Here is a 230,686-nt window from a genome sequence, read left to right on the forward strand (position 1 = left end):
TTATGCAGGAAGCGGATGCGTGTATGTATTCAGACAAGATACATTTCTACGAGCTTCATCCGGAGCTTAAAAGAAACTGATAATAAAAACGGAGGATCAATACTAATGTCAACAATACTTTTAGCAGGCGGTGCCGGTTATATCGGCTCCCACACTGCAGTGGAACTTTTAAACGCAGGATACGACGTTATCGTAGTCGATAACTACGCAAACAGCTGTCCGGAATCAATTAAGCGTGTTGAATCAATTACCGGAAAGTCAGTAAAGCTTTACGAGGCTGATGTAAGCGACAATGCAGCTATGGAAAAGATCTTTGCGGAAAACAAGATCGATGCTGTTATCCATTTCGCCGGACTCAAGGCAGTAGGCGAATCAGTTGCAATGCCGGTCGCATACTACAGAAACAACATCGACACAACACTTACTCTTCTTGAAACAATGAGTAAGTTTGATGTAAAGAACATCATTTTCAGCTCATCTGCAACAGTATACGGCGAAGCAAACAAGGTTCCGTACCTCGAAACAATGCCTCGCGGTGCCTGCACAAATCCGTACGGCTGGACAAAGTCAATGATGGAACAGATATTCGAAGACGCTGCAAAGGCTGATGAAAAGCTTTCAGTTGTTCTCTTAAGATACTTCAACCCGATCGGCGCTCACGAATCAGGAAGAATAGGTGAAGATCCGTCAGGAATACCGAACAACCTCATGCCGTATGTTACTCAGACAGCAGTAGGCAAGCGCGAATGCCTCACTATTTTCGGAAACGACTATCCGACAAAGGACGGCACATGCACACGTGACTACATCCACGTTGTCGATCTTGCAAAGGGACATGTCAAGGCTATCGACTACATCCTCGCCAACGATAAAGTATGCGAGATCTTCAACCTCGGTACAGGTACTCCGTACAGCGTAACCGAGATCGTCGAAACATTCGAACGTGTAAACAACATCAAGGTAAACCATATCTACGGCGCAAGAAGACCGGGCGACCTCGCTGAATGCTACGCAAACGCAGACAAGGCTCTTAAGGTCCTCGGCTGGAAGACAGAAAAGACACTCGAAGACATGTGCCGCGACTCATGGAACTGGCAGAAAAACAATCCGGAGGGTTACGGTAAGAAGTAATAAAACAACACCGCAGAGAAAATGAATTCTCTGCGGTGTTCTGTTTATATGTAAGGATTTCAGCGCGTTAAGAATATCAGAACTTAGTGATCTTCTTTGAAATGTACTGTCTGATAGTTGCAAGGTCAGTAAGTGCAACCTTTCCGTCTTTGTCAACGTCTGCATTCTTTTTAGCATTGCCTGTAAGTTCCTTTTTGTCAACGAGACTGAGTGAAAGAACTGAAAGGTCTGTTACGTCGATCTTGCCGTCGCAGTTTACGTCACCTAAAATTGTTGAATCGTTTGTGGCTGTAGGTTCTGTCTCCGGTTCATCCTTGCCGCCCGGATTTGTTTCTGTTTTTGTAGTAGTAACAGGTGCCGGAGAAGCTTTCTCAGGTTCTGTTGTAACAGGCTTAGGTGATTCTGTCGGCTTCGGTTCAGTTACCTTAGGCTCGGTTACCTTAGGTTCAGTAGCCTTCGGCTCTGTAACTGCTGGCTTCGCTGTTGTAACAACAGGATCCTTTGAAGGAGCAGTTGTCGGTGCCGGCTTCTTTGTAGGCTGTGCTGTCGGAGCAGATGTTCCGTCTGGTTCTGTACCGTAAACGAGTTCGCCGTTGTAGTAAACAGGAATGTATTCTGCTACAGCACCATTCTTTTCGTCTGTGTCCATAATTCCCTTGTTTGAAGGGTCGTTTGAAGCATCCCAGCCGCTGCCGTAGTTAGGGAATACCATTGCGATAAGGAATTCACACTGATGTCTGCCTTCTGAGATAGGCATTGCTATCTTTCCGTCAGGCATTGTTACTTCGATGTAGTAGATGTTGCCCTTGTACTGTTTGAGTCCTGAGATCTCAGCGCCCTTGATGCCTTCACCGGCGTACATAGCACTCTGGTCACGGTCGCATCTTACAGCAACGTCTTCAGGATTGAGACCTTTTTCGATAACTTCTGAAAGATCAACGTAGTAACGGAATGACATGTTGTCCTGAACTCTTGCAGGCCATGCTGTGTGGTTTGTGAACTTAAGGCTTATAGTCGTGCCTGTGTCATCAAGAGTCTTCATGTTTGCTACAACGTAGTATTCAGGAGTTCTTTCTTCCGGTTCAGGGAAGTTAGGATCTGTCTTGCCGCCGTATTCTGATACCATCTTGCAGAGAAGAGCAGTGAAACCAGCGTTATAGTCTGTAGCAACTTCGTTGTTGATGTAGTTTTTGCGGTCATCTACGAATGAGCCGTCCTGATTCGGACCACCTACAAGTGCTCCGTAAAGGATGTGACGTGATTCTTCAGGAGTATCCATGGCGTTTTTCCATGAACCGTGTGCAGTTCTGTGGTGCGGGTTCTTTGGTGAGGTTTCGTCAAGACCAACAACGTAGCACATGCTGTTCGGATTGTCACCGAGAATGTAGTTGATCTGAGTTTCATAGAATTTCTTGTACTTATCCTTGTTTGGTGAATCCTTAAGGATGGTGTCAGAAGCAACAGCAGCAATGAAACCGCCTGTTGCTGCATATCTGAGACAGCCCCATGTATCGATATATACGAGACCGCCATCGAGCTTCTTTGCGTCGTTTGCCAGATAATCAACGTGCTTCTGAACATGATTTATATATTCTTCATTACCGGTGTTGATAGCGTAGAGGAGCATACCGCCCTGCATAACGTCGTCCCAGCAGTGGCACCAGGTATACTTGAGTACGCTCTGACCGAGTTCTTTATCAAGATTCTTAATATATGACGTAGCCTTGTCGAGGTAATCCTTGTTGCCTGTTGCAATGTAGAGCCAGTTTGCAGCGTAGAAGAGTTCATCGTAGAAGTGGCTTGAACGGTAGAATCCTGATGCGTCACTGTCGTTGTAGTCAGCATCGCTCTTTGCAGTGTCAGCTATCTTGAAGAGGCTTTCAGCGTGCTTGATGTAGCCGTCAGTCTTGGAAGTCTTGCCCTTGAGTGCAGCAGCACCGGCAGCAAGAGCGGCAGCCATTTCACCGCATACAGCTGAGCCTGTACCTGTGTAGTAAGGTCTCTTGTAGTATGAACCTTCCTTAAGTGCGTATTCGTAAAGTTCAACAGGTCCCCACCATGTGTGGTCCTCAGTACCGTTACCTACCTGGAATACAGCTTCATCACCGAGATCACAGTCAGCGAGATAGTCGAGAACATATTCGAGGTTGTTCTGATAGATCTCGTACTGACCTATTTTTTCAACACCGTCGCCGTACTGGTAAAGGCCCCAAGCGAGCATTGAAGCTGAGTAAGCCATAGGAAGGTTGAATTTTACGTGGTCGCCGGCATCGTACCATCCGCCCTTGATCTCGTCGTCCATGGTACAGTTGCCTTTCCATTCAACTCTGTTCCATTCAGGAAGCTCATTGGCCTGCTGACATTCGTAGAAGTAGAGTGACTGCTGGAGCGCACCTGCATAGTTACCGACGCTTGAAGCAGCAGCGGCATCTGCAGTATTTACAGAAACCGGAGCAGCTGCTGAAGCTGCAGAAGCAACCATTGAAAATGCGAGTACTGAAGAAACGATTCTCTTCATCTTCATTTTTGATATCCTCCTTAAATTTTAAAACCATTAAATAATCACGAACGTGATCCAACTATTTAAATTATCGCATTTATCAATACCTTTGTCAAGGGGTTGAGGAGCGATAACAGCGAAAAAGCACGAGTTCCTGAAATGGTATCGACGCCTTTTGATAATAGAAAAGTCTGCTCAGCTTCGGGCAGATTTAGTCACGGAATATTTTGAATACCACTTGAATTTCTGATGAATTCTATGCTATAATTAAATAAGCAAGGAAACAAGGAAATCATTTTACAAAGAAACAAGGAGAGTGGTCATATGTCGTTAGCTTTAAATATAACACCAGAGCAGAAACGCGTAACTATTTCATCAAAGCGTCAGTTTACGATTCCGCAGAAATATTATTCAGAACTTGGCTTTGACAAAGAAGCAATTTGTATTAAGGGTGATGGTATGCTTATTATTCGCCCTGCATCATCGGAATCCGGAGGAGAGTTTGCTGAACAGATTCTTGCAGAACTTATTAAAGAAGGTTTTTCAGGTGAAGAACTCCTTAAAGAATTTAAAATCAGACAGGCTAAGGTACGTCCTGCTGTGGAGGCAATGCTTGAAGCTGCAAGGAAAGCTGCTGAAGGGAACGGAAAATACTCGACTGTTGAAGATGTTTTCGGAACGGAGGATCAGACGTGACGAATGTAAGAATCCTTCCGCCGGCAGCAAAGTATTTTAAGAAGCTGAAAGACAAGCAGCTTAAGAAATTATATCTTGATGCAATAAACGCTGTAACGCTTGATCCGACAATAGGAGAAGAAAAAACAGGTGATCTGAGTGGAGTAAGAGGTTATGATATATACTATAACCGAATCAATTATGAACTTGCATATACGGTGGAGTATGTTCAGAAAGAGGACAGTGATGAAGTTGAAGTGGTTATCATTATTATGGCAGGAACAAGAGAAAACTTTTATGATGAACTGAAAAGATACTGGAAATAAAAAGGTACCAATTATATAAAACAAAAGGCATCGTCCTCTGAAATGAGAACGATGCCTTAATTTTTATTCCACCGATTTAAGCGATTCTGCCATATTGATGCGTACAAGCTTTATTTCCATGAAAAGACTTACAATGAAGTTGAAGAGGAAGGTGAGGGTGATGCTGTACAGAAAACTTTCACGCAGTATTTTCGCACTGAAATCCACAAGATCGACTTTGATCTGTGCCATTACGAAGCGGTGCAGGAATATGCCGGCGACGGCGCCGACGGCGGTACCCATTGCGGTGAGTGCAAGGTTTTCGCGCATGACGTAGGATGATGTTTCGCGGTGGAAGAAACCGAGGACTTTTATGGTCGCTATCTCGCGGACACGTTCGGTAATGTTGATGTTCGTGAGATTGTAAAGAACGATGAAAGCAAGTCCGGCTGCGCAGACGATAACAACGAGTACGATGTAATCGAGACTTCCCATCATCTTTCCGAGACGTGTTTTAAGATTGTCGAAGACCATCATCTGCATTACGTGACTGTTTTTCGATACGGCTGCGGAAGCTTCGTTTATATCCATGTCTTTTCTGAAATTTAAGAATGCACAGTTGAGTTCCGTTTCCGTGTCCAGCTGCTCGTTCATGGTTCCGATTCCGAGAAAGACAACGTTATATACATGGTTTTCAAATATGCCGGTGACTTTAACATTCAGCTCACGCATATCCTCATCACGAAGCTTCATCATGCTTCCGGTCTGTATGCCGTAGCGGTCGGCAATGCTGTGACTGATAACCGCTTCACCTTCTGACGGTGCTTTGAGTTTTTTTCCTTTCATATCGCGGAGCACGAAGTAATTATCCATGTTCTCAAAACTTTCTGCGGCATAAATGGTAACACTCTTGACTTTTTTTCCGTACAGAAGATCCCATGATCCGGTGTAGAGCAGAGTGTGGTCAGTCGTGTTTTCCGCGAGGGTCGTTTCAAGATCTTCCGGCATTTCCGTGCCCGTGTTTCTCAGAACTGCAGATGCGTCTGCTACCTGTATCTCATCGTACTGGGTATCGGCAAATCCTGCGATGGAATCCTTTAATCCGAATCCGGTGATAAGCAGGGCAGTGCATCCGCCGATGCCGAGTATCATCATGAACAGCCTCTTTTTATAGCGGAAGATGTTTCTTATTGATACCTTGTGGAGAAAGCTGATATGGTTCCAGATAAAACCGATGTACTCAAGAAGAACTCTCTTTCCCGGTTTCGGAGCTTTCGGTCTCATCAGTTCCGCAGCTGTTTCCGAGAGTTCGGCACGGCAGCTTGACCATGTGACACCGACTGAGCACAGAAGTGATACGGTAAGTGCGATAACAGCAAGATCGCGGCTGAAAATGTAGCGTACAGGCAGAGGAAGATACATAAGCGTGTATGTCTTCCAGATGATTCTCGGGAACAGATAGCTTCCGGCTGCGTAGCCGCCCGCGCATCCGATCACAGCTGCAAGTCCGGAGTAGAACATGAATTTTCCCATGACCGTGCCTTCGGAATATCCGAGAGCTTTCAGTATTCCTATCTGCGTGCGCTGATCCTCGACCATACGGCTCATCGTTGTCATACAGACGAGAGCAGCTACCAGTATGAAGAATACAGGAAATACCTTTGCGACCTGCGCTACTATATCGGAGTCGCTTTCAAAGCAGGCGTATCCGATGTTTGTATTTCTGTCAAGCACGTATGTTTCAGCTTTCTGAAGCTTTGCAAGTTCCTTTTCGCCTTTTTCGATCTCGGCTTTACCGTCTTTTATCTGTTTTTCGTAATCAGCGAGCGAGGTCTCATATTCTTTAAGACCGTTTTCATATTCAGCATACGCGGAATCGTACTGTTCCTTTCCTGATGCATACTGTTCCGGCATGATATCCTTTATTTTTTCAAGTTCTTCAAGCTGTCTGTCAAGTTCAGCTTTTCCGTCATCAATTTTCTGCTTCGCCTCATCAAGCTGCTGTTTTCCTTCATTACGCTTATCCTCAAATTCGGCTTTGCCGTCGTTTAGTTTTTGTTCAGCTTCCTTGTAGATCTTGTCAGACTGCAGTTTAGCGCGGGAATCGGTCAGGCTTTCCCACTGCTTTTCTCTGCCGTCCATATATTCTTCATATTCATCGGAATATATGGTATGATCCTGATCAAAACGTATGTAGGCTTCAGTGTAAACTTCTATATTGAAGGCTTCCTTCGGCAGATAGACAAAAGTCTTTATCTCACCGTTGCCGAGAGATGTGTTTCCGCGTTCAAAGTTGATGTAAAGAGGGGAGTCAGCAAGTCCGACTACGGTAAATGCGTTTGTTTTAAGTCTGTTTTTTACCGAATCAGGATTGCTGTCCGCAAGAGTGATCTGACTTCCGACCGTGGCTTTTCCGGTTTCGGCGATGCACTCATTTTCGTTCTCAGGCATTCTGCCTTCCGTGAGTTTTATACTGTTCACACCTTCCGTCAGGGAATGTGCCTTCACTACATGTTCGTTAAGTCCGGCTCTGATAAAATCAAGGCTGTACGCACCTTCAGCGAACCTGACGTCTTTCTGCTTACGGAAGAAATCAATATCTTCTTCCTGCCATCCGACTGCGGAAAGCAGTCTGTAATCGTAGAACTGCTGCTCTTCAAGAAAGCGGTTTATCGTATCGATCATTGCAGGAGTAGTTATTCTTACTCCCGTGAAAAATCCGACTCCGAGAGCAATTATAGCCATTATGGCGAAAAATCTTCCGAAGGTACTGCGTATTTCGCGCAGCGTGTTTTTTACTATGGCACTTCTCATGACATCACCATTCTATAGCATCGATATCTGCCGGTTCGTCGTTTATGCGGATGTCTGAAACCGTGCCGCTTTTTACAGTGATCACGCGGTCGGCCACAGGTGTTATAGCCTGATTGTGAGTTATTACTATCACCGTCATTCCTGTTTTGCGGCAGGTATCATGAAGAAGTTTCAGCACGGATTTTCCGGTTGCGTAATCAAGCGCTCCGGTCGGCTCGTCGCAGAGCAGAAGCTTCGGATTTTTTGCAAGTGCTCTCGCGATAGCAACACGCTGCTGTTCGCCGCCGGAAAGCTGGGAAGGGAAGTTCTTCATACGTTCAGCAAGACCAACCTGTCCGAGTACAGCCTTTGCGTCAAGCGGTTCCCGGCATATCTGTGCGGCAAGCTCTACGTTTTCAAGTGCGGTCAGATTCGGTACAAGGTTATAGAACTGAAATACAAAACCTACATCGTATCTTCTGTATGCCGTAAGTTTTCTTCTTTTCAGTGCAGATATCTCGTTTCCGTCAAGAAAAACGCTGCCTTCCGTGAGAGTCTCCATGCCGCCGAGTATATTTAGTATAGTTGTTTTTCCGGCGCCGGATGCTCCGACTATAACACAGAATTCACCTTTGTTAATTTCAAAATTGACGTCCTTCAGGGCATGTATCTCTACTTCGCCCGACTTATACGTCTTTTTTACATTTTTAAATTCTACGTATGCGCTCATGTTATTCCTTTCTCTTTTAAAAGTATATACATATTACAGTATATATGATTTTAAACGATAATTCAATTGAATAATTTAGCTAAAGTTGTTTTTCGTCTGTACATATTCCGCGGCATAATAGACAAAGCTGAAACGGCTGAACATTAAAAGGCCCCTGATATAATAATACCAGAGGCCTGAAATTTTATTGTCTGTTATATCAGAACATCATCGACGGATCACCGAGTGTCTGTGAAAGTTCACCCTTGTTTGTACTGTGGTTGAGAGCCATTTCCTTTGTGATGAGTCCTTCACGTACAAGACGTGCAAGGTCGGAATTGAGTGTGTGCATTCCCTGCGCCTTGCCCATCTGCATGGTGGAAACGAGCTGATGGCACTTTTCAGTTCTTACAAGGTTCATGGCAGCGTCTGTACCGATGAGTACTTCAGTTGCTGCAACTCGTCCGTTTCCTGCTGCAAGCGGAACGAGACACTGTGAAATAACGCCGCGGAGAGTTGTCGAAAGCATAGTTCTTACCTGAGCCTGTGCGTGAGGAGGGCAGGCGTCAATGATACGGTCGATAGTCTGCGGAGCACTTGTTGTATGAAGTGTACCCATTACGAGATGACCTGTTTCAGCAGCTGTCAGTGCAAGTGAAATAGTTTCGTAGTCACGCATTTCGCCGACGAGGATGATATCCGGGTCTTCACGGAGTGCTGAACGGAGAGCGGCATTGAAGTCCTTTACATCTGATCCGACTTCACGCTGTCTGATGGTTGCCATATTCTGAACGTATACATATTCTATAGGGTCTTCAATTGTAAGAATGTGAACCGGCTTTGTGTTGTTGATCTCGTTGATCATAGCAGCAAGTGTTGTTGACTTACCGCTGCCTGTAGGACCTGTAACAAGGATAAGTCCTCTTGGTTCGTTACAGAGTGTCTTGAGAACTGCCGGAAGTCCCATTGTTTCAAGTGAAGGAGCTGTTGTGTTCAGAAGTCGGAGAACAGCACCTATCTGTCCCTTTGCCCTGAACACATTGACTCTGCATCGTGATCCGTCCGGGCTCTGGAGAGCAAAGTCGAGGTCGAAACCGTCATCAAGCTGGCTTCTCTGTTCCTGATTGAGCATTGAAAGAATGAGGTCTGAAACGTCGTTGTCGGTAAGTTCGATACCGCACGGTTCAAGACTTCCGTGAATTCTGAAAACAGTAGGCAGACCTACTGTAAAATGTATATCCGAAGTTTTTCTGCTTCTTGCGATCTGAATGATCTCATAAAGATTGTTGATGTTCATCGAGTAATCCTCCCTAATCATAAAAATGTATAGAAATAAATTTGCTATTCTGATCTTTATTTGTCTGATCAATAAATTGAATAATAATAATTGTAGCACATTTTTGTGAAAATTTCAAGACTTTAAAGCAAATATGAATACTGCAGTTTCGGTGCATTTTTCGCATACATCTGATATGTCGATGTTGACTAAACTACGCTTTTGTACTATAATAAACATATATATAAAACAGGGATTAAAGCCGGTATACACGGCAATATATTTACAGGGGGTTAAAATATGGATCTACAGGCACTTGTTGATAAGTTCAAGGTAATCGCAGGGGTCTATGCGTTCGATATACTGCCGGACGGCAGCTACAGTGAGATACGCATTATGGCAATCAATTCTCTTAACAATATGATGTTCAAGGTCAATCCGGGAGCACCGGACTTTTATCCGGGAGTGCCGCTGCGCAGTTATTTTACCGAGATAAATCTTGAAAATTTCATGTACAGATGTGCTTCGGGAAATGAACCTTTGTATTCCTATGTAAATGCGTTCGGAATGTGGATCAAGGGATTCTATCTGCCGCTTGACGAGGACGGAAACATCATAAATGAAAAAGGCGAGCCGAATACTTCGCCGCGAACAGCATACTGCCTGTACATAACAACACGTTCTGCGGAAGCAGATACGGATTATATGACTCAGCACTCCGAAGGAGTTTCATCTGCCGTAATGAATATAAGCCTTAAGCTTCATGAAACGCCTAATTATCATCAGGCTATGGCGGCAGCTGTAAATGAGATCAAAAAAGTGTGCGGTTCTGAACGCTGCGCTTTATATACTGTCGATATCAGCAACCAGCACTGTAATTTCATAAATTCTGACGGCGCTAACCGCGATTTCCTTGAAAACTTTGCTGCGGAAATGGGACGTTCACCGTTCGAAGTAGCGATGTCGTGGAACAATATTCTTGAGGAAAGCGACTGTCTGCTGCTTGAGGATCTTGAATATGTAAAAGAACGCGATCTGGTATGGTATGATTCGCTGTGCAGATACGATGTAAATAATCTTATATTGTATTCAATTCGCAACAATAACATTCTGGTCGGATTTATCTGGGCTGCCAATTTCGACGTTTCAAAACTGATGCGTATCAAGGAAACTCTTGAACTGACAGCGTTCCTTATTTCATCGGTCATAGCCAATCATCAGATGGTTTCCAGACTTGAAGTTCAGAGTAAAACAGATGGTCTTACACAGGTAAATAACCGCAATGCCATGAACAATTATGTTGATGCGCTCGTTTCCGGTGAGGAAAAACGCCCTGAATCGATGGGCGTGGTTTTCGCCGACCTTAACGGCCTTAAGACAGTAAACGATGACTTCGGACATGATGCAGGCGACAAGCTCCTTGCAAGAGCAGGTTCTCTTCTGAAACTTGCTTTCGGAGATTACGATATCTATCGCGCCGGCGGTGATGAGTTCGTTGTCTTCTGCCCGGAAATAACAAATGAAAAGCTTGATCAGCATGTTGCTCAGCTCCGTTCTCTTGCCGACAGCACACCTGATGTAAGCTTTGCAGTTGGATCTGTTTATGTTACCGGAGAATATGACATCCGAACAGCGATGAATGCTGCGGATGAACTTATGTACAAGGATAAGCAGGAGTATTACCGGAACCATCCTGAAAAAGACAGACGAAAATGTAATAACGTTTAATAAATCGTAAAGCTCGGCCCAGGGCAGACGAAAGCCTACAGGATTCCCGACAGACTTGTAAAGCAGAATAAACTTGTTCAGATCAAAGCGGGCAGGAAAACGATATATCAGTTATTAGAATAAACTAATGAGCGGTGGCTCATTTACGATCAAAACGGCACTTTCAGCCTTAGCTGAAGGTGCCGTTTTCTCTATTGCCAAAAAGCCATAAATACAGTATACTAATATATGAAAGAAAACAACGGGAAAGGAGCAGATAACATGCCACGAAAAATAGGAACAGGAGTGCAGAGTTTCAGCAAACTTAGAGAACGCGGTAGTTTTTTTGTAGATAAAACAGAGTTTATAAGCGACTGGTGGAATGCAGATGATGAAGTCACTCTCATCACTCGTCCGCGCCGTTTTGGCAAAACACTGAACATGAGTATGCTCGAATGTTTCTTCAGTCCGGAATATGCCGGAAGAGCTGATCTTTTTGAAGGACTGAATGTCTGGAATGATCCGGAAATGCGAGGATTACAGGGAAGTCAGCCGGTGATTTTTATCACTATGGCTAAAATAAAAGGAACTACCTATGAAGATTTTCTCAGGCAAATGAATACGACTATGATGTCAGTGTATTCGCGTTATGAGGATTTTGTAAGTAAAAGCGAAAAGATATCAGCCGATAAAAAAGAAATATTCCGTCTTATGTATATGGAAATGGTTGAGACAATGCTGAAAAAGTCTGAGAAAAAGGTAAATACTGATCTTCTGATACAGAGCATAGCGTTTCTTTCTGAGTTGTTGTCTATCCATTACGGAAAGAAAGTCATAATCCTTCTCGATGAATACGATACGCCGATGGTTGAATCCTATGTAAAAAAATACTGGGATGAAGTTGTATCTTTCATGCGTACATTTTTCAATACTACTTTCAAAAGTAATCCGTACATGTATCGCAGTGTGCTTACAGGAATAACAAGAGTAAGTAAGGAATCCCTGTTTTCAGATTTCAATAATATAGAGATATGTACACTTTCAGCAGTAAAATATCAGGAATACTTCGGATTTACTGAAGAAGAAGTATTTGCTGCGATGGACGAATATGGCCTTACCAATAAGGATGAAGTGAAATACTGGTACGACGGATTTACCATCGGTGATCTTAAGGACATTTATAATCCGTGGTCAGTGACTAATTTCCTTGGCAAGAAAATATTATCACCTTACTGGGCAAATACCAGTTCCAATAAACTTGTAAGTGACCTTCTGCGCGAAGGCGATGCGGAAATGAAAAGCGATTTTGAGCATCTTCTCTGCGGAGGAACAGTGACAAAGCAGATAAATGAAGAACTTGTATACAGCGATCTTAGCGCAGATGATAATTCTGCCTGGAGCCTGCTTACGATGAGCGGATACCTGAGAATTGAATCACGTGATGATGAGGAATATGAGCTGAAAATAGTAAATTATGAAACAGTGAAAATGTTTCGCGGTCTTATTTCAAAGTGGTTCAGGAAAGGGAACAGCTACAGTAATTTTATCAAGGCGCTTCTTCAGAATGACCTTGACTACATGAATAAATTCATGAACGACCTGACAGTATCGATGTTCAGCTCATTCGATACAGGAAAGAAGCCGTCAGAGGAGGCAGAACCGGAACGTTTCTATCACGGCTTTGTACTCGGACTTCTTGTAGACCTGCGTGACAGATATGCGGTAACATCCAACCGTGAAAGCGGATTCGGAAGATATGACGTACTGCTTGAACCGCTTGACAAGGAAAAAGATGATGCAATGATATTTGAATTCAAGGTGCTTAACAAAAGAAAAGGCGAAAATGATCTTGAAGATACCGTTGCAGCCGCACTGAAGCAGATAGAGGATAAGAAGTACGAGCAGATACTGCTCGATAAAGGCGTTAAGAAAGAGAAGATTCGCAAGTACGGCTTTGCATTCGAAGGAAGCCGTGTGCTTATAGGTGAATAAAAAAGGTTACGGCACGTCAATGACGTGCCGCAGCTATCTATAGTGCGCCTGCCGGCGCACGCTTCATATTTGCAAAAGCTAAACGGCACTCTGTATGGAATGCCGTTTTATTTAGTTAAAGCACAGACTTTTTTAATGAGCGGCAGCTCATTTACGATCAAAACGGCACTTTCAGCCTTAGCTGAAGGTGCCGTTTTCGCTATTGCCAAAAAGGCATAAATACAGTATACTAATATATGAAAGAAAACAACGGGAAAGGAGCAGATAATATGGCTCGTGAAATAGGAACAGGAGTGCAGAGCTTCAGCAAACTGATAGAGGAAAACTGTTTTTTTATAGACAAGACGAAGTTCATAAAGGACTGGTGGACAGCAAAGGATGAAGTTACCCTTATCACCCGACCACGCCGTTTCGGAAAAACACTTAACATGAGCATGCTCGAATGCTTCTTCAGTCCGGAATATGCAGGAAGAGCTGATCTTTTTGAAGGCCTTGAAGTCTGGAATGATGAGAAAATGAGAGAACTTCAGGGAAGCTGGCCGGTCATCTTTTTTACGATGGCAGCGATAAAAGGCGAAGATCATAATGATTTTCTTGAACAGATGAATGCTGAAATGCAGTCAGTTTATTCACGTTATGAAGTGTTTGTAAATAACAGCGATAAGATCTCGGAGGGCCAAAAAGAAAAATTTAATCTTTTTAACCGTACAATGCTGAAAACACTGGTCGCTGAAGAGGGTGATCCTGATAAAAAAGTCAATACAACTCTGCTTACAAAGAGCATAGCATATCTTTCAGAACTTCTTTCGATCCATTACGGAAAAAAAGTCATTATACTTCTTGATGAATATGATACACCGATGGTTGAATCATATGCGAATAAATACTGGGATGATGTTGTATCTTTCATGCGTACATTTTTCAATACAACATTCAAAAGCAATCCGTACATGTACCGCAGTGTGCTGACGGGAATAACAAGAGTCAGCAAAGAGTCTCTGTTTTCTGATTTCAATAATCTGAAAATTTGTTCTTTATCAAGTGAAAAATATGAAGAGCATTTTGGATTTACTGAAGAAGAAGTATTTGCAGCCCTTGATGAATATGGTTATACGGACAGGGAAAAGATAAAATACTGGTATGACGGGTTTACCATCGGAACACAGAAAGATATCTATAATCCGTGGTCGATAATTAATTTCCTTGATGAAGGGGTATATTCACCTTACTGGGCAAATACCAGTTCCAATAAACTTGTAAGTGACCTTCTGCGCGAAGGCGATGCGGAAATGAAAAGTGATTTTGAGCATCTTCTCTGCGGTGGAACAGTGATAAAGCAGATAAATGAAGAGCTTGTGTACAGCGATCTTGATGAAGATGAGAACGCTGTATGGAGCCTGCTTGCGATGAGCGGATATCTGAAAATTGAAACTCGTGATGATGATGAATATGAGCTGAAAATAGTAAATTTCGAAACGGTAAAAATGTTCCGAAACCTTATTTCAAAGTGGTTTAAGAAAGGAAACAGCTACAGTAATTTTCTCAAAGCACTGCTTCAGAATGACCTTGATTACATGAATAAATTCATGAACGACCTGACAGTATCGATGTTCAGCTCATTCGATACAGGAAAGAAGCCGTCAGAAGAGGCAGAACCGGAACGTTTCTATCACGGCTTTGTACTCGGACTGCTTGTAGATCTTCGTGAGAGATATGTGGTAACATCCAACCGTGAAAGCGGATTCGGAAGATATGACGTACTGCTTGAACCGCTTGATAAGGAAAAAGATGATGCAATGATATTTGAATTCAAGGTACTTAACAAAAGAAAAGGCGAAAATGATCTTGAAGATACCGTCGCAGCTGCACTTAAGCAGATAGAGGAAAAGAAGTACGAGCAGATACTGCTTGATAAAGGAATAAAGAAAGAAAGAATTCGCAAGTACGGTTTTGCATTCGAAGGAAGCCTTGTGCTTATAGGTGAATAAAAAGGTTACGGCACGTCAATGACGTGCCGCAGCTATCTATAGTGCGCCAAAAGCGCACGCTTCATATTTGCAAAAGCTAAACGGTGCTCTGTATGGAATGCCGTTTTATTTAGTTAAAACGCAGACTTTCTTAATGAGCGGCAGCTCATTTACGATCAAAACGGCACTTTCAGCCTTAGCTGAAGGTGCCGTTTTCTCTATTGCCAAAAAGGCATAAATACAGTATACTAATATATGAAAGAAAACAACGGGAAAGGAGCAGATAATATGCCGCGTGTGATAGGGACAGGAGTACAGAGTTTCAGTAAAATGATAGAAGGAAACTGTTTTTTAGTAGATAAAACAAAGTTTATAAAGGAATGGTGGACAGCAAAGGATGAAGTTACCCTTATCACCCGACCGCGCCGTTTCGGAAAAACACTGAACATGAGTATGCTCGAATGTTTCTTCAGTCCGGAATATGCGGGAAGAGCTGATCTTTTTGAAGGCCTTGAAGTCTGGAACGATGAGAAAATGAGAGAACTGCAGGGAAATCAGCCTGTGATTTTTCTGACTTTTGCAAAAATCAAAGGAATTACCTATGAAGATTTTCTGAATCAGATGAATTCAACAATCCTGTCAGTGTATTCACACTATGAAGAAATCGTAAATGACAGTGAAAAGATAACATCAAGAAAAAAAGACCGGTTCAATTATGATTATGATATTATGGTAAAAAAACCAGAAGGGAAAGTAGACATAAATGTTCTTGCACAGAGTATAGCATATCTTTCAGAACTTCTTTCGATCCATTACGGAAAGAAAGTCATAATCCTTCTCGACGAATATGATACACCAATGGTCGAATCATATGTAAAGAAATACTGGGATGAAGTTGTCGCTTTCATGCGAGGGTTCTTTAATACAACATTCAAAAGCAATCCGTACATGTACCGCAGTGTGCTTACAGGAATAACAAGAGTAAGTAAGGAATCCCTGTTTTCAGATTTCAATAATATAGAGATATGTACACTTTCAGCAGTAAAATATCAGGAATACTTCGGATTTACTGAAGAAGAAGTATTTGCTGCGATGGACGAATATGGCCTTACCAATAAGGATGAAGTGAAATACTGGTACGACGGATTTACCATCGGTGATCTTAAGGACATTTATAATCCGTGGTCAGTGACTAATTTCCTTGGCAAGAAAATATTATCACCTTACTGGGCAAATACCAGTTCCAATAAACTTGTAAGTGACCTTCTGCGCGAAGGCGATGCGGAAATGAAAAGCGATTTTGAGCATCTTCTCTGCGGAGGAACAGTGACAAAGCAGATAAATGAAGAGCTTGTGTACAGCGATCTTAGCGCAGATGATAATTCTGCCTGGAGCCTGCTTACGATGAGCGGATACCTGAGAATTGAATCACGTGATGATGAGGAATATGAGCTGAAAATAGTAAATTATGAAACAGTGAAAATGTTTCGCGGTCTTATTTCAAAGTGGTTCAGGAAAGGGAACAGCTACAGTAATTTTATCAAGGCGCTTCTTCAGAATGACCTTGACTACATGAATAAATTCATGAACGACCTGACAGTATCGATGTTCAGCTCATTCGATACAGGAAAGAAGCCGTCAGAAGAGGCAGAGCCGGAACGTTTCTATCACGGCTTTGTACTCGGACTTCTTGTAGATCTGCGTGACAGATATGCGGTAACATCCAACCGTGAAAGCGGATTCGGAAGATATGACGTACTGCTTGAACCGCTTGACAAGGAAAAAGATGATGCAATGATATTTGAATTCAAGGTGCTTAACAAAAGAAAAGGCGAAAATGATCTTGAAGATACCGTTGCAGCCGCACTGAAGCAGATAGAGGATAAGAAGTACGAGCAGATACTGCTCGATAAAGGCGTTAAGAAAGAGAAGATTCGCAAGTACGGCTTTGCATTCGAAGGAAGCCTTGTGCTTATAGGTGAATAAAAAGGTTACGGCACGTCAATGACGTGCCGCAGCTATCTATAGTGCGCCTGCCGGCGCACGCTTCATATTTGCCAAAGCTAAACGGTGTTCATGTAAAGAGTGCCGTTTCCGTCTGAAAACGGATGTATAAATACAAATTCATAATGAAATCAATTTTAAGAATTCATCTGGAAGTATGGCGGGAACTAAACTGTCAGTAAAATCTTTTATGTTACGTGTTACAATATAGTCGGAAGAAAAGGCTTTTGCACATTCGCTCTGTAAACAGTCTTCAAAATCAGAAAAATCATTATTGTTCAGCGAAGCAATAATTTTGTTTTTGTCAATACCAATAACTGTGAGAAAGCTGCATACGTTGATGAGATAGTTTCGTCTTTCGGAAACTGACATTTCTTTGCGCAGGATATAGAATGTATTCATAACTGAATGCGCCGCAATACAACCCTCTATTTTCTTTTCCATGCATAACATTAAAACAGCTTTTGCGTGTTCGGTATACGGTTCGCGCTTTGATATATAGTCTATGAGAATATTGGTGTCAAGCAATATCTTCATTATCCGTATTTCTCCTCTCTGTAGCTGGCCAGTTCAGATTTTTCATCAAGATCAGGCATAGGACGGCGTAATTGTTCTATTCTCTCAAAAGCGGCTCTGCGTTCAGTAATATCGTCAGTAGGTGCTTCAAATTCTGGAAAGTCACTGGTTTCTTTAATTTCATCTGTATCAGAAACAGGATAAATAATGCCGAAATACGCTATAAATCTGTTTAGTTCTTCTTCAGAAAAACGGTTAAGAATGCTGTGAGCTATTTCTATTGTACTCATAAAAATCACCCCTTGATCATAATTTGTAAATTACAGTATTATTAAAAGAAGATGTTCATTCTTGTTACTTCTATTATAACGTAAAGTGTATGATCAGTCAATTATAAAAATCCTGATTTCAAATTCCGACTGCAGTAATTGTTGAAATGCGCCAAAAGCGCACGCTTCATATGAAAAGCTAAACGGCACTCTGTATGGAATGCCGTTTTATTTAGGGAAACGCGGGCGTTTTACAGTCCAACAATAAAATATTCGTCATAAAGCCCATAAATAGGGCGATTTTTTTGTCAAGAAAAATATCTTAAATGGTAGCTATTTTCAAGTATTTATGGTATAATAGTAAGTAGTATCGTAAGACACATTAATGAGGGCGTTAAATATGAAGCTTACTATTTCAGGATCAAAAAATTCAGAATCATTATACATACAGAAATCATATAAAAATAATCAAGGAAAATCATCAACCAAAACTGTTCGTAAACTCGGTAAACTTGAAGATTTATGTCATACTCTCGGCACTGACAGAGATGGCGTTATCGCATGGGCTAAGGAGCAGGTTAGGATTGAAACCGAAAAGTATAAAGCTGAGCAGGAAGTTCAAAATGTTACTGTTTCCTTTAAAGCGAATGAACAGATACCCTACAATACTCAGAAGTTTTTCATTGGCGGATATCTGTTCCCTCAGTCGGTTTACTATGATCTGAAACTCGATTACATATGCAAAAGGATCAAATCCAAATATTCCTTTAAATACGATCTGAACGCAATTCTCTCAGACCTGATCTATACAAGAATACTCGAACCGGACAGCAAACGATCTTCATACAAAACTGCAAAGAAGTTTCTGGAACCGCCTTCGTACGAACTGCATGATGTTTACAGATCTCTCGCGGTTCTTGCAGATGAATGTGATTTTATTCAGTCAGAGGTGTACAAAAACAGTCACTTCGTTACTAAGAGAAGTGACAAGGTTCTCTATTATGACTGCACAAACTATTACTTTGAAATTGAACAGGAAGACGGAGATAAAAAATACGGCAAAGGTAAAGATCACAAGCCTAATCCTATCCTTCAGATGGGCATGTTTACTGACGGTGACGGAATTCCGCTGGCGTTTTCATTGTTTCCCGGAAATCAGAACGAACAAAAGTCCCTGAAACCTCTTGAGCAAAAGGTTATCAGAGACTTTGGATGTCATAAATTCATTTACTGCAGCGATGCCGGTCTTGGCTCAGAATCCATACGTGAATTTAATGATATCGGTAACCGTAAATTCATTGTAACCCAATCCATCAAAAAACTTCCTAAAGAAGAAAAAGAATGGGCTCTTGATGGTACCGGCTTCAGAAGATTATCTGACAACACACCTGTTGATGATATCAGAAATATTGATCCTGAAGACAATGATGTATACTACAAAGAAGATCCTTATACCCCTAAAAAGATACATCAGTCATTGATTGTTACATACTCTCCGAAATACGCTGCATATCAGAAAGAGATACGAAAGAAGCAGGTGGAACGAGCTAATCAGATGCTTGCAAACGGACAGCATAAAAGAACCAGAAAGAATCCGAATGATCCGGCACGCTTCATTAACCAGACTGCAGTAACAGGTGATGGTGAAGTAGCAAGTAAAAAGATATACTCGCTTGATGAAGAGAAAATTGCTGAAGAAGCAAAATATGATGGATTATATGCATTATGTACCGATCTTCTTGATGATGAACCGGCTGATATCATCCGTGTAAGCGAAGACCGCTGGCAGATTGAAGCCTGCTTCCGTAATTTAAAAACTGACTTTGAAGCCAGACCTGTTTATGTCAAAAAAGATCAAAGCATTAAAGCTCATTTCCTTACCTGTTTTCTCGCACTTATGATTTACAAACTTCTTGAAAAGAAAATGGATAAGCAATACACATGCGATGAAATACTCGATACGCTCAAATCAATGAACTTTGCAGATATCCAGGAACAAGGCTTTATGCCATTGTATGAACGAACTCTTATCACCGATAAGCTGCATGATGTCTGTGGTTTCAAAACAGATTTTACATTCATTACAAAACAGAAAATGAGAAACATCGAAAAAATCAGTAAAAGACATTAATTGCCAGAAAAAATTACTACCTTTCAAGAAAAATATCAACAGCCTCTAACAGACGTATTTACGTCGATTAGAGGCTGCTTTTGCTTTTGAAACTGTAAAACTCGGGATTATAACGTAAAGTGTATGATCAGTCAATTATAAAAATCCTGATTTCAAATTCCGACTGCAGTAATTGTTGAAATGCGCCAAAAGCGCACGCTTCATATGAAAAGCTAAACGGCACTCTGTATGGAATGCCGTTTTATTTAGGGAAACGCTGATTTAATCGACGTTAGTATTGACAAATTATCGTATATATGATATAATGTAGTTAATAAAATATATTATGCGAGGTATTTTGATATGAACGGACAGTTAAGTTTCAGCGATATGGAATATTCCCTTAGAAAGCGTCAGGGAAAAAAAGAAGCGTTTCTTAATAGAATGGAAGAGATAATTCCATGGGATTCATGGATTCAGATAATCGCTCCTTACTATCCGTCAGGTAATCATGGCAGACCTGTAAAAGGTATCGAGACCATGCTTAGAATGTATCTTCTTCAGGATTGGTTCAATCTATCAGATGAAGGTGTCGAAGATGCTATTTATGATAGCTATGCAATGAGAAAATTCATGAAAATAAATTTTATGCATGAACAAGTTCCGGATGCAACAACATTACTGAAGTTTCGACATCTTCTTGAAGAACATAATATCGGCGACGCTATTTTCAAGGACGTTAATGATCGACTTGAAAAGGCAGGACTTATCATGCATGGTGGTACAATTGTTGACGCAACAATAATTGCAGCACCAAGTTCAACAAAGAATGCCAAGGGAGAACGTGATCCTGAAATGCATCAGACTAAGAAAGGCAATCAGTGGTATCATGGAATGAAGGTACATGCTGGAGTAGATGCTGGAACAGGATATGTGCATACAATAACCGGAACAGCGGCAAATGTGCATGATTCCACTGAAGCATCTAAGCTTATTCGCAATGATGATGAAATAATGTACGGCGATTCTGGTTATCTTGGTGTTCCGGCACAGAATGCCATAAAACAGGATGAGCATCATAAAAACATGAAGTTTGAAATCAATAAAAGACCGTCAAGTTTAAAAACCTCAGATGACTATAACGGTATTAACTGGGATAAAAAGATGGAGCATGATAAGTCATCAGTAAGATGCAAAGTGGAACATGCTTTCCTCATTGTAAAGAATACATTTGGATACTCAAAAGTAGCATACAAAGGAATAAAAAAGAACATGAATAGATTCAATTTTCTATTCGCATCAGCAAATTTGCTGATGTGTTCTCGTGCAGGAAGAACTGCAGAATTTTGCAAGGGGTAAGTGTACCCTAATGCGGATTAATTCCGCAAAAAATAATAAAAAAATGAGGTAAATGCTCGAATAGCGATTCGCATTTCAATATTATTCCAATATTACAAGGATATTTTATTATATCACGACTTATTCAGCGTTTCCTTAGGGAAACGCTGATTTAATCGACGTTAGTATTGACAAATTATCGTATATATGATATAATGTAGTTAATAAAATATATTATGCGAGGTATTTTGATATGAACGGACAGTTAAGTTTCAGCGATATGGAATATTCCCTTAGAAAGCGTCAGGGAAAAAAAGAAGCGTTTCTTAATAGAATGGAAGAGATAATTCCATGGGATTCATGGATTCAGATAATCGCTCCTTACTATCCGTCAGGTAATCATGGCAGACCTGTAAAAGGTATCGAGACCATGCTTAGAATGTATCTTCTTCAGGATTGGTTCAATCTATCAGATGAAGGTGTCGAAGATGCTATTTATGATAGCTATGCAATGAGAAAATTCATGAAAATAAATTTTATGCATGAACAAGTTCCGGATGCAACAACATTACTGAAGTTTCGACATCTTCTTGAAGAACATAATATCGGCGACGCTATTTTCAAGGACGTTAATGATCGACTTGAAAAGGCAGGACTTATCATGCATGGTGGTACAATTGTTGACGCAACAATAATTGCAGCACCAAGTTCAACAAAGAATGCCAAGGGAGAACGTGATCCTGAAATGCATCAGACTAAGAAAGGCAATCAGTGGTATCATGGAATGAAGGTACATGCTGGAGTAGATGCTGGAACAGGATATGTGCATACAATAACCGGAACAGCGGCAAATGTGCATGATTCCACTGAAGCATCTAAGCTTATTCGCAATGATGATGAAATAATGTACGGCGATTCTGGTTATCTTGGTGTTCCGGCACAGAATGCCATAAAACAGGATGAGCATCATAAAAACATGAAGTTTGAAATCAATAAAAGACCGTCAAGTTTAAAAACCTCAGATGACTATAACGGTATTAACTGGGATAAAAAGATGGAGCATGATAAGTCATCAGTAAGATGCAAAGTGGAACATGCTTTCCTCATTGTAAAGAATACATTTGGATACTCAAAAGTAGCATACAAAGGAATAAAAAAGAACATGAATAGATTCAATTTTCTATTCGCATCAGCAAATTTGCTGATGTGTTCTCGTGCAGGAAGAACTGCAGAATTTTGCAAGGGGTAAGTGTACCCTAATGCGGATTAATTCCGCAAAAAATAATAAAAAAATGAGGTAAATGCTCGAATAGCGATTCGCATTTCAATATTATTCCAATATTACAAGGATATTTTATTATATCACGACTTATTCAGCGTTTCCTTAGTTAAAGTGCAGACTTTTTTTCGTTAAATTAAACAAAACACAACCTTGTTGCATTGAACAAATACACGAAATATTGAGAAATGGTTGACTTTTTAATAGTCTGGGACTATAATTGAAAGTATATTATACGACTAATGGGAAAGAAAAAAGTCGTCTGATACTTATTTAAAGTATGCGGAAGTGTACTTTGAGGTTCAAGGGAATATGGGATGTCAACGTACTGCTAGGTAAGGGGTTACAGTAAAAGCATAACGGATGATACCCATGAAAATTATGAAAAGGGATTTCGCAGATTTTAATTCATTATCTGCATAAAAGGGGTTGATATAGTTATGTTCAAGATGTATAATGCGTTAACGGCACAGCTAAGGGCTGACTGTGTCAATTTAACAACTGAATATAAAAACATACAAGCGTATTCTGCAGGATGATTCTGTCCTGCGGGGTACGCTTTTCTGCGTTTATGGTAATATGCAGCCTTGAACGGCTGCTTTTATAAAAGGAAAAATGATTTATTGGATTATTAAGGAGGAAAATATTATGGACAGAAAGAGAAGTTTAAAAAGGATACTTGCCGGGGTTATGGCATTGTCAATGGTTTCTAGGGAAACGCTGATTTAATCGACGTTAGTATTGACAAATTGTCGTATATATGATATAATGTAGTTAATAAAATATATTATGCGAGGTATTTTGATATGAACGGACAGTTAAGTTTCAGCGATATGGAATATTCCCTTAGAAAGCGTCAGGGAAAAAAAGAAGCGTTTCTTAATAGAATGGAAGAGATAATTCCATGGGATTCATGGATTCAGATAATCGCTCCTTACTATCCGTCAGGTAATCATGGCAGACCTGTAAAAGGTATCGAGACCATGCTTAGAATGTATCTTCTTCAGGATTGGTTCAATCTATCAGATGAAGGTGTCGAAGATGCTATTTATGATAGCTATGCAATGAGAAAATTCATGAAAATAAATTTTATGCATGAACAAGTTCCGGATGCAACAACATTACTGAAGTTTCGACATCTTCTTGAAGAACATAATATCGGCGACGCTATTTTCAAGGACGTTAATGATCGACTTGAAAAGGCAGGACTTATCATGCATGGTGGTACAATTGTTGACGCAACAATAATTGCAGCACCAAGTTCAACAAAGAATGCCAAGGGAGAACGTGATCCTGAAATGCATCAGACTAAGAAAGGCAATCAGTGGTATCATGGAATGAAGGTACATGCTGGAGTAGATGCTGGAACAGGATATGTGCATACAATAACCGGAACAGCGGCAAATGTGCATGATTCCACTGAAGCATCTAAGCTTATTCGCAATGATGATGAAATAATGTACGGCGATTCTGGTTATCTTGGTGTTCCGGCACAGAATGCCATAAAACAGGATGAGCATCATAAAAACATGAAGTTTGAAATCAATAAAAGACCGTCAAGTTTAAAAACCTCAGATGACTATAACGGTATTAACTGGGATAAAAAGATGGAGCATGATAAGTCATCAGTAAGATGCAAAGTGGAACATGCTTTCCTCATTGTAAAGAATACATTTGGATACTCAAAAGTAGCATACAAAGGAATAAAAAAGAACATGAATAGATTCAATTTTCTATTCGCATCAGCAAATTTGCTGATGTGTTCTCGTGCAGGAAGAACTGCAGAATTTTGCAAGGGGTAAGTGTACCCTAATGCGGATTAATTCCGCAAAAAATAATAAAAAAATGAGGTAAATGCTCGAATAGCGATTCGCATTTCAATATTATTCCAATATTACAAGGATATTTTATTATATCACGACTTATTCAGCGTTTCCCTAGTTTGATGCCAGAAAACTTTAATTTTGTCTTTAAGAATGAAAATAATATCTATGTTAAAGCAATAGAGAGTATGGTCGGGCAGTATGTTAGAACTCCTGAAAGAGGTGGTTCTGCTACAATGACTTTTGAAGGTGCTTCTAGTACATCTCCGATTTATATTACGATTGCAGGGAAAAATATCACCATTACAAGTGAGAATGTTGAATATAAACATACAGCTGAGGGTTCGTATGATTGTCTTTACTTTAATGGAACTCAGATTTACAGAGGCAATTGGAATGTAGGTTCGGGTTACTATGTTGATAGAGGAAACGGAACAGAAAGTGATCGATATATATTAGAACGTATAAAAGGTGAACCTACGATTAATCAAGCGCCAACAGTAATTGAAAATTTAACAGTTAATGGATCTGTACAAACACTACTTGACACAAGTAATGTTAATGTTGACCATGGGACGATGTATTATGCATTAGGTACTGACAGCAATACGGCACCGACAATAGGTTGGTCTGAAACTGTTCCTTCGGGTAAAGATTCAAAAACATATTATGTATGGTATAAGGCTGTGGCTGATATTGGATATGTAGATACTAATCCTGTTTGCTTGCCAGTTACCATTGAAGAAATAAAAAGTCACTATGACAGTAAAGCTTGTGACAGTAAGAATACTTCTCCAAAGCTGACTGCTTCATCTGGAACAAAGGGAAATCCGAATGAAAGTTATCCTAATCTTTTCGATAATAATCAGAGTACCAAATGGGGTGTCAATTTTTATGATTCTGCTGAAGTAGAATTCAGTACGCCGGAAGCTGGTGTACCGGTTGGTTATCACATTAGAACGGCAAATGATAATAGTAGTTATAATGGAAGAAATCCGAAATCATGGATTTTATATGGTAAGAAAGATACATCAGATCAGTGGACTGAGATAGAAAAAGTTGATAATGATACTAAACTTCAGGATGTAGATTTTACGTTGTATGATTATACTATTTCTAACTGTACAACGGCTTATAAGTATTATAAATTTAAAGTGACTTCAACTAAAGGCGCTGACTTCATGCAGATTTCCGAATTCTCTCTTGATGTTAAGGGAGAACATACAGTTCCGGAAGAAACTGAATGGATATGGAATCAAAAGACTGATGGAAACTGGGAAGCAGGTATGAAATTTAAGTGCGGTGCCTGCAATAAAGATGTTACTGTTGAAGCAGATAGTGTAGACGTTGACGGTACATACAAGTATGCTGAAGTGACTGTGAACGGAAAACTTTATCATACTGGTGAAAAAGCCCCTGTTGCTTATATAGGCGAGACATCATTTACAACTCTTCAGAGTGCATTCGAAGCTGCTAATGATGGTGATACTGTTAAGCTTCAGAAAGACGTTAAGGCAAATGCTGTTTATGATAAAGCTGATGCAAATGTAACACTTGATCTTAATGGCTATGGTATAACTGCAAGCAGTGGATCAGTTCTTAATGTTAAGTCCGGAAAACTTACAATCACAGACAGCAATCCGGATGCTGTACACTACTATACAATACCTTCTCCGACTTCTAACGGTGCCGGACTGGCTGTAGTGGATGACTCCATTAAAGAAGGTGCTCAGACTTTCAAGGGCGGCTATATCACCGGAGGCAAAACAGGCGGAATCAAAATCGATGCAGGTGCTTCTGTTACTATGAACGGAGGAACTGTCATCGGCAACGAAGGCGCACATGAATACGGTGGTGTGTATATAGACAAGGGAGCCGAAATGACAATGAACGGCGGCTATGTCATCGGTAATTATGCTTCTGATGGTGGAGCTGGTGTCAACGCACGTGGCATCTTTGTCATGACAGGTGGAACGATTGCTTATAACCATGCTGGTGGATGTGGCGGCGGTATCAGAACGCATGCTCCAGGTGGTGATGTTTCGTATGCGGCAATTTCAGGTGGCAGTATCATCAACAATTATGCATCAGGCAGAGCCGGAGGCGTCGGTGAAGGAAAGGTTGTTCTCCATGGTGCACCGGTGATCAGGGACAATTACAGCGCTAATGGTAAGGATAATGTTTATGTATTAACTGGTCAAAGTGATTACTATATCGTGGTTGATGGTGAAATGACAAACACGACACAGATTGGCGTGAGACTGCCGAATGGAGTCAGTGTATTCGCCAAGAGTGGAACCACGAATTTCAATGACGCAGCAAAGTTCACCAGCGACAATGAGAACTATGGTATTAAGAAGGTTAATGGTGAATTAAAGCTTGCTGAGAAGAAAAACATCACCTTTGAAACCAATGGTGGCTCTCTGGTAGATGTTGCAACAGATGTTCGCCTCCCTGATCCTTTACCTGAAACAACAAAAACAGATTATGTGCTCCTCGGCTGGTATACAGATTCTGAATTTGCAAATGAAGCTAAGGCTGGTGCAGATATCGATGATGACATCACACTCTACGCAAAGTGGAGAGAGGTTGTTCTTTCTGATTTCCTCAAACAGGTTGATGAAACCACATACGAAATCTCGACAGATAAAGAATATGCAGCTTTTGCTGATTATGTAAATAAGAATCATGACTGTGCAGGTCTGACTTTTATTCTGACAAACGATATAAAAACAAATAAAATTGTAGGTACAGCAGAGACCAAATCGTCAGGAACAACGCAGACAAGACCTTTTAGCGGTACATTTGACGGTGCAGGTCATACACTTAATGTTGACATTACTGATAACAGTACTCAGGGGGCAGCGCCTTTCCGCTACATAAAAAATGCGGTTATTAAAAATCTCAGAGTTACAGGTACAGTAAACAGCGATAAGCATCATGCGGCCGGACTCATAGGTTTTACAGGACGTGTGAACCAAAGCGAAAGCAAAGTTCTTATTGAAAACTGTATAGTTTCCACTACGGTAAACGGCGGTCAGTATGCCGGTGGTGTTGTAGGACACACTCTTTCCTCTACAGTTACATATGATGGCTGTGTATTTGATGGTATAATTAACGGAAATAATAATGCTACACTTGGAGCTATTCAAGGCTGGGCAGACAAAAATTCAATAAGTACAGTGAATAATTGCCTCTATATCATACATGAGGGACAGGCAACAAAAAATCTTTCATTTGTAGAAGTTGCTACATTTGGAGGAAAGGCTACAGTAACGGGAAGCTATAAGACAGTAGCTACAAAAGATACAAATGCGTCTCTTTCACATACAATAGAATGTGCAGAGGACATATCACTTGATCTTGGTGAAAGTAAAAAGTCATTTGACTATAAAGGAATCAAGGTCTATGAAAACGCTGTACAGTACAATGGAAAGATCTATGGCGCAGAAGGAAAGACATTTAAGCTTACAGCTAAACCGGAACTTAATCTGGTAAAACTGCTGGTTAATAATGAAGAAGTTAATTTTGATAAAGATAACCTTTCATTTGTGATGCCAAAGGCTAATGCTAAGGTAAGTCCTGAGTACATTACAGTAACTTTTGATACTCCTGACGGCCTGATTTACAGTGGAAAGGAACAGAAACTCCTTACAGTTACAGGTGATCTTGACGCGGGCATTAAGGCATGGTACGCAGTCAGCCCTTCAGGTGAGAAAGCTCCGGAAATTGAAAACAAGAAAAAACCGTGATGCTTACAATCGTATTCAGGCTGAAAAGTATGATGCATATGAAGGAAGTAACGGCGAAAAAACATATGGCCATTATGCACCTGGAGATTATCCTAACTCAACATGGTCTGATGACGGTGTTTTAGGTTGGATCGAAAAAGGCGATACAGCAGTTTATAAAGATGTTGTTTTTGGCGAAGATAAAAAAGAGCAGAATGTTATTATACGTTATTCAAGCGGTGGTTCTGCTACGCAGGTAAGCATCTGGATTGATGGAAAGAATGCTGAATCCGGTGGAACCAAAATCAAAACTCTTACGCTTCCAAACACGACTAAATGGGAAGTACCTAATATAGTAAATGAAACCTTAGATGTAAATGTTACAGGAAAGCATAATGTATATCTTGTTTTTGATGTAACAGGATTAAACGTTGACTACTTTGCATTTACAGGCACAGAGTGGAAAGAAGAACTTCCTTCAGCAGTTGATGCCGGTACATACGAAGTTAAGTGCAAACTTGTTGACGCTGATAACAAGGTAAAGTACTTAGGCACTTTTGAAAATACTATCGCAAAGAAGAACATTGGTATTGTCAAGGCAACTGTAGAAAAGGTCTATGACGGTAAAGCATTTGATGCGAAGGCATTTGATTATTATGTTTCTGATGATACCAAGTGTGATGCTGCAGAATTAGCTGCACTGCTTGATGACGCTAAGACGAAGGCTGCTGTTACTTTTGCAAAATCAGAAGACGGTTCAGAAGGAGACGGCAAGATTGCTGGTACTTATAAAGCTGACATTTCAATAGAAAACCCTAATTATGAAGTGGTTACACTTAAGGAAATGAAGGCAGTTATAAACAAGGCTGATCTTAAGCCTGAAGCACCTTCAGAACGTACTGCAACATATGGTCAGAAGCTCAGTGAGATCGCACTCCCTGAAGCTGAAAACGGAAAATGGTCATGGGATGCAGCAGCAGAAACTACTGTTGGCACAGCCGGATCACACAAATTCACTGCAGTATTTACTCCGAATGATACTAATAATTATGTTAAGGTTTCAAAGGACGTTACAGTTAATGTAGCAAAGGCTGATGGTACTGTCAAGGAAGCACCGTCAGCTGCAGGTATAGTTTACGAAAAGTCACTTGCTGACAGCAAACTTACAGGTGGTACTGTACTGTTCGGCGAGAAACCTGTTAAGGGAACATTCGCATGGAAGGACGGTACGGTTAAGCCTTCAGTTGCAGATGGTGGAAAGACAAAGTATGCTGTAGTATTTACTCCTGAGGATAATAATAACTTCAATACAGCTGCATGCGAGATCACTCTTGCAGTTGCTAAGGCAGAGCCGAAATATGCAATTCCTGAAGGTCTTAAGATTACTTACGGCAAGGCACTTAAGGATGTTACACTTCCGGAAGGCTGGACATGGAATTCTGATGCAGATACAAAGCTTGAAAAACTTGGCGACAATGTATACAAAGCTACATTCACTCCGAAGGATACAGCAAACTATAATACTGTAACCAAGAATCTCACCATATTGGTATACGTTGATAAAACAGCTCTCAAGAAGGCAATCAGTGATACAGAAGCGTATACAAAGAAATTTGATGAAGAATACCATACTCGTATATTCAAGGATCTGAACAAGGCACTTAAGAATGGTAAGAAGGTAGATGAAAGCCTTACAGTTACTCAGGATCAGATTGATACAGCGACAGCAGATCTTGAAGAAGCTCTTGCTTATGCAGAGAAGCTTGTAAATGAGATTAATCATGTACAGGGACTTATCGATGCTATCGGTGAAATTTCTTACACAGATGAGTGCAAGGCAAAAATCGATGCAGCTAGAGAAGCTTATGATGCACTTCTCTTCAATCAGCAGATGCTTGTAAAGAATTATCAGGTGCTTATTGATGCTGAAAGCGAATACGAGAAGCTCGGTATCGAAAAGTACAGGATCTTCAAGGTTTCCGGCCAGGCAGCCACACACACTGAATCAGGTCTGAAGACATACTGGAAGCAGGATGGCTTCAATTACGAGGATGACAAGTGTACAAAGAAGATAGATGATCTTGAAACATGGATCGTTATCCCTGCTGAAGGTCATAACTGGGGCGAATGGGTGACCAAGAACCCAGCTACATGTACAGAATCCGGTCTTGCAGTTAGAACCTGTGAAGATGACGGTGCTACTGAAACCAAGGTTATCCCGGCAACTGGCGAACATAAGTTCGGCGAGTGGAAAGTAAAGAAGGCACCAACATGCACAGAAAACGGAATCGAAGAAAGAGTATGTGCAGAATGCGGCAAGACTGAAACCCGTGAGATCAAGGCTGCTGGCGAACACAAGTATGGCAAACCAGTTTACACATGGTCAGAAGACGGCAAGAGCTGTACAGCAACAGCGGTTTGTGAGACAGATAAGAAGTCTGCAGTAACAGAGACAGCTGAGATCACAAGTGCAGTGAAGACAGCGGCAACATGTGATAAGGCAGGTGTAACAACCTACACAGCGAAGTTCAAGAATGAGCTCTTCAGCGCCCAGACAAAGGACGTAGAAGATATTCCTGCTATTGGACATAAATATAGCGACTGGACAGTTGCTAAGGAAGCAACTTGTGACGAAGATGGCACTGAAATAAGAAAGTGCGAACACTGCGGTAATGAAGAAACTCGCGCAGTTCTGGCAACAGGTCATGAATTAGGTGAATGGAAAGTTACAAAGGCTGCAACATGTGAAGAAAACGGTATCGAAACAAGATACTGTACACATGATGACGGTACACTTGAAACACGCGAGATCAAGGCGAACGGTCATGAGTTTGGCGAATGGACAGTATCAAAGAAGGCTACTTGTGAAGAAGATGGTCTTGAAATAAGAAAGTGTGCACACTGTGGCAAGGAAGAAACAAGGGCTGTTCCGGCTTTAGGACATAAGTTCAGCGACTGGAAAACTGTTGCAAAATTAACAGATGAAACAGACGGTCTTGAAGTGAGAACATGTGAGCACTGCGGCAGAGAAGAAGCACGTGCAACTCTGGCACCTGGTCATGCATTTGGTGAATGGGTTGTAACAGAGGAAGCAACCTGTGAAAAGACTGGTATCGAAACAAGAAATTGTGATCATGATGACGGATCATTCGAAACACGTGAGATCAAGCCATTAGGTCATAAGTACGGTGAATGGACAGTATCTAAGGCAGCAACCTGTGAAGAAGACGGTCTTGAAGTCAGAGTATGCGAACACTGTGGCAAGAAAGAAACAAGAGCTCTTCCGGCAACAGGTCATAAGCTCGGTGAATGGACTGTTTACAGAGAAGCAACCTGCAGTACTGAAGGTATTGAAGTAAGAAAATGTGAACACTGCGATAAGGAAGAGACAAGATCAATTCCAGCAGCAGAACACAAGTTCGGAAACTGGACAGTAACTAAGGAAGCAACCTGTGATACTGATGGTCTTGAAGTTAGTGTATGTGAAATCTGCGGCATAGAGGAAACAAGAGTAGTTCCGGCAACAGGTCATAAGTTCGGTGAATGGACAGTATCAAAGGCAGTAACTGATGAGACTGACGGATATGAGACCAGAAAGTGCGAAGTCTGCGGTAAGGAAGAGATTCGTGCGGTAATGGCACCAGGTCATGAACTCGGCGAATGGAAAGTTACAAAGGAAGCAACCTGTGAAGAAAACGGTATTGAAACAAGATACTGTAATCATGATGACGGAACATTCGAAACACGTGATATTAAGGCTATTGGTCATAAGTTTGGTGACTGGACTGTAACAAAGGCTGCAACATGTGATGAAAACGGAATCGAAAGCAGAATTTGTGAGCACTGCGGTAAGGAAGAAACAAGAGTTCTTCCGGCAGTTGGCCATAAGTACGGCTTACCTGTTTACACATGGTCAGAAGATGGCAAGACTTGCACAGCAACAGTAACCTGTGAAAACGACAAGACACATGTGATTACAGAAAAGGCAACTGTAACTGCTGAAGTCAAGACAGCAGCAACATGCGATAAGACTGGCGTAACAACATACACAGCGAAGTTTGAAAATAAATTATTCAGTACTAAGACCAAGGATGTAACTGATATCCCTGCAACAGGCGAACACAAGTTCAGCGAATGGAAAGTTAAGAAGGCTGCAACATGTACAGAAGCAGGAATCGAAGAAAGATTCTGCACAGAGTGCGGAAAGACTGAAACACGTGAAATTCCTGCACTCGGTCACAAGCTTGGAGCACCTGTATACACATGGTCAGCAGACGGCAAGACATGTACTGCAACAGCAACATGCGAAAACGACAAGACTTACGTAGTAACAGAAACAGCTAAGATCACAAGCGTTGTCGCTGCAGCAGCAACATGTGACAAGGCTGGAGTTACAACATACACAGCATCATTTGAAAACAAGCTGTTCAGCACTCAGACAAAGGACGTTGCTGATATCCCGGCAACAGGCGAACATAAGTTCGGCGGCTGGCATGTAACCATTACAGCAAATGCAGAACATGACGGAACCAAGGAACATAAGTGTGAGGTCTGCGGTCTTACAGAAACAGCTTCTACTTCATATGACTATCATGAAAGTGCAGATGAAGTAACAGATCCTGAAAACAAGCCTGGTGAGATCAGAAATATCACAGAGCCGGAAACCAATGCATGCAGCGGTACTATCGAAGTTACAGATAAGAAGGAGATTCTCGATACATTCCCGCTTACAAACGAAGAATGCGATCAGGTTGAAAACGGAAAGGATATCGGACTCAAACTTGAAGTAACTGATATTTCAGGAAATGAAGGCGTTAAGGAAAAAGCTGATGAAGCCGTTAAGGATACTGTCGGTGAAAACGGTGTTGTAGCAGCTGTTCTTGATGTATCTATCCATAAGTACATCGACGGACAGGATGCTGGCAGAGTAACACAGCTCAATAAGGTACTCAAAGTATACATTGATCTTCCTGCAGGACTTTACAAGGAAGGCAGAACATTCTACGTAGTACGTGAACATGAGGGCAAGTATGAAGCACTTCCGCTGACACTTGTATCTGAAACAAGTGCATACTTCGAATCAGATCAGTATTCACAGTTCTATATTGTTTATACTGAAGCTCATGAACACGAATTCGGCGAATGGAAGACTTCACAGAACGCATCATGGCTGCACAGAGGTTATGAAGAAAGAACCTGCGAATGCGGCGAAAAGGAAACCAGAAGAGTCGAAGAAAGCTGGACGGAATGGCTTATTGGCGCAGTCGGCAGAAGACTCAGAAATCTTTTCCGCTGATAACGGTATTCCAAAAATGCGATGATCAAATGATCATCAGTAGGTAAAATAATAATGAGCGGCAGCTCATTTACAATCAAAACGGCACTTTCAGCCTTAGCTGAAGGTGCCGTTTTCACCATGAAAACTTGACAAAACAGCGTTAAAGAAGTATAATTAAATTAAGCTAAAAAGCTTACGGAAGGCGTCCCACCGCCTATATCCCAAGGGTGGAACATTAATGAAGGTGTCTCGCCACCTGTGTTTTAAGGGCGAAACATTAAAGAAGGCGTCCCACCGCCTATATCCCAAGGGTGGAACATTAAAGTACAAGAAGGGGAGCGTAATGCTCCCTTTTCTTTATGTGAAGGAAACTGGATTTATGGGAATAACATTTAAAGATTTTGGATTTTATTTGATTGATGAAAAGTATCTGAAGTATCTTCATGATATAGATGAAGAAGTCAGGTATGATGAATATAGAAACTATGACAGAAAGCCTTTTCTTGGGATCTTGGTGATGATGGACAGTTATACATATTTTATTCCATTAACGTCAGCGAAAACAAAACATATCAAATGGAAAAACGTCGATAAAACACATTATCTTATATATGAAATAATCGATAAAAAAGATAGAAATCCCAAGGATATTGTGAGAGAGTATTCAGATACCAAGTATCTGAAAATATTATCTGCTCTTGATATAAAGAAGATGGTTCCAGTGCCTGAAGGAGTTTATGAAAAAAAGAACTTTGATCAGGAAACAGATTTGAAGTATAAAAATTTACTTCAGAAAGAGTATAGTTTTTGTCTGAAGATAAAGAAAGGAATAATCGAGAAAGCTGAAAACCTTTATAAACAGCAGAAAGATACTTCTGTAGTTTTTAAGTACTATTGTGATTTTACAAAACTTGAAAAAGCCTGCGATGAGTATGAAAGCTAGGTTTATATCTGCATAAAATAGCTATAAGGTTTCTTCTCACAACGGTGGGCAAAACAAAATCAATGAGCGGCAGCTCATTTACGATCAAAAAGGCACTTTCAGCGCCAGCTGAAGGTGCCGTTTTCACCTTTGAGAAGGTTGTGCCTGCGGCATAACCTAAAAAATCAGTGAAATTGAAAAACACAGTTTTGGTCTTAAAATATACAAAACAAAATCAGTGAAGCGAGAAATTATTAAATATTCACAAACCGAAAAAAGTTTAGAAAAAAGCGTTGACAAGGGCTTTACGGCATGATATAATAATAAAGCTGTCGGACGAGAGTACGAAACAAAAGGAAATCACCCGATACAAAAAGCATCTTGAAAATTGAACAATGCACTAAACAATACCCTTGAAGATTCTTTGAGATTTAATTCTCTTGAATTATTTAAGAAGTCAAGCAGAAGACGAAATAAAATCTGCAGCTAAGTATTCTGAACAGAGTACAGGAAAGATAATAAACCGAAAGGTTATTATAGAACTTTTATAAAGAGTTTGATCCTGGCTCAGGATGAACGCTGGCGGCACGCCTAACACATGCAAGTCGAACGGAGTTTAAGAGAGCTTGCTCTTTTAAACTTAGTGGCGGACGGGTGAGTAACACGTGAGCAACCTGCCTTTCAGAGAGGGATAGCTTCTGGAAACGGATGGTAATACCTCATAACATATTGATACGGCATCGTATTGATATCAAAGATTTATCGCTGAAAGATGGGCTCGCGTCTGATTAGCTGGTTGGTGAGGTAACGGCCCACCAAGGCAACGATCAGTAGCCGGACTGAGAGGTTGAACGGCCACATTGGGACTGAGACACGGCCCAGACTCCTACGGGAGGCAGCAGTGGGGAATATTGCACAATGGGCGCAAGCCTGATGCAGCGATGCCGCGTGAGGGAAGAAGGTTTTCGGATTGTAAACCTCTGTCATCGGGGACGAAAATGACGGTACCCGAGAAGGAAGCTCCGGCTAACTACGTGCCAGCAGCCGCGGTAATACGTAGGGAGCAAGCGTTATCCGGAATTACTGGGTGTAAAGGGAGTGTAGGCGGGACTGCAAGTCAGATGTGAAATATGCCGGCTCAACTGGCAGACTGCATTTGAAACTGTGGTTCTTGAGTGAAGTAGAGGTAAGCGGAATTCCTAGTGTAGCGGTGAAATGCGTAGATATTAGGAGGAACATCAGTGGCGAAGGCGGCTTACTGGGCTTTAACTGACGCTGAGGCTCGAAAGCGTGGGGAGCAAACAGGATTAGATACCCTGGTAGTCCACGCTGTAAACGATGATTACTAGGTGTGGGGGGACTGACCCCTTCCGTGCCGCAGTTAACACAATAAGTAATCCACCTGGGGAGTACGGCCGCAAGGCTGAAACTCAAAGGAATTGACGGGGGCCCGCACAAGCAGTGGAGTATGTGGTTTAATTCGAAGCAACGCGAAGAACCTTACCAGGTCTTGACATCGAGTGAAGATCATAGAGATATGATCGTCTTCGGACACAAAGACAGGTGGTGCATGGTTGTCGTCAGCTCGTGTCGTGAGATGTTGGGTTAAGTCCCGCAACGAGCGCAACCCTTACCATTAGTTGCTACGCAAGAGCACTCTAATGGGACTGCCGTTGACAAAACGGAGGAAGGTGGGGATGACGTCAAATCATCATGCCCCTTATGACCTGGGCTACACACGTACTACAATGGCAATCGAACAGAGGGAAGCAATACAGCGATGTAAAGCAAAACCCGAAAAATTGTCTCAGTTCGGATTGCAGGCTGCAACCCGCCTGCATGAAGTCGGAATTGCTAGTAATCGCAGATCAGCATGCTGCGGTGAATACGTTCCCGGGCCTTGTACACACCGCCCGTCACACCATGGGAGTCGGTAACACCCGAAGCCAGTAGTCCAACCGCAAGGAGGACGCTGTCGAAGGTGGGATTGATGACTGGGGTGAAGTCGTAACAAGGTAGCCGTATCGGAAGGTGCGGCTGGATCACCTCCTTTCTAAGGAGAACCGTTCTTCATGAAGAAGAACAAAATTCCTAAGGTTAGTTCATGGGTAAGACATTGTTCAATTTTGAGGATACTTAAAAAGTATTCCTTACATAGCATCTTGAAAACTGAATATTAAGATATTAAAACTACGAGAAGAAGAACGACAATTTAAAAAAACAAGTTTTTTTAATAGTCAGGTAACAAATTCTACAGACATAATTTCGAACTGATACAAAAGGTAAAGCTAATAAGAGCGTATGGAGAATGCCTTGGCATTGGGAGCCGATGAAGGACGTGGTCAGCTGCGATAAGCTGCGCGGAGCTGTAAGCAAGCATTGATGCGCAGATTTCCGAATGGAGCAATCCGCATGATTAACAGTCATGCATCATACAGTGAATCAATAGCTGTATGAGGGGAACCCCCTGAACTGAAACATCTAAGTAGGGGGAGGAAGAGAAATCAAACGAGATTTTGTGAGTAGTGGCGAGCGAAAGCGAAAGAGGCCAAACCGGGAACAGCAATGCTCCCGGGGTTGAGGACTGCATTTAGCATTTTAAGTTTTAGCTGAAGTGCATGGGAAGGCACACCAGAGAATGTGACAGTCATGTAAGCGAAAAGACGAGAAAGCGAGCAGGATCCAGAGTACCGCCGGACACGTGAAATCCGGTGGGAAGCCGGGGGGACCACCCTCCAAGCCTGAATACTACCCAATGACCGATAGCGAAGAGTACTGTGAAGGAAAGGTGAAAAGAACCCCGGGAGGGGAGTGAAAAAGAACCTGAAACCATATGCTTACAAGCACATAGAGCACGTCAAGGTGTGATATGGTACCTATTGTAGAATGGTCCGGCGAGTTATCTTACTCAGCAAGGTTAAGTACTTAAGGTGCGGAGCCGAAGCGAGAGCGAGTCTTAACAGGGCGTTAAGTTGAGTGAGATAGACCCGAAACCGAGTGACCTAGCCATGTCCAGGCTGAAGTGGAGGTAAAGCTCCATGGAGGGCCGAACCGACCCCCGTTGAAAAGGTGGCGGATGAGGTGTGGCTAGCGGAGAAATTCCAATCGAACTCGGATATAGCTGGTTCTCCTCGAAATAGCTTTAGGGCTAGCGTTGTGAATGATTACCGGAGGTAAAGCACTGAATGGGCTAGGGGTCGAGAGATTACTGAACCCTATCAAACTAAGAATGCCGGATAATAAGATCACAGCAGTCAGACCGTGTGAGATAAGTCTCACGGTCAAAAGGGAAAGAGCCCAGACCCACAGCTAAGGTCCCCAAACAGGTTTAAGTGGAAAAGGATGTGGGGTTGCCCAGACAACCAGGATGTTGGCTTAGAAGCAGCCACTCATTAAAAGAGTGCGTAATAGCTCACTGGTCGAGTGACCCTGCGCCGAAAATTCAACGGGGCTAAAATCTGTACCGAAGCTTGGGATTGATACGCAAGTATCAGTGGTAGAGGAGCGTCGTATCGAGGGTGAAGTCATAGCGGAAGCGATGGTGGACGAGATACGAGTGAGAATGCCGGAATGAGTAGCGAGAATTATGTGAGAATCATAATGGCCGAAAGTCTAAGGTTTTAGGAGGAAGGTTCGTCCGCTCCTAGTAAGCCGGGAGCTAAGGTGAGGCGGAAACGCGTAGCCGATGCACATACGGTGGAAATTCCGTAGCCTCCGAAGTATTTAAGCATGAGGACACTTTTGAAGCGAATAGCCGGGCGCTGGTTGCCCCGGTCGTAAGGGACTGCAATAGCGGGAAGTATTAGTGGAGAGAGGCGAGAAAAGTCATGTGTATATACAAGGAGCCCGTACCGCAAACCGACACAGGTAGACAGGAAGAGAATTCTAAGGCCAACGGGAGAAAGGTTGTTAAGGAACTCGGCAAGTTGACCCCGTAACTTCGGGAGAAGGGGTACTCAGAAATGAGTCGCAGAGAATAGGCCCAAGCGACTGTTTAGCAAAAACACAGCTCTATGCTAAATCGAAAGATGACGTATATGGGGTGACACCTGCCCGGTGCCGGAAGGTTAAGAGGAGGAGTGAGAGCTCTGAATTGAAGCCCCGGTAAACGGCGGCCGTAACTATAACGGTCCTAAGGTAGCGAAATTCCTTGTCAGGTAAGTTCTGACCCGCACGAATGGTGTAACGATTTGGGCACTGTCTCAACAACCTACCCGGCGAAATTGTAGTACCGGTGAAGATGCCGGTTACCTGCGACTAGACGGAAAGACCCCATGGAGCTTCACTGTAGCTTAATATTGGATTTCGGTATTTCATGTACAGGATAGGTGGGAGACTGGGAAACACGGACGTCAGTTTGTGTGGAGTCGCTGTTGGGATACCACTCTTGAAGTGCTGGAATTCTAACCTGTGACCATGAATCTGGTCAGGGGACAATGTTAGGTGGGCAGTTTGACTGGGGCGGTCGCCTCCTAAAAGGTAACGGAGGCGCTCAAAGGTTGGCTCAGTATGGATGGAAACCATACCAGAGAGTGTAAACGCAAAAGCCAGCCTGACTGCGAGACTGACGGGTCGAGCAGGAACGAAAGTTGGAGTTAGTGATCCGGCGGTATGTGAGTGGAAATGCCGTCGCTCAACGGATAAAAGCTACCCTGGGGATAACAGGCTGATCTCCCCCAAGAGTCCACATCGACGGGGAGGTTTGGCACCTCGATGTCGGCTCATCGCATCCTGGGGCTGAATTCGGTCCCAAGGGTTTGGCTGTTCGCCAATTAAAGCGGTACGCGAGCTGGGTTCAGAACGTCGTGAGACAGTTCGGTCCCTATCTGTCGTGGGCGAAGGATATTTGAAAGGAGCTGTCCCTAGTACGAGAGGACCGGGATGGACGCACCTCTGGTGCACCAGTTGTCACGCCAGTGGCACAGCTGGGCAGCTAAGTGCGGATCGGATAAACGCTGAAGGCATCTAAGCGTGAAGCCGGCCTTAAGATAAGATATCCCATCGAAAGAGTAAGACCCCTCAAAGACTAAGAGGTTGATAGGCTTAACGTGTAAGCATCGTGAGGTGTTAAGCGAGTGAGTACTAATCGGTCGAGGGCTTTTCCTAGAGTATCAGGAAAGTCTGTAGAGAAATCGTAGAAAGAAATCGGAATATTCAGTTTAAAGATAGTCGGTGTTAATGGCAAAGAGGTCCCACCTGTTCCCATTCCGAACACAGAAGTTAAGCTCTTTTACGTCGAAAATACTCGGTTGGCGACGACCCGGGAAGATAGATAGACGCCGGCACAAATATGCAGAGGTATCGAAGCGGTCATAACGAGGCGGTCTTGAAAACCGTTTGGCTTAACGGCCACGTGGGTTCGAATCCCACCCTCTGCGCTTGAATATAATGGATCAGAGAAATCTGATCCATTTTTTTATATCATCGGGATTTTGTAAAAAATATAGACAAAGCAGAAACTATGTGCTATAATAAGAATTGAATGGGCCTTACCCGCATCGGTTTTACGTATGCCCGGGGTCAGTTCAGACTGTACATATGTAAACTTTGTTTGCTGAGTTCAGTTTATCAGGAATAAAAAGAGGTGAGGAAAAATGCAGCTGAAGATCTCTGTTGCCACAAACATTGGCAAGTTCAGGATCAACAATGAAGACAATTACTATGCCAATGGAAAAATACTGACTGACGGTGTTTCAGATGATTTTTCCATAACCTATACGGAAGAAGTGACAGATCATGCTCTGTTTGCCGTATGTGACGGCATGGGAGGCGAAAGCTGCGGCGAAGTTGCATCTGCAACAGCAGTGAACGTGCTTGATACTTTCCGTGAAAAGATTTTTTCTGCAGCCGATAATAAGGAACAGTCTGAAGCAGTAAACGAATACGCACGTACAGCAAGTCTTGCAATAAATGAAGAAATACTGAAAGCCGGCGGACGTAAAGGCGGTACAACGCTTACTCTTGCATGCGTTAAGAACGGCATTGTTTCAATGTATTACCTTGGTGACAGCCGTATCTATCTTTATCGTGACGACGTTCTTACCAGACTTACACGTGATCATACGGTCGCCTATGAAATGATCGATTCCAATGTTCTTACCGAAGAAGAAGCAGAGAAGAGTCCGGACAGGCACAGACTTACGATGTATCTCGGATATGACGACGATCCGTCGGACATCAAGGCCGGATTTGCCGGATCGTATACACTTGCCGAGGGTGAACGTTTCCTTATGTGCACCGACGGATTAAATGAAATGTGCAGCTCCGAAGAGATCCGTTCGATCCTTTCGACAGCCGGAGATGACGCAGCAAAAGCACTTGTTGACAAGGCGCTTGAAAACGGCGGCATGGATAATGTAACATGCATCGTACTTGAAGTCTGCTAAGGAAACACTGATCAAACCGGAAATCCGGCTTTGCCGGATTTCCGAAGGTGGGATTTGCGGGGCTTCGCCCCGAACCCCACGCTGATTTATGAATAAATCAGCGTTTCCATAAGATTATTATACAAATACAAACACCACATATATCTGAACGGGAAGTCTGATATATGTGGTGCTTTTTTACGTATTATTACTGCTCATACGTCTTAAGAATGTTCTGTGCGACCTCTGTTTTGGAGAGACGCTGGTCCATGGCCTGTTTTTCGATGTATCTGTGGGCCTGGGGTTCGGTGAGTTTAAGATACTGTATAAGGATACATTTCGCGCGGTTTACGAGTCTGGCTTCTTCTATTTTAGTCTGAAGCTTCGAGTATTCCTTCATTACGTTCATCATACGTGCTCTTGTTGCCTGCAGCATTTTGAGGGTATGATAGAAAAGAGTTTTGTTCAGCGGTTTTGCAAGTACGCAGACGCCGCATACTTCAAGTTTTTCTGATAATTCATCAGCTATGTCTGCCTTGCATATGAGCAGAACACCGGTGCTGGAACGTTCTGATATGGCTGCAGCAAGGTCACTTCCGAATTCATCCGGAAGAGGAGTACTGATTATTGCAACGTCGAATTCTGTGCGGTTTATAAGACGGCGTGCCTCGTTTCCGCTTGATGCTACGGTTATCTGACTGCTGCAGTATGACTTCATCAGATTCGTAAGCAGAGTGGCCGCCTGTTCGGAACCGCTTATTATAAGGGTTTTGTCCAAAGAATCACACCTTCCGTTCAGACTGCCCGGTCATATGATGCTGAAGTATTCATTGTACTCGTTTTCTTCCTTGTTGCTGGCATCATTGTAGCTGCTTATGCGTCTTTCAAATCTTTCGAATACCTGTTTCAGTTCAAGATCGGAAAGACTGCTCTTTACAAATTCACTGTTCCTGGCAGCTTCTACAGCTTCACTGAGTGATTCAGGAAGATCTCCGCATGAAACACCTGCTTCAGGAAGCGGAAGTTCCTTTTCTATGCCTTCAATACCAGCCTTCAGAATGAGATCGAGTACCATGTGGATGTTGCATGAAGGATCGGCAGAACGGATCTCAAGTTTTTCACCGGAATTCAGGCCGGTTATTATCCTGAGTGCAGCATCGCGACGTTCAAATGCCCAGTTTATTGTCTGGTGTTCCTCGGCAAGGCCGTTACGGAAGTATGAGTTTGTTGTAGGACCGAGGAAAACGGATATTTCACGCAGGTGTGAAAGAATGCCAGCGATGAAGTGAGCTCCGTCACCGGAGATCTGTCCGTTTTCAACTCTGAAAATATTTTTTCCTTCCTTTTCAATTGAAAGATTGATGAAGAAGGAACTCCTTGGCTGGTCGCGCAGCGGGTAAGCCATGAAAGATGCGTGAAGGCCGTTCTGGGATGCGATTGAACGTACTGCAGTCTTGAAGTTGAGCGTGTTGTCAGCCGCGGCGAGAACGCTTCCGGATTTGAATGTGATCTCGTTCTGTCCGTGGCCGTGAAGATGACGAGAAGTTTCCGGCTTTATTTCCATTTCGTCGATGGAAAGGCAGATCTCACGTCTTATGTTTTCACCGTGATCGAGAGGTGATACGTCAAGATAGCCTGCGTTGTCATTTGTTTTCCTTGTCGGTTTGCCGTCGTCGCCGAGTTCGAAAAGATAGAACTGTGCTTCAGTTCCGACATTGCATGTGTAGCCGCTTACGTCAAGTTTGTCCGAAGTATTTCTGAGTCTTGCGCGGAGGTCGCCTTTGAAAGGGGTCCCGTCATGATTTTTAATGTGGCACAGGAAACGTACCACACGTCCTGCACGCGGTCTCCACGGCAGTACTGAAAGTGTAGCCGGGTCAGGAATGAGACAGAGGTCACCGTGTGAGTAGTCATTTACTCCGTAGAAAACTGAAGCGTCAAGCGGCATTCCTGAAGTCAGCGCAGTGTGCAGTTCGGAAGGCATGATCGCAAGGTTTTTAAGATTTCCGAAAAAGTCAACAAACGCAAGCCTTATAAACTGTACGTCGTTTTCGTTTACAAAGCTGATAATATCAGCTTCCGAGTAATTGTTCATAATGAAACGTCCTTTCAGTTCAGGGTACTTTTCCTGTAAGCTCCGGATATTAAGGAAACGCCGATTTATTCAAAAATCAGCGTGGGGTTCGGGGCGAAGCACCGCAAATCCCGCCTCCGGAAATCCGGCTTCGCCGGAGTTCCGGTTTGATCAGTGTTTCCCTGAATTTTACTTAAGTTTATTGTAAACAGCTTTTGCCACCTTGTAAACGTCGCCGCATCCGAGTGTGATTATAAGGTCTCCCGGAGCTGCGTGTTCGCAGAGATAATCAGTTACTGTATCGAAGTCGGCCTGCTTGCATTCATTTGTCTGAACGGCTTTCTTTTCCTTGTCAAAGTAAATGCATCCGTCGATCTTGTCTGCAAGGTCCTTTGTGAAGATGTTGTATGTGTTCTTTTCGCGTGAACCCATGATGTTTGTAAGAACCACCTTGTCAGGAATGGAAAGGGCCTTTGCAAAATCATCAAGGAGCATTGATGTTCTTGAGAATGTGAACGGCTGGAATACTGCCCATACGTTCTTGTAACCCATCTGCATTGCAGCATTGAGAGTAACAGTAAGTTCTGCAGGATGATGAGCGTAGTCATCGGCTACTGTTATATCGTTCTTCTTTCCGATTATTTCAAATCTTCTCTTTGCACCGCCGAATTCCTCAAGACCTTTTGTGATGAATTCAGGTGAGGCGCCGGCACTGTGGGCAGCGGCAGCAGCTGCAACTGAATTTAAAATGTTGTGTTCACCCGGAACGTTTATAGTAACGTCACAGAGTTTTTCGCCCTTGTGCATAAGCTCGTACTTAGCCTGTGTACCGCTCGGTCTGTTTATGTTTGCCGGATAGTAGTCGCATGATGATGAAGTACCGAATGTGATTATGTTCTTGTTTTCGATTCCTGCAACAGCTTTCATTGTGTTTGCGTCATCAGCATTTACAATGAGTGTCTTTGATGTCTTTTCAGCAAATTTTCTGAATGAAGCGATAATGTTGTCGAGTGTGCCGAAGTAGTCAAGATGATCAGCGTCGATGTTAAGGATAACAGATGTATCCGGGTAGAGCTTAAGGAAGGTGTCAACGAATTCACATGCTTCGCAGACGAGTATATCACTGCTTCCTGCCTTGCCGCTTCCGCCGATGCAAGGGAGCTTTCCCCCGATAAATGCGGAAATGTCAATGCCTTCAGTGTGGAGGATCTGTGTGATCATTGAAGTGGTTGTTGTCTTGCCGTGGGTACCTGAAACGCAGATGGCGTTTTCGTACCAGCTTGTAACGATTCCGAGGAGTTCACTTCTTTCGAGCACCGGCACACCGCTTGCCTTTGAAGCGATAAGTTCCGGATTGTCAGCCATGATAGCTGCTGTGTGCACGATAAGGTCTGCACCTTCAATGTTTTCAGCACGCTGTCCGAGATAAACCGGAATGCCCATCTTTCTTACGGCATCAAGAGTTTCAGTCTCGTTGTTGTCTGATCCTGTGAGATAGTATCCCTTTGCGTGGAGTATCTGTGCCAGCGGATACATACCTGAACCGCCTATTCCGATAAAATGTATGTGCTTTTTTCCTTCTAATATACTTGTATTCACTTTTATCATTCCTTTGTTTTCTGCTGCTTAGGATTATTCATCAGCGCAGCTTTCATTATTATTATCATTGTTTTTGAATCTGTTATTCTGCCGTCGAGTACCATTTCAAGGGCTTCTTCAAAAGGTATCCGAACGACGTCGAGAAATTCGTCGTCATCAGGATCCGGTGCTGAGAATGTCAGTCCCTTTGCCAGATACATGTGTATTATTTCGGTGGTGTATGCCGGTATAGGGGCTATTTCACCGAGATATTCAAAAGAAGCGGATGTGGTACCGGTCTCTTCAAGAAGCTCACGCTTTCCGGCTTCGAAGTGGTCTTCGCCTTTTTCGAGTTTGCCGGCCGGTACTTCCAGAGTTGTCTTTCCGAGCGGATAGCGGTACTGTTTTACCAGAAGTATTGTACCGTCGTCGTTTACCGGAAGTATGCAGACTCCTCCGTAATGCACTACAAATTCCCTGACGGCTGTGCTGCCGTCTTCAAGGAGTGCGTTGTCTCTTTTTATTTTAAAGATCTTACCGTCATAAACGATGGTACTGTCTTTGGTTTTCTCTTCAAGATGCATTGCTTTCCTCCTGTAAATGCAGTGAGTGAAAAATCAGGCTTTCACTGTAACTGATTTGTTTTCTGTTTCTTTTTCAGATCCGCGGATCTGCCGCGTGCGTCTGAATTTTGCGTTAAAGAAGATGTATATGACAAACAGGATCAGTGCTGTGGCTGAAATTATGATCCCTTCACGCAGACCGTAGGTGAAGTATGTGAACCGGATCTCACTTTTTCCTGCAGGTACGACTACAGCCATAAATCCGCCGTTTACTTTATCTATATCTGCTTTTTTACCGTTAACATAGGCTTTGAAACCCTTGTCGTACGGAACGCTGAAGAAAATCAGGGTTTCCTTTTCCGTTTCAGCCGAAGCTTCAAATCCGCGTGCTGACGTTCTGAAATCTGTGCATGAAGTTCTGCGGCGAAGGCGGCAGTCTTCAGTGTATGTATCTCTGTTAAGCTCTGACGGCTGTATCTGACATCTGGAAAGAATGCCGTCAAGCCGTTTTGCGGTATCCTCCGAAAGAAGTACTGCATGCATGAGCGCATTTGCCTTCGAAGCACCGTAGCATTTTTTCAGGTCTGTTTCAGTGATGTATGAATCGTAGGCAAAGCCGACCGGAACAAAATCTCTGTTTTCATATACTGCAAAATTATCACCGGAAGAGATCTTTTCAAATCCGGGCATGGATAATGGTTTTTCTTCTCTGACGGTGCCGTATTCATACTGGTTAAAATAGTACTTTACCGAAAGCAGTCCGCGCAGAGCGTAGTATGAAGTATCAGCACGGGAAGCGACATCACGTTTGATGCCGACTGTGCTGTAAAAATCCATAACTGAAGGAGAAACGGTACTCTGAAAACAACGCATGGACGGAAGTCCCCAGAACATAGGAAAGTTGTCTGCGTTTTCAGAAATGTCGGTTCTGAAGAATTCACCGTCAGTGCTTACTGCTGATGATGAAGTGTCATTTACTGAAGCATCGATATAGCGGTCCGGATAAGGTCCGTCATAAATACCGAAGTAAAACACTGCTGAAGTGGAGATCAGTCCGGCAAGAGCAGTGAATATGACTGCTTTTTTTTTCATATGGTTTTCCGGATCTTTTCAGGATGAAAATATATCCTCCGGCAGCAAGAAGCAGAGCGGTGATCCCGACAGTCAGATACAGATAGTATCTGTGGCTGCCGAAAGCCATCCATTTTACCTCATCCTTTTCCTTTGCGGGAAGGAATGAGACGGCAAGGAAAACTGAAAGCATAAAAGCACATATACGGAATCCTGACTTTGTTTCAATGTCCGTGCTTTCCAGAACCTGAGCTGTGACAAGGGACATTATCAGTACCGGCATGTAGAACCATCTTGCATAGTACTCGGCGTTGAACAGGCAGAAAGCGGAATTGAGCACCGGCACGAATGAGAAGATGATACAGGTCTTTATAAGTCTTGACTGCCATGAATCCGGTTTGTGCTTTAAGAACGAAATGACGGCGGCCATGGAGAACATCGGAAGATAACCGGCAATCGATGACCACTTGGCTGATCCGTCACTGAACAGGTTCGGACGTGCAGGGGAGTCAGGAATCATGAAGAAGCTCTGGATTATGCGCCATATTCGTGTACGGTCACTGTAAGCCAGCATGTCTATTCCGTAAAGATGCTTTGATACTCTGTAGTTTCCGAGTACAGAAACAGCTGCAGGTACGAGCAGCACTGAGGCAGCCGCAGTGCCGAGCAGGGTTTCGGCAGCAAGTGTCAGAAATTTCTGTTTTGTGATACGGAAGTCACTGCAGCGTGAACGTATCAGAAAATAGATAAGAAGAAACACTGCCTGACCGGCAAAGAAAAAGTAATTTGTAACTGCCATGAGGGCGACGGTAAGCGCGAAAATTCCTCTCCGTTTTTTTGTAACGTGCTCTTCCAGTGCAGTAAGCATGAGCGGAAAGAGTGCTGTTACATCGTGAAAATGGTTGAAGAAGATGTTGTATGCCTGAAATCCTGAAAAAGCATAGAGCAGGCATCCGACGGCCGCTGAACTGTCGCGGGATGTGAATCTTCTGATATACGTATAGGAAGTCAGAGCTGCAAAGGCGTATTTGAGTGCCAGGATCCACGGTACTGTATACAGTACGTATTTTCCGGGAACAGCCATTGTAAGCCAGAAAAAAGGACTTCCGAGAAGATAAAAGGAATAGGAGTTTATGAAATCGCTTCCGAGATCAGTACCCCAGTCCCAAAGAATATTTCCTGATGAAACACATTCGTGCATGTGTCTGAGAAAAGGGAGCTGCTGCGAATTGAAATCTCCGTAAAAGATAAGATAGCCTTTGTTGTACACAAGATCCGGAATGACCATTATGCTGAACATCAGAAAGGCAGCAGCAAAAACACGCAGACAGGAAATTTTTGATTTTTTCATAGATCCGATAAGGTGTCAGAGAGCTGCGATGCTTATGAAAACACCGTGATTGCCAATGTCGATAAAGGCGTAGGTGCGTTCACTGGTACCGCGCGGACAGGCTGCGCTGCCGGGATTCAGTATGTACATTCCGTCTGAATAGGTATTCTCAGTCAGATGAGTGTGCCCGTAGCAGACGATGTCGCAGCCGTTTCTGCGGGCTGCTTCGACAAGCTCTTTTGTTGATCCGTGAACACCGTAACGGTGACCGTGAGTGGCAAAAATGCTGTGCTTTTCATCTACAGGTATGACCAGTTCAGAGGAAAGGCTGATGTCGTCGTCGCAGTTTCCGCGGACACAGTAAAACTTTTTGTCCGGGTAGATAATGTGAGCCATATCCATGCTGCCTTCAGCATCGCCAAGATGTATGTACATATCAGCGTCAGGCTGAGCTTCTATGATTTTCTGCACTGAGCTGAAAAGTCTGTGAGTATCAGACATCACTACGATTCTCATGATTGGTTTGTCTCCTTTCGTATCTGCGCATTCCTGATTATTATACCATAAATTTCTGTAAAATACAACTACATTTCCTTAATGTCTGATGTGCTGTAAGAGAAACACTGATTAAACCGGAAATACAGATCCGCCGTATTTCCGGCTGGGAAGACGGCAGGGCTTCGCTCCGTGCCCAACGATGATTTATGAATAAATCATCGTTTCTTAAGAAAATAAACATTAATATAAAATTAATGCGATGTTCATAATTTGTTAATAAACACAGAGGCTTTTTATTATATAATAAATTATATGTAGATCACAGAGGAAACACGGGCCGTTTAAACAGTGCAGTTCGGTGAATGCACGCATATGATCTCTCTTTTTCAGATCCGGTAAACGGGATCTGTCTTATCATCAGTGTTTCCCTAACGGAAAGGAATGTAGAAACAGATGGACGAGAATAATACAGACAGAAAAAGCATTAATCTTACAAAAGAAAACGGCAGGGCACGTGTAAGAGAAGCGTATCCTGTCTATAACAACAGTAATACAGATTCAGCATCTCTTGAAAAGCAGGAATACAGAAACCGTCAGGATTATCAGTATAATCAGCCTCCGGTTCCTCAGTACGATGATCCGATGCCTGCAAGAAACAATTACGGCGCTGCGCCGGTTCAGCAGAATTACCCGGCTCAGACACAGTATCAGACTCCGAACGACGATCTCGGACGTTACTATAACTATGAAGCACCTGTTCAGAATGTTCCGCAGCCGGTACCTCAGATAACACAGCCGCCGATACCGCAGATGAACATGATGAATGCAGGTCCGCAGATGAACATGAATAATCAGATGAATCAGCAGATCAATAATCAGCCGATGAAATTCTGCAAGTTCTGCGGTGAAAGGATCCCGGCCGATGCAGTTATCTGTACTCACTGCGGCCGTCAGGTAGAGGAGATCAGGGGTGCAGCAGTGAACCGTTCAATGGATCAGCAGTCACCTGTGGTCAACGTAAACAACAATTTCGGCGGATACGACATAATGGAAAGTGACAAGTCCAAGTCAACGAGCGTACTTCTTGCAGCTCTCGGATTCCTGGGCTTTGCGGGTATACATCGTTTCTATGTCGGCAAACCGCTTTCAGGACTGCTCTGGCTCTGTACCGGAGGACTCTGCGGTTTCGGCACACTTGTGGATGTTATTCAGATCGCAAGCGGTACTTTCAGAGACGGTGCTGGACGAATAATAAAAAGATAAATTTACTGTTGACAAACAGAAAATAATATGATATAATAATCAATGTTGTGAGTTTACACTTACAGCTATCGTATTCTAAAGACAGCTGGTGGTCATGCACCGTAAGTCCAGCCGAGGAATGTGGCGATTAATTACTTATATGTAATCAACACCTTTCTCGATTTCTGAGAAAGGTTTTTTATTGCCCTCTCTTTGATACGATTATCATATCTTCGGAGGTGAAAATTAATGGCAAGTGAACAGATTTTAGCAGGTAAGAAGGCCAGAGTTGCTGAAGTTGCAGAACTTCTCAAGAATTCATGTGCTGGTGTTATTGTTGACTACAAGGGCATCACTGTTGAAGATGACACAAAGCTCCGTAAGGAACTTCGTGAAGCTGGCGTAAATTACTTTGTAGAAAAGAACTCAATTCTTCGCTTTGCATTAAAGGAAGCAGGTGTTGAAGGTCTCGAGAATGTACTCGAAGGCACAACAGCTATCGCTCTTTCAAATGAGGATCAGACTGCTCCTGCAAGAATCCTTGGTAAGTATGCAGATGCTTCAGAAGGCAAGTTCAAGGTTAAGGCTGGTTACATCGGCTCAGACATCTACGACGAAGCAGGCGTTATGGCTCTTTCAAAGATCCCATCAAGAGATGTACTTCTCGCTCAGCTCGTTGGTTCACTCCAGGGTCCTATCCAGAAACTCGCTGCGCTTCTTAAGGCAGTATCTGAAAAGGACGGAGAAGCAGCTTAATTACATTGCTGCATAACATTTTTTAAAATTTAGTTTAAGGAGAATATTATCATGGCTTCAGAAAAGACAATGAAATTTATTGAAGATATCAAGGCTCTTACAGTATTAGAGCTCGCTGAATTAGTTGACGCTATTCAGGAAGAATTTGGCGTAACAGCTGCTGTAGCTGCTGCTCCTGCTGCTGGCGGCGCTGCTGCTGGTGCTGCTGAAAAGACTGAATTTGACGTTGTAATGACATCATTCGGTGACAGCAAGATGAACGTTATCAAGGTTATCAAGGACGTTATGGGTCTTGGCCTTAAGGAATCAAAGGAATTCGTTGAAGGACTTCCAAAGGCTGTTAAGGAAGGCGCTTCAAAGGCTGACGCTGAAGACATCAAGGCTAAGCTCGAAGCTGCTGGTGCTACAATCGAAATCAAGTAATTTTAGTAATTATTTCGTTTCACATAACGGAGGGCTGTGCTTTACGCACAGCCCTCTTTTGCTGTCTGAAAAATAAATTTTTCGTTTACTATAAAAAAAACAGGCCTTTGCATCTGAGCTGATGCAAAGGCCTGTAATACTATGGTATGGTTTATCACTGATTGTACTTTTCAAGAAGCTGTTTGATCTTTTCGTGCGGATCGATGACGCTGCTGATAGAGATGTCGTGGTTGATAGCAGAAATAAAGTAAGCGATGTATTTTGAAACGTCAACTTCCATGAACCATTCTCTCTTGAGAAGTTCAGGTGTTCTGTATGTGAGGTTTGTGCCGAGGATGCCGTTGATGTAACCGTCTTTGTATGCCTGGTCGAACTTTTCAAGACCGTCTGTGAAGAGACCGTATGTTGCGTAAGCGTAGATCTTGTTAGCTTTCTTTTCCTTGAGCTGGTATGCGATGTCGAGAACAGACTGACCTGATGAGATGATGTCATCGGCAACGAAGATGTCCATGCCTTCAACGTCTCTTCCGAGGTATTCGTGAGCTACGATAGGGTTTCTTCCGTTTTCGATTCTTGAGTAGTCACGTCTCTTGTAGAACATACCAAGTTCAACGCCGAGAACCGAAGCGTAGTACATGTTTCTGTTAAGGGCGCCTTCATCAGGACTTACGATCATGAAGTTGTCCTTTGTGATGTGAAGGTCCTTGATGTTTCTGTACATTGTCTTGAGAACCTGGTATGTAGGCATTACATTGTCAAAGCCCATGAGCGGGATAGCGTTGTGTACTCTAGGATCGTGTGCGTCAAATGTTACGATGTTTGAAACGCCCATGCTCTGGAGTTCCTGAAGTGCCCATGCACAGTCGAGAGATTCACGGTAATTTCTTCTGTGCTGTCTTCCGCCGTAGAGGATAGGCATTATAACGTTTATTCTGTGTGCCTTGCCGCTTGCAGCCTGAATGATTCTCTTGAGATCCTGATAGTGATCGTCAGGTGACATGAAGTTTTCCTGACCGAACATCTTGTACTTGCAGCTGTAGTTGTTTACGTCAACGATAATGAAAAGATCCTTGCCTCGTACTGTTGACTTGATGAGGCCCTTGCCGTCGCCTGATGCAAAACGCGGACACTGGCTTTCAATAAGGAAGCCGTCCTTGTCAAGGCCGCTCTGCTTAGCCCATTCAACAAGATAGCTGTTGATCTTGTCGCCGAGTTCACCGGCGCCGTTCATAGCGATGAGACCAAGAGGGGCAACACTTGTTTCAGGATTGAAAACCGCAACATTTGAAGAATTCATAGACATTTGACCATACCCTTTCAGAAAAGAAATAAGAAATATTAAATACAAAGAATGTATATGCTGAAAAACATCCCCGGTTTTTATGCATAATCAACTATAATAAAAGTATATCATTGATATAAGGCATTTGTCAATTATCTTATTATAATAAAATGACCGCAAATAAAGACAAATTATTGTAGAAAACTCAAATAATTATACTTGTGTGGTTAGCCTGCGGTAATGAACGGTGCAAGTGTCTCCACAGTCTTTTTTCCGATGCCGGATATGTTCTGAAGATCATGTATATCGGAAAACGGTCCGTTCTGCGTCCGGTATTCTATAATGCTGTCAGCTTTCTTTTCGCCGATGCCATCAAGTGACATAAGGGTGCTTTTGTCTGCAGTATTTATGTTTATCAGAGAGGAACCGGATCCGTCTGCCGTTATCTGTGCTGTGTCATCGGATGTTGTTTCCGGCGTGTCTGTAAATACCGGGGCTTCCGTACTATATATATAAGTATCTTCTTCAGTTGCCATAGTAACTGCTTCCGGTATGAGTCTTTCCCTTACTGTTTTCCGGTCGGTCTGTTCTCCGGGAATTTCGCGGTATATCATTATTACAGCAAGTATAAGTGCGAGCGTGCAGCATACTGAATAATAAACTTTCTTGTCTGTATCTATTTTCCTTCACCACCATATATTAATTCTAAATCCTATTTTACACCATTTCAAACGGTTTGTAAATACCTTACAGGAAATTTTATTCATCGGAAGCAGTGAAGATACGAAAAAAAACAGTTGACTTCCGGCGTAAAACATGGTAAAATATAAGTACCTCTTTGTGAGGTGCATTTTTTTGCTCTTTTGCAGAAAATCACACTCAGTTTAACAGAGGGAGGCCGTGCAGTTCCGGTCTTTTTTTAAGAGCGGTAAACTGCGTTTGAAGAATAATTACATTCAGGAGGTGCCGACACGTGAGAGTTAAGGTAACATTAGCTTGTACAGAATGCAAGCAGCGTAATTACGCAACAAAGAAGAACAAGAAGAACGACCCTGACAGAATTGAAATGAACAAGTACTGCAAGTTCTGCAGAAAGCATACTCTGCACAGGGAAACAAAGTAATTCCGGAGGTTGCTCATGGCAAAGGAAGATTTAAAATCTGAAAAGAAAAAGGAAAAAACTCCGGCAAAGTCTTCTGCCAAAAATCAGAAGAAGCAGCCAAACAAGGTTGCTAAATACTTCAAAGACCTTAGGAGCGAATTCAAGAAGGTCGTATGGCCAACAAAGAAGCAGGTCATCAACAACACAACTGTTGTTCTCGTGACTATCCTTCTTATCGGAATCTTTGTAGGCGCATTCGATACTATCGGCGGATGGGCTCTGAAGATGTTCTTAAACAAATAAGCAGTTACAGTCTAAATGCAAGGAGGTAATTTTGCATGTCAGAAGCAGCAAAATGGTATGTTATTCACACTTATTCGGGTTATGAGAACAAAGTAAAACAGAACATCGAAAAAGTTGTTGAAAACAGGAAGCTTCACGACCTGATCCTTGAAGTAAGAGTACCTACAGAAAAGGTAACAGAAATTACTGACGGCAAGACGAAGGAAGTGGAAAGAAAAACATTTCCGGGCTATGTTCTGCTGAAAATGGTATACACTGATGAATCATGGTACATAGTAAAGAGTACACGAGGTGTTACAGGATTTGTTGGTCCTGCGTCTGAACCGACTCCGCTTTCAGAGAAGGAAGTTGAGGCACTTGGTGTTTCACTTGATACTCCAGCGGTTGAAGTAAACATTTCTGCCGGAGACAGTGTTCGTGTATCAGGTACTGCAATGGACGGATTTGTTGGTGTGGTACAGAAGGTCGATATTGACAATGGTACTGTTGACGTTCTTGTTTCAATGTTCGGCCGCGAAACTCCGGCTACGCTTAGCCTTACACAGGTTATCAGGCTGGATGATATTTAATAATCAAAAAGTAAACGTATTTTTTAAAACTGGCTGAAGCAACAGTCAGTGTGGGAGAGGCAAAATAATGATCATTGCCTCGTTCGTGACCACTTTATGGAGGTGCAATAAACCATGGCACAGAAAGTCGTTGGCTATATTAAATTACAGATCGCTGCAGGTAAGGCAACACCTGCTCCACCGGTTGGTCCTGCTTTAGGTCAGCACGGTGTAAACATCATGGCTTTTACAAAGGAATTCAATGAAAGAACTAAGAATGATATCGGTCTTATCATCCCTGTTGTAATCACAGTTTATGCTGACCGTACATTCTCATTCGTTACAAAGACACCGCCGGCTGCAGTTCTTATCAAGAAGGCTTGCGGAATCGAAAGCGGTTCAGGCGTACCTAACAAGACAAAGGTAGCTAAGATCACTAAGGATCAGATCAGAAAGATCGCTGAAACAAAGATGCCTGACCTTAACGCTGCAACTATCGAAACAGCTATGAGCATGATCGCTGGTACAGCACGTTCAATGGGCGTTACAGTAGAAGACTGATCACTGTAGACTCAACACATAAGAAAATCGTACGTTATCTAATGGTGGGAGGAAACTTTCCGCTAACTGAAACTGCGTATAAGCGTTTTGGTATTACCACTTTATAGGAGGATAAATAATGAAACACGGCAAGAAGTATAATGATAGTGTAAAGACTATCGAAGCTGATAAATTTTATGATTCCGCAGAAGCTCTCGATTTAGTATGCAAGAATGCAAAGGCTAAGTTCGATGAGACTGTTGAAGTACATGTACGTCTCGGCGTTGACTCAAGACATGCTGACCAGCAGGTTCGTGGTGCTGTTGTACTTCCGAACGGTACTGGTAAGAAGGTTAGAGTATGCGTATTCTGTAAGGAAGACAAGTACGAAGCAGCTAAGGGTGCTGGCGCTGAATATGTAGGCGGACAGGATCTCGTTGACAAGATCGTTAAGGAAAACTGGATGGATTTCGACGTAGTTATCGCATCACCTGACATGATGGGTCTCGTTGGTCGTCTCGGTAAGGTTCTCGGCCCAAGAGGTCTCATGCCAAACCCGAAGGCTGGTACAGTTACTCCTGACGTAGCTAAGGCTGTTACAGAAGCTAAGGCTGGTAAGATCGAATACCGTCTCGACAAGACAAACATCATCCACTGCCCGATCGGCAAGGCTTCATTCGGTGCTGAAAAGCTCGACGCTAACTTCACAACACTTATCGAAGCTATCGTAAAGGCTAAGCCGGCTGCAGCTAAGGGTACATACCTCAAGTCTTGCGTAGTTACATCTACAATGGGCGTTGGTGTTCCTGTATCAACAGCCAAGTATGGCGCTTAATCAGGCATCAGTCTGATCGTATAAAACAGTATACAGCTAACGGTAAAGGTTTTTTTCCGTTAGCTGTAATTTTTTTATCTGTGCACATATTCTGATAAAAAAATCAGAATATGTGCTCCTTTTTTGTATAGTTGACTTGATTTTGTGATGAAAATAATGTATAATTAAACAAACGGGGGTATATTGTTATCGATAATACTGATGATTCAGAACACTTTATAACGATTTGTGTAAAAATTGATATATACGATTTTTATGATACGGGGAGGGATAGCAGTGGATAATAAAATTCTTAATGATAAATTATTTGAGGCATTCGCTTCTTCATCTGATAATGTATACGTTTATGTCACAGATCTGCAGAACGGACTGAGCAGATGGTCAAAGAATTCGGTTGAATATTTTAATTTTCCCGATGAATATATGACAAATGTGTTACCGTTTCTGCAGGAAAATATCCATCCTGAAGACCAGGAAGGATATTTCTCGGATCTGGCAGAAGTGCTTTCAGGAAAGCGTGACAGGCACAGCTACCAGTATCGTCTTAAAAACCGTTACGGCGAATATGTATGGATAGAATGCAAGGGCAGTGTGATCAGGGAAAATGGTGTTCCTGTAATTTTTGCCGGGCTTATGACAAGACTTGACAATCAGAACAAATATGATTCCGTAACCGGACTGCCTACAATATTTGATTTTTATAATTATGATTTTAAAGGAAAGAACGGTTTTCTTCTTCTCATTGGCATTGATCAGTTCAGAAAAGTAGTCAGCAATTACGGTTATCATGTTGGTGACCGTGTACTTGTTGAATTTGCAAAAAAAATAAGGAAGCTGTGTGAACCTGATGCCAGACTTTACCGGATGAGCGGCGATGAATTCCTTGTGATCACCGAAAATATCTCCAGTGAGACTCTTCAGGAGTTTTTCGAATGTATTAAGGATTCTGCCGGTGAGATCGAACTTGAGGACAGCAGAAAGATTCATCTTTCAGTAACAGCCGGTGCAAGTGCTTTTCCGGCCGACGGTACAGAAAAGGAAGAACTGTTAAGCAATGCGGAACATTCTCTTGAATACAGCAAGAGCACAAGACGCGGTGAACTTCTTATATTCTCCAAGACGATAGCTGACAGTCAGATGCGTCTTCAGAAACTCAGAGAAGAACTCAAGCAGAGTATCAGGGATAATTTCAAAGGCTTTACTCTGTATTTTCAGCCTATTGTTGACGGCGAAAGAAACAGGATAATCGGCTGTGAGGCTCTGCTCAGATGGAAAGGCGAAACCATAAAAGACTCCTATCCGGGTGAGTTTATCAAAATTCTTGAAGATGACGGCAACATTATACCTGTCGGCAGATGGGTAATGGAACAGGCTGTAAAGCAGCAGAGTATCTGGAACAGGGAATATCCAGGAATCATAGTAAGTTTCAATGTTTCATACCAGCAGTTCGTTGCTGACAGATTTATTGAAAATCTGATGGATGCAGTTACAAAGTACGGCGTCGATCCGTCCAGTATGATAGTTGAACTTACCGAAAGCTGTAAGGTCGAAAAATCAGAAGAACTTGCTGAAATATTCAGAAAGCTGAAAGACGAGGGATACAAAGTCGCTCTTGACGACTTCGGTACAGCCTACGCTTCACTGGAAATGCTCAGGAATCTTCCGGCAAGCATCATAAAGATAGAACACTCATTCGTAAGGGAACTTGCTGATCCCGGACATGATGTTGACTATGTTATCATAGACAGCCTGCTTGCAATGTGCAGAAAGCTTAAGTGCAATGCAATAGTTGAAGGCGTTGAAAGTGCGAAAGTCGCAGATATGATAAAAGATCTCGACACCACTATGCTTCAGGGCTACTATTATTCAAAACCGGTTCCTCGTGAGGAATTTGAAAAAATGCTTGAAAGTCAGAAATAAAAATAAAAGCTTCCGTTTTACGCGGAAGCTTTTTTGTTAGGAAAACGCTGATTTATTAATAAATCAGCGTGGGGCTCCGGGGCGAAGCCCCGCAAATCCCACCTCCGGAAATCCGGCGAAGCCGGATTTCCGATTTAATCAGTGTTTACTTAGCTTTTATTTGTTAGCTTTGAAAAGCGTGCCTACAGGAATATCTTCGAAAAGATCGTAGAGCATTTCAGGATTCTTTCCGTTCATGATGATCATGTCAATGCCTGATTCAGTCGCTATTTTTGCAGCGTTTATCTTTGTTGCCATGCCGCCTGTACCGAGTGATGAACCTGCGCCTCCGGCGATCTCCTCGATGTGGTGATCTATCTTTTCAACTACAGGAATAAGCTTTGCGGTTTTGTCTGTGTGCGGATCGGAGCTGAAAAGGCCGTCAATGTCGGAAAGGATAATAAGAAGATCCGCTTTTGCAAGATTTGCGACCATAGCGGAAAGAGAATCGTTTTCGCCGATCTCAAGTTCCAGTTCGTCGATTGCGACTGTATCATTTTCGTTTACGATCGGAACAACACCCATTGAAATAAGCTTTTCAAAAGTATTTACAACGTTGTTCTTTTCGAGAATAGTTTTTGTAAGAAGGATCTGGGCTACTGTTATGCCGTATTCGTCAAAGAGATTGTCATACATGTACATGAGCTCACACTGGCCAACTGCAGCACACGCCTGTTTTGACGGAGTGTCGGAAGGACGTGCCTTAAGTCCGAGTTTGCCTACGCCGAGTCCGATAGCACCGGAAGACACAATGACGAGTTCTTTTCCGGAGTTCTGGAGGTCTGCCAGTACGCGGACAAGTGAAGTCATTTTTCTGATATTGAGCTTTCCGGTACTGTGGGCAAGTGTTGATGTTCCGAGTTTTATGACGATACGCTTTTTATCTGAAATACGTTCCATGCGTAATTACACATTCCTTTCAGGGATTAACGACATTTTCAGGTGTGCCGTTTAAATATGATCTTATGTTCTGGTTTACGATGCCGATGAGTCTTCTTCTCGTTTCAAGAGGAGCCCAGGCAACGTGCGGAGTGATGATGCAGTTTTTTGGCGCCGTACAGCGGACAGTCTTTTCTCATTGGTTCGTATCCGAGAACGTCAAGTCCCGCACCGGCTATCCTGCCGGAATTGAGTGCGTCGGCAAGAGCCTGTTCATCAGCCACCGGACCTCTTGAAGTGTTTATGATTATTGCATCTTCCTTCATAAGTGCAATGCGTTCGCGGCTTATGGCACCTTTTGTTGCCTCGGTAAGAGGGCAGTGGAAGGTGATAATATCTGCACGTCTGAATGCATCGTCCAGGCTTACCAGTTCATAGCTGCAGTTTTCCGGCTTGGTTCTGGTGTTTACTATGACATTCATACCGAATGCATCAGCGATCTTTGCAACTGCCTTTCCTATGCTTCCGAATCCGACTACTGCAATGGTTCTGCCGGCGAGTTCGTACATCGGATAAGGAAATGCAGAGAACGTAGGTGATGTGATCCATTTTCCGCTTTCGGTATATTCACGGTACAGTGAAACCTTGCTGTAATGCTGCAGAATAAGAGCGAATGTGTGCTGTGCAACTGCATTTGTCGAATATGATCCGGCATTGCATACTGTTATGCCGTGATCCTTTGCGGCTTTTATGTCGATGTTATTGAAACCTGTGGCAAACAGACCGATATATTTAAGATCAGGACACGATTCGATTATCTCTCTGGTGATCAGGACCTTGTTGCACAGGACGATATTGCTGTCAGCGATACGTCCGGCAGTCTGTTCAGCAGTGGTGAGGCCGTAAAAGGTGATATTTCCGTCAGAAAAGATCTCATCTTCACTGATGTCACCTGTTGAAACGGTATCCCAGTCAAGTACGGTTATCTTATTCATTTTTCAGTTCTCCGCCGGAAATTTCAGAAACTGCATTCGCTGCAGCCTTCGCAGCTTCCGCTTTCTGTTCCTCTTTTTTCTTTTCAACAGACATTACAACGAAAATTGCGATCACCATGATGAGCTCGACTATTCCGAGTGCATAACGCCATGTGAGTGATGCATTAACGTAAAGAAGAAGTGTTGACGCGATCGCAAATGCTGATATTATCTGGTATTTGTAACCCTGTCTGAAAAACTGTATCATAAAGAAAATAAATCCTATAATGCAGAATACGATGTGTTTGTTAAGTTCTAGCGGAAAAGTATTCATGTTATTTTACCTCTTATATCTCTATAATAAACGGCGTCCTGTCAAATTTGACGCTTACAATTATTATATCATAAGGGATGTTGTTTTACAAGCAGTTTTTCAGTGTTTCCTTAAGACTGTTGTCACCGGTTCTTGTAAACAGGATCGTTGAGCCTTTTTTCGAATTCGTCATGCGGAAGAGGAGTATCGTAAAGATAGCCCTGGGCTGCAAAGCAGTGTATCTGTTTAAGAAATTCCACCTGCTCTTTTGTTTCAATGCCTTCGCAGATGACTTCTCGTTCAAGATCGTGTATCATGCGGACGATGTTGCCTATCATTTTCTTGTTCGGGTTGTTTTCCCTGTCAAGGTCATCGATAAATGATTTATCTATCTTGATAACGTCAACATCGAGATCACGCAGCATGGACAGTGATGAATATCCGGTTCCGAAGTCGTCCATCGATGTGAATATGCCTTCGTTTTTCATGGTCTTTACAAACTCAGCAAGAGAAGAGAAGTCATCATAGGCTGATGATTCTGTGATCTCCACTTCAATGTACTTTGGATCGATACCGTATTCGTCTATTGTCTTTATTATTTTATCTGCAAAGTCAGGATCTTTCAGGTGTATTTTTGAAAAGTTTGATGAAACACGTACAGGCTCGATGCCTTTTTTGAGCCATTCGGCAATGTCACTGCAGACGCGCCTGAAAACATAGAAGTCAAGAGCGCTGATATTGCCTTTTTCCTCCAGAATGTTTATGAATTTTCCCGGAGGTATCAGCTTGCCGTCGTGCAGCCAGCGCACAAGCGCCTCACATCCGCACAGTGTATTGTTTTCGATGTTTACCTTTGGCTGATAGTAGACGATAAACTCGCCGTTTTTGAGGCCCTGGTTACAGAGGTAAAGAGTATCCATACGTGAGTTCATCTCAGTGAACATTTTAGGATCGTACCGGATAAATGAATCGCTGGTGCTTTCGCGTGCTGTACTCAGTGCAAGAGTACATGCGGCAAAGGCATCGCCCGGTGTGTCCTTTTCCTGTATTCTGTATAAGCCGCAGTAGACTTCCAGCTGGTCGGAGTGTTCAAGTATATCGATCTTTATATCTTTCATGTGCGAGATAAACTGATCCTCGCGTTCACTGTAGATAAGAAGCAGGAAGCTGTCGCCGCCGTCACGGGCGAAGTGCTCTCCTTTGACCAGAAAGTTCCTGATATGAAAAGCAAACTCAGTAAGGACCTGGTCACCGGCCTTGTAGCCGTATTTGCTGTTATAGAACCTGAAGTCCTTGATGTTACAGAAAACACACGTATAATTACTGAAATGGCCGTTTTTCGCAAGAGTGCCGCACAGCTTGTGGAAATAATCAAAATTATCCGCGCATGTGAGAGAATCCTTGTTGAGAAGATTTTTCGACACTTTTCCGCAGGTGAACATTGATATAAGTGAGAAAAGCACGACAAGTGTTATTCCGACTGCGGTGGTCTGGCTTGCCTGTGCTGTTTTGTGCAGCATGTTCGTGCGGGTCTCTTTCACATCAGCGTTCATAAGTTTTTCATATTCGGTTATTGTGTTGTTTACTTTGAAAATGTATTTGTTCAGGCAGACGTTCATATAGAAGTTTGCCGACGAAACGTCTCCGGTATCAGCAAATTCCACGACTCTGTCCACGCTTTCAAGGTATTCAGATGCGCCGAGTTCTATTATGCGGTAATATTCTTCGTATTCCGTATTTGCGACATTGTTTCCGAACTCGTCAAGATTGTTACGCAGTTCTTCCTCGAGGTCTGCAGTCTGTTCCCTTATCCTTGTACGGGTCCAGACCGTATCATCCGAAATGATGTACTGGAAGATCATTTCTTCGTGGTTGTAAAGATTTTTGCTGATCTTTGTCAGATTGTCCTTGTTGCGCATATCTGTTTCGATCATGTGACTGTATTCCGATGAGATTTCTGACTGATTCACGGCCAGGAAAAGCATTGCTGAGATGGAAAGAAGCATTGTAATGCATATCATGGATACAATCACACGGATCCTTTGCTGGCGTATGCTGCCGTCAGATCTTGTAATTTTCCTGTTCATTATGTTTCCTCCCGGATATCAGACTTTTCGGCAGATATCCGATTTAATCAGTTTTTCCGGGAAACAGGCACAAAGCCCCCGGTGATCCGTATACCGTAAACCGGCATGGATCAGATATTCCCTATATTTTTAATTGTATCAGTTTGAAGTATCGATACTGTACTGTGTACCTGTAAGACGTTCTTTCAGCAGTATAAGATCAGTTATAGCTGTTTTTCCGTCTTCATTCAGGTCGGTGTCATATTTTTCCGGATTTATAAGCGTGCCGGCGAAGTAGCTGAGCATGATGTTCAGATCAAGGACATTAACTTTTCCGTCTTTGGTCAGGTCGAATTTGTCTTCGGCAAGAGGAGGCACCTCTGTGGTCACTGCGGTGGTTTCTGCAGGTCCGGTAACTTCAGGTTCTGTCGTAACTGCCGGTTCAGTGATTACAGGAGGATCCGGTTCCTCCGGCAGTTTTACTGAATCTGCCGGAGATGAGAATGCTTTAAGGCATGTGTTGCCTAAAACTATTGATCTGAGTTTCTTCAGCGGAGCGGAAAGTCCGAGATACTCAGGGTAGTTGTATGAGTAACGCTTGTTTGTGGTAAGGTACCATGTCTTTCCGTCAAGGCTTATGTAGCTGCTGTCAGTTTCGCTTTCAGCGAATGTGTGGAAAAGATAGGTGTGAGATGAGAAGAATCCGGCTGAAACTGTGGCTGCTGAAGCCTCCATCGGAATGCAGTAAGGAGATTCATGATTTGTAAGCTTTACAACAACTGAAAACTTGTCGCCCTGTTTTACGCGTACAGGAGTTTCAAGATTTACCGTGTGGTATCCGGTATAGCGCTGTGAGCCGGTTGTGTATGAAGCGAGAGTGCCGTTTACAGGAGAGTATGAGCGTGATGAAGGATCTGTGCCTGTGTAGACAGATATTTCATAATCTGCATCATCTTCAGTGGTGTAGAATGCCACTGCTGTTATCGGGTCATCGTTTTCGGCTGTGAATGTGTTTGCCATGTATCCTGAAAGATTTTTCTGGTTTGCGTCAGCAGATATCGATACGCACCATCCGGCTTCATCGTACTGGTAATTGGTCGAGTAGGTGTCAGCCGGAACGCTGTTGTAGCATCCTGCTTCGCAGAAGCTTTTGTCTTCGTATGAGATCCAGAAGTAACCTTTATCGCCCCAGTCTGTTCCCCAGCTGTTCTTTACAAGCCAGGCACCGTCGTGTTCAGGCTGGCTGCGGTCACGGCGGAAATTCTTCCTGGAGTAGTTGTCGTCCCATCCGACAACGAGGATGGCATGGTCGATACCTGCGCCTTCTTCGTCAACATAGTGTGCATGGGTAAACTCATTGTAATATTCCGGGCGGCTGTAGCAGGCTGCTGCAACCGCGTTGTGATTGTATACGAGTTCCTTCATGAAATTTACTGAATGCTTTACATGAGCGGAACTGAGAGGGTGGACATTAAGTACGTCAGTTACCTTGTAGTCTGATGCGTACTGCATGTACGGTTCCATGCTCTGAACAGTTCCGTACGGAGCCTTTTCCTCGGTTATCAGACCCTGCCAGCGTGAGAGCGTGGCGGCGGCAATAGTGTTGGTGCCGCCGGTGTTGAATACATTTTCCTCGGTTGACATAAGAGGCTTGTATCCGCGGTAGGCAAAGTAGGCCATGTGCCATTCTGAAAGATCAGGATTATCATCTATACCGTTTTCTATAAGCTGAGTTTCAACGGAATCTGTTGCGGCAATCGCCCAGCACATGCCGTAGTCACCCTGTTTTTTGACTTTTGTTATGATACCGAGATCAGTCAGACTGAATTTTTCAGGAAACTCGGTTGTTTCAGGGTCTGTCTCGTTCTCAGCCATTGCAATGTCAATGGCATCAAGGAATGATGTGGCAGTCAGCGTTTCTTCCTCGCCCTCGCGGTAGCTGACATGTTCGGTGTAGATAAGTCTTTCCCCTGATGTGTCACATATGCCGTCGTAAATAAGGCTGTAGAATGCGAAAACAGCAGCAAGACTGGTGATTGCAATAACTTTTTTCATACTACCCCTCCGTTGGGAACTGTCCGGAAATTACTGTGTTTCAGTGAATATCTGCAGACAGTGTCTGTTAATGCACATATCAGAAAAGGACGTCTTTGAAGCATACGTTAGGTCTGTTTTCATCAAAGTTCCAGGTGTGATATGCTCCGCCCTTGCAGAATTCATATTCACCGCACTTTTCACATTCCCCGCAGGTAAGACCTTTTCTGAATATTTCAAATTTGTTTTCCCAGACGTCTTTGAAACGATCTCTGAAAATGTTGCCCATTATGAATTCCGGACGGCGCTCGATGTCAAGACAGGCAGTAATATCGCCGTTTGACATTATACTTGCCACTCCGTAGCCTGCTTCACAGCGGAAATACCAGTCACGTACCTCGCGTTCGTAGTCCATTCCGAGGTAGTGCTCACATCCGTATGTAACAGGTTCGCCCTTGATCCTCATGTTTCTGATGTATTCGAACATGTGAACGATGTCTTCGTTCGTCATGAGGAGTTCCGGGTGCTCATTTGCTCTTCCTATAGGATCGATGTTTACGATTCTCCAGGAATCTATGTCCATGTCGTTGAAAATGCGGTACAGCTCGTCAAGCTGGCCGATGTTCTGATGAGTAACGACTGTTGTTATCTGAATATGCTGGAATCCGCCCACGTCAATAAGGTTCTGAACGCCTTCCATGGCTCTTTTCCATCCGCCCGGTGTCTGTCTGAAAGCATCATGTGTCGCTTCGGTTCCGTCTATGCTTATGGAAATAGTCTTCATGCCTGTTCTTTTAAGATCCTTTGCAACTTCAGGTGTGATGAGAATACCGTTTGAGGTCATGCCCCAGAGGAATCCCTGCTTGTTTGCGTCATCCATTATATCAAAAAAGTCTGTTCTGATAAGCGGTTCGCCGCCTGTGATGCAGAGTGTGAATGATTTTGTATCAAAATCTTCAGCTATCTGCTTCATGACTTCGTGATACTGTGCAGGTGTCATTTCCTCCGCCTTAACATCACCGCATCTGCTTCCGCAGTGCAGACAGTGCTCATTGCACCGCATGGTAAGTTCGAAGAACAGATGCCTGAGTTTTATCTCACGCGCCGCAGCAAGTGCACGCATATCTTTTTTCTTGGTCATAATATTAAGCATCGTAATTAAACCTCAATTTCCTTTTTTATATTGAATTTATAAAAAAATTATATCACGATTAATGAAAATTTGCAATAGAAGTCACAAAAAAGGAACGTTACAGTAAAAACAAAAAAGACTCCGGCATGTGCTTTGACATATCGGAGTCTTTTTCTGTATGTTAATGATTTTCAGTTCGTTCTGCAATCAGTTCATCAATGTCCTCGAAAGCATTCTCGATAGCTTCGCAGTGATAACGTTCATACATATCAATAATGAAATCAGTAATTTTCAGTGAATCCCATTTTTCAAGTACTTTGCTGGCTGTAGTGCCACTGTACTGAGCGTACTGTTCCAGAAGGAAGATGAAGTATTCGGTTTCCTTTGTCATTTCAAACACCTCGGATATATACTGAATTGCGCGGGTCACCGGTTATCTGTTCGACTTCCCACATATCAAATATAGCAGGATATCCGAACTGCCACATTTCAAGTGCCGGATCTGACAGCATTGCGTAAGTTTCAGATTTAATAAAACGACGAAGGGCCTCCATTTCATCGTAATCGTATTTTTCACACATCAGCATTATGACTTCTTTGTCGTAGTATTTCAGGATGTAAGGAAGTATCTTTGTACTCATACGAACACCGCCCTTCTGAATGTAAGCAGTTCAAGTGATTTTTCTGTTTTGAATGCATACTGATCTTTAAGTTTGAATGGAAGGAGCCTTCGTAATGCTTCTTCTTCATCATATGCTCCGATAAAATAGAGCTGAATCACTTCAAATGTCTGATCATTTGCAACTGGTCCCGAAATAAGATCATATTCATCAGAGTAGTTTCTGTTTGTTCTGCATTCACTTACAAATTTCAGCCAGTCATGATCTGCTGATTCAAAATGAAGAACGTTAAGATCTGATAATTTTGTATCATCAAAATCGAATTCGTTTACTACAGCAGAAGCAGTTCTTTTTCGTTCAGCCGTAAGTTTAGCCCATTTTTTAGCCTGTTCATAATCAGATGTCAGATAAAAAGCTTTGCCGAAGTCCAGTGCACGGTTACTTGGTAAAAGTACGGGTTTCTGAACTTCGGTGTAGCTTCCGTGGTAAAGTTTCATCTGTTTGTTCCTTTCGAGTATATTATAAATTCGTAAAACGATTAAAATTATTTTTGATTTATGCGATAAATATATAGTAGCATATTATTCGTTGGTTTTCAATAAAAAAAGGAAAAATGAGGATGGGCGTAGAATACTTCGTATAAATGGAATAGATGATTAATAATGATCGGGTTTACGTTGATATGTTGATATATAGTAGATTTAACCAATGACTAAATAACTTTGTAAAGCCATTCTTTGTATTCTTCTAATGTGTTTATGACAAAAATAATAGCTTCTTCGCCAAATAATTCAGACACTTCATTATATTCGTATTTCAACAGCATATCTGCTTCTAAGTTATTGGGTACAGTTAGCAGCATTCTTGTATCTTCAATCAAAGCTGTAGTTGATAAAATTTTAATTTCATTTTCGCTAAGTCCATCCTGATAAAGAAGGCTAACTTCGTTATGGTCACATGTCTCAATATATAATTTGACAAGTGCATCGATGCATTCTTTGATATATCTAGCTTCTTTAGGTTCATCACACATGGAATATAACAGGAATTTATATCCCGCCAATTTGCTTATGGGTGTTAATTCTTTTGGCGTAATATTACTTATAGTGTGGTTTATGATTTTCTTATTCTTCTTGTATACCTTTGAATGATCTGAAATTTGACGTTTTTGCAAAACCTTTTTCAAGTAAACATCATAGTATTTTTTTAATTCACAGCTAAGTTCGGATTTAAAGTCTATTTTAGAAAAAATATATAGAATATATTTAGCTTTCCTAAGTACATTATCATTAACTGTTGTATTAATGATATTTGTGTATCTTTCTTTGAGCGTTTCTTTGTAGTTTGTTAAGACAGTTATAAGAAATTCTATTGCATCTTTTCCAAAATGCTTAACCAATGAAATGTACATTTGCTTTAATTCTTCATCTTTTATATGATCGTCACACTGAAGTAATTGATTATTAAAATCTATTATACAAGAAGCGGAAAAGTAAATTTGAATATCATCAATTTCATTGTCGAATGAAGCGCACACAGAAGCGAATACAGATACTATATTCTCTACACATTTTTTTACGTATTTTGATTCTTGTGGTTCGTTGTGCATTGAAAGTAGCAAGTTGTAGTATAAATCAAATTTATTAAAATTTATATCATCAGTTTTAGATTCAGAACAGTGATTGTATAACTCGTTCATTAAGCGTTTGACATTTTTTTCTGTCATAAGGTCAGTCGGGCATTTTATGTTGTTATAGAACTTTGTTTCAAAATATTCATTTAAAATATCTGGAAGTGAATTTATGATATCTCTACGTTGTAGTATATATTCAATGTATAATTGATGTTTGGTTAAATCTTCTGTTTTCTGACGAATTTTTTTTAGAAGAGTGTCTAATGATCGGTTTAAATCATCTTCATTTTGATCAAGTATTTTTTTTACTTCTTTATAAGAATACCCATTAGAATTAAAAAGCTTTATCAAGTTGATTCTTTGTAAGTCTGATACACTATACTTCCATTTTGAAGAACGTCTTTTTTTTATGTTTTTAACTTCAGCATCTCTGTTGAAATCTTCTGTTATCGATATTTCTTCATTGTTTAATGGAAATAATAATTCATAGGAACGAAATCTTTGAAAATCTTGCCGAGATAAACCTGTAAGCTTTATTATTTGCGATAAAGTAAGGATATCTTCAGCTTTATTCTCGTCGGCGTTTGGATTTTTCATACTATTCCTCCTTTAACTTGGTGTTCCGGTATGCTGGATTTTTCACAACATACCAGAACGCTTTTTTCTATATTAACGTTTGAATATAAACGAAAACAAGGCAACTGCGCCGAGTGTAATGACAGTGTTTCTTAACGCCAAATCAGCGTTATCAAGTTTTTGATTACTAATACTTATATCTTTTCTTGTGTTTACAAGAAGACATAACTCGACTTTCTCTGCTTCAGTTAAATCTTTGGAATTAATAATATGATTGATTACTGTTTCATAACCACTTGTATCTGTCATAGAAATGGTTTGATCTACAGTATCATGATTAGTAAAGATGCTATAGCAGCAGTTTAATAAATTTGTGTTTGATTCGTATTGGTTGGAAACACTACATTTATATGCTTCAAAAGCTTTGCCAGTTAAATCGGATGCAGCGCAACCAAGAGTGCTTATTATTTCGTTCATGATAAATTCTCCTTTTTGTTATAATGTTTTTTAGAGAGCTTGTGGTTGATGAAGATTATCATATCTATTGGAATACAATAGATATAGAAAAGTTTACCAGATAGCATTGATTCTCCTCAAAACAACATTTGTATTTTAAGTGGTTGTAGATGAGAACAGAGCGATTATTCAATAAGATGAATATTATGAAAGCACTTTCTTTATGCTTAGTATATCATGCTGTTTGTTAACATGCACTGTGCATAAATTATTTTTGTAATCTTTTACAATAAATATGATTGAAATTTGTGAATCATGAACGATAACATCAAAGAATTAAATATTTTGCTATGGAATAATGAAATAATTAGTTAATAATTTATGAGGAAAAGGAGATGTCAATAAAGATGGTGTTGTAAATGTTACAGATGTTGTTAAGGTAGCTCATTACGTTAAGACCGGATGCGGCAATTTTGCACCTGAGCAGCTTTTACTTGCTGATGCCAATTATGATGACAATGTTGATAATAAAGATGTAGATATTATCGCCTCAATAGCAAAACACAAGTTCTGATAAACAATTATAAATCAGGACGGTACTCTTAATTAAAAAAAGTTAAACAAGGCTCAGATACGTTCAGTATGTATCTGAGCCTTTGCTGTAACAGCACGATGTGGAAATGGTTGAACCGAAGCTTCGCTCCGGTTCGGTTGAAATTCAAATTTTCATTTTGAAAATTTGAATGAGTACTTTTCACAGAAATTATTAAAGATGGAATTTTGCTTCAAAAATTAATTGACAGAAAATAAATAATGTGATAATGTGATTATAAAAAGAAATGGTTATTTTCATCTCGGAAACGAGATGAAAATTATAGAATGCAGCTCGCAGAGTTGCCACATTTATAGCAGGAGACATAAAAATATGAGAAAAATACCCGCAGTACTTCTTACTGCTGTACTGGTTGCTGCAGCCGTGTTTGCAGTTATCTGCGCTATTCCGGCAGAGTTTGATGATAACGATACTCATGACAGATTTAAAGGCGATCATGAGATAAGACATCTGACTTTATGTGCCGAAAAATCCTCTGAGGACAGTGATGGTGACGGAGTGGCGGATTGCTGTGATCCGGAGCCGGATCAAGCAAACAGATTTTATAACAGAAGCGTAGTTCGTGAATATGCAAAAGCTGCTTCCGTGGAGCTGCAGAACGGGACGTTCAGATATCTTTCTCCGACACAGGGTGACAGCGCTACCAACTGTGCGAATTTTGTTTCACAGTGTCTGTATGCAGGCGGGTTTGAGATGAATGAAGAATGGTACATGAAAAAATACAGCGGAAGAACATCTTCATTAAAACGTCTCTCCGATAAAATAATCACAACTGCAGAACGCTTTGTTTCCGGAAGTTTCGGCACAGGTAATGCAAATGACTACACGGACATGGATTATGAATGGTCGCTTATCTGGTCCTGTGCCGGCGACCAGCTTGAATACGGCACGGAGCATTTCTTTGAAGGGAAATACGAAGTAAATACATTTGATGAATTTTATGAGATCATCCGGAAAGCAGATATACAGACCGGTGATGTTATTTATCAGAGCGTCGGTAACATTTATCATGTGGTCATAATTTCAGATATAGACGAAGAAGGCACAGTCTATATCGCTTCACATAATCCGCCGCTGTTTGACTGCAGGCTTGATGAGGACGGCTGGAAAAAGCACGGATTTCAGGGCGGAGCGGTTATCGCAGAGGTGAAGGATATCTGTGAATAATGATGACAGAATAATGTTATCAGACAGAGCTATGCGGTACAGGAGGAAAATATGATAAGAGAAGCTGATGAAAAAGATCTGAAGGGACTGCTTGAATTATATCTTCATCTGCATGAAACAAGAGTTCCGGAAACAGATGAAAAACTGAAAAACACATGGAATAAAATACTCGGAAACAGCGATTACCATCTGATCGTTGCAGAAGAAAACGGCAAAATAGTTTCCTCATGCACATGTATCGTTGTACCTAATCTGACAAGGGGCGGCCTGCCGTATGCGCTTGACGAAAATGTCGTAACGCATACCGATTACCGCGGACGGCATCTTGCATCAGCATGTCTGGAGTATGCAGGAAAAATCGCAGAAGAAAATGACTGCTACAAAATAATGCTGATAACCGGATTCCATGATCCGAAAACCCATGACTTCTACAGAAACGCCGGTTACAGCAGTGACGGGAAAACGGCGTATTATCGTCTGATTAAAGAAGTGAACTGGAAAGCATAATGAATATAACTTGCAAAACTGCGACCTTAATCTGTTTATAAATCACATTTGTATCATACAAAAACAACATCATGATTTTTGGCTATAATAATCAAAAATCATGGTTTGAATTTTACTTATAAGCAGTTGATTTCAGCACTTTATTATATTATAATGAAGTTAATTCAAACTGTTTTGTATAGTTTGAAGAACTACAACCCTGTAAATATGCAGGGTTCTAAAACGTTTTCATTAGTTTTCACCCCCTCATTAAAGAACTACAACCCTGTAAATATGCAGGGTTCTAAAACCACCTGTGGTTCCTCATAAACCTCAGTTGCTGAACTACAACCCTGTAAATATGCAGGGTTCTAAAACCTTTCTGCCTTCATGTTCTGATTACTTGTGAAACTACAATCCTGTAGTTATACAGGACTCTAAAATGCCCATATTTGTACCTCTTACAGTACTTGTATGAACAAAAAATAAGTCTATATCTGAATTGATTTTCAGGTATAGACTTTTTTGTTGCACACTTTTTGCATGGTTACTGAGATGCTGGTATGGTATTATGTAAGTACAGAAGAAATCAAGCCAACAAACGTTAATATGCAGGAGGATAATAGTCATGAATAACGTTGGAAAAACAGTTTTATTTGCTTTGCTCATTATTTATATTGTCTCACCGATTGATGCTTTTCCGGGGCCAATCGATGATGCGATACTTTTGCTGATATCGATTATTGTAAACACCAAAGCTGGTAAAGGAAAAGAGGAGAAGTGATAACTGACAGAGAGTAATAGAAAAGTTTTTAATCCCAAAAATGAATAATCAGGAGCGTAGTTATGGAATTTGATAACACATTATTAATTGATGCAGCAAATGAGTTTTGCTGGGAAACTGGAAGATATATTGGAGACTATTGTGTCTGTGAACTTTGTGATCACAAGTATGAATGCAGTGGTTATGAAGATAAGGATTGATACAGTCGGATCTATATTTTTTATTGTTTAAAAATCAGTATCTGAGAAAGTGAAAGGATCGGTGCTTATGATTACGATTTTTATTATTTGCATGATTTTGAGCGCAATGAGTGATTCGAAAAATGAAAACACCAGTATTATTGGAACTTTATTCGGTGAACTGGTATCGGAATTACTTTCAAATATCTTTTGATCCTTAACAGAATGAACACTCCCTGTGATCAAAGCGGAAGATGTCACAATGGTTGCAGGGAGTGCTTTATTCAATAGAAAGGCATATCTCTGAAAAATAAAAACGTCCTCAGCACATCGCTAATTTAGTGCTGAGGACTTTTGCATATGTTTTAGTTACTGTATTACGTTTCATTATAGGCGATTACATAAAAATAAAGCAGGCATCCGAACGGATGCCTGCGGTTAAGATTAGCTGCCTTCGGCAGCTCACCATTTTTAGTTGAGTTTCTTTTTGAGGCTTTCAAGAGTTTTTGCGGATATTCCGGTGCATTCAAGAATGATGTCGTCTGAAATATTGTATTTCAGCATGTTTAAAGCAGCTTTTTTCTTGGCTTTACGTTCACCTTTTCTTTCAGCTCTAAGTTTGCTTTCTCGGATGGTTGCGAGAATATCATAACCTTCAATAGGTTCATCTACAATATACTGCATAACTTTTCCGCCTCCTGTTAATGCTTTTGAATTGATCAGTTGTGTTTTTTTTAGGGAAGCAATTTCTTCGTAAGATAAGCCTGTACACTGAGAGATTGTTTCATCTGATAAGTTAAGGTTCAGCATGTTTATTGTCGTTTCTTTTTTTTCTTCATATCTGCCTTCGGCAATACCTTCATTTCTTGCTTCTTCCCTTGAAGCAATATCATCTTCCTTACGTAGAAGGTTTTCATCAAACAGTTCAGCCATCATAGTAACAACCTCCTTGCTGTGTAATAGCGTACCATCTAAACGATGGTGTTCTTTTCTAATTATATAGTAATGATTCATAGTTTTCAATACTGTATTTTCACCTCGAATCGAGGTGAAAATTATAGAATGCAGCTCTGCAGAGCTGCCACCATTTCAAATGGCAGTGTCTTGAAGCTGTAACACTCGTAAAGTGGTTGAAATTTTACTGATTTAACTAAAATGAAGTCAACTGTAGAATATGATTGTATAAACGATATATTGATTATGAAGGAGAGATTATATATAATTATTATTGGAACGAGAATGAACGGTGTAGTTTTTAGTGAAAACGGGTTATGTCGTCTTGTTCCTTTTAAAAATTTATAATAGCAAAGCACAAGAAAACGCTGATTTACGCATGGATCAGTGCTTTCACAGAGACTTTGCAGATATCGGAGGTAAAACAAAATGATAAGAAAAAGACTTTTAACAGGATTTATGGCCCTTGCGCTGGCACTCAGCGGTGTAGCAGCTTTATCACAGAAAAGCATTGATGTAGTCAGTGCGAAAGAAACATACCCGGTAGGTACGCCTGATTTTTCAAGGGACTTTGGTGACGTTGAGAAATGGCCAGATGCAGTATACAAAGTTGAACCTACACCACATGATAATTTTCATACACGTGTTTTTTATAAGTATAAGATATTTTACATTTATGCTGGAAGGGTAGATTACTGCGATTATCTTTGCGGTGATGTCAATAAAGATGGTGTAGTGAATGTTACAGATATAGTTAAGACAGCTTATTATGCTAAGACAAGATGTGGAAATTTTGCACCTGATGAATATTTTATTGCTGATGCCAATTATGACGGCACAATAGATAATAAGGACGTTGATCTTATTGCATCAATAGTTAAAGGCAAGTTCTGATAAATGCCGTGAATCAGGACTAAAAACATTGCGGTGTCCTTAAAATTCTACAATTACAAATAATTAATAAAGGCTCAGATATGTACAGTTACGTATCTGAGCCTTTCCTGTAATATATGGACATTTACCCTGTTTTTATGGTATAATATTTGAAGAACAAAAGAAACATACTTCCTGGAAGGGGGATAACTATGGTTTACCAGAAAACAACAAATAATGGAGACCTTCTTGAGACAGATATATACTGGAAGGCTGAAAAATACCTTGAGTTTAAAAACAGGAGAAATGAAATATTCACTATTGAGCCGGGGACGGTTTTTACGGTGTCGGCTGAATATAATCACCGGACGGATGATTATGAAGTGATGATAACATGCTACGGATTTGACGAGGGAATGAGAAGGGGGATCACTTCTCCGTTTGCGGAAAAGAGCAAGGTGGAGCAGCGAATGGAGGAGAGTGAATTCTTTGCGCTTAAGCTCGACCTTGACAGGAAATGCGTCAGCATGAAAAAGAATATACTTGAAGCTAAGATCATGAGCAACAGCCATGTTGTTGATTACTGTAATAAAAAAGAGGCGGCAGGAAAAGAATATCTTGCTGTACAGTCTCAGGCTGAGGATATTAAGAGGCAGCTGAACAGCGGACGCCGTCAGCCTACAAATATTGAAAAGAAGATCTCAAGGTTTATCGATGTTTCGGCACGTGTTGAGGCAGATGCTTCGACGAACGGGCCTCTGAAACAGGTAAGCCAGATCTCGTTCGGCGTTTTTCTGATGCTTTTTCTGCTTTCGCTCGGATCCTCTCCGTCACCGAATTTCCTTATGGTGTTTCTGTTTTTTGCGATCATGTTCGTGAGCGGCCTCAATATGATATTCGGACCGAAAGTTGCTGCCATTGTGGTCTGCAAGGTGCTGTCGCTTCCGTTTATTATAGGTGATTTTCTCACGGGAAGCGGACACGGTCAGAGACTTGACAGGCAGACCTGCCGTCAGCTTGAGGATGATCTTAAGATGCTGGATTCTGAAATGCATCTCCGCGCACTGAAACAGCAGGAACTGAAAAGGGAACTTGACAGAAATTTCGCCCTTGTAAACAATGAGGCGTTTGGTGCGGCTCTGCCGCTTGTAAATCCTGCTCCGGGACAGATGTTATCAGTTCCTTCTCCGGGGCAGATGCAGGAGATCGAAACGAGGACTCCTGAGGAGATCACGGGCGGATGTGAAAGAGTGGCATATCCTGTTTATGAACGGGAAGGTGATACTCCTGCCTCGGATGAGCGAAAGGTTATAAGCCTTACCAAGACCGGACGCAAAGCAGGCGGTGCGCAGAATCCGGAAAGAAAAAAAGTCGATCTGCGCAAGCACTATTACTGATTCGGAGGATAAGTTTTGAAGGGGATGAAAAAACCACTTAAGATCGCACAGAAGATAATGGGCTTCTGCGATATGATAAGCGCCGACAACATCGGATCATTTGCGGCCAGTGCTGCATACTTTTTTATACTGTCATTTTTTCCGCTGGTAATGCTGCTTATGTCGCTGCTGCGGTACACCAATCTTACCCGTGACCAGCTGACAGATCTGCTTGCAGAGGCAGTGCCGCCGGAACTGCATTCGATAATGGTCGGCATAATTTCCGAGGTTTACGGGAAAACGGCTCTTACCGTTTCGCTTTCCGCACTGGTTATACTGTGGACTGCGGGCAAGGGGTTCATGGCGCTGAAAAACGGCATGGACATTGCCGTTGGAGCATCGAAGAAGCGTAATTATTTCTGGCTGAGGATCCTCGGTACGTTCAATGCCGTAATTCTCATGGCTGTAATACTGGCGGCACTTGCCCTCGGCGTATTCGGCCAGATGCTTGAAGATATGATTGAAAAGCACATTGATTTTCCCGGCGACTTTGTCATGTTCATTGTGACATTCCGAAAGGTCATCATGCTTGCAGGCTTCGGACTGCTTTTTACGCTGGCCTTTCTTTTTACACCGGACTGGAAAAGAAGCGAAAGAAATTCCCGCAGAAAAGTCCGTATACTTTCACTGCTTCCCGGTGCACTGGTGAGCTCGGTGGGATGGCATCTTTACTCCGCGCTGTTTTCATACTATCTCAGATGTTCACACGGTTTTGAAAATATGTACGGAAGCCTTGCAACACTTATCGGTGCGATGTTCTGGCTTTACGGATGCATTTATCTCATACTGATCGGACTTGAGATAAATGTGTACCTGATGACTGATGTACATGATGCCGGTACAGCCGGATAACAATAAATGCGGGCTGCGTCAGCGGTCCGGATACTGAAAGGAAAAGGAAAATGAAAGCACTTGTAATTTACACTTCACAGACCGGCTTTACAAAGCGTTATGCCGGATGGCTGGCTGAAGAACTCGGCGGAGAAGCTGTTGATTTAAACGATGTGAAAAATGCATCTGAAGAACGCTTTTCGGGATACGACACCATTGTCTACGGCGGATGGGCAAACGCCGGAAAGATAGTGCGTGCAGAATGGTTCTTAAAAAAAGCTCCGTCCTGGAAAGACAAAAAACTTGCCGTGTTCTGCGTTGGTGCAGCGAAGGCCGGCGATCAGAATATGAGAAATGCGCTGAACAAGGCACTTGACACCGAGCAGAAAAAATACATCGGCATTTTCTATCTGCCGGGCGGAATGAACTACGAAAAGCTGAAGGCAGGCAGCAGACTTCTTATGAAAGCGTATGCCGCAATGCTGAAGAAAAAGCCTGAAACACGGGAATACGGCGAAATGATATCAAAGTCATTCGATATGTCAGACAGAAAATATCTTGAACCGGTACTGAAATATCTGGGAAACACTGATTAAACCGGAAATCCGGCTTCGCCGCGGAGCCTCGCGCTGAGCTGATTTATTGAAAAATCGGCGTATCCCGGGAAAATAAAATAAAAAAACACTTGACAAGGTCGTTAAGACGTTGTATAATAGATAAGTAAAACAAAGCAGAACCTCAGTTCTCACCGGTTGGTCGCTTATATCGAACCGGTAAATACTTTAAAAAAATTTTTAAGTATGAGTACTGGCGTTTTGTCTGTACTCATTTTTTTATTAAAATTTATTATAGTCTTGGAGGTGCTGACGATTAGCAACAAGGAACTGCAGATAAACGAAGAGATTCGCGACAAAGAGCTTCGTGTCATTGGTAATGACGGTGAACAGCTTGGAATGCTTTCAGCGGCAGAAGCGCTGGAGATAGCTTATGAAAGGAATCTGGATCTGGTAAAGATCGCTCCGCAGGCAACACCGCCTGTATGCAAGATCATGGATTACGGCAAGTACTGTTTTGAACAGGCTAAGCGTGAGAAGGAAGCAAGAAAGAACCAGAAGATAGTTGAAATAAAAGAGATCAGAATGTTCTCCAATATCGATACTAACGATTTCAATACCAAGGTAAATCAGGCATGCAAATTCCTGAAGTCAGGTGATAAAGTCAAGGCTTCGGTACGTTTCCGTAAGAGAGCTATCGCTCATCCGGAACTCGGTGGAGAATTGCTTGAGCGTTTCAAGGAAGCTTGTCTGGAGGTTGGCGTTGTTGAAAAGCCGGCAAAGATGGAAGGACGTAGCCTTGTTATGTTCATTTCACCAAAGACGAATAAGTAATTAAGGAGGATATAAAGATGGCTAAGGTTAAGGTTAAAACACATTCAGGAGCCAAGAAGCGTTTTAAGGTTACTGGAACAGGCAAGTTCAAGTACCAGAAGACAAACAGAAGACACAGATTAACTCAGAAGGATACAAAGAGAAAGAGAAGCAACCGTGCTTCAGGCGTAGCTGATTCAACAAACATGGGCGCACTCAAGCAGTTAATGCCATACGCATAAGCTGACCTTTTTGTACGACGAAAAAATTTTATAATCAAATAATCGGAGGTAGAAATATATGGCACGTGTTAAGGGTGCGATGATGACTCGTAAGAGAAGAAACAAGACTCTCAAGCTTGCTAAGGGCTACTGGGGAGCTAAGAGCAAACACTTCAAGATGGCTAAACAGGCCGTAATGAAGTCAGGCAACTATGCATACGTAGGACGTAAGCAGAAGAAGCGTAACTTCAGACAGCTCTGGATCACAAGAATCAGCGCTGCAGCTAAGCTCAACGGCATGAACTACTCAACACTTATGAACGGTCTTAAGAAGGCTGACATCACATTAAACAGAAAGATGCTCTCAGAGATCGCAATCAACGATCCTGAAGGTTTCACAGCAATTGCTGAAAAGGCAAAGGCTGCTCTTTAATCCGAACACAACACGCTCATTATTTTAATATTGAGCGTGTTTTCTTTAATTTATAAGGTTAACGCGGAATGGCATAATATGCTTTGCATCCGTGTCATTTCAGAGGGTGATCTTCAGGTCATACCTTTCTATGAAATTTGAAAGTGGTGTTGTTTTGACTGTAATTACATCAAAGGACAATCCGTCAGTTAAACTTTACATGAAGCTTTCGTCATCCAAGAAAGAGAGGAAAAATTCGGGACTCTATGTTCTTGAGGGTTTTCGTCTCATTGAAGATGCGGTAAATGAAAAAGCTCCGGTTAAACAGCTCTTCTTCACTGAAGATGCTTACGGAAAATACTCTGATGAGCTATCCCAGGCTGATTTGAAAGAAGTAAAGATCCTGATTATTTCAAATGAGCTTGGAATAAAAATTTCATGTACGGAAAAGCCGCAGGGAGTTTTTGCAATATGCGAAATGCCGCCTGCGCGTTCTCTTGAAAAAGAAATAAATAAAAACGGAAGATATGTAGTCCTTCACGGACTTCAGGATCCGGGAAATCTGGGGATGATCATAAGGACGGCTGATGCTGTGGGAATGGACGGGGTGATCCTTTCCGAAAGCTGCGAACTTTACAGCCCGAAGGTGATAAGGTCCACAATGGGGTCGGCATTCCGAATGAAGATATTTGAAAGCCGTGATACGGATGAACTGTTCTCATGTCTGGAATCGAACGGTATAAAAAGCTATGCAGCTGTTATAGACAAGGATGCAGTCGATCTGAGGACGATCAGATTTGAAGGCGGCTGTGCCGTATTTATCGGAAACGAAGGCAATGGTCTTCCTGCTGAAATAGCATCACGGTGCACGGTAAAGGCAACTATCAGAATGTCGGGTCACATAAATTCGCTGAATGCCGCAATGGCCACCGGTATATTTATGTGGGAAATGTCCGGAAGCAGTATACACTGACAGGGAGTACAGTGCCGGTCCTGTATCATCACGGTTCCGGATCCACGCGGCCAGATATGTCAGCGCACTGCGGTACACTGCCGCAGTGCAGACGGAAATAATGAGGAGAAAAATGAAAGAAAAACTATACTGGATCATGCTTGCCGGGATATTCGGTCCGGCTTCGCATGAACTTAGTGAACATATAAACCGTTACGGCGGCCCTGCTGAGGTTTACCGTGCGGTATGTGAGGCAGTAATACCGCTTAAACCGTATGAAAAGCGGCAGTTTTCGGTATGGACGAAGGAAAAGGCTGATTCCGTCATCGAAGAGTGTGAGAAAAAGAATATTTCCATACTCACGCCTGATGATGACGGTTATCCGTCAAAACTGAAAACGATTTACGATCCTCCGGCAGTTCTTTATGCTTTCGGGGATATTTCATGCCTTAACGACGAGCTTACTTTAGGAGTGGTCGGAACAAGAAAACCTTCCGCGTACGGAAGAACAGCTGCCGGAAAGATATCGGCAGAACTTGCAAAGGTCGGTTTTACTATTGTAAGCGGATTTGCGGCGGGAATCGATTCCGCTGCCCACAGGGGAGCTCTGTCTGCAGGCGGAAAGACCGTCGCAGTGCTCGGCTGCGGAGTGGATGTTATCTATCCGAAGACAAATGAAGATATTTACCGGATTCTTGCTGAAAACGGCGTGTTTATTTCAGAATTCCCGCCGGGAACGCCGCCGCTGGGAAAGAATTTTCCGTTAAGGAACAGAATAATATCGGGTATATCACTTGGTATTTTCGTAGCTGAAGCCCCGCTTCACAGTGGTGCACTTATAACTGCCGAATCAGCCATCGAACAGGAAAGAGACGTTTTCTGTCTGCCGCCTCACGACATTTTTGACAGGAATTTTGAAGGCGTTGTAAAGTATCTGCGTGACGGCGCTTTTCCGGTGTTCAGTCATCTCGACATAATCTACGAATACTGCACCAACTATTCGCATAAGCTCTCGCCGGTAAAGCCTTCAGATGAATACAGCACACCGCGCGGAACAGATACGCATGTTTCAGAACCTGCTCCGAAAAAGAACGGTAATACGCATGTAAAGAAAAAGGTCAGACCCCGTGCCAATTTGTCCGGCCTTCCCGAAAATCAGAGAATAATAGCAGATCTTCTTGCAGAACGTGATCATCATATTGATGAACTGTGTGAACGGTCAGGAATCGATATGTCTGATCTTCTTACTGAACTGACTGAAATGGAGGTCTCAGGACTTGCAGTGTCACTGCCGGGAAATATTTATGCTCTGAAGTAATTAAAAAACTTTTGACAAATCAAAATAAATCATATATACTATATAATTGTATATTACAGTTGTTTACCTACAGAGAAAAAAAGGAGAAAGAAATGTCTGATCTTGTAATTGTAGAGTCTCCTGCAAAGGCAAAGACTATAAAGAAATATCTTGGACCGGGATACGAAGTTATCGCATCCATGGGACATGTAAGAGATCTCCCGAAGTCAAAGATCGGTGTTGATCTTGAAAATGATTTTGAGCCTATTTACACTGACATGAAGGGTAAAGAGGATGTTATAAAGGAATTAAAGAAGTACGCAAAGAAATGCGACAAGATCTATCTCGCAACTGACCCGGACCGCGAGGGTGAAGCTATATCATGGCATATAGCGCAGATGCTTGATCTTGATCTGAACACGGACAACAGAGTTGCGTTCAACGAGATCACAAAGTTCGGTGTACAGAGCGGTATGAGCAATCCGCATAAGATCAATATTGATCTTGTAAATGCACAGCAGGCAAGAAGAATACTTGACCGTATTCTTGGCTACAAGCTCAGTCCGTTCCTCTGGAGAAAGGTAAAGCGCGGACTTTCAGCAGGACGTGTTCAGTCCGTTGCTGTAAGTCTCGTTGTTGACCGTGAAAACGAGATAAGAAAGTTTGTGACACAGGAATACTGGAGCATTGACGGCAAGTTTACAGCACCTTCGAGCAGAAAGATATTCTCGGCAAAGCTTGCTTCCATCGATACCAAAAAGGTCGATCTGAAGAATGAGTCTGAAACAAACAGCATTCTTGCGTCACTTGAAAACGAAGAATTTAAGGTTACAAAGGTAAAGAAGAGAGTTACCAAAAGACAGCCGGCTCCGCCGTATATCACTTCCACACTCCAGCAGGAAGCTTCACGCCGTATGGGATTCCAGGCGAGAAGAACGATGAAGGCAGCACAGGAACTTTACGAAGGTATCGAAATAGAAGAACTCGGTCTTGTCGGTCTTATCACCTACATGAGAACAGACAGCCTTCGTGTTTCCGATGAAGCAAAGCAGGCTGCAGCTGAATATATAAAGAACAAGTACGGTGAGGAATATCTTCCGCCGTCACCTCGTGAATACAAGTCAAAGAAGAACGCACAGGATGCGCACGAAGCTATCAGACCTTCAATGCCTGAGCTCGATCCTGAACGCGTAAAGAACAGCCTTACAACTGACCAGTACAAGATATACAAGCTCATCTGGGAGCGCTTTATCGCAAGTCAGATGGCAAATGCACTTCTTGACACTGTTTCTGCTGAGATAAACGCAGGTAACTGCACATTTACTGCATCAGGCTACTCAGTCAAGTTCAAGGGATTTTCAGTAGTTCACGTTGAGTCAAAGGATACATCTGCTGACGAAGAGGAAAACAAGGAACTTCCGCCGCTCGAAGAAGGCGATGTTCTCAAGGTAAAGTCACTTCTCGGAAACCAGCACTTCACACAGCCGCCTTCAAGATACACTGAAGCTACGCTCATCAAGACTCTTGAAGAAAACGGCATCGGCCGTCCGAGTACATATGCTCCGACTATCACGACCATCACATCACGTATGTACGTTGAACGTGACGGCAAGCAGCTCAAGCCGACAGTTCTTGGTGAAGTAACCACTGAACTTATGAAGGAACACTTTGCAAACATCGTAAATGCGAAGTTTACTGCAAGCATGGAAACAAGCCTTGACGACGTTGAAAACGGAGACAAGGACTGGAAGAGCACACTTAAGGAATTCTACAAGGAGTTTGATGCTACTCTCGCAAAGGCCGAAGTTGCCATGGAGGGCAAGAGAGTCAAGATACCGAGCGAGGAAACAGACGTTGTCTGCGACCAGTGCGGAAGAAACATGGTCATCAAGATCGGACGTTTCGGAAAGTTCCTTGCATGTCCGGGATTCCCTGAATGTACAAATACGAAGAAGATCGTTCAGGCTACCAAGGGTGTATGTCCGCTTTGCGGAAACACTGTTATCGCACAGAAGTCAAAGAAGGGAAGAAACTTCTTCGGCTGCGAAAAGTATCCTGAGTGCAATTTCATGACATGGAACACTCCGATCGAGGATACATGTCCTAAGTGCGGATCCACCCTGTTCAAGAAGGGCGGAAGAGCCGGCAAGATACTCTGCGAAAAACCGGGATGCGGTTACGAGAGAGGTCTGTAATGGCGGTAAAGGTAATAGGTGCAGGTCTTGCAGGCTGTGAAGCAGCCTGGCAGCTTGCGAATGCCGGTATCGAAACTGAACTTTATGAGATGAAGCCGGTGAAATACTCTCCGGCTCATCACTATGAGGGTATGGCTGAACTTGTATGTTCAAACTCCCTCAAGGCTGCAAGGGTGGATTCTGCCTGCGGCCTTCTCAAGGAGGAAATGAGACGCTTAGGTTCACTTATCGTTCCGTGTGCTGAGGCGACATCTGTTGAGGCGGGCGGTGCGCTTGCAGTTGACAGAACAAAGTTTTCCGACCTTGTTACACAGAAAATAAAGGAACATCCGTACATAAAAGTTATTTCCGAAGAAGTGACTTCCGTTCCGGAGGGTGATGTTATAATTGCTACCGGGCCTCTTACTTCCGGTGCACTTGCTGAGTCGATCGCGGAAAAGTGCGGCAGTTACTTAAGCTTTTTTGATGCGGCTGCTCCTATAGTCACATTTGACAGCCTTGATACGGATATTGTTTTCTTTGCTTCGCGCTATGACAAGGGCGACGCGGATTACATAAACTGTCCTATGACAAAGGAAGAGTACGAGCTTTTCTATAATGAGCTTGTAAATGCGGAATCAGCATCGCTAAAGGAGTTCGACAGGGAATCCTTCAAAGTTTACGAGGGATGCATGCCGGTGGAGGTGCTTGCAAAGCGCGGACCGGATACCATGCGTTTCGGTCCTCTCAAACCGGTGGGCCTTACGGACAGGAGAACAGGAAAGCGTCCGTGGGCTGTCGTTCAGCTGCGTAAGGAAAACCGTGAGGGTACGATGTACAACCTTGTGGGATTTCAGACAAATCTTAAATTCGGCGAGCAGAAAAGAGTGTTCTCGCTTATACCGGGCCTTAAGGATGCTGAATTTGTCCGCTACGGTGTAATGCACAGAAATTCGTTCATAAACAGTCCGAAGCTTTTAAAGCCTACTTTTGAAATGCGTGATATTCCGGGACTGTATTTTGCCGGACAGATAACCGGTGTGGAAGGATATGTTGAATCAGCTGCCAGCGGAATAATGGCAGGGCTTAATCTTGCAAGAAAGCTTGCAGGAAAGAGTGAATTCGTCATGCCACGTGAAACAATGACCGGTGCGCTTTCACTGTACATAAGCGACAGCTTTAACGACGGAAATTTCCAGCCGATGGGTTCAAACATGGGAATTCTTCCTGAGCTGCCTGAGCGTATAAAGGACAAGAAGAAAAAGTACCAGATGTATGCGGAAAGAGCTCTTGAAAAAATGGAGGAGCTTCTGGCGGCAGAAAGATAGTTTCCGCCGGATGCAGCAGATCCGGTACATATATTTCTACAAAAATAATCGCAGTACATTTTCAAAAACGGAAAACACTGCGATCAGGAGTTTGATTTTTTAATATGATAAATGTAATAGTAGATGCATTCGGCGGTGACAATGCCCCTGATGCGGTTATTGAAGGAAGTATCCTTGCGGTTCAGAATCTCGGAGTGAAGGTAACGCTTGTCGGTGATGAAAAGCTCATAAACGAAGCAGCTGAAAAGCATAATCTTGTACTTGACGGTATTGACGTTGTCCACGCTGATACAGTTTTCGACATACACGAGGAGCCTACTGAGATAATCAAGAGCGGAAAGACGAGCTCGATGGCAGTCGGACTCGGACTTCTTCACGACGGAAAGGGCGATGCGTTTGTAAGTGCCGGAAGCACCGGTGCGCTCGTTGTAGGGGCTACATTCATTGCAAAGAGACTTAAAGGCGTTAAGCGTGCAGCTCTTGCTCCTATTATGCCTGCAAAGGACGGATACTTCATGCTTCTTGACGGCGGTGCAAATACGGAATGCCGTCCGGAAGCGCTTGTTCAGTTCGGACTTATGGGCTCGGCCTACATGGAAAAGGTAATGGGCATAAAGGAGCCGAGAGTGGGACTTCTGAACATCGGTGCCGAGGAGACAAAGGGACGTGAACTGGAGATCGAGACCTACAGGCTTCTCGAAAAGTCACCTGTAAACTTTGTGGGTAACATTGAAGCCCGTGACATGCCGTTCTCGAAGTGCGATGTACTCGTTGCTGACGGTTATACGGGCAACATTGCTCTGAAGCTTTACGAGGGCATGGGACTTTACTTCGGCAAAACACTTAAGAATATGCTCACGAAGAATCTGAAGACAAAGATCGCTGCAGGCCTTCTTATGGATCAGGTAAATGAATTCAAAAAGAAAATGGATTATTCCGAAGTCGGCGGTGCAGTACTCATGGGTATTCAGGGCACCGTTATAAAAGCACACGGAAGCTCGGACGGCAAGGCTTTCTACAATGCCATCCGTCAGGCTAAGGAGTGCGTGGAAACAGGAGTATCGGAACGTATATCATCATATCTTGAAATGCAGAAGGGAGCTGAATGATTTGACCGAGCTTGAGGAAAGTATAAAATACACTTTTAAGGATAAAAAGCTTCTGCATGAAGCGCTTTCACATTCATCATACGCAAACGAATGCAGAAGAAACCGCCGCAGCAACGAACGTCTTGAGTTCCTGGGCGACAGTGTTCTTTCCATCGTTGTGTCACAGTATCTTTTTGAGCATTTTTCGCATCTTCCGGAAGGCGAGCTTACGAAGATAAGGGCGTCGCTTGTATGTGAAAAATCTCTTCATATTTTTGCACAGAAGATCAATCTGGGAAAATATCTTCTTCTCGGCAAGGGTGAGGAAAACACAGGCGGACGTGAAAGAGCGTCGATACTTGCAGATGCTTTCGAAGCCCTGATCGCTGCGATATTCCTTGACGGTGGTCTGGAAGCAGCGAGAACACATATTCTCAGATTCATTCCGGAAGACATTGAAGCACAGAAGAATGCGGCTTTCAGCGACTACAAAACTATTCTTCAGGAAGTTATACAGCAGAATCCGGAGGAAAAGGTCGAGTACGTTATAGCTGACCAGACAGGTCCGGATCACAACAAGGCCTTTACAGTAAATGTATGCCTTAATTCCAACGTGATCGGTGTCGGTGTCGGACGCAGCAAGAAGGAAGCGGAACAGATGGCTGCAAAGGAAGCACTGAAACTGATGGGTTACAATGAAGCACAGTAATATTTCAGTTTTCATTCCGCATACCGGCTGTCCGCACATGTGCAGTTTCTGCAATCAGCACACCATAAGCGGTGCGGTGAAGCCGCCGACGGGTGATGAGGTGCGCAGGACCTGTCTTGAAGCGCTTTCATATATTAAGGACAGGAAAAACTGCGAGATAGCTTTTTTCGGCGGAAGTTTCACTGCCGTTCCGGAAGACTACCGCAATGAACTTCTTGAAAGTGTTCAGGAGTTTTTTAGGGGAAGACGGTTTCGGCGGTATACGTGTTTCAACAAGGCCGGACTGTATTGATGAAAACATACTGGAAAGCTTAAAACACTACGGTGTTACAGCCATCGAGCTCGGATGTCAGAGTATGGACGATGAAGTTCTGAAGCTCAATGAGCGCGGACACAGTGCAGATGATGTCGTTAAGGCATCGGAGCTTATCAGAAAATACGGTTTTGAACTGGGGCACCAGATGATGACCGGACTCTACGGTTCATCTCCTGAAAAGGACGGCATGACGGTCCGCAGGATCATCGCATTAAAGCCGGATACTGTAAGAATATACCCGACTGTCATACTCGAAGGAACAAAGCTTTCTGAACTTTTTAAGTCCGGCGAGTACAGAACGTACAGCCTTGACGAGATGGTGGGATATGTCTGCGGATACATGGAACGTTTTGAGGCTGCAGGCATAAGGATAATAAAATGCGGGCTTCACGCATCTGAAACGGTTGAATGTGAAATGGCGGGCGGCTATTATCATCCCGCCTTCAGGGAACTGTGTGAAAGCAGAAAATACAGAAACATTCTTGACGGAATGCTTTGCGGAGAAGGGGAGTACAGGATCGAGGTCAGACCTGAGCTCGTAAGCAAGGTGACCGGACAGAAACGATCAAACATTGATTATTTCAGTCAGAAGGGGATCAGAATAAAGATCGTTCCTTCGGACCAGAGGGAAGAAATAAATGTATTTAAAATCACTTGAACTCCACGGCTTCAAGTCCTTTCCGGATAAAGTTGTACTTTCATTTGACAAGGGACTTACAGGTGTAGTAGGGCCTAACGGCAGCGGAAAAAGTAATATTGGTGACGCGGTAAGATGGGTACTGGGCGAACAGTCCACAAAAACGCTCCGCGGAAACAAGATGGAAGATGTTATTTTTTCCGGTACTACAGCAAGAAAACCGGCAGGCTTTGCCTCTGTTACTCTTACGATAGACAACAGCACAGGCGAGCTCAATCATGATGACAGTGAAGTTGCCGTTACACGAAAGATCTACCGTAACGGTGACAGCGAATACAGAATAAACGGAAAAGCAGTCAGACTCAAGGACATAAACGAGCTTTTCATGGATACGGGACTTGGCCGTGACGGTTATTCTATAATCGGACAGGGACGAATAGCCGAGATCGTTGGTGCCAGAAGCACGGAACGCCGTGATATTTTTGAAGAGGCAGCCGGCATATCAAAATTCCGCTACAAAAAGGCAGAGGCTGAACGCAGGCTCACACAGGCACAGGATAACCTTAACAGACTCACGGATATTCTGTCCGAACTCGAGGACCGTGTGGGACCTTTGAAAAAGCAGTCGGAAAAGGCTGAGAAATTTCTTGTTCTCGCTGATGAAAGAAAGAAGCTTGAACTTTCACTCTGGATACACGACCTTGAAGAACTTGGCGAAGCACTGAAGAAAATAGAGGAGAATTCACTTATCTATACTGCCCAGTATGAAAACATCGTCAGTCAGGAAGAACGTGAAGAGCAGAGCATCAAAGAAGCGTATGACAAGATGCGTGAGATCACGCTGAAAATAGATGAGTACAAGCAGCTCATACTTGATGTGGAGCGTGAATCGTCAGATTACCGTTCCGGCATTGCTGTGTGCGAAAATGATATACGTCACAGTGAGGAGATGATCGCTTCTGTAAGAAGCAGGCAGGAAAACGAAGAGAACGCCAAAAAGGCAGTTGCCGAAAAGATGGCTGCTCTTAAAAACAAACTTTCCGAAGGCGAGCAGAAGGTGCGCGATACGGAAGATGAACTTCGTTCTGCTGAAAAGAGCTTTAAGGAGATCGAGGAGGAAGCCGGCAGGGCGGAGAAGGAATCCGGGGACCGTGAATCGAAGCTTAATGCACTGTACAGAAAACAGAATGACCTTAAGTTCACTATAGCATCAGCCTCATCAAGACGTGATGAACTTGACGGTCAGCTTGCCGGACTCGATGCACAGAACGAAGAACTGGCAAAAACTCTTGCAGGATATGAGGAAGATCTGCGTACAGCGAAGGAGACCCTTGATACCATCGAGGAGCGGGAGAAGGAAAGTGAAAACAGACTTGCCGGACTTTCGATGATGTACAAAAAGAAAAAGACTGCGTTTGACGAAAGGAAACAGCAGTTTGATGATCTTACTCTTGAACTGAGGGAAAAACAGCAGCGTGAGAAACTCTTAAGCGACATGGAAAACAGCATGGAGGGTCTCAACTACAGCGTAAAGGAAATACTGAAGGCTCAGAAAAACCAGCGTATTTCCGGTATTTACGGTACGGTGTCACAGCTCATAACCGTTGATGATGAATATACCACAGCGATAGAAACAGCGCTCGGCGGTGCTCTTCAGAACATTATCGTAAAGAATGAAGATACGGCCAAGAGATGTATCGCATTACTCAAGGAACTGCGAAAGGGCCGTGCTACATTTCTGCCGGTCACATCTGTAAAGCCGTATGATTTCCGTGAAAACGGCGTACGGAACGAGGACGGATTTGTAGCGCTCGGCGACGAAATCGTAGAAACTGATCCCGATTTTAAGAATATCATGAGCAACCTTCTCGGAAGAACGGTCATTGCCGAGGATATTGACTATGCTTCAGTAATTGCGAAGAAGTATTCGTACAGGTTCCGCATAGTAACACTTGACGGTCAGGTGATCAACGCAGGCGGTTCGTTTACAGGCGGTTCGGCTGTTCAGTCGGGCGGTATTCTTTCGAGAAAGAATGAGATAAATGAACTTGCCGGAAAAATAAAGGAACTCGAAGGCAGGGTCTCACAGGTAAGGGATGACGCCCAGAAGGTCAGAGCGGAAGCTGAAAAGCTTCGTCTTGATATCGAAGCGGAAAACGACACAAAGCAGAAATTAAACGAAGACAGAATGACGTTCCGATCAGAGATAAAGAGTCTTGAATCGATCTTAGCGCAGTCTGAGCAGCAGAACAGGAACTATACTGACAACAGACACAGACTTGAAAAGAACATCGCGGAAGCGCAGGAGCAGTTCTCGGCAGCATCTGAGGAACTTGAAAAGATAAATTCTGAACTTGAGGCAGCTCAGAGCGAGGCGGATTCACACCAGAGCCTGAAGGAAGGACTGGCGGAAAAGAGGAAGCAGCTTTCCGATCATCTGTATGAACTGAAGATCAGGTGCATGGAGGCAGAGAAAAACTGCGAATCCATAAAGCTGGAGATAAGCCACTGTGAAGCAGAAGCAGGAAATCTGAACCAGAGCGCAAAAGAGCTTGAAAGTCAGATCGCCGGTCATGAGAAGACCATAGCTGAAAAGCGGGCTGAAATTGAAAAGAACAGGGCACTGCTTGAAAAGGCATCAGGACAGACTGAAGTTTACAGGAGCTGTATAACCGCTTCCGGTGAGCAGCATGATAAATATGAAGCTGCTGTTTCGGAAAAACGTGCAGGAATAAAGAAACTCGGCGAGGACAAGGAACGTCTTTCACGTGAGATGTCGAGGTTTGAAGAAAAAAAGGTAAATACACAGAGGGATTACGACAGCATAATCACGCGTCTGTGGGAAAATTACGAACTTACACGTACTGAGGCGGAAAATCAGGCGGAAAAGCTTGAAAATGTCGGACAGGCTCAGAAAAGACTTGGCGAAGTTCGTAATTCCATAAAGGCTCTCGGCAGCATCAACGTTGCGGCTATTGAGGAATACAAGGAAGTATCGGAACGATATGAATTCCTTTCGACACAGCTCAAGGATGTCGAGAATTCCAAGCGTGAGCTGGAAAAACTCATCGAGGAACTCACCTCGGACATGCAGAGGATATTTGCCGAGAACTTTGCTCTTATCAACAAAAACTTCAAGGAGATCTTCGTCGATCTGTTCGGCGGCGGCAAGGCCGACCTCGAACTGACCGATCCGGACAACATTCTTGAATCAGGTATCGAGATCAAGGTAGCCCCTCCGGGCAAGGTCATTAAGAACCTTATCTCGCTTTCCGGTGGTGAGCAGGCTTTCGTTGCTATCGCTATCTACTTTGCTATTCTTAAGATCAGACCTGCACCGTTCTGTATCCTCGACGAGATCGACGCAGCGCTTGATGAAGTAAACGTAAGAAAGTACGCTTTCTACCTTAAGAATTTCGTAAGCACAACACAGTTCATCCTCGTAACCCACAGAAGAGGTACAATGGAACTTGCCAACGTCCTCTACGGCGTTACAATGCAGCAGAACGGCGTGTCCAAACTGCTTAAGATGAATCAGGTGGATATTCCGGATGAAAATGAATAACCCGCCTGCGGCGGCCTATACTATCGAAAAACCGGACTGTCTTCCGACAGCCCGGTTTATTTATATATATCCTTGCAGATCCGCAAACTACGTTTGCTCATAAGCATATCGGCTAATAGTAAACGAAAATTATTCGTTTACTGTAATTGCTGCCGTAGGCAGCGACCGTATTTCTGATGCGTTTTTCGTTGACACAGATTGTTACTGATGTTATAATAAAAATGAAAACAGAAATCGTTAATAATTCAAGTTATGAATTACGAATAATCAAGGGGGCAATGTTTATGACAGTACAGCAGCAGGCTCATGTTATGATAGATAAACTGAATGTCAACGGATTGAATTATATAATAAATGTATTGAATGAACTGGATTCTGATAACTGGATCGATCAGTCATCCAAAAAAATAATAGATTCTGTTCATTCAGATGAAAAAAAGGAAGCTTTTCATCGCCTTGAAGAACGAAGGAAAAAATACGAATCGTTTGGTATTACGCTTACGAAAAGGTAAAGTCCACCTTACGGCGGACTTTACTATAAAAAAACGGGCTGTCTTATGACAGCCCGTTTTGAAGGTGCGTACGGCATTCTATTACGTAAATTCACTGTTTAAAACTCGACATTCAGCAGTTTCGTCATTTACTAATAGCTGAATGTTAAAGTCGGTATTAATAAGGTGACCATAATCGTCTGGTACCGAACAATGTCCCATTACTCTTATATTGAAATAATCGTTGCCGTCATTCCCTATAGGTCCTGCTACGTCAAAATTTATATATTTTACAGTACCAATTACAATATTTACAGCATCAATTGCTTCTAAAGTTGCTGTAACATAGTTTGAAGCAGCTTCCTGTGCATCTGGATACGTCAGTTTCGTTTTTTCAGTAACTGGTGGTTCAGTCTGCACTGGTGCCTGTGTTACTTGTTCGGTATTGGATGAAGAATTTGTATCTTCATCACCGCATCCGGTAAATAAAGTAATTGAAGATATAGATAAGAACATAGCAAGTGTGATTAGTCTTTTTTTCATAGTAAAACCCCCACATTTTAAAATATCAGTTAATTAAACCCCTTCTTGTACAGTTAGTACAAAATCCATTTAGTGCATTGTTGGCTTCTGTTATATCACAACCACAATTTGGACATGTAGTGATTATGTTGTTACTGTCCAATTGGGAGACAAATTTTGTTTCAGAATTCTGATAAATAGTTAAAAAGCGATTATAAAGACTCAAAGCTGTATCTTCGCCAATCTCATTATATGCTTTATCGAGTATTGAGATACATTGGTTTTCGAATTTAGTGTCTTTGATGCTACATGTTTTTAATAGATATAACATTGCTTCGGCAAACTTACCTGTTTCAATTTCATCAGCAGTGTACTCTTTATTATCGGATTTAGCGATATCCTCTCGCAGATAAAGAGATAATTGCATAGCGATTTCATTATGAAAATTGAACATTCTTACTCCTCCCAATAAATAGACTTATCAATTTTCAACAACAATCCGGATTGTTGTTTACAACTACATTGTATCAAAAAAAATCAATGGTTTTCGTGCAAAAAAGCAAAATCGTCATAATGCGCAAATATGAATGCCATATTTATATGAAGTATCTGATGTTTTAGTATGCAATTAAAGTAAAGAAATAAAATCACATTGGGGAATATATGTTTTATCTCTTAAGGTGTTTAATAATAACCCGTATAATTTCTTAAAGCTACTGTAAGTGAGATTTGATTTTTTGCTGTAGTATAGATTTTGAGCATGATTTATTGTATAATGAAATAGTAAGTGAAAATCATTCAGGAAAGGAGCTCTGTGATGGGACTTTATTTGAATCCGGATAATGAAAAGTTTAAGAAGATAGTTTCAAGTGAGATCTACATTGATAAGACGGGTCTTCTGAATATGACAAACAGGTTGTTTCGTGAGGAAAAGAACTGTATTGCAGTAAGTCATGCAAGACGTTTTGGAAAATCACAGGCGGCAAGAATGATCGATGCTTATTACAGCAGAGGGTGCAATTCTGAAGAACTTTTTGCCGGACTTGAAATATCCGAATCTGCGGATTATAAAGAACACCTTAACAGGTATAACGTTATTCATTTTGATATATCTTCGTTCGCAGATGAATATAAAGAGACGATCGTAAGTGAACTTAAAAGATATCTTTATGATGATCTGAAAAAGGAATATCCTGATGTTGATTACAGTAAGACAGTATCATCAGTGCTTTATCAGATTTATGAGAGTACGAAAAGCACTGGCTGTACAGGGATAAAATTTGTTATTGTAATCGATGAGTGGGACTGTATCGTAAGAAATTTTTCAGACAGTCCGGAAATCGTTCATGAATATCTTCAGTTTCTTCATTCGCTTTTCAAGAGCAATGAATCGCAGGCGTTTCTTGGAATCGGATATATCACCGGTATTTTACCGATAAAAAAAATTGAAAATGAATCTGCGCTGAATAATTTTATCGAATATACCATGACTGATCCGGATGAAACGGCTTCGTATTTCGGATTTACAGAGGAAGAAGTAAGAAAACTGTGCCAGAGCTACAATATGCCGTTTGATTCTGTGAAAGAATGGTATAATGGTTATGTTTTCGAGAACTTCCATATGTATAATCCGGATTCGGTATGCCTGGCGATGAAAAAACACAAGCTTAAATCATACTGGAAAAATACATCAGCATTCACCTCGGTAAACAGATATATCAGCCTTAATTTTGACGGGCTGAAGGAATCTGTTATAACAATGCTTAACGGAGGCAGAGTATCAGTAGATACAGAAACGTTTCAGAACGATCTTTCTGTTATTAATTCCAGAGATGATGCACTGACTGCGCTCATTCATCTTGGATATCTCGGATATGACAGTGAAAGAAAAAAAGCATATATTCCAAACTATGAAGTTGCTGTTGCTTTTAAATCAGCTCTTGCTACAGGAAACTGGACAAAGATAGCAGATTCGATACAGAAATGTGAGGATCTTTTATGGGCAACCATAGATGGTGATTCTTCAAAAGTTGCTGAACTTGTAGCACTGGCACATGAGGCGTATACTTCAGTACTGAAATACAATGATGAAAACTCACTCAGCTGCGCAATAACCATGGCTTATTTTACTGCACCGGCATATTATAATGTCGTACGTGAACTTCCGTCAGGTAAAGGTTTTGCTGATATTGCTTTTATTCCAAGATCAGATTCCGGAAACATGCCGGCGATGATAATCGAGCTGAAATACGACAAAAATGCTGACAGCGCTCTGAATCAGATAAAAGAAAAGAGGTATAACGGTAAGCTGAAAGGCTACAGTGACAGGATACTGGTTGTTGGTATTAACTACAGCAAGGATACCAGAAATTATGAGTGTGTAATTGAAACGCTTGACGGTTTGTCATGATGTTTATCGATTGGAGATTGTTGTGAACCAATCAGAGTAATGTGCTGATTTGAAAAGACATGCATGTAAAATCATACGTGCATGTCTTTTTTATTGGCATTTATGATACTTGAAAAAGCGTTGTGTTTATGATACAATTAAAAATGTATTTCAAATTTGCCAGGAGGTTTTATGGGACTTTTCAGTAAAATAAAAGCAGGACTTCTGAAAACAAGACAGGCGATGATGTCTAAGCTTTCGAAACTGCTTCATTCATTTACCAAAATAGATGAAGATCTGTTTGAACAGCTGGAGGAAACGCTTATCATGAGCGATGTCGGTGTTGACACTTCGCTTGAGATCTGTGACAGACTCAGAAAGATGATAAAGGAACAGGGGATTACTGATCCGAATGAGATCATGCGTCTTATACATGAAATAGTTTCGGACATGATGGGTGAAGACCAGGGGCTGGATCTTTCCACAACTCCTTCGGTCATTATGGTCATCGGTGTAAACGGTGCCGGAAAGACCACTACTATCGGCAAACTCTGCCACAAGCTCAAGGGCGAGGGTAAGAAGGTGCTTGTTGCTGCTGCTGATACATTCAGAGCGGCTGCTATCGATCAGCTCCAGGTATGGACGGAAAGAGCGGGAGTTGACATAGTAAAGCATGCTGAAGGTTCTGACGCTGCGGCGGTTGTTTATGACGCTATCGCAGCTGCAAAGGCGAGACACTGTGACGTTGTCATCGTTGATACTGCAGGACGACTCCACAACAAGAAAAATCTCATGGACGAGCTGGCAAAGATAAACAGAATCGTGGCAGGACAGGCAGAAGGATGTGCCCGTGAGATCCTTCTGGTACTCGATGCAACAACAGGACAAAATGCTGTAAATCAGGCTAAACTCTTCAGCGAGGTCGCTGATATTACAGGTATAGTTCTTACAAAACTCGACGGTACTGCAAAGGGCGGTATTGTTATTTCAATAAAGAATGAACTTGGCATTCCGGTCAAGCTTGTTGGTCTCGGTGAAAAGATCGATGACCTTCAGGATTTCAACAGCCGTGATTTCGTAAATGCACTGTTCGGTGACGAAGTTCTCGACGGTGAAGTAAATATGGATGATGATATGTCTGAAGAGGATGAAGAAACTGCGGATATCGAAGAAGCATCTGCTGAATATTCAGAAGATGTCGATGATACATATACAGAAACTTCAGAAGAATCATCTTATGCTGAACCTGAAGAAATAAAAGAAACGACAGTGTCCGAACCGGAAGAAGCACCGGAAGAAGCACCGGAAGAAACAGCGGTTTCAGATGAAAATGAAGCTTCTGAGGTCTCAGAAGAATCTGAAGAACCGGAAGTAACCGAAGATTCAGAAGAGACTGCAGAAACTGAAGAACCAGAGGGAACTGAAGAATCAGAAGAAGCTGCGGAACCGGAAGAAACTGCAGAAGCTGAAGAAGAGACAGAGGAACCGGAAAAGAAGAAGGGATTCTTCAGCCGTCTTTTCGGTAAAAAGAAGAAATAATAAGGAGTAACAGATGAAGGTAATACTTGCATCAAACAATAAGCACAAGCTTGAAGAAATAAAGAAGATACTTTCACCTCTCGGCTATGAAGTTGTTTCACAGGCTGAGGCCGGTGTGAATATCGACGTTGAGGAAACAGGCACTACTTTTGAGGAAAATGCCGCACTTAAGGCGCAGGCAGTTTACGATCTTACAAAGACAGCAGTTATTTCAGATGACAGCGGACTTGAAGTAGACTATTTAAACGGTGCTCCGGGCGTATATTCACACCGCTACGCAGGCGAGAACGCTACAGATGCTGACCGCTGTGCAAAGCTCCTTTCAGAATTAAGCGGCGTTGAAACAGAAAAGCGTACAGCAAGATTTGTCTGCGTGCTCTGCTTTATTGACGACAAGGGCGAAAAGCTTGTTATCCGCGGTACAGCCGAAGGTATCATCGGAACAGAACCTAAGGGCGAAAACGGATTCGGCTACGATCCTGTATTTATGTACGGTGACAGATCTTTTGCCGAACTTTCCGCAGAGGAAAAGAACTCCGTAAGCCACAGGGCAGATGCACTTAAAAAGTTTGCAGCTGCTATCGGAGCAAAATGAAACACTGATAAATGAACGTAATGCTAAATGAAAGGCTGATATTATGCTTACAAGCAAACAGAGATCAAAACTCAGAGGAATAGCAAGTACCTACGAAACAATTTTTCAGGTAGGTAAAAACGGAATACAGGATACACTCATAGCACAGGTAAACGACGCTCTCAGAGTGCGTGAACTTATCAAGCTCCGTGTACTCGACAACAGTCCGTACACAGCAAGGGAAGCTGCTGACGAGATAGCAGAAAAGACAGGCGCTGATGTAGTTCAGGTAGTCGGCAGCAGATTCGTTCTCTTCAAGCGAAATCCGAAAGAACCTGTGATCGAAATAGACATCTGATGGGCAGAACAGGATTTTTCGGCGGAACGTTCAATCCGATACACTCCGGCCACATCCATCTTGCGGAGGAAGCCTACAGTAAACTCGGACTTGACCGCCTTATACTTGTTCCGGCAAATATCCCGCCGCACAAGGAAGCGCATGATCTGTGCAGTAACGCTGACAGATTAAACATGTGCCGCCTTGCTGCTGAGGACCATGAAGGCTTTGAGGTCTCGGACTTTGAACTGAAACAGGGCGGCAAAAGCTATTCCGTTTACACGACGGAGCATTTTGCGGAAATGTATCCTGATGATGACCTTTACATGATGGTCGGAAGCGACATGCTTTTAAGTTTTGACAAGTGGTACCGCTTTGAGGATATACTTAAAAAAGTGACTCTGGCAGTCGTGTCAAGAGAGTATGACGACATGGATGACTTAAAGAAAAAGGCGGATGAACTTTCGGCTTTCGGCAGCGTGAAGATAATAAACGCTGATCCTTTTCCGGTCTCATCAACGCAGATAAGGGATCTGATACGCCGCGGCCAAAAATATTCTTGCTATTTGCCTGAAAAAGTAGTACAATATATTAGACTGAAAAAATTATACGTATGATGATCATCACTGTTCCTTAAGACCCGCTGATACACATAACTGCGGGCCTTAAGGCAGTGTATAAACAACTGGCTGGTGATATATTTGTTCGACGTGGAAAATATTACAGATTTTCTTAAAAACCGTCTTTCAGAAAAAAGATTCAATCATTCACTCAACGTTGCCGCAGAATGCCGTAAACTTGCGGAATGGTACGGTGAAGACAGTGAAAAAGCATATTTTGCAGGTCTTGTACACGATATCTGCAAGGAGCTTCCTGCAGATGAACTGAAAAAAATGGCTGCGGAAAGCGGACTCGGCGTATCAGCGGCTGAGCTTGAGACCAAGGCGCTCTGGCACGCAGTTGCAGGAGCAGCATTTGTACGTGATTCGCTTATGATAGAAGATAAGGATATTATCAATGCCGTACGCTTTCATACTATCGGCAGAGCGGGAATGAGCCGCTTTGAGGAGATCGTGTATATCGGTGACCTGATTTCGGCAGACAGGTCCTACAACGGGGTCAAGAAATTCAGAAAGCTTGCTTATCAGGACATGGACAGGGTGATGCTTGAAGCCCTGATCTTTTCGATAGTATCTGTTACTGAGAAAAAAGGTCTCATTCCTGAATACACGCTTGAAGCTTACAATCAGTATGCGCTGAGAGAGAGCCGACGTGCTCAGGAAGGAAAGTGAACATGGTAAGGAAAAGTAAGTTCAGGATATTCAGAGATATTCTTCTGCTTCTTATTACACTTGCTGTACTTTTTGTTGCCGGAAAAGGCATGATAAAGTCTGTTGTGTCTGACAGCCAGCCTTTTAAATCAGAACAGGCGGGCGAGCTGGATGCCGACAGCAACACATACATGCTTAAGCCGATGGAACCGGAACAGATGTTTGACGGCCTTGACCTTTACCAGTACATCGAAGGCCAGTACACGGTGCTGTGTCTCGGAATGGATGAGGAAGGACTCAACACGGATATTATGATGCTCGCGCAGTTTGACCTTAACGCAGCGAAGATAAATATTCTTCAGATACCGCGTGACTGCTACGTTGGTCCGGAATACACGAAGGCTGAACACGGAAAGATAAACAGCGTATATTCCGACGGTGTATGCGAAGGAAGCACTCCGGTCGCAAAGGTCGCTAACTGTCTGAAAGATCTTTTCGGTATTCCGATAGATGCGTACATCGGTATAAAATGCACTGACGTTCCGCCGGTAGTCGATGCTATCGGAGGAATTCCGATAAACGTTCCGTATGATATCATCTACGAAGCAGACAAGATCATCTACAAAGGTGAACAGGTGCTTAACGGTGAGCAGTCTGAATGGTTCGTGCGTTTCCGCCACGATTATCTCGAAGGGGACATTGCCAGAATCAGAGCTCAGAGGATCTTCCTGGCTGCCGGAATGCAGAAGGTAAAGAATCTCGGCACGCTGAAGGTACTGAGTATTTATCCTACACTGAAGCAGTACCTCATGTCTGACCTCGACATCAGCGAAATCGGTATTCTGTGCGATTTTGCCCAGACTGTTTCAATGGAAAATGTAACTGTAAGAATGGTGCCGGGTGAAGACTTAAGTCCGGGAGACATCAATAATTACTACGGCTACTCGATCCATGAGCAGGAAACAGCTGATATGCTCAACGAGTATTTCAGACCTTATCAGGAAGAAATGACAGCCGATCAGCTTAACATAACCGAAGTAAAGCATACAGCCACATATTACGATAATGACAGCACAAGTTTCGCTGACATTGAAAACGGAAATGTTCCGTCTGTTCCGTTCAGGGAAGATGCAAACACCCTTGACGGAGCCGGAGACGGGGAAGAATAAAAAGGAACTGCCGGTCAGTGTGGTACAGGGTTTACGACCCGTACTGATGATCCGGTGCTTCCGGAAATGAAAGGAAAGATAGAATGGATACAAAGGAAAAACTTGAAAAGATAGTTAAAGCCCTCGATTCAAAGAAGGCTGAAGATATAGAAGTACTCGGAATAAGAGATCTTACAGTGCTTTCCGACTACTTTGTAATAGCAAACGGTACAAGTACGACTCACACAAGAACGCTTGCCGATGAAGTTGAGTATCAGCTTTCACAGTCCGGCATCGAACCTTCCGGAAAGGAAGGACACAACGGTTCAAACTGGATCGTGCTTGATTATTCAGATATTATCGTTCATGTTTTCTACAAGGAAACAAGAGAGTTCTATCAGCTCGAAAGACTCTGGGCTGACGGAGAACATCTCGACGTGGAAGAGTTATTAAAGTAAAGTTTAAGCCGCAGTTCCGGTAAAACCGGAACTGCGGTTTTGAGGGGGACAGGGGCGGAGCCCCTCCTCCCGTCAGGGCATCACCTGCTTCGCCGGTGATGCCAAGGAATATTTATGTAAGGAGCTAACTCTATGGGTAAATATGATTTTGCTGCCGTTGAAGCAAAATGGCAGAAATACTGGGAAGAAAAAGGAACTTTCAGGGCATCTGACGACTATTCAAAGCCAAAGTTCTACGGCCTTGTTGAATTCCCTTATCCGTCAGGCCACGGAATGCACGTAGGCCATATCAAGGCATATTCAGGCCTTGAAGTAGTAAGCAGAAAGAGACGTATGGAGGGCTACAACGTTCTTTTCCCTATCGGATTTGACGCTTACGGACTTCCAACAGAAAATACAGCTATCAAGGATAACGTTCATCCGAGAATAGTAACAGACAGAAACATTGCAAAATTCACAGGTCAGCTCAAGAGCGTAGGTTTCTCATTTGACTGGTCAAGAGTTATAGATACGACGGAGGAAGGATACTACAAGTGGACACAGTGGATCTTCCTCAAGATGTTCGAAAACGGCCTTGTTTTCAGAGACAAGACAAACGTAAACTACTGCCCGAGCTGTAAGGTAGTTCTTTCAAACGAAGACTCACAGGGCGGCAAGTGTGACGTATGCCACAGCGACATTATCCAGAAGACCAAGGAAGTATGGTACCTCCGCATCACAGAATATGCAGACAAGCTCCTCAAGGGACTCGAGGAAGTTGACTACCTTCCGAACGTAAGACTCCAGCAGGAAAACTGGATCGGCAAGTCAACAGGTGCGTTTGTAAACTTTGACATAAAGGAAAATGATGAGAAGCTCCGCATCTACACAACACGTCCGGATACCCTTTACGGTGTAACATTCATGGTAATCGCTCCGGAACATCCGATCATCCAGAAGTACCGCGACAGCATTAAGAACATTGCAGAACTCGATGCCTATAAGGATGAATGTGCAAAGAAGAGCGAATTCGAGAGAACACAGCTCGTCAAGGACAAGACAGGTGTAAAGATCGACGGTCTTACAGCTGTGAACCCAGTAACAAAGAAAGAGATCCCGATCTACATTTCCGACTACGTAATGATGGGCTACGGTACAGGTGCCATCATGGCAGTTCCTGCTCACGATACACGTGACTACGACTTCGCAAAGAAGTTCGGCATCGATATAATCGAAGTAATAAAGGGCGGCGACATCACCAAGGAAGCCTACACAGGCGAAGGTGAACTTGTAAACTCAGGCGAGCTCAACGGCATTTCAAACAAGAAGGATGCTGTTGCAAAGGCAATAGAGATTCTTGAAAAGCTCGGCTGCGGCGAAAAGGGCGTTCAGTTCAAGATGAAGGACTGGGCATTCAACCGCCAGAGATACTGGGGTGAACCTATCCCGATAGTTCACTGCGAACACTGCGGCATGGTTCCTGTTCATTATGAGGAACTCCCGCTCAGACTTCCTCCTGTAGAAAACTTCGAACCAGGTACAGACGGCGAAAGCCCGCTTGCAAAGATCAGTGACTTCGTTAAGTGCAAGTGTCCTAAGTGCGGTAAGGACGCAAGAAGAGAAACTGATACAATGCCTCAGTGGGCAGGTTCATCATGGTACTTCCTCCGTTACTGCGATCCAAAGAACGATAACGAGTTTGCGTCACAGGAGGCACTTAAGTACTGGATGCCTGTTGACTGGTACAACGGCGGTATGGAACACGTTACACGTCATATGATCTACAGCCGTTTCTGGCACAAGTTCCTCTATGACCTCGGTCTTGTTCCGACTTCGGAACCGTATGCAAAGAGAACTGCACAGGGCCTTATTCTCGGACCAGACGGAGAAAAGATGTCCAAGTCAAGAGGAAACGTTATCGATCCTAACGACGTTGTTGCAGAATACGGCGCAGATGTTCTCAGACTTTACGTCCTCTTCATGGGCGACTACGAAAAGGCTGCTCCGTGGAGCGAGTCAAGCATCAAGGGATGCAAACGTTTCGAAGACAGGATCTGGGCTTTACAGGATATGATCACTGACGGCGATGAATACAGCGAAAAGCTCCGCAGTGCATTCCACAAGACAATAAAGAAGGTAAGCGAAGACATCGAAGCTATGAAGTTCAACACAGCCATAGCAGCAATGATGTCACTTATCAATGACATATACGCAGCAGGAAGCATAACAAAGGGCGAATTCGGTGCTCTGTGCACAATGCTCTATCCTTTTGCTCCTCACATAGCTGAAGAAATGTACAGCAGCGTTTTCGGAAAGATCCTCAGCGAACAGAGCTGGATCACATATGACGAAGCACTCTGCGTTGACGACTCAGTTGAAATTGTTCTCCAGATCAACGGCAAGGTACGTTCAAAGATCATGATCCCGGTCGGCACAGACAAGGATACAGCGTTTGAAATGGCACTTAAGGATGAGAAATTTGCCGAAGCAACAAGCGGAAAGAACATTGTTAAGCAGATATATGTACAAAACAAACTTGTGAATTTTGTTGTAAAATAACAAAATATCTCCGGAGATTATTTTCTACTTGACAACACCGTGCCTGGTGTGCTAAAATAAATTTATGTTATTCATACAGCTTATATTACTGCGGTCTGAATGACATGCGAATATACAGTGTGTCACTCATGGTCACAGTTTTAGCTTATAACAGAGGAGATAAAAAACAGATGACTGACATCTGATTCCGCAAGGTTTCAGATTTTAGCATAAACCTCTGTCTTTGTGGCAAAGGGAGGGAATAAAGTGGCAGAAGTTCGTGTTGGTAAAAACGAATCTTTAGAGACAGCACTCAAGCGCTTCAAGAGATCATGCGCTAAGGATGGCGTTATAGCTGAAGTTCGTAAGAGAGAACACTACGAAAAGCCTTCGGTTAAGCGTAAGAAGAAGTCCGAAGCAGCTCGTAAGCGCAAGTATTGATAAACAGTACATAAAACCAATTAAAAGAATTATCCTTCAGGTTTTCCTGGAGGATATTTTTTTTACTGAAAAAATCTGCGGCAGACCGTTTTTTCGTCTGTGTACCCGTATTATAAAGTTCCTTTGTATAAAATGCTGTAATTGGACCTGTAAATTTGTAATGAAATCTTGTCTATTTTAAAATTCATTACTTGAAATTCAGATTAGTATAATGTATAATAAAATAATAAAATACTATTATTGGGGGGATAGACTGTGATTTTAGATTCATTTCAGTTCAAGGCAATGGAAAGCGGCATAAAGGCTATGTCTTTAAAGCAGCAGGTACATACTCAGAACATCGCAAATCTGGACACTCCGGACTACAAGGTCAAAACGTTTTCCTTCGGGAACACGCTGGAAGACCAGATGAAACACAATACTAAAAAAGACAGTATAGAATATGATTTTGAGGCAAAGGTCGAAACAAAGGATAACGTTGAAGTACTTGTCGACGGAAACAACGTTGACATTGAGAACGAAAATCTTGAACTCTACAGCGCGTACATCCAGCAGGCAGCAACTATCCAGAAGATGAATGCAGTAATTTCAGACTATCGTTACGTTCTTCAGAATGCAAGCTTCAAATAAGGGGGTAAGTTTATGGCTTTTCTGAATGCTTTGAACATAGTAGGTTCGGCTCTTACTGCTGAACGTTTCAGAACAAACATAATCACACAGAACATTTCAAACCAGCTTGTTATCGGCAGAAACGGTGAAGATCCTTACCGCAGAAAGCAGGTAATATTCCAGACCCGTCCGCAGAGTTTTGACGAAACACTTTCACAGGTAAAGGGCGGCGGCGTAAGGGTGACACAGGTTGTTGAAAGTCAAGAGGATTTCAAGCCGGTTTATGACCCGACTCATCCTGATGCGGATGAAGACGGATATATATACTATCCTAACGTTAACAACACGGAAGAACAGCTTGACCTTATGGAAGCAACAAGAGTGTACGAAGCAAACGTAGCAGCACTCAGCGTTGTAAAGGCCATGGCATCAAAGGCTCTTGAAATAGGCAAGGGCTGATCAGACAGAATTAAGGTCTGACAGGTACCGGAACTTAAGTTTCCGGCGTAACCGGATAAGTACAGTTTATGGATTTTAAGGGGAATGAAAAATGATCAGAGAAGACTTTATTACTCCGCTTTCAGGCATGCAGGCGATGAAACCGCTGCAGCCTATAGGTTCCGGAAAAACAAATGCCGGGAATGACGAAACGGGAATGTCATTCGGCGAAACGCTGCGTTCAAAGATCCAGAACGTAAAGGATCTGGAACAGAAGTCACTGGCCAGTGCCTATGACGTATCAATGGGCAACACTGAAGATATCGAAGGCGCCATGATAGATGCGACGAAGGCATCTGTAGCCATCGAAACAGCAGTCCAGGTAACAACAAGGGCAGTTAACGCCTACAAGGAAATTATTCAGATGCAGATCTGACAGTGTTTTTTAGGAATTTTTAGTTTGGAGAATGATTTTATAAATGAACGATAAATTGAAACCGGTACTTGATAAAGTAAAATCAGTCTGGGGAGGAATGTCGAAACGAATAAGGACACTTCTCATAGTCGGACTTTCGGTAATACTTGTCGGTTCCATAGCACTTGCGGTTGTTCTTAACATCGAATCGAAGAAATGGCTCGTTCTTTTTCCGGGCATGACCACTGAAGAAGCTTCACAGGTTTACCTTGAACTCAAGAACATGGAAGTTGACACGAAGCTCAATTCCAAGGGTGAGATCGAAGTCAGAAAGGAAGAGTGGGACGACCTTGTTTACAGACTTGCTGAAAAGGGATACCCTCAGTCAGCACCGTCCTACGGAACATTCTTTGATAACCTCAAGATGACTATGAGTGAGTTCGAAAAGAAGCAGACACTTCGTTTTGAACTTCAGGACAGAATACAGACAACACTCAAGCGCATCGACGGCGTAAAGGGTGCCATTGTTACTATCAGTCTTCCGGAGAAGACCAACTACGTATGGAAGAAGGATGACGCAGACAAGGCAACAGCCAGCGTAATGCTGACACTCGATAATCCTGACAGATTCACTCCTGATCAGGTAAGTGCCATCAAGAATATTGTTGCGTACAGTGCGCAGCAGGTAAAACCGGAAGATGTTTCAGTCGTTAACGCCGCAACAGGCGTGGAACTTCTCGGACTTGAAGAAGCTTCAAGTGATGTGTTCGATGACGAGACAAGAATGAATTATCTGAACATGATCAAGAACCAGTACGAGGAGAACGCAAGAAGGATCCTTGCTCCTATCTACGGTGAAGGCGAAGTTATCGCAGTAGCCTTTGTTGATATCGACTACGACAAGGTCAACGAGGAAGTAAAGGAATACCTTACAAATGAAGAAAACGAAGGTGTAAAGTCTGACCAGTACATCAGATACGAAGCTGACGGCGTGGTCGATCCGGGCGGAATAGTAGGCGAGGAAGACAATACCGACATTCCTAACTACGGAAACCTTGAGGATGATCTCAAGTCAACTGATACACCTGAATACGAAAGAAAAACAGAATGGGCTATCGGTTACATCCTCACACAGAAGGAAAAGGCACAGGGTGCTATTACCGATGCAAGCATATCTGTTGTTGTAACTACAGAAACAGGCCAGCTTACCGGTGCTGAACAGGAAAACATCATTCAGCTGGTAAGAAACGCTACAAATATTGATATTGAAAAGATCTCAGCGTCTGCAAGACTTGCAAATACGCTCGCAGTTCCTGAAGATGTTCCGGGAGTGGTTGATCCTGATTCACCGCTTGCGAAGCTTATCAACAGCCCGTGGTTCAAGTGGGCACTGCTTGCAGCAGCAGTTCTTCTTATTCTTATCATTACGTTCATTATTGTTGCGGTCAATAAGAGCGCAAAGAAGAAGATCGCACTTGCTGAAGCCGAGAATCTTGCACAGCTTGAAAGTATGAAGAAAGCCAATGAACAGGAGGCAGAAAACTTCAAGAAAACTCTTGAACAGGCTGCCAAGGAACATTCTGAAACTTCAAATGCAACTGCAAACGAAGTCAAGGAATTCGCAAAGAAGAATCCTGAGATCGCTGCAGCACTTATACGTTCAATGATGAAAGGATAAGGATGGGGACTTAAGTGAGCAAAATATTCAGATCAGAGGAAGTAGTAAAAATCGCTGAAGCGGTCATGATCCCTGACTGTGTTGTCAGAGTCGAGCCGCGTGAGCTTCCGGAGTCAACTCTTCTGGGCGTCAGCGATGATGATCTGCCGGCTTCCGGAGATATTACCGACGGGGAAATGGAATCCGGTACGGAAACCGATCCTTCTGCTGATGACGAGGCAATGTCTGAAGATGCAAAAGCCTCGTATGAATCAGAATATGAAAAGCTTGAGATCGAGCGTGACGCTATAATAAAGCAGGCACAGTCGGAAGCAGCACAGATAATCGAGAATGCACGTGCAGAGGCGGCTCAGATACTTGAAGATGCTGCCGAACAGGCTAAAAACGTTATGGCTTCCGCTATGGAAGACGGATATGCCGAGGGCGTCAGAACAAAACAGGAAGAGATCGAGAATTGTCTGCTTGAACTGAATCAGTCAGTTGCCGAACTTAAGATCAATCAGGAAGAATACTTTGATGATTACGCAGATGAACTCAGACTTACAGCTCTTGAAGTGGCTGAAAAGGTTCTTGCACAGAAACTTGAAGTTGACGAAAGAGTCATTATCCCGCTTGCAAGAAGTGCTGTCAAGACACTGAGGGAAGTTAACTGGATAAAAGTAGAAATCTCAGATAAAATGCGAAATGTGGCTGCGGAACTGGAAAAGGTCATAAGCGATGCAAAGCCTAACCAGCGTATCGAAGTGGAAGTCAGACGTGACGCTCCGGAAGGCACCTGTGTTGTAAGCACGGCCGAAGGCGTTATAGTTGCTTCAGTGCTTCAGCAGCTTCAGAACATACGTGAATATTTTGAGCATTACAAGGACAGTGAGGAAAATGTATCAGAAACTCGATCATTCTAAGCTGCGCCGCAGCATGAGATCCACGAACTTCTACACTACTCTGGGTAAGATCGAACAGATAGTCGGAATGACTGTTGAAGCTTCCGGTATGTCCTGCAACATCGGCGATGTGTGCTCGATATCGACCAAGGGGAAGGAAAGGAAAAAGATCCTTTCGGAAGTCGTAGGTTTCAGAAACAACAAGGTGCTTTTAATGCCGTACGGTGATATAGACGGTATCGGCTACGGAAGTTTTGTTATCAACACCGGTGAGAAACTCAAGGTGAAAATGAGTGAGGATCTTATCGGAAGAACAATAGATGCGCTTGGTAATCCTATCGACGGCAAGGGGGAAATAAAATCTGATGTCTATTACGGCATTCAGGGGGCTCCTGCCAACCCGATGACCAGACCGCCTATTTTTGAACCGCTTGAGTTCGGCGTAAAGGCTATCGACGGTATGATAACCATAGGCAAGGGACAGAGAATGGGTATTTTCGCCGGAAGCGGTGTCGGAAAGTCCACTCTCATGGGCATGATAGCCCGTAACATCAAGGCAGACGTAAACGTTGTTGCCCTCATCGGCGAACGTGGACGTGAACTTAAGGAGTTTATAGACAGGGACCTCGGTCCTGAAGGTATCAAACGAAGTGTTCTCGTGGTAGCTACCTCAGACCAGCCTGCAATGCTCCGTTCAAAATGTGCCCAGACCGCAACTGCCATTGCAGAGTACTTCAAGGATCAGGGAAAAGACGTTCTTCTTATGATGGACTCCCTTACCCGTTTCTGTATGGCGGAACGTGAAATAGGACTCAGCGTAGGTGAACCGCCTATTGCAAGAGGGTATACACCTTCGATCTACGCTTCGCTTCCGAAGCTGCTTGAAAGGTGCGGAAATTTTGAGACAGGGTCTATAACAGGTATTTTTACGGTACTTGTTGAAGGTGATGACTCAAACGAACCTATTTCCGATACTGTGCGAGGAATTATCGACGGACATATAATGCTGTCGAGAAAGATCGCCATGAAAAACCACTATCCGGCCATTGACGTTCTGGCAAGTATAAGCCGACTCATGTCGAGCATTGCTACTCCGGAGCAGAAGAAAGCAGCCGGTACCATCAGAAAGATAATGTCACTGTATCAGGAAAATCAGGATCTTATATCTATAGGTGCCTATAAGACGGGTACCAATCCTGATCTTGACTTAGCTATAAAAAAGATGGATTCTGTAAATAAGTTTCTTCAGCAGTCCGTGGATGAGAAATCCACTCTTGAGGGAGCGATAGAACAGATGATAGAAATTGCCGGAGCCAAATAATACGGCGCCGAAGGCATAAAACAGAGCCACAGGGGTTCTGATTCAAAAAGGAAGCGTATATATGAAAAAGTTTAATTTTACTTTACAGAAAATGCGCGAGTACAAAAAACAGATACTTGAAGGGGAAAAGGGATATCTCATGACGCTCTATTCGGAGTACAACGCTCTTGAACAGAGATACGAAGACCTGAACGGTGAAATGAGAAATGTGTGCCTTGAAGCCTCGGACCAGATGAAGGTCGGTATAGGTGTAAGGGACATTCAGGTATATGAGATGAAAAAAGCCTCGATGCGCCGCGAACAGGCGCAGCTCAGGATCCAGATGAACGTTATGGAGTCATCTATCGAAAAACAGCGCAAGGTCGTTGTTCAGATGTCGCAGGAGGTTTCCGGACTTGACAAGCTGGAAGAAAAGCAGCGTGCCGAGTACAACTATCTTGTGAACAAGGAGAGTGAGCAGTCAATTGAGGAATTCCTTTCGTTCAAAATGTCGAAGGGGTCGGAAGACACCGTCGACTTTGACGGAATGTAATTCAAATAGATGAAGCACCGGTGAAATCAGAATTTCGGACGGTGTTTCGCATGCTTTATTTTCATTGAAAGGGGGTTAAGCAATGAGAATAGACACAGGCAGTATGATGCAGGGACAGCTAAGGACAGACATTCCGGATCTTCAGACTATAACTGAAGGGCTGGGAATGGGACAGACGGATTTTTTCGAAGCTCTCGGGCAGGCATCTGAAGGTAATTTATTTGTGCAAAATGCCGATAATTGCCCTTTGGACGTTGAAAAAATCGATGTATCAGCCGATAATATATTAGAGGCTTCTGTCATAGAAATTCCTTCCGAAGAACATGTTTATGCTGACGAAGATGCCGGATCACCGGAAAATGCAGTCAGTGCGGCATCGGATGAGGAAAGGAAGCTTCAGCCGGAAACAGAAAACAGCGAAGATGAAAGGAAAGCTTTTTATCAGAATGTTCTCGATTCCGGATTAGCTGCAGAAATGCAGACAGCGGTTTTCATGGAGCACGCTCCGCCGGTCGCAGAGGTATTTACCGATGTTTCACAGGTGAGTGAAGTCTATGAAGCTGTTTCAGGAGCGGTTCAGACCGCCGGTTCACCGGTACGGAATGAAGCAGAAACTGAAACTGCAGACCATGTCGAAAACTCAGCGCAAGTGGTCGTTTTACCGGCAGACAGTGAATCCGGGGTACGTGACACTGTTAAGGCAGATGGCGGCGGAAATGTTTACGAGGTACGGAATGATGCAAAGACCGTGAATGAGTTTGATGAGTATTCTGAAAACCAGTTCAGGGCCGGAACAGAAATCAGTGCTTCCGATACACCGGAAACCACTCAGGGACAGGAAACCGAACCGAAGGAATTTATCAGACCGGAGAAAAACGACAGATCAGGTGCACCACAAGGATCCGCGGGGAAAACAGGATCCGGAGGAACAGAGCCTGTAACGGAAAAGCCGGTAATTAAGGTGAACACGGAAACTGATGCAGAAGCGAAGGTTATCCGCGAAACTGAAATGAAGGCGGCACCGCAGGCGGTAACAGATGCAAAGGTGACCGTAAGACCGGAGATCAGGGCTTATACGGAGACCGGAGATGAAGCAGAGATAACCGTAAGCACTGAAACTAGGGCAGAAACGGATGTCAGAGCAGAAGCAAAGATATCTGAAAAACCTGAAATCGTGGCAGAACCGGAGATCAAAGCAGAATCAAAGGCAGAGGCAGAGCCACAGATGAAGGAAGCGACGGTGGCCGGAGCAGAGGTAAAGGTAACGGAAGAACCTGAGATGAAGGTGAAACCGGATACCGCAGCGAAAGCAAAGGAAACTGAGAAAAATGAAATTAAGTCCGAACCGGAGATCAGAGCAGAAGCAAAGATAACCGGAAAAACTGAAATCACTGAAGATTCAGAGATCAGAGCAGAAGCGAAGGTAACCGAAAAGCCGGAAATGAAGAAAATTCCGGAAACCGAATCAGATGTAGAGTCAGCCGGAAAACCTGAAATTAATGAAACACCGGAATTCAGTACAGAGGCGAAGACAGCTGAAACACCTGGCAACAGGAAATCAGAGATCACAGCCGATCCAAAGGCGGACGTAACATCAGAGAGCAAAGCTGAACCAGCGTTCAGAGCAGAAGCAAAGGTAACTGAAACACCTGAGATCAAGGCAGACACAGAGATCAGAGCGGAAGCAAAGGTAACTGAAACACCTGAGATCAAGGGAGATACAGAGATCAGAGCGGAAGCAAAGGTAACTGAAACACCTGAGATCAAGGCAGATACAGAGATCAGAGCAGAAGCAAAGGTAACTGAAACACCAGAGATCGAAGCTAAACCAGAGATCAGAGCAGAAGCAAAGGTAACTGAGACACCAGAGATCGAAGCTAAACCAGCGTTCGGAGCAGAAGCAAAGGTAGCTGAAACACCTGAGATCAAGGCAGACACAGAGATCAGAGCAGAAGCAAAGGTAACTGAGACACCAGAAATCAAGGTGAAACCAGAGATCAGAGCGGAAGCAAAGGTAACTGAAACACCAGAGATCAAGGCGAAACCAGAGATCAGAGTGGAAGCAAAGGTAACTGAAACATCAGAGATCAAGGCAGAACCAGTAATCAGAGCGGAAGCAAAGGTAACTGATACACCAGAGATCAAGGCAGAACCAGAGATCAGCGCAGAAGCTAAGACAGTTCAGACATCTGATATCGGTTCAGAAGTCAGTGCTGAAGCAATGGCGAAGCGGGCGTCAGAGAACCATTCAGAACCGGAAACAAAGACAGAAGCGAAGGTTACCGGAACACCGGAGATCAGCGTAAGACCAGAGACCAGAGCAGAAGCAAAGGTAACTGAAATACCTGAACTTAAGGCTGAACCGGAAACAACAGCGAAAGTTACGAATATCCGGGAAACTGAAACAGTGAAAGCGCCGGAGATCCTGACAGAGGCCGCAGACAATGCAGTTACGGATTATGCAAAGGCAGAAAGCAGACCGGTCAGAGAAGCAAAGGCACAGTTTACACAGGAAATAAGAGAAAAAACACAAAAAGAAGATATTACGTCTGAATTAAGAGCAGAAACACATGAAAGTAGCTTCGGTTCAGAGACTGAAAGTGAAAACGATAATTCACTGGCAGGAAACGGAACCTTTAAAACAGAAGCAAATCTTTCAGACCGCGTAAACTCACAGGCTAAGGATGACGAAAGCATAAGTGATTTTGAAAAGCTTGTACAGGGTGCTGTAACACTTACACCGTTTAACTTCATTAACACGGACAGTATGATGAGCGACCACATTGCAGAAAGACAGATAGCACACCAGACCTACAGGGCACTTGATGAAAGCATTATAAAGAACAGAAAACATTTTGTAATAAGACTCAATCCTGAAGGACTCGGCGAGATAACTGTTAAGCTTATAAAATCAGAAAGCTCAGTTCTTGTAAAGATGATTGCATCTGACAGAAAAACAGCAGCTTTACTCAACCGTGACCTTGATGTTTTACAGGATCAGCTCAAAGTTCACAACGCAGAGATCGAAACTGTTGAATACCGTAAACCTGAGGACGCACTTCAGAACATGATGAGCGGGGGACAGGAATACAGGAACAGCAGTGAAGAAACAGGCCGCAGAAACGGCCGCGCAAGAAACACAGAGAATTTTGCTGATGACATATTCGAAGAGGATGAGACTTCAGTGGAAATCATGCCTTCAATACTCGGGGGTACGATCCTTAACAGATTTATCTGATTCTCAGAGAGATCTTACGGGATAAGAAAGGGAGTGAATAAGGATGGCAGTAAACAGTGTTTCCGACAGAAATTATCTGGACCTTATAGGTTCGGCGAATTCTGATAAACCTAAGGTTGAAAATCTGGCGAAGAAGTACGGTATCGAATATACCACCGGTGAAGAGGGAAACCTCGGATTCGATGACTTCCTCACACTGATGATCACACAGCTTACCAATCAGGATTTTACCAATCCTCTTGATGACAGCCAGTTTATGACTCAGATGACCCAGTACTCAACACTTCAGGCAATGCAGGAAATGGCGTCCTACAGTCAGAGCAATTACGCAATGAGCATGATAGGCAAGACTGTAACAGCGTCAAAGTACACAAACGGAAATATGGTAAAGGAAACAGGTGTTGTTTCGGAGATACAGAAAAAGGACAACGATTATCAGCTTGTGGTAAACGGACAGACTTTTTCAATGAAGCAGATAATGTCTGTAGGCGCAGGTGAAGAAGCCGAAGCCGAAAAGACTGAAACTGTAAACACTCCGGAAACCGCAGAGCATGCGGCAGACACTACAGGAGGGAACCTGACACAGGCAGACACACAACCGGCACCGAATTATCAGGTCGAAGAAGATCTGTTAGCGGCTGCAGCAGCTGCCATGGGGTAATCAATACCGCAGAAAGGGAGTGTGACCATGGATGATTATTTAACACTGCGACGGTTAAGTACACCAATAACGACTGGTATTCCGCAGATACCGACAGAGTATACTGAAACGGTACCTGAAGAGTCCTTCAAGTCAATACTTGAAGCCCAGATGAACAAAACAAGCGTTACAGAATCAAAAGCAGCGTTTGACAATCTGGCACTTAATACGATAGGTGTTAATTTTTCCAAGCACGCAATGAACCGTGTTCTCCAGAGAAATATCGACATTTCAGGCGAGAACCTTGAAAGGCTTAACGAGGGTATTAAGCTTGCAGAAGAAAAGGGATTGGACGATACACTTATTCTGATTGACAAAGCAGCATATCTCGTAAGCGTCAAGAACAACATGGTGATAACCACTGTAGCAAACGACGAGCTGCAGGGTAATGTATTCACAAATATTGACGGTGCAGTAGTAGTATAAAGCCGGACCTTTTAAGGAAGCTTTACCGGAGCCCGACCGACAGACGGCTCCGGATGCACCGTGAAATATTTAAAAAACCGCTGATCCGGATCACGTGCCCGAAAGCTCGGGGGAGCAGGGCAGAATTCCGAACAGCATGTTCGAAAAAAGGAAACGCTGACAGAATTCAGCGCAGAACCGTGGCGAAAACCCGCAGTTTCCGCAGGATATCAGTGTTTTCGGAAAACAATTTTTTAAATAATTTCAGGGGGTTTAATTATGATAAGATCATTATATTCAGGTGTTGCAGGACTTAAAACACAGCAGACAAAAATGGACGTTATCGGTAACAACATCGCAAACGTAGGAACATACGGCTTCAAGTCAGACAGAGCTACATTCAAGGATGTTTACTACCAGACAACACAGACTGCCACAGCTTCGACAGGTAATGTCGGCGGTACAAACGCTAAGCAGATCGGTTACGGTAACTTAGTAGGTAGTATCGATACAAACACCAAGACATCTGCTATGTCATCCACAGGCTACGGCCTCGACATTGCTATCGCAGGCGAGGGATTCCTGCAGGTAATGGGCGCAGACGGCAACATCATGTATACAAAAGCAGGTATGCTCGACATCGACGCAGAAGGCAACCTCGTTGACGTAAACGGTAACTTCGTACTCGGCGTTTCAGGAAGCGACACAACACTTCCTCCTTCATCAAATAAGATCATGATTGATCTTCCATACCTCGATCCACAGAATTCAAGTGTTGAGTCAACAATCAACAATGTTGATTTTACAATCACTTCTTCTAATCCGACAGACAAGGCTAATGTAAATTTCAACTTTGTTTCAAGCAGTTCGCTTCCAATCGGACAGAAGATGGCAGCCAAGATCTCAGGCGATTCTATCACAGTAACTATAAATGCAAAAGAAACTTTTTCAAGTGCTGCTGAGATAAACTCAGAGCTGAATAAAGCAATTAAAGCAGCCAACGGCAATGTTGAACATCCTGCAGGAGATTTTACTATAACGATGGTTCCGGAAAAATCAAAATTCCAGGCTCTTGATATAGATGGTACTTCTCATGATATTCCTCTTACAGGTGCAGAACTTGTTAGTTCAGACTTTGGATATATTCCAGGCGAAGTTAATCTCAATGAAGGACTTAGAAATCTTTTTAAGATTAGTTCTGTAGGTGAAGGCTTTACAGGCGATACAAGAGATACAAAGTTTAGCACAGTTCAAAATGATATTATATTAACTAATACTACAGTAGATCTTGACGCAACCAATCAGAAATTGGTAGTTAAAATGGAGAATGCGGACGATAGTACCGATACATATGAGATGAATTATGAAAACCAGGTTGGAATGGATAATATGACAAGTGCAGTTTATGATTCAACATCAAATTCTATTCTTGTAACTGGAGAAGATAATTTTAATATGCCAAGTCTGGCTGATTTTGCATCAAAAGCGGTTGTTTCGGGAACAGGTACTTTTACAGCAACTGATTTAACAAGTAACGATTATAATGCTGCAAACATAGCTTGGGATAGTCAGAATAAACAGCTTACAATAACAGCTACGCATACAGCCAACAATGCATCTAATACATTTACAATGACTATTTCAGCAAGTGAACTGGCTAAAGAATATGGTTTAGACACAGTATCTGCTTATGTAGCAGGTGCTAATGGTTCGCCAGCTAAAATTCAGGGAACAAAGTCTGTTTATATTTCAGAGGATGATTTCAGATATAATAAAGGTTTAAGCGTTGATGATGCAGAGAAATTTGAAATCAAATGCGATGCTAAGGGAATTACCATTACTGCTGGAGATTACTTAGGAACTATCTCAAATGATCAGCTTAAGAGTGCAGGCGATGTTCTCATGATAAGACAGCCGGCAAGTAATACATCAGATTCATATGTACTATCTTTCCCGAGTCTTGCAACACTTAAGAATTCACTTGAAGAAGTTGTTACTAAGAGCGGAGGAGCGGCTCAGCTTACTGGACTTACAAACAGTAGTGGTACAGCTGTAAATAAACTTACTGATGCAACATCGTTTACATTTACTTTTAATGACGCTATTAACATGGAACAGTCTGAACCTGCAAGAAGCCTTGGCCTTGGACAGAGCTCATTCAAGCTTACAGGTGGTACTGAAGGCGGTGAGCAGACAGTAGCTAACCTTACAAGTATTTCAATCGATCAGGCTGGTCGTCTTATCGGTGTACACGATATTTACGGTGTAATGGAACTCGGTCGTATCGACCTTGCTACATTTGCTAACCCTGCAGGTCTCCAGAAGACTGGTAATACATACTTCCAGCAGTCACTCAACTCCGGTGATCCGGTAGTTGTTGAAGCAGGTACAGAAGGTACAGGTTCGATCATGGCTTCCACACTTGAAGCTTCAAACGTTGACCTTTCAAACGAATTCTCAGACATGATCATGACACAGCGTGGATTCCAGGCTTCGTCACGTGTAATCACTGTATCAGATACAATGCTTGAAGAACTTATCAACCTTAAGAGATAAGATAATTTTTAAAACTTAATAAACGGGAGAGACGGCCGGAACTCGGGGAAAACAAGGCCGCCTCTCTTGTGCTTTTTAAAATCTAAATAAAGGGTGTCAGAATATTATGATAACACTTACAAAACTAAACGGAACAAAATTCGTACTCAACTGCGAACTTATTGAGACTATTCAGGAAAATCCTGATACGACGATAAGGCTTTCAAACGGAAACGTATATATTGTAAAGGAGCCGTCTGACATGGTTGTTAGTCTTACTTCAGACTATCGCAGAAGTATTTTATCAGGTATTCTGAACGGTAACAATTAGGAGGACAGTGCTTTATGGATATACTGTCGATCATTGGATATGTTCTTGCCTTTGCCCTTATAATCGTAAGTATCATGATGGGTACTGACCCGGATACCGGTAAGACAACACTTATTGCTGATCAGTTAAAGGGATTTATCGACTATGGTTCACTTGCCATCGTTGTGGGCGGTACTATAGGTGCCATGCTTATCTCCTATCCGGTATCTATTTTCAAGAATATACCTAAGCACCTTAAGATAGTATTTATGCCTCCGAAATACAATCCGGTCGCATATATTGAACAGATAACCGAATTTGCCAAGGAAGCCCGAATCAACGGACTTCTGGCACTTGAAGAGAAGATGAACAGCTGTGAGGATCAGTTTATGAAAAACGCACTCATGCTTGTAATCGACTCAGTTGAACCGGAAAAGATCAAGCAGGTACTTGAGACTGAACTTGATTACCTGGAAGACCGACACTCCCAGGCACAGGGCTTTTACATGAAAATGGCTGAATTTGCCCCGGCCTTCGGTATGGCCGGTACACTTATCGGTCTTATCAACCTTCTTGCGAACATGTCAGATGCCGACGCACTTGCTGCTAACATGGCGGTTGCCCTTGTTACAACATTCTACGGCGTTATCATGGCGAACCTCATGGGTAAGCCTGTTGCCAACAAGCTTAAAAAGAGACATGAGGAGGAAATGCTCTGCAAGGTTATAATAAGCGAAGGTGTACAGTCCATTCAGGACGGTGACAACCCTCAGTTCATAGAAGAAAAGCTTATGCGTCTTCTTCCTTCAAAGACCGGTGCCAAGGGCGGCAAAGGAAAAGATAAGGAAAAGTAGAGAAACATTAGTTCCTGCAGGGGACAGGGGGTGCTGTTATGGCGAGAAAACAGGCAGAAGAAGAAAGCGGCGGAAGCTGGATGGATACTTATGGCGACATGGTAACACTGCTTTTAACGTTCTTCGTAATGCTTTATAGTATGTCTTCCATCGTTGAGGAAAAGTGGAATGCGCTTGTTTCAGCCTTCAATGTAAACGGTGATGAAAAAGTTGACATGGTCGTTTTTGAGGAATCGGACCTGAACGGTGAAAAGGGCGGCAACGGTGTTTTCATCGGTCAGTTCGAGGATGAAAATCCTCAGGACGGTACCATTTACAACTCAGCAATGGATCAGCTGTATGAAAAGATCATGACCTACCTTGAGGACAATGACTTAAGCAACAGCATAATGCTTCAGCAGTCATCCGAGGCTATGGAAGAGGCAGCTGCCGGAGAAGAAGGCAGCGATGGAGATGCGGGCAAAACAGGAAAAACCTAATGACGGTTCTACTGATATGTCCGACTCGGAAAATGCCAAAAACATTTTCATTCAGTTTAAGGATAACGTTATTTTTGAACCGGACAGTGCAGTTATCAAGCCGGAAAGCGAGAAGGTTCTCGAATTCCTTGGTGAATGCTTTGCCAGTGTTCAGGATGACATATCACTCATTATGATTAAGGGACACACGGCTAAAAGTCCGTATTCGGAAGTTGACTCAAGACTTCTGTCAGCCGAACGTGCCGGAAACATTTCAAACTATTTTGAATACAATGCCGGTATACCTTCGACGATGCTGCTTCCGATGGGACTTGGCAACAACTTCCCGATAGCAGACAATGATACCGAGGAAGGCCGTTCCCAGAACCGACGTGTTGAGATAGCTATTATCAATAAGAACAGTGAACTTTCACGAAATGCAGATTTTCTTAGAGCAATGGGCGCATCTTTCGACACAGGAACTCAGAAATCAGGGGGAATTCCACAGTAAGCAGGGAAAGTTCAGGAAACGTTAAAGCAGAGAGTTTAAGGGGGAATTTTATGTCCCCCTGCTCCTGCATATACCGGCAAATTCCGAAAGGCTTGCTGCAGGCCGCGAAAATGCGGCACATAATCGTAAGTGTCATGGAGAGATGTTAGATGAAGACAAAAAGTATCAATGTAAAGGAAGCGACCTTTCCGGATTTTTCCGCGGGTGAAAATACGAGAGCGGCAAAGTCGGAGGATTACACTCCTCTGCTCATGAACGTTCCGCTTAATGTCCGTGTAGAGATCGGAAGGGCTAAACTCCGTATGAGAGAAGTGCTCAATTTAGGGCAGGGATCCATTATCCGTCTGGAAAAACAGGCCGGTGCTCCGGTCGATGTTATTGCCAACAATACGACGGTGGCCCGCGGAGATGTAATAGTAATAGACGACAATTTCGGTGTCAGGATAACAGAGATAATCTCGAACAGAAGATTTATGACTGACGCTGAAAAAGCTGCCGAGGAAAAGGCTGCCTCAGAAAAGAAGGAACGACCTGAACCTCAGAAGATGGCTTTTGAAAACCTTGAAGAACAGCCGGAGGAAACTGCGGCTGAAACAGAGGAAACCGCAGAAGAAGCCGTCGAAGAGGAAACAGAGTAAAAGGGAAAGGTCCGGAGGTGGAAAATTGAACGGTTCAGCAGCAGGAAGAGTTATTACAGTATTATTTACTATAGTTCTCTTTGCAGCAATACTTTATCTTGCATATCTTACAACGAAATATATAGGAAAAAAATATTCCATAAGCAGCGGCATGAGCGGAAAGAACTTAAAGATCATCGATTCACTGAGTCTTGCTCCTGACAAGGTGCTTATGATAGTAAAGGCAGGGGGAAAAACAGTACTTGTGGGTCTCAGCAGAGAACACATGGAGTACATTTGCGACGTGGATGAAAACGAACTTACGATCCCTGAAAACGGTGCAGTGTCACCTTTCCAGCAGGATCTGTTCGGGGCATTCAGGAATGTGCTGAGTGAAAAAATGAAAAATCTTAAGCAGAAGGAGAACGAAAATGACAAAAAAGAATAATGTTCTCCGTGACAGAAAAACAGTAAAGAACGTTACAGGTTTTATGCTCAGCCTTGCGGCTGGCATATTCCTTTCCGGTTTTCTCGTAAACCGTGTTTCCGCAGCGGAATCACCGTCAATATCGATAGACTTGAATTCAGGCGTGGCTGACAGTGGGTCAAGTACGCTTGATTTGCTGTTTCTGCTTGCATTTATAGCGCTCATACCGACATTCCTTATGATGCTTACGTGTTTCACACGACTTGTCATCTCGTTTGCGTTTTTAAGAAATGCCATGGGTGTTGCCAATTCACCGCCGAATCAGGTCGTTACCGGCCTTGCACTGTTTCTGACCATTTTCATCATGTTCCCGGTGTTTTCCGAGATCAAAACCAACGCGTACGATCCGTACAAGGCTGGTACCATACAGCTGGAAGAGGCGCTGAATGAGGGCCAGAAACCGCTTAAGATATTCATGCTCAAGCAGGTGTACGACGAGGACCTTGACATGTTCCTTTCACTTGCTGATGCGCAGGGAATAGTCACCGAGGCAGACTACGACTCACAGGAAAAGCTTACGGAACTGAGTATTTTCATAATTGCTCCGGCTTTCATTACAAGTGAGCTCAAGAGAGCCTTCCTTATCGGCTTTCTTATTTACATTCCGTTCCTTATAATCGACCTGGTAGTTTCCAGTACCCTTATGGCAATGGGTATGATGATGCTTCCGCCGGCGATGATCTCGCTGCCGTTCAAGCTCATGCTCTTCATTGTTGCAGACGGCTGGAATCTTCTGATAGAATCGCTCATCGTGAGCTTCAATTAGCGTAAAGAGGTGTAAAATATGACACAGGAAGAAATACTTGATCTTTTCATGAATGCCATGTATGCCTCATTCAAGCTTGCAGCTCCGGTGCTTATCGCAAGTATTGTCATCGGTCTTCTGGTCGCTATTTTTCAGGCGGCAACGCAGATCCATGAGCAGACACTCACCTTCGTGCCGAAGGTACTGGTGATCGCTCTCATGCTGCTGGTTCTCGGTTCCTGGATGATACGCATCATTACCGAGTTCTTTGACATGATATTTGACAAGATCGCAGGAATGTAGGTGCTCCCTTGACTGAGCTTAATATAATTATCGACAATCTTTATATCTATGTTCTTGTCTTTGTACGTCTGGGCGTGATAATAGCGTTCAATCCCGTTCTTTCAAGAAAGGGAGTACCCGCAATGGCGAGAACAGGTATTATTTTCTTTGCCACGCTTATGCTTGCACCTCTGGTGCCGATACCTGCCCGTCTGGACACGGCATCGCTTGCGCTCGGCATTGCGGCGGAGATAATCGTCGGATTGTTTTTAGGATTTATTTTTAATATTTTTTTCTATATGCTGGCTTATGTAGGCGATATACTTGATATGCAGTTCGGTCTTTCCATGGCCAAGGTCATGGATCCGGGTACGGGGGTACAGTCCGCCTTTACCGGAAACCTCATCAATCTTGTATATATGGCATATTTTTTTGTAACCAACAGTCACCTTGTTCTCATAAAGCTTGCTGTTGATTCCTATGATCTGATACCGGCGGGGGCTGCGAACATCAACGTGCAGGCTGCTGCCGGCTTTGGCATAGATATTTTCATTTCAGTGTTTTCACTGGCGGTGCGTCTCGCTTTTCCGTTCGTTGCGACGGAATTCATTCTTGAAATGGGAATGGGCATACTGATGAAGCTCATTCCGCAGATACACGTATTCGTTATCAACATGCAGTTCAAGATACTGCTTGCGATCACGATGCTTTTTGTACTGGCCGCACCGATAACTACTTTTATTGAAAACTACATTATGGTAATGTTTGACAATCTTGAAGAAGCGCTTAACGTACTTGCATCATAAAGCCGCCGCAGCTGCGGCGGGGGTGAGAAGGGGGCATCGTCCCCGGACCCCGGGAGTGCGGCCGGGAGAATCCGGTGCAAAGCTCAGTAGATTTACAGTATTCGGTTTATAAAGGGGGGATCGACAAGTGGCGGAGTCATCAGGAGAAAAAACCGAACAGCCTACCGGGAAAAAGCTTGAGGATGCCCGGAAAGAGGGTAACGTACCCCAAAGTAAGGAAGTAACCATTGCCATCACTATGGTGGTTTCTTTCTACGCTTTTAAGTTTCTTTATTCTCTGATAAGTTCCCAGGTGACTGAAGTCATGACCGATCAGCTCCACAGGATCGGCACCATGGAACGCTTAAAGAGCAATGATCTTCAGGACATGTTCATCTGGCTTGGCATAAAGTACGGCATTGCGGCGTTTCCGCTGCTTCTTATAGTCGGGTTTGCCGGGTCAGTGATAACCCTTGCCCAGACCAAGCTGCTTGTCAATTTCAAGTCGCTTAAGCCGAAATTCGACCGAATGAATCCTCTGCAGGGTATAAAAAGACTGTTTTCGCTCAAGGGATTCATTGAAGTGCTGAAGTCGGTGCTGAAAATAGCTCTTCTCATATGCATTATATACATCTGCATTGCCGGACAATTGAGCAATCTGCCGAAATTAATAGACAGCTCAATTGAAGACGTTGCAGTATTTACAGGAAACGTAATTTCTGATATAATAAATAAAGTACTTATAGCATTTGCAGCTGTAGCTGTAGGAGACTATATGTATCAGAGATTCCAGTATTTCAAAAATCTGCGAATGACAAAGCAGGAAGTAAAAGAAGAATATAAAAACATCGAAGGTGATCCTCAGATCAAGGGCCGTATCAAGCAGAAGCAGCGTGAGATCTCACAGCGCAGGATGATGGCTGATGTTCCGACTGCGGACGTTGTCATTAAAAACCCTACGCATTTCGCCGTTGCACTTAAGTACGACCGTGAAAATGCAAACGCTCCTGTCGTGGTAGCGAAAGGTCAGGACAACATTGCGTTTAAGATCATAAAGATCGCCGAAGAAAACGAAGTTGCTGTAGTGGAAAACGTTCCTCTTGCCCGTGCACTTTACGCTTCAGTTGAAGTCGGCATGGAGATACCAAAGGAATTCTACAATCCCGTGGCCGAGATACTCGCCCACATTTACAGCAAAGATGAATCCGAATCTGCATAATGTGCAGAATACAGGTGAACACACAGGACTTGAAAGCCGGGGGACTTTAAGCTCTGTTTCAGAGAAAATACTGAATCGGTCACGGATAAACCGGAAAACCGGAAAATGACCCCGCATATCCGTACCGCTGAATGAGTACAGCCGTACTGCAGAAACTGTCAGTGTTTTCAGGGATATTAGGATGAAAAGGATTTGAGCAGAATTGAAAAGATTTGCAAGTTTAACAAACAATGTTGTAACGGCGTTCGTCGTTCTTATAGTTTTTCTTCTTATCATTCCGCTTCCGACTTTTATTCTCGACTTTTTGTTTATTTTCCAGATCGGACTTTCGCTGGTCATCCTGATGATGTCAATGTACGTCAAGGAGCCTCTTGAATTCTCCATTTTTCCTACTCTTCTTCTTATCACCACGCTTTTCCGACTGGGGCTTAACATCTCATCAACACGTTCCATTCTTACCAATGCAGGATATGCCGGTGAGGTCGTAAAAGTATTCGGACAGTTTGTTATCAGAGGAAATGTTGCAGTCGGTCTTGTAATATTCCTTATCATAGTTCTCGTACAGATGCTCGTTATCACCAAGGGTTCGGAACGAGTTGCTGAAGTATCGGCACGTTTCACCCTCGATGCCATGCCTGGTAAGCAGATGGCTATTGACGCCGATCTGAACGCAGGTACCATCACTGAAGACGAGGCGAGAAGAAGACGTGAGAAGATCCAGCGTGAATCCGCTTTCTTCGGAGCCATGGACGGTGCTTCCAAGTTCGTAAAGGGAGACTCGGTCATGTCGATCGTCGTAACAGTCATAAACCTTGTCGGCGGTATCGTCATCGGTGCTATGACCGGTGTTGATGACGTACTTCAGACCTATTCCGTTGCCACTGTAGGTGACGGTCTTATGTCACAGGTACCTGCTCTTCTCATATCAGTATCGACCGGTATGATCGTTACACGTTCATCTGCTGAAGATGAACTCAACGAAGACTTCAAGAAAACATTCTTTTCACAGCCGCGTGTTCTTATAATCTCAGGTATTGCAATGCTCTTCCTGATGTTTATAGGATTCCCGCCGGTACAGCTCATCCTCATTTCCGCAATGCTCATCGGCTGCGGAATAATGCTCGGCAGAAAGGAAAAGGCAAAGCCTGCTCCTGATACGGGCGTAATGGATGAAGGCCTTCCTTCGGAGGAGATCGTCTCCGAGGCGGCTTACTACAGAAACATAGACAATCTCTACGGACTTCTCAATGTTGAGCAGCTCCGTATCGAATTCGGATACAGCCTTATCCCTCTTGTAGATGAGGCAAGCGGCGGTAACTTCCTTGACCGTGTCGTAATGTTCAGAAAACAGTACGCGCTCGACATGGGCATGATCATTCCGCCGGTACAGTTAAAGGACAGCTCCAGGATCAATCCTAACCAGTATTCCATCTGCATCAAGGGCGAGGAAGTGGCGAAGGGTGACATTCTGGTAGACCACTATCTCGGTCTTGCACCTTCTGAAAAGGAAGATGTCATCGACGGAATCGAGACCATTGAACCGGCTTTCGGTATCAAGGCGAAATGGATAAGCGAGGAGCAGAAAGTCAAGGCAGAGCTTCTCGGATATACGCTCATCGATCCGGTATCGGTCATCATCACACATCTTTCCGAGGTCATTAAATCCCATGCCTACGAGATACTCAACCGTGCCGAGATAAACAACATGCTTGAAAACCTTAAAAAGACAAATCCTGCTATAGTAAACGACACCATTCCGGCAGTCGTTTCAGTCAGCGAACTCCAGAAGGTTCTCTGCAGACTGCTGCAGGAGGATGTTCCGATAAGGGATCTTGAAACCATACTCGAAACACTTGGTGACTACGGTCAGAAGATCAAGGACACGGACATGCTCACCGAGTATGTAAGACAGTCACTCAAGAGAACAATTTCACACCGTTTCACCGAGGCTAACCAGATGAAGGTGATAAGCCTCGACACAAGCGTTGAAAATATGATAATGGGAGCAGTAAAGAAACTTGACAACGGCTCCTACCTTGCACTTGACCAGCAGAGCATCCAGAAGATAATCAATGCTACTACTGAACAGGTGGACAGAGTAAAGGAACTGGTACAGACTCCGGTAATTCTTACATCTCCGATCGTAAGAGTTTACTTCAAGAAGCTTATCGACCAGTTCTATCCTAACATTGCAGTTTTATCTTTCAGCGAAATTGACACACAGGTCCAGATACAGGCCCTTGGCAATATTGCCATTTAAGCTGCACGGAGCACAGGGAAGCGCAGAATGCTTTTTCCTGAGCTTCAAAAATAACAGCAGCCAGATCAGCTGATAATTCGTAAGGTGGTGATCAATCTTGAGCAGTGTATCAGGAGTTTCTGAAAACAAAGGGGATAACAGACTTACCGAGGAACAGGCGGCAGCACTTATGGCCCAGTACCGCCAGACCGGAGACGTAAGGATTAGAAATGAGCTGGTGATGAACTACAGCTACATAGCAAAGACCGCTGCAATGCAGCTTCGCGGTCTTGCACAGGGCTATGCACAGGTCGAGGATATGGTCAGCCACGGCATGATAACACTAATTGACTGTGTTGAAAAATTCGACGGTGCAAAGGGCATGAAGTTTGAATCATATGCCTTTATGAGAGTCCGCGGCGGTGTTATCGACCTGGTCAGAAAACAGGACTGGATACCTCGCCGTGTAAGAACAGCTGCCAAGGAGATCGCAAATGCAAGCAGCGAGCTGTGCACGGAGCTTAAAAGGCAGCCTACAGAGGAAGAGCTTGCCGCAAAGCTTGGTATTTCCGTTGCAAAGCTCAGACAGTACAATAACGAAGTTGCCGGAGCGGTGACTTATTCCTTTGAGGAACTTATACAGAACCTTGACCAGATGGGCACACTGCTTGATTCGGCAACAAGTGACTACAGCACACCGGAAAAGCAGTTCCTTAAAAATGAAATGAGGGAGAAACTGGTTTCGGCCATAGAATCGCTGAGTGACCGTGAAAGACTGGTCGTAACGCTTTACTACTACGAGAACCTCAACCTCAGTGAGATATCGCAGGTACTTGAAATAAGCGTTCAGCGTGTTTCACAGATATGCACAAAAGCGGTTTTAAAGATAAAGGCGGTCATGGAGGATTACATACGATAGCAGGACATGATTAACAGGGGGTAGATCATATGCTAACAGGATTCTACACAGCGGGTTCAGGAATTCTGAATCAGCAGCGAAACGTCAACATCATAGGCAATAATATTTCAAACAACCAGACTGCAGGATACAGAGCGCAGAGGATGGTGACGACCACCTATGAGCACAATTTCCTGACAAGACTGGAAAACGGGGTTTACCACAGAATCGGAGAGGGCGAACCGGCCATATATACCGAAGAGGTCGAAACTATCTTCGATGAAAGCTATCTTAAGGAGACCGAAAATCCTTACGACATGGCACTTGTGGGAAGAGGCTACTTCAATATAGCCGGAAACAACAGCACATATCTTACGAGAAACGGAAATTTCAATATAGATGCCGAAGGATACCTTGTGCTTGAAGGAATAGGCAGGGTACAGGGAAGAAACGGCGACATGCGTGTGGGAGGAGCGGATTATACGATAACTCCGCACGGACTTGTTTATGACAACGAAGGGGTCTTTGTTGACAGAATACTCGTTACCGCGCCTGCGGAGGGTACTGCAGTAAAGAAATTCGACAACGGAATGTTCGTGGCAGATAACGTTGAGGACGTTGATGCACCGACGGTGTATCAGAATCATCTCGAGCAGTCGAACGTTGACATGAACGAAGAATATACGGGACTTATCGAAGCACAGCGTGCTCTGCAGGCATGTGCGTCGGCTCTTAAGATGGTCGATAAGATAAATGAGAAGGCTGCCGGACTGTCCGGTATAAGCTGAGAAATATAAATCAGGACGGGCTTCCGGGTGAATTCCCGCGTTCCGGTATCTGATCAGCGTATTTCTTATTCATTAATTGGGGGTATAAATTTATGAACAAGGCATTCTACACAGGAGCTTCAGGTCTCAGGGCCTATCAGCACGATATAAACATAATCGGCCACAATGTTGTCAATTCAGGCACGACAGGCTACAAGGCGACTATTCCTGAGTTCCGTGAACTTATAAACAACAACATGGACGTCAACATAAACCGCGAGCTTCCGGCTGACAACAAAGTGAAGGAAGGCAACGGCGTAAGACTCTGGCGCGATGACATGAACTTCACGCAGGGAAAATTTCAGGCAACGGATTACCCGCTTGACTTTCTTATTGCAGGCGACGGATTCTTTGCACTTGATGACGGAAACGGAAACATACAGTACACCAGAAACGGATCGTTCGACATAAGCGTTGAGGGCGAGGAAGCATTTCTTGTAAATGCGGACGGAATGTACGTTCTTGACCAGCAGAATCAGAGAATAAGACTTGACTATATCGGCGACACGAACCAGATCGATATTGACACTGTAAAGCCGAGACTTGGCGTGTTCTCATTCACCAATCCGAACGGACTTACAAGAACTGACGGAGGAAGCTTCATTGTAAGCGAAAATTCAGGTCAGCCTGAAAATGCAAACCGCGGTGAGTACACTCTTTATCAGGGAACGCTCGAAGCATCAAACGTTGAGCTTTCACAGGAAATGACCAATCTTATCGTAGCACAGAGAGCATACCAGTTCTCATCCAAGGTTGTCACCACTTCCGATGAGATAGAACAGCTTGTAAATTCCTTAAGGGGATAATTTGGTATAATATATGAGAAAAATAACAGAGACACTGACCCGATCATCCTTCCGGTCAGCGCTTTCTGAGACAAGAGGATAATTTCAGATGGCAAACATCGAAAAATTTGCTGCCCCGATAACCAACCGCAACATCGTTCAGCCTGTGTCGGAACATAAATCGGCAGAGGCTGAACGAGTTGATTTTCAGAATACACAGAAGGTTAAGCAGGCGCCGGTAGAGTCGGAGCTTCTGAGACAGCATAACGGGGACATTCATAACCAGCGCGGACCGGCGATCTTTATGAATCTTCTCACCGATCCTCAGGTAACGGCCGGATATATCCGAAACATCTACATGATGATGGATATAGTAGCTCTTCTGCCTATGCAGAACGGCTCGCTTACCGAGGAGATGCAGCAGTTGTTTGCCGAGCTCAACCTTTTTCCGGAGGAAATAGCCGATGAAATGATCAATCAGGAGAATTCATCCACTGCTTTCAAGGGTGAGTTTTTTGATTTCCTGCGTGACGTTCTGGCTGAAAACAAGAGTCCGGAATTCAAGAAAGCGGTCATTTCCGTTCTGAAGGCTGTAAACAGCGAAAAGAGCAAAACGGATATAATGCGGGCGCTGTCAGGAAGCTTCGGTTTCCTTTCGGCACAGATGAAACCGAACAAGGAGATCTCCGCTGCTCTTTTAAGAATATCCGAACGACTGCTTGAAGATGACGCAGGGGAACATTTCAGTGAACTTAAGTCGGATGCACTTTCTGTTCTTACCGATGTTGAGCGAAGCGTACTTTTCAATACACAGACGGAACGTCTTACAGCGATGATACGCTACAATATTTCGCGCTTCAACAACGATCCTGATTTTCTCACCTCTTCGGTAAACTACCTGATGACGATGCTGAAGGAGGATGACAAATCGGAGTTTCTTCAGCTTCTGTACGATCATCTTGCCTATTACGAGAGTGTCGACCGTGAAGGTGGACTTTCCGATTCGAAGGTAATGAACATTATAACCGACATACTGCGTCTTCAGAGCGAGAGCGAGGAGATAAAGGCTCTGGGAGCTGACAGCGTGGAAACTATAATCCACAGTATACTGTCCTCGCCGAGCAACTTCACACCGCTGCTTCATTTCATAATACCTGTTGAATACGAAGATGTTGCATCTTTCGCCGAAGTCTGGATCGATCCTGATGAGGAAAACGAAACTTCGCACAGCGATACGCCGGAAAGGCAGATCCATATGCTCATCGTATTTGATATGGACAATCTCGGGAAAATGGAAACTGAACTGTTCGTCCGTGACAGAAGCATTGATCTTACTGTTTACTGCTCAGACGATGTAAAGGATTATATTGAAAGCTTTTCAAAGGACCTGCGGAAAAGTGCTGATTTTTCAGACTATCATATTGATTCGGTCAAAGTAAGGACGCTGAAGGCACCGCGGTCACTGGTAGATGTTTTTGAAGGGCTTTCGGTCAAGAGGTCAGGAATCAATGTCAAAATCTAACAGAAACAAGGCTGTTGCCTTAAAATACAATACAGAAAAGGATCTTGCTCCGGTAATTATCGCATCCGGATACGGAGAGATAGCCAACAAGATCATCGAAATAGCAGAACACAACGGCATACCGGTGTACCGCGACGACAGTGCGGCATCACTCATGTGCATGCTTGAAGTCGGCAGTACCGTGCCGCCGGAGCTGTATGAGGTGGTGGCTGCCATCTACGCAAGACTGCTTAAGGCTGCAAACGAGATGAAATAATTTTTCCGTACGGAAAGGAAATACAGAGAAAAACGTTCAGGGGGAATGTTATGGGAATCAGGATCCCTAATGAATATGAAGGTTCTGTCTGCGAGATAAAAACCACTGACAACGCCTTCATCACTACCGCAAGGATCGCTTCGCTGTCATCTGACAAGGTGAAGCTGAGCGTGAAGAACAGGGCTGTGAAGTCACTTGCGTTCGGTACAAGAATCAAGATAAATATAATCAATTCAAAACTCGGTTTCAGGGCCGTTGAGGGAAGTGTTTTCACCTATTCCTTCGGTGAGCTCACCGTCACTGATGTTTACAGCATTGCGGAATCGGAGCGCAGAAAATCTCTCCGTGTGTACATGAACGCGTTCGCAAGAGCGGTTTTTGACTCGGACGTTCCGGGAAAGAAAGCCCATGCTGAAATAATCGTGAAGGATATGAGCATGAACGGCGTCAAATTCATCAGCAGGCAGCATTTCGATATGGGAACTGCTCTTCTGTTCACACTTGACCTCGGCAGAAGAAAGTACATGGAGATCTCATGTACCGTTATACGCCGCGGCTCCGAGTCCACAGGCGAAGGCATGTGCTATATCGCACGTCTCAACAATCCTGCAGGACGCGAGGACGAGATATGCTCGTTCCTGCTCCAGAAACAGGGCGAACTTTATAATATGGCAAGATAAAGCTGACCATTTACGGCCAGCTTTTTATTTGCACAGGGTAGTCCTGCATCAAAATTTTCATTGACCATTGCTTTGTAACATGATATAATTAATTCTATATTGATATTTACGAATCGTGTCCGCTGGCAGCAGTATTCTGGCTGGAGCGGGCTGCTCATGTCCGGTTGAAAGGAACGATCCTATGGAACTTATAAGACTTCAGAAAATAATAGCAGACAGCGGCTTCTGTTCAAGGCGCAAGGCAGAGGAATATATCGAACGCGGCAAAGTGAAGGTGAACGGACATCCGGCGAAGCTTGGCGACAAGGCCGGTTTCAGGGATGAGATCACAGTATGCGGCGAAAGAATATACAGACCGAAAAAGAAGAACTTCATCTACCTCATGCTCAACAAGCCGCGCGGATACGTGACCACTGTATCTGACGAACTGGACAGAAAGTGTGTTATGGATCTTCTTGAAGGCGTAAACGAGCGTGTTTATCCGGTAGGAAGACTTGACAAGAATTCCGAGGGACTTCTTCTGTTTACAAACGACGGAAATTTTGCCAACAGCGTTATGCATCCGTCAAGGCATCTTGCCAAGACATACCGCGTAACTGTCCGTCCTGACATAAATGATGACCAGCTTGTAACAATGTCGTCAGGAATGGAAATCGACGGCCATAAGACACAGCCGGCGGTTATCAATGTTCTGAGCAAGGAACCGAACAGGGTGGTTCTGCTGATCACGATCCACGAGGGCAGAAACCGTCAGATAAGAAAGATGTGCGAAGGCGTCGGCCTTGAAGTTGCAAGACTCAGAAGAATAAGTGTGGGCCCTGTAAAGCTGGGAATGCTCAAGCCGGGCGCTTACCGGGAACTCACAGCCGAGGAACTCAGGGCGATAAGAAACGCCTGCGGCGAAGATAAATAACAGCAGTTTATGATAAAAGATATAGCTTTATTGCTATTGCAAAAAATAAAATAATATGTTATGATTATAATGTTTGGATCAATTTAATTGATCACTTGATTTCCAACATTTTAGTATCTCAGAAAGGGAATTTCATATGCAGACGGAGAAAAATTTAGACAGCGCGGCACGCAGAAGACTTGCAGCTCTGTTTGATGACGGCGCTTATACAGAAGTCGGCTCGTTATCAATGGAAAAGGAAAGCCTTGCAAGTGTAATTACAGCATACGGTTACGTAAACGGTTCACTGGTTTATGCCTTCTCACAGGATAACACAGTCAACAGCGGTGCAGTCGGAACAGTTCATGCACAGAAGATCGCAAAGCTTTATTCACTTGCTGCAAAAACAGGCAGACCGGTAGTGGGCATCCACGATTCAAACGGTGCTTTCATTGACGGCACTGTTGATTCACTTAACGCTTACGGTGAAATGATCGGCACAGCAGCATCAGTTTCAGGTGTTGTACCTCAGATCTCAGTTATCGCCGGAGTATGTGCAGGAAGTGCTGCAATGCTCGCCTGCTCAGCAGATTTCGTGGTAATGACAAAGGACGCAGAACTGTACGTTGCTCCTAACGGAAAGAGCACAGCAGCAGATGCAGCGAAGGCTGGTACTGCAGCAGTTGTCTGTGATGATGACGACGCAGCGATAAGTGCTGCAAAGGAACTGTTAAGACTTATTCCTGAAAATAATCTTACAGCCGTTCCTGTTTATGAATACGAGGAAAATTCTTTTGCGTCAGGAAATACTCTTTCTGATACAGTAAACAATATAGCAGATGCTGATTCTGTAACTGAACTTTACGAAGGATTCGGAAAGGCTTCATACACAGCTCTTGCGACAGTGGCAGGATCTACAGCAGGTATAGTTTCAACAAACAGAACAAAGGATAAGCTTACAGCTGATGACTCAGCAAAGATAGCACGTTTCGTAAGAACATGTGACGCTTTCGGTATCCCGTTGATCACACTTGTTGATACTGAAGGATTTGACGGTGAAGGCGAAGCTGCAGGCAGCGTAAGAAACATGACAATGCTCGCAGGTGCATATGCCGAAGCCACAACAGCAAAGGTCACAGTCGTTACAGGCAAGGCTTACGGTCCTGCTTTCGTGGCTCTTGCAAGCAAGGGTGCAAACGCTGACTTTACATTTGCTTATGAAGATGCAGTTATCTCACCGCTTAACCCTGTTACAGCAGTGGAATTCCTCTGGCACGAAAAGCTTGCAGGAGCTGCCAGTGTTTCAGAAAAGCGCAGTGAGCTTGTAAGGAAATACATAGCAGAAAATGCAACAGCAGAAAAGGCTGCTTACAGAAACGCTGTCGATGAAATTATTTCATCTGCACAGATAAGAACAAAGCTTGCTGAAGCTCTCGAAATACTTTCAGGCAAGAGAGTTTCACGTCTTCCTAAGAAGCACAACAATCTTCCACTTTAAAATAAATATACCGCAGTCTGAATAATTCGGTTTTATTCATTTTAAAGCTGCGGAGAACTGGAGTTTATTATGAAAAGATTTAATATTACAGTAAACGGAAAAGCATATGACGTTGCAGTAGAAGAGATCACAGACGGTTCTGCTCCTGTTCAGGCAGCAGCTCCTGCACCGGCAGCAGCAAAGCCTGCAGCACCGGCTCCTGCAGCAGTAGGCGAAGGCACAAAGGTAACTGCTCCTATGCCTGGCAACATCCTCGACGTTAAGGTAAAGACAGGTGACACAGTTTCCAAGGGTCAGGTACTCATGGTTCTCGAAGCTATGAAGATGGAAAATGATATCGTTGCTCCGTGCGACGGTACTGTAACAAGCGTTATCGCAAAGAAGGGCGACACAGTAAACGCTTCAGACGCTCTCGCTACTATCAAGTAAGCGGACGGAAAGGCGGTTCATTATGGCAAAGAAAATTGGTATTACCGAAACTGTGCTCCGTGACGCACATCAGTCACTTCTTGCTACACGTATGCCTATCGAGGACATGCTTCCTATCCTCGACAAGATGGATAAGGTAGGCTATCACTCGATCGAATGCTGGGGCGGCGCTACTTTTGACGCATGCCTCCGCTTCCTCGATGAAGATCCATGGGAAAGACTTCGTATTTTAAGAAAGAATCTTCCTAATACAAAGCTCCAGATGCTCTTCAGAGGTCAGAACATGCTCGGCTACCGTCACTACGCTGATGACGTTGTTGAATACTTCGTTCAGAAGATCGTGGCAAACGGTATGGATATCATCAGAATATTCGATGCCTTAAACGACATCAGAAACCTCGAAACAGCCATTAAGGCAACAAGAAAGGAAGGCGGCCACGCTCAGGTTGCCATCTCCTACACAACAGGTGACGTTTTCACAAACGAATACTACGTAAACTACGCAAAGCAGATAGAAGAAGCAGGTGCTCACTCCATCTGTCTCAAGGACATGGCTGCTCTTCTCACACCATACAGAGCGCAGGAGCTCATCGCTGACCTCAAGAAAGCTGTAAGCATTCCTGTTCAGCTCCACACCCACTACACATCAGGTCTTGCATCAATGTGTCTCCTCAAGGCAGTTGAATCAGGATGCGACTACATCGATACAGCAATGTCACCGCTTGCAAACGGTACATCACATGCTCCTACAGAATCAATGGTCGCTGCTTTCCAGGGCACAGAATACGACACAGGCCTTGACCTCAAGCTTTTAAGCGAGATCCGTGAATACTTCATGGGACTCAGAAAGAAATATATTGACTGCGGTCTTATCGATCCTAAGATGCTTGCAGTTGATGCGAAGGCTCTTATTTACCAGGTACCGGGCGGTATGCTTTCAAACCTCCTTTCACAGCTCAAGCAGGCTGGCAAGGAAGAAAAGCTTACAGAAGTGCTTGAAGAAGTTCCGCGTGTAAGAAAAGACGCCGGAAGCGTTCCTCTCGTAACACCTTCTTCACAGATCATCGGTACACAGGCTGTGTTCAACGTAATAACAGGCGAACGCTACAAGACAGTTACAAAGGAATTCAAGGGCGTTGTAAGAGGCGAATACGGCAAGACACCTATTCCGATCGATCCTGAATTCAGAAAGAAGATCATCGGTGACGAAGAACCGATCGAATGCCGTCCTGCAGACCTTCTCAAGTCAGAACTTGACACTATCCGTGAAGAATGCGCTGAATGGGTAGAACAGGAAGAAGACGTTCTCAGCTACGCTCAGTTCGGTCAGGTCGCTGTAAAGTTCTTCGAAAAGAGAAGAAACAAAAAGTACGGCGTTGACGGAAAGAACTCAGACAAGGAAAAGAAGATACACGCAGTCTGAAATCATCCGTTTTCAGTGACATAAAGGAGGTCATAAACAATGCCTATCAAGATCTCTAAAGACCTTCCCGCTTATAAAACACTGATCGACGAAAACATATTCGTAATGCCCGGTGACGTTGCCGAGCATCAGGATATACGCGAACTGAAGATCGCAATACTCAATCTCATGCCGAAAAAGATCGAAACTGAGACTCAGCTTTTAAGGCTTTTGAGCAACACGCCTCTTCAGGTCGATATTGACTTTCTCCACGTAGAATCACACGTTTCAAAAAAACACCTCAGTCAGTCATCTGAACACTTTTTACAAGACGTTCCGCGATGTGAAAAACAACTTTTATGACGGACTCATAATTACAGGTGCACCGGTTGAACAGATACCTTTTGAAGAGGTTGACTACTGGGACGAAGTCTGTGAGATCATGGAATGGTCAAAATCAAACGTTTATTCCACTATGCACATCTGCTGGGGAGCCATGGCCGGACTTTACTATCATTTCGGCATCCCGAAACATGATTTAAGTGAAAAGATGTTCGGCGTTTTTCCTCATAAGGTTCTTCGCCGTGAATCACAGCTCCTCAAGGGCTTTGATGACGTTTTTTATGTGCCGCACTCAAGGCACACTGAGGTGCTCCGCGAAGACATTGAAAAGGTGCCTCAGCTGAATATAACAAGCGAATCGAACATGTCAGGTGTGTACATAGTATGCAATAAAAACAAGAGACAGTATTTTATCACAGGTCACAGTGAATACGACCGTGATACTCTTGCACAGGAGTACTTCAGGGACAGGGACAAGGGGCTTCCTATCAAAGTTCCGTACAACTATTTTCCTGATGACGATCCTGAAAACAAGCCGCTGTTCAGGTGGCGCGGTCAGGCGAACCTTATGTATTCGAACTGGCTGAATTACTGCGTATATCAGCGAACACCATACGATCTCAGAACACTGAGTGAGATGGAGTTCTGATATAGAAAATAATAAAATAAGGAGGAGTAGGAAAATGGAAGAAAACGGTTCAAAGGGCTTAAGCGTCGCTGCGCTTATATTTGGTATTCTGGGTATCGTCTGCTGCTGCATTGGTTTCCCGTTTGCCATTATCGGTCTTATTCTCGCAATTATGGCACTTGCTAAGCGCAAGGCTGGAAAGGGTCTTGCTGTTGCAGGTCTTATCACATCACTTATCACACTTATCATCAGCGCTATCGTTGGTATCAGCATGGTACCTGTTATGCCTTACTTCGGTGAAATGGGTGAATTTTTCCAGGATCCGCAGGCAGCAATCACAGAATACGAAGAAGACGGCACATATCCTGCATGGATCGAACACATGATCGATGACGGCGTAATTACTGAAGAAGACGCTGAAAATGCAATGAATCAGATGGCTCAGAGCTTTAAGAATGCGGGTCAGGCTCAGTGATCACAGACTATGATCAGTCTTAAGTAAATGAATAATTACTAAAAACAAAAACACCTCTGGTTCTTTTCGGATCAGAGGTGTTTTTATCATATATGATTTTTAACCGGATTAATGTGGTATCATGCAATTGTGCGATACTGCTGTTTTTGCATATCAGTTAATAGCTCCATGACGGTTCAAGCACAGGTATGAAATTTCTGATGACATAGAATACGGTAAGAGCAAGAGTCAGTACAATGTAAAATGCCTTTTTCCGCGGAAATAATTTTATGTTTTTTCCGAAGGTCTTAAGCAGAAGTTCCGAGTACCACAATGCAATGGCAATACACATAAGGAGGATACTCGGGTTGCTTCTCAGTGAACTTAAAAGGTCAAAGCGGAGCAGAAAGTGAACTGCTCTGGTGCAGCCGCAGCCGGGACAGTAAAAACCTGAAAGAAGTTTTATAGGGCAGAGGTAGTGAATGTCTGTGATGAATTTCAGGAAAAGTCTTGAGATAAAAAGTGAAAGTGAAAAAATGATAAACGGAAGTGTGACAACAAAAATTTTCTTTTTCATGAGTATATACCTTAAAAACAAAAATAAAGCCATCAGATGAAAATGCCGGAGTTTACTGTGATAAAATCATTTCAGACAAATCAGACGGGGAAAGCGCAGACTTGTCTGCCTTTTCCGTAAAACTATAAGGCAAAAAAGGCTTTAACAATACTAAAAAGGGTTGAAAAGTGACTGATTTTTTGATATAATTAAATAAGGAGTAAAACCGCCTGTAGCTCAGTGGATAGAGCAATACGCTCCGACCGTATGTGCGCAGGTTCAATTCCTGTCAGGCGGACTTTTTACTGCTTTATTATACAGCAGCACTGTGCTGTTGTCAATTGACAAAGGTTTTTCAGGGTTTTTGGAATCGTCTTAAAAGAAGATTATACGGCCATGTGCCGAAGTATGTGCAAACTGTTTTTTTTTATACAATTTACACCAATTCACTATTGCCAATTAATATTTTTTATGCTATAATTATTATAATAATATCTTTTTAGGGAGGATTATATGAACAGTCAGTTCGAAAACATAGACGAAGTAAAGGCGGCTCTGAAAAAGATAATAGAAGAGAACGGAGTCGAGTTGTTCAGGGACACAAAAAGATTTACCGGAATTCTTAATGATTATATGCCTGATCTTGAGAAAGAAAGACGTCTTATTAAGAATGTTATCAACAACAACGTTATTACACAGATGCTCGATGAGCCTGATCAGAAACTTTCCATCGTTAAGGCAAGAGAGTACATGCTGAATGATATGTTTCTCTCTGCTTATGCCACAGAATTTGTTCTTGACTGCTTTACCCACATGTTTGGTTGGCCGTTTACTCCTGAGATCAAAATGGAACCGGAACCGGTACCTGTCGCAGCGCCTTCAAGACAGGAAAAATCAGTCGGCGGAAGAGATGACAAGGATGAGACTCAGATCAAGCAGAAGCCATTCAGACCTTTTGATGCTATCAAGTACAAAATTTTCCCTAATGTCAAGATCCCGGAAGGCTATACAGTGATCAACAGCTTTGCTTTTGACGGATATGGTTTTCTGAAAACAATAAGGATCCCTTCAACCTGCAGGGTCATCGGTGAATACGCATTCTCAGAATGCAAAAAGCTTCGTGCAGTTACACTTCCTGATACACTCAGGGTAATTCAGAAGGGTGCATTCAGTTCATGCAGCTCACTTGAAAGGATCGAGCTTCCGTGGGGCATAACAGCAATTGAGGAAGATACATTCTCATTCTGTTCAAACCTTGAGGACATCGTTATTCCGTCAAGCGTTTCAAGCATCGGCGATGCAGCTTTTCAGGGATGCGAAACACTCCGTGATGTAGTACTTCCGGAAACGATCAAGTTTATAGGCAGCAACGTGTTTGCTTTCTGCCCGGCTATCACTATTCAGTGCCGCGAGAACTCATACGTACACAAGTTCTGCATGACAAACGGAATTCATTTTGAATTTATAAGGAAACACTGATCTGCTGACGGAGTGATCCGGAGCCGGTTCCGGTTCTCCGCACTGATCTGCAGCAAAACAGCGGTTCCATGAGAAAACAATAAAAATTAAAGTAAGGGAATGATAGAAAATGGTAGAATTTAAGCCAGGTCAGACTATTCCTATGGAATACGGCGGTGAGTTAAAAGTTATAAGTACTCTTGGCCGCGGCGGACAGGGTATTGTTTATCTCGTTGAATACAACAACCTTAAATACGCGCTCAAGTGGTACGACATGGATAAGATGCGCGATCCGCAGGCTTTCAGAAAGAACCTTGAAGTGAATATCAAGGACGGCCCTCCGAGCGATAAGTTCCTCTGGCCTAAGTATCTCACAAAAATGGGCGTTGACGACAGCTTCGGCTACCTTATGACTTTAAGACCGCCGGAGTACGATTCGTTTGTTGACATCCTCAACATGTACAAGCTTGAGGTCGATCCTAACACAGGCAAGGCTCACAGGGTTACTGTGCAGTTCAAGAACCTCAATGCTCTTGTAACTGCTGCAATAAATATTGTTAATGCTTTCAGACAGCTCCACAGAGCAGGTAAGAGCTATCAGGACCTTAACGACGGCGGTTTCTTCATCAACGTTACCAACGGTGACGTTCTTGTCTGCGACTGTGACAACATAGCTCCTGACGGCTATAACTTCGGTATCGGCGGCAAGCCGGGATACATGGCTCCTGAGATCGTGCGCGGCGTATGTCGTCCGGACGTTCAGACAGACAAGTATTCTCTTGCAGTTGTACTTTTCAAGCTTCTCTTCAGAGGTGACCCGCTTGAAGGCGAAAAGGTTGTCAAGACTGTCTGCCTTACTGAAACTGCTGAACTCAAGCATTACGGCAAGGAAGCTGTATTCGTATTCGACCCGAACAATGACACCAACCGTCCGGTAAAGGGCATTCACGATAACGTCATCAAGTTCTGGGGTATTTATCCGAACTACATCAGACAGGCATTTACATTTACTTTTACAACAGGTATCTCACAGGCAAACAAGAGAATCATTGAAAATGAATGGCAGAAGCTCTTTATAAGACTGCGTTCAGAGATACTTCCGTGCTACTGCGGAAGAACAACCTTCACATCAGCATATGATGAAGGTGAAAACAATACTCTTATCTGCAGAAGATGCGGAAGAAAGTATGCTACACTTAAGTTCAGCAACCGTGATTACAGAACACCGATTTATGTAGGAAGAAAGATCTACATGTGTGAATCTGTACCTGGTTCTGATGATTTCAGCACAGTTGTAGGGGAAGTTGTTGAAAACAAGATCCAGAAGGGTGTGCTCGGCATAAAGAATATGTCCGACAAGGTATGGAAAGTTAAAATGTCTGACGGATCAGTACATGAAGTAGGCAACGGAAAGGGATTCCCTCTCTGGGCCGGTGTTTCAGCTGATATAGGCGGGGTAAATATAGAAATATAGAAAGGGGTATTAAGTTACCATGGAAGATTTCAGCACTAAAGCAAAAGAATTGATGGACTTTGATGATGACGATCCGCTTGGTGCAACAGGCGTCTCAAGAAAAAGTCTTGTAATATTTTTCCTTATAGATACATCAGGCAGTATGAAGGGAACAAAAATGGGCGAGCTCAATACAGCAATGGAAGAGCTCATGCCTGAAATAAGAAGTATCGGTGAAGCCGATACTGACATCAAGATCGCAGTTCTTACATTCTCGACAGGATGCGCGTGGATGTATCCGGAACCGATCTCAGTAGAAGAGTTTGAATGGGCAAGACTCGAAGCCAAGGGTATCACAGACCTTGGTATGACATTCGAGGAACTCAACAGAAAACTTTCAAGATCAGAATTCTTAAATTCACCTTCACTTTCCTTTGCTCCGGTCATCTTTCTTATGACTGACGGTTATCCTACAGATGACTACAAGGCAGGACTCAGAAAGCTTCAGGTGAACAGCTGGTACAGATACGGCCTTAAGGTTGCTCTTGGTATCGGCAAGGAAGCAAACGACGATATGCTTGCTGAATTTACAACATCACCTGATACAGTTGTACATGCTTATTCAGGCGGTCAGCTTGCTCAGCTCATCAAGAAGATCGCAGTTACATCATCACAGATCGGAAGCAAGAGTATGACACTTGCAGACGACGTTCTCCGCGATCTCAATGATGTTGACGTTCTTGACAAGAAGCAGGAACAGCTTGCTGAACAGATCAAGAATATTGTAGATTCAGACGAATTCCCTAAGGATGTACCGTTCGACAGCGGATGGTAATTTAACCATGTTCGATTTGAAAAAGAAAAGAGGGATGAGTCAATAATGTACATCGGATTAAGCGAAGCTGTCCGTGGTGCAAGTCACGTTGAGTCTGATACAGTGTGTCAGGACTACGCAGCTTACAAAACGACGGATACATATGCTATTGCAGCTGTTGCTGACGGACACGGCAGCAAAAAGCACTTCAGAAGTGATTTCGGTTCAAAAGCAGGTGTTGAAGTTGCAATTAAAGCTGTGGAGGAATTCTGTTCCGATCCAGAAGAGTTTAAAAGGAAGTTTCAGGATGATCCGGATCATCTGATCACGAAGATCCAGAAATTCATTATCAAAAACTGGTACGATGTTGTAAATGAGCATTACAGAAACAACCCTGTTAAACAGGAAGAGCGTGAAAAGCTTACTGACGAAGAACTGTCCACGATAAAGATCGAATCGATCTACGGCTCTACACTGTTAGTTGCATTTCTTACAGATACATTCAGCTTCGGCATGCAGCTCGGTGACGGCAGTCTCGTAGTTATCAAACAGTGCGGTGAGGCTTACATGCCTATAATTGATGATGAAAGCTGTCCGGCGAACCTTACTTCTTCACTTTGTAATTCCAATGCTATAAAAATGTTCAATTATTTTTACAGCTTTGAGAAGCCTCTTGCAATCATTCTTTCAACTGACGGACTTTATACATCATTCTCAAACCGCGAGAGCTTTGAAGAATATAACTGTCTTCTCGCAAGCCAGATGAGCGACATTGAACTTCTTAAGTCGAGGATCAACAAGAACTTCGTAAGAAGAACCAATGCCGGCAGCCGTGATGACATTTCAGTATCGATCATCTTTGAAAAAGAAATGTTTGAAGAAAACCTCATCAATGTTCAGATGCAGGTCGATATCAACAAGAATAAAGCAGCTATAAGAGAAGCTGAGGAAAAAGCCAAGCAGCTTCAGCGTAAAGCCAGAGCAGAACAGATCAGGAAGGAAAAGAAACTTCTTGAAGAGGCTGAAAAGGCAGCAATGGCCCGCAAAGCAAAGCTTAAACAGAACAAAGGTATCGAAAAAGTGGAAATGCCTTCTGCTGATGAAGTTAAGGAAGAAGACTGATCAGACAGAATTCAAGCGAATAAATAACATAAGCACTGCAGGAATCTCCGGATTCCCGCAGTGCTTTTTTTAGGGAGAATTAATTCATTTTTTGTACAAAAAAAGATCAGCACAACCAGCGCCGTATAAAACGGGAGCAGGTCATGCTGATCTGATATATTCCGGAGTTATAAGAAAACGCTGATTTATTCATAAATCAGCGTGGAGCCCGGGGCGAAGCCCCGCAAATCCCACCTCGTAAATCCGGCGAAGCCGTATTTACGATTTAATCAGTGTTTTCTTAAGTTCTTAAACTGATTTATCAGTGATGCTTTGCATCTTTCTTAGCTGCGTTCTTCTTTTCCTTCGCACTCATCATTACTTCAGTTTTATCGTTGTCATCCGGCTTTGAAGCAGAAGATGAATTGAGAATATCAGCTAATCTGTCCTTGAAGATAGCGTTGTTATCACCTTCACCGATGTTAGTGCCGTAAACTGATACAGACTGTGTATTAACGACTGATGAATGTACAGGTGCCTGAAGTTTGCTGCGGTATGATGAGGAAGCTGTGCCCGGCATAGAGTATACATTCTGCTGCTGACCCGCGCCTGGATTGAGATAAAGACTCTGTCTGCCGCCGTTCTGCTGCTGTCCGTAAGCCGGCTGGCCGCCGCCGTACATCGGACCTGCACCACCGATATTAACGCTCTGCTGGCCGCCGTACATTCCCTGACCGCCGTACATACCGTTCATACCCTGTCCGTACATGCCGCCCTGCATCTGACCGTACATTCCCTGGCCGCCGTACATACCGTTCATGCCCTGCTGCTGGTACATGCCCTGCTGCATCTGCTGTCCGTACATACCGTTCATACCCTGGCCGCCGTACATGCTGTTCATGCCCTGCTGCTGGTACATACCAGGCTGCATCTGCTGTCCGTACATACCGTTCATACCCTGGCCGCCGTACATGCCGTTCATGTTCTGCTGATTGTTCGGATATGCGTTGTTTGTCATGTTCTGAACCTGATTTATAACCTCAGCCTTGTCTGCCTGACTGCTTGAGAGTGACTGTCCGTTGAAAGGCTTGTTTTCGCCTGCTTCCTGTTTGTCAGAAGATGATTCCCAGTCATCGAAGATCATCTGGAGGCCTGAAGCATCAATTCCTGCATGTGCTGCGCTGCCTTCAGGTTCACCGTTACCCGGGATCTGCTGCTGAGGTACTGCGCCTTCAGCAGTATTTGCTGTATCAGGCTGATTTGCAGGAGCCTGCTGAACGTTCTGTTTATTCTCAGCTGCAAGCTGTTCAGCGAACTTGGCGATATCGCTGTTTACAGAAGTAAGGATCACCTTAGAATTCTTACCCTGAAGAATGCTGCATTTTGCATTTTCCGGGTTGATCTTTACGAGAAGTTCCAGACATTTCTGATAAGGATCAACAGGAAGCTTTGTTTTTGCATCAAGAGTAACAATGTGTTCAACAGCTGATTCACCTGCTAAAAGAAGCTTCGCAAGTGCCTCATCTTCAGAACGGATCTCTTCCTCCTCGAAAGCATCGTTAAGTCTTTTCCAGTTCACACCGGTGTAAAGATTGCCTGATGCCGAAGCAACTACAGTAAGTGAAGTGAGTGGTATACCGGATTTTTCACATACTTCAATTGCTTTATCAAGTTTTTCGGCCGCAGTTTCATATAATTTTGCAATTTCCATGGTTTTTGTCCTTTCCTGTTATTTCTGTGCCTGAAAAGTAAGCGACCGTATCAGTAAGGACTTGAGGCCGGTTCTTTTCAGTGTGCAAGATCAGTAGTTCGGCATTCTGATCGAATTGTTGTAGAAGTAGTGTGTGTTCTTACCGTTTGCCTTTGCAACAGCAAGTGCACTGCTTACGCATTTGAGCATTTCTGTTGAGTCAGTGGCATTGACCGGATATATAGCAACACCAAAACTCATCGTAATGTTGAGTTTGACGTCGTTAAACTTGATAGGCTCAGAAATAACTTCCTTAATAGTATCAATGTAGTTAAGTATCTGAGGTTCAGTTTCGTTTCCGAAGAGTATGAAACCGAACTCATCTCCGTTGATCCTTGCAAGGAAGATGGAGTTTCCGCAGAGCTTCTTGAGCTTTTTGGAATATGAACAGAGAACAGCGTCACCAGCGTTGTTGCCGAGTTCGTTGTTAATATCCTTGAAGTTGTCAATGTTCGCTGCGATAACTGTGAAAGGTGATGAAGAAGTAATTGTTTCATCTATCTTTTCAATGAAAAGCTGTCTGTTAGGAAGAGTAGTAAGGATGTCGTAGTAAGCAAGATAAGTAAGCTTTTCGTCCTTTGCCTTAAGTACTCTGTTGGCAGCTATAAGTTCTTCGTTGTTCTTTACTATTCTTCTGTAGAATATGTGGATGATAGTTACAAGAATTATAGCTGAAACTGATGTGATCAAACCGGTAAGAGCGTTTGCTGAACCGCCGTGTGCAATGGCTATTGTTACTGCTCTTGCTGTCATGATGATCTGGAAAGTATTTGTCGCGAGTGCTGCAAAATAACCGTAACGCGGGAATGCAACAACAGCAAATGCAGAGAAGAGAAGCAGAAGCTGTGAAACAATACCCTGAAGAGGTCCTCCGAGCTGTCCGATCTTCGGAATGAAAAGCGTTACGATAATGTAAATAACAATATAAATAAGAGGTCCGACTATATCCATCGAACTGTTTTTTTTCTGTATTTCCTTGTCTGACATAAGTAAAATCCTCCGTTATTTTATTTATCAGTACTGTTCATAGAAGCAAGGTCTGTTCTTGCCGTTGGACTTTGCATATGATACTGCGCTGTTGATGCAGGTAAGAATTTCTGATGAAGAAACAGCGTTTGTCGGGTATGAAGCAATACCGAAGCTTGCAGTTGCTGAAATAACATCGGAACCTACCTGAACAGGTTCTGCAAGAACTGTCTGAACTTTTTCGATGAAGTTGAGAATGTTCTGTTCAGAGTTGTTGCCCTGCATAATAAAGCCGTATTCGTTTCCGCCGATTCTTCCGAGGAATATGTTGTCGTCGCAGAGACCCTTGAATTTTTCTGCGTATGTTGCAAGAAGAATATCACCTGCTGAGCTGCCGTAAGTGTTGTTGATAAGCTTGAAGTTATCGATGTCACAGAGAATAGCTGTGAAAGGCATGTTTGAGTTGTTTACGATAGCTTCGTCCATTTTCTCGATGAAAAGGTGTCTGTTAGGAAGGCTTGTAAGAACATCGTAGTAAGCGAGGTATGAAAGCTTTTCATCCTTGTCCTTGATAATGCGGTTGGTTTCCATGAGCTGTTCGTAGCTCTTTGAGAGTTCAGCTGATTTCTGGTTGATTCTGTTTGCGAATATGTAGATGATAGTAACAAGTACAAGTGTTGAGATCGGTACTATAAAACCAGGAATAGCTGATACGTTGTGCTGTTTGATGGCCATTACAAGAACTATTGTTGTATTGGCTATGTTGCAGAATACTGATGCGATATAACCCTTTTTATTTGTTGCAAGTACTATAAATGCAGAAAGAAGGGCTTCTATCTGGCCTGTTGTACCTGCACCTGCGGTAAGCATAGCAAGCTTTACCTGCAGTTCAGGTGAATTCGCGTACTGTGCCATTACTCTTCCGCGGACGCTGCCGCCGAGGACAAACTGAGCAAAATATACCATTGCCAAATAGGCTACTACGTATATCACAATTGCAACGATATGATTGCTTTCTGATTTTGCTTTTTCATTTTTTGACATACTGAAATCCTCCAAATCAATATTATTTTCATATATCTGTTTTTATAAAAAAAAGATACATATAACTATATTATATTATAGTGCATTCAGCAATGATTGTCAATGATATTTGTGATGTTTTGTAAGAACTGTAGAAAAAAACTGACGATTTCAACATTTCTGAAATTTGTATGTTTCATCAGCCAAAGTATGTAAGATTTAACTAAATTGTAAGCAGAACATATGGTCAAAATCTCTCACCGGAAAGGTTGACAAAACTGTATTACTGTGTTATAGTAATAAGGCTACAAATACAACTGTGTTTGAGTGACGGACTATTTCGAGGTAATTTTATGGATAATTCATCAAATTCATCTTATCTTGTTGTCATAGACTCACGTGTTATACCCGAGGTATTCATGAAGGTCCTTGAGGTAAAGAAGACGATTGCCAACAAGGAGGCACGAAGTCTTGCAGCCGCATGCAAACAGTCAGGCATTTCAAGGAGCGCATATTACAAATATAAGGATTATGTTTTTCTGTACGATGAACAGCATAATCAGCGCATCGTCACTCTTTACGCTGTCCTGAAGGACAGGCCCGGAGTACTTGCAAATGTGCTTTCTGCGATCCATTCATCAGATGCAAATGTCATGACGCTCAATCAGAGCGTCCCCGTTGACGGGGTCGCTCCGATAACCATGACTCTGAAACTCAATTCCGGAAACTACAACGAAGATGATCTGAAATCTTCAGTTAAGGCAGTTGACGGAGTTGTTGAGGTGCGTGTTCTCAACAGAGAATAATTCACTACTATTAAATTATTATATTTTTGTTTTACGGTCAAATTTGCTGTGCACAGGCTGTGTACAGGGAAACGGAGTTTTATTATGTCTAAAATAGCAGTTCTCGGTTACGGTACAGTAGGTTCAGGCGTTGTTGAACTTTTCTACAAAAACAAGGAAAGCATTCTCAGAAAGGTCGGTTCAGACGCCGACATCAAGTACATTCTTGATATCAGAGATTTTTCCGGAAGTCCTTACAGTGACAAGTTCACAAAGGATATAAACGATATTCTGAATGACGACGAAGTAACCGTTGTTGCTGAGTGCATGGGCGGTGTTACATTCGCTTACGATTTCGTAAAGGCCTGCCTTCAGAAGGGAAAGAGCGTTTCAACATCAAACAAGGAACTTGTTGCAAAGAAAGGTGCTGAGCTTCTTGCAATAGCAAAGGAGAAAAACTGCAACTTTTTCTTCGAGGCCAGTGTCGGCGGTGCTATCCCGATAATCAGACCGCTTCACAAGTGTCTTGCAGCAAATGATATAACAGGTATCGCAGGTATTCTCAACGGTACTACAAACTTCATTCTCGGCAAGATGATCAACGACAGCATGGATTTCGCTGATGCCCTTAAGATGGCTCAGGATCTCGGATATGCTGAAAAGGATCCTACAGCAGATATCGAAGGCCATGACGCATGCAGAAAGATTTGCATACTTTCTTCACTCGTTACAGGAAAGCACATCTATCCTGACCGTGTTTTCACAAAGGGTATCACAGACATCACACTTAAGGACGTAAAACTCGCTGACAAATTCGGCGCTGCCATAAAGCTCATCGCAAGCATGAAGAAGCTTGAAAACGGTAAGATCATCCCGATGGTAATGCCTATGCTCGTTCCGTACGACAATCTCATTTCCAGAGTAGATGACGTTTTCAACGCAGTAATGGTATTCGGTGACGGTATCGACCGTGCAATGTTCTACGGACGCGGTGCCGGCATGCTCCCTACAGCAAGTGCCGTTCTCGGTGACGTTATCGAGGAACTCAAGACTGAAGAGATCGGAACAGACAGAGCACAGACCTGGGAAGACTGCAATAACGACGAGATCGTTGCTGACTACAGGGAAAGCAGTGCGAGAATGTATTTCAGAGTTTCAGCCGGCTGCACTCTTGTTCCTGCAGATGCTGAAATTATCGAAAACGGTTCTGAAACTGCATTCGTTACAAAGTCCATGACATTTGCCGAAGCTGAAAAGCTTGAAGCTTCCGTTAAGGCTGCAGGCTGCGAAGTGAAGTCAAGGATCGCCGTTCTCGACATCTGATTTTAAACAATATTTATATATAACATATAATAAAAGCGCTTAATTCATTAAGCGTTTTTATTTTTCTGTAATTGATTTTTCTGTTTGTAATTGGTATAATTATAATTGTATTTTTGCGTAATTTCTTTTCCTGTAAGGAGAGTATCATGGATTTGGAAAACATTTTAGCGGAGCTCTGCAGTGTCTCCGGTGTTTCAGGAAGTGAACGTCCGGTGCTTGAAAAGATCTCTGAGATCATGAAAAAATGTACCGGCAGGGAGGGGATTTTTTCGGGGAATAATTTACTTGTAGGAATAGGGGAACGTTCTGAAGGAAAAAAACATATTCTTATTGACGCCCATGCAGATGAGATAGGGCTGATATGTTCGTACATCGATTCTGAAGGATTTATCGTCCCTTCAAATGCCGGCGGAATGGATTACCGTTTCCTTCCGGCTCAGCGTGTCACTGTTCACGGAACGGAAGATCTGCCGGGAGTTATAGCTACTCTGCCGCCGCATCTTTCCTCCGGGGAAGGCGGAATGACAAAGATCGATCAGGTGCGCATAGACACCGGTTACAGTGCTGATGAACTGAAGAATAAGGTCTTTCCGGGAGATCCGATATCCTTTACGGCACCTTTTGCAAAGCTTTCAGGTGATCAGGTCACAGGAAAGGCGCTTGATAACCGTGCCGGAGTGGCTGCTCTGGTCAGATTTGCAGAGATCATCGGAAATGAAGCCCCGGGCTGCAGTATAACCCTTCTTTTTTCCGGTTCTGAGGAGATAGGCGAGCGCGGCGCAAAGACTGCATGCTATCTTGTTGATCCTGATATAGCCATCGCTGTTGATACAAGCTTTGCGTCATCTCCTGATGACGGTCCGAAGGAATGCGGCGAAACCGGCAAAGGTCCGATGATCGGTATTTCACCGTCGCTTTCACGTGATCTCAGCAGAGAACTGATGAGAACTGCGGAAGAGAATAAAATACCTTATCAGTCAGAACCGATGGCAGGACTTACAGGAACCAATGCTGATCAGTTTTCAGTTTCACGTGCCGGAGTGGTGACGTGTACGGTTTCCGTTCCGATAAGGCATATGCATTCTCCTGCGGAAACAGCTGATCTTAATGACATTGAGAATACTGCCCTGCTTCTTGCGCAGTACGTAAGGAGGTTCTCACGAAATGCTTGAAGAAATAAAAGCTCTGTGTGCACTTAACGGTATTTCCGGAAACGAGGACAGTGTACGTGAATATATTAAAAAACGTATTGAAGGAAAGTGTGAGTACCATACCGATGCTCTCGGAAACATAATTGCTTTCTGCAAAGGACGGAAGAACGGCGGAAAGAAACTTATGGTAGCCGCACACATGGATGAGGTAGGCCTTCTTGTCACTTACATAAACGAGGACGGTACCCTTGCATTTGACGCAGTCGGAGGCATCAACACCGATGTCATTGCCGGAAGGCAGGTTTACATTTACGAACGTAACGTAACAGGTGTTGTCAGCGCAAAGGCTGTACACCACTTATCTGACAGCGAACGGAAAGCTCCATTTGAGATCTCCTCGCTTTACATTGACATTGGTGCGAAAAGCAGGGAGGAAGCTGAAAAGCTGGTATCGGTCGGAGACTGCGTCGCATTTAAGAGTGAGTTTGAATCGCTTGGCGGCGGCAGGATCTGCAGCAAGGCCCTTGACGACCGAGCAGGCTGTGCGATAATGCTTTCTCTTATAGATGAAGGCGTCGAATATGACACTTACTTCGCCTTTTCAGTCGAGGAGGAAATTGGCCTCCGCGGGGCTCAGACAGCAGCATTTGCGGTTGAACCTGAGTTTGCCGTTGTGATCGAGACGACCACCGCTGCTGATATTTCAGGCTCCGCCGGTGCGAAAAGAGTCTGCGAGCTCGGAAAGGGCGCGGTAATTTCCTACCGTGACAGAAGAACCGTTTACGACAGGGAACTTTACGACCTTGCGTTCTCGCTCGGAAAACAGAACGATATTGCGTGTCAGACAAAGACACTCATCGCAGGCGGCAACGATGCCGGTGCGATCCATATTTCAAAAAGCGGTGTCCGAACCATTGCAGTTTCGGCGCCATGCAGATATCTCCATTCACCATCCTGTACAGCACAGTATTCTGATATTGAGATGAGCAAAGCTTTAGTCCGACTGCTTATAACAGGGATAAACGAATTATGATAAAATACATTACAGATACTGATCTTGATTCCATAAAGGAACTTCACGAAGACTATTACGGAAGAAAGATCCTCTCATACTATTATTCATACGGAACAGGCTACGACTTCTGCCGTTTCTACGAAGCAGGCAGTGAAGATACAAAAGCCTACATAGTTCACTTCAATTCGATCATGATAATCTGGTCAGACGGTCCGCTTGAATCAGAGGAGCTCATAACCTTTATCCGCATGCACAGTCCTTTCCGTGTGGAAGCACCATGGATGGTTCTTAAGGAACTGTGTGAGATACCAGGCTACAGGATGCTCAAAAGAACAAAGTTTGAGTTTACTGACCACCGTCCGGATGATTTTGACGAGACTCAGGTAATAACCGATCCGTCCCTTGACGAGATATACGAGATCCTGCACGAAGGGTTTCCGACGCTCATCAGTCACGGGCTCTGGATAACAGAGCACTCGCACAAGATCAGACGCGGACTCTCAAAGATCTATCTTTACAGGCACTGTACCACAGCAACTGTTATCTACGATGTTGATGACCATGTGCTGATCGGTCAGGTAGCCACAAGGGCTGAGGCCCGCGGACGCGGATATGCACGTGAACTGCTTTACTGGATCGGACATACACTGGCGTCCGAAGGTAAAAAGGTAAGTCTTTTTGCTCTCGATTACCGTGAGAGTTTCTATAAAGAGATCGGCTTTAAAGCGGTAAGCACTGAAAATGTTATTCAGGCCGACACAAACGGAGGTCCAAATGATCAATAATAATTTTTTTAGTTTTGATGAAAAGCTTCTCGGAATTGCAAGGGAAGCAGAAAACGCGTGCTCACTCAGCCTTGCAGGATGTGACAGCGTTGCAGAGTACAACGGTTCAAAGGTACTTGCTGCATTCATTAAAAACAGGGTAAGTGAGCAGTGCATGCACGGCAGTACAGGATACGGTTACGGGGACATCGGACGTGATACTCTCGACAGAGTATATGCCGATGTTTTCGGCTGTGAGGACGCTCTTGTAAGGCACAGTTTTGTTTCCGGAACACATGCGCTTTCAGTTGCACTTTTCGGTGTGCTCAGACCGGGAGACCGAATGGTGTCAGTTACCGGAAGTCCTTATGACACTCTTGAGGAAGTGATCGGTATCCGCGGTGAAAGCGGAAACGGATCACTTAAGGATTTCGGAGTTGAATATTCACAGGTGGATCTTCTTCCTGACGGAAAGCCTGATATGGACAGTATCCTTAAGGCAGTTCAGGGGGCAAAGATGGCTTATATCCAGCGCTCAAGAGGCTATTCACTGAGACCTGCGCTTACAGTACAGGATATTGAGCATATAGCCTGCGGTATCAAGGCAGTAAGTCCGGATACTATCATAATGGTGGACAACTGTTACGGAGAATTTGTTGAAAAGCAGGAACCTGTTGAAGTCGGTGCTGATCTTATGGCCGGTTCACTTATCAAAAATGCAGGCGGTGCGATCGCAAGAACCGGAGGATACATCGCCGGAAGAAAAGATCTTGTTGAACTCTGTTCCTACCGTCTTACCTGTGTGGGCATGGGAAAGGAAGTCGGCTGCTCGCTTGATCAGAACCGCGAGATGTTCCTCGGACTGTTTATGGCACCAGAGGTCGTTTCATCTGCTGTTAAGACAGCGACATTTGCATCGGAACTTTTCACCCGCCTTGGATTTGAGTGCTATCCTAAGAAAACAGAGGAACGCGGCGACATCATAACAGTGCTGAAACTCGGAAACGAGGAACTCCTGACTGCGTTCTGCCAGGGAATACAGAAAGGATCACCTGTCGATTCATTCGTAAGTCCTGAATCCTGGGAGATGCCGGGCTACGACAGTAAAGTAATAATGGCTGCAGGAACCTTTACTATGGGTGCATCTATCGAACTTTCCGCTGATGCTCCGATACGTGATCCGTACGCAGTCTGGATGCAGGGCGGCATTACATATCCGAGCGGCAAAATCGGACTTCTCCTTGCAGCTGAAGAAATGATCAGGCGCGGATTACTTTCTGTTTGACTTTTTATTTTGAAAGTGATATATTAATATATGTATCCGTTTATGTATTTCGTGCAGGGAGGTACATGAAAATGTTTCATAAAAAAAGAAGAACAAAAGTTTCTGACAATCCGGCAGGGAACTTACAGCCCGGTTCCGGAAATGTCAGCGAGGATAAAAATCCGGGATCCGGAAAATCCAGGTCCGGACGTGGATTGAAAGCTGCTGCGGCTGTAACGGCTGCTGTTGTTCTGCTCATTTCTGCCGGATTTATCTGGCTTACTCTGAGCGGCAGTCAGGGACTTAGAAAGTCACAGAAACTTGCAAAAAAGATAGGCGAGCCTGTCGAAAAGGCTGTTTCATCTGCAGGGGTCGAACTCACTGAATCATCCGATTACGAATATATCAATGAGCTTTGTACCTTTACATCACTTTCCGAGTCGGGACGGTCCACGAATGTTTATAATGTCAGACTGCCTGAGTGGACAATATACTGCAGCGAGAATTCTTTCGGAAAACTTGAAAGTGTTACTTACTGTGATTTCCGCGTTCTGAGTTCCAATATAAACGGCGAAAGGAAAAAGGGAGCAGTTGATGTTTCATCAATTACACCGGGAAAAACATCTTCCGATGTTGATTCCGTGCTTAAAATGAAACCTTATCAGATCGTTTATGCAGGGACTTCGACTTCAAAAAAATACAGGTACTACTATAAAAACAAACAGTCCGGCGCAGTTAAGGCGTACATTATAACAGTAATATTCGGTGAGGACGGAAAAGTCAATTCGCCTGCGATCGTCGAGAGCAGTAATTTTATTCTTGATGTTCTGCGGGTCGAAAACGATTAGGAAAAATTGATCAAAAATTAATGAATGTTGATAAAATTGTGTACAACATGATTTTAATTTGAATTAATATCAGAAACCGGTTGACAAATGACCTGTTTACTGATATGATAGTTTAGGCGAATAATATTTTAGAATTTTTAAGGAGGCTTAAATATGGGAGATACAAAGTTGTGTTATGGCTGTTTTGAACCGATCGGTGACGAGGAAAAATGCCCTCACTGCGGATTTAAACAGCAGTCTCCATATTCACCGTCATACATTACTCCGGGAACAGTTCTCAAAGATAAATATCTTGTAGGTAAAATGATTGCTCACAACGGAGAAGGGGTAACATACCTTGCGTATGATAATGTTCTTTCATGTAAGGTTATCTTAAAGGAGTATATGCCTGATACACTGTGTTCACGTGACAAGGAAACACAGGCTATCAGTGTAAATTCAAGCAGTACTGTTCAGTACAAGTCTCTCATGGAGGAATTTACTGAACTTAACAAGAAACTCGCAAAGCTCCGCAACATCGACCATATCCAGCAGGTACAGGACATGTTCCACGAAAACAATACCACCTATGTTGTTTTTGAATACCTCGAAGGCCAGAATCTCATGCAGTACCTTAAGGAAAACGGCGGCGAGCTTTCATGGAGAAGAGTACAGAAACTTTTCCCTCCGCTTCTTACATCTCTCAGCCAGCTCCATAATGCAGGCATAATCCACAGAGGTATCAGTCCGAATACTATCTTTGTAACAAAGAAGGGCGAACTTAAGCTTACAGATTTCTGCATTGCTGCAGTAAGAACGAACAAGGAAGAATTAAGTTCCGAACTTTTCAAGGGCTATGCTGCTCCTGAACAGTATTCTCCGGCTATCTGGCAGGGTACCTGGACAGACGTTTACGGTATTTCTTCCGTTCTTTACAGAATACTTACAGGCTGTATGCCTACTGAAGCTCTTTTAAGAAATGAAGCAGATGATCTTACTCCTCCGGCATCTCTTAACGTAGATATTCCGGACAATGTTTCAGATGCTATCATCGACGGTATGAAAATGGCCGGCGAGGAGAGAATTCAGACAATTAATGATTTTGCGGCTCTTTCTTTCAGACAGTCTGATGATGACAAGGAAAAGACCACAGTTAACATAGGAAATATTGCGTCACAGAATGCCCGCGAGGCTATCCAGAAGCAGCGCAGCATTGAAACGGCAGCAGAAAAGGCACCTGAACGCAGCGAGCGCTATGACCGTTCAGACCGTTACGATGCACCGCCTCAGCGTGAACGCATGATCCGTCCTGCTCCTGAGCCGGAAGAATTCGAAGATGAATATGCTATCATAGAAAAGGTAAGACCGATCATCTTTGTTCTCATACTTGTTATCATTGTCGGTGCGATCATCATCTTCTTTGTAAAGCAGATCGGTGTTGTCGGCAAGTCAAAGAACGAGGGCATAGTTTCAAACATACCTGCGGTTACTACTGAAGCTGAAACAGAGCCTCCTGTAACAGATGTACCTGCAGAGGAAAGCAACGGCTTCTATATTCAGGATGTTGTTCCTGCAACTCTTGCTCCGGTAACTGCGGCTACTGAAGCACTCTCATCACAGACCGGCATGACAGAGTTTACTACAGGCGGCAACGCTGAACAGAATATTCAGATGATCAATTTCATAGGTAAGAACTATGATGACGTTAAGCTTTCTTCACTTGTTCAGGATCTGAACATTACTGTACAGTATCAGGCAGCAGAAGGCAAGCAGAAGGGCGAGATCATAGACCAGAGCATAAAGGAAGGCACATGGATCTCAAGCGGCGTTGATGTTGTTCTTACAGTTGCCGGTGACGGTACTGAAGCTCCTCTTACAACTGCTGATTCAGGTACGGTTATTACTAACAGCAATGTAGTAAAGGGTGTTGTTCCGAACATCAAGACACCTGATGGCGTAAGTCAGAAACTTAATGACTATATTGCACTTCTCGATGCAGCAGGAATCCCGTACAAGGCTGTTCCTGTATCAAATCCTGATGCATATCCTAGCAAGGGCTATGTAGTAAGCGTTGATCCTGGTGTAGGTTCTTCAGTTACAGGAATCGTTGAGGTAATTTATACTCCGGACGGAGAACACAGCTCAACATTCTACTCATCAGGACAGTAATGATCCTGAAAATTATATAAACTATAAAGGTCACCTGAGCAGGGTGACCTTTTTGTATATTAAGAGGCAGTCTGCCTTATGAACACAATCACGCGCGGTTCTGCATGCAGTCTGCATGAAACAGGATAAAAAGAAAGCAGGATCAGATACTATATAGTATCCGATCCTGCTTTAATATATACCGCCTTGCCGTATTACACAGCATATAAAACCCGCTTATTCAGCAGGTGGGTATCAGCCTGAAAGTTTCGTACTCCCTTCGTCCCGAAATGAGGAGGTCTGCAGTCCGCAGTCAGAGCAAAATTCCCTAAGTAAAAGTGTTGGATTATATGAGCTGTATATAACGTACAAGGCAGAAATTGCATATTTCTGTTTTCAACTAGAATTATATCACAAAAAAGAGTGCGTGTCAACCAGTTTTTTTATGAATTATTCTTCAGTTTCAGCTTCGTCTTCTTCGTCAAACTCTTCCATGATCCTGTCAAGGAACATCTGGCCGATTCTTTCAAACTCCTCATCATCTTCGATGGATGCAAGAAGTTCTTCACCGTCAACTTCCTCCATTTTGAGAACGACGAGCTCGTCGCTGCCGTCAAGGATGTCCTCAGGCTTTTCAGCGTATGGTACAAGTGCGTAATATGTATTTCCTTCTGCCTCCATGACATCAAGAAGTTCAAAGGTCTGTTCAACGCCCTCTTCATCAACTAATGTATAGAGATCAGGTCCGAATTCTGAAATTTCCGGCATGATTAATTCTCCCTTCTGCCCGCGGGCCTGTTACTTAGTGTGCGTCAGCACTTACACTTCAATTGTACTACAAAAGAATGAGAAAGTCAATAGTATTCTAAAAAAATCAAAACAAACAAAAAAATCTTAGAAAATTCAAAAAAAGTGTTGACAACGACAAATAAATATGATATTATATAGTCATGGAAGGGAAGAACAAAGTTCAGGCGATAAGAACGGCGGTCAGAAATTCCAGACGGTATCAGTTATCAGATAGATAATTCCGGCGGTGCTTAATTAATTTGATCAAGCTTATGAGAAGCTATACGGGCAGCCGTGATCCGGAGTTACGGGAAGTGATGCTGAGACAAATCCAGAAAGAAATGAGGCGGGTCCAATGGAAGTGAATAGTGATGAGTCATCGATGAACGAGTGGTCTTTCGTGGCTCGCAGAAAAGGGGTATTTTCTGGGAGCTTTGTCGTAGCTGAAAGTCTTTGCTGAAAGACATATTCTCGTAACACAGTGAGTCGTTAATGGCTGCGGTTGACACTGGTTTATTTGACCGTAAGCGTTTGTATCACTCGATGAATTCAGACTGATCCTGGTATGGACAAATTTATGTGATGAGGTTAAATGAACTGGGGATAAGGCCTTTAACGATTTTGGAAGTTATGGCCCGAAAATTTAAATTGAAATAGGTGTGACCAATGGAATAAATGGTATTACTACTTCGACCAGAAATAAACTGAAATAGGTGTGACCAATGGACTAAAAAGATTATTACTTCGATCAAATACAAATAAGAAATAGGTGTGTGACCGATGGAATAAATGGTATTACTACTTCGACCAGAATAAAACTGAAATAGGTGTGACCAATGGACTGAATAATATTACTTCGATCAAATACAAATAAGAAATAGGTGTGTGACCGATGGAATAATGGTATTACTACTTCGACCAAAATAAACTGAAATAGGTGTGTGACCGATGGAATAATGGTATTACTACTTCGACCAAAATAAACTGAAATAGGTGTGACCAATGGAATGATAAGTAACTTTTATGATACGAAATAAACTGTAAAGGGTGTTTCCAATGTAAAAATTACTTTAAGCTCGAGTAGGCGGTCCCTTGAAAAAGGGGAGTTTATATAGATTAATCCGGAAAGAGTGATGTGTATGGTTTTTAATTACTTCACTGTCAGGAGAATGATCAGACTTCAGAAAGGATGAGTCCGCCAGAAATTCAAAGCTTAACATGAACAGAAATGTCCGGGCAGCAGGATCCGTACATTACACTTAAAAGTTCAGGTGAAAATATGAATTTACAATTGAATAAAAAATAAAAGAGATCCGGTGAAATAATCCAGGGTCTCTTTATTTTTGTGTAAAGAAATGTCCGCAGACGGCGCTTTCGGAGCACCGTTGCGGACAGTCTGAGTTTTAAGTATATTATCTATTATCAGTCGAGGAAGTCCTTTACCTTCTTGCTTCTGCTTGGATGACGAAGCTTTCTTAACGCTTTGGCTTCGATCTGTCTGATACGTTCTCTTGTTACTTCAAATTCCTTTCCTACTTCTTCGAGTGTACGTGAACGTCCGTCTTCAAGACCGAAACGAAGTCTTAAAACCTTTGCTTCACGGTCTGTAAGAGTGTTGAGTACTTCATTAAGCTGTTCCTTGAGAAGTACAAGGGAGGCAGCTTCTGCCGGTGCAGGAGCATCGTCGTCAGGAATGAAGTCACCGAGGTGGCTGTCTTCCTCTTCACCGATAGGTGTTTCAAGTGATACAGGATCCTGTGCTATACGCATGATCTCACGTACCTTTTCCACAGGCATTTCGAGCTTTTCAGCAATTTCTTCAGCCGTCGGATCATGTCCGTTTTCGTGAAGAAGCTGGCTTGATATCTTCTTTACCTTTGTGATGGTTTCAACCATGTGAACAGGAATTCTGATAGTTCTTGCCTGATCAGCAATCGCTCTTGTGATAGCCTGTCTGATCCACCATGTAGCATATGTCGAGAATTTGAATCCCTTTGTGTGGTCAAACTTTTCAACTGCCTTTATAAGGCCTAAGTTACCTTCCTGAATGAGATCAAGGAACTGCATTCCGCGTCCGCCGTAACGCTTTGCGATACTTACAACAAGACGGAGGTTTGCTTCAGAAAGACGCTTTCTTGCATAAGGATCACCTTTTGCCATTCTTTCTGCAAGTTCGATCTCTTCTTCTGCTGAAAGGAGAGGTACACGGCCGATTTCCTTAAGGTAGATCTTTACAGGGTCATCGATCGCAATGCCTTCAGTTGAAAGAGCCATTTCGAGGTCATCATTGAGTCCTGAGTCAAGTCCTATTTTCAGATCTGTGTCAGGAGAAAAATCCTCTACAATTTCAATGTTGAGGTTGGCACATGTTTCATAAAAAGAATCCATCTGATCGACATCAAAGTCGGTCTCCTCAAGAACATCAGTAATTTCTTTGGTCGTGAGTTTGCCGGTAGCTTTACCCTGTTCAAGTAAGCTTTCAATTGTCTTTTTTTCACTTGCCATATTAAGTTCCTCCTGTATTTTATATTTCTCTGTGTTTCTGAAGGGAACGAAGATCGTCGTCTGAGATCACCGAATCCTTTGCGAACACGGAGTTTCTGTCGAATTTTTTTAAAACATTTATGCAGTCGTTAAGAGTGTTTTCACTGATCGTGATCTCCCGGTTCCGGGCTGTTATCCCGCTTATTTTACCGATCTCAGCATCGCTGAAAGATTCGGATAAAAGTGAAAGTGAAAACTCTGAAGAATTTCTGACTGCGTCAGCAACTGCAAGATAAACACGTCTGTTGAATTCAGTAACGAATTCTTCGGGCTTTATCTTCGAAGCGATATCATCAAGCCTGTCCGGGTTTTTGATAAGGTAGAGTATAATGAACTCTTCAGCTTTGCTCTGGTTTGAGAATTGTGAAGCTTCGGGATTTATATCATCCTTTTTTGTCAGGCTGCGTTTTGTTGATTCCCATTCCAGCTTCTGCTTTATATTCTTCCGCGAGCTGACGGCATGCGATACCTGTTCGTTAAGAACGTTTATATTGATACCGGCATCGCGTGATACACGGGAAATGTATACGTCACGCTGAAGCGCATCTTCAAGCGACGCCAGAACGCTGACTGCTTTTTTTAGATAAGTGTATTTATCATTTTCTGCGCTAAGGTCAAGTCCTGCTTTGCATCGTTCAAGTTCAAAGTTTACAGCGTCATCAGCTCCGTCAAGCAGGAGTCTGAAACGCGTGCTGCCGAATTTCTTGATGTATTCATCAGGATCCTTTGCATCAGGTATTTTTAAAATTCTGGTGGTCAGCCCTGCGGCAGAAAGAAGATTTATCGCTCTTCTTGTGGCGGTCTGTCCGGCTTCGTCCGAGTCATAGGAAATAATTATCTCGGAAGCGTACTGAGACATAAGCCGTGCCTGCTCAGGCGTGAGGGCAGTGCCGAGTGTGGCTACTACGTTTTCAAAACCTGCCTGGTTAATGGAAATAACATCCATATAGCCTTCTGCAAGAATAAGTCTTTTGGCAGGTGAATTCTTGGCATGATTGAGCGAGAAAAGATTTCTGCTTTTCTTGAAGACCGGTGTGTCTGCAGTGTTCACATACTTCGGTCCTTTTTTATCACCTATTATACGTCCTCCGAAGGCAATTACGTTGCCGCGCAGATCGATGATAGGAAACATAACTCTGCCTCTGAAGTTGTCGTAGGCACCTTTGTCAGAGTACTTGCATACATCTGCAGTGATCATTTCCTCGTCACGGTAGCCCAGCGACCTTAAATGGTCGCGGAGTGCGTGCCATTCATCAGGAGCATATCCCAGACCGTATTTTTTTATTGTTTGAGGGGTGAGCTTTCTGTCCTTAAAATATTCAAGACCGCGTTTGTCAGGGCCGGAAAGGAGATACCGGAAGAAGAACTTTGCAGCTTCGCGGTTTATCTCGTAGGTCCTTGCTTTTTTTCTTGCATATTCATCGTTTCTGCTGTCGTTTTCCGGCATGGTTATACCGGCGCGTTCAGCAAGGAAACGTACTGCTTCAATGTAGCTCAGGTTTTCAATTCTTTTTATAAATGAAATAACGTCTCCTCCGGCTCCGCATCCGAAACAGTAAAAACTCTGCGTGTCACTGTAAACAGTGCAGGAAGGAGTTTTTTCCGAATGGAACGGGCACAGACACTTGGAAGTTGATCCGTGCTTTTTAAGGGAGGTATAGGAGCTGAATACATCTTCTATCGGATTACCGAGTCTCAGCTGATAAAGAAAGTCTTCAGATAATGCCATTTTAGCCCTCCGGACGATCGTGCGTTATGAAAAATCCTCGAAAAGCTTTTCGGATTCTTCAATCTCGATCTTACCGTTTGACACATCGGTAAGTTTGGCTTTAAGAGGTTCAAAATGCTCTTCCTTTACGAGAAGCTCAAGAGAGATGCTGTCCTCGAACTTTGATGACAGTTCTTTTACTTCATACTGCGGCAGAATATAGGCTACCTTGCTGTACAGGTTGTAGTCCATTAAAAATGAGATCCTGTAGCATTCGCACATGTCCATTATCTCAGCGTTTTCGACAGCAAGTTTTGCTGATGTGGAGTAGGCGCGTACAAGACCGCCGCCTCCCAGAAGAATACCGCCGAAATAACGTGTCACAACACAGCATACGTCAGTAAGTTCATTCTTCTGAAGAATGTCAAGTACAGGTACACCGGCTGTTCCCTGGGGTTCTCCGTCGTCAGAATATCTAGTTATGTTGTTGTCGCGGAGAATGTATGCGTACACGTTGTGGGTAGCTTTTCTGTGAAGAGATTTTATTTCATTTATAAAAGCGACTGCTTCGTCGTTTGTATGAACAGGGCAAAGATACGCTATGAATTCAGAACGACGTTCAGTAAATGTTATGCTGTCTGGTTTTTTGATTGTTCTGTAGCCCATTTGATTACACCGTCTTTGTCCTTGTAAATAAAAACGGGCGACTCTATAAAATATAAAGTCACCCTTGTTTCTCCGGAACTTAGTTCTTGCCGAAACGCTTCTTGAATCTGTCTACACGTCCGCCTGTATCAACAAGCTTCTGCTTACCTGTAAAGAAAGGATGGCATTTTGAGCAGATTTCAACCTTAAGATCGCCCTTTGTAGAACGTGTTTCGAGTACGTTACCACAAGCGCATGTGATCGTAGCCTTTTCAAAGCTTGGATGGATATCCTTTTTCATTAGTAGTGTCACCTCTTTGCAATAAACTATTATGATTAACATAGTAGCCCATCAGTTACTTTAGACAGTAGTACTATCGATAATTCACTTGTAAAAATTATTATAACATATCGCGGAATAAAAGTCAATACTTTTTTTATCAGAATCCGAGGATAGTTCTGAATTCAGCATCGAGCTTTTCATATAAAGCTGTTGCTTCTTCCTGTGTCTTGCCTGTTGTTGTATAGTAAACCTTGATCTTAGGCTCTGTGCCTGAAGGTCTGATAATTATTGTTGCTTCGTTTTCAAGAGCGAAAACAAGAACATCTGACTTAGGAAGTGTGATAGCTGTTTCTGCACCTGTTTTGATATTCTTTGTAACGCTTGCAGCGTAGTCAGAGAATTCAACCAGTGAAAGTCCGCCGACTGACTTCGGAGGGTTTGTACGGAGTGAAGTCATGATCTCCTTCATTCTTTCCATACCTGTGATACCTTCACATGTGAAGCTTCCGAGCATGTGCTTGTAAACACCGTACTTCTGATACATTCTGTCTCTTGCTTCGATAAGTGTCATGCCTTTGGTTCTGTAGTAAGCAGCCATTTCGCAGATGAGCATTGAAGCAACGACAGCATCCTTGTCTCTTACGTATGTACCTGCAAGGTAGCCGTAGCTTTCCTCGAAACCGAAGATGTATCTGTCTTCCTCACCCTTTTCTTCAAGGAAACCGATCTGTTCGCCGATGAACTTGAAGCCTGTGAGAACGTCGATGAGTTCAACACCGTAGTTCTTTGCAATCGCAGCAGCGATCTTTGTTGTAACGATAGTCTTTACAGCTATCGGATTTTTCGGCATTGTTCCGAGCTTTGTTCTTTCTTCGCATATATATTCGAGAAGCATTGCGCCGACTTCGTTTCCTGAGAAGAGAACTACGTCGTCACCTGATGATACTGCGATACCAACACGGTCAGCATCAGGGTCTGTTGCGAGAAGAAGGTCAGGCTTTACTTCCTTTGAAAGCTTAAGACCGAGTTCAAGAGCTTCTCTGATCTCAGGGTTCGGGTAAGGGCATGTTGTGAAGTTTCCGTCAGGATTTTCCTGTTCAGGAACAACTGTAACGTCCTTTACGCCTATTCTGTCGAGAATAGTTCTTACCGGCTTGTTGCCTGTACCGTTGAGCGGTGTGTAAACTACCTTGAGTCCGCTGTCCTTTACGAGGTCAGTGTGGATTCCCTGAGCGAGAACGTTTTTGTAGTAATCTTCGATAACTTCGTCGCCGATGTAGCTTATCATGCCGTTTGCAAGTCCTTCTTCGAATGAGATGTATTTCGGACCTTCAAACATGTCAACGCTGTTGATCTTGTTAATAACGATGTTTGCCACGTCAAGTGTGATCTGGCATCCGTCTGCGCCGTAAGCCTTGTATCCGTTGTACTTTGCAGGGTTGTGGCTGGCAGTTACCATGATACCAGCACTGCATCCGAGAGCACGTACTGCAAATGAAAGGCAAGGTGTCGGCATAAGTTCCTTATAGATATATGCCTTGATACCGTTGGCAGCAAGAACGCCTGCAGCAGCCTTTGCAAAAACGTCAGACTTGATTCTGCTGTCATAGGAGATAGCAACGCTTCCGTTTTTGTATGAGCCGTTTACATAGTCAGCAAGTCCCTGTGTTGCACGGCGTACGGTGTAGATGTTCATACGGTATGTACCTGCACCGATAGTACCTCTGAGTCCGCCCGTTCCGAATTCGAGGTTTCTGTAGAATCTGTCTTTTATGGCATCAGAGTCATCCTTTATTGAAGCAAGTTCTTCTATGAGGTCCTTATCTTCAGTTGCTTTCTGAGTCCATAGTGTGTATAACTGCATCTCATCCATATCAATTACTCCTCTGATAAGTCATTATTTCTAAATCATACATAAATATTATACCATATTGCCTGTTGATTTAAAAGGGACTTTAATAATTTTCACGAAATTGTCATGTGCAAATTTACAGTCGTAAATAAGACGAATTTGTGCACAACAGACAATTGAGATATTTATTTTTGAAAAGCGTTAAAAAAAGGATGAAAACATGGTATAATAACGTTGATAAAAGAATTATCAGTGCTGACTGCAGAGGCTTATATATGACGAAAGGAATAAATTGTATGAAATTTGACGGAATAATATTTGATCTTGACGGGACAATGTGGAATTCTACTGAAGGTGTATGTGCAACATGGAACCAGGTGCTGGAAAGTTATCTGGAAATAACTTACCGTATAACACCTGAAAAGCTCTATGCAACAATGGGCCTTCCGATGGATGAGATAGGCCGCAGACTTTTTCCTGACTGTGACGAAAAGAAACAGGCGGAACTTCTTAAAAAGTGCGGTGATCTTGAAAATGAATATCTTGCTGAACACGGTGGAATACTCTATCCGGATCTTGAAAAAACACTTGCAAAGCTCTCGGGAAAGTATAAACTGTTTGTCGTAAGCAACTGCCAGAACGGATACATCGAAAGCTTCTTTGAGGCGCACGGCACAGGAAAGTATTTCACCGACATCGAGTGCTTCGAAAACACCGGTCTTTCCAAGGGCGAGAACAACAAACTCGTGATTGAAAGAAACGGCCTTAAAAGCGCGGTTTACGTAGGTGACACCCAGGGCGATGCCGATTCAGCCGCAGTTGCCGGCATCCCGTTCATCTACGCATCCTACGGCTTCGGAAATGTAAAGAAGTACGATTATTCTATTGAAAAGTTCAGCGATCTTCTTGACATACTGTAAAATGGTTCCGCCCCTTCTTACGACGTGCCGGGATTATTGATAGTGCGCCAAAAGCGCACGCTTCATATTTCAAAAGCTAAACGGTGTTCATGTAAAGAGTGTCGTTTCCGTTTTTACTATTGCTAAAAATGAACAAATACAGTATACTAATAAATGAAAGAAAACAACGGGAAAGGAGCAGATAACATGCCACGAAAAATAGGAACCGGAGTGCAGAGTTTCAGCAAACTCAGAGAACGCGGTAGTTTTTTTGTAGATAAAACAGAGTTTATAAGCGACTGGTGGAATGCAGATGATGAAGTCACTCTCATCACTCGTCCGCGCCGTTTTGGCAAAACACTGAACATGAGTATGCTCGAATGTTTCTTCAGTCCGGAGTATGCGGGAAGAGCAGATCTTTTTGAAGGATTGAATGTCTGGAAAGATACAGAAATGAGAGAATTGCAGGGAAGTCAGCCGGTTATCTTCGTTACAATGGCAGCGATAAAAGGTATTGATTATAAGGATTTTCTTGAACAGATGAATGCAGAAATGCAGTCGGTATATTCACGTTATGAAGAGTTTATAAATTACAGTGATAAGATCTCAGATGCCAAAAAAGAAAAATTTAATCTTTTTAACAGAACGATGATCAAAACGATGGTTGCCGAACCGGATACCCCTGATAAAAAAGTTAATACAACAATACTGAAGCAGAGCATAGCGTTTCTTTCTGAGTTGTTGTCTATCCATTACGGAAAGAAAGTAATAATACTTCTTGATGAATATGATACGCCGATGGTCGAATCCTATGTGAAGAAATACTGGGATGAAACAGCTGCGTTTATGCGGACATTTTTCAATACAACATTCAAAAGCAATCCGTACATGTACCGCAGTGTGCTTACAGGAATAACAAGAGTAAGTAAGGAATCCCTGTTTTCAGATTTCAATAATATAGAGATATGTACACTTTCAGCAGTAAAATATCAGGAATACTTCGGGTTTACTGAAGAAGAAGTATTTGCTGCGATGGACGAATATGGCCTTACCAATAAGGATGAAGTGAAATACTGGTACGACGGATTTACCATCGGTGATCTTAAGGACATTTATAATCCGTGGTCAGTGACTAATTTCCTTGGCAAGAAAATATTATCACCTTACTGGGCAAATACCAGTTCCAATAAACTTGTAAGTGACCTTCTGCGCGAAGGCGATGCGGAAATGAAAAGTGATTTTGAGCATCTTCTCTGCGGCGGAACAGTGACAAAGCAGATAAATGAAGAGCTTGTGTACAGCGATCTTAGCGCAGATGATAATTCTGCCTGGAGCCTGCTTACGATGAGCGGATACCTGAAAATCGAATCACGCGATGATGAAGAATATGAACTGAAAATAGTAAATTATGAAACAGTGAAAATGTTCCGCGGTCTTATTTCAAAGTGGTTCAGGAAAGGAAACAGCTACAGTAATTTTATCAAAGCGCTTCTTCAGAATGACCTTGACTACATGAATAAATTCATGAATGACCTGACAGTATCGATGTTCAGCTCATTCGATACAGGAAAGAAGCCGTCAGAAGAGGCGGAACCGGAGCGTTTTTATCACGGCTTTGTTCTCGGACTTCTGGTTGACCTTCGTGAAAGATATGCAGTAACATCCAACCGTGAAAGCGGATTCGGAAGATACGATGTACTTCTTGAACCGCTGGATAAGGAAAAAGATGATGCGATGATATTCGAATTCAAGGTTATCAACAAAAGAAAAGGCGAAAACGATCTTGAAGATACCGTTGCTGCTGCACTGAAGCAGATAGAGGATAAGAAGTACGAGCAGGTACTGCTCGATAAAGGCGTTAAGAAAGAGAAGATTCGCAAGTACGGCTTTGCATTCGAAGGAAGCCGTGTGCTTATAGGTGAATAAAAAGGTTGCGGCACGTCAATGACGTGCCGCAGCTATGTATAGTGCGCCTGCCGGCGCACGCTTCATATTTACAAAAGCTAGACGGCGCTCATGTAAAGAGTGCCGTTTTTCCTTGAAAACGAACTGAAAAAATGATATAATACAAATAAAGAAAAAGCACTGAGCGATGCAGGAAAAGAACTATATAAGGAGGAGATCGTATGGCATATACAGCAAAGTACGGAAAACCGAATATGACAAATTTACCGTCTGAACTGGGAATCGGCATTTTTGAGCAGATTCTCAATACTCCGAAACCCGATTATATGAAAATGCAGGAAGAATCAATGAAGCTTGAAAGAGAGATGGTTAGAGTAAGGGAGGCAGAAGATGCTAAAAGGACTTCTGCAAAGTGAATTATTTTACTGCAATCATCTTGGGGCTTCTGAAAATGATGAAAAAGATATCATGAAATTTAGTATAGACAGGGACGAAGGCTCCGGATTGCTTGAATATCTTCAGAATTATGCATTGACTGAAGAAGAAAACGGAATAATGCGTACTTATATTGTCAGAGATAAAATTTCGTCTGAAGTGGCAGGTTATTTTTCATTAAAAGCAGGACTTATATCTCTTAATGAACGTTTTGAGAAAATTATGGATAGCGAAACTGGCGAAGTTAAACTAAAGAAAGTGTTTGATACATTGCCTGGAATCGAACTTGCAAATTTTGCGGTAAACAGTGAGTATGTACGTAATCACAAAGATCTGAAAGGACTTGGAACAGTAATATTTAATAATTTTATATTGCCTGTTGTTCGTAAAACTTCAGATAATGTAGGTGTTAAATTGTTATATATTTTTGCACTGCCGTATGAAGATTTGATTAATACTTATCATGAGAGATATGGCTTTTCAAGACTTAGTGACCCTTATGAAGACGAACTTCACAAAAGATTAAAGCCTTACTATGATTTGTCATGTAAATTTATGTATCTGATTTTATAATAAAAGGTTGCGGCACGTCAATGACGTGCCGCAGCTATCTATAGTGCGCCTGCCGGCGCACGCTTTATATTAAAAGCTAAACGGTGCTCTGTAACGGAAACGCCGTTTTATTTAGTTAAAACGCAGACTTCCTCCGTTAAATTAAACAAAACACAACCTCATTGCATTGAACAAATACACGAAATATTAAGAAATGGTTGACTTTATAATAGCTTGTGACTATAATTGAAAGTATATTATACGACTAATGGGAAAGAAAAAAGTCGTATGATACTTTTTAAAGTATGCGGAAGTGTACTTTGAGGTTTAAGGGAATATGGGATGTCAACGTACTGCTAGGTAAGGGGTTACAGTAAAAGCATAACGGATGATACCCATGAAAATTATGAAAAGGGATTTCGCAGATTTTAATTCATTATCTGCATAAAAAGGGGTTGACATAGTTATGTTTACAACGTATAATGCGTTAACAGCACAGCACAGCACAGCACAGCACAGCACAGCTAAGGGCTAACTATGTCGATTTAACAACTGAATATAAAAATATACAAGCGTATTCTGCAGGATGATTCTGTCCTGAGGGGTACGCTTTTATGTATTATTAAAGGGTTTAAAAGGGAGGAATTTTTTATGGAACAGAAACATTTTTGGAAACGCATCGCAGCTGGATTGCTTTCGTTACTTATTGTTGCGGAATATATTCCGTTAAATATCAGTACAGGTGACTGCTTTAAAGAAAGTGGAATCCATAATGTTTTGGGTATGGGTAGCAAAGATAATGTGGCTAATGCGGCGACAACATCGATTGCATTAAATGCAGAGTATTCTGTTGGCGACACCATATCTAATAATACCAGTAATACAGTTTATATTAAAGAGAATTATTACAATAATGCATCGGATTACGTTTTGGCTTTGCCGAGCAACAGCTCGGTAACAATCTCTTCTTTCTCTTATCGAGCACCTAACGTTAATCAACCCAGCAAACCTGCTCGTAACAAGATTGTGTTTAGTACAAATCTAAGTGAATATGACAGCAACGGAAAATATACTTGTTTAACACATGATCTCTTTACTGTAAGCGGACAGGATAGAACTGTTGAAAAAGTATATGTAACATCCGGCAGCGGAACATTAACAGATCCCTATGTTTTCGATGTAAAAGCATATGCGCTCCCAGTACTCTCCAACGATAACGTGATTATTGCCGACTTAACATACGATGGCACAGAAAAGATACCTGTTCTCAAATACGGCGATACAACGCTTGTCAAGGATACGGACTACACGATAGTTGAATCCGAGGGCGACACAACCTCCGCTATAAATGCAGGCACATACACTATTCATATCAACGGTATAAAGGATTATGCTGGTGAGAATGTGGCACTGACCTGGAAGATAAGCAAGGCTTACCTCAAACTCACAGCCGCAGAAGGTCTCAAGTACACAGGTACTGCTCAGAACCTTATCACAGGTACAGTTCCCGAGGGTACGAAGTTCAGCCTCACACAGCCAGAGATTGTTGTCAAAACAAATGAAGAATGGCGTGATGTGTATCAATATAAGGAAGCTATGGAAGAAGCAAAAGATTCGGCTACAGATTATATTGATGAACAATATTATAGTTTTGCTGAATATGTGCTGGATATGTATGCCCGGTGCATTAATTCTATAGGTAACGGTGACGTTTCTGCTTCTGAGTTCTTAGACGCAGCACTTGATTCATTGAGCCGAATGGACGCTTATGTTTCAGATTATAACGGACACACATTTGATACTACCAGTGATGCAATAAAATATATTAACGAAACGATCAGGGATAAAACCATAGAGGCTTTGACGGCTGAATTCAATGATGACGAAACTGAATGGAGCGGAACAATTCCAGCTGGCAAAGACGCAAAAACATATACCTTCTGGTATAAGGGCGACGGCGTGAATTACAAAGATACTATCCGGAGCATGAATGTGACAATTGGTAAGGGTATACTTACCCTCACTCCTGCAGAGCTGACCTACACCGGCGAAGCGCAGAACCTTATCACAGGTACAGTTCCCGAGGGTACGAAGTTCACACTGACAGCGCCGAAGGCTGGGCTGGATTATACAGCGGAAAAAACAAAAATCAGCGGGTGGATAAGTGCTCTTAACGATAAAGCAAATAATGCTTCATCTTCAGAAGAAGGCAATTATTATTATAGTGCTGCCAGTGCGCTGAGTTATTATTATAGCGTCCTTAATTATTTAAATAAGAATTATGAATCGAATCCTGCCAATGTAATGTCTGAAGCTGTAAGCTCTGCAGGGAAAATGGCACAGGATGTTACGCCGTCTGACGATGTTAAGGAAGCTATCGACTATATCAACACCTACATCAAGGACAAGACCCTTAATGATGCGAAAGCGCGTTTTGCCACTGTTGAGCCTGACGACTGGAGCGATACCATAACAGCCACAAATGCAGGCACTTACACCGTTTACTACAAGGGCAGCGGCAACTATGACGATACAGTGAAGAACGTTACCGCCTCTATCGCAAAGGCAACTCCTACCCCCGAAGCTCCAACAAATCTGACAGCTGCTTTCGACAAGAAGCTGTCTGATATAGAGCTCCCCGACGGCTGGGCTTGGGACGCTCCCGATACAAGCGTAGGCGATGTTGGTAATAATACATTTGCTGCAACATTTACACCTACAGATACTGCTAACTATAACAACTACTCGGCTGACCTGACAGTTGCAGTTACAGCTATCTCTGCAACACCAACTGCTGTTGGTACGCTCAATGCGACCTACGGCGATACCCTTGCCGATGTTGACCTCCCGACTGTCGAGGACGGTTCGGGTACTTGGGGTTGGAAGGACGCTGAGACAACATCTGTCGGCAATGCAGGTGCACAGACATTCGATGCGCTCTTCACACCAACGAATGCAAACTATTCTGCCGTGACAAAGAGCATTACTGTCAATGTTGCAAAGGCAAATATCAATGTTACCGCTGTTGCTAAGAGCAAGAACTACGGCGAGGATGATCCGACACTTACATATATTGCGGATCCATTATTTGGTATGGATACGTTCACAGGCACACTTACTCGTGCAGAGGGCGAGACAGCCGATACTTATGCGATTACACAGGGTACTCTCACCGCAGGCAATAATTACAATATCAATTTCACAGGTGCAAATCTCACGATCAACAAGGCTGCTATTGCTTCGGAAGTTTCAATTGCAAACTGGACATATGGCGAAAAAGCCAGTGAACCGTCAGTAGCAAATAACCCTGGTAAAGGTGAAGTAACATACACTTATTACAAGGGTGAAGAAAAACTTGACGGAGTACCGACATCAGCAGGAACATACAGAGTAGAGGCTTCGATAGCTGAAACTGAAAATTACGAGGCTGGTTCAGCAAGCAAGGAATTTACTGTAGCAAAGAAACCGCTTAAGATCACAGCGGACAAGGCAGGTAAAGTTTACGGAACAGCTGATCCGGCGCTTACTTATACACTTGAAGGTACGCTGGTCGGTGAAGACAGGATCACAGGTTCACTTACCCGTGAAAAGGGTGATAATACCGGTGAATATACGATCGGACAGGGTACACTTACAGCAGGTGACAACTATGCGATTGAATTTGTTTCTGACAAGTTTACTGTAACACCTGCAGAATTTAATGTCAAAGCGAATGGTTATACAGGCGCTTACGACGGTACGGATCATGGCATCGCAGCATCTTCAGATGTGGAAGACGCTAAGGTTTACTATCTTGTATCTGATACTGAACCTGCAGAAGCTGACTTTAAAGAAGCAGATATTACTGTATCACCAAAGTACAAGAACGCAGGAACCTATAAGATCTGGTACTGCATTACTGCGCCTAACTACAGTACAGTTATCAGCTATCAGACAGTTGAAATAACAAAGGCTGCTGTTGCTCCGACAGTTTCAATAGCAAACTGGACATACGGAGAAAAACAGGGCGTTCCGAAGATCGAAGGTTTACCTGAAGGAACGGATTTCAGCGCTAAAGTAACCTATTACAAGAAGGGAAGCGACAAGGCACTCGGAGCTGAACCGACAGATGCAGGTGAATACACAGTTGCGGCAGTTATCGGTGAATCTGCTAATTATCTTGGCGGTACAGCAAAGGCAGATTTCAGGATAGCAAAGGCTGCAATCACACCTTCAGTAACACTTGCAGGCTGGAAGAACGGTGAAACTGCAAACGATCCGGTAGTAACAGGTGATGCCGGAAACGGTACTGTAAAATTTGAATACAAGGCTAAAGGAGCTGAAGACAGTACATACAGTGAAACAGTTCCGACTGCTGTTGGAACATATGTAGTAAAGGCTTCAGTTGATGAAACTGCAAATTACAAGGCAGGTACAGCAACTGTCGAATTTACCATAGGACACGGTCACAGCTATTCAGATAAGTGGAACTATGACGAAAGCAAACACTGGCGCGAATGCACTTCTGCCGAAGGCGAATGCGATGCACAGAAAACTGATGTCGCTGAACATACATTTACAGAATGGAAAGTGACAAAGGAAGCAACATGTGAAGAAGCAGGAACAGAAAGCAGAAAGTGTACTGTATGCGGCAAGGAAGAAACCAGACCGGTTGCAGCAACAGGCCACATGTATGGTAAGCCGGAATACACATGGTCAGCAGACGGAAAGACATGCACAGCAACTGTTATTTGTGAGACAGACAAGAAGTTTACAGTAACAGAAACAGTTGAAGTGACAAGTGAAATAAAGGCACCGGCATCATGTGAAAAGGCCGGCGTTACAACATACACAGCAGCATTCAAAAATGAACTGTTCACATCACAGACGAAAGATGTTGAAGATATTCCGGCTACAGGACATAAATTCGGTGACTGGAAAGTAACGAAGGAAGCAACCTGTGACGAAGACGGCAGCGAAAGCAGAAAGTGCGAATACTGCGGTAAGGAAGAAACAAAGGTTATCCTTGCAGAAGGCCATGAGCTTGGTGACTGGACAGTAACAAAACCGGCAACCTGTGAAGAAAAGGGTATCGAAACAAGATACTGCACACATGATGACGGAACATTCGAAACAAGAGAAATCCCGGCAATCGGACATAGGTACGGTGAACCTGTATACACATGGTCAGATGACGGAAAGACATGCACAGCTTCAGTAACATGTGAGAATGACAAGACATATGTGGTAACTGAAACAGCGGTGATCACAAGCGTAGTTAAGGCAGCAGCAACATGTGATAATAAAGGCATAACAACATACACAGCAACATTTAAGAACGAACTTTTCAGTACGCAGACAAAGGACGTTGAAGACGTTCCTGCAGCAGGACATGAGTTTGGCGACTGGGAAGTAAGCAAGCAGCCAACATGTACAGAAAAGGGAGTTCAGACAAGAAAATGCAAAGACTGTGATGAAACTGAAACACAGGAGCTTCCGGCAACAGGACACAGATACGGAACACCTGTATACACATGGTCAGATGACGGAAAGACATGCACAGCTTCAGTAACATGTGAGAATGACAAGACACATGTAATAACAGAAGAAGCAGTGATCACAGGTGCAGTTAAGACAGCAGCAACTTGTGATAATAAAGGCATAACAACATACACAGCAACATTTAAGAACGAACTCTTCAGTGCGCAGACAAAGGACGTTGAAGACGTTCCTGCAGCAGGACATGAGTTTGGCGACTGGGTAGTAACAAAGCAGCCAACATGTACAGAAAAGGGAGTTCAGACAAGAAAATGCAAAGACTGTGATGAAACTGAAACGCAGGAGATTGCGGCAACAGGTGAACATAAGTTCGGTAAGTGGACCATCAATATTGTTGCAGGTCCGGATGGCGACGGTGAAAAACAGCATGTCTGCGATGTATGCGGCAAGGTGGAGAAAGAAGCCACAAAGTACGATGACGAAGTTAAGCCGACTGAACCGGGAACACCGGAAGATGAAGATGCATCTGGTAAGATCGAGAACATAACCGATCCGAAGGAAAATGCATGCGGCGGTACTATCGAAGTAAGCAAGAGCGATATTCTCGAAACATTCCCGCTTGAAAAGGAAGAACTGGAGAGCGTTGAAAACGGCAGCGACATCAGTCTTAAACTTGAAGTAAAGGATATTGCAGAAGAAGTAAAGGCTTCAGAAGAAGCGGACAAGATAAACGCTGCAGTAGAAACTGCAATTGAAAAACTTGTTGTCGAAATGAATGAAGACAACAGTGTTGCTGAAGAGAAGAAGGCTGAAGAAATAGCAAAGGTAAAGAATGCTAAGGTTGCAGCTGTACTTGATGTAACAATTGAAAAGTTCATCGACGGTGAAGATGCCGGAAGAGTTACAGAGCTTAAGAAACCGCTTCGTGTTTATATCAACCTCCCTGAAGGCCTTTACGAAGAAGGCAGAAGCTACTTTGTGGTTCGTGAACATAACGGCGAATACGAAGCACTTGAACTTCATATCATCGATGCCACAAGAGGCTGGTTCGAATCACAGTATTATTCTAAGTTCTACATCATGTATACAGAAAAGGCGCCGGAACCGATAGTCGAACCAGATCCAGTAGTCGAACCGGAACCAGTGGTTGAACCGGAACCGGTGATCGAACCAGAGCCTGTAGTCGAACCAGAGCCTGTAGTCGAACCAGAGCCTGTAGTCGAACCAGAGCCTGTAGTCGAACCAGAGCCAGTGGTTGAACCAGAACCAGTCGTAGAACCAGAGCCTGTAGTCGAACCAGAACCAGTGGTTGAACCGGAACCAGTGGTCGAACCGGAACCAGTTCACGAACATAAATTCGGCGAATGGAAGACTTCACAGAACGCATCATGGCTCCACAGAGGTTATGAAGAAAGAACCTGTGAATGCGGAGAAAAGGAAACCAGAAGAGTCGAAGAAAGCTGGACAGAATGGCTGGTTGGTGCAATTGGCAGAAGACTCAGAAATCTTTTCCGCTGATAACAGAATTCTTAAAACTGCGATGAATGATCATCCGCATGTAAAACAAAATTAATGAGCGGCAGCTCATTTACAATCAAAAAGGCACTTTCAGCGTGAGCTGAAGGTGCCTTTTCTAATGAAAACAGCATACCAGCTCACGTAAATACGCGGGTTGGTATGCTGAACTGTTTTATATGGAATTTTTTATCAGAGCTTTGTTCTTTCAGCAATGATGTCGATCATTTCGCCGACGTTCTTCATTGTTGAAACTTCCTTCATTTTGAACTTCATCTTAAAAGTGCTCTCAACTGCACTGATGAGATTGATGTGTTCAAGGCTGTCCCATTCCTCGATGTCGTCGGCAACTGTTTCACGGGTTACAACTACGTCGTCAAGATCAAAAACTTCCCTGAAAACTTCATTCAGCTTCTTAAGTATTGCTTCTTTTTCCATTTTAGTATCCTCCGTTGTCTTTTACTTTTATTGATTTGTTTTTATTTTCATAACCGTCAATGTTCATTCTGAATGTACGGTCTCCGTTTTCGTTTTCGGATGTCTTTTCAAAGCCGAAGTCGGTGAAAAGATCTTTTACCATTGCATTCTTGGCTGTCTTGTAGTAGAAGCCGTTTATTACGCTTATACCGTTTTTGCGGCATATCTCCACGAGTCTGTCAAGCATTGCGTATTCCATTTCGCGCTTTAATACTCTGCAGCTCATCAGCCACAGGTCTATGTTAAGTTCATTTCCTTCTTTCCGGCCTATTACTACGGAAACTATACCGTTGTCGCCGAATTTGTCAGCAAGACGTCCGTAGATTTTGATATACTGGTCGTCAGCGAAAACATCTTCCATTTCGTTTAAGGTATATCTCTTTGTTGTAAGATTGAACTGGTTGCTCTTGTTGGTAAGCTGAGTGATACGGGCGAGTGCCACGTCGTCGAACTTGTCAATGTACGCTTCCATTTCAAGGCTCTTAAGATATTCACCGTAGTCCGAAAATTTCTTTTCCGCACCTGCACGCTGAATATTTGCACGGTACATTTCATTTCGTTTTATATCATCAGCGGTGTATGAAGTAAGTTCAAAGTAACCGTTTCTGTCAATGGTTTTGATATAGTCCTCGACATTGTTTACTTCAGGAACTGCAATTCCGCTTATCTGTTCTGAAACGATGTTCCTTTCAGCCGGATTGTCGTCCACGAAAACGAAGCTGTCCGGAAGTATCGATATTTCTTCGGCAATGGCTTCGGTGTTCCTGTCCTTGTTGTCCCAGTTTGCTTTTATCACTACAAAGTCATCAGGGGTAAGCACCGTGTCAGGGTGCTTAAGACCGTCGATCGCATTTTCGTAGTCGTTCTTGGAATTTACAGAAAGAAGTACACCAAGCTGCTTGTGAGCCTTTACGTAGCGCTGGAATTCGGTATATCCTTCTGCCATACCTGTTTCGTGGCCTATCTCGATGCCCTGCTGTCCGAGATCACCTACAACGCCGCCCCAGAGGGTGTTGTCAAGGTCGAGCATGAGCATTTTTCTGTTCTTGCCGAAAACAGATTTGATTATGTTGGAAAGATTATATGCAAATTCCGGTATTGCCTGTGTGTTCATGGCGTATTTGTACATGTACCAGGCGCTTGTATCATGCCACTTTTCAAGTCCGTAGCAGGATGAGATGAAGTTAATGTCATTTATATAGAAGTTTTCGTTTTTACGTGCGTATTCAGCAAATTTTTCGTTGAGTCTTCTTATAAAGCTTATTTTTCCGTGTATGTCGGAAGCGTCCTTGTTTCCGAGAATACGGTAAAACGGAAGCTCGAAGTTGTTCTGAATAACCGGACAGCCAAACTTTTCCTTTACGTTCGTCCAGACTTCCTCAAAGTGTCTGTACTGGTTTTCGAGCATTTCATTTATCTGCTCTTCTGAAGCGGACATATTGAATTCATAAAGCGAAAGATTGCGTGATGTCGTGTGGACATATACGATATCAGGAGCAAAGGACGAAAGTTCTTCGTTTCCGAAAACTGCATCCTGCCAGAACTGAGCATATTCAGACTGGTAGAATTCCGGTTCAATTCCCTGGTCGAGCAGGAAAAGCTCAAGAATGTTTACTATTTCGTTGGTTGTTGAGCCGCCGAGTACGGCAATTTTCTTTTTAATGCGTCCGGTACCTGAAGCGAGAAGCTCTTTCTTTATTGAACGCTTCTTCTTCAGTATGTACGAACTGTCAAAAGGGTAACTCAGTGTTTTCATGATATCTCCTTTTTGGTTTTACTGGTTGAGCAGTACAGATAGATTATACGAGCCTGATCCGCCTGCTGCCGAGAATGTGTTCATGGCGAACAGAAGGTCGGTTGCTCCGTGTTCCTGCATGAAGTTTATAATATTCATATCGAAGTAACGCATGTCGATAACGAAGATGTTTTTGAATGATCCTGTAAGGAACGGAACAAGTGCGTTGCCGTAGCTGTCCTTGATTATGAAAAGTGTTCTTTCGTTCGGAGCCTGCGTTTCAAGGTGAACTATCTGTTCGTCACCGCCCATGTAGGTGCAGTATGCCGATACGCCGTAGGCTTCCTGGAACAGTGAACCTTCATAGCTGTATTCAAATGATGTTGAATAGTATCTTACTGTGTAGTTCTTTTCCGGAACATAGTAAACAAAATCCTCCGGATTATCGTTGAGTGCAGCAGCACCTGAATATCCGTACAGTGTGCCTACGTAGTCAGGAATGACATTTTTTTTCGTATGTGGATATATCTGCGAAAGGCACACCTGCTGTTTCCGCAAATTGTTTTGCCGCATAATATGCACCGAGAGCCTGCCAGTGATGGTCAGTTCTTGCATATATCGGTTCATCTTTGTGGTCTTTCAGGGTGTTGATCGTATTGATATCAGTGATATTGTTAAGCCGGCTTTTTATGTATTCCATTGAAGCGTTTTCATCGCCGTGGGAAATATCGGATTTATCCGGCCAGTAGAATGTCATCGCAGTAGGGCATACCATGTTGAAGACATTTACACCGTCGCCAAGTCTTGACTTGTATTCGTTGAGGACGGAAGCGTAGTCATCGCAGCATTCATCACTTCCGTAGAATATCATTATTCCGCGGTTTTTGTATATCATTATGTCGTTGCTGAGTTCTCCCGCATTGTCATCCGGCGGCGGAGGCGGTGCTTCAGTTACAGCTTCCGTTACCGGTTCGGTAACTGCTTCGGCTGTGACCTCAGTTACTGCTGCTTCATCTCCGGTAACGGCAGGAGGAGCTTCAGTGATTACAGGTGCAGTAACCGGCGGCGCTGTAACTCTGGCGTTTGTTCCTGCAGGAGAGTTGAATTTGTTTGCGGCAGCACTGCCGTTGTTTACAGTGTATACCTTGACCCCGCCCATTTCGATGCCGGCGTGGTCTTTTATTGATGCTGCAAGATTTTTGAGTTTTGTTCGTTTCGGTGTGGTGTCGTTGAAAAATTCAGAAAGACCGTTTGAGAATTCGCCGCTTAAAAGCGTTTCCTTTGAAAATACAGGAAACGGAGCAAGCTTACGGTTCTCAGTGTCGGACATGACAGGCCTTTTTCCGAGAAGGAGAAAAACCTGATGTACCGGCAAGCAGGAAAGCAAAAAGAGTAACGTTTATACGGTTCAGTCTTTTTCTGAGTTTAACGCGGCGTTCCTCAACTGTGACCACTGGTTCAGGAAGTTTTACGTCTATTTCTATGTTTTCAATTTTGTTTGTAAAATTCTTTTTCAACTTGACATCTCCTTGTCAGAATCTGAAATAAAGGAACGGACTGTTTGTTGAATCTACGAGAAGGACCGTGGAAACTGCGAGAAGCAGTACTGTGTATACAATCTTCATTGTGCCGAATGATGCGATCTTAAATTCTGAAGATTCGTCATCGGTCTTAAAGAGGTTTTTAACAGGGAAGCAGCCGATCACTGCTGCAGTGATAAGGAAAAGGTTGTTTACGAACGAAGTCCTTACTGTTTCATCAATAAGTGCGTTGCCGTTGAGTCCGATGAGATTTCCGAAGAAAACTCCGAGCTTTCCGAAATCTTCAAAATAGAAAATACCGAATCCGACAACAATGATGATCTTGTTGAATATATGCTTTACTGCGGCCGGTATCTTCTTCATTCTCTTCTTTCCGATAAGACGTTCTATGTAGATGAATACACCGAAGTAGAGTCCCCAGAGAACGAAGTTCCAGCTTGCTCCGTGCCACAGACCTGTACAGAACCAGACTATGAAAAGGTTGAGTGTCGGTATTCTTTTTCCGAATACAGGAATATAGAGCAGGTAGTCACGGAAGAACGAGCCCAGTGATATATGCCATCTCTGCCAGAATTCCGTTACATCTTTGCAGAGGAACGGGTAGTTGAAGTTTTCGTTGAAGTGGAATCCCATTATTCTGCCCATACCGATGGCCATATCAGAGTATCCTGAAAAGTCAAAGTAAACATACATGGCGTAGAGTACAACTGCGTACCATGTACCGGCAACTGAAAGCTGTGCAAGATCTTTCTTTTCAAAGAAATTCTGAACTATCGGATACAGACTGTCGGCTATGACTGCCTTTTTTGCAAGTCCGATAACGATCCTTGTAATGCCTTCGCTGATATCTTCGGGTGTTGATTTTCTGTCTGTAAGCTCATTTTCGATATCGCTGTAACGTACAATAGGTCCTGCAACGAGCTGAGGGAAAAGAGAGATGTACATCAGAAAACGGAAGTAGTTTTTCTGTACCTTGACTGAATCCCAGTGACAGTCAATTGTGTAGGACATGGCCTGGAAGGTGTAGAAACTTATACCGATAGGAAGCTTGATATCAGGAACGTAAAGATCAAGTGAGAATATGCTGTTTATATTCTCCATGATAAAGCCTGTGTACTTGAAAACAACAAGCATTCCGATGTTTACAAAAAGTGAAAGCCCGAAGACGAATTTTGCGAAAAATCTGTCACGGTACATGTCTATCAGACGACCGGAAACATAGTTGAGTATGGTGCTGCACAGGAGCAGAACTATGTAAGCCGGGTCGCCCCATGCGTAAAAAAGTAAAGAAAAAATGATCAGTACTGCGTTTTTAGCTTTTATTCCGTGCGCGACCTTGAAATAAAAAAGTAAAAAAAACTGCAAAAAATACATAAATGAAAAATAAACTGGAAAATACCATGCTGCCATCCTTTGTTCTTGAATTTCCGTTAATAGTAAATGTAGAAAATATCTTACTTTTACTATGATTTTGCATACTATTTAATTGTATACGTATCGGCGGTAAAAATCAAGTAGTAAATTAAAAAAATAATTGTAGTATATTGTTGAAATAATTATATGAAAATGTTATAATAATATAATAACGTGAAATACATAGGGGTGATTGGATGTCTAATGCAGCTAGAAACCGTATATTACTGAATATTTTTCTTGTTATGTTCATTGCTTTCGGTATTATAATCACTTCGTCCTATATGTTGTTTTCGAAAAATATTAAAAAGGATGAGTTTGTTGCATCTGAGGCTGCAGCCAGCTTTGCATCTATTGAAATAAACGGGGATAAAGCGAAAAAATATGTAAGGACAAAAGAGACCGACGGCGATTACCAGATCGTTTTAAGGCATCTTATGGAGTATGTACATGACAGCAGAGTGAACCGTATCCGTGTGGTAAGCTACACAAGCACTGTAGCGTACAATATTTTTGACACCGGCGGAACCGAACTTGCCCAGAAGATCGCGTGCGACGACTATGAAACAGAAATGAAAACAAAACTTGTGGAATGCCGTGAATCATGGAATGCCACAAGAGGAAATACAAATTATACATACCGTCCGGTCCGTACATCGGACGATGTTTCAGTAGGCTACATAATTACAGAAAGCAGCGTGGTGAACAGCAATATCGTATCTCTTATGCTGATGGTATCCGCAGGTGCGGCTGTTCTGATCCTGGCAGCCTGCTGGATAGTTGCTGAAAAGCTTCGCAGGGATATTCTTATGCCTGTTGAGACTTTCAAGCTTACTGCTGATCAGATTTCAAAGAAAAAACCTGATGAAGCAATAAACAGCGAACTCCTCAACAGATTTGACAACGGAAGCACATATCTTTTCGGAGGTCTTGGAAAGTCGATCAGACGAATGGTTGAAGCTGTCGGAGTAGCCAAAGATGATGTCGACAAAGCCATTTACGAGGCAACTCATGACGTTATGACCGGGGTTTTCAATAAACGTCATTATGAAAACAAGGTTGAAAACTACAGCAAATGTTCATCGCTTCTCGTTATTTACTTCGATGTAAACAATCTTAAGCTGATGAACGACACACTCGGACATGAACGCGGAGACTATGTTATCGAGCAGGCGGCCGAATACATTAAAAATCTTTCAGCGTCAAGGGAAAAAGACGTTGAATTCGACTGCTTCAGAATGGGCGGCGACGAGTTTCTGCTTGTTGTAAGAAACCGTTCGTACCGTGAAATGATCTCAATAGTAAATAAGCTTGATGAAGACTGCCCGGTGATAGTAAGTGCCGAAACAGACAGCGTCAAGTGTTCTGTTGCATACGGCTATGCATATGCCAAGGGAAGTTATGTATATGAACAGCTTCTTGCAGAGGCTGAAGACAACATGTACAGAAAAAAATATGAGATCAAGCAGCAGCTCAATATGCCGGACAGGTAAATATTTCAGGGGACCGGGATCAGAAGGTCGGGGATAATTATGAAAAGGAAAAGAAAAAAGAAACAGATAAAAGCAGGATTTGCTTCGAATATTAAGATCAGAAACAAGGCAACGCTGATCATTGCGATTCTCATGGTCTGCTTTATCGTTATCGGATACGGGGCGTATTACATCGTTTCTTCGATGATTGCCGAAAACAAGAAGGAAAGCGAGAGACTGGCCGCTTCAGCAGCTCTGAGGTATGTTGAAAACGAGATCGACAGCATGGTCCGTATTTCAGAGTCTGTCTATAAAAATGAAGATATCTATGATATCATAGGCAGGAAATATACCTCGGTCATAGATTATCATGAAGCACTCTATGATTTTGACAAGAATAAATTTCCTTCAACAACTGCCGGAAGTGCTGTTGAACAGCTTATGGTGTATACCGACAACGATACAGTCATGAACGGCAAATATATAAGCCGTTTAAGTGATGTAAAAAATGAAGACTGGTACATCAGATACAAGGAGCTCGACAGAGATGTCATTCTTTACTGCAGCAGCAGTAACAGCCAGCTTTCACTTGTCAGAAGACTTAATTACAGGAAGACCGGTACAGGAGATGCAGTCCTGAAACTTGACTTCAATTCCTCAAGGATCGAGGAAAGCTTCAGACAAATGGAGTTTGAGGGAACTATAATTGCGTCATCTGACAGAAAGATCATCTGCAGCAGCAGAAAAAATATGCCTGTTCCTGCTCAGGACATGTACAGCGAATATTACAGGACAAGCAAAAACTATTATACCTGCAGTATCGATTTTTATGTTCAGTCTGACAGGAAAAGTATCATTCCGCTTCTGGCCGTGCCGTTTTTTATTCCGCTTCTCATAATTCTTGTTCTTGGCGTTATAGTCGTGATCGTGATCATAAACGACTTCAAGAACAGAACTATCGAAGTGTGCAACATATGCGACGGAAGAAAAAAGAATACCTCTGACCTTCACAGAAGAAGTCTGGGTGAAGATGAGATCGGACGTCTGTACGATGATGTCAGCGACAAACTCACTGACCTTAAGAGACTTGCAGATGAAAAGAAAAATATGAAGGATTTCGTTGATGACTACCGTGTACGTACAAATGAAGTCATTATGGCTGCGCTCAATTATGAAACAAGCTGTAAATACGGTATAAACTCAGTGGAAAAAGTATCTGTTCCTGTCTCACTCGATGAGGAACTGCTTAATCTCAGCGGTTTTCTCAATGAACTGAAGGAAAGAGCGTATTTCAAATATTCTCTTGTTTCAGATACGACATCAGTAGTAAAAAATGTTCTGCCGTATTCCTTTTCTGCGGTGGCACTTCATGTTGCACAGTATAACGGAACAGGTGCCGAGGTGGAAATAGATATCTGCGAACACGACGGATGCTACAGTGTGCGTTTCCATAAAGCAGGAACATTTCTGACTTCTGCTGATCTGCTCACCCTCAGGGCTATCTTTGAGCCTGAAGGGTCAAGAGGTCTTCCTTCATATAAGGCTGAAGATGAGTTCAATCCTTATGTAAGACTCAGCAGATATTATCTTGAAGATATCACACTGAACATAAATTCAAAGGAAGAACTTGATTTTGAGTTCATTATCACAAAAAGGGAAAGCTGAAAGGAGCTGCAGACAACAGTATGAGATCATCACGTTTTTTTGCAGCTGCACTTACGGCTTCACTTGCACTTGAACTTTGCGGATGCAGCAGCGTTTTCGGCCGTAACAGTAAAGATATAAAGGAATTTACTGCGTATTTTGAAATGACAGGTGAAGAACTTCCCGACGGCAATGAAATTCAGCAGGTCATTGCGGAAAAGACAGGTGCGCTCTGCCATGAAAAATGGAGAGATCCGAACAAGTCAGAAGCTGAAACGATCGAAGAGATGATAATCGCACGTAAATATCCTGACTTCATTTACGGAGGAATGGGACAGCAGGCACTTGTTGACGCAGATGCACTTGTTCCGATAAATCAGTTCTGGGACGGATACGAAAATATACAGAATTATTTTACTCCCGAGGAATGGGACAGACTTAAAGATGAAAACGGATATATTCACTACATACCTGTTTTCAGCAAAACCTATATGCACGAAACTGATCCGGAATACTCCGGAGAAGCGTTCTGGATCCAGGCGAAGGTTCTGGAATGGGGGGGTTATCCTGATCTTAAGACCCCTGACCAGTATTTCGATCTTATTGAACGCTATCTTAAGGAACATCCTGAGAATGAAAACGGTGACAGAAACATAGGCTATGAAATACTGGCTGACGGATATCTTTATTTCTGCATGGAGAATCCGCCTCAGTTTCTCGACGGATATCCTAACGACGGAAGCTGTATCGTAAATCCGCAGACGCTGACCGCTGTGGACTACAACGTTACGCCTACAGCAGAAAAATGGTTTAAGAAACTTAATGAAGAATATCACAAGGGTGTTATCGATCCCGACTTTGCTTTTATGTCATCAGCTCAGTATTCAGAGAAAATAAAATCAGGAACTGTACTCGGTATGGTGGATCAGCGCTGGAATTTCCGTGCGGCGGAAAATGAACTGCCTGCTGACTGCAAATACATTCCTTTTGATCTCGTTGCTGACGAAAGCATAACTCCGAACTACGCATCGCCGCGAGCAATGGATACTTCGCAGGGACTGGGAATATCTGTTGACTGTGACGACATTGAGGCAGCCCTTAAATTCATTGATGATCTTCTTTCACCTGAAATCCTTAATCTGCGTTTCTGGGGAATAGAGGGACAGGATTACTACCGTGATGAATCAGGACTTTTCTACAGGGACGACAAGCAGAAATCAAGAAGTTTTAACAAAGAATATGTTGACAGTCATTTCTGCCGTTACGGATATTTCCCTTATTATTCAGGTATGAACCAGGACGGTAAGAATACATACAGACCTGAGAATCAGCCTGAAGAGTTTTCCAGCACGGTCGGCGGACCGGTAAAGAAATGTCTGGAAGCATACGGCGCTGCAACTCCGGGTGAGCTGATACATGAAGCAGCTGAAAACGGACCGTGGTTTCCGATGTGGTCCTACACCAATACATTTACTGAGGACACAAAATACGGACGTGCAAAGGCTGCCATCGATCAGGTTAAGCACCGTTATCTTCCTGAGGTCATAATGAGTGATGACTTTGAGAAATCATGGGAGGAATATATGGAGGCATATCGTTCGTGCGACATAAACGTATATTTTGATGAACTGACTTCTGAGATCAGAAGAAGAGCAGGCAGGTAAGCGGAGGTGCGGTCTTGACAAAAAAAATATGTTCACTGCTTGCAGTCTGCATTTTCAGTGCTTCTCTGATATCATGCAGCAGTCCGGTCACAAAACAGAACGTTGTGAGTGAGAATACGGTAAAGCACTACACAGGTTTTTTTGCAGTACAGAGAGAATACTCTGAAAGTGAAAGAATACGTGATATTATCGCTGAAAAGACAGGTTCTGTCTGTGAGGAAAAATGGCTTGACAAGAATGACAACCGTGATGATGTTATAAATATAATGATCAACAAGGCGGATTATCCGGATTTCATCTATGCCGGTACGGATCATTCCAGATTTCTTGATGCCGGGGCATATATTCCTCTTGAAAACTATATAGAAAAAAATCAGAATCTTAAGAATTACTTTACTGACAGTGAATGGGAAAGAATAAAGAGCCCTGACGGGCACATCTACATCATTCCGTGTTTCTCGAAAGTTAATATGTATGATACCAACACCATACACAATGATGAGGCGTTCTGGATACAGGTACGTGTGCTTAAGTGGGCGGGATATCCGAAAATCGAGACACCGGATGAGTATTTTGACCTTATCGGACGATATCTCCGTGAACATCCTGAAGATGCAGAGGGCAGAAAACTGATCGGCTATGACATTCTGACTGAAGGATACCTTTCGTTCTGTCTGGAAAATCCGCCGCAGTTTCTTGACGGCTATCCGAATGACGGATGCTGTATCGTTGAACGTGACACCCATACAGTTATCGACTACAACACGACTCCGACTGCGAAAAAATGGTTTCAGATACTCAATTCCGAATATCATAAAGGCGTTATCGATCCTGACTGCTTTGTAATGACCAATAACCAGTATTTTGACAAGCTTTCTGAAGGCATAGTTCTTGGTATGGTTGATCAGTGGTGGAATTTCGGAGGATATGTTCAGGATCTTCCTGATGACTGTGCCTATGTTCCTCTTGGTCTTACGATAGAAAAGGGTATGAGAGAACATTATCATTCTGAACCGGCTTTTGACTCATCACAGGGTATCGGCGTTTCAGTAACATGTAAAGATCCTGACGGCGCAGTGGCATTCATAAACGATCTTCTGGATCCTGAGATCTTCACACTGAGAATGTGGGGAGAAAAAGATACTGACTATACTGTGGACAAGGACGGAAAATTCTCTGTTATACACGATTCGCAGAGTGATCCGGATGAAGAAAGCAAAGAAGGTTCCGGCAGCGGTTCAGCAGATGCGGCTGAGAACGAAAGTATTTCTGCGGAGTATGCCTACCCTTATTTCCCGGTTTACAAGGGAATGAATCCTGACGGTATAAATGCGTACAGCCCGGAATATCAGCCGTCTGAATTCTACAAAAAGCTAAGCAGTATCATGCAGGAGTGTTTTGACGCCTACGGAGTTCACACCTACGTTGAAATGCTGGATAAATCAGAAAAAAGCGCACCGTGGTATCCGATGTGGAGCTATACGAATAATTTTACTGAAAACACTTCTTACGGAAAAGTAAAGAAGGCAATCGACGAAGTAAAACACGAGCATCTTCCTAAGGTCGTAATGAGTGATGACTTTGAAACAGCCTGGGAAGAGTATATGCAGGCTTACTCGGAATGCGGTCCGGAATCCTGTTTTGATGAACTTCAGAAAGAAGTGGACAGGAGAATGAAAAAATAAGTATACATAACTGATATGCACTGCTCTTGACAAATCCTGCGCAGTTATGATAGTATTAAAAGGCTGACTTCAATAAAACAGGAGGAATAAAAATGACTTTATTTGAAGAACTTCAGAGAAGAGGTCTTCTCGCACAGCTTACAGATGAAGAAGAAATCAAAAATCTTATCAATGCAGGTAAAGCAACATTTTATATAGGTTTCGACCCTACAGCAGATTCACTTCACGTTGGTCACTTCATGGCACTCTGTCTTATGAAGAGACTCCAGATGGCAGGCAACAAGCCGATCGTTCTTATCGGAGGCGGTACTGCAATGATCGGTGACCCTTCAGGCAAGACTGACATGAGAAAGATGATGACAAAGGAAACTATTAACCACAACGTTGAATGTTTCAAGAAGCAGATGAGCCGTTTCATCGATTTCTCAGAAGACAGGGCTATCGTTGTAAACAACGGTGACTGGCTCCTCGATCTCAACTACGTAGACGTTCTTCGTGAAGTAGGTGCATGCTTCTCCGTAAACAAGATGCTCACGTTCGAGTGCTACAAGCAGAGAATGGAACGCGGACTTACTTTCCTTGAATTCAACTACATGATCATGCAGAGCTACGACTTCTACATGCTGTTCCAGAAGTACGGCTGTAACATGCAGTTCGGCGGTGATGACCAGTGGGCAAACATGCTCGGCGGTACAGAACTTATCAGAAAGAAGCTCGGCAAGGATGCGCACGCTATGACCATTACACTCCTTCTCAACTCAGAAGGCAAGAAGATGGGCAAAACAGAAAAGGGCGCAGTATGGCTCGATCCTGAAAAGACATCACCGTACGACTTCTACCAGTACTGGAGAAACGTTGCCGACACAGACGTTATCAAGTGCCTCAAGATGCTCACTTTCGTTCCTGTAGAACAGATCGAGGAAATGGAAAAGAACATGGAAGGTGCTCAGTACAACGAAGCCAAGTCACTTCTCGCTTACGAACTTACAAAGCTCGTTCACGGTGAAGAGGAAGCGGCAAAGGCTGACGCAGCAGCAAAGGCTATCTTTGCAGGCGGCGGAGACAGTGCAGACATGCCTTCAACTGCAGTTTCAGCAGAAGATGCTCCTGATGGAAAAATAGGAATTCTTTCACTTCTCGTTAAGTGCGGACTCTGCAAGTCAAACAGTGAAGCAAGACAGCTCGTTACACAGAACGGCATTGCTGTTGACGGTGAAAAGTTCACAGACCCTAAGGGACTTGTAGATATAAATGAACCTGTTGTTATAAAGAAGGGCAAGAAGATCTTCCACAAGGCTATGCTCGGCTGATAAAACGGGATATAAATAATAAAGGACTGTTAAAAAGTCCGGAATACAGAAAGAATCTGCATAACCAGCCCGCGGAAATACGCCGGTCGGTTATGCAGATCTGTTTTTAAATAGATTTATTAAGTCCCGTTCAGGAAAACACTGATCAATGAATAAATCAGCGCGGGGGTCCGGGGCGAAACCGCGCAAATCTCACCTCCGGATTTCCGGTTTGATCAGTGTTTTACTGATTCCTTTTTTGTCTGATAGAAGCTGCTTTTTTCAGCTGACGAACATCATTGCCTGAGAACGGAAGATAATCATATTCTGAAATGATCCTCGAAACTATTCTCTGTTCGTATCTGGCTTCCATTTCTTCGAAAGAAAGATTGGTGCTGATAATAGTAGGAAGCCTTTTGTTAAGACGGGTATTGATTATATTGTAAAGAGTTGCTGTGGTGAACTGCTTTTCATATTCTGATCCGAGATCATCGAGTATCAGGAGCTCGGCGTTTACAAGTACAGAAAGTGTGTCGCCTGACGAACGTCCGAAGTGTTCACTTTCTATCCTGTCGATAAAATTGATGACCGAACCGTACACAACACTGTAGTTTTCGGAAAGCAGTCTTTCAGCAATGGCGAGTGAAAGGTGTGTTTTGCCGAGACCGGTTTCTCCGCTCATAAAAATGTTGGGTGATTCATGTGAAAAAGAAGATGCGTAATTACGGCAGTAATTAAAAATGTTTGACATTGTGGCATAACAGTTGGAATCAGTTTCAGTTGAAACGCCCCTGTAGTATTCAAGATCAAAGGTGCTGAACTTCGAAAGATTTAAAGGTGAACTTTCGTTGAGTTCCTTTACGGCAAGTTTTCCTGCAAGCTCTTCAAGGCATGAACAGCGGCCGTCAGATGTGAACCCTGTATCGGAACATCTTCTGCATGTGTAGTTGATGTCCATGTAGTTTTCCGGATAACCGTTTTTTACAAGAAGACTGCGCATCATTTCCTGCGCCTCTGTATTCTGTTCCTCGAGTTTTTTCATTTCCGCGGGAACGTTTGTGCCTTTTGCGATAACTCTGAGGATATTTACACTTGCCTGCGAGATCATGTTGTTTATCTCTTCGATTTCCGGAACTCTGGTACGAAGTTCAAGAATGTGTTTTTCTCTGTCTGACTGGGCAGTGATTCTGCGCCGTCTGATTATCTCAAGAGCGGCAGCGTAGTGCTTTTCACTCATTTGTTATCATCTCCTTTATATTCTGCAAAAGGAATAGCATAATCTTTTACTTTGCTTATGTCATAGGAAGCTTTTTTCTTAGGTGCGCCCGGATTATATGCTGCGTTTTTTCTGCCTGACATTTCTGATTTTGCCTGTTCACGGGTCCTGATACCTAGTTTCTCCCAGTTGGTGAGAATGCCGTTTACGTATTTAACGGTGAGCGGTTTGCCCTGATCCACAGCTCTTTCACAGGCACAGGCGATAAGATCTGTGTCAAATCCCTTTGCGATCCATTCGTCAAATATTAACTGCTGTTCAGGTGTCGGTTTGCGTTTCAGTCCGAATTCCGATGCCATTTTAGCAGTAAATGTGTGCGCGGCAGTGCGGCGTGCTATCTCAGCGTCAGCTTTTTCAGCAGTGTTGATATCATTCTGACTCCAGTCAGCGGCTATTGTATCAATATATGTAGTACTCGTTTTACCGATAGATGTGCAGTAGGTGAGGAGCATCAGAATTACATCCGGTTTCAGGCCGAGGTATTCATGCTGCCAGATTATTGAACGCATCATAGTGTGATTGATGGTAGAGCCGAGGATCTGCTGAGCCATATCAAGGACGGCTTTCATTTCCGATGTGGAGCAAAGCTGTTCAAGCTCCCTCGGAGTACGCTGGAAAGAAGCACTTGTAGCCTGTATTGTCCGTGCGGATGTTTTTCCCGGATTATTTTCCGGAGGAGTACTGTTTACGGCCTGGCCGGCAGAAGCCTGTATGCTGTCTGCTGAATTCCTCTGGGGCATGTTATTCTGACTGTCCGCGGGAGCATGGGTGACGGAAGCACTGTTTCCTATAACGCCAACGCCTTCCCAGAAATTAAAAGCATCTTTAACGTCTTCAGGATCAATGTTAATGGCAGCGGCGATCTCAGTAGCACTGACATTCCTTCCGTTGTTTCTTAAAATATACAGAAGGACCTTTATCGCGCTTCCTGAAGCGAGTTTCAGATAATTGTCAACAACGGCCGAAGGAACAGCAAAAATATTTCCGTAACAGCCTGCATCAAGATAATAGTCCATACAATAATAGTCCTTCCTTTATTAAATGTGCTTTATAATCATAGCACATTTTTAATATGAATACAAGAACATCACTTTAAGAAAAAAATCTGAAAAAGGTATTGACAACATTGAAATACCATGATATAATAATATAACAGTCAGGCCTGTGAAGTGAAAACGACAGGAATGATTCATTATAAGTATCTTGAAAATTGAACAATGCACTATAAAATACCCTTGAAGATTCTTTGAGATTTAATTCTCTTGAATTATTTAAGAAGTCGAGCAGAAGACGAAAAAATCTGCAGCTAAGTATTCTGAATAGAGTACAGGAAAGATAATAAACCGAAAGGTTATTATAGAACTTTTATAAAGAGTTTGATCCTGGCTCAGGATGAACGCTGGCGGCACGCCTAACACATGCAAGTCGAACGGAGTTTAAGAGAGCTTGCTTTTTTAAACTTAGTGGCGGACGGGTGAGTAACACGTGAGCAACCTGCCTTTCAGAGAGGGATAGCTTCTGGAAACGGATGGTAATACCTCATAACATATTGATACGGCATCGTATTAATATCAAAGATTTATCGCTGAAAGATGGGCTCGCGTCTGATTAGCTGGTTGGTGAGGTAACGGCCCACCAAGGCAACGATCAGTAGCCGGACTGAGAGGTTGAACGGCCACATTGGGACTGAGACACGGCCCAGACTCCTACGGGAGGCAGCAGTGGGGAATATTGCACAATGGGCGCAAGCCTGATGCAGCGATGCCGCGTGAGGGAAGAAGGTTTTCGGATTGTAAACCTCTGTCATCGGGGACGAAAATGACGGTACCCGAGAAGGAAGCTCCGGCTAACTACGTGCCAGCAGCCGCGGTAATACGTAGGGAGCAAGCGTTATCCGGAATTACTGGGTGTAAAGGGAGTGTAGGCGGGACTGCAAGTCAGATGTGAAATATGCCGGCTCAACTGGCAGACTGCATTTGAAACTGTGGTTCTTGAGTGAAGTAGAGGTAAGCGGAATTCCTAGTGTAGCGGTGAAATGCGTAGATATTAGGAGGAACATCAGTGGCGAAGGCGGCTTACTGGGCTTTAACTGACGCTGAGGCTCGAAAGCGTGGGGAGCAAACAGGATTAGATACCCTGGTAGTCCACGCTGTAAACGATGATTACTAGGTGTGGGGGGGCTGACCCCTTCCGTGCCGCAGTTAACACAATAAGTAATCCACCTGGGGAGTACGGCCGCAAGGCTGAAACTCAAAGGAATTGACGGGGGCCCGCACAAGCAGTGGAGTATGTGGTTTAATTCGAAGCAACGCGAAGAACCTTACCAGGTCTTGACATCGAGTGAAGTATTCAGAGATGAATACGTCTTCGGACACAAAGACAGGTGGTGCATGGTTGTCGTCAGCTCGTGTCGTGAGATGTTGGGTTAAGTCCCGCAACGAGCGCAACCCTTACCATTAGTTGCTACGCAAGAGCACTCTAATGGGACTGCCGTTGACAAAACGGAGGAAGGTGGGGATGACGTCAAATCATCATGCCCCTTATGACCTGGGCTACACACGTACTACAATGGCAATCGAACAGAGGGAAGCAATACAGCGATGTAAAGCAAAACCCGAAAAATTGTCTCAGTTCGGATTGCAGGCTGCAACCCGCCTGCATGAAGTCGGAATTGCTAGTAATCGCAGATCAGCATGCTGCGGTGAATACGTTCCCGGGCCTTGTACACACCGCCCGTCACACCATGGGAGTCGGTAACACCCGAAGCCAGTAGTCCAACCGCAAGGAGGACGCTGTCGAAGGTGGGATTGATGACTGGGGTGAAGTCGTAACAAGGTAGCCGTATCGGAAGGTGCGGCTGGATCACCTCCTTTCTAAGGAGAACCGTTCTTCATGAAGAAGAACAAAATTCCTAAGGTTAGTTCATGGGTTAGGCATTGTTCAGCTTTGAGGATACTTATCCTTAAAATGGGGGTATAGCTCAGCTGGGAGAGCACCTGCTTTGCAAGCAGGGGGTCAGGAGTTCGATCCTCCTTATCTCCATTCTTAATTGGGCGCATAGCTCAGGTGGTTAGAGCGCACGCCTGATAAGCGTGAGGTCGATGGTTCGAATCCATTTGTGCCCACTCATTAAGAACAGATATCAGATGATAAAAAGTTATCCTCTGACATGTATTCTTAATGAATACAAACCAAAGCATCTTGAAAACTGAATATTAAGATATTAAAACTACGAGAAGAAGAACGACAATTTAAAAAACAAGTTTTTTTAATAGTCAGGTAACAAAATTCTACAGACATAATTTCGAACTGATACAAAAGGTAAAGCTAATAAGAGCGTATGGAGAATGCCTTGGCATTGGGAGCCGATGAAGGACGTGGTCAGCTGCGATAAGCTGCGCGGAGCTGTAAGCAAGCATTGATGCGCAGATTTCCGAATGGAGCAATCCGCATGATTAACAGTCATGCATCATACAGTGAATCAATAGCTGTATGAGGGGAACCCCCTGAACTGAAACATCTAAGTAGGGGGAGGAAGAGAAATCAAACGAGATTTTGTGAGTAGTGGCGAGCGAAAGCGAAAGAGGCCAAACCAGAGACAGCAATGCCTTTGGGGTTGTGGACTGCATTTAGCATTTTAAGTTTTAGCTGAAGTGCATGGGAAGGCACACCAGAGAATGTGACAGTCATGTAAGCGAAAAGACGAGAAAGCGAGCAGGATCCAGAGTACCGCCGGACACGTGAAATCCGGTGGGAAGCCGGGGGGACCACCCTCCAAGCCTGAATACTACCCAATGACCGATAGCGAAGAGTACTGTGAAGGAAAGGTGAAAAGAACCCCGGGAGGGGAGTGAAAAAGAACCTGAAACCATATGCTTACAAGCACATAGAGCACGTCAAGGTGTGATATGGTACCTATTGTAGAATGGTCCGGCGAGTTATCTTACTCAGCAAGGTTAAGTACTTAAGGTACGGAGCCGAAGCGAGAGCGAGTCTTAACAGGGCGTTAAGTTGAGTGAGATAGACCCGAAACCGAGTGACCTAGCCATGTCCAGGCTGAAGTGGAGGTAAAGCTCCATGGAGGGCCGAACCGACCCCCGTTGAAAAGGTGGCGGATGAGGTGTGGCTAGCGGAGAAATTCCAATCGAACTCGGATATAGCTGGTTCTCCTCGAAATAGCTTTAGGGCTAGCGTTGTGAATGATTACCGGAGGTAAAGCACTGAATGGGCTAGGGGTCGAGAGATTACTGAACCCTATCAAACTAAGAATGCCGGATAATAAGATCACAGCAGTCAGACCGTGAGAGATAAGTCTCACGGTCAAAAGGGAAAGAGCCCAGACCCACAGCTAAGGTCCCCAAACAGGTTTAAGTGGAAAAGGATGTGGGGTTGCCCAGACAACCAGGATGTTGGCTTAGAAGCAGCCACTCATTAAAAGAGTGCGTAATAGCTCACTGGTCGAGTGACCCTGCGCCGAAAATTCAACGGGGCTAAAATCTGTACCGAAGCTTGGGATTGGTACGCAAGTATCAGTGGTAGAGGAGCGTCGTATCGAGGGTGAAGTCATAGCGTAAGCGATGGTGGACGAGATACGAGTGAGAATGCCGGAATGAGTAGCGAGAATTATGTGAGAATCATAATGGCCGAAAGTCTAAGGTTTTAGGAGGAAGGTTCGTCCGCTCCTAGTAAGCCGGGAGCTAAGGTGAGGCGGAAACGCGTAGCCGATGCACATACGGTGGAAATTCCGTAGCCTCCGAAGTATTTAAGCATGAGGACACTTTTGAAGCGAATAGCCGGGCGCTGGTTGCCCCGGTCGTAAGGGACTGCAATAGCGGGAAGTATTAGTGGAAAGAGGCGAGAAAAGTCATGTGTATATACAAGGAGCCCGTACCGCAAACCGACACAGGTAGACAGGAAGAGAATTCTAAGGCCAACGGGAGAAAGGTTGTTAAGGAACTCGGCAAGTTGACCCCGTAACTTCGGGAGAAGGGGTACTCAGAAATGAGTCGCAGAGAATAGGCCCAAGCGACTGTTTAGCAAAAACACAGCTCTATGCTAAATCGAAAGATGACGTATATGGGGTGACACCTGCCCGGTGCCGGAAGGTTAAGAGGAGGAGTGAGAGCTCTGAATTGAAGCCCCGGTAAACGGCGGCCGTAACTATAACGGTCCTAAGGTAGCGAAATTCCTTGTCAGGTAAGTTCTGACCCGCACGAATGGTGTAACGATTTGGGCACTGTCTCAACAACCTACCCGGCGAAATTGTAGTACCGGTGAAGATGCCGGTTACCTGCGACTAGACGGAAAGACCCCATGGAGCTTCACTGTAGCTTAATATTGGATTTCGGTATTTCATGTACAGGATAGGTGGGAGACTGGGAAACACGGACGTCAGTTTGTGTGGAGTCGCTGTTGGGATACCACTCTTGAAGTGCTGGAATTCTAACCTGTGACCATGAATCTGGTCAGGGGACAATGTTAGGTGGGCAGTTTGACTGGGGCGGTCGCCTCCTAAAAGGTAACGGAGGCGCTCAAAGGTTGGCTCAGTATGGATGGAAACCATACCAGAGAGTGTAAACGCAAAAGCCAGCCTGACTGCGAGACTGACGGGTCGAGCAGGAACGAAAGTTGGAGTTAGTGATCCGGCGGTATGTGAGTGGAAATGCCGTCGCTCAACGGATAAAAGCTACCCTGGGGATAACAGGCTGATCTCCCCCAAGAGTCCACATCGACGGGGAGGTTTGGCACCTCGATGTCGGCTCATCGCATCCTGGGGCTGAATTCGGTCCCAAGGGTTTGGCTGTTCGCCAATTAAAGCGGTACGCGAGCTGGGTTCAGAACGTCGTGAGACAGTTCGGTCCCTATCTGTCGTGGGCGAAGGATATTTGAAAGGAGCTGTCCCTAGTACGAGAGGACCGGGATGGACGCACCTCTGGTGCACCAGTTGTCACGCCAGTGGCACAGCTGGGCAGCTAAGTGCGGATCGGATAAACGCTGAAGGCATCTAAGCGTGAAGCCGGCCTTAAGATAAGATATCCCATCGAAAGAGTAAGACCCCTCAAAGACTAAGAGGTTGATAGGCTTAACGTGTAAGCATCGTGAGGTGTTAAGCGAGTGAGTACTAATCGGTCGAGGGCTTTTCCTAGAGTATCAGGGAAGTCTGTAGAGAAATCGTAGAAAGAAATCGGAATATTCAGTTTAAAGATAGTCGGTGTTAATGGCAAAGAGGTCCCACCTGTTCCCATTCCGAACACAGAAGTTAAGCTCTTTTACGTCGAAAATACTCGGTTGGCGACGACCCGGGAAGATAGATAGACGCCGGCACAAATATTCCTCCGTAGCTCAGTCGGTAGTAGCACCTGACTGTTAATCAGGGTGTCACTGGTTCAAGTCCAGTCGGGGGAGCCAGAAATGATCCGTACATCGTTTGGTGTACGGATTTTTTGTTATAAAAAATAATGCAGACAGGAGAGTGAAAAATGAAATATATCGTAACGGATCTTGAAGAACCTGATAATGGCTGTGAAGGTTTTATGCCGGGTGAGGAACCTATGGTGACTCTTACTCTGAAAGATGAAAACGGAAAAATCTCAAAGGTTCGTGTTCCTGATACTGAGGCATACAGGCTCGGCTGGGATACAGGCAGTGAGATAGACAGTGCGGAATTAAACAGTATCACGTCGTAAAATGATATAATCAAACAATAATCCGTTGTACAGATAGTTTTGACAAAGGAAAAAGGAATATGAAAAATTATAACAGACAAACTGCGGTCATAACCGGCCTTGCTGTGTTGCTGGCTGGTACAGCTATTATGTTTTCCTCATGTGCAGGACAGACTGTGGAAAACAGCGCTGTTTCCGAAACAAATCAGGGATCAGAGAAAGCTGAAGAACAGACAGAAAAGCTTCAGATCGAAACTGCTGATATTAAAGAACCGTTTGAAGCGGAGGAAATGAATTTTTCGGTAAAAAGCGGGTCGTATGATTCTCCGTTTTATCTTGAAATTACGGCTCCCGAAGGAATCACTGTATATTACACGCTTGACGGAAGTGAACCGGATACAGAAAGCATTAAGTATACTGAACCTGTTCTCATCACTGACAGATCAGATGAGCCTGCTGTTATGAGCAGACACACTGATATAGTTCCGCCGATGGATAAGGATTTTTACGCGGAACCTGATGTACAGAAGGAAAAAGCTACAGTATTAAGAGCGATGGCAGTAGATAAAAACGGAATACAGACAGGGATAGTTACTAATACATATTTTATCGGAAATGCGATCGGAGCTGAAAAGTATAAGGGACTTAAAATTATCTCACTCGTTACTGCTGAAGGTAATCTTTTTGATCATGAAAAGGGTATCTATGTTATGGGAAAGACCTATGACGACTGGAAAAAGAGCTCTGATTATGACCGTGATACATTTGAATGGGACATTCCGGCTAACTACAGGCAAAAAGGCAGAGACTGGGAACGTCCGGTTTCCATACAGTTTTTTGAAGACGGAAAGCTTGTGTGTTCTGAAGATGCGGGGATAAGGATACATGGAGGTGCTTCCAGATCATATCCGCAGAAAAGCTTCAATGTCTATTTCAGAAAGGACTACGGATCTTCAAAACTGGAATATGATCTGTTTTCAGGCAGTGTTAAGACTAAGTCCGGCGGTGAAACGGTAAATAAGTTTGATTCATTTATGCTTCGAAACGGAGGAAATGATGCAGAATATCTACGTTTCCGTGACAGTCTTATTCAGTCACTTGTAAGTCACCGTGATTTTCTTACCCAGGGAATGGAGCCTTGCATTGTTTATATAAACGGTGAGTTCTGGGGACAGTATGAAATAACTGAAAAGATGGATAATTCATATATAAGCACTCATTACGGTGTACCGAAAAATGAAGTGTGTATGATAAAAAAAGACATGCTTGAAGAGGGTTCGGAAGAAACATTTGCAGAATTTGAAGAACTTAAAGCCTGGGTCGGGAAGACAGATTTTTCTGATCAGAGTGCATACGAAGAACTTTGCAGACGTGTTGATATGAAGAGTTATATGGAATATATAAGTACTGAGATCTACATTGACAATTCCGACTGGGGCAGTGCAAATTCGGCATTGTGGAAGGCTGAAAAGACTGATGAAAGCAATCCTTACGCAGACGGAAAATGGCGTTTTATTCTGTTTGATACTGAGTACAGCACATCTATTTATCCGGATCAGACATATGCATCGAAAAACAGCTTTAAAACTCTTTTGGAGAGTAAGGGCTTTATAGGAAGGCTTTTCGATTCGGCGTTGAAAAACGATACCTTCAGAAAGGAATTTGAAAAGACTTTCATGGATATTGCAGAAAATGATTTTTCCGATGAACGTGTTAATGCTGCAGTTGAAAAGTATGAAAATGAATACCGTGATATTGCCGCAGATACAATATACAGGTTCTGGGGCTGTCAGTCCGGCATGCTGCCATATTACCACTATGCTGCGGATAATCAATCCCCGGGAGATGTCAGATCCAATTATGATGAGGCAATGGAAATGTTAAAGAGATTCTTTTCACGCCGCCGCGGACAGATAACAAAGCATCTTCAGAAATACGTGAACTGATGCGGAACAGAATATGAAAAAAAGTGAACGCCGGACTGACGTTCACTTTTTTTATTTATTGTTTTCCATAAACATTTTCTTGATGGTGAGAAATTCGCGTGTACGGATCATTAAGTTGTAAAGTGAGGCGCGGTTCTCGAATTCTTTACGTGATTCAGGCATTTTCTGATTTTTCATTTCAGTTATTACTTTATTGGTTTCTTCGAGAAGTCTGCTTACGTTATTGTATTCGTGGTACTCGTCCTTTATCTTTTTCAGCAGTTCTGACAGGATGTGCGCCTGTTCTGGAGTGGAATCCATTTCCTTGACTGATTTGTACATTTCATAAAGAATGGTGCACTGCTTTTGCCTCATATCAAGATAAAGAAGATCATAATTATCGTTGTTTATGAGTGAATTCTGCCGGTTTAGGACTGCGAGATCACGGGCTGATTTCATATATCCGTCAAGGCGCCTGAAGCAGTCTCCGGTGTAGTCGGATTTGTCGCTTACAAGTACACGGTCAGCCATACGGCCTATTATGGCTTTGATCTCATCGTCAACGGCTGTTCTGTACTCGGCCATCTTTTTGGTGTCTCTGTGCAGATAGAGGTTAAGCAGGAATCCGGTTCCGGCACCGATGAAAAGCAGCAGAAATTCGTTTATAACTATCTGCAGGTCAAAATGTTTTTCTGAAAGGATATGGGCGATAAGCACTGATACGGGGACAATGGCACTCTGTGCGCGTAACAGTCCGCATATCAGTATGAATACAAAAAGATAGACTGCAAATGCCGTAGTGGTATATCCGAGAAAACGAAAACTGATAAATGATGTTATTATTGCTGTGATAAATGAAATAAGCCGTTTCAGCGCAATCTCAGCAGTTTCCTTTTTAGTATTCTGAATACTGAGAACCGTAATAAGTCCCGCTGTCGCACTGTACTTTACTCCCAGTAGTGTTGAAATAACGATTGCAGCAGCACATCCGGCTGATATCTTTGCAGCATTGAATACTGCAGATTTCGAAATTTTAGGCATAGATTTTTCTCCGTTGGAATGGTTTTATTTCTTGAAAGTTTACTCGCTTTTAAGTATAGCATATCCGGAAATGCTGTTCAATGGAAATAAATTACACCAATTGGGGAAACAGTGTTTCCCCAATTCAACAATCTCCCAGAAGTGGATACTGGCCGAAGTTTCTATCTTAGCTGGTCACATTATGTTAAACTAATGCGTATTGAAAATATTGATGAACGTCATTTTTATGAAACAGAATCTGTAAAGAATGACTGAAGTTTAACTGAACTGATTTCTTACTGCTGAAAATGTATTATCACCCTTGAAATTGACGCGGATACATGTTATAATAATTTAATAGAACGATTGTGATATCGGACAGAGGGGAAGTGCAGAACATGAGAAAGCTTGTACTGATCATGCTGTGTATCGGCCTTTTCTTTTGGGGCGTTGTAAAAGTGTTCGACAGAAAAGACCATGACCTTGATAATGTCGGCGAGGTCAGTGTGATACGCACTCTTGACGGTAATGCAGAAAGTCATTCGGTCAAGGGAGAAAAACTTAATAAATGTTTCAAGGATAAAATAACTGATTTTGATATAGCACCGCTTTCCGAACTTGCTTCAGAAGCAGTGAAGGTTGAAAAGCCTGATGTGATCGACGACAATAACAATATTGCCGTGAAGTACAAAGGCGAATTTATAGACGAAGAAGAACACGATATCTACTACAGTATCTATGATTCGGATTTCAATCTTCTGTATGAAACGGACACCCTAGGGGTGGTTTTTGAAAAAGGAAACGATTATTACGCAGTTGTTGATGTAAAATGGGGACACGTAAAGAATTATGTCTGCCTGCGTTATTGCATTAAGATAACCACATAAAAGAGTCATTTGTGATTCTTTTGTGTGGTTTTTTTAGTGAATAAAAAAATTCTTTTTGCAATCTCTATAAATTGGATGCAAAAAACCATTTACTTTTTGACGAAAATGTGGTAAAATGAATTCATAGTTTTTAGCGAGGTGATACAGAGAGTGAAGAAGTTTTCACTGAAAAAATTTTTGATAAGCACAGTTGCTGCTTCTGTGATGGGTTTCCAGACAGTTCTGCCCGCTGTATCCGCTGAAGAAGAATACGGTGTAGACGTATCAAGATATCAGGGGAACATTAACTGGGACAAGCTTCCGGATGACGGTATGAGTTTTGTTATTCTTCGTGCCGGAACAACAAAGTACGGGATCGATTCACAGTTTGAGGAATATTACAAAGGAACAAGAAAAGCCGGAATCAAGACAGGCGCCTATCTTTTCATAAGTGCGATGACACTTGAGGAGTTTAAGGCTGCAGCAGAACAGTTTATCGGTTATCTTGACGGCAAACAGTGGGAAATGCCGGTATATATAGATCTTGAGGAAAATGAGCAGACCACGCTCGGCAAGCAGACACTTACTACCTACGCACTTGCGTGCATGAACATTCTCAGCGACGCCGGATACAAGACCGGTATCTATTCCAATCTTAACTGGTACAGAAACTATCTTGACAAGGATCAGATAGACCGCGCCGGTTATGAGATATGGTACGCTCAGTATCCTGAGGCTCACGCTGATCCTCATAATTATGACAAGAGCGATATGTGCAGGATCTGGCAGTACTCAAGTCAGGGAAAAATTGATTCCATACCTGAAAACAGTGTTGACCTGAACATTGCATACCACATTTATGATGAAAAAAAATCTGTAAACGGTGCCGGTGAGCCGTGGATGGTGCCTTTCCTGACAAGAAAGACCATGAAAGCGGGTCCGGGCGACGAATACGGTGATATACTCAATGTTCCGCAGAATACGGTTCTGAACATTTCAGAGATCAGATATGATGACGGAACCGAATGGGGAAAATTCTCCTTCGGAGGATATGTCGGATGGTGTGATCTTTACGGCATGATCGATTATTCAGCCGAAGGTGTACCGGAAGATCCGTACTCATATTACGATGTTAATCTCGACGGTTCAGTAAATTCAGCTGATATTCTTGCACTCAAGAGTTACATTCTCTGTGCGGACGGTGAAGGACTCAGCGCAGATCTGAACGGTGACGGAAAAGTAAATGTATTTGACCAGCAGAGACTTACTGCGTATATCAGTGCGAATTTAGGATAATAATGCCGGATGAAACCGTAACAGCGTTTTCGCGCAGTTCATCAGTTTATTAAGCAGGGATCTGCTTGAAATTTTTAAATTATGATAACAGAAGGGAAGAAAAAATTATGTACAAGGCAAATGATAACAGATACGATAATATGATCTACCGTCGCTGCGGCAAAAGCGGACTGAAGCTTTCAGCAGTCTCACTCGGACTCTGGAAGAACTTCGGCGCTAATGATGATTTCGCAAACATGGAAAAGATGGTTCGTACCGCTTTTGATCTCGGTATAATTCATTTTGACCTGGCAAACAATTACGGGGATCCTGACATCGGCTCAGCTGAAGAAAATTTCGGTAAGATCCTTGACAACGGGCTCAGAGCTTACCGTGATGAACTCTGCATTTCGACCAAGGCAGGCTATGACATGTGGCCGGGACCTTACGGTGAAAGAAACGGTTCAAGAAAATATCTTATCGCTTCACTTGACCAGAGCCTTAAGAGAATGAACCTTGACTATGTTGATATTTTCTATCATCATATCGCTGATCCGAATACATCGATAGAAGAAACAGCAGTTGCTCTCAATGATATCGTAAGACAGGGCAAGGCACTCTACGTAGGCATATCCAACTACAACAAGTTCCAGACAGCTGAGATCATAAAGATATTTGAAGAGCTGCACACACCGTTTGTTGTAAATCAGCCTTCATGGTCACTTCTCAACAGATGGGTAGAGGAAGACGGACTTGACAGCTTCTGTGAAGAACACGGCATCGGACTTGCAGTATTCTCACCTCTTTCAAACGGACTTCTTACAAACAAGTATCTCGGCGGTCCTGTTTCAGGTGCAAGAGTTCCTGCAGATACAGTTGATGCAGCAATGGTTGAACGTCTTAACAAACTTAACGCTATCGCATCTTCAAGAGGTCAGAGTCTTTCACAGATGGCTCTCTCATGGATACTCTTCAATTCTTCAGTTGCAACCGTACTTATCGGTGCAAGCAGACCGGAACAGATCGAAGAAAACGTTAAGTGCATTGATAATCTTGATTTCACATACGAAGAGATCAAGCAGATCGATGATATTCTTAAGAAATAATTTTTTATTAAAGTAATTAAACGCTGATCATATCGATGAAAACCGATATGACCAGCGTTTTTTGTTACCAGGATATATAGCGGTCAAAGTAAAGCGATTCAAAATTCGTCGGTTCTTCTTACATCAGTTCAAGCGTTCCTGTGGGCGTGCTTTTTCTGGTTTATATGAATGTTTGTGCAACTGTGCCAGTATATAAGAAGGTGATATGTACATGATTCACAAGCTTTTGAATCTTTTCAAAAAAAATTAAAAATCAGCGGAGATAAATCAGGGTTTCGTGTGTATAATAAATAGAAAGCACATAATTGCTTTGAATGGACATTATCATTCGGACAGGCGGTTTTAACCATTAATAACAAATGTTCTCGCCCCCCTGTAATGTGGGGGTAAGTGAAAGGGATGTATCTGTATGAAAAAAATAATAGCAGGGATTATGGCAGTATCGATTATGGCTTCATGCGCACTTCCGTCAGTTTGTGCGGAAGAGGTTTCGGTGGAAAACGTTTCTTCTGTATCTGAAACAAAGACAGAAAGCGGATATACAGGAACGATGAAAGAGATCATTGGAAAGTATGAAGCTGAAGGGGCGCTGGTTTTTGATCTGGCGCGTGATGAAGGAAGACATAATCTTAAAACACTCGTTATTGAACCTGACGGCAAAGTTCATTACTTAACCGATGAGTCGTATGATATCGTTACGATGAAGGACGGAACAGAACCACCGTATGCAGAAGTGAACGGCAGATACGGTACACAAGAAAGAATTAAATTTGTAAAAGAAGAAGGAAGCAATTCTTATCGTTTCACTCCGAGCGGAAGCCAGTTTGAGGATGAAATGCTTAATGTGCTGAATAAAAACAGCAATGTTCTTTCTCTTGATGAATATATCTGTGTGAAAGAACATAAGATCGACGGATTTACCCTTATTATCTTTTCGATTGATCCACTGGACAAGGATGAGTTCCTTGAAAAATATTCTATGCTTGATCTTGAGTATATGAAGGAAGAAGATGAAGAAGACGGTAAGGCATACTATTTCAGCTGCAAACCGGAAAACTGGTCGGAGGATGATTTCAATGCCTTAAAAGAACTGAATAAAAGGCGTGATATCGGCAACTGGTTTGCTGTGGAACCGGAAGCCGGTCAGGAGACAGGAGAGGTAACTCACAGAAATCTTTATACAGCGTCATCTGATGGGGTATTCATTGGCTGGCTGAATAAGAATGATGTTGATTACGAGATAATTGAACCGGATATTTTTGCATCTGATGAGGAACACCGGAGCGGTCTTGTGCCTTCATTCTATCAGCCGTGTGACAGAAGCACTTCAAATATACTTGAATGTTCCTTTGATATGAATCATGCCGGCGAGATATGCTATCTGTATGATGAACTTTTATGTACACTTTTTGTAATATATGATGAAAAGAAAATTACGGCCGATGAAATTGATGAATTGAATAAGAAACTGGAAAATGCATGGATCGAACCTGCGGGGGGCTGCTATTTAATTAGAAGCGAAAGTATAACTGCTATGTTCGATGCAGTTGAAACACTTACTTCATCATGCAGCAATATTCAGGAAATGATAGCCTGGTGGAGCTGGACAACGGCTGACTGGAAATTTGATAAGATAACCTGCTATTTATACAATACGAAAAAGACGGGAAAACTGCAGACTCCTAAAGAAGTGATCGCTATCTGTGAGGAGATAGCTCCGGTGGCCGATACCAGTATCAGTTTTGTAGACGGTGATGAAAATGAGAAGTGCATAACAGTTTCTTTCGATGAAATCCTTTCATCTGAAAAAGGTCTTAGCGAAAAGCAGATCCTTGCCATTGAAAAACTGATGGGCGGATGTAACGGTATAACGATCAGCCCTGAAATGGTAAGCGGTACAGAGAACAGGGTAAGAGAGTACTTTGTTCCGGTATATAACTCGGGTATTTTCTTTACGCTTAAAGGCTTGCCGCAGATCTGGGACGACGAGCTTGTCGAAGTAAGAACGACAGACGGAGAGAAGTACTACACTTTCGGAGACTTCAGACAGAAGTACAGTTCATTAAGTGATGTTCCGGGTGGGGATAGTGTGGTTCCAAAGTATTACGTCGATAACAGCACTGTAACACTCAGAACTCTTGATACTGATGAAGATGTATGCAGTCTGAAAAATTTTGTAGTAAAACACAGAAATAACCCTGCATCACATTACGATTCGAGCGGCAGCTATGCCGGAAATGACAGATATGATGTCCTTACCCCGACTGTTGCTCTGGAGAAACCTGAAAATCCGGTGACCGAAACTAAAATAATGACCGGCGATCTGAACAGTGACAATAAAGTTGATATTACTGATCTGTCATACCTGTCACTCTATCTTATCGGAGACATGGAACTGAACGATACTCAGAAGAAAGCAGCAGATGTTGACGGAGACGGTGAAGTAAAACTTGCAGACCTTGCAAAGATGAGACAGTTTCTTTCCAGAAAGGTAAGTTCGCTTAGCTGATACGAACTTTGGAAACAATGAGCAGCGATAAAAAGGTACAATTGTGTCTGTGACGCAATTGTACTATTACCAGAAAAGGCACCCATTGGGTGCCTTTTGAGTAAGCTGTTTTTTAACAGTCTCTGTTATAATTAAGGAAACACTGATTAAGCCAGCAATCCGGCTTCGCCGGATTGCTGGGGCGTGGAGATTGCGGGGCTTCGCCCCGAACCCCACGCTGATTTATGAATAAATCAGCGTTTCCTTAATGCATGTTACCGTACATGTCTTCAAGCGTTATAAGTTTAACTTCACCTTTTTTCTTCCGATAAACATAGTGACCTCCTTTAAAAAGTGTATTACGAGTTACTAACTTTAGACTCACTTATTATAAAATATTTCATTTGAAATGTCAACATATATCAGAAAAAAAGGTATATCTGCGTCTGCGACGCAGATATATTATAAATAGCGCGCCGCAGGCGCACCGAGAGAAATCGGAACGCCTGCGGCGTGCTGTTTTTTATATCATACCACTGCTTCGAAAATGGTTTTATCACCTACAGAAATGGTTTTCGTACCGGTCTGCTTGTTCTTGTTGAAGTTGAAACTCAGCATATAGCCTTTGGTTATGTGGTAGTAGTCAAGGTAATCGGCGAGCTGTTTTTCGCCTCGTTCATTGTATTCGGGACCGTGCCAGATCTTCATTTCGATGATGTACTGTTTTCCTTTGTAATCAATGATCAGATCAGTTCGTCTCAGGTCACGGGTGCGGGCTTCGATATAGTAGTTTGCACTTCCGTTGATGATCGGACGGATGAAAAGAAGAAACAGTCTTCTTCCGGCTTCTTCGAGAAATTCATCAGTCTGGCTGCCGTATATATCGGTATAAACGACGATAAATCTTTCAAGGATCTTTTCCATATTGAGCAAGCCGTTTTCGATGTATTCATTCCTGTGAAAAGCGCTGTCCTGTGCAAGGGCGTTTGAAGTCTTTTCGACGGACAGAAAATAATTGTAAAGCCTTGTTTCAAATATGCGGTTGGCGATGCGGACTTTTCCGGTGTCGTTTGTGATGAAACCGTACATATTCGCCATGCCGATAATATGATTGTCCGGAGTGAAGGTGTATTCTTCGCCTTTGAAAAGAACTGAATACAGCATGTCACGCAGATCAGGATTGTCTTCGATTTTATTTATCAGTGATTCAAAAAGCGGAACCGATTCATTTACAATGATCTTTGCAGCTTCTGCTATGCCGTCCTTAGTCCAGGCGTTTTCAGAAAGCTTTTTATCATTGATTTGGCAGATCATTGAAACGAGAACCGGATATCCGGAAGTATAGTCGAAGATCTGTTCCGATATTCCTGCTATATCCATGCCGGTGCAGTGATCGGCTTCATATTCCTCAAGCATACCTGCGATATCTTCACATGAAAAACTCATGTCGATGTCAAGAGCATTCGCTATATTCCACGGACTGTTGTGTCTGTGTTCAGAATCCGGACGGATCTTAAGCTGAAGATTTCTTATGTCATGGACACCCGCGAGAATTACCGAACGGAAAGTCGGAACGGAAGCACGTTCGATATATCCGCCTCTGAGAAGAGATAAAAAGTCCAGAAAGATCTGATTGTTCGATGCGCGGTCAATCTCATCGATCATCAGAACCACAGGTTTGTCGGCAGTCCGGCAGATGTCTTTAAAATAACGGAACAGCATGATAAGACCAAATTTAGGTGAAGCATTGTCAACTGCAGAGATGAGCTTCTTCTGTATCTCTCTGATACTGTCGGGACAGTTCCATGCAGCCATGGCATCTGAAAATGCAAGTGCAAAAGCGAGAGCAAAGTCATTCTGATTTTCAAATTCGGCGTGCGTCATACTTGTCTGAAAATCTATAAGAGCGATATAGTATTCTTCGCTAAGTACTTTTCTCAGCATGTGGAGGGTAGTAGTTTTCCCGTACTGTCTGGCACGGTTTACAGTAATATACTGACCGTTTCCGATCATTGTTCTGATCACATCAAGGCGCTCTGACAGATCGACCATGTAATGATCAGCCGGATCACAGTTGCCGGTCACATTGAATACTTTTGCCATATGATCTTCTACCTCACTTTTCTGTCTGATAATTGTTTTCCCGAAATGATAATGCCAGTTACTATTAGTATAGCACAATACAGGCGGTGATTTCAATGGAAATTTTCCCTCAGACACTTTACCAAAACCTATAAAAATGGTATAATAAAAAGGTGATGCCAAAGTGAAGCGGTGCTTAACTGCGGCTTACTACTGAAATTTTACCGACGGAGGAAACAGTAAGTGGGAACTCTTAATGAAAAAAGAATAAACTGCATAGTTCAGACCATTCTCGAAGACTACGAGGATGACCGTACAATAAATAAAACAGATTTCTGCAACCAGCCGGACAAGGAGGCTATAACGGGGATCATTGAAAAGCTTCTCAAGATCATGTATCCGGGTTATTTTGATGACAAGGTCTACAGGGTCTACAGTATAAAAAACAATCTTTCGGCTGCTATCGAGGATATCATTTATCACCTCAATAAGCAGATCAAGATCGTTCTCCGCTATAACGCCGATATGTTCGGCATGCCGGATGAAAAACTGAGTGTGATGGCTGAGGAGATCACCTGTGAATTTATGGAGAAGATCCCTGAAATACGTTCGTTCCTGGAAACAGATGTACAGGCTGCTTTTGACGGGGACCCGGCGGCGGTAAGCAAGGAGGAAGTTATTCTTTCCTATCCGGGTATATATGCGATAACAGTCTACAGGATAGCACATGAGCTGTTTAATCTCGGAGTTCCTATGATACCGAGAATAATGACCGAACACGCACACAGCATAACGGGTATCGATATCCATCCGGGTGCGACTATCGGAAAATACTTCTTTATCGACCACGGTACCGGCATCGTAATCGGTGAGACTACTGTGATAGGTGATCACGTAAAGATGTATCAGGGGGTTACTCTCGGCGGTCTGTCCACAAGCGGCGGACAGAGGCTCAAGGGCGTGAAGCGTCATCCTACAATAAAGGATAACGTTACGCTTTACTCCGGTTCTTCCATACTCGGCGGTGAGACGGTCATCGAGGAAAACGTCGTTGTCGGAGGTAACACCTTCGTTACGGAATCAGTTGCAAGTGATTCGCGTGTAAGTATGAAGAAGCAGGAACTGCAGATAAAAAACAGGAAAAAGTGAGGCCGGAAAAATGACGATGACAGTTGAGGATATGAAAAAACTTTCCCCTGACGGCTGCCAGATAATCGATATACGAAGCGAAATGGAGCTTTCCTATGGAAAGATTCCAGGGGCTGTACACATAAAGCAGGATGCCCTTTACGGAAATGAATATATCGACAGAAGCGGGAAACCGGTCATCATCTGCTGCAGCAGAGGCGAATTCAGTGTTGAAGCTGCGGAAAAACTCCGTGAGGAAGGCGTAAATGCATTCAGCCTCGAAGGCGGATACCGTGCATGGCTTATGGATGCGATAAATGAACCGGCAGCCCGTGTTTCTGCGGAAGATGTGGAAATGAGTCTGCGAAAGAAATTCAAGAAAAACATCTGGTGCAGGTTTACTAAGGCTCTCAATATGTATGAACTGATAAAGCCGGGTGACAGGATAGCAGTCTGTATTTCAGGCGGCAAGGATTCCATGCTCATGGCGAAGTGCTTTCAGGAACTTAAGCGTCACAACAAGTTTGAGTTCGACGTGAAGTATCTTGTCATGGATCCGGGATACAGTCCGGACAACAGACGCATAATTGAGGAGAACGCGAAGAACTTAAATATTCCGATAGAGATTTTCGAGTCGCAGATATTTGATTCGGTTTTCAATATCGAAAAGTCGCCGTGCTATCTCTGTGCGAGAATGAGAAGGGGACATCTTTACACATTTGCAAAGCAGCTTGGCTGCAACAAGATAGCTCTTGGACATCACTACGATGATGTTATTGAAACGATCCTCATGGGAATGCTCTACGGCGCACAGGTACAGACCATGATGCCGAAGCTGCACAGCACGAATTTCGAGGGAATGGAACTTATTCGTCCGCTCTATCTGGTACGTGAGGATGACATCAAGGCGTGGCGTGACTACAATAATCTTCATTTTATCCAGTGTGCATGCAAGTTTACCGACACATGTGTAAGCTGCGACAACGAAGAAAACCAGTCCAAGCGCATCGAAATCAAGAATCTTATAAAGACACTTAAAAAGACCAATCCGCTGGTCGAAAGCCACATTTTCAAGAGCGTCGAGAATGTCTGTCTTGACACGGTCATCGCCTACAAGAAAAACGGCGAAAAGATCAGTTTTCTTGATCATTACGATGACGAATAATAATACCAAAAAAGCCATTCGCGGATGCGAACGGCTTTTTTCTTTGGGGTGGAGGGGCGAAGCCCCTCCGCAAAAAAGCCCCCTCCTATTGGGAGGGGGTTGGGGGTGGGGATCACGATTCAAAATCCTCCACATCTATATCCAGTGGTGCGTCGATCTCTTTACCGACGTATCCGCCGTTTTTTCGCCTTTGTTTTACACATTCGGTCAGCAGGTACTCTATCTGTCCGTTCACTGACCTGAAATCATCTTCCGCCCATGATGCTATGTCGTTGTATAGTTTTTCGGACAAGCGGAGCGGGACCTGTTTTTTTGCAGCCATCAGTAAATACTTCCTGAATTAACTACAGGCTGAGCATCGTGGTTGCCGCAGAGGACAACGAGAAGATTGGATACCATTGCGGCTTTTCTCTCGTCATCGAGTTCAACGACATTCTTTTCGGAAAGCTGTTCAAGAGCCATTTCAACCATGCCTACCGCACCGTCAACGATGAGTTTTCTTGCGTCAACTACTGCTGAAGCCTGCTGTCTCTGGAGCATTGCTGCTGCGATCTCCGGAGCGTATGCAAGGTATGTGATACGTGCTTCGATTATCTCGATGCCGGCTATCTGAACTTTTTCCTGGATCTCGTCGCGGATACGTCCCGCAACGATCTCGCTTGAACCGCGGAGGCTGCCTTCATCGGCAATGCCGTCGCCTGTTGTGTCTACATTTTCAGCTACATCATAAGGATAGAGTCTTACAATGTTTCTGAGTGCTGTGTCGCACTGGAGTGAAAGGTATTCCTTGTAGTTGTCTACTTCAAAAACTGCCTTTGCAGTGTCAGTAACACGCCACATAACTGCGATGCCGATCTCGATAGGGTTGCCGAGGCAGTCGTTGATCTTCTGCTTGTTGTTGTTGAGTGTCATGATCTTGAGTGAGATCTTCTTGTTAGTCTGAGCAAGCTGAAGACTTGCAGCATCTGAGCCGGTTCCGGTGCTCAGTGAGAACAGTGAACTGTTGTCGCCTGAAACGTCACCGCTCTGTCTGAGTTTTGTTGCAGCTGCCGGGTTGAAAGCTGTGCAGAAAGGATTTACCCAGAAGAAACCGTCGCCTTTGAGAGTGCCCTTGTATTTACCGAAGAGTGTGAGCACGAGTGCTTCCTGTGGCTTTAAAACCTTAAGGCCCAGAGTAAGGATCCAGCCGAGCAGTACCCAGATGATCGAAATTACGCCGAGAACTGTTCCGATTCCTGTGCATGATGAAAGTCCGATCGGGATGAGCGGAATAGCAACAAGATATGCGATAATGATGAAGATAAGCATAGCCATGCCGTTTTTGTTGGTTGTAATGATTTTCTCTTTCATGTTGTACCTCCCCACATCTGTGATGTGTGTTCTGTATTTATCTTAATATCAACAACGTTTCTTGCTGATATCATTATGATATCATATTAATTTTCGGTTGTCAATATCTTTTCAGAAAATTTTCTGAAGATCATCTTAAAGGCCGGAAGTAAGGCACATTCATCACCGTTGCAAAGAACTTAAAAATGTTGTATACTTTAAATATATGAAAATACGTAAAGAGTCAGCTGCATACTGATATTCTGTTACCTGAGTCTGGATAAAGGATATATGCTGAGTTTCAGTTTCAATAAGGATAAGAAACCGGGCGTAAAGGAAATCGTGTCAGTTACTGTTGCTTAAAACCCGTAAAAATGATACACTTAAAAGAACAGAGCGTAAAATTTGAAAAAGGAACCAGCCGGAAAGGAGAAAATGATATGCCTCGTGGAATAGGAACAGGAGTGCAAAGTTTCAGTAAACTTATAGAAGAAAAGTGTTTTTTAGTAGATAAAACAAAGTTTATAAAGGACTGGTGGACAACAAAGGATGAAGTCACTCTCATCACCCGACCGCGTCGTTTCGGAAAAACTCTTAACATGAGCATGCTCGAATGTTTCTTCAGTCCGGAATATGCAGGCAGAGCGGATCTTTTTGAAGGCCTTGATGTCTGGGATGATGAGAAAATGAGAGAACTGCAGGGAAAATGGCCTCTGATCTTCATTACAATGGCATCAGTAAAAGGTACCTGCTATGAAGATTTTCTTGAACAGATGAATGCAGAAATGCAGTCAGTTTATTCACGCTATGAAGAGTTTATAAATAACAGTGACAGGATCTCGGAAGAAAAAAAGGAAAAATTCAATCTTTTTAACCGAACAATGCTGAAAGCGATGGTTGCCGAACAGGAAAATCAGAAAGTCAATAAAACTGTTGTTACACAGAGTATAGCATATCTTTCAGAACTTCTTTCGATCCATTACGGAAAGAAAGTAATTATACTTCTTGATGAATATGATACGCCGATGGTCGAATCCTATGTGAAAAAATACTGGGATGAAGTCGTATCTTTCATGCGTACATTTTTCAATACAACATTCAAAAGCAATCCGTACATGTACCGCAGTGTACTTACCGGAATAACAAGAGTAAGCAAAGAGTCGCTGTTTTCTGATTTCAATAATATCGAGATGTGTACGATTTCAGCCGTAAAATATCAGGAATACTTCGGATTTACTGAAGAAGAAGTATTTGCAGCTATGGATGAATACGGACTTACAAATAAGGATGAAGTGAAATACTGGTATGACGGATTTACCATCGGTGATCTTAAGGATATCTATAATCCGTGGTCGGTGATCAATTTCCTCGGCAAGAAAAAATTCGCACCATACTGGGCAAATACAAGTTCCAATAAACTTGTAAGTGATCTTCTGCGTAAAGGTGATGCAGAACTGAAAAGTGATTTTGAATATCTTCTCTGCGGAGGAACAGTAACGAAGCAGATAAATGAAGAACTTGTATACAGTCAGCTTGAACAGACCCGCGATTCAGTATGGAGTCTGCTTACCATGAGCGGATACCTGAAGATAAACAGTATAAACGGGAAAAAATATGAGCTGGAACTGGTAAATCATGAAACTAAAGAAATGTTTGAAGGACTGATCGGGGGCTGGTTTGCTGAAGGTGACAGATACAGTAATTTTCTCAAAGCCCTTCTTCAGAACGACCTTGACTACATGAATAAATTCATGAACGACTTAACAGTATCGATGTTCAGCTCATTCGATACAGGAAAGAAGCCGTCAGAGGAAGCTGAACCGGAACGTTTTTATCATGGTTTTGTTCTCGGACTTCTGGTGGATCTTCGTGACAGATATGCAGTAACATCCAACCGTGAAAGCGGATTCGGAAGATATGACGTACTTCTTGAACCACTGGATAAGGAAAAAGATGATGCAATGATATTCGAATTCAAGGTGATGAACAAAAGAAAAGGCGAAAAAAATCTTGAAGATACAGTAGCAGCAGCACTGAAGCAGATAGAGGACAGAAAGTACGAGCAGATACTTCTTGACAAGGGAATAAAGAAAGACAGAATCCGCAAGTACGGCTTTGCATTCGATGGCAGCAGAGTTCTTATAGGTGAATAAACATCTGATAAGTGTTTTATATCAACAGCACAGTGAAGATGTTTACTTGAATATATCATAAAAAAAACAAACAGAAAGCTGGAATAAAAATGGCAGGAACGACTCATGAAGTTGAGGATAAATCAGTTATTGAAAAAATAAAAAAGGACGCAGCAGAGGCGGCTGCCGAGCTTGTGAAGGAAGGAAAACTTCACCGCGGGCAGATAGTTGTTATCGGATGCAGTACAAGTGAAACTCTTGGTGAGGATATCGGAAGCTGGTCTGTGCCGGAGGCCGGAGAGGCTATTTACGACGGGCTCATGTCGGTTTTCGGGAAAGAGGGTATCTTTATTGCGGCGCAGTGCTGTGAGCATCTTAACAGGGCGATAATCACGGAAAGGGAAGCTGTTCCTTTTGCCGATATCGTGAACGTTGTTCCGCAGCCGAAGGCAGGAGGTTCATTTGCAACTGCGGCATATAAAAAGATGAAGGATCCGGTTGCAGTCGAGGAGATACGTGCTGACGGCGGTATCGATATCGGAGGTACGCTTATCGGTATGCATCTGAAGAAGGTTGCCGTTCCGCTCAAGCTTAAGCAGGATCATGTGGGCAGAGCCCATGTAACTGCGGCCCGTGTACGTCCGAAGTTTATCGGCGGCGACAGAGCTGCTTATGACGAGAAACTGAAATAATATATAAATATGAAAAGGGGTTATTGAATGGATATCAAAGGAATACTTTCAACATGCGATCATACTCTTCTGAGTCAGACAGCAACATTCGAGGAGATCAAGGCACTGTGCGATGATGCGATAAAGTACGGGACTGCATCGGTCTGCATTCCGCCGTGCTATGTAAAACCGGCAAAGTATTATGTCGGAGACAGGATGAGAATATGTACCGTGATAGGGTTCCCGAACGGAAACAGCACCACTGCCTCCAAGGTTTTTGAAACGGAGAATGCAGTGGAAAACGGAGCCGATGAGATAGATATGGTCATCAACATCGGTATGCTGAAGGCGAAGGAATATTTCTACGTTCTTGACGAGATACGCTCAGTTAAAAGGGCGTGCGACGGCAGGATACTTAAAGTGATCATCGAGACATGTCTTCTTACTGAAGAAGAGAAGATCAAGATGTGTGAGCTCGTGACGAAGGCCGGTGCAAATTTCATCAAGACCTCCACCGGATTTTCGACCGGAGGTGCAACCTTTGAAGATGTAAAGCTTTTTGCAAAGCATGTCGGACCGGGCGTAAAGATCAAGGCAGCCGGCGGTATAAAAACTGTTGAAGACGCAAAGAAGTTTATTCTGCTTGGCGCTTCAAGACTCGGAACGAGCCGTCTTGTTAAGATAGCAAAGGAAGAGGAAGCAGATGATTACGACTCCGGCAGCTCATGGGAGTCAGTCAGTGTTCTCGATATCGATATGGATGAAAGCGATGATGAAGGTTCAGACTTCGACAGGCTGACGGAGTGACCGGCGTTTCCATGATAATGTAAAACCAGTATATCTTCGATATGCATATGTGCTATCGGGATATGCTGGTTTTGTTGTTTTCCGGATATCAGCGGCTCCTGGTATGCGATCTTCTGTCTGTGAATTGTTTATATATTTCCGGCAGTGTTTTGTGCACATGTACAAAGTTGAATTTTTCTTCAAACATTTCTTCCGGTACGGATGTTATAATATATGAAAGCTTTCAGAATAAGGGGTGATTCCTATCAGTGTCTATATGGCGGTTTCAGTGCTGACGGAATGCTCAGACGGAGACAGCCTTGCGGAACTTACAGATTTCCTGCAGGTATCCGGTACTGAAGAACTCGGAAAAATCAATAAAGATATTTTTGATTCGCTCTATTTTGATGAATTTGACAAGTACTGTCGTATGACAAATTCTATCTGGCTTGCACGTCAGTATAATTTTGAGAAAGACAAGCTGAAAACTCTTGCTGATAAATACTATACGGCATCATTCCTGCGTGACTTCGAATCGCAGCCGGAATGTGACGATATATCGGAATGGATCAGTCAGAATACGTCAGGAAAATTCAAGCCGTTTATTGCGGCAGATACAGAAGATAAAAAAACGCTGCTTAAGATAATCAATACAGTTACATTCAAGGAGAAATGGAATACAAAATTCCGTGCCGGTGAAGAAGGCGCTTTCCACGGCAGCGACGGAGACATAAACTGTATGTTTATGCACGGAGAAGATAAATACGGGCGTATCGCTGAAGATGAAGCTTTTACAGCATATATAAAGAGCTTTGAAGACGGATATAAAATGAATTTTATTCTGCCTGCTGACGGAAAGAGCGTAAATGATATTGTTTCCGACAGTGAAGTTATGAACAGAGTTTTTCAGGCGAAAACCGGTGAAGCAAGAAATGTAATTGCCGATATTCCGAAGTTCAGTTCCGGCTCGAAATTTGATCTTGTATCCACACTGAAGGATGCCGGAGTTACGAAGATCTTCGACGGACTTGATATAGAGCCTCTTGTAAAGTATGAAGAAAACGGACTGGACGGAGCCAGTGTGAGTGATATAGTTCATGAAGCGGTAATTGACGTTGATGAAAAGGGCTGCGAGGCCGCTGCATACACAATAATAAACATGGCCCCGACGACTTCCATGCCTCCGGAGGACTATGAGTTTAAAGCAGACAGACCGTTTATCTATTTCATTTCCAATGAAGACGGCGTTCCGCTTTTCGTAGGTATCGTAAACGATCCGACACAGAAATAAAATTTTCATCCATGTGGATTACTCTGAATAAAGATAGTCAGCGGGAGTACCGGTAAAAATCCGGTGCTCCCGCTGGTTCCGTATAAAGGCAGTCTTCACCCCTTCGGGCCGAAGACTGTTTCGGAGCAGCGCATATTCAGCATGTTTTCGCTTGCAAAAGCCTTGCTTATAGAGTATAATATCATCATAAGCGCCCGTATTTACAGGGCGCGTAAGGCGGCAATAATTCCTGAAAGGATATGATAAAATGAAAAGCAATTTTGTAAAAAAGGCAGCTCTTGCATCGCTCTGCGCCGGTATCGCTTTTTCTCCTGCAGCAGCTCCGGGTATAATGAACAGTACACCGGATGTAAAAGTATCTGCAAGTGCTGAAATGGCACATGATCCGTCAAGGGACGTTCAGAAGGACGGCGTCGGAAATCCGTTCAACTACGGTGAACGAAACACCCCTGAAAACGGAACTGATGAGGAGATCCGTGCCATCAACCATAAGATGAGCGTGCAGGAAGTAAAATACTGCATGTACAAGGAGATCGACGAACACTGGGATCTTATCAGAGTACGTTTCGGTCAGGATAACCGTGAAATGGTCTACGCTCTTTTCTGCGGCCTCGGTTCACGTGAATCGACACTCGGCGGAAACGGTGACGGCGCCGACCTCGAAACTGCTCAATCCGAAGGTTTCGGCGTAAGCTCCGCACATGCATACGGAACAATGCAGACAGCGGTTACAGCCTTCAAGGACTGCGACCCGACATTTATGAAGGAAGATGACGTTCCTGAAATGTATCAGTATACACTGACACATGCAAACTTCTACGATGCAGTTATTTCAAACCACATGGGTATAAGAAAACTCATGCACTTTGTACGTTCTGCCATCGTTGACTACAACCTCGAAGGATATCAGGTCGTAAGAGCGGCTCTCAAGGCATTCAACACCGGATGGGCTAACTACACCGGCGAAGACGACGGATACTACAAGAACTATCCTGATGAGATCATCGCCCTTGCGCGCTGGTACTACGAAGAAGGACATCTTTACGACAACGAATTTTCATGGACGACTGACAAGCGCGCCGATGAATACCGTCAGGGCAATCCATGGGACTGGTGGGGAGACGGCGTACCAAGCCTCGCCGAGATAAGCACAGCTCCGGCTCCTGTTTCACCTTCACCGACTCAGGCTGTATCACCATCACCGACTGCACAGCCATCTGAACCGGCAGCTTCACCTACAGTTTTACCGACTGTAACACCAACAACATCTCCGACAGTTACTCCGACAGTGTCACCAACTTCGACAGAAACTCCGGGAAAAGCACTCCTGCCGGGTGACGTGGACGAAAACGGCAGAGTGGATATTACTGACCTTACCACACTGGCTATCCATCTGCTCGACAAGACAAAAATCTCAGAAACGGCTGCAAAGAACGCAGACGTTGACGGCGACGGAAACATCTCACTGACTGACCTTGCTACTATTCGTCAGTACCTTTCAAAGAAAATCGACAAGCTGGGATAAGCATTAAATCACAGAGCGAAGAGAATAAAAATGGCCATCATTCCGATAATATAGCTGTCGATTTGCTGTCCGGCAGCTCTGAAATGGCCGAATAATAAATATTATGAATTATTATTGACAAATTATCAGTATCATATTATAATGGAATAATAAACGACTTATATCATGCCGTTTATTATATTCAGATTATTAGGAGGACAATAAAATGAAAGAGAAATTACCTGCTGGTCTTCTCGGAATTTTTCTGGGGGCATTCGGGGCACACAAGTTTTATCTCGGGTATACTAAAGAGGCACTTATTATGCTTCTCGTTTCAGTACTTACCTGTGGTATTGGCGGAACAGTAATGGAAGTTATAGGCATCGTTGAAGGGATCACTTATCTGACTAAGACAGATGAAGAGTTCCAGGAGATTTATGTGAACAACCATAAAGGCTGGTTCTGATCATCAGTTTACCGGTCATCGTGTCTCATATGGCTCGCAAAGTCATATGAGACTTTTTTTGTGTGAAATAAATGCGTACAAATCACGAAAATACGTGATTTGTACGCATTTTTCTATTCCTTTTTTATTAGATTTTTGCTGTTTCCTATGAAAGATAGGAATGAAAACGTTTTTTATACTGCCAATCGTCACAAAAAAAACAAAAGCTGTTGCAAAGATTCGTGTATTGTGTTATAATTTAACTTAGATAGGTTTATAAGTTTTGTGTAATTAGTATGGTATTGTGTAAAATACATGCTTTAAAAATTCGTAAGAATGCGTAAAGTTAATTGTTTTGTGAGGAGTTGTTTAAATGAAAATGAAAAAGTTAGTATTGTATGCGTCCTCAGTTCTTATGGCAGCAGGCGTGATGGCCGGCTCATCAGCTCTGAACGTCAGCGCTGATAACCCTATCTGCCAGACTGCGTTTACACCTGACCCGGCACCGGTAGTTTTCGGTGACAGACTGTATGTATATACAGGACGCGACAGAGACGGAAACAATGATTTCTACTACATGAACGGATACCAGGTAATGTCCACTACCGATATGCAGAACTGGACAAACCACGGTGCGTTTATTCAGGACGGCGACATCAAATGGGGCAAGAAGGATTCCTACTGGGCTTCACAGTGTATTGAGCGAAACGGAAAGTACTACTTCTATGTGACAGTGGAAAATGCCTCAGGCGGCGGCCGTGCCATCGGTGTTCTTGTAGGCGATTCACCGACAGGTCCTTTCAAGGATGTAGTCGGAAAACCTATCGTAGGTCCTAACTGGGACTACATCGACCCGACTGTTATGATCGACGATGACGGTCAGGCTTACCTCATGTTCGGTAACCCTACATGTTACTGGGTAAAACTCAAGGAAGACATGATCACACTTGACGGACCGATCAACAAGTTTGATATGAATTCGAATTCTTTCGGTCCCGGCAAAAAGGGATGCTCATACGGTGAAGGTCCGTGGATCACAAAGCATAATGATCTTTACTACCTTGTATATGCTGCATTCTACGGCAATGACGGCGGCGAGAGTATGGGATACTCAACATCCAAGTCTATCACAGGTCCGTGGACATACGGCGGCCAGATCATGAAGCCGCATAACTGCTTCACAACACACGGCGGTATCATCGATTACAAGGATCACTCATATTTCTTCTATCACAAGAATGGTCTCAAGGGCGGCGGCACATTCAACAGAAGTGCGTGCGTTGAAGAATTCACATTCAAATCCGACGGATCTATCCCGCTTCTTACAATGAGCAATGAAGGTCCGAAACAGCTTGAATACCTTAACCCTTATAAAAAGACTGAAGCTGAGACCATCTGCTGGAGCGAAGGCATTAAGATCGAAAAGAACAAGTCTGATGACGGAGCAAACGTTTCAAATATTCAGGACGGTTCATACATCAAGGTAAAGGGCGTTGACTTTAAGGAAGGCGCTGAAAAGTTCACAGTAAGTGCCGGATCAGAAAGCGACGGCGGAGCTATCGAGCTTCACCTTGACAAGAAGGACGGCCCGGTTATCGGTAAGTGCGATATTTCAGGCACATCCGGCTGGCAGAATTTCAAGGAATTCAGCACAAAGGTAAGCGGTGCAACTGATGTTCATGACCTTTACCTTGTATTCCGCGGAAGCAGCAGCTACCTGTTCAACCTTGACTGGTGGCAGTTCAGTTCTGATAAAGTAACAGTAACAGAGCCGACAGCTTCTCCGACAACAGCTCCGACAGTTTCTCCTTCACCGTCAGTATCACCGGACGGATACATCTTCCACGATACATTTGAAAGCAGTGCAGACAGCTGGACAGCACGCGGAAGCGCTTCAGTTTCCAAGAGCACATCATCACACTATGCAGGCAGCGCCGCACTCAGTATAACAGGTCGTGAAAGCACATGGAACGGTGCGACAAAGTCATTAAGCAGTTCACAGTTTAAGGCAGGAAGCGAATATGCATTCAGTGCATGCTTCAATGCACCAAAGGCTGATGAGGCAGTTGAATACAAGCTTACACTCCAGTATGACGATGCTAACGGTGACACACAGTACGACAAGATAGCCCAGACCTACGGCAATCCGGGCGAATACGTGCAACTTTACAATGCAAACTACAAGATCCCTTCAGGCGCCTCAAACATGCAGATAATCGCCGAGACTACAGAGGGTACAATGGATTTCTTCATTGACGAAGTAATTGCGGCAGCTGCAGGCACAAAGATAGACGGACCTAAGTCAATTGTCAGAACTCCTACAGACATCAAGGGTGACGTTGACTTCGACAAGAGGATCACGGTTGCTGACCTTGTTGCTCTCAAGAACGGTATCCTCAACGGATTCCCGACAAAGGCTGCAAAGTCAAATGCAGACGTTGACAAGAGCACTGAGGTAAATGCAGAAGACGCTGTGAACCTTCAGAAATATCTTCTCGGTACTCTGACACAGTTCCCGGACAACACTCCTCCGGAACCGCCGAAGAAGGAATATGCATACAACGCAAACCTTCAGTACAAAGCTGCACCGGACAGCTACTTTAAGCAGCCTGCAAACCACGGTACAGTAGTCAAGGAAAACTATACAGGTATCAACGGCAACAAGAACATGTACGTTTATCTCCCTTACGGCTATGACAAGTCAAAGAAGTACAATGTCTTCTATCTGATGCACGGCGGCGGGGAAAGCGAAGAAACATGTTTCAATGACAACAACATCAACATTGACATTATGCTTGACAACATGATCGCAAACGGCGATATCGAACCGATGATCGTTGTAACTCCTACATTCAACAAAGCTCCGAGCGCTGACGGCGTATGGGAGGAAATGCGCAAGTCCATTATCCCTTACGTTGAAGGCAAGTATTCAACATATGCTGAGAATACAAACATTGACGGTCTCAAGGCTTCAAGATATCACCGTGCATACGGCGGATTCTCAATGGGCGGCGGTTCAACATGGGCTAACTTCAACAACAACCTCGACATCATCGCATACTTCATGCCTCTGTCAGGTCACTGCTGGGACGGTGCCGGCAAGGTAATAAATGCAGCAAAGAACTCAGGATTCAAGAAGAACGAATACTTTGTACTCGCCGCAACAGGTACTGAGGATATCGCATACGGCAACATGGTTCCGATGATCAACGAGCTCAAGAAGAATACAGACGTATTCACATACACAGCCGACTTCTCAAAGGGCAATCTCTTCTTCCTCGAAGCAAAGGGCAATGTACACTGGTGGCCACAGGTTCGTCACTACATCTATGACGCACTTCCATACTTCTTCCACGAAGGCCAGTGATTATCTGAGATCAGCAAAAACTGATACGTTTAACCTGGTAAAAAACTTTTAAACAGCATCCGAAGAGTGACTTTACTTCATTCTTCGGATGTTTTTTGCTGTTTGGATTCTTGTCAAGCGGGCGGAATCGTGTTATAATAGAAGCTGTGTATACGTAAATGAACGGAGGAATGTTTTTGGATCCTTACATAGAAAAGGTCAGAACGATAAATGAAAAGCTGGATGCTTCGCCGCTTGCGCACGTTCACAGCTACGGATGCCAGCTCAATGTTACCGACGGGGAAAAACTCAAGGGGCTTCTGTCTAAAATGGGTTACGGGTTCACTGATGTTCCGGAGGAAGCAGATCTTGTCGTACTTAACACCTGTGCTGTCCGTGAAAATGCTGAGGACCGCGTGTTCGGAAATCTCGGATTCCTGAAGCACTACAAGGAAATGAAAAAGGACATGATCATATGCATTTCCGGATGTATGACAGAGCAGAAGAATGTTGTTGAAAAAATACGTTCATCATATAAATATGTCGATATCGTTATCGGAACAAATGCGTTTGACCGTTTTCCGGGATATGTTCACGAGGTGCTTTCCGGCAGGAAGCATGTTTATGATGAGTCAGGTCCGGGAACCGGTGTTTCCGAGGGGAACGAGCAGATACGAAGCAGTTCGTTCAAGGCTTCTGTTCCGATAATGTACGGATGTAATAATTTCTGCACCTACTGTATAGTGCCTTATGTAAGAGGACGTGAACGCAGCAGAAAGGCGGAAGACATACTTGACGAGGTGCGCGGCCTTGTGGCGGACGGCTACAGGGAGATTATGCTCCTTGGCCAGAACGTAAACTCGTACGGAAATGACCTTGAAGACGGAATAAAGTTTCCGGAGCTTTTAAGAAGGATAAACGCCATAGAAGGCGATTTTATAATAAGATTTATGTCGTCGCATCCGAAAGATGCGGGAAAGGATCTTATCGATGCATTGGCTGACTGTGAAAAGGCGGGACATTTTCTGCATCTTCCGGTACAGTCGGGAAGCAACTCAGTGCTTGAGCGAATGAACAGACGCTACACTGCGGAAAAATATCTTGAGATAATCGACTACGCAAAAAGCCGGTGTCCGGACTTTACTTTTTCGACTGATATCCTCATCGGATTCCCGGATGAAACTGACGAGGAGTTTGAAGATACGCTGAAGCTTATTGAAAAGGTGCGCTACAGTAACATCTACAGTTTCATCTATTCAAAGAGGACCGGAACGAAGGCAGCTCTTCTCGAAGACAGGACACCTTATTCCGCAAAGCAGGAAAGAATGCAGAAGCTTCTTGAACTTCAGAGAAGAATAACTACTGAAGACTACAGAAAATACATCGGAAAAACTCTGAAGGTACTTGTGGACGGTCCCGGAAAAGGCGGGGAAGGAACACTTACCGGAAAGAGCAGTGAATTTATAATAGTAAACTTTAAAGGCGACAGTTCACTTACCGGACAGTTTGTGAATGTAAAGATCACCGCAGCACGTAACTGGGCTGTTGAGGGCGAACAGGTCTGACTTTAAAGCTCTCACGGTGACGCGCCGGAGCCTGCAGATACGGAAAAAATCCGGTTTACAGACCTGCAAGAAAACAGAAATTTTTATTCGGAGGAATTAACAATGGACAATATTATCGAAAAGACAAGAGAACTCGGAAAGCTCATCCAGCAGGATGCAAGATACAAGGCGTATGTTGCAGCAAGAGAAAAGAACGACAACGATCCTGCTCTTCAGAAGATGATCGGTGAGTTCGAGGAAATGCGTACAGAACTTGCAGCCGAAATGACAAAGGATGACAAGGACACTGAAAAGTTAAAGCAGCTTGATGAAGACATCAAGACTCTTTACGGCAATATCATGGGTTCAGAGCTTATGATGGAATTTGAAACAGCCAAGGCAGCGATGGATACTATGCTTTCACAGATAAACACTGTCATCACACAGTGCGCAAACGGTGAAGATCCGGATACATGCCCTGTGACAACAGGATGTACAGGAAGCTGCGAGTCATGTGCAGGGTGCCACTGATCATGAAAAATATGAAAAAACGAATTCTTGCGGGACTGATCGCATGTATGACTGCATACAGTGCTTCGGGTACTTCGACAGCTTTTCTTTCTTCAGCCACAGAAGACAAGCCGACTGTGCAGGATCTTGAAAATCAGAAAGCTGAAAACGACAGAAAGATAGCTGAACTGAAGAAAGAGATCGAGGAAGCGAAGAAGGATTACGATTCTGTTGTATCAGATGAGAGCGCCAAACTCGATTATCAGAATGCACTTAATGAAAAGATAATACTTCAGAACCAGAACATCGGCGTGGTAGTTGAAGAGATGAACCGGATCGATGAGGATATAAAGGAAAACGTAGCCGGTATTTCCGATGTCGAAGAACAGATCGGTACCCAGAACGTTCTTATAGATGAAAACATGGAACTCTACAAGAAACGTCTGCGCGCATCTTATATGTCAGGCGGAGACAATCTGGCGGCAGTGCTTTCCGGCTCGAGTAATTTTGAAGATATTCTGATGAAGTTCGAGATCATTTCAAGGGTTGCAGATCACGATAAAAAGCTGGTCACAAAGCTTAACGAGCAGCTTGTAAAGCTGAAGGAACTCGAGGAAAATCTTCAGAACAGACAGGAGAAGCTTTCAGGAGATCTTGAAGATGCGGCTGCGAAAAAGGAAGAACTGAACGAAAAACTGGAGATCCTTAACGCAGATTATGATGCAACAAGTGAGGAACTTTCAAAACTTGACGGCGAGAAGACTGCACTTTCAAGTCATATTACCGAAAGTGAAGAGCTTATAGCCCTCAAGGAAGAAGAGCAGAAAAAGATGGATGCTGCCATTGAAGAAGCCCTGGAACGAATAAAGCAGGAATCCATAGCTGAATCAAAGAGAGTGTCTGAATCTCTTGCCATAGCAGCAGAAGAATCAAGGAAAGCAGAAGAATCGAAAAAGGCTGAAGAGTCCAGAAGAGCTGCGGCAGAAGCGAACCGTGAAAAACCGGTAACAGAGGTTCCTGTGCAGCAGCAGGAACCAGTTACGCAGACACCGGACGAACCTGAAGATGAACCGGTGGTTCCGGATACGACCGAAGCACCGGCAGCAGACAATTCATCTCTTATGTTCTGGCCGGTTCCGGGATTTACTAATCGTTCCAGCGATTTCTGGGACGGAAGAAATCACGGTGCTATCGACGTGGATGGATTAGGCCATGAGGGCGGTATCAGAGGCGCAAAGGTATATGCCGCCGACAATGCGACAGTTACCGTAAGTATGGATACCGGATGTACCCATGAATATTCCTGCAGATGCGGAGGTGGTTACGGAAACTATATCATACTGACTCACGACGATGCTGTTCACTCAACTGTATACGCACATCTTCAGGCAGTGTTTGTAAGTGCTGGACAGCGTGTATCAAAGGGGCAGCTCATCGGTCTTGTAGGAACGACGGGTTCTTCGAGCGGTCCTCATCTTCACTTTGAAGTAAGAACAAACGGTGTCAAGGTCGATCCTGACAGTTTTGAGTATCAGAACGAATATTAATAATTCATATTTTCGCAAGCTCTCTGAAAAGCTCAGAGGGCTTGTTTTTGTTGATCCGTATGTGGTATAATTCATGTATTACTAACGAACGGAATGGTGTAGTTTCCTTCGAAAACTAAATTGAAATTTTCCAGTCACAGACTGGAAAATCACCGAAAAGGCAATGGTGGTGCCTTCGGCACAATTATAAAAAGTCTGCTGCGCACAGATTGACGTTGATTTGAGTAAAGGAGTTATTATAATGATTTTTCCACGTAAAATCGGAATTTCTATGCCGGATGTGATTAAAGATACTTTTGAAACAACAGAACATGAATATCTTGTGGGTTGTCGTTGTGATGATGCAGGAGGACCAATTTATAACCGTGAAGTAGATCAGAATGGAAATAAGCTGCCTCCGGTTGTTGTCAATCATTTTGATATTGTGGGATATATTGACCTTACAACCGGTACACAAGCCCGAAGCAATGGCTGGATGTCATTCACAACGGATTTTCCGGATTATAATAATAAAACGCAGGAAGAACAGAGGATTCTTTATGAAAACTCAAAGAAGGATAGATGTCTTTTTCAGAAAAACAAAATCTATCGAATCAAAGCCTATCCGCCTGTTTCTTGTCCGGATCGTCCTTTTTTCAACAATGAAGCACATATGCAGGGAATGTATGTCACAGAAATTCTTTCAGATGATGAGCAGAATGAATATCTCCAGAATCTGCTCGATATCTGGTACAATCCAGTAACTATACATTCTGAAGAATTAGGAGATATGGTTCTGGATAAAGAATTGATGTGGTACTGCACAAAAAAAGACTGGCGCAGAAAACCGATTGATATCAGTTTGAAAATTCATGACGAAAATGAAGATGTGTCCGCAGGCCTTGCGATTCTTGAACAGTTCTGGAAAAAGAAATCTGCCTGGGATAAAAAGCTACGCTCTTTTGCTGCGAATCAGCTTCTTGAACTCGCAAATGATTGGCTAGATGACGATGATGCCGAGGAATGGACGGAGGAATCATTCGCCAAAGCACTTGAAAATTCAGCACTTACAATGAATACAGATGGCAGGTTTGAAATGTGGTATAATGATGGAGACATTTTTCTCGGCCATTCAATTGTTGTATCCGGGAATGTTAAAGACGGCGCTAAGGGAGCTAAAATGGTAGGATAAAAATGAAAGAAATCGAAAAAAACGCAAAACAGAATATAAAAAAGCATTTTTTATGTTCTGTTTTTTCAATAGCACGCCGAAGGCGTTCCATAGCTGTGAAGCAATCCGCTTCGCAGCTTTTTTACAACCTTGACATTATCAAAACCATGATGTTATAATTATAATGTTGTGCGGCTGAAGATAATGTACAGCAAGAAGGAGAACCCATATGCTTTATAAGGACATTGACAGAGAAAAAATATCTCCGATGATGAAACAGTACTGTGACATCAAGGACAAATACATGGAATACATACTGTTTTTCCGTCTCGGCGATTTTTATGAAATGTTTTTTGACGATGCGATAACTGTTTCACGCGCGCTTGAACTTACACTTACAGGCCGTGACTGCGGACTTGATGAAAGAGCACCTATGTGCGGTGTTCCTTTTCACAGTTCAGACGTGTATACCAAAAAGCTTATAGAGCTCGGCTACAAGGTCGCAGTCTGCGAACAGATGGAAGACCCGAACGAGGCGAAGGGTATAGTTATCCGTGATGTTGTCAAGATAATCACACCGGGTACCCTTATTGAAGGCAGTATGCTCGATGACTCCACGAACAATTACATCTGCTGTGCTTATTACAAAGACGGTGAATGTGCAGTGTGCAGCGCCGATATATCGACCGGTGACGCATCCGTTTCTGCAGTTCTTTCCGGAAAGGAACTCGAAAACGACATTATAAACGATCTGTCAAGATACCGTCCTTCTGAAGTTATTTTCAACAGTGAATTTCTTAAACTCGAAACAGTCTGCGATTTTATAAAGTCAAGACTTGAATGCTCATATACTGTACGTGAGGACATCTGCTTTGATACAAGGGAAAAGCAGGAGATAGTATCAAAGCAGTTTTCAGTTTCATCCTACGCTGATCTTTTCCTTCCGGAAGATGACATCCGTACATGTGCAGTCTGCGGACTTTTCGATTATTTCTACGAAACACAGCGTTCGCTTACCGGACGCTTTACCGAAATAAAACTTGCAGATGACAATGCTTTCATGAGCCTTGATCTTTCCGCAAGACGAAACCTCGAACTCTGTGAGACCTTAAGAAACAAGGAAAAGAAGGGTTCGCTCCTCTGGGTAATGGATGATACCAAAACTTCGATGGGTAAAAGACTTCTCCGTTCATACATCGAACAGCCGCTTTTAAGTCCTGCACGTATAATTGACAGGCTCAATGCGGTCGATGCACTGGTAAATGACTCGGTGGCACTTCTTGAACTTCGTGACAGACTTGACCGTGTTTACGATATTGAACGTCTTATGACCCGCGTTATGTACAAGACTGCAACACCGCGAGATCTTAAGGCTCTTTCCATGACATCACTTGAACTTCCGGGTATCAAGGAACAGCTCAGGGGACTTGCATCCTCAAAACTCCTTTCCGCACTTGAAAAGGATATTTTCACCCTCGACGAAATTGCAAATCTCATTGAAAATGCCATTGTTGACGAACCGCCTGTTACAGTCAAGGACGGCGGAGTTATCCGTGACGGATTCAACGAAAAACTCGATGAGCTCCGCAATATAATCTCAGGCGGAACTGACATGATCGACAAGATCGTGGAACGCGAAAGGGAGAGAACGGGCATTAAGGGCCTCAAGACCGGATACAACAGAGTTTTCGGTTATTTCCTTGAAGTTACCCGTTCCTACTACGACCTTGTTCCGGCCGATTACATAAGAAAGCAGACACTTACAAACTGCGAGCGTTTCATCACCGAGGAACTCAAACAGGCCGAGAACACCATTATCGGAGCCAAGGACAAGGTGCTCGCGCTTGAAAATGACATATTCAATGAAGTAAGGGATTACGTTGCTTCGAAGCTTGAAGAGGTGCAGAAGACTGCATCAGCTCTTGCCGTGGTGGACGTAATGTGTTCATTTGCCTCGGTTGCAATAGCAAACCGTTACACCAAGCCGGACATTGCAGCGGACGGTGTTATCGAAATAACCGACGGCCGCCATCCTGTAGTTGAACTCATGCTCGGCGATGAAGTCTTCGTTCCTAATGATACCTTCATCGATACGAAGGCAAACAGGATGTCCGTTATTACCGGGCCTAACATGTCAGGTAAATCCACATACATGCGTCAGGTGGCACTCATCACTCTTATGGCTCAGATGGGTTCCTTTGTTCCGGCTAAGTCGGCCCGCATTTCAGTAGTTGACAAGATATTCACGCGAATAGGCGCTTCCGATGATCTTACTGCCGGTCAGAGTACCTTCATGGTCGAGATGAGCGAAGTTGCCGACATACTTAAACATGCCACGAAGCAGAGTCTCGTTATACTCGATGAAGTCGGACGCGGAACTTCGACTTTCGACGGCATCAGTATTGCCAGAGCGGTCGCTGAAAATATCTGTAACAGCAGAAGTCTCGGATGCAAGACGCTGTTTGCGACACACTATCATGAACTTATCTGCCTTGAGAATGAACTCGAGGGTGTTAAGAACTACAGCATTGCTGTAAAGAAGCACGGCGAGAACATACGCTTCTTACGTAAAATAGTTCCGGGCGGCGTTGACGACAGCTACGGTATTGAAGTAGCACGTCTTGCCGGTGTTCCGCAGAAGGTCATCACCCGTGCAAGAGAACTTCTTAAAGTCCTTGAACAGAATTCAGACAAGGTAAGACCGGATTTCGAAGCAAATAATGAGCAGATGAGTTTTGCCGCAATGACAAACGAAAGCGCTCTGGACAAATTAAGAAAAACCAACATTTCCGAGCTTTCGGACGCTGAGTGCCGTGAGCTTCTGGAAGATATGTACGCAATGATAAAGTAACAGGAGGGAAGCCATGCCGTCAATAAATGTACTTAGCCGTGAGATATCAGAGCTCATAGCAGCAGGTGAGGTCATCGAAAGACCGTCATCAGTTATCAAGGAACTTATCGAAAACTCGATAGATGCCGGCTCGAAGCATATTACCGTCGAGATAAAGCACGGAGGGACCACATTTATCCGTATAGCCGATGACGGATGCGGCATAGCTTACGAGGATGTTCCGAAAGCATTTTTAAGACACGCTACCAGCAAGATAAAAGATGCAGACGATCTTAACAAAATCCTCACTCTCGGATTCCGCGGTGAGGCACTTGCTTCCGTGTGTGCCGTTTCAAGGACGGATATCATGACAAAACAGGCAGCCGACGAGCTCGGTACCCACTACACCATTGAGGGTTCTGAGGAAAAACTTTACGAACAGACCGGCTGCCCGGACGGAACTACAATTATAATCCGCGACCTTTTCTACAACGTTCCTGCCAGACAGAAGTTTATGAAAAAGGATGCTGTCGAAGGCAATATGGTAGCCGGAATAGTGAACAAGATAGCAATGTCACATCCGGAGATCGCCTTCAAGTTCATCCGTGACAACAAGCTTGAATTCAGCACTGCCGGTGACGGAAAAATGTATTCGGCTATGTTTGCGGTTTACGGCAGGACTTTTGCCGGAGACATGATACCTGTTGACTACGAACAGGACGGTATTCACGTAACCGGATTTACAGTAAAGCCGCTTTATTCAAAGGCAAACAGAAGCTTTCAGAATTTCTTTGTTAATGACCGTTACGTTAAATCATCTGTTTGTGCCTCGGCGGTGGAGGAGGCGTACAAGGGAACTATAATGACAGGAAAATTTCCTGCCTGCGTTCTTAAAATGGAAATCGCTCCGGATACTATCGACGTAAACGTTCATCCGGCAAAACTTGAAATACGTTTTTCCGATGAGCGGCCGGTATACGACTGTCTCTTCTTCGCGATAAAATCAGCCCTTATGAAAGCCGGCCTTGTCTATGACTTCCAGCTTAAAGCTCCGTCAAAGCCATCCGGCAGTTCCGAAGAATATGTACAGCAGAAACTTCCTGAAATTCCGGCACCTGAAAAGCCGGCACCGGAATTACCTTCTGCAGAAGGAATTTCCGCTTCAGCTGTAAAATCAGTTTCTGCAGTCAGACCGGTATCTTTAAATGATCCGTTCCCTGCTTCGGAGAACGCAGAAGCTTCCGGAATGGCAGCTGCACAGAATGGCGGTACTGCAGGTCCCGGAAATCATACCGGCAGAAGTGTTGCACTTAATTCTTCTTCTGCGGCTCCGTCATTTACCTATGTTGAACCTTCTCCGTCGGAAGTTTATGAGAATGTGAATTCAGATCAGTCTGAAGAAAGGCCGGACGATACGGAAAACGGACAGCATTCACAGAGTTCCGGCTGTGAAGCAAATGCTGCAGAGCCGGAATTTACCGGAGCAGAGAACGTACCGGCACCGGAAGATGCTGCCCCGGATGCAGGATCATACACAGATCCTGTGCAGGAACCGGCTGCAGAAACATGCAAATCTGCTGTGCCGGAACCGGATACATCTGAGGATGATGCTCTTTCTGATAAATATCAGTTTATTACAGGTAACGCCCTTAAAAAGAAAGAAAATACCGAACCGGAAATTAAAGAACCTGAAAGGCCGGCGGTACGTCTTGTAGGTGAAGTTTTCGGCGGATTTGTTATCTCGGAAATAGAAGACAAAATGGTAGTCATCGACAAGCATGCGGCCCACGAACGTATACTCTATGAAAAGCTGAAAGCTGAAAACAAGGTGAATCCAAGCCAGCTTGTACTCTGCCCGACCGGACTTCTTCTTTCTCTTGATGAAGTTGAAGCCCTTAAGGAAAACAACGGGATCATAGAAAACATGGGATTCAGCCTCGATTATTCAAACAGCCCGTATGTTTCAGTAAAGGCGATGCCGGTGATCCTTGCTGAGCTGAACATGGATGAAGTCATACCGGAACTTGCTGAAAACTTCAGAAACAACAGACGCGATCCGCGCCCTGAAGCTATAGATGACATCTACCATACAATGGCATGCAAGGCTGCTATAAAGATGAACGACAAAAACAGCGATATGGAACTTAAGAAACTGGTGGAGGACGTTTATTTTGATGAAAGAATACGTCACTGCCCTCACGGAAGACCTGTAATGTTCATAATTTCAAAATATGATTTTGAAAAGCAGTTCCGCAGAATAGTATGAAACCCGTGAAATCACGATAACGGAGGAAGATAATTGAAACCACGAATACTTGTTATCGCCGGTCCTACCGCATCCGGAAAGACGGCACTCGGTGTGGAAATGGCACTGAGACTGAACGGTGAGGTCATCTCGGCGGATTCCATGCAGATCTACAGGGGCATGGATGTTGCTACTGCCAAGCCGACCGCGGAGGAAATGAAGGGAGTGCCTCATCATCTTATCGGATTTCTCGACAGGACTGAAAATTTTTCTGTTGCAGACTATGTTCTTCTTGCCACGGAAAAAGCGGAGGATATTATTTCAAGAGGAAAGCTGCCGATAGTAGTCGGAGGGACGGGACTTTATATTTCTTCCTTTGTGAACAACATTCAGTTTCCTGAAATAAAGGGCGATGACGAAGTGAGAAAACGTCTTACGGAAGAAGCTGAGCAATACGGAAACGCTTATCTGCTTGAAAAACTCAGAGCATGTGATCCGGAGACTGCAGCCGAACTTCATGAAAATGATCTTGGCAGAGTAAGAAGAGCTCTTGAAGTTTTCGAAGCCACAGGCCGGAAGATGAGCGATATAAAACGTGAGAGCACCCTTGTGGAATCACCGTTTGAATTTCTTGCCGCGGCGATCACATATGATGACAGACAGGTACTTTACGACCGCATCAACCGACGGGTCGATGTAATGAAGGAAAACGGCCTTGTGGATGAGGCTTACGAAATATTTAAGGAAGCCGGAACGGGACGCACTGCTCATCAGGCCATCGGATGCAAGGAACTTGCACCTTATTTTGAAAACAGAGCCACGCTTGAGGAATGTCTTGAAAAGGTGAAGCAGGAAACCAGAAGATACGCCAAAAAACAGCTTACCTGGTTTAAAAAAGAGCCGTATATAAACTGGATGGAAGGCGATAAAGACTCTGACATAAATTTTTTTATAAAAAAATGTGAGAATATTATAGCCAAGAAGTATTTTTTGTGATATAATAAGAACTATGTAGGCAAAAACAAAAAACAGAAAGAATACAAAAACCTATTTTTAAGCCGCATTTAGTGCAGAGTCTGCGGCGCATGTTTATTTGTTTTAATTTATTTGATCTGCAGAAAAGGAGTTTAATATGAACAAACAGTTGAATTTGCAGGATGTATTTCTTAATCAGGCAAGAAAAGAAAAAATCTCAATTACCATCTACCTTACAAACGGTTTCCAGTTCAAGGGTATGGTAAAGGGCTTTGACAGCTACATTGTTATTCTTGATCAGGAAGGAAAGCAGAGCATGGTTTACAAGCATGCAATTTCCACAATAATCCCTTCAAGACATATTTCAATTCTTGACAATTCATCTGCTGAAAAGGCTGAATAATGAATACACGTACAGCTAAGCTTCTGCTTGCTATCCTTATACTGTTCCTGATGCTTACTGTCATAAACGTTGTGGTTCATATTTTTAAAAATGATTATGTTACTGAAACGGCAGTAGCTGTATCGGCGTCGAACGCAGTTTCATTCAAGGGAGTCTACATCCGTGATGAACAGACGATACGGTACGACAGAAACGGTGTTATCAGCTATGCGGTAGATGACGGCGGACGCCTGAGTGCAGGTGAGATTGCTGCATATGTTTACAATGATGAAAAACAGATCCGCATAAATGAAAGAATAGCGGCGATCGACGCTGAGATAGCTGTTCTCAACAAGATACAGAACCCTGGTACACAGGAAGTTGACCAGCCGGCGTATCTTGCGGGTCTTATTGAAAATGCGTACAAGAACATAATCTCATACAAGGAAGCAGGAGATCTTGAAAAACTCAGGAGTGAGAAGGAAGAACTCGTTATATACCTCAGTACGATGCAGTACGTTACACAGGAGGTAATGAATTTTTCCGACAAGATCGCAAGTCTGAATACGGAAAGACATAATCTTGAAAGTCAGCAGGTAGATCCGATCGACACTATTCCTGTTCCGAATTCTTCGTATTTTGTCAGCTACACTGACGGATATGAAGAAATACTCAATTTTAACAAAGCAGATACACTTACTGCAGCTGAGATAAAAAGTGTCACAGACCTTAATACTGAAAAAATAAAACCTGACAGTATAGGAAAGATCATCAACGGCTATACATGGAAAATAGCCGGTATAATTGAAGATCCCCGCGACTATTTCAGGGAAGGGAAAAACATAAAGCTGTATTTTCCTTCAAGCGGAAATACCATTGATGCAGTTATCGAAAAGATCCGTCCGGCAGAAACTGACAATGCGAACGAAAAAATAGTGCTGATCGACTGTACAGACATGTCATATGATTTTGTTCAGCACCGCGTCGAGACCATTGAGATACAGGATGAGGAATATAAGGGAATACGTATCCCGCGTGAAGCTATCTTTGTAAAGGAAATGGAAATTGAAAAATTCAATTCGGAAACCCAGACAACGGAAACTGTCGAAACAGGTGTCCGCGGCGTTTACATAAAGCAGGGCGAAAATGTTATTTTCAAATGGGTGGACGAGATCTTCCAGGATGAAGACTATATCGTTTCAAGAATGAGACCGGAGAGCAATTACGTTCAGCTTTATGATGATACTATTGTTTCAGGCCTTTCAGTAGGAGGTATGGTTGAATGAAAACACAGTTTGACTATGTCGATGATAATTACAGACGTATAATCCACAATGTTAATGAGGCGAAGGAACGTTTCGGGCGTTCCGGAGATGATATTCAGATCATGGCAGTCACAAAGACTGTAGATGCCGGTATCGTAAATCATGCGGTGTCATCCTGCGGAATAAAGCTTTTGGGTGAAAACAGAGTGCAGGAATATCTTTCGAAAAAAGATGAATATCTTCCTGCTTCAGTGCATTTCATCGGCGGACTTCAGACCAACAAGGTCAAGTATATCATTGATTCCGTCGACATGATCCAGTCAGTGGACAGCCTTAAGCTGGCAGCCGAAATAGACAGGCACGCCGGAAGGGTAGGAAGAGTAATGGACGTTCTTGCCGAAGTAAATATCGGCGGTGAACTTTCAAAGGGCGGAGTAAGTCCTGAGGAACTTCCTGATCTTCTGAAAAGCATGGCAGAACTGCCGAATATAAAGGTAAAAGGTCTTATGACCATACCGCCTCCGCAGGATCCGGAAAAAATTTCTGGGAAGAATGCAGGAATTATATATTGACATTTCAGAGAAAAGAATAGATAATATTAATATGAGTTTTTTGTCGATGGGCATGTCCGGTGACTACGAACTGGCTGTAAAATACGGTTCAAATATCCTCAGGATAGGAACTGCTCTCTTCGGCGCAAGAATTTACAGATAGCATTATATTTATATAGACTGCTCTTTATCATTTTTCGCACGCGGTGATAGAGAAGGCACTTAATTCTTAACTATTGAGGTGCGAGGAAAGGATATAAAAAATGAACTTTATTGAGACTCTCAAAAATTATTTTTTACCGCCCGAAGGCGATGAAGAGGTTTATCAGCCGGAACAGGCAAAGCCTGAGGCACCGACATATCAGCCGCCGGTACCTGACAGCATCGAAACTCCGGACGAGAAGAGAAACAAGGTAGTAAACATCCAGGCAACAGCACAGCTTCAGGTAGTGCTCGTAAAGCCGGAAGTGTTTACAGATGCAAAGGCTATTGCTGACCATCTTATCGCCAAGAAGACAGTTGTTCTTAACCTTGAAACTGCTTCTGCTGAAAACAAGAGAAGAATCATAGATTTTCTTGTAGGTGTTGCTTATGCTAACGGCGGAAGCCTTAAACCTGTAGCAAATCTTACTTATATAATCACTCCTTACAATGTGGGATTCCAGGGCGAGGAACTCGTAGGCGAACTGGAAAATACAGGTATGATCTGATCGGTATATCCGTGATATTTTTATCAAGAGGTGAATTAACGTGATTAAAGCCAAAGACATTAACAGTCAGAGATTTGAAAAAGCAGCCTTCGGCTACAAGCAGGAGGACGTTGATACATTTCTCTCTGAAATAGCAGCTGACTATGCACAGCTCATGAGAGACAATGAAGATATAAATGCAAAGCTTCAGGTTCTTGCTGATAAGGTAAGGGAATACAGAAAGGACGAGGAAGCAGTAAAGGATGCACTTCTTATAGCTCAGAAGGAAGGCCACCGCGTTGTAAGTGAAGCTCAGGAAAGAGCTGATGAACTTCTCAGAAACGCCAAGCTTGAAAGCGACAGAATGGTAAACGAAGCTACATCCGATACAAAGAAAGCTATTGAAGAAGTAAAGGACGAACTCAAGAGAGAGCAGAAGAATCTTGCTTATCTTCAGAAGCAGGTATCTGCATTCAAGAAAAATCTTTTTGATGTATACAAGTCCCATCTTGAAATGATCTCATCACTTCCGCAGTCAGATGACGAGGATGAGGATGATGATGATTCATACACAGCAGATGAACCAAAGACAACTATCATGGAAACAGCCCGTGATATCCTTACTGAAACAGCTGCAGTTATGGAAGCAGCTGCAAAGGAACAGACAGGCCACATTCCGGCTCATACCGGTTCAGCTGTTTCTAACACAGGATCGATCCCTGTACATACCGGATCAATCCCTGTACAGACTTCAGCAAATGCTGAAAAGCATGAAGACGGCGAAAAGCCTGATCCGTTCAGGACACAGTCTATCCCGATAATCGGGGAAAGCAAGTACTCCGAGCTTCAGTTCGGTCAGCAGAACAACAATAAGTAAATAATGCAAAGGAAGATAGATAATAATGGCTCAGGATTATAACAATACTCTGAACTTACCAAAGACAGACTTCCCTATGAGAGGAAACCTGCCGACAAAGGAACCTGAAACACTGAAGAAGTGGGAATCAGAAAGACTTTACTACAAGATGATCGAAAAGAACAAGGGCAAGCCTTCCTTTATTCTTCACGATGGCCCTCCGTATGCAAACGGTGAGATCCATCTCGGTCATGCACTCAATAAGTCTCTCAAGGATTTCATTGTCAAGTACAAGAATATGAGCGGATTCTGTGCACCGTATGTACCTGGCTGGGATACTCACGGACTTCCTATTGAACTTAAGGCAATGAAGACTATCGGTGTAAAGGACGGCGCTGTTCCGCCGACAGAACTGAGAAAGCACTGCCGTGAATATGCTATGACACAGGTCGCTAACCAGATGAAGGGCTTCAAGAGACTCGGCTCACTCGGCGACTATGATTATCCGTATCTTACACTCCGTCCTGAGTATGAGGCAAAGCAGGTCGAAGTATTCGGCTCGATGGTAAAGAAGGGCTATATGTACAAGGGCCTGAAGCCGGTTTACTGGTGCCCTGACTGTAAAACAGCTCTTGCTGAAGCAGAGATCGAATATTCAAACGATCCGTGCCATTCTATCTACGTAAAATTCAATGTTACAGATGACAAGGGACTTTTCACTGCAATGGGTCTCGATCTTTCAAAGGTGTTTTTCGTTATCTGGACAACAACAACATGGACAATTCCGGGCAACCTCGCTGTCTGCCTCGGACCTGACTACAACTATACTCTCGTTCACGTTGGTGACGAATACTACGTAATGGCTGAAGAACTTGTTAATGTAACAATGGAAGCTGCAGGCATTACTGAATATGAGACCAAGGGTCTCTTCAGAGGTTCTGAACTTGAACACATCAAGACAAAGCACCCTCTCTATGACAGACTTTCACCTGTTATCGTAGGCGACCACGTAACTCTCGAAAGCGGTACAGGATGCGTTCATACAGCTCCTGGCTACGGCGTTGAGGACTTTGAAGTATGCAAGAAGTACGATGACATCGGCATACTCGTATGCGTTGACGCAAACGGTAAACAGACTGCTGAAGCCGGCGAATTTGAAGGCCTCGATACAGATGAAGCAAACAAGGCTATCGCAAAGAAACTTGAAGAAAACGGTGCTCTTCTTGCAATGCAGAAGATCGTCCACCAGTATCCTCACTGCTGGAGATGTAACAGCCCGATCATCTACCGTGCT

The 230,686-nt window shown here is 43.4% G+C and carries 190 protein-coding genes, 5 tRNA genes, 6 rRNA genes, 1 other RNA gene, 2 pseudogenes and 1 other annotated feature (2 of these 205 only partly in view); of the genes and pseudogenes, 152 read left to right on the forward strand and 52 right to left on the reverse strand.

Going from position 1 to position 230,686, the window contains the following annotated elements; genetic code table 11:
- Window positions 1-80: the 3' portion of a diguanylate cyclase gene (locus tag CC97_RS16035; protein ID WP_242848184.1), read on the forward strand. It extends 1,033 nt beyond the left edge of the window; 80 of the gene's 1,113 nt are visible here — the last part of the coding sequence; the start codon falls outside the window, past its left edge; it ends in the stop codon at window positions 78-80.
- 25 nt (window positions 81-105) lie between these two features.
- Window positions 106-1,131, forward strand: coding sequence for a UDP-glucose 4-epimerase GalE (gene galE, locus CC97_RS16040; protein ID WP_044976198.1), 1,026 nt, complete (start codon window positions 106-108; stop codon window positions 1,129-1,131).
- Window positions 1,132-1,207: 76 nt separating this feature from the next.
- On the opposite strand, the gene CC97_RS16045 is transcribed toward galE, so the two are convergent.
- Window positions 1,208-3,655, reverse strand: coding sequence for a glycoside hydrolase family 9 protein (locus CC97_RS16045; protein WP_242848185.1), 2,448 nt, complete (start codon window positions 3,653-3,655; stop codon window positions 1,208-1,210).
- A gap of 300 nt (window positions 3,656-3,955) precedes the next feature.
- Here CC97_RS16045 and CC97_RS16050 point away from each other — a divergent pair, with 300 nt between their 5' ends.
- Together CC97_RS16050 and CC97_RS16055 are read left to right on the forward strand one after the other, a co-directional pair.
- On the forward strand, window positions 3,956-4,327 hold the full coding sequence (locus tag CC97_RS16050; RefSeq protein WP_044976200.1) for an AbrB family transcriptional regulator: 372 nt from the start codon (window positions 3,956-3,958) through the stop codon (window positions 4,325-4,327).
- A complete protein-coding gene (locus tag CC97_RS16055; protein WP_044976202.1) occupies window positions 4,324-4,632 on the forward strand; it encodes a type II toxin-antitoxin system RelE/ParE family toxin in 309 nt (102 codons plus the stop codon). Before CC97_RS16050 ends, CC97_RS16055 begins: the two co-directional genes overlap by 4 nt.
- 63 nt (window positions 4,633-4,695) lie before the next feature.
- Here CC97_RS16055 and CC97_RS16060 read toward each other — a convergent pair whose 3' ends face one another.
- The 3 genes from CC97_RS16060 to CC97_RS16070 form a co-directional block, all read right to left on the reverse strand.
- Window positions 4,696-7,425, reverse strand: a complete 2,730-nt coding sequence (locus CC97_RS16060) for an ABC transporter permease (protein WP_044976204.1) — start codon at window positions 7,423-7,425, stop codon at window positions 4,696-4,698.
- A gap of 4 nt (window positions 7,426-7,429) precedes the next feature.
- A complete protein-coding gene (locus tag CC97_RS16065; RefSeq protein WP_044976206.1) occupies window positions 7,430-8,134 on the reverse strand; it encodes an ABC transporter ATP-binding protein in 705 nt (234 codons plus the stop codon).
- 199 nt (window positions 8,135-8,333) lie between these two features.
- Window positions 8,334-9,410, reverse strand: a complete 1,077-nt coding sequence (locus tag CC97_RS16070) for a type IV pilus twitching motility protein PilT (RefSeq protein ID WP_044976208.1) — start codon at window positions 9,408-9,410, stop codon at window positions 8,334-8,336.
- Between the two features lie 279 nt (window positions 9,411-9,689).
- Between CC97_RS16070 and CC97_RS16075 the strand changes: the two genes are divergently transcribed.
- From CC97_RS16075 to CC97_RS16090, 4 genes are all read left to right on the forward strand, one after another.
- Window positions 9,690-11,117 carry a sensor domain-containing diguanylate cyclase gene (locus CC97_RS16075; protein WP_044976211.1) on the forward strand — a complete coding sequence of 476 codons (1,428 nt, stop codon included), beginning with the start codon at window positions 9,690-9,692 and terminating at the stop codon, window positions 11,115-11,117.
- A gap of 261 nt (window positions 11,118-11,378) precedes the next feature.
- A complete protein-coding gene (locus CC97_RS16080; protein ID WP_044976213.1) occupies window positions 11,379-13,088 on the forward strand; it encodes an AAA family ATPase in 1,710 nt (569 codons plus the stop codon).
- Window positions 13,089-13,357: 269 nt separating this feature from the next.
- Window positions 13,358-15,076: an AAA family ATPase gene (locus CC97_RS16085; RefSeq protein ID WP_044976215.1), complete on the forward strand. Its 1,719-nt coding sequence runs from the start codon at window positions 13,358-13,360 to the stop codon at window positions 15,074-15,076.
- Between the two features lie 267 nt (window positions 15,077-15,343).
- Complete coding sequence (locus CC97_RS16090; RefSeq protein WP_044976217.1) at window positions 15,344-17,041, forward strand: AAA family ATPase; 1,698 nt, start codon at window positions 15,344-15,346, stop codon at window positions 17,039-17,041.
- A gap of 138 nt (window positions 17,042-17,179) precedes the next feature.
- On the opposite strand, the gene CC97_RS16095 is transcribed toward CC97_RS16090, so the two are convergent.
- Together CC97_RS16095 and CC97_RS16100 are read right to left on the reverse strand one after the other, a co-directional pair.
- Window positions 17,180-17,596 carry a PIN domain-containing protein gene (locus CC97_RS16095; protein ID WP_044976219.1) on the reverse strand — a complete coding sequence of 139 codons (417 nt, stop codon included), beginning with the start codon at window positions 17,594-17,596 and terminating at the stop codon, window positions 17,180-17,182.
- Complete coding sequence (locus CC97_RS16100) at window positions 17,596-17,865, reverse strand: hypothetical protein (RefSeq protein ID WP_044976221.1); 270 nt, start codon at window positions 17,863-17,865, stop codon at window positions 17,596-17,598. Before CC97_RS16100 ends, CC97_RS16095 begins: the two co-directional genes overlap by 1 nt.
- A gap of 379 nt (window positions 17,866-18,244) precedes the next feature.
- On the opposite strand from CC97_RS16100, the gene CC97_RS16105 reads away from it, so the two are divergent.
- From CC97_RS16105 to CC97_RS16160, 12 genes are all read left to right on the forward strand, one after another.
- Complete coding sequence (locus CC97_RS16105) at window positions 18,245-19,975, forward strand: IS1634 family transposase (RefSeq protein ID WP_044976223.1); 1,731 nt, start codon at window positions 18,245-18,247, stop codon at window positions 19,973-19,975.
- Between the two features lie 342 nt (window positions 19,976-20,317).
- Complete coding sequence (locus CC97_RS16110) at window positions 20,318-21,313, forward strand: IS5 family transposase (RefSeq protein WP_044973980.1); 996 nt, start codon at window positions 20,318-20,320, stop codon at window positions 21,311-21,313.
- Window positions 21,314-21,545: 232 nt separating this feature from the next.
- Window positions 21,546-22,541 carry an IS5 family transposase gene (locus CC97_RS16115; protein ID WP_044973980.1) on the forward strand — a complete coding sequence of 332 codons (996 nt, stop codon included), beginning with the start codon at window positions 21,546-21,548 and terminating at the stop codon, window positions 22,539-22,541.
- 836 nt (window positions 22,542-23,377) lie between these two features.
- Entirely contained in the window at window positions 23,378-24,373 is a 996-nt protein-coding gene (locus tag CC97_RS16120; protein WP_044973980.1) for an IS5 family transposase, read from the forward strand.
- A 599-nt stretch (window positions 24,374-24,972) separates the two neighbouring features.
- On the forward strand, window positions 24,973-28,146 hold the full coding sequence (locus tag CC97_RS16125; protein WP_197021875.1) for an InlB B-repeat-containing protein: 3,174 nt from the start codon (window positions 24,973-24,975) through the stop codon (window positions 28,144-28,146).
- Entirely contained in the window at window positions 28,124-33,421 is a 5,298-nt protein-coding gene (locus tag CC97_RS16130) for a carbohydrate-binding protein (protein ID WP_044976227.1), read from the forward strand. Before CC97_RS16125 ends, CC97_RS16130 begins: the two co-directional genes overlap by 23 nt.
- A 220-nt stretch (window positions 33,422-33,641) precedes the next feature.
- On the forward strand, window positions 33,642-34,346 hold the full coding sequence (locus CC97_RS16135) for a type III toxin-antitoxin system ToxN/AbiQ family toxin (RefSeq protein ID WP_242848186.1): 705 nt from the start codon (window positions 33,642-33,644) through the stop codon (window positions 34,344-34,346).
- 523 nt (window positions 34,347-34,869) lie between these two features.
- Window positions 34,870-36,378: ribosomal RNA gene (locus CC97_RS16140) — 16S ribosomal RNA — on the forward strand.
- 228 nt (window positions 36,379-36,606) lie between these two features.
- Window positions 36,607-39,431 (forward strand): 23S ribosomal RNA (locus CC97_RS16145).
- 62 nt (window positions 39,432-39,493) lie between these two features.
- Window positions 39,494-39,610 (forward strand): 5S ribosomal RNA (gene rrf / locus CC97_RS16150).
- Together the 16S, 23S and 5S rRNA genes with 1 tRNA gene alongside form the textbook arrangement of a ribosomal RNA operon.
- 7 nt (window positions 39,611-39,617) lie before the next feature.
- Window positions 39,618-39,703: transfer RNA gene (locus CC97_RS16155), tRNA-Ser, on the forward strand.
- Between the two features lie 216 nt (window positions 39,704-39,919).
- Window positions 39,920-40,711 carry a protein phosphatase 2C domain-containing protein gene (locus tag CC97_RS16160; RefSeq protein ID WP_044976229.1) on the forward strand — a complete coding sequence of 264 codons (792 nt, stop codon included), beginning with the start codon at window positions 39,920-39,922 and terminating at the stop codon, window positions 40,709-40,711.
- Between the two features lie 187 nt (window positions 40,712-40,898).
- On the opposite strand, the gene CC97_RS16165 is transcribed toward CC97_RS16160, so the two are convergent.
- The 7 genes from CC97_RS16165 to CC97_RS16195 all read right to left on the reverse strand — a co-directional run bounded on the left by CC97_RS16165 (window position 40,899) and on the right by CC97_RS16195 (window position 47,822).
- The gene (locus CC97_RS16165; RefSeq protein WP_044976231.1) at window positions 40,899-41,468 is read right to left on the reverse strand and encodes an ANTAR domain-containing protein; all 570 of its coding nucleotides are present in this window, start codon (window positions 41,466-41,468) and stop codon (window positions 40,899-40,901) included.
- Between the two features lie 30 nt (window positions 41,469-41,498).
- Window positions 41,499-42,785, reverse strand: coding sequence for a glutamine synthetase family protein (locus tag CC97_RS16170; RefSeq protein ID WP_044976234.1), 1,287 nt, complete (start codon window positions 42,783-42,785; stop codon window positions 41,499-41,501).
- 168 nt (window positions 42,786-42,953) lie between these two features.
- The gene (gene murC / locus CC97_RS16175) at window positions 42,954-44,372 is read right to left on the reverse strand and encodes a UDP-N-acetylmuramate--L-alanine ligase (protein WP_044976236.1); all 1,419 of its coding nucleotides are present in this window, start codon (window positions 44,370-44,372) and stop codon (window positions 42,954-42,956) included.
- Entirely contained in the window at window positions 44,369-44,926 is a 558-nt protein-coding gene (locus CC97_RS16180) for an NUDIX hydrolase (RefSeq protein WP_044976238.1), read from the reverse strand. The genes murC and CC97_RS16180 overlap by 4 nt, the downstream gene beginning before the upstream one ends.
- 33 nt (window positions 44,927-44,959) lie before the next feature.
- Window positions 44,960-45,997, reverse strand: a complete 1,038-nt coding sequence (locus CC97_RS21410; protein ID WP_044976240.1) for a YfhO family protein — start codon at window positions 45,995-45,997, stop codon at window positions 44,960-44,962.
- Window positions 45,918-47,327 carry a YfhO family protein gene (locus CC97_RS16190; protein ID WP_049962979.1) on the reverse strand — a complete coding sequence of 470 codons (1,410 nt, stop codon included), beginning with the start codon at window positions 47,325-47,327 and terminating at the stop codon, window positions 45,918-45,920. The genes CC97_RS21410 and CC97_RS16190 overlap by 80 nt, the downstream gene beginning before the upstream one ends.
- Window positions 47,328-47,342: 15 nt before the next feature.
- Window positions 47,343-47,822, reverse strand: coding sequence for a metallophosphoesterase (locus tag CC97_RS16195; protein WP_044976242.1), 480 nt, complete (start codon window positions 47,820-47,822; stop codon window positions 47,343-47,345).
- Window positions 47,823-48,257: 435 nt separating this feature from the next.
- Here CC97_RS16195 and CC97_RS21130 point away from each other — a divergent pair, with 435 nt between their 5' ends.
- From CC97_RS21130 to rplL, 3 genes are all read left to right on the forward strand, one after another.
- Window positions 48,258-49,067, forward strand: coding sequence for a TM2 domain-containing protein (locus CC97_RS21130; RefSeq protein ID WP_081850167.1), 810 nt, complete (start codon window positions 48,258-48,260; stop codon window positions 49,065-49,067).
- A gap of 57 nt (window positions 49,068-49,124) precedes the next feature.
- Window positions 49,125-49,256: a sequence feature (ribosomal protein L10 leader region), on the forward strand.
- A 39-nt stretch (window positions 49,257-49,295) separates the two neighbouring features.
- Window positions 49,296-49,802 (forward strand): 50S ribosomal protein L10, encoded by a 507-nt coding sequence (rplJ, locus tag CC97_RS16205; protein WP_044976244.1) that lies wholly within the window; start codon window positions 49,296-49,298, stop codon window positions 49,800-49,802.
- A gap of 51 nt (window positions 49,803-49,853) precedes the next feature.
- Window positions 49,854-50,225, forward strand: coding sequence for a 50S ribosomal protein L7/L12 (gene rplL / locus CC97_RS16210; RefSeq protein ID WP_044976246.1), 372 nt, complete (start codon window positions 49,854-49,856; stop codon window positions 50,223-50,225).
- Between the two features lie 154 nt (window positions 50,226-50,379).
- Here the strand turns inward: rplL and CC97_RS16215 are convergent, their stop codons facing one another.
- Window positions 50,380-51,528 carry a ribose-phosphate pyrophosphokinase gene (locus tag CC97_RS16215; protein ID WP_044976248.1) on the reverse strand — a complete coding sequence of 383 codons (1,149 nt, stop codon included), beginning with the start codon at window positions 51,526-51,528 and terminating at the stop codon, window positions 50,380-50,382.
- 206 nt (window positions 51,529-51,734) lie between these two features.
- Window positions 51,735-52,043 (reverse strand): helix-hairpin-helix domain-containing protein, encoded by a 309-nt coding sequence (locus CC97_RS16220; protein WP_049962980.1) that lies wholly within the window; start codon window positions 52,041-52,043, stop codon window positions 51,735-51,737.
- A 437-nt stretch (window positions 52,044-52,480) separates the two neighbouring features.
- On the opposite strand from CC97_RS16220, the gene rpmG reads away from it, so the two are divergent.
- The 6 genes from rpmG to CC97_RS16250 all read left to right on the forward strand — a co-directional run bounded on the left by rpmG (window position 52,481) and on the right by CC97_RS16250 (window position 56,755).
- The gene (gene rpmG / locus CC97_RS16225; protein ID WP_044976250.1) at window positions 52,481-52,630 is read left to right on the forward strand and encodes a 50S ribosomal protein L33; all 150 of its coding nucleotides are present in this window, start codon (window positions 52,481-52,483) and stop codon (window positions 52,628-52,630) included.
- A 15-nt stretch (window positions 52,631-52,645) separates the two neighbouring features.
- A complete protein-coding gene (gene secE, locus CC97_RS16230; protein ID WP_044976252.1) occupies window positions 52,646-52,912 on the forward strand; it encodes a preprotein translocase subunit SecE in 267 nt (88 codons plus the stop codon).
- Between the two features lie 35 nt (window positions 52,913-52,947).
- Complete coding sequence (gene nusG, locus CC97_RS16235) at window positions 52,948-53,481, forward strand: transcription termination/antitermination protein NusG (protein WP_044976254.1); 534 nt, start codon at window positions 52,948-52,950, stop codon at window positions 53,479-53,481.
- 114 nt (window positions 53,482-53,595) lie between these two features.
- Window positions 53,596-54,021: a 50S ribosomal protein L11 gene (gene rplK, locus CC97_RS16240; protein ID WP_044976256.1), complete on the forward strand. Its 426-nt coding sequence runs from the start codon at window positions 53,596-53,598 to the stop codon at window positions 54,019-54,021.
- A 118-nt stretch (window positions 54,022-54,139) separates the two neighbouring features.
- On the forward strand, window positions 54,140-54,835 hold the full coding sequence (rplA, locus tag CC97_RS16245) for a 50S ribosomal protein L1 (RefSeq protein ID WP_044976258.1): 696 nt from the start codon (window positions 54,140-54,142) through the stop codon (window positions 54,833-54,835).
- 276 nt (window positions 54,836-55,111) lie between these two features.
- Entirely contained in the window at window positions 55,112-56,755 is a 1,644-nt protein-coding gene (locus tag CC97_RS16250) for a GGDEF and EAL domain-containing protein (protein ID WP_044976260.1), read from the forward strand.
- Window positions 56,756-56,911: 156 nt separating this feature from the next.
- Here CC97_RS16250 and proB read toward each other — a convergent pair whose 3' ends face one another.
- The 11 genes from proB to CC97_RS16305 all read right to left on the reverse strand — a co-directional run bounded on the left by proB (window position 56,912) and on the right by CC97_RS16305 (window position 67,498).
- On the reverse strand, window positions 56,912-57,694 hold the full coding sequence (proB, locus tag CC97_RS16255) for a glutamate 5-kinase (RefSeq protein ID WP_044976262.1): 783 nt from the start codon (window positions 57,692-57,694) through the stop codon (window positions 56,912-56,914).
- A gap of 104 nt (window positions 57,695-57,798) precedes the next feature.
- Window positions 57,799-58,668, reverse strand: a complete 870-nt coding sequence (locus tag CC97_RS16260; protein WP_242848187.1) for a D-2-hydroxyacid dehydrogenase — start codon at window positions 58,666-58,668, stop codon at window positions 57,799-57,801.
- The gene (locus CC97_RS16265) at window positions 58,661-58,981 is read right to left on the reverse strand and encodes a hypothetical protein (protein WP_044976265.1); all 321 of its coding nucleotides are present in this window, start codon (window positions 58,979-58,981) and stop codon (window positions 58,661-58,663) included. Before CC97_RS16265 ends, CC97_RS16260 begins: the two co-directional genes overlap by 8 nt.
- 122 nt (window positions 58,982-59,103) lie before the next feature.
- A complete protein-coding gene (locus CC97_RS19165; RefSeq protein WP_049962981.1) occupies window positions 59,104-61,047 on the reverse strand; it encodes a bifunctional diguanylate cyclase/phosphodiesterase in 1,944 nt (647 codons plus the stop codon).
- 138 nt (window positions 61,048-61,185) lie between these two features.
- Window positions 61,186-63,081, reverse strand: coding sequence for a lectin like domain-containing protein (locus CC97_RS16275; RefSeq protein ID WP_044976267.1), 1,896 nt, complete (start codon window positions 63,079-63,081; stop codon window positions 61,186-61,188).
- Between the two features lie 79 nt (window positions 63,082-63,160).
- Window positions 63,161-64,201 (reverse strand): radical SAM protein, encoded by a 1,041-nt coding sequence (locus tag CC97_RS16280; RefSeq protein WP_242848188.1) that lies wholly within the window; start codon window positions 64,199-64,201, stop codon window positions 63,161-63,163.
- Window positions 64,202-64,373: 172 nt separating this feature from the next.
- A complete protein-coding gene (locus tag CC97_RS16285; RefSeq protein ID WP_044976271.1) occupies window positions 64,374-64,583 on the reverse strand; it encodes a DUF3791 domain-containing protein in 210 nt (69 codons plus the stop codon).
- Window position 64,584: 1 nt separating this feature from the next.
- The gene (locus tag CC97_RS16290) at window positions 64,585-64,833 is read right to left on the reverse strand and encodes a hypothetical protein (protein ID WP_044976273.1); all 249 of its coding nucleotides are present in this window, start codon (window positions 64,831-64,833) and stop codon (window positions 64,585-64,587) included.
- Window positions 64,830-65,309, reverse strand: coding sequence for a DUF3990 domain-containing protein (locus CC97_RS16295; protein WP_044976276.1), 480 nt, complete (start codon window positions 65,307-65,309; stop codon window positions 64,830-64,832). Before CC97_RS16295 ends, CC97_RS16290 begins: the two co-directional genes overlap by 4 nt.
- A 215-nt stretch (window positions 65,310-65,524) precedes the next feature.
- Complete coding sequence (locus tag CC97_RS16300) at window positions 65,525-67,042, reverse strand: hypothetical protein (protein WP_044976278.1); 1,518 nt, start codon at window positions 67,040-67,042, stop codon at window positions 65,525-65,527.
- Between the two features lie 72 nt (window positions 67,043-67,114).
- Window positions 67,115-67,498, reverse strand: coding sequence for a hypothetical protein (locus CC97_RS16305; protein WP_044976280.1), 384 nt, complete (start codon window positions 67,496-67,498; stop codon window positions 67,115-67,117).
- A 904-nt stretch (window positions 67,499-68,402) separates the two neighbouring features.
- On the opposite strand from CC97_RS16305, the gene CC97_RS16310 reads away from it, so the two are divergent.
- From CC97_RS16310 to CC97_RS20365, 4 genes are all read left to right on the forward strand, one after another.
- Window positions 68,403-69,257, forward strand: coding sequence for an amidase domain-containing protein (locus CC97_RS16310; protein ID WP_044976283.1), 855 nt, complete (start codon window positions 68,403-68,405; stop codon window positions 69,255-69,257).
- A gap of 51 nt (window positions 69,258-69,308) precedes the next feature.
- Window positions 69,309-69,764 carry a GNAT family N-acetyltransferase gene (locus CC97_RS16315; protein WP_044976285.1) on the forward strand — a complete coding sequence of 152 codons (456 nt, stop codon included), beginning with the start codon at window positions 69,309-69,311 and terminating at the stop codon, window positions 69,762-69,764.
- Window positions 69,765-70,371: 607 nt separating this feature from the next.
- Entirely contained in the window at window positions 70,372-70,527 is a 156-nt protein-coding gene (locus tag CC97_RS20650; protein ID WP_197021876.1) for a hypothetical protein, read from the forward strand.
- 62 nt (window positions 70,528-70,589) lie between these two features.
- Window positions 70,590-70,727, forward strand: a complete 138-nt coding sequence (locus CC97_RS20365; protein WP_156036954.1) for a hypothetical protein — start codon at window positions 70,590-70,592, stop codon at window positions 70,725-70,727.
- 450 nt (window positions 70,728-71,177) lie between these two features.
- Here CC97_RS20365 and CC97_RS16325 read toward each other — a convergent pair whose 3' ends face one another.
- Window positions 71,178-71,729 carry a hypothetical protein gene (locus CC97_RS16325; RefSeq protein WP_156036955.1) on the reverse strand — a complete coding sequence of 184 codons (552 nt, stop codon included), beginning with the start codon at window positions 71,727-71,729 and terminating at the stop codon, window positions 71,178-71,180.
- A 360-nt stretch (window positions 71,730-72,089) separates the two neighbouring features.
- Here CC97_RS16325 and CC97_RS16330 point away from each other — a divergent pair, with 360 nt between their 5' ends.
- From CC97_RS16330 to CC97_RS16405, 17 genes are all read left to right on the forward strand, one after another.
- Window positions 72,090-72,554 carry a dockerin type I repeat-containing protein gene (locus CC97_RS16330; RefSeq protein ID WP_044976292.1) on the forward strand — a complete coding sequence of 155 codons (465 nt, stop codon included), beginning with the start codon at window positions 72,090-72,092 and terminating at the stop codon, window positions 72,552-72,554.
- Between the two features lie 191 nt (window positions 72,555-72,745).
- Window positions 72,746-73,930 carry a hypothetical protein gene (locus CC97_RS16335; protein ID WP_044976294.1) on the forward strand — a complete coding sequence of 395 codons (1,185 nt, stop codon included), beginning with the start codon at window positions 72,746-72,748 and terminating at the stop codon, window positions 73,928-73,930.
- Window positions 73,931-73,954: 24 nt separating this feature from the next.
- A complete protein-coding gene (locus CC97_RS16340; protein ID WP_242848225.1) occupies window positions 73,955-74,821 on the forward strand; it encodes a YihY/virulence factor BrkB family protein in 867 nt (288 codons plus the stop codon).
- 50 nt (window positions 74,822-74,871) lie between these two features.
- Window positions 74,872-75,396 carry a flavodoxin domain-containing protein gene (locus CC97_RS16345; protein WP_044976298.1) on the forward strand — a complete coding sequence of 175 codons (525 nt, stop codon included), beginning with the start codon at window positions 74,872-74,874 and terminating at the stop codon, window positions 75,394-75,396.
- Window positions 75,397-75,663: 267 nt separating this feature from the next.
- A complete protein-coding gene (gene infC, locus CC97_RS16350) occupies window positions 75,664-76,188 on the forward strand; it encodes a translation initiation factor IF-3 (protein ID WP_044977150.1) in 525 nt (174 codons plus the stop codon).
- A 17-nt stretch (window positions 76,189-76,205) separates the two neighbouring features.
- Window positions 76,206-76,409 carry a 50S ribosomal protein L35 gene (gene rpmI, locus CC97_RS16355; RefSeq protein WP_044976300.1) on the forward strand — a complete coding sequence of 68 codons (204 nt, stop codon included), beginning with the start codon at window positions 76,206-76,208 and terminating at the stop codon, window positions 76,407-76,409.
- A gap of 58 nt (window positions 76,410-76,467) precedes the next feature.
- On the forward strand, window positions 76,468-76,821 hold the full coding sequence (rplT, locus tag CC97_RS16360; RefSeq protein WP_044976302.1) for a 50S ribosomal protein L20: 354 nt from the start codon (window positions 76,468-76,470) through the stop codon (window positions 76,819-76,821).
- 130 nt (window positions 76,822-76,951) lie between these two features.
- Window positions 76,952-77,773, forward strand: a complete 822-nt coding sequence (locus CC97_RS16365) for an RNA methyltransferase (protein WP_044976304.1) — start codon at window positions 76,952-76,954, stop codon at window positions 77,771-77,773.
- 112 nt (window positions 77,774-77,885) lie between these two features.
- Window positions 77,886-79,070 (forward strand): DNA-processing protein DprA, encoded by a 1,185-nt coding sequence (gene dprA, locus CC97_RS16370; RefSeq protein ID WP_049962982.1) that lies wholly within the window; start codon window positions 77,886-77,888, stop codon window positions 79,068-79,070.
- A 92-nt stretch (window positions 79,071-79,162) separates the two neighbouring features.
- On the forward strand, window positions 79,163-81,244 hold the full coding sequence (gene topA, locus CC97_RS16375) for a type I DNA topoisomerase (RefSeq protein WP_044976306.1): 2,082 nt from the start codon (window positions 79,163-79,165) through the stop codon (window positions 81,242-81,244).
- Window positions 81,244-82,551: a methylenetetrahydrofolate--tRNA-(uracil(54)-C(5))-methyltransferase (FADH(2)-oxidizing) TrmFO gene (gene trmFO, locus CC97_RS16380; protein ID WP_044976309.1), complete on the forward strand. Its 1,308-nt coding sequence runs from the start codon at window positions 81,244-81,246 to the stop codon at window positions 82,549-82,551. The genes topA and trmFO overlap by 1 nt, the downstream gene beginning before the upstream one ends.
- A gap of 104 nt (window positions 82,552-82,655) precedes the next feature.
- The gene (plsX, locus tag CC97_RS16385; RefSeq protein ID WP_347493779.1) at window positions 82,656-83,660 is read left to right on the forward strand and encodes a phosphate acyltransferase PlsX; all 1,005 of its coding nucleotides are present in this window, start codon (window positions 82,656-82,658) and stop codon (window positions 83,658-83,660) included.
- A gap of 1 nt (window position 83,661) precedes the next feature.
- A complete protein-coding gene (rnc, locus tag CC97_RS16390; protein WP_044976311.1) occupies window positions 83,662-84,348 on the forward strand; it encodes a ribonuclease III in 687 nt (228 codons plus the stop codon).
- Complete coding sequence (locus CC97_RS21135) at window positions 84,335-84,640, forward strand: hypothetical protein (protein WP_242848189.1); 306 nt, start codon at window positions 84,335-84,337, stop codon at window positions 84,638-84,640. Before rnc ends, CC97_RS21135 begins: the two co-directional genes overlap by 14 nt.
- The gene (locus CC97_RS16395; RefSeq protein WP_242848190.1) at window positions 84,555-85,322 is read left to right on the forward strand and encodes a radical SAM protein; all 768 of its coding nucleotides are present in this window, start codon (window positions 84,555-84,557) and stop codon (window positions 85,320-85,322) included. Before CC97_RS21135 ends, CC97_RS16395 begins: the two co-directional genes overlap by 86 nt.
- Complete coding sequence (smc, locus tag CC97_RS16400) at window positions 85,303-88,866, forward strand: chromosome segregation protein SMC (RefSeq protein WP_044976313.1); 3,564 nt, start codon at window positions 85,303-85,305, stop codon at window positions 88,864-88,866. Before CC97_RS16395 ends, smc begins: the two co-directional genes overlap by 20 nt.
- Window positions 88,867-89,150: 284 nt before the next feature.
- On the forward strand, window positions 89,151-89,378 hold the full coding sequence (locus tag CC97_RS16405; RefSeq protein ID WP_044976315.1) for a hypothetical protein: 228 nt from the start codon (window positions 89,151-89,153) through the stop codon (window positions 89,376-89,378).
- 81 nt (window positions 89,379-89,459) lie between these two features.
- Here CC97_RS16405 and CC97_RS16410 read toward each other — a convergent pair whose 3' ends face one another.
- A complete protein-coding gene (locus CC97_RS16410; protein WP_044976317.1) occupies window positions 89,460-89,900 on the reverse strand; it encodes a hypothetical protein in 441 nt (146 codons plus the stop codon).
- A 25-nt stretch (window positions 89,901-89,925) separates the two neighbouring features.
- Window positions 89,926-90,333 (reverse strand): hypothetical protein, encoded by a 408-nt coding sequence (locus tag CC97_RS16415; RefSeq protein WP_044976319.1) that lies wholly within the window; start codon window positions 90,331-90,333, stop codon window positions 89,926-89,928.
- Window positions 90,334-90,696: 363 nt separating this feature from the next.
- Here CC97_RS16415 and CC97_RS16420 point away from each other — a divergent pair, with 363 nt between their 5' ends.
- The 44 genes and pseudogenes from CC97_RS16420 to CC97_RS19180 all read left to right on the forward strand — a co-directional run bounded on the left by CC97_RS16420 (window position 90,697) and on the right by CC97_RS19180 (window position 132,446).
- Complete coding sequence (locus CC97_RS16420; RefSeq protein WP_044976321.1) at window positions 90,697-92,289, forward strand: AAA family ATPase; 1,593 nt, start codon at window positions 90,697-90,699, stop codon at window positions 92,287-92,289.
- Window positions 92,290-92,460: 171 nt separating this feature from the next.
- Window positions 92,461-93,360, forward strand: a pseudogene (gene ftsY, locus CC97_RS16425) (signal recognition particle-docking protein FtsY); the annotation flags it as partial.
- A 460-nt stretch (window positions 93,361-93,820) separates the two neighbouring features.
- Window positions 93,821-94,402 carry an XTP/dITP diphosphatase gene (locus CC97_RS16430; protein ID WP_044976323.1) on the forward strand — a complete coding sequence of 194 codons (582 nt, stop codon included), beginning with the start codon at window positions 93,821-93,823 and terminating at the stop codon, window positions 94,400-94,402.
- A 43-nt stretch (window positions 94,403-94,445) separates the two neighbouring features.
- Window positions 94,446-94,739, forward strand: coding sequence for a YhbY family RNA-binding protein (locus CC97_RS16435; protein WP_044976325.1), 294 nt, complete (start codon window positions 94,446-94,448; stop codon window positions 94,737-94,739).
- Window positions 94,739-95,335 (forward strand): nicotinate (nicotinamide) nucleotide adenylyltransferase, encoded by a 597-nt coding sequence (gene nadD / locus CC97_RS21140; RefSeq protein WP_044976327.1) that lies wholly within the window; start codon window positions 94,739-94,741, stop codon window positions 95,333-95,335. Before CC97_RS16435 ends, nadD begins: the two co-directional genes overlap by 1 nt.
- A gap of 93 nt (window positions 95,336-95,428) precedes the next feature.
- The gene (gene yqeK / locus CC97_RS21145; protein WP_242848226.1) at window positions 95,429-96,010 is read left to right on the forward strand and encodes a bis(5'-nucleosyl)-tetraphosphatase (symmetrical) YqeK; all 582 of its coding nucleotides are present in this window, start codon (window positions 95,429-95,431) and stop codon (window positions 96,008-96,010) included.
- A gap of 2 nt (window positions 96,011-96,012) precedes the next feature.
- The gene (locus CC97_RS16450; protein ID WP_049962984.1) at window positions 96,013-97,158 is read left to right on the forward strand and encodes an LCP family protein; all 1,146 of its coding nucleotides are present in this window, start codon (window positions 96,013-96,015) and stop codon (window positions 97,156-97,158) included.
- 83 nt (window positions 97,159-97,241) lie between these two features.
- Window positions 97,242-97,595, forward strand: a complete 354-nt coding sequence (gene rsfS, locus CC97_RS16455; protein WP_044976331.1) for a ribosome silencing factor — start codon at window positions 97,242-97,244, stop codon at window positions 97,593-97,595.
- Between the two features lie 132 nt (window positions 97,596-97,727).
- Window positions 97,728-100,133: a leucine--tRNA ligase gene (gene leuS / locus CC97_RS16460; protein ID WP_044976333.1), complete on the forward strand. Its 2,406-nt coding sequence runs from the start codon at window positions 97,728-97,730 to the stop codon at window positions 100,131-100,133.
- Window positions 100,134-100,379: 246 nt separating this feature from the next.
- Complete coding sequence (rpsU, locus tag CC97_RS16465) at window positions 100,380-100,553, forward strand: 30S ribosomal protein S21 (RefSeq protein WP_044976335.1); 174 nt, start codon at window positions 100,380-100,382, stop codon at window positions 100,551-100,553.
- Between the two features lie 255 nt (window positions 100,554-100,808).
- A complete protein-coding gene (gene flgB / locus CC97_RS16470) occupies window positions 100,809-101,183 on the forward strand; it encodes a flagellar basal body rod protein FlgB (RefSeq protein WP_049962985.1) in 375 nt (124 codons plus the stop codon).
- A gap of 12 nt (window positions 101,184-101,195) precedes the next feature.
- Entirely contained in the window at window positions 101,196-101,621 is a 426-nt protein-coding gene (gene flgC / locus CC97_RS16475; RefSeq protein WP_044976337.1) for a flagellar basal body rod protein FlgC, read from the forward strand.
- Between the two features lie 91 nt (window positions 101,622-101,712).
- Window positions 101,713-102,036 carry a flagellar hook-basal body complex protein FliE gene (gene fliE, locus CC97_RS16480; protein WP_044976339.1) on the forward strand — a complete coding sequence of 108 codons (324 nt, stop codon included), beginning with the start codon at window positions 101,713-101,715 and terminating at the stop codon, window positions 102,034-102,036.
- Window positions 102,037-102,079: 43 nt separating this feature from the next.
- The gene (locus CC97_RS16485; RefSeq protein ID WP_044976341.1) at window positions 102,080-103,693 is read left to right on the forward strand and encodes a flagellar M-ring protein FliF C-terminal domain-containing protein; all 1,614 of its coding nucleotides are present in this window, start codon (window positions 102,080-102,082) and stop codon (window positions 103,691-103,693) included.
- A 14-nt stretch (window positions 103,694-103,707) separates the two neighbouring features.
- A complete protein-coding gene (locus tag CC97_RS16490; RefSeq protein ID WP_044976343.1) occupies window positions 103,708-104,595 on the forward strand; it encodes a FliH/SctL family protein in 888 nt (295 codons plus the stop codon).
- Window positions 104,570-105,895 (forward strand): flagellar protein export ATPase FliI, encoded by a 1,326-nt coding sequence (gene fliI / locus CC97_RS16495; protein WP_044976345.1) that lies wholly within the window; start codon window positions 104,570-104,572, stop codon window positions 105,893-105,895. The genes CC97_RS16490 and fliI overlap by 26 nt, the downstream gene beginning before the upstream one ends.
- Window positions 105,896-105,956: 61 nt before the next feature.
- Entirely contained in the window at window positions 105,957-106,427 is a 471-nt protein-coding gene (locus tag CC97_RS16500; RefSeq protein ID WP_044976347.1) for a flagellar FliJ family protein, read from the forward strand.
- Window positions 106,428-106,509: 82 nt separating this feature from the next.
- A complete protein-coding gene (locus CC97_RS16505) occupies window positions 106,510-109,665 on the forward strand; it encodes a flagellar hook-length control protein FliK (protein ID WP_044976349.1) in 3,156 nt (1,051 codons plus the stop codon).
- Between the two features lie 43 nt (window positions 109,666-109,708).
- Window positions 109,709-110,326, forward strand: coding sequence for a flagellar hook capping FlgD N-terminal domain-containing protein (locus CC97_RS19170; protein ID WP_049962986.1), 618 nt, complete (start codon window positions 109,709-109,711; stop codon window positions 110,324-110,326).
- 27 nt (window positions 110,327-110,353) lie between these two features.
- A complete protein-coding gene (locus CC97_RS16515) occupies window positions 110,354-110,791 on the forward strand; it encodes a TIGR02530 family flagellar biosynthesis protein (RefSeq protein ID WP_044976351.1) in 438 nt (145 codons plus the stop codon).
- A gap of 258 nt (window positions 110,792-111,049) precedes the next feature.
- Window positions 111,050-113,326 (forward strand): flagellar hook-basal body complex protein, encoded by a 2,277-nt coding sequence (locus CC97_RS19175; protein WP_049962987.1) that lies wholly within the window; start codon window positions 111,050-111,052, stop codon window positions 113,324-113,326.
- A gap of 106 nt (window positions 113,327-113,432) precedes the next feature.
- Complete coding sequence (locus CC97_RS16530; RefSeq protein ID WP_044976353.1) at window positions 113,433-113,636, forward strand: flagellar FlbD family protein; 204 nt, start codon at window positions 113,433-113,435, stop codon at window positions 113,634-113,636.
- 14 nt (window positions 113,637-113,650) lie between these two features.
- Window positions 113,651-114,469 carry a motility protein A gene (locus tag CC97_RS16535; RefSeq protein WP_044976355.1) on the forward strand — a complete coding sequence of 273 codons (819 nt, stop codon included), beginning with the start codon at window positions 113,651-113,653 and terminating at the stop codon, window positions 114,467-114,469.
- Window positions 114,470-114,507: 38 nt separating this feature from the next.
- Window positions 114,508-114,948, forward strand: a complete 441-nt coding sequence (locus CC97_RS16540; protein ID WP_049962988.1) for a flagellar motor protein MotB — start codon at window positions 114,508-114,510, stop codon at window positions 114,946-114,948.
- A complete protein-coding gene (locus CC97_RS16545; RefSeq protein ID WP_049962989.1) occupies window positions 114,917-115,438 on the forward strand; it encodes an OmpA family protein in 522 nt (173 codons plus the stop codon). The genes CC97_RS16540 and CC97_RS16545 overlap by 32 nt, the downstream gene beginning before the upstream one ends.
- Window positions 115,439-115,587: 149 nt before the next feature.
- A complete protein-coding gene (gene fliN, locus CC97_RS19795) occupies window positions 115,588-116,076 on the forward strand; it encodes a flagellar motor switch protein FliN (protein WP_081850173.1) in 489 nt (162 codons plus the stop codon).
- A 25-nt stretch (window positions 116,077-116,101) separates the two neighbouring features.
- Window positions 116,102-116,503, forward strand: a complete 402-nt coding sequence (locus CC97_RS16555) for a flagellar biosynthetic protein FliO (protein WP_044976356.1) — start codon at window positions 116,102-116,104, stop codon at window positions 116,501-116,503.
- Window positions 116,487-117,308 carry a flagellar type III secretion system pore protein FliP gene (gene fliP, locus CC97_RS16560; protein WP_242848191.1) on the forward strand — a complete coding sequence of 274 codons (822 nt, stop codon included), beginning with the start codon at window positions 116,487-116,489 and terminating at the stop codon, window positions 117,306-117,308. The genes CC97_RS16555 and fliP overlap by 17 nt, the downstream gene beginning before the upstream one ends.
- Before the next feature lie 18 nt (window positions 117,309-117,326).
- Entirely contained in the window at window positions 117,327-117,590 is a 264-nt protein-coding gene (gene fliQ, locus CC97_RS16565; protein WP_044976358.1) for a flagellar biosynthesis protein FliQ, read from the forward strand.
- Between the two features lie 8 nt (window positions 117,591-117,598).
- Window positions 117,599-118,375, forward strand: coding sequence for a flagellar biosynthetic protein FliR (locus CC97_RS16570; protein WP_044976359.1), 777 nt, complete (start codon window positions 117,599-117,601; stop codon window positions 118,373-118,375).
- 127 nt (window positions 118,376-118,502) lie between these two features.
- Window positions 118,503-119,573 carry a flagellar biosynthesis protein FlhB gene (flhB, locus tag CC97_RS16575; protein WP_044976361.1) on the forward strand — a complete coding sequence of 357 codons (1,071 nt, stop codon included), beginning with the start codon at window positions 118,503-118,505 and terminating at the stop codon, window positions 119,571-119,573.
- 202 nt (window positions 119,574-119,775) lie between these two features.
- Window positions 119,776-121,833, forward strand: a complete 2,058-nt coding sequence (gene flhA, locus CC97_RS16580) for a flagellar biosynthesis protein FlhA (protein ID WP_044976363.1) — start codon at window positions 119,776-119,778, stop codon at window positions 121,831-121,833.
- Between the two features lie 97 nt (window positions 121,834-121,930).
- Window positions 121,931-122,731: a FliA/WhiG family RNA polymerase sigma factor gene (locus tag CC97_RS16585; protein WP_049962990.1), complete on the forward strand. Its 801-nt coding sequence runs from the start codon at window positions 121,931-121,933 to the stop codon at window positions 122,729-122,731.
- 29 nt (window positions 122,732-122,760) lie between these two features.
- Window positions 122,761-123,498 carry a flagellar hook-basal body complex protein gene (locus tag CC97_RS16590; RefSeq protein ID WP_044976364.1) on the forward strand — a complete coding sequence of 246 codons (738 nt, stop codon included), beginning with the start codon at window positions 122,761-122,763 and terminating at the stop codon, window positions 123,496-123,498.
- A 92-nt stretch (window positions 123,499-123,590) separates the two neighbouring features.
- Complete coding sequence (locus tag CC97_RS16595) at window positions 123,591-124,343, forward strand: flagellar hook-basal body protein (protein ID WP_044976366.1); 753 nt, start codon at window positions 123,591-123,593, stop codon at window positions 124,341-124,343.
- Window positions 124,344-124,431: 88 nt separating this feature from the next.
- A complete protein-coding gene (locus CC97_RS16600) occupies window positions 124,432-125,844 on the forward strand; it encodes a hypothetical protein (protein WP_044976368.1) in 1,413 nt (470 codons plus the stop codon).
- Window positions 125,831-126,100: an EscU/YscU/HrcU family type III secretion system export apparatus switch protein gene (locus CC97_RS16605; RefSeq protein WP_044976370.1), complete on the forward strand. Its 270-nt coding sequence runs from the start codon at window positions 125,831-125,833 to the stop codon at window positions 126,098-126,100. The genes CC97_RS16600 and CC97_RS16605 overlap by 14 nt, the downstream gene beginning before the upstream one ends.
- 50 nt (window positions 126,101-126,150) lie before the next feature.
- Window positions 126,151-126,780, forward strand: a complete 630-nt coding sequence (locus tag CC97_RS16610) for a PilZ domain-containing protein (RefSeq protein ID WP_044976372.1) — start codon at window positions 126,151-126,153, stop codon at window positions 126,778-126,780.
- 181 nt (window positions 126,781-126,961) lie between these two features.
- Entirely contained in the window at window positions 126,962-127,693 is a 732-nt protein-coding gene (locus tag CC97_RS16615; RefSeq protein WP_044976374.1) for a pseudouridine synthase, read from the forward strand.
- A 136-nt stretch (window positions 127,694-127,829) separates the two neighbouring features.
- Window positions 127,830-129,170, forward strand: coding sequence for a carboxyl transferase domain-containing protein (locus CC97_RS16620; protein WP_044976376.1), 1,341 nt, complete (start codon window positions 127,830-127,832; stop codon window positions 129,168-129,170).
- 69 nt (window positions 129,171-129,239) lie between these two features.
- Entirely contained in the window at window positions 129,240-129,599 is a 360-nt protein-coding gene (locus CC97_RS16625; protein WP_044976378.1) for a biotin/lipoyl-containing protein, read from the forward strand.
- A 22-nt stretch (window positions 129,600-129,621) separates the two neighbouring features.
- The gene (locus tag CC97_RS16630; RefSeq protein ID WP_044976380.1) at window positions 129,622-131,022 is read left to right on the forward strand and encodes an oxaloacetate decarboxylase subunit alpha; all 1,401 of its coding nucleotides are present in this window, start codon (window positions 129,622-129,624) and stop codon (window positions 131,020-131,022) included.
- Window positions 131,023-131,061: 39 nt separating this feature from the next.
- A pseudogene (gene metA, locus CC97_RS16635) lies at window positions 131,062-131,992 on the forward strand (homoserine O-succinyltransferase).
- Window positions 131,993-132,026: 34 nt separating this feature from the next.
- Entirely contained in the window at window positions 132,027-132,446 is a 420-nt protein-coding gene (locus CC97_RS19180; RefSeq protein WP_049962991.1) for a DUF4190 domain-containing protein, read from the forward strand.
- A gap of 157 nt (window positions 132,447-132,603) precedes the next feature.
- On the opposite strand, the gene CC97_RS16645 is transcribed toward CC97_RS19180, so the two are convergent.
- Window positions 132,604-133,002: a DUF2752 domain-containing protein gene (locus CC97_RS16645; RefSeq protein WP_044976382.1), complete on the reverse strand. Its 399-nt coding sequence runs from the start codon at window positions 133,000-133,002 to the stop codon at window positions 132,604-132,606.
- A 205-nt stretch (window positions 133,003-133,207) separates the two neighbouring features.
- Here CC97_RS16645 and CC97_RS16650 point away from each other — a divergent pair.
- The 5 genes from CC97_RS16650 to CC97_RS16670 all read left to right on the forward strand — a co-directional run bounded on the left by CC97_RS16650 (window position 133,208) and on the right by CC97_RS16670 (window position 137,828).
- Window positions 133,208-133,279 (forward strand) — tRNA-Arg (locus CC97_RS16650).
- A gap of 215 nt (window positions 133,280-133,494) precedes the next feature.
- Window positions 133,495-134,460: a leucine-rich repeat domain-containing protein gene (locus CC97_RS16655; protein ID WP_049962992.1), complete on the forward strand. Its 966-nt coding sequence runs from the start codon at window positions 133,495-133,497 to the stop codon at window positions 134,458-134,460.
- A 109-nt stretch (window positions 134,461-134,569) separates the two neighbouring features.
- Window positions 134,570-135,913, forward strand: a complete 1,344-nt coding sequence (locus tag CC97_RS16660) for a serine/threonine-protein kinase (RefSeq protein ID WP_044976384.1) — start codon at window positions 134,570-134,572, stop codon at window positions 135,911-135,913.
- A gap of 19 nt (window positions 135,914-135,932) precedes the next feature.
- The gene (locus CC97_RS16665) at window positions 135,933-136,727 is read left to right on the forward strand and encodes a VWA domain-containing protein (protein WP_044976386.1); all 795 of its coding nucleotides are present in this window, start codon (window positions 135,933-135,935) and stop codon (window positions 136,725-136,727) included.
- Between the two features lie 45 nt (window positions 136,728-136,772).
- Window positions 136,773-137,828, forward strand: coding sequence for a protein phosphatase 2C domain-containing protein (locus CC97_RS16670; protein ID WP_049962993.1), 1,056 nt, complete (start codon window positions 136,773-136,775; stop codon window positions 137,826-137,828).
- Between the two features lie 301 nt (window positions 137,829-138,129).
- Here the strand turns inward: CC97_RS16670 and CC97_RS20655 are convergent, their stop codons facing one another.
- The 3 genes from CC97_RS20655 to CC97_RS16685 form a co-directional block, all read right to left on the reverse strand.
- On the reverse strand, window positions 138,130-139,518 hold the full coding sequence (locus CC97_RS20655; RefSeq protein ID WP_049962994.1) for a hypothetical protein: 1,389 nt from the start codon (window positions 139,516-139,518) through the stop codon (window positions 138,130-138,132).
- A 90-nt stretch (window positions 139,519-139,608) separates the two neighbouring features.
- Complete coding sequence (locus tag CC97_RS16680) at window positions 139,609-140,544, reverse strand: GGDEF domain-containing protein (protein WP_044976388.1); 936 nt, start codon at window positions 140,542-140,544, stop codon at window positions 139,609-139,611.
- A gap of 27 nt (window positions 140,545-140,571) precedes the next feature.
- A complete protein-coding gene (locus CC97_RS16685; RefSeq protein ID WP_044976390.1) occupies window positions 140,572-141,567 on the reverse strand; it encodes a GGDEF domain-containing protein in 996 nt (331 codons plus the stop codon).
- Between the two features lie 332 nt (window positions 141,568-141,899).
- On the opposite strand from CC97_RS16685, the gene CC97_RS16690 reads away from it, so the two are divergent.
- From CC97_RS16690 to CC97_RS16725, 8 genes are all read left to right on the forward strand, one after another.
- Window positions 141,900-142,352 carry an ACT domain-containing protein gene (locus CC97_RS16690; protein ID WP_044976393.1) on the forward strand — a complete coding sequence of 151 codons (453 nt, stop codon included), beginning with the start codon at window positions 141,900-141,902 and terminating at the stop codon, window positions 142,350-142,352.
- Window positions 142,353-142,436: 84 nt separating this feature from the next.
- Entirely contained in the window at window positions 142,437-143,654 is a 1,218-nt protein-coding gene (locus CC97_RS16695; protein ID WP_044976395.1) for a homoserine dehydrogenase, read from the forward strand.
- Between the two features lie 146 nt (window positions 143,655-143,800).
- Window positions 143,801-144,826, forward strand: coding sequence for a M20/M25/M40 family metallo-hydrolase (locus CC97_RS16700; protein ID WP_044976397.1), 1,026 nt, complete (start codon window positions 143,801-143,803; stop codon window positions 144,824-144,826).
- Window positions 144,819-145,838, forward strand: a complete 1,020-nt coding sequence (locus CC97_RS16705) for a M42 family peptidase (RefSeq protein WP_044976399.1) — start codon at window positions 144,819-144,821, stop codon at window positions 145,836-145,838. Before CC97_RS16700 ends, CC97_RS16705 begins: the two co-directional genes overlap by 8 nt.
- Window positions 145,835-146,605 (forward strand): GNAT family N-acetyltransferase, encoded by a 771-nt coding sequence (locus tag CC97_RS16710; protein WP_044976401.1) that lies wholly within the window; start codon window positions 145,835-145,837, stop codon window positions 146,603-146,605. The genes CC97_RS16705 and CC97_RS16710 overlap by 4 nt, the downstream gene beginning before the upstream one ends.
- Window positions 146,595-147,869 carry a methionine gamma-lyase family protein gene (locus CC97_RS16715; RefSeq protein WP_044976403.1) on the forward strand — a complete coding sequence of 425 codons (1,275 nt, stop codon included), beginning with the start codon at window positions 146,595-146,597 and terminating at the stop codon, window positions 147,867-147,869. Before CC97_RS16710 ends, CC97_RS16715 begins: the two co-directional genes overlap by 11 nt.
- Window positions 147,870-147,940: 71 nt before the next feature.
- On the forward strand, window positions 147,941-148,696 hold the full coding sequence (locus CC97_RS16720) for a hypothetical protein (RefSeq protein WP_044976405.1): 756 nt from the start codon (window positions 147,941-147,943) through the stop codon (window positions 148,694-148,696).
- A gap of 153 nt (window positions 148,697-148,849) precedes the next feature.
- Window positions 148,850-150,844, forward strand: a complete 1,995-nt coding sequence (locus CC97_RS16725) for a serine/threonine-protein kinase (protein WP_044976407.1) — start codon at window positions 148,850-148,852, stop codon at window positions 150,842-150,844.
- A 174-nt stretch (window positions 150,845-151,018) separates the two neighbouring features.
- Here CC97_RS16725 and ssrS read toward each other — a convergent pair.
- From ssrS to CC97_RS16755, 7 genes are all read right to left on the reverse strand, one after another.
- Window positions 151,019-151,206: non-coding RNA, 6S RNA (gene ssrS, locus CC97_RS19800), on the reverse strand.
- 67 nt (window positions 151,207-151,273) lie between these two features.
- Window positions 151,274-151,591: a DUF1292 domain-containing protein gene (locus CC97_RS16730; protein ID WP_044976409.1), complete on the reverse strand. Its 318-nt coding sequence runs from the start codon at window positions 151,589-151,591 to the stop codon at window positions 151,274-151,276.
- A gap of 1,443 nt (window positions 151,592-153,034) precedes the next feature.
- Window positions 153,035-154,117: an RNA polymerase sigma factor RpoD gene (gene rpoD / locus CC97_RS16735; protein WP_044976411.1), complete on the reverse strand. Its 1,083-nt coding sequence runs from the start codon at window positions 154,115-154,117 to the stop codon at window positions 153,035-153,037.
- Window positions 154,118-154,136: 19 nt separating this feature from the next.
- Entirely contained in the window at window positions 154,137-155,885 is a 1,749-nt protein-coding gene (gene dnaG / locus CC97_RS16740; RefSeq protein ID WP_044976413.1) for a DNA primase, read from the reverse strand.
- A 24-nt stretch (window positions 155,886-155,909) separates the two neighbouring features.
- Complete coding sequence (locus tag CC97_RS16745; protein ID WP_044976415.1) at window positions 155,910-156,530, reverse strand: YigZ family protein; 621 nt, start codon at window positions 156,528-156,530, stop codon at window positions 155,910-155,912.
- 79 nt (window positions 156,531-156,609) lie between these two features.
- The gene (rpmE, locus tag CC97_RS16750; protein WP_044976417.1) at window positions 156,610-156,810 is read right to left on the reverse strand and encodes a 50S ribosomal protein L31; all 201 of its coding nucleotides are present in this window, start codon (window positions 156,808-156,810) and stop codon (window positions 156,610-156,612) included.
- A gap of 139 nt (window positions 156,811-156,949) precedes the next feature.
- Window positions 156,950-158,665 (reverse strand): phospho-sugar mutase, encoded by a 1,716-nt coding sequence (locus tag CC97_RS16755; protein WP_044976418.1) that lies wholly within the window; start codon window positions 158,663-158,665, stop codon window positions 156,950-156,952.
- A 275-nt stretch (window positions 158,666-158,940) separates the two neighbouring features.
- On the opposite strand from CC97_RS16755, the gene CC97_RS16760 reads away from it, so the two are divergent.
- The 5 genes from CC97_RS16760 (at window position 158,941) to CC97_RS16780 (ending at window position 169,431) form a co-directional block, all read left to right on the forward strand.
- Window positions 158,941-159,564, forward strand: coding sequence for an HAD family hydrolase (locus tag CC97_RS16760; protein ID WP_044976419.1), 624 nt, complete (start codon window positions 158,941-158,943; stop codon window positions 159,562-159,564).
- A 186-nt stretch (window positions 159,565-159,750) separates the two neighbouring features.
- Complete coding sequence (locus CC97_RS16765) at window positions 159,751-161,469, forward strand: AAA family ATPase (protein ID WP_044976421.1); 1,719 nt, start codon at window positions 159,751-159,753, stop codon at window positions 161,467-161,469.
- Window positions 161,470-161,669: 200 nt separating this feature from the next.
- Window positions 161,670-161,864: a hypothetical protein gene (locus CC97_RS16770; RefSeq protein WP_044976423.1), complete on the forward strand. Its 195-nt coding sequence runs from the start codon at window positions 161,670-161,672 to the stop codon at window positions 161,862-161,864.
- Window positions 161,839-162,456, forward strand: coding sequence for a hypothetical protein (locus tag CC97_RS16775; protein WP_049962995.1), 618 nt, complete (start codon window positions 161,839-161,841; stop codon window positions 162,454-162,456). The genes CC97_RS16770 and CC97_RS16775 overlap by 26 nt, the downstream gene beginning before the upstream one ends.
- A gap of 630 nt (window positions 162,457-163,086) precedes the next feature.
- A complete protein-coding gene (locus tag CC97_RS16780) occupies window positions 163,087-169,431 on the forward strand; it encodes an MBG domain-containing protein (RefSeq protein ID WP_156036957.1) in 6,345 nt (2,114 codons plus the stop codon).
- Window positions 169,432-169,620: 189 nt separating this feature from the next.
- On the opposite strand, the gene CC97_RS16785 is transcribed toward CC97_RS16780, so the two are convergent.
- The 6 genes from CC97_RS16785 to CC97_RS16805 are packed head-to-tail and all read right to left on the reverse strand — an operon-like array spanning window position 169,621 to window position 174,546.
- Window positions 169,621-169,866, reverse strand: coding sequence for an acyl carrier protein (locus tag CC97_RS16785; RefSeq protein ID WP_044976427.1), 246 nt, complete (start codon window positions 169,864-169,866; stop codon window positions 169,621-169,623).
- Window position 169,867: 1 nt separating this feature from the next.
- Window positions 169,868-171,661, reverse strand: a complete 1,794-nt coding sequence (locus CC97_RS16790) for an HAD-IIIC family phosphatase (RefSeq protein ID WP_044976444.1) — start codon at window positions 171,659-171,661, stop codon at window positions 169,868-169,870.
- A gap of 18 nt (window positions 171,662-171,679) precedes the next feature.
- Window positions 171,680-172,198, reverse strand: coding sequence for a DHHW family protein (locus tag CC97_RS19190; protein ID WP_197021878.1), 519 nt, complete (start codon window positions 172,196-172,198; stop codon window positions 171,680-171,682).
- Window positions 172,134-172,970 carry a DHHW family protein gene (locus CC97_RS19195; protein WP_049962997.1) on the reverse strand — a complete coding sequence of 279 codons (837 nt, stop codon included), beginning with the start codon at window positions 172,968-172,970 and terminating at the stop codon, window positions 172,134-172,136. Before CC97_RS19195 ends, CC97_RS19190 begins: the two co-directional genes overlap by 65 nt.
- A complete protein-coding gene (locus tag CC97_RS16800) occupies window positions 172,957-173,157 on the reverse strand; it encodes a hypothetical protein (protein WP_044976446.1) in 201 nt (66 codons plus the stop codon). The genes CC97_RS19195 and CC97_RS16800 overlap by 14 nt, the downstream gene beginning before the upstream one ends.
- A 15-nt stretch (window positions 173,158-173,172) precedes the next feature.
- Window positions 173,173-174,546: an MBOAT family O-acyltransferase gene (locus CC97_RS16805; RefSeq protein WP_242848192.1), complete on the reverse strand. Its 1,374-nt coding sequence runs from the start codon at window positions 174,544-174,546 to the stop codon at window positions 173,173-173,175.
- A gap of 245 nt (window positions 174,547-174,791) precedes the next feature.
- Between CC97_RS16805 and CC97_RS16810 the strand changes: the two genes are divergently transcribed.
- The 5 genes from CC97_RS16810 to tyrS all read left to right on the forward strand — a co-directional run bounded on the left by CC97_RS16810 (window position 174,792) and on the right by tyrS (window position 182,369).
- Entirely contained in the window at window positions 174,792-176,087 is a 1,296-nt protein-coding gene (locus CC97_RS16810) for a GGDEF domain-containing protein (protein WP_044976448.1), read from the forward strand.
- A gap of 39 nt (window positions 176,088-176,126) precedes the next feature.
- A complete protein-coding gene (locus tag CC97_RS16815) occupies window positions 176,127-177,731 on the forward strand; it encodes a cache domain-containing protein (RefSeq protein ID WP_044976450.1) in 1,605 nt (534 codons plus the stop codon).
- 20 nt (window positions 177,732-177,751) lie between these two features.
- Window positions 177,752-179,374, forward strand: coding sequence for an extracellular solute-binding protein (locus tag CC97_RS16820; RefSeq protein ID WP_044976452.1), 1,623 nt, complete (start codon window positions 177,752-177,754; stop codon window positions 179,372-179,374).
- 14 nt (window positions 179,375-179,388) lie between these two features.
- Window positions 179,389-181,059: a hypothetical protein gene (locus CC97_RS16825; protein ID WP_044976454.1), complete on the forward strand. Its 1,671-nt coding sequence runs from the start codon at window positions 179,389-179,391 to the stop codon at window positions 181,057-181,059.
- A 92-nt stretch (window positions 181,060-181,151) separates the two neighbouring features.
- The gene (gene tyrS / locus CC97_RS16830; protein ID WP_044976456.1) at window positions 181,152-182,369 is read left to right on the forward strand and encodes a tyrosine--tRNA ligase; all 1,218 of its coding nucleotides are present in this window, start codon (window positions 181,152-181,154) and stop codon (window positions 182,367-182,369) included.
- Window positions 182,370-182,592: 223 nt separating this feature from the next.
- Here tyrS and CC97_RS16835 read toward each other — a convergent pair whose 3' ends face one another.
- A complete protein-coding gene (locus CC97_RS16835) occupies window positions 182,593-183,585 on the reverse strand; it encodes an ATP-binding protein (protein WP_044976458.1) in 993 nt (330 codons plus the stop codon).
- Window positions 183,582-184,640 carry a DnaD domain protein gene (locus CC97_RS16840; RefSeq protein ID WP_044976460.1) on the reverse strand — a complete coding sequence of 353 codons (1,059 nt, stop codon included), beginning with the start codon at window positions 184,638-184,640 and terminating at the stop codon, window positions 183,582-183,584. Before CC97_RS16840 ends, CC97_RS16835 begins: the two co-directional genes overlap by 4 nt.
- 348 nt (window positions 184,641-184,988) lie before the next feature.
- Between CC97_RS16840 and CC97_RS16845 the strand changes: the two genes are divergently transcribed.
- The 8 genes from CC97_RS16845 to CC97_RS16880 all read left to right on the forward strand — a co-directional run bounded on the left by CC97_RS16845 (window position 184,989) and on the right by CC97_RS16880 (window position 192,235).
- Window positions 184,989-186,497, forward strand: a 16S ribosomal RNA gene (locus tag CC97_RS16845).
- Between the two features lie 96 nt (window positions 186,498-186,593).
- Window positions 186,594-186,666: transfer RNA gene (locus CC97_RS16850), tRNA-Ala, on the forward strand.
- Between the two features lie 9 nt (window positions 186,667-186,675).
- Window positions 186,676-186,749, forward strand: a tRNA-Ile gene (locus CC97_RS16855).
- 195 nt (window positions 186,750-186,944) lie between these two features.
- Window positions 186,945-189,769 (forward strand): 23S ribosomal RNA (locus CC97_RS16860).
- 62 nt (window positions 189,770-189,831) lie between these two features.
- Window positions 189,832-189,948 (forward strand): 5S ribosomal RNA (gene rrf, locus CC97_RS16865).
- Window positions 189,949-189,955: 7 nt separating this feature from the next.
- Window positions 189,956-190,032, forward strand: a tRNA-Asn gene (locus tag CC97_RS16870).
- A gap of 71 nt (window positions 190,033-190,103) precedes the next feature.
- A complete protein-coding gene (locus CC97_RS16875) occupies window positions 190,104-190,310 on the forward strand; it encodes a hypothetical protein (protein ID WP_044976462.1) in 207 nt (68 codons plus the stop codon).
- Window positions 190,311-190,369: 59 nt separating this feature from the next.
- Window positions 190,370-192,235, forward strand: coding sequence for a CotH kinase family protein (locus CC97_RS16880; protein ID WP_049962998.1), 1,866 nt, complete (start codon window positions 190,370-190,372; stop codon window positions 192,233-192,235).
- A 51-nt stretch (window positions 192,236-192,286) separates the two neighbouring features.
- Here the strand turns inward: CC97_RS16880 and CC97_RS16885 are convergent, their stop codons facing one another.
- Window positions 192,287-193,255: an aromatic acid exporter family protein gene (locus CC97_RS16885; RefSeq protein ID WP_044976464.1), complete on the reverse strand. Its 969-nt coding sequence runs from the start codon at window positions 193,253-193,255 to the stop codon at window positions 192,287-192,289.
- A 377-nt stretch (window positions 193,256-193,632) separates the two neighbouring features.
- On the opposite strand from CC97_RS16885, the gene CC97_RS16890 reads away from it, so the two are divergent.
- The 4 genes from CC97_RS16890 (at window position 193,633) to CC97_RS16905 (ending at window position 198,990) form a co-directional block, all read left to right on the forward strand.
- Window positions 193,633-194,121: a hypothetical protein gene (locus tag CC97_RS16890; RefSeq protein ID WP_044976466.1), complete on the forward strand. Its 489-nt coding sequence runs from the start codon at window positions 193,633-193,635 to the stop codon at window positions 194,119-194,121.
- A gap of 150 nt (window positions 194,122-194,271) precedes the next feature.
- On the forward strand, window positions 194,272-195,396 hold the full coding sequence (locus tag CC97_RS16895) for a GH25 family lysozyme (protein ID WP_044976468.1): 1,125 nt from the start codon (window positions 194,272-194,274) through the stop codon (window positions 195,394-195,396).
- Window positions 195,397-195,503: 107 nt separating this feature from the next.
- A complete protein-coding gene (locus tag CC97_RS16900) occupies window positions 195,504-196,481 on the forward strand; it encodes an aldo/keto reductase (RefSeq protein ID WP_044977177.1) in 978 nt (325 codons plus the stop codon).
- A gap of 409 nt (window positions 196,482-196,890) precedes the next feature.
- On the forward strand, window positions 196,891-198,990 hold the full coding sequence (locus CC97_RS16905; protein WP_044976470.1) for a dockerin type I repeat-containing protein: 2,100 nt from the start codon (window positions 196,891-196,893) through the stop codon (window positions 198,988-198,990).
- A gap of 507 nt (window positions 198,991-199,497) precedes the next feature.
- On the opposite strand, the gene CC97_RS16910 is transcribed toward CC97_RS16905, so the two are convergent.
- Window positions 199,498-201,072: an AAA-like domain-containing protein gene (locus CC97_RS16910; RefSeq protein WP_044976472.1), complete on the reverse strand. Its 1,575-nt coding sequence runs from the start codon at window positions 201,070-201,072 to the stop codon at window positions 199,498-199,500.
- Window positions 201,073-201,294: 222 nt separating this feature from the next.
- Here CC97_RS16910 and CC97_RS16915 point away from each other — a divergent pair, with 222 nt between their 5' ends.
- Entirely contained in the window at window positions 201,295-202,200 is a 906-nt protein-coding gene (locus CC97_RS16915; protein ID WP_044976474.1) for a serine acetyltransferase, read from the forward strand.
- A gap of 10 nt (window positions 202,201-202,210) precedes the next feature.
- Window positions 202,211-203,344: an ATP-binding protein gene (locus CC97_RS16920; protein WP_044976475.1), complete on the forward strand. Its 1,134-nt coding sequence runs from the start codon at window positions 202,211-202,213 to the stop codon at window positions 203,342-203,344.
- A gap of 112 nt (window positions 203,345-203,456) precedes the next feature.
- On the opposite strand, the gene CC97_RS16925 is transcribed toward CC97_RS16920, so the two are convergent.
- Together CC97_RS16925 and CC97_RS16930 are read right to left on the reverse strand one after the other, a co-directional pair.
- Complete coding sequence (locus CC97_RS16925) at window positions 203,457-203,666, reverse strand: PTS ascorbate transporter subunit IIC (protein ID WP_044976477.1); 210 nt, start codon at window positions 203,664-203,666, stop codon at window positions 203,457-203,459.
- The gene (locus tag CC97_RS16930) at window positions 203,666-204,694 is read right to left on the reverse strand and encodes an SPFH domain-containing protein (RefSeq protein ID WP_044976479.1); all 1,029 of its coding nucleotides are present in this window, start codon (window positions 204,692-204,694) and stop codon (window positions 203,666-203,668) included. Before CC97_RS16930 ends, CC97_RS16925 begins: the two co-directional genes overlap by 1 nt.
- Window positions 204,695-205,113: 419 nt before the next feature.
- Here CC97_RS16930 and CC97_RS16935 point away from each other — a divergent pair, with 419 nt between their 5' ends.
- From CC97_RS16935 to ileS, 21 genes are all read left to right on the forward strand, one after another.
- On the forward strand, window positions 205,114-206,826 hold the full coding sequence (locus CC97_RS16935) for an AAA family ATPase (RefSeq protein WP_044977178.1): 1,713 nt from the start codon (window positions 205,114-205,116) through the stop codon (window positions 206,824-206,826).
- A gap of 89 nt (window positions 206,827-206,915) precedes the next feature.
- Window positions 206,916-207,497 carry a TIGR01440 family protein gene (locus CC97_RS16940; RefSeq protein WP_044976481.1) on the forward strand — a complete coding sequence of 194 codons (582 nt, stop codon included), beginning with the start codon at window positions 206,916-206,918 and terminating at the stop codon, window positions 207,495-207,497.
- 27 nt (window positions 207,498-207,524) lie between these two features.
- Complete coding sequence (deoC, locus tag CC97_RS16945; protein ID WP_081850176.1) at window positions 207,525-208,283, forward strand: deoxyribose-phosphate aldolase; 759 nt, start codon at window positions 207,525-207,527, stop codon at window positions 208,281-208,283.
- A gap of 235 nt (window positions 208,284-208,518) precedes the next feature.
- A complete protein-coding gene (locus tag CC97_RS16950; RefSeq protein WP_278245346.1) occupies window positions 208,519-209,553 on the forward strand; it encodes a serpin family protein in 1,035 nt (344 codons plus the stop codon).
- Between the two features lie 247 nt (window positions 209,554-209,800).
- Window positions 209,801-211,078, forward strand: a complete 1,278-nt coding sequence (locus CC97_RS19200; RefSeq protein ID WP_049962999.1) for a dockerin type I repeat-containing protein — start codon at window positions 209,801-209,803, stop codon at window positions 211,076-211,078.
- A 205-nt stretch (window positions 211,079-211,283) separates the two neighbouring features.
- Window positions 211,284-211,523 (forward strand): TM2 domain-containing protein, encoded by a 240-nt coding sequence (locus tag CC97_RS16960; RefSeq protein WP_044976485.1) that lies wholly within the window; start codon window positions 211,284-211,286, stop codon window positions 211,521-211,523.
- 352 nt (window positions 211,524-211,875) lie between these two features.
- Window positions 211,876-214,869: a family 43 glycosylhydrolase gene (locus tag CC97_RS16965; RefSeq protein ID WP_049963000.1), complete on the forward strand. Its 2,994-nt coding sequence runs from the start codon at window positions 211,876-211,878 to the stop codon at window positions 214,867-214,869.
- A 176-nt stretch (window positions 214,870-215,045) separates the two neighbouring features.
- Window positions 215,046-216,413, forward strand: coding sequence for a tRNA (N6-isopentenyl adenosine(37)-C2)-methylthiotransferase MiaB (miaB, locus tag CC97_RS16970; RefSeq protein ID WP_242848193.1), 1,368 nt, complete (start codon window positions 215,046-215,048; stop codon window positions 216,411-216,413).
- A 102-nt stretch (window positions 216,414-216,515) separates the two neighbouring features.
- The gene (locus CC97_RS16975; RefSeq protein WP_044976489.1) at window positions 216,516-216,923 is read left to right on the forward strand and encodes a YlbF family regulator; all 408 of its coding nucleotides are present in this window, start codon (window positions 216,516-216,518) and stop codon (window positions 216,921-216,923) included.
- 2 nt (window positions 216,924-216,925) lie between these two features.
- Entirely contained in the window at window positions 216,926-218,449 is a 1,524-nt protein-coding gene (locus CC97_RS21415; RefSeq protein ID WP_044976491.1) for a M23 family metallopeptidase, read from the forward strand.
- A gap of 241 nt (window positions 218,450-218,690) precedes the next feature.
- Window positions 218,691-219,620, forward strand: coding sequence for a DUF2262 domain-containing protein (locus CC97_RS16985; RefSeq protein WP_044976493.1), 930 nt, complete (start codon window positions 218,691-218,693; stop codon window positions 219,618-219,620).
- Between the two features lie 208 nt (window positions 219,621-219,828).
- Window positions 219,829-222,450, forward strand: a complete 2,622-nt coding sequence (gene mutS, locus CC97_RS16990; RefSeq protein WP_044976494.1) for a DNA mismatch repair protein MutS — start codon at window positions 219,829-219,831, stop codon at window positions 222,448-222,450.
- Between the two features lie 13 nt (window positions 222,451-222,463).
- Window positions 222,464-224,695, forward strand: coding sequence for a DNA mismatch repair endonuclease MutL (gene mutL / locus CC97_RS20660; RefSeq protein ID WP_044976497.1), 2,232 nt, complete (start codon window positions 222,464-222,466; stop codon window positions 224,693-224,695).
- 33 nt (window positions 224,696-224,728) lie between these two features.
- Window positions 224,729-225,670 (forward strand): tRNA (adenosine(37)-N6)-dimethylallyltransferase MiaA, encoded by a 942-nt coding sequence (gene miaA, locus CC97_RS17000; protein WP_044976499.1) that lies wholly within the window; start codon window positions 224,729-224,731, stop codon window positions 225,668-225,670.
- A 136-nt stretch (window positions 225,671-225,806) separates the two neighbouring features.
- Window positions 225,807-226,052 carry an RNA chaperone Hfq gene (gene hfq / locus CC97_RS17005; RefSeq protein WP_044976501.1) on the forward strand — a complete coding sequence of 82 codons (246 nt, stop codon included), beginning with the start codon at window positions 225,807-225,809 and terminating at the stop codon, window positions 226,050-226,052.
- Window positions 226,052-227,317, forward strand: coding sequence for an HlyD family efflux transporter periplasmic adaptor subunit (locus CC97_RS17010; RefSeq protein ID WP_044976503.1), 1,266 nt, complete (start codon window positions 226,052-226,054; stop codon window positions 227,315-227,317). Before hfq ends, CC97_RS17010 begins: the two co-directional genes overlap by 1 nt.
- A complete protein-coding gene (locus CC97_RS17015) occupies window positions 227,314-227,868 on the forward strand; it encodes a YggS family pyridoxal phosphate enzyme (RefSeq protein ID WP_347493810.1) in 555 nt (184 codons plus the stop codon). Before CC97_RS17010 ends, CC97_RS17015 begins: the two co-directional genes overlap by 4 nt.
- Window positions 227,849-228,010 (forward strand): hypothetical protein, encoded by a 162-nt coding sequence (locus CC97_RS21615; protein ID WP_347493812.1) that lies wholly within the window; start codon window positions 227,849-227,851, stop codon window positions 228,008-228,010. Before CC97_RS17015 ends, CC97_RS21615 begins: the two co-directional genes overlap by 20 nt.
- Before the next feature lie 100 nt (window positions 228,011-228,110).
- Window positions 228,111-228,557, forward strand: a complete 447-nt coding sequence (sepF, locus tag CC97_RS17020; protein WP_044976506.1) for a cell division protein SepF — start codon at window positions 228,111-228,113, stop codon at window positions 228,555-228,557.
- A 40-nt stretch (window positions 228,558-228,597) separates the two neighbouring features.
- Complete coding sequence (locus tag CC97_RS19205; protein ID WP_049963001.1) at window positions 228,598-229,413, forward strand: DivIVA domain-containing protein; 816 nt, start codon at window positions 228,598-228,600, stop codon at window positions 229,411-229,413.
- A gap of 25 nt (window positions 229,414-229,438) precedes the next feature.
- Window positions 229,439-230,686, forward strand: the 5' end (the start) of a protein-coding gene (ileS, locus tag CC97_RS17030) for an isoleucine--tRNA ligase (RefSeq protein WP_044976508.1). Its footprint extends 1,569 nt past the window's final position; the window shows 1,248 of its 2,817 coding nt (coding positions 1-1,248); the start codon lies at window positions 229,439-229,441; the stop codon falls past the right edge of the window.

The organism is Ruminococcus sp. HUN007 (genome assembly GCF_000712055.1).
GTDB lineage: Bacteria > Bacillota > Clostridia > Oscillospirales > Ruminococcaceae > HUN007.

What these genes read in the sequence shown, in the direction of transcription:
- CC97_RS16615 (WP_044976374.1), top strand. Translation starts at nt 126,962, where the DNA reads ATGGAACTTATAAGACTTCAGAAAATAATAGCAGACAGCGGCTTCTGT.
- CC97_RS16280 (WP_242848188.1), bottom strand. Translation starts at nt 64,201, where the DNA reads ATGACCAAGAAAAAAGATATGCGTGCACTTGCTGCGGCGCGTGAGATA.
- rplT (WP_044976302.1), top strand. Translation starts at nt 76,468, where the DNA reads ATGGCACGTGTTAAGGGTGCGATGATGACTCGTAAGAGAAGAAACAAG.
- CC97_RS16545 (WP_049962989.1), top strand. Translation starts at nt 114,917, where the DNA reads ATGGAGATGCGGGCAAAACAGGAAAAACCTAATGACGGTTCTACTGAT.
- CC97_RS16690 (WP_044976393.1), top strand. Translation starts at nt 141,900, where the DNA reads ATGGATAATTCATCAAATTCATCTTATCTTGTTGTCATAGACTCACGT.
- CC97_RS16820 (WP_044976452.1), top strand. Translation starts at nt 177,752, where the DNA reads ATGAGATCATCACGTTTTTTTGCAGCTGCACTTACGGCTTCACTTGCA.
- smc (WP_044976313.1), top strand. Translation starts at nt 85,303, where the DNA reads ATGTATTTAAAATCACTTGAACTCCACGGCTTCAAGTCCTTTCCGGAT.
- CC97_RS16515 (WP_044976351.1), top strand. Translation starts at nt 110,354, where the DNA reads ATGGATGATTATTTAACACTGCGACGGTTAAGTACACCAATAACGACT.
- deoC (WP_081850176.1), top strand. Translation starts at nt 207,525, where the DNA reads ATGGATATCAAAGGAATACTTTCAACATGCGATCATACTCTTCTGAGT.
- CC97_RS16485 (WP_044976341.1), top strand. Translation starts at nt 102,080, where the DNA reads ATGAACGATAAATTGAAACCGGTACTTGATAAAGTAAAATCAGTCTGG.
- CC97_RS16680 (WP_044976388.1), bottom strand. Translation starts at nt 140,544, where the DNA reads ATGTCAGACAAGGAAATACAGAAAAAAAACAGTTCGATGGATATAGTC.
- CC97_RS16885 (WP_044976464.1), bottom strand. Translation starts at nt 193,255, where the DNA reads ATGCCTAAAATTTCGAAATCTGCAGTATTCAATGCTGCAAAGATATCA.
- CC97_RS16765 (WP_044976421.1), top strand. Translation starts at nt 159,751, where the DNA reads ATGCCACGAAAAATAGGAACCGGAGTGCAGAGTTTCAGCAAACTCAGA.
- CC97_RS16340 (WP_242848225.1), top strand. Translation starts at nt 73,955, where the DNA reads ATGAAAAAACCACTTAAGATCGCACAGAAGATAATGGGCTTCTGCGAT.
- CC97_RS16925 (WP_044976477.1), bottom strand. Translation starts at nt 203,666, where the DNA reads ATGGCTGCAAAAAAACAGGTCCCGCTCCGCTTGTCCGAAAAACTATAC.
- CC97_RS16960 (WP_044976485.1), top strand. Translation starts at nt 211,284, where the DNA reads ATGAAAGAGAAATTACCTGCTGGTCTTCTCGGAATTTTTCTGGGGGCA.
- CC97_RS16905 (WP_044976470.1), top strand. Translation starts at nt 196,891, where the DNA reads ATGAAAAAAATAATAGCAGGGATTATGGCAGTATCGATTATGGCTTCA.
- CC97_RS16420 (WP_044976321.1), top strand. Translation starts at nt 90,697, where the DNA reads ATGGGACTTTATTTGAATCCGGATAATGAAAAGTTTAAGAAGATAGTT.
- nusG (WP_044976254.1), top strand. Translation starts at nt 52,948, where the DNA reads ATGTCAGAAGCAGCAAAATGGTATGTTATTCACACTTATTCGGGTTAT.
- fliQ (WP_044976358.1), top strand. Translation starts at nt 117,327, where the DNA reads ATGACACAGGAAGAAATACTTGATCTTTTCATGAATGCCATGTATGCC.
- rpmE (WP_044976417.1), bottom strand. Translation starts at nt 156,810, where the DNA reads ATGAAAAAGGATATCCATCCAAGCTTTGAAAAGGCTACGATCACATGC.
- CC97_RS16090 (WP_044976217.1), top strand. Translation starts at nt 15,344, where the DNA reads ATGCCGCGTGTGATAGGGACAGGAGTACAGAGTTTCAGTAAAATGATA.
- CC97_RS21135 (WP_242848189.1), top strand. Translation starts at nt 84,335, where the DNA reads ATGAAGCACAGTAATATTTCAGTTTTCATTCCGCATACCGGCTGTCCG.
- CC97_RS16290 (WP_044976273.1), bottom strand. Translation starts at nt 64,833, where the DNA reads ATGAGTACAAAGATACTTCCTTACATCCTGAAATACTACGACAAAGAA.
- rplA (WP_044976258.1), top strand. Translation starts at nt 54,140, where the DNA reads ATGAAACACGGCAAGAAGTATAATGATAGTGTAAAGACTATCGAAGCT.
- CC97_RS16610 (WP_044976372.1), top strand. Translation starts at nt 126,151, where the DNA reads ATGGGAATCAGGATCCCTAATGAATATGAAGGTTCTGTCTGCGAGATA.
- CC97_RS16120 (WP_044973980.1), top strand. Translation starts at nt 23,378, where the DNA reads ATGAACGGACAGTTAAGTTTCAGCGATATGGAATATTCCCTTAGAAAG.
- flgC (WP_044976337.1), top strand. Translation starts at nt 101,196, where the DNA reads ATGGCTTTTCTGAATGCTTTGAACATAGTAGGTTCGGCTCTTACTGCT.
- CC97_RS16265 (WP_044976265.1), bottom strand. Translation starts at nt 58,981, where the DNA reads ATGAATACTTTTCCGCTAGAACTTAACAAACACATCGTATTCTGCATT.
- CC97_RS16115 (WP_044973980.1), top strand. Translation starts at nt 21,546, where the DNA reads ATGAACGGACAGTTAAGTTTCAGCGATATGGAATATTCCCTTAGAAAG.
- fliE (WP_044976339.1), top strand. Translation starts at nt 101,713, where the DNA reads ATGATCAGAGAAGACTTTATTACTCCGCTTTCAGGCATGCAGGCGATG.
- CC97_RS16620 (WP_044976376.1), top strand. Translation starts at nt 127,830, where the DNA reads ATGCAGACGGAGAAAAATTTAGACAGCGCGGCACGCAGAAGACTTGCA.
- CC97_RS16450 (WP_049962984.1), top strand. Translation starts at nt 96,013, where the DNA reads ATGGTAAGGAAAAGTAAGTTCAGGATATTCAGAGATATTCTTCTGCTT.
- CC97_RS16395 (WP_242848190.1), top strand. Translation starts at nt 84,555, where the DNA reads ATGAACTTCTTGAAAGTGTTCAGGAGTTTTTTAGGGGAAGACGGTTTC.
- mutL (WP_044976497.1), top strand. Translation starts at nt 222,464, where the DNA reads ATGCCGTCAATAAATGTACTTAGCCGTGAGATATCAGAGCTCATAGCA.
- galE (WP_044976198.1), top strand. Translation starts at nt 106, where the DNA reads ATGTCAACAATACTTTTAGCAGGCGGTGCCGGTTATATCGGCTCCCAC.
- plsX (WP_347493779.1), top strand. Translation starts at nt 82,656, where the DNA reads ATGATAAATGTAATAGTAGATGCATTCGGCGGTGACAATGCCCCTGAT.
- rplL (WP_044976246.1), top strand. Translation starts at nt 49,854, where the DNA reads ATGGCTTCAGAAAAGACAATGAAATTTATTGAAGATATCAAGGCTCTT.
- CC97_RS16605 (WP_044976370.1), top strand. Translation starts at nt 125,831, where the DNA reads ATGTCAAAATCTAACAGAAACAAGGCTGTTGCCTTAAAATACAATACA.
- CC97_RS16365 (WP_044976304.1), top strand. Translation starts at nt 76,952, where the DNA reads ATGAAATTTGAAAGTGGTGTTGTTTTGACTGTAATTACATCAAAGGAC.
- rpmI (WP_044976300.1), top strand. Translation starts at nt 76,206, where the DNA reads ATGGCTAAGGTTAAGGTTAAAACACATTCAGGAGCCAAGAAGCGTTTT.
- fliN (WP_081850173.1), top strand. Translation starts at nt 115,588, where the DNA reads ATGAAGACAAAAAGTATCAATGTAAAGGAAGCGACCTTTCCGGATTTT.
- hfq (WP_044976501.1), top strand. Translation starts at nt 225,807, where the DNA reads ATGAACAAACAGTTGAATTTGCAGGATGTATTTCTTAATCAGGCAAGA.
- CC97_RS16930 (WP_044976479.1), bottom strand. Translation starts at nt 204,694, where the DNA reads ATGAAAGAGAAAATCATTACAACCAACAAAAACGGCATGGCTATGCTT.
- CC97_RS16660 (WP_044976384.1), top strand. Translation starts at nt 134,570, where the DNA reads ATGGTAGAATTTAAGCCAGGTCAGACTATTCCTATGGAATACGGCGGT.
- CC97_RS19195 (WP_049962997.1), bottom strand. Translation starts at nt 172,970, where the DNA reads ATGTCCGACACTGAGAACCGTAAGCTTGCTCCGTTTCCTGTATTTTCA.
- CC97_RS19170 (WP_049962986.1), top strand. Translation starts at nt 109,709, where the DNA reads ATGGCAGTAAACAGTGTTTCCGACAGAAATTATCTGGACCTTATAGGT.
- mutS (WP_044976494.1), top strand. Translation starts at nt 219,829, where the DNA reads ATGCTTTATAAGGACATTGACAGAGAAAAAATATCTCCGATGATGAAA.
- CC97_RS16720 (WP_044976405.1), top strand. Translation starts at nt 147,941, where the DNA reads ATGTTTCATAAAAAAAGAAGAACAAAAGTTTCTGACAATCCGGCAGGG.
- CC97_RS16435 (WP_044976325.1), top strand. Translation starts at nt 94,446, where the DNA reads ATGCTTACAAGCAAACAGAGATCAAAACTCAGAGGAATAGCAAGTACC.
- CC97_RS19200 (WP_049962999.1), top strand. Translation starts at nt 209,801, where the DNA reads ATGAAAAGCAATTTTGTAAAAAAGGCAGCTCTTGCATCGCTCTGCGCC.
- fliP (WP_242848191.1), top strand. Translation starts at nt 116,487, where the DNA reads ATGACAAAAAAGAATAATGTTCTCCGTGACAGAAAAACAGTAAAGAAC.
- CC97_RS16315 (WP_044976285.1), top strand. Translation starts at nt 69,309, where the DNA reads ATGATAAGAGAAGCTGATGAAAAAGATCTGAAGGGACTGCTTGAATTA.
- rpoD (WP_044976411.1), bottom strand. Translation starts at nt 154,117, where the DNA reads ATGGCAAGTGAAAAAAAGACAATTGAAAGCTTACTTGAACAGGGTAAA.
- trmFO (WP_044976309.1), top strand. Translation starts at nt 81,244, where the DNA reads ATGGCGGTAAAGGTAATAGGTGCAGGTCTTGCAGGCTGTGAAGCAGCC.
- CC97_RS16070 (WP_044976208.1), bottom strand. Translation starts at nt 9,410, where the DNA reads ATGAACATCAACAATCTTTATGAGATCATTCAGATCGCAAGAAGCAGA.
- CC97_RS16595 (WP_044976366.1), top strand. Translation starts at nt 123,591, where the DNA reads ATGAACAAGGCATTCTACACAGGAGCTTCAGGTCTCAGGGCCTATCAG.
- CC97_RS16195 (WP_044976242.1), bottom strand. Translation starts at nt 47,822, where the DNA reads ATGAGAATCGTAGTGATGTCTGATACTCACAGACTTTTCAGCTCAGTG.
- CC97_RS16715 (WP_044976403.1), top strand. Translation starts at nt 146,595, where the DNA reads ATGATCAATAATAATTTTTTTAGTTTTGATGAAAAGCTTCTCGGAATT.
- CC97_RS16045 (WP_242848185.1), bottom strand. Translation starts at nt 3,655, where the DNA reads ATGAAGATGAAGAGAATCGTTTCTTCAGTACTCGCATTTTCAATGGTT.
- murC (WP_044976236.1), bottom strand. Translation starts at nt 44,372, where the DNA reads ATGATAAAAGTGAATACAAGTATATTAGAAGGAAAAAAGCACATACAT.
- CC97_RS16310 (WP_044976283.1), top strand. Translation starts at nt 68,403, where the DNA reads ATGAGAAAAATACCCGCAGTACTTCTTACTGCTGTACTGGTTGCTGCA.
- CC97_RS16170 (WP_044976234.1), bottom strand. Translation starts at nt 42,785, where the DNA reads ATGAACAATTACTCGGAAGCTGATATTATCAGCTTTGTAAACGAAAAC.
- CC97_RS16065 (WP_044976206.1), bottom strand. Translation starts at nt 8,134, where the DNA reads ATGAGCGCATACGTAGAATTTAAAAATGTAAAAAAGACGTATAAGTCG.
- CC97_RS16840 (WP_044976460.1), bottom strand. Translation starts at nt 184,640, where the DNA reads ATGGACTATTATCTTGATGCAGGCTGTTACGGAAATATTTTTGCTGTT.
- CC97_RS17010 (WP_044976503.1), top strand. Translation starts at nt 226,052, where the DNA reads ATGAATACACGTACAGCTAAGCTTCTGCTTGCTATCCTTATACTGTTC.
- CC97_RS16190 (WP_049962979.1), bottom strand. Translation starts at nt 47,327, where the DNA reads ATGAAAAAATCAAAAATTTCCTGTCTGCGTGTTTTTGCTGCTGCCTTT.
- CC97_RS21415 (WP_044976491.1), top strand. Translation starts at nt 216,926, where the DNA reads ATGAAAAATATGAAAAAACGAATTCTTGCGGGACTGATCGCATGTATG.
- CC97_RS19165 (WP_049962981.1), bottom strand. Translation starts at nt 61,047, where the DNA reads ATGAACAGGAAAATTACAAGATCTGACGGCAGCATACGCCAGCAAAGG.
- CC97_RS20650 (WP_197021876.1), top strand. Translation starts at nt 70,372, where the DNA reads ATGAATAACGTTGGAAAAACAGTTTTATTTGCTTTGCTCATTATTTAT.
- CC97_RS16940 (WP_044976481.1), top strand. Translation starts at nt 206,916, where the DNA reads ATGGCAGGAACGACTCATGAAGTTGAGGATAAATCAGTTATTGAAAAA.
- CC97_RS16645 (WP_044976382.1), bottom strand. Translation starts at nt 133,002, where the DNA reads ATGAAAAAGAAAATTTTTGTTGTCACACTTCCGTTTATCATTTTTTCA.
- CC97_RS16835 (WP_044976458.1), bottom strand. Translation starts at nt 183,585, where the DNA reads ATGAGTGAAAAGCACTACGCTGCCGCTCTTGAGATAATCAGACGGCGC.
- CC97_RS16900 (WP_044977177.1), top strand. Translation starts at nt 195,504, where the DNA reads ATGTACAAGGCAAATGATAACAGATACGATAATATGATCTACCGTCGC.
- CC97_RS16260 (WP_242848187.1), bottom strand. Translation starts at nt 58,668, where the DNA reads ATGAATAAGATAACCGTACTTGACTGGGATACCGTTTCAACAGGTGAC.
- CC97_RS16080 (WP_044976213.1), top strand. Translation starts at nt 11,379, where the DNA reads ATGCCACGAAAAATAGGAACAGGAGTGCAGAGTTTCAGCAAACTTAGA.
- CC97_RS16335 (WP_044976294.1), top strand. Translation starts at nt 72,746, where the DNA reads ATGGTTTACCAGAAAACAACAAATAATGGAGACCTTCTTGAGACAGAT.
- CC97_RS16880 (WP_049962998.1), top strand. Translation starts at nt 190,370, where the DNA reads ATGAAAAATTATAACAGACAAACTGCGGTCATAACCGGCCTTGCTGTG.
- proB (WP_044976262.1), bottom strand. Translation starts at nt 57,694, where the DNA reads ATGGAACGTATTTCAGATAAAAAGCGTATCGTCATAAAACTCGGAACA.
- CC97_RS16300 (WP_044976278.1), bottom strand. Translation starts at nt 67,042, where the DNA reads ATGAAAAATCCAAACGCCGACGAGAATAAAGCTGAAGATATCCTTACT.
- CC97_RS16790 (WP_044976444.1), bottom strand. Translation starts at nt 171,661, where the DNA reads ATGAAAACACTGAGTTACCCTTTTGACAGTTCGTACATACTGAAGAAG.
- CC97_RS16730 (WP_044976409.1), bottom strand. Translation starts at nt 151,591, where the DNA reads ATGCCGGAAATTTCAGAATTCGGACCTGATCTCTATACATTAGTTGAT.
- CC97_RS16275 (WP_044976267.1), bottom strand. Translation starts at nt 63,081, where the DNA reads ATGAAAAAAGTTATTGCAATCACCAGTCTTGCTGCTGTTTTCGCATTC.
- CC97_RS16935 (WP_044977178.1), top strand. Translation starts at nt 205,114, where the DNA reads ATGCCTCGTGGAATAGGAACAGGAGTGCAAAGTTTCAGTAAACTTATA.
- CC97_RS16710 (WP_044976401.1), top strand. Translation starts at nt 145,835, where the DNA reads ATGATAAAATACATTACAGATACTGATCTTGATTCCATAAAGGAACTT.
- CC97_RS16700 (WP_044976397.1), top strand. Translation starts at nt 143,801, where the DNA reads ATGGATTTGGAAAACATTTTAGCGGAGCTCTGCAGTGTCTCCGGTGTT.
- CC97_RS16665 (WP_044976386.1), top strand. Translation starts at nt 135,933, where the DNA reads ATGGAAGATTTCAGCACTAAAGCAAAAGAATTGATGGACTTTGATGAT.
- CC97_RS21615 (WP_347493812.1), top strand. Translation starts at nt 227,849, where the DNA reads ATGCAGGAATTATATATTGACATTTCAGAGAAAAGAATAGATAATATT.
- CC97_RS16110 (WP_044973980.1), top strand. Translation starts at nt 20,318, where the DNA reads ATGAACGGACAGTTAAGTTTCAGCGATATGGAATATTCCCTTAGAAAG.
- CC97_RS16505 (WP_044976349.1), top strand. Translation starts at nt 106,510, where the DNA reads ATGAGAATAGACACAGGCAGTATGATGCAGGGACAGCTAAGGACAGAC.
- CC97_RS16755 (WP_044976418.1), bottom strand. Translation starts at nt 158,665, where the DNA reads ATGGATGAGATGCAGTTATACACACTATGGACTCAGAAAGCAACTGAA.
- CC97_RS16785 (WP_044976427.1), bottom strand. Translation starts at nt 169,866, where the DNA reads ATGGAAAAAGAAGCAATACTTAAGAAGCTGAATGAAGTTTTCAGGGAA.
- CC97_RS16085 (WP_044976215.1), top strand. Translation starts at nt 13,358, where the DNA reads ATGGCTCGTGAAATAGGAACAGGAGTGCAGAGCTTCAGCAAACTGATA.
- CC97_RS16105 (WP_044976223.1), top strand. Translation starts at nt 18,245, where the DNA reads ATGAAGCTTACTATTTCAGGATCAAAAAATTCAGAATCATTATACATA.
- fliI (WP_044976345.1), top strand. Translation starts at nt 104,570, where the DNA reads ATGTATCAGAAACTCGATCATTCTAAGCTGCGCCGCAGCATGAGATCC.
- CC97_RS16890 (WP_044976466.1), top strand. Translation starts at nt 193,633, where the DNA reads ATGAGAAAGCTTGTACTGATCATGCTGTGTATCGGCCTTTTCTTTTGG.
- CC97_RS16725 (WP_044976407.1), top strand. Translation starts at nt 148,850, where the DNA reads ATGGGAGATACAAAGTTGTGTTATGGCTGTTTTGAACCGATCGGTGAC.
- CC97_RS16295 (WP_044976276.1), bottom strand. Translation starts at nt 65,309, where the DNA reads ATGAAACTTTACCACGGAAGCTACACCGAAGTTCAGAAACCCGTACTT.
- topA (WP_044976306.1), top strand. Translation starts at nt 79,163, where the DNA reads ATGTCTGATCTTGTAATTGTAGAGTCTCCTGCAAAGGCAAAGACTATA.
- CC97_RS16745 (WP_044976415.1), bottom strand. Translation starts at nt 156,530, where the DNA reads ATGGGCTACAGAACAATCAAAAAACCAGACAGCATAACATTTACTGAA.
- CC97_RS16540 (WP_049962988.1), top strand. Translation starts at nt 114,508, where the DNA reads ATGGCGAGAAAACAGGCAGAAGAAGAAAGCGGCGGAAGCTGGATGGAT.
- CC97_RS16775 (WP_049962995.1), top strand. Translation starts at nt 161,839, where the DNA reads ATGCTAAAAGGACTTCTGCAAAGTGAATTATTTTACTGCAATCATCTT.
- CC97_RS21410 (WP_044976240.1), bottom strand. Translation starts at nt 45,997, where the DNA reads ATGAAAAAAAAAGCAGTCATATTCACTGCTCTTGCCGGACTGATCTCC.
- CC97_RS20655 (WP_049962994.1), bottom strand. Translation starts at nt 139,518, where the DNA reads ATGGAAATTGCAAAATTATATGAAACTGCGGCCGAAAAACTTGATAAA.
- CC97_RS16075 (WP_044976211.1), top strand. Translation starts at nt 9,690, where the DNA reads ATGGATCTACAGGCACTTGTTGATAAGTTCAAGGTAATCGCAGGGGTC.
- CC97_RS16590 (WP_044976364.1), top strand. Translation starts at nt 122,761, where the DNA reads ATGCTAACAGGATTCTACACAGCGGGTTCAGGAATTCTGAATCAGCAG.
- CC97_RS16050 (WP_044976200.1), top strand. Translation starts at nt 3,956, where the DNA reads ATGTCGTTAGCTTTAAATATAACACCAGAGCAGAAACGCGTAACTATT.
- CC97_RS16780 (WP_156036957.1), top strand. Translation starts at nt 163,087, where the DNA reads ATGGAACAGAAACATTTTTGGAAACGCATCGCAGCTGGATTGCTTTCG.
- CC97_RS16415 (WP_044976319.1), bottom strand. Translation starts at nt 90,333, where the DNA reads ATGTTCAATTTTCATAATGAAATCGCTATGCAATTATCTCTTTATCTG.
- CC97_RS16770 (WP_044976423.1), top strand. Translation starts at nt 161,670, where the DNA reads ATGGCATATACAGCAAAGTACGGAAAACCGAATATGACAAATTTACCG.
- CC97_RS16655 (WP_049962992.1), top strand. Translation starts at nt 133,495, where the DNA reads ATGAACAGTCAGTTCGAAAACATAGACGAAGTAAAGGCGGCTCTGAAA.
- CC97_RS16685 (WP_044976390.1), bottom strand. Translation starts at nt 141,567, where the DNA reads ATGTCAAAAAATGAAAAAGCAAAATCAGAAAGCAATCATATCGTTGCA.
- CC97_RS16965 (WP_049963000.1), top strand. Translation starts at nt 211,876, where the DNA reads ATGAAAATGAAAAAGTTAGTATTGTATGCGTCCTCAGTTCTTATGGCA.
- CC97_RS16760 (WP_044976419.1), top strand. Translation starts at nt 158,941, where the DNA reads ATGAAATTTGACGGAATAATATTTGATCTTGACGGGACAATGTGGAAT.
- CC97_RS16910 (WP_044976472.1), bottom strand. Translation starts at nt 201,072, where the DNA reads ATGGCAAAAGTATTCAATGTGACCGGCAACTGTGATCCGGCTGATCAT.
- CC97_RS16500 (WP_044976347.1), top strand. Translation starts at nt 105,957, where the DNA reads ATGAAAAAGTTTAATTTTACTTTACAGAAAATGCGCGAGTACAAAAAA.
- CC97_RS16630 (WP_044976380.1), top strand. Translation starts at nt 129,622, where the DNA reads ATGGCAAAGAAAATTGGTATTACCGAAACTGTGCTCCGTGACGCACAT.
- rsfS (WP_044976331.1), top strand. Translation starts at nt 97,242, where the DNA reads ATGGATACAAAGGAAAAACTTGAAAAGATAGTTAAAGCCCTCGATTCA.
- CC97_RS16530 (WP_044976353.1), top strand. Translation starts at nt 113,433, where the DNA reads ATGATAACACTTACAAAACTAAACGGAACAAAATTCGTACTCAACTGC.
- CC97_RS16135 (WP_242848186.1), top strand. Translation starts at nt 33,642, where the DNA reads ATGAAGGTGTCTCGCCACCTGTGTTTTAAGGGCGAAACATTAAAGAAG.
- secE (WP_044976252.1), top strand. Translation starts at nt 52,646, where the DNA reads ATGGCAAAGGAAGATTTAAAATCTGAAAAGAAAAAGGAAAAAACTCCG.
- CC97_RS16215 (WP_044976248.1), bottom strand. Translation starts at nt 51,528, where the DNA reads ATGTCTATGAATTCTTCAAATGTTGCGGTTTTCAATCCTGAAACAAGT.
- CC97_RS16305 (WP_044976280.1), bottom strand. Translation starts at nt 67,498, where the DNA reads ATGAACGAAATAATAAGCACTCTTGGTTGCGCTGCATCCGATTTAACT.
- dnaG (WP_044976413.1), bottom strand. Translation starts at nt 155,885, where the DNA reads ATGGCATTATCTGAAGACTTTCTTTATCAGCTGAGACTCGGTAATCCG.
- CC97_RS16815 (WP_044976450.1), top strand. Translation starts at nt 176,127, where the DNA reads ATGAAAAGGAAAAGAAAAAAGAAACAGATAAAAGCAGGATTTGCTTCG.
- CC97_RS16705 (WP_044976399.1), top strand. Translation starts at nt 144,819, where the DNA reads ATGCTTGAAGAAATAAAAGCTCTGTGTGCACTTAACGGTATTTCCGGA.
- CC97_RS17015 (WP_347493810.1), top strand. Translation starts at nt 227,314, where the DNA reads ATGAAAACACAGTTTGACTATGTCGATGATAATTACAGACGTATAATC.
- CC97_RS16920 (WP_044976475.1), top strand. Translation starts at nt 202,211, where the DNA reads ATGACGATGACAGTTGAGGATATGAAAAAACTTTCCCCTGACGGCTGC.
- nadD (WP_044976327.1), top strand. Translation starts at nt 94,739, where the DNA reads ATGGGCAGAACAGGATTTTTCGGCGGAACGTTCAATCCGATACACTCC.
- rplK (WP_044976256.1), top strand. Translation starts at nt 53,596, where the DNA reads ATGGCACAGAAAGTCGTTGGCTATATTAAATTACAGATCGCTGCAGGT.
- CC97_RS16345 (WP_044976298.1), top strand. Translation starts at nt 74,872, where the DNA reads ATGAAAGCACTTGTAATTTACACTTCACAGACCGGCTTTACAAAGCGT.
- CC97_RS16180 (WP_044976238.1), bottom strand. Translation starts at nt 44,926, where the DNA reads ATGCATCTTGAAGAGAAAACCAAAGACAGTACCATCGTTTATGACGGT.
- sepF (WP_044976506.1), top strand. Translation starts at nt 228,111, where the DNA reads ATGAACTTTATTGAGACTCTCAAAAATTATTTTTTACCGCCCGAAGGC.
- CC97_RS16125 (WP_197021875.1), top strand. Translation starts at nt 24,973, where the DNA reads ATGTATTATGCATTAGGTACTGACAGCAATACGGCACCGACAATAGGT.
- CC97_RS16875 (WP_044976462.1), top strand. Translation starts at nt 190,104, where the DNA reads ATGAAATATATCGTAACGGATCTTGAAGAACCTGATAATGGCTGTGAA.
- CC97_RS16060 (WP_044976204.1), bottom strand. Translation starts at nt 7,425, where the DNA reads ATGAGAAGTGCCATAGTAAAAAACACGCTGCGCGAAATACGCAGTACC.
- CC97_RS16625 (WP_044976378.1), top strand. Translation starts at nt 129,240, where the DNA reads ATGAAAAGATTTAATATTACAGTAAACGGAAAAGCATATGACGTTGCA.
- CC97_RS16220 (WP_049962980.1), bottom strand. Translation starts at nt 52,043, where the DNA reads ATGGCAACTGAAGAAGATACTTATATATATAGTACGGAAGCCCCGGTA.
- CC97_RS16600 (WP_044976368.1), top strand. Translation starts at nt 124,432, where the DNA reads ATGGCAAACATCGAAAAATTTGCTGCCCCGATAACCAACCGCAACATC.
- CC97_RS16810 (WP_044976448.1), top strand. Translation starts at nt 174,792, where the DNA reads ATGTCTAATGCAGCTAGAAACCGTATATTACTGAATATTTTTCTTGTT.
- CC97_RS16095 (WP_044976219.1), bottom strand. Translation starts at nt 17,596, where the DNA reads ATGAAGATATTGCTTGACACCAATATTCTCATAGACTATATATCAAAG.
- CC97_RS16410 (WP_044976317.1), bottom strand. Translation starts at nt 89,900, where the DNA reads ATGAAAAAAAGACTAATCACACTTGCTATGTTCTTATCTATATCTTCA.
- CC97_RS16285 (WP_044976271.1), bottom strand. Translation starts at nt 64,583, where the DNA reads ATGACAAAGGAAACCGAATACTTCATCTTCCTTCTGGAACAGTACGCT.
- CC97_RS20365 (WP_156036954.1), top strand. Translation starts at nt 70,590, where the DNA reads ATGGAATTTGATAACACATTATTAATTGATGCAGCAAATGAGTTTTGC.
- CC97_RS16670 (WP_049962993.1), top strand. Translation starts at nt 136,773, where the DNA reads ATGTACATCGGATTAAGCGAAGCTGTCCGTGGTGCAAGTCACGTTGAG.
- CC97_RS16405 (WP_044976315.1), top strand. Translation starts at nt 89,151, where the DNA reads ATGACAGTACAGCAGCAGGCTCATGTTATGATAGATAAACTGAATGTC.
- CC97_RS19175 (WP_049962987.1), top strand. Translation starts at nt 111,050, where the DNA reads ATGATAAGATCATTATATTCAGGTGTTGCAGGACTTAAAACACAGCAG.
- CC97_RS16975 (WP_044976489.1), top strand. Translation starts at nt 216,516, where the DNA reads ATGGACAATATTATCGAAAAGACAAGAGAACTCGGAAAGCTCATCCAG.
- CC97_RS19180 (WP_049962991.1), top strand. Translation starts at nt 132,027, where the DNA reads ATGGAAGAAAACGGTTCAAAGGGCTTAAGCGTCGCTGCGCTTATATTT.
- CC97_RS16430 (WP_044976323.1), top strand. Translation starts at nt 93,821, where the DNA reads ATGAAGGTAATACTTGCATCAAACAATAAGCACAAGCTTGAAGAAATA.
- CC97_RS16160 (WP_044976229.1), top strand. Translation starts at nt 39,920, where the DNA reads ATGCAGCTGAAGATCTCTGTTGCCACAAACATTGGCAAGTTCAGGATC.
- leuS (WP_044976333.1), top strand. Translation starts at nt 97,728, where the DNA reads ATGGGTAAATATGATTTTGCTGCCGTTGAAGCAAAATGGCAGAAATAC.
- CC97_RS16985 (WP_044976493.1), top strand. Translation starts at nt 218,691, where the DNA reads ATGATTTTTCCACGTAAAATCGGAATTTCTATGCCGGATGTGATTAAA.
- CC97_RS16330 (WP_044976292.1), top strand. Translation starts at nt 72,090, where the DNA reads ATGATAAGAAAAAGACTTTTAACAGGATTTATGGCCCTTGCGCTGGCA.
- CC97_RS16535 (WP_044976355.1), top strand. Translation starts at nt 113,651, where the DNA reads ATGGATATACTGTCGATCATTGGATATGTTCTTGCCTTTGCCCTTATA.
- dprA (WP_049962982.1), top strand. Translation starts at nt 77,886, where the DNA reads ATGAAAGAAAAACTATACTGGATCATGCTTGCCGGGATATTCGGTCCG.
- rplJ (WP_044976244.1), top strand. Translation starts at nt 49,296, where the DNA reads ATGGCAAGTGAACAGATTTTAGCAGGTAAGAAGGCCAGAGTTGCTGAA.
- CC97_RS21130 (WP_081850167.1), top strand. Translation starts at nt 48,258, where the DNA reads ATGGACGAGAATAATACAGACAGAAAAAGCATTAATCTTACAAAAGAA.
- tyrS (WP_044976456.1), top strand. Translation starts at nt 181,152, where the DNA reads ATGACTTTATTTGAAGAACTTCAGAGAAGAGGTCTTCTCGCACAGCTT.
- CC97_RS16695 (WP_044976395.1), top strand. Translation starts at nt 142,437, where the DNA reads ATGTCTAAAATAGCAGTTCTCGGTTACGGTACAGTAGGTTCAGGCGTT.
- CC97_RS16100 (WP_044976221.1), bottom strand. Translation starts at nt 17,865, where the DNA reads ATGAGTACAATAGAAATAGCTCACAGCATTCTTAACCGTTTTTCTGAA.